This window comes from Brevibacillus halotolerans (genome assembly GCF_026891775.1).
Lineage (GTDB): Bacteria > Bacillota > Bacilli > Brevibacillales > Brevibacillaceae > Brevibacillus_B > Brevibacillus_B halotolerans.
This window is the reverse complement of the sequence record NZ_JAPTNK010000004.1, coordinates 1-230686: the sequence shown is the minus strand read 5'-3', so window position 1 is coordinate 230686 and position 230686 is coordinate 1. Positions and strand designations below refer to the sequence as shown.

Annotated in this window: 201 protein-coding genes, 2 tRNA genes, 1 rRNA gene and 1 riboswitch; of the genes, 177 read left to right on the top strand and 27 right to left on the bottom strand. The window is 42.0% G+C overall.

Features of this window, described 5'->3' with window-relative positions:
• Positions 1–238 precede the first annotated feature (238 nt).
• From O0550_RS08145 to rihC, 3 genes are all read left to right on the top strand, one after another.
• On the top strand, positions 239–1705 hold the full coding sequence (locus O0550_RS08145) for a flavocytochrome c (protein ID WP_035318716.1): 1467 nt from the start codon (positions 239–241) through the stop codon (positions 1703–1705).
• A 33-nt stretch (positions 1706–1738) separates the two neighbouring features.
• Positions 1739–2095, top strand: coding sequence for an FMN-binding protein (locus O0550_RS08140; protein ID WP_003334141.1), 357 nt, complete (start codon positions 1739–1741; stop codon positions 2093–2095).
• 334 nt (positions 2096–2429) lie between these two features.
• On the top strand, positions 2430–3356 hold the full coding sequence (gene rihC / locus O0550_RS08135; RefSeq protein ID WP_258425999.1) for a ribonucleoside hydrolase RihC: 927 nt from the start codon (positions 2430–2432) through the stop codon (positions 3354–3356).
• Positions 3357–3442: 86 nt separating this feature from the next.
• On the opposite strand, the gene O0550_RS08130 is transcribed toward rihC, so the two are convergent.
• Positions 3443–4873: an alanine/glycine:cation symporter family protein gene (locus O0550_RS08130; RefSeq protein WP_101669332.1), complete on the bottom strand. Its 1431-nt coding sequence runs from the start codon at positions 4871–4873 to the stop codon at positions 3443–3445.
• Positions 4874–5111: 238 nt separating this feature from the next.
• Between O0550_RS08130 and O0550_RS08125 the strand changes: the two genes are divergently transcribed.
• Both O0550_RS08125 and O0550_RS08120 read left to right on the top strand, forming a co-directional pair.
• The gene (locus O0550_RS08125; protein ID WP_258425998.1) at positions 5112–5912 is read left to right on the top strand and encodes a TatD family hydrolase; all 801 of its coding nucleotides are present in this window, start codon (positions 5112–5114) and stop codon (positions 5910–5912) included.
• A 176-nt stretch (positions 5913–6088) separates the two neighbouring features.
• Positions 6089–7759 (top strand): glutamine--tRNA ligase/YqeY domain fusion protein, encoded by a 1671-nt coding sequence (locus tag O0550_RS08120; RefSeq protein ID WP_035318714.1) that lies wholly within the window; start codon positions 6089–6091, stop codon positions 7757–7759.
• Between the two features lie 87 nt (positions 7760–7846).
• Here the strand turns inward: O0550_RS08120 and O0550_RS08115 are convergent, their stop codons facing one another.
• From O0550_RS08115 to O0550_RS08100, 4 genes are all read right to left on the bottom strand, one after another.
• Positions 7847–8626 (bottom strand): DUF2705 family protein, encoded by a 780-nt coding sequence (locus O0550_RS08115; protein WP_003342794.1) that lies wholly within the window; start codon positions 8624–8626, stop codon positions 7847–7849.
• Positions 8627–8628: 2 nt separating this feature from the next.
• Positions 8629–9543: an ABC transporter ATP-binding protein gene (locus O0550_RS08110; RefSeq protein WP_258425997.1), complete on the bottom strand. Its 915-nt coding sequence runs from the start codon at positions 9541–9543 to the stop codon at positions 8629–8631.
• 523 nt (positions 9544–10066) lie between these two features.
• The gene (locus tag O0550_RS08105) at positions 10067–10675 is read right to left on the bottom strand and encodes an acetate uptake transporter (RefSeq protein WP_258425996.1); all 609 of its coding nucleotides are present in this window, start codon (positions 10673–10675) and stop codon (positions 10067–10069) included.
• A gap of 239 nt (positions 10676–10914) precedes the next feature.
• On the bottom strand, positions 10915–11940 hold the full coding sequence (locus tag O0550_RS08100; RefSeq protein WP_258425995.1) for an Ig-like domain-containing protein: 1026 nt from the start codon (positions 11938–11940) through the stop codon (positions 10915–10917).
• Between the two features lie 631 nt (positions 11941–12571).
• Here O0550_RS08100 and O0550_RS08095 point away from each other — a divergent pair.
• The 9 genes from O0550_RS08095 to O0550_RS08055 all read left to right on the top strand — a co-directional run bounded on the left by O0550_RS08095 (position 12572) and on the right by O0550_RS08055 (position 22917).
• On the top strand, positions 12572–13861 hold the full coding sequence (locus O0550_RS08095) for an exosporium glycoprotein BclB-related protein (protein ID WP_276564946.1): 1290 nt from the start codon (positions 12572–12574) through the stop codon (positions 13859–13861).
• 456 nt (positions 13862–14317) lie between these two features.
• Positions 14318–15571 (top strand): cation:dicarboxylate symporter family transporter, encoded by a 1254-nt coding sequence (locus O0550_RS08090; protein WP_003334152.1) that lies wholly within the window; start codon positions 14318–14320, stop codon positions 15569–15571.
• Positions 15572–15758: 187 nt separating this feature from the next.
• The gene (locus tag O0550_RS08085) at positions 15759–16436 is read left to right on the top strand and encodes a uracil-DNA glycosylase (RefSeq protein WP_003334153.1); all 678 of its coding nucleotides are present in this window, start codon (positions 15759–15761) and stop codon (positions 16434–16436) included.
• Positions 16437–16565: 129 nt separating this feature from the next.
• A complete protein-coding gene (locus O0550_RS08080) occupies positions 16566–16931 on the top strand; it encodes a Na-translocating system protein MpsC family protein (protein WP_003334154.1) in 366 nt (121 codons plus the stop codon).
• Positions 16932–17094: 163 nt separating this feature from the next.
• Complete coding sequence (fdhD, locus tag O0550_RS08075) at positions 17095–17910, top strand: formate dehydrogenase accessory sulfurtransferase FdhD (protein ID WP_258425994.1); 816 nt, start codon at positions 17095–17097, stop codon at positions 17908–17910.
• 77 nt (positions 17911–17987) lie between these two features.
• Positions 17988–19250: a molybdopterin molybdotransferase MoeA gene (locus O0550_RS08070; protein ID WP_258425993.1), complete on the top strand. Its 1263-nt coding sequence runs from the start codon at positions 17988–17990 to the stop codon at positions 19248–19250.
• Positions 19251–19267: 17 nt separating this feature from the next.
• Positions 19268–20299: a GTP 3',8-cyclase MoaA gene (gene moaA, locus O0550_RS08065; RefSeq protein ID WP_096886424.1), complete on the top strand. Its 1032-nt coding sequence runs from the start codon at positions 19268–19270 to the stop codon at positions 20297–20299.
• Positions 20300–20599: 300 nt separating this feature from the next.
• Entirely contained in the window at positions 20600–22492 is a 1893-nt protein-coding gene (locus O0550_RS08060) for an OPT family oligopeptide transporter (RefSeq protein WP_258425992.1), read from the top strand.
• Positions 22493–22557: 65 nt separating this feature from the next.
• A complete protein-coding gene (locus O0550_RS08055; protein WP_003334160.1) occupies positions 22558–22917 on the top strand; it encodes a PqqD family protein in 360 nt (119 codons plus the stop codon).
• 53 nt (positions 22918–22970) lie between these two features.
• Here O0550_RS08055 and O0550_RS08050 read toward each other — a convergent pair whose 3' ends face one another.
• Entirely contained in the window at positions 22971–24338 is a 1368-nt protein-coding gene (locus tag O0550_RS08050) for an aldehyde dehydrogenase (protein ID WP_258425991.1), read from the bottom strand.
• Positions 24339–24768: 430 nt separating this feature from the next.
• Between O0550_RS08050 and O0550_RS08045 the strand changes: the two genes are divergently transcribed.
• From O0550_RS08045 to O0550_RS08030, 4 genes are read left to right on the top strand one after another with little or no spacing between them, the layout of a single operon-like run.
• Positions 24769–26520, top strand: coding sequence for an ABC transporter ATP-binding protein (locus O0550_RS08045; RefSeq protein ID WP_003334162.1), 1752 nt, complete (start codon positions 24769–24771; stop codon positions 26518–26520).
• 5 nt (positions 26521–26525) lie between these two features.
• Complete coding sequence (locus tag O0550_RS08040; protein ID WP_258425990.1) at positions 26526–28547, top strand: ABC transporter ATP-binding protein; 2022 nt, start codon at positions 26526–26528, stop codon at positions 28545–28547.
• A 22-nt stretch (positions 28548–28569) separates the two neighbouring features.
• Positions 28570–29595: a DUF2804 domain-containing protein gene (locus O0550_RS08035; protein WP_258425989.1), complete on the top strand. Its 1026-nt coding sequence runs from the start codon at positions 28570–28572 to the stop codon at positions 29593–29595.
• 23 nt (positions 29596–29618) lie between these two features.
• Positions 29619–30266: a sterol desaturase family protein gene (locus tag O0550_RS08030; RefSeq protein ID WP_396125752.1), complete on the top strand. Its 648-nt coding sequence runs from the start codon at positions 29619–29621 to the stop codon at positions 30264–30266.
• Between the two features lie 58 nt (positions 30267–30324).
• Here O0550_RS08030 and O0550_RS08025 read toward each other — a convergent pair whose 3' ends face one another.
• Positions 30325–31779 (bottom strand): catalase, encoded by a 1455-nt coding sequence (locus O0550_RS08025; protein WP_258425988.1) that lies wholly within the window; start codon positions 31777–31779, stop codon positions 30325–30327.
• A gap of 388 nt (positions 31780–32167) precedes the next feature.
• On the opposite strand from O0550_RS08025, the gene cls (O0550_RS08020) reads away from it, so the two are divergent.
• From cls (O0550_RS08020) to O0550_RS08005, 4 genes are all read left to right on the top strand, one after another.
• Positions 32168–33679, top strand: coding sequence for a cardiolipin synthase (gene cls, locus O0550_RS08020; RefSeq protein WP_258425987.1), 1512 nt, complete (start codon positions 32168–32170; stop codon positions 33677–33679).
• 277 nt (positions 33680–33956) lie between these two features.
• Positions 33957–35333, top strand: a complete 1377-nt coding sequence (locus tag O0550_RS08015) for an aspartate kinase (RefSeq protein ID WP_003334170.1) — start codon at positions 33957–33959, stop codon at positions 35331–35333.
• A gap of 179 nt (positions 35334–35512) precedes the next feature.
• Positions 35513–35785, top strand: coding sequence for a hypothetical protein (locus O0550_RS08010; protein ID WP_003342206.1), 273 nt, complete (start codon positions 35513–35515; stop codon positions 35783–35785).
• Positions 35786–35893: 108 nt separating this feature from the next.
• Entirely contained in the window at positions 35894–36706 is an 813-nt protein-coding gene (locus tag O0550_RS08005; RefSeq protein ID WP_258425986.1) for a class I SAM-dependent methyltransferase, read from the top strand.
• A 117-nt stretch (positions 36707–36823) separates the two neighbouring features.
• Here the strand turns inward: O0550_RS08005 and O0550_RS08000 are convergent, their stop codons facing one another.
• From O0550_RS08000 to O0550_RS07970, 7 genes are all read right to left on the bottom strand, one after another.
• On the bottom strand, positions 36824–37873 hold the full coding sequence (locus O0550_RS08000) for an ABC transporter substrate-binding protein (RefSeq protein WP_003334173.1): 1050 nt from the start codon (positions 37871–37873) through the stop codon (positions 36824–36826).
• Positions 37874–37902: 29 nt separating this feature from the next.
• On the bottom strand, positions 37903–38691 hold the full coding sequence (locus O0550_RS07995) for an ABC transporter permease (protein ID WP_371807996.1): 789 nt from the start codon (positions 38689–38691) through the stop codon (positions 37903–37905).
• A 10-nt stretch (positions 38692–38701) separates the two neighbouring features.
• A complete protein-coding gene (locus O0550_RS07990; RefSeq protein ID WP_003342211.1) occupies positions 38702–39550 on the bottom strand; it encodes an ABC transporter permease in 849 nt (282 codons plus the stop codon).
• A complete protein-coding gene (locus O0550_RS07985) occupies positions 39547–40521 on the bottom strand; it encodes an ABC transporter ATP-binding protein (protein ID WP_003334177.1) in 975 nt (324 codons plus the stop codon). The genes O0550_RS07990 and O0550_RS07985 overlap by 4 nt, the downstream gene beginning before the upstream one ends.
• A 389-nt stretch (positions 40522–40910) precedes the next feature.
• Complete coding sequence (locus tag O0550_RS07980) at positions 40911–41750, bottom strand: ABC transporter ATP-binding protein (protein WP_096886441.1); 840 nt, start codon at positions 41748–41750, stop codon at positions 40911–40913.
• A 14-nt stretch (positions 41751–41764) separates the two neighbouring features.
• Positions 41765–42802, bottom strand: a complete 1038-nt coding sequence (locus O0550_RS07975; protein WP_101669317.1) for a FecCD family ABC transporter permease — start codon at positions 42800–42802, stop codon at positions 41765–41767.
• A complete protein-coding gene (locus tag O0550_RS07970) occupies positions 42802–43812 on the bottom strand; it encodes a FecCD family ABC transporter permease (protein ID WP_101669316.1) in 1011 nt (336 codons plus the stop codon). The genes O0550_RS07975 and O0550_RS07970 overlap by 1 nt, the downstream gene beginning before the upstream one ends.
• A gap of 183 nt (positions 43813–43995) precedes the next feature.
• Between O0550_RS07970 and O0550_RS07965 the strand changes: the two genes are divergently transcribed.
• Positions 43996–44994 carry an ABC transporter substrate-binding protein gene (locus O0550_RS07965; RefSeq protein ID WP_258425985.1) on the top strand — a complete coding sequence of 333 codons (999 nt, stop codon included), beginning with the start codon at positions 43996–43998 and terminating at the stop codon, positions 44992–44994.
• Positions 44995–45063: 69 nt separating this feature from the next.
• On the opposite strand, the gene mutM is transcribed toward O0550_RS07965, so the two are convergent.
• On the bottom strand, positions 45064–45873 hold the full coding sequence (gene mutM, locus O0550_RS07960) for a bifunctional DNA-formamidopyrimidine glycosylase/DNA-(apurinic or apyrimidinic site) lyase (RefSeq protein WP_258425984.1): 810 nt from the start codon (positions 45871–45873) through the stop codon (positions 45064–45066).
• A gap of 225 nt (positions 45874–46098) precedes the next feature.
• Here mutM and O0550_RS07955 point away from each other — a divergent pair, with 225 nt between their 5' ends.
• The gene (locus O0550_RS07955; RefSeq protein ID WP_096886446.1) at positions 46099–47274 is read left to right on the top strand and encodes a THUMP domain-containing class I SAM-dependent RNA methyltransferase; all 1176 of its coding nucleotides are present in this window, start codon (positions 46099–46101) and stop codon (positions 47272–47274) included.
• A gap of 65 nt (positions 47275–47339) precedes the next feature.
• Positions 47340–50204 (top strand): DUF4855 domain-containing protein, encoded by a 2865-nt coding sequence (locus O0550_RS07950; protein ID WP_258425983.1) that lies wholly within the window; start codon positions 47340–47342, stop codon positions 50202–50204.
• A gap of 161 nt (positions 50205–50365) precedes the next feature.
• On the opposite strand, the gene O0550_RS07945 is transcribed toward O0550_RS07950, so the two are convergent.
• Both O0550_RS07945 and O0550_RS07940 read right to left on the bottom strand, forming a co-directional pair.
• Positions 50366–51616, bottom strand: a complete 1251-nt coding sequence (locus O0550_RS07945) for an MDR family MFS transporter (RefSeq protein ID WP_101669311.1) — start codon at positions 51614–51616, stop codon at positions 50366–50368.
• A 400-nt stretch (positions 51617–52016) separates the two neighbouring features.
• Positions 52017–52499: a TspO/MBR family protein gene (locus O0550_RS07940; RefSeq protein ID WP_258425982.1), complete on the bottom strand. Its 483-nt coding sequence runs from the start codon at positions 52497–52499 to the stop codon at positions 52017–52019.
• A gap of 205 nt (positions 52500–52704) precedes the next feature.
• Here O0550_RS07940 and O0550_RS07935 point away from each other — a divergent pair, with 205 nt between their 5' ends.
• The 6 genes from O0550_RS07935 (at position 52705) to O0550_RS07910 (ending at position 57978) form a co-directional block, all read left to right on the top strand.
• Positions 52705–53817, top strand: coding sequence for an aminopeptidase (locus O0550_RS07935; RefSeq protein WP_003342233.1), 1113 nt, complete (start codon positions 52705–52707; stop codon positions 53815–53817).
• A 207-nt stretch (positions 53818–54024) separates the two neighbouring features.
• Positions 54025–54963 carry an RluA family pseudouridine synthase gene (locus tag O0550_RS07930; RefSeq protein ID WP_003342235.1) on the top strand — a complete coding sequence of 313 codons (939 nt, stop codon included), beginning with the start codon at positions 54025–54027 and terminating at the stop codon, positions 54961–54963.
• Between the two features lie 52 nt (positions 54964–55015).
• Positions 55016–56314: an HD domain-containing protein gene (locus O0550_RS07925; RefSeq protein WP_035318615.1), complete on the top strand. Its 1299-nt coding sequence runs from the start codon at positions 55016–55018 to the stop codon at positions 56312–56314.
• On the top strand, positions 56307–56816 hold the full coding sequence (locus O0550_RS07920) for a YwgA family protein (protein WP_022586129.1): 510 nt from the start codon (positions 56307–56309) through the stop codon (positions 56814–56816). The genes O0550_RS07925 and O0550_RS07920 overlap by 8 nt, the downstream gene beginning before the upstream one ends.
• 165 nt (positions 56817–56981) lie before the next feature.
• Positions 56982–57497, top strand: coding sequence for a YwhD family protein (locus O0550_RS07915; protein ID WP_096886452.1), 516 nt, complete (start codon positions 56982–56984; stop codon positions 57495–57497).
• Positions 57498–57702: 205 nt separating this feature from the next.
• The gene (locus tag O0550_RS07910) at positions 57703–57978 is read left to right on the top strand and encodes a hypothetical protein (RefSeq protein WP_003334194.1); all 276 of its coding nucleotides are present in this window, start codon (positions 57703–57705) and stop codon (positions 57976–57978) included.
• A gap of 149 nt (positions 57979–58127) precedes the next feature.
• On the opposite strand, the gene O0550_RS07905 is transcribed toward O0550_RS07910, so the two are convergent.
• Positions 58128–60170, bottom strand: coding sequence for a transglycosylase domain-containing protein (locus O0550_RS07905; RefSeq protein ID WP_258425981.1), 2043 nt, complete (start codon positions 60168–60170; stop codon positions 58128–58130).
• A gap of 331 nt (positions 60171–60501) precedes the next feature.
• Between O0550_RS07905 and speE the strand changes: the two genes are divergently transcribed.
• The 79 genes from speE (at position 60502) to O0550_RS07510 (ending at position 141611) form a co-directional block, all read left to right on the top strand.
• Entirely contained in the window at positions 60502–61335 is an 834-nt protein-coding gene (gene speE, locus O0550_RS07900; RefSeq protein ID WP_003342247.1) for a polyamine aminopropyltransferase, read from the top strand.
• A gap of 11 nt (positions 61336–61346) precedes the next feature.
• Positions 61347–62216, top strand: a complete 870-nt coding sequence (gene speB / locus O0550_RS07895; RefSeq protein ID WP_003342250.1) for an agmatinase — start codon at positions 61347–61349, stop codon at positions 62214–62216.
• Between the two features lie 197 nt (positions 62217–62413).
• Entirely contained in the window at positions 62414–62830 is a 417-nt protein-coding gene (locus O0550_RS07890; RefSeq protein WP_003342252.1) for a YwiB family protein, read from the top strand.
• A gap of 15 nt (positions 62831–62845) precedes the next feature.
• Positions 62846–63235, top strand: a complete 390-nt coding sequence (locus tag O0550_RS07885; RefSeq protein ID WP_258419842.1) for a hypothetical protein — start codon at positions 62846–62848, stop codon at positions 63233–63235.
• A 112-nt stretch (positions 63236–63347) separates the two neighbouring features.
• Positions 63348–64781 carry a sigma-54 interaction domain-containing protein gene (locus O0550_RS07880; RefSeq protein WP_258426039.1) on the top strand — a complete coding sequence of 478 codons (1434 nt, stop codon included), beginning with the start codon at positions 63348–63350 and terminating at the stop codon, positions 64779–64781.
• A gap of 241 nt (positions 64782–65022) precedes the next feature.
• Positions 65023–66387 carry a lysine 2,3-aminomutase gene (kamA, locus tag O0550_RS07875; RefSeq protein WP_258425980.1) on the top strand — a complete coding sequence of 455 codons (1365 nt, stop codon included), beginning with the start codon at positions 65023–65025 and terminating at the stop codon, positions 66385–66387.
• A 341-nt stretch (positions 66388–66728) separates the two neighbouring features.
• The gene (locus O0550_RS07870; protein ID WP_096886456.1) at positions 66729–68813 is read left to right on the top strand and encodes a (Fe-S)-binding protein; all 2085 of its coding nucleotides are present in this window, start codon (positions 66729–66731) and stop codon (positions 68811–68813) included.
• 160 nt (positions 68814–68973) lie between these two features.
• Positions 68974–70161 (top strand): acetyl-CoA C-acetyltransferase, encoded by a 1188-nt coding sequence (locus tag O0550_RS07865; protein ID WP_258425979.1) that lies wholly within the window; start codon positions 68974–68976, stop codon positions 70159–70161.
• An 80-nt stretch (positions 70162–70241) separates the two neighbouring features.
• Positions 70242–71093: a 3-hydroxybutyryl-CoA dehydrogenase gene (locus tag O0550_RS07860; protein WP_003334206.1), complete on the top strand. Its 852-nt coding sequence runs from the start codon at positions 70242–70244 to the stop codon at positions 71091–71093.
• 68 nt (positions 71094–71161) lie between these two features.
• Positions 71162–72304, top strand: coding sequence for an acyl-CoA dehydrogenase (locus tag O0550_RS07855; RefSeq protein WP_003342267.1), 1143 nt, complete (start codon positions 71162–71164; stop codon positions 72302–72304).
• 29 nt (positions 72305–72333) lie between these two features.
• Positions 72334–73476: an acyl-CoA dehydrogenase gene (locus tag O0550_RS07850; protein WP_258425978.1), complete on the top strand. Its 1143-nt coding sequence runs from the start codon at positions 72334–72336 to the stop codon at positions 73474–73476.
• A gap of 12 nt (positions 73477–73488) precedes the next feature.
• Positions 73489–74430 (top strand): methylmalonyl Co-A mutase-associated GTPase MeaB, encoded by a 942-nt coding sequence (gene meaB, locus O0550_RS07845; protein WP_003342272.1) that lies wholly within the window; start codon positions 73489–73491, stop codon positions 74428–74430.
• Positions 74431–74562: 132 nt separating this feature from the next.
• Complete coding sequence (locus O0550_RS07840) at positions 74563–75195, top strand: TetR/AcrR family transcriptional regulator (protein WP_003334210.1); 633 nt, start codon at positions 74563–74565, stop codon at positions 75193–75195.
• Between the two features lie 32 nt (positions 75196–75227).
• The gene (gene icmF / locus O0550_RS07835; protein ID WP_258425977.1) at positions 75228–78473 is read left to right on the top strand and encodes a fused isobutyryl-CoA mutase/GTPase IcmF; all 3246 of its coding nucleotides are present in this window, start codon (positions 75228–75230) and stop codon (positions 78471–78473) included.
• 305 nt (positions 78474–78778) lie between these two features.
• On the top strand, positions 78779–79333 hold the full coding sequence (gene rpoE, locus O0550_RS07830) for a DNA-directed RNA polymerase subunit delta (protein WP_121473083.1): 555 nt from the start codon (positions 78779–78781) through the stop codon (positions 79331–79333).
• 235 nt (positions 79334–79568) lie between these two features.
• Positions 79569–81173, top strand: coding sequence for a CTP synthase (pyrG, locus tag O0550_RS07825; protein WP_258425976.1), 1605 nt, complete (start codon positions 79569–79571; stop codon positions 81171–81173).
• Positions 81174–81446: 273 nt separating this feature from the next.
• Positions 81447–81812, top strand: coding sequence for a response regulator (locus O0550_RS07820; protein ID WP_003334216.1), 366 nt, complete (start codon positions 81447–81449; stop codon positions 81810–81812).
• A 98-nt stretch (positions 81813–81910) separates the two neighbouring features.
• A complete protein-coding gene (gene fba / locus O0550_RS07815; protein ID WP_003334217.1) occupies positions 81911–82765 on the top strand; it encodes a class II fructose-1,6-bisphosphate aldolase in 855 nt (284 codons plus the stop codon).
• 15 nt (positions 82766–82780) lie between these two features.
• On the top strand, positions 82781–83425 hold the full coding sequence (gene fsa / locus O0550_RS07810) for a fructose-6-phosphate aldolase (RefSeq protein WP_003334218.1): 645 nt from the start codon (positions 82781–82783) through the stop codon (positions 83423–83425).
• A gap of 203 nt (positions 83426–83628) precedes the next feature.
• A complete protein-coding gene (gene murA / locus O0550_RS07805) occupies positions 83629–84900 on the top strand; it encodes a UDP-N-acetylglucosamine 1-carboxyvinyltransferase (RefSeq protein WP_003334219.1) in 1272 nt (423 codons plus the stop codon).
• Positions 84901–84914: 14 nt separating this feature from the next.
• Entirely contained in the window at positions 84915–85877 is a 963-nt protein-coding gene (gene glpX / locus O0550_RS07800) for a class II fructose-bisphosphatase (RefSeq protein WP_003334220.1), read from the top strand.
• A 54-nt stretch (positions 85878–85931) separates the two neighbouring features.
• Complete coding sequence (rho, locus tag O0550_RS07795) at positions 85932–87224, top strand: transcription termination factor Rho (protein WP_003334221.1); 1293 nt, start codon at positions 85932–85934, stop codon at positions 87222–87224.
• A 66-nt stretch (positions 87225–87290) separates the two neighbouring features.
• The gene (locus O0550_RS07790) at positions 87291–88199 is read left to right on the top strand and encodes a M23 family metallopeptidase (protein ID WP_003334222.1); all 909 of its coding nucleotides are present in this window, start codon (positions 87291–87293) and stop codon (positions 88197–88199) included.
• 71 nt (positions 88200–88270) lie between these two features.
• The gene (locus tag O0550_RS07785; protein WP_003342284.1) at positions 88271–89530 is read left to right on the top strand and encodes a radical SAM family protein; all 1260 of its coding nucleotides are present in this window, start codon (positions 88271–88273) and stop codon (positions 89528–89530) included.
• Positions 89531–89658: 128 nt separating this feature from the next.
• Positions 89659–89859, top strand: coding sequence for a 50S ribosomal protein L31 (gene rpmE, locus O0550_RS07780; protein ID WP_003334225.1), 201 nt, complete (start codon positions 89659–89661; stop codon positions 89857–89859).
• A gap of 216 nt (positions 89860–90075) precedes the next feature.
• Complete coding sequence (locus tag O0550_RS07775; protein ID WP_003334226.1) at positions 90076–90684, top strand: thymidine kinase; 609 nt, start codon at positions 90076–90078, stop codon at positions 90682–90684.
• Positions 90685–90771: 87 nt separating this feature from the next.
• Positions 90772–91218 (top strand): ATP-binding cassette domain-containing protein, encoded by a 447-nt coding sequence (locus tag O0550_RS07770; RefSeq protein WP_003342288.1) that lies wholly within the window; start codon positions 90772–90774, stop codon positions 91216–91218.
• Between the two features lie 176 nt (positions 91219–91394).
• Positions 91395–92468: a peptide chain release factor 1 gene (prfA, locus tag O0550_RS07765; RefSeq protein WP_003334228.1), complete on the top strand. Its 1074-nt coding sequence runs from the start codon at positions 91395–91397 to the stop codon at positions 92466–92468.
• Positions 92455–93354, top strand: a complete 900-nt coding sequence (gene prmC / locus O0550_RS07760; RefSeq protein ID WP_258425975.1) for a peptide chain release factor N(5)-glutamine methyltransferase — start codon at positions 92455–92457, stop codon at positions 93352–93354. The genes prfA and prmC overlap by 14 nt, the downstream gene beginning before the upstream one ends.
• An 86-nt stretch (positions 93355–93440) precedes the next feature.
• Positions 93441–94208, top strand: a complete 768-nt coding sequence (gene spoIIR / locus O0550_RS07755; RefSeq protein WP_258425974.1) for a stage II sporulation protein R — start codon at positions 93441–93443, stop codon at positions 94206–94208.
• 197 nt (positions 94209–94405) lie between these two features.
• Entirely contained in the window at positions 94406–95473 is a 1068-nt protein-coding gene (locus O0550_RS07750) for an L-threonylcarbamoyladenylate synthase (protein WP_258426038.1), read from the top strand.
• A gap of 82 nt (positions 95474–95555) precedes the next feature.
• Positions 95556–96116, top strand: a complete 561-nt coding sequence (locus O0550_RS07745; protein ID WP_003334233.1) for a manganese efflux pump MntP — start codon at positions 95556–95558, stop codon at positions 96114–96116.
• Positions 96117–96145: 29 nt separating this feature from the next.
• A complete protein-coding gene (locus O0550_RS07740; RefSeq protein ID WP_258425973.1) occupies positions 96146–96625 on the top strand; it encodes a low molecular weight protein arginine phosphatase in 480 nt (159 codons plus the stop codon).
• Between the two features lie 183 nt (positions 96626–96808).
• Positions 96809–97264, top strand: coding sequence for a ribose 5-phosphate isomerase B (rpiB, locus tag O0550_RS07735; protein ID WP_003334235.1), 456 nt, complete (start codon positions 96809–96811; stop codon positions 97262–97264).
• Between the two features lies 1 nt (position 97265).
• The gene (locus O0550_RS07730) at positions 97266–97832 is read left to right on the top strand and encodes a TIGR01440 family protein (RefSeq protein WP_096886464.1); all 567 of its coding nucleotides are present in this window, start codon (positions 97266–97268) and stop codon (positions 97830–97832) included.
• Between the two features lie 69 nt (positions 97833–97901).
• On the top strand, positions 97902–99155 hold the full coding sequence (locus O0550_RS07725; protein WP_396125749.1) for a serine hydroxymethyltransferase: 1254 nt from the start codon (positions 97902–97904) through the stop codon (positions 99153–99155).
• Between the two features lie 287 nt (positions 99156–99442).
• Positions 99443–100072, top strand: a complete 630-nt coding sequence (upp, locus tag O0550_RS07720) for a uracil phosphoribosyltransferase (RefSeq protein ID WP_003334238.1) — start codon at positions 99443–99445, stop codon at positions 100070–100072.
• Between the two features lie 14 nt (positions 100073–100086).
• Positions 100087–101253 carry a non-hydrolyzing UDP-N-acetylglucosamine 2-epimerase gene (wecB, locus tag O0550_RS07715; RefSeq protein ID WP_258425972.1) on the top strand — a complete coding sequence of 389 codons (1167 nt, stop codon included), beginning with the start codon at positions 100087–100089 and terminating at the stop codon, positions 101251–101253.
• A gap of 162 nt (positions 101254–101415) precedes the next feature.
• On the top strand, positions 101416–104148 hold the full coding sequence (locus O0550_RS07710; protein WP_101669296.1) for a phosphodiester glycosidase family protein: 2733 nt from the start codon (positions 101416–101418) through the stop codon (positions 104146–104148).
• A 286-nt stretch (positions 104149–104434) separates the two neighbouring features.
• Positions 104435–105625 (top strand): acetyl-CoA C-acetyltransferase, encoded by a 1191-nt coding sequence (locus tag O0550_RS07705; protein WP_258425971.1) that lies wholly within the window; start codon positions 104435–104437, stop codon positions 105623–105625.
• A 120-nt stretch (positions 105626–105745) separates the two neighbouring features.
• A complete protein-coding gene (locus O0550_RS07700) occupies positions 105746–105958 on the top strand; it encodes an AtpZ/AtpI family protein (protein WP_003342311.1) in 213 nt (70 codons plus the stop codon).
• An 11-nt stretch (positions 105959–105969) separates the two neighbouring features.
• Positions 105970–106332 carry an ATP synthase subunit I gene (locus tag O0550_RS07695; RefSeq protein ID WP_022586153.1) on the top strand — a complete coding sequence of 121 codons (363 nt, stop codon included), beginning with the start codon at positions 105970–105972 and terminating at the stop codon, positions 106330–106332.
• A gap of 112 nt (positions 106333–106444) precedes the next feature.
• Positions 106445–107263 (top strand): F0F1 ATP synthase subunit A, encoded by an 819-nt coding sequence (gene atpB, locus O0550_RS07690; protein WP_181747569.1) that lies wholly within the window; start codon positions 106445–106447, stop codon positions 107261–107263.
• 36 nt (positions 107264–107299) lie between these two features.
• The gene (gene atpE, locus O0550_RS07685) at positions 107300–107521 is read left to right on the top strand and encodes a F0F1 ATP synthase subunit C (protein ID WP_003334246.1); all 222 of its coding nucleotides are present in this window, start codon (positions 107300–107302) and stop codon (positions 107519–107521) included.
• Between the two features lie 117 nt (positions 107522–107638).
• Positions 107639–108142: a F0F1 ATP synthase subunit B gene (gene atpF, locus O0550_RS07680; protein WP_003334247.1), complete on the top strand. Its 504-nt coding sequence runs from the start codon at positions 107639–107641 to the stop codon at positions 108140–108142.
• Positions 108139–108666: a F0F1 ATP synthase subunit delta gene (locus O0550_RS07675; RefSeq protein WP_003334248.1), complete on the top strand. Its 528-nt coding sequence runs from the start codon at positions 108139–108141 to the stop codon at positions 108664–108666. The genes atpF and O0550_RS07675 overlap by 4 nt, the downstream gene beginning before the upstream one ends.
• Before the next feature lie 29 nt (positions 108667–108695).
• Positions 108696–110207 (top strand): F0F1 ATP synthase subunit alpha, encoded by a 1512-nt coding sequence (atpA, locus tag O0550_RS07670; protein WP_003334249.1) that lies wholly within the window; start codon positions 108696–108698, stop codon positions 110205–110207.
• A 76-nt stretch (positions 110208–110283) separates the two neighbouring features.
• Complete coding sequence (atpG, locus tag O0550_RS07665) at positions 110284–111150, top strand: ATP synthase F1 subunit gamma (RefSeq protein ID WP_003334250.1); 867 nt, start codon at positions 110284–110286, stop codon at positions 111148–111150.
• A gap of 51 nt (positions 111151–111201) precedes the next feature.
• Positions 111202–112611, top strand: coding sequence for a F0F1 ATP synthase subunit beta (atpD, locus tag O0550_RS07660; RefSeq protein ID WP_003334251.1), 1410 nt, complete (start codon positions 111202–111204; stop codon positions 112609–112611).
• A gap of 25 nt (positions 112612–112636) precedes the next feature.
• On the top strand, positions 112637–113041 hold the full coding sequence (locus O0550_RS07655) for a F0F1 ATP synthase subunit epsilon (RefSeq protein WP_003334253.1): 405 nt from the start codon (positions 112637–112639) through the stop codon (positions 113039–113041).
• A gap of 150 nt (positions 113042–113191) precedes the next feature.
• Positions 113192–113938, top strand: a complete 747-nt coding sequence (locus O0550_RS07650; RefSeq protein WP_101669294.1) for a DUF6042 family protein — start codon at positions 113192–113194, stop codon at positions 113936–113938.
• A 225-nt stretch (positions 113939–114163) separates the two neighbouring features.
• Positions 114164–117445, top strand: coding sequence for a S8 family serine peptidase (locus tag O0550_RS07645; RefSeq protein ID WP_258425970.1), 3282 nt, complete (start codon positions 114164–114166; stop codon positions 117443–117445).
• 262 nt (positions 117446–117707) lie between these two features.
• The gene (locus O0550_RS07640; RefSeq protein WP_003334256.1) at positions 117708–118079 is read left to right on the top strand and encodes an NADH-quinone oxidoreductase subunit A; all 372 of its coding nucleotides are present in this window, start codon (positions 117708–117710) and stop codon (positions 118077–118079) included.
• Positions 118070–118588, top strand: a complete 519-nt coding sequence (locus O0550_RS07635; RefSeq protein WP_003334257.1) for a NuoB/complex I 20 kDa subunit family protein — start codon at positions 118070–118072, stop codon at positions 118586–118588. Before O0550_RS07640 ends, O0550_RS07635 begins: the two co-directional genes overlap by 10 nt.
• Positions 118585–119706 (top strand): NADH-quinone oxidoreductase subunit C, encoded by a 1122-nt coding sequence (locus O0550_RS07630; RefSeq protein WP_258425969.1) that lies wholly within the window; start codon positions 118585–118587, stop codon positions 119704–119706. Before O0550_RS07635 ends, O0550_RS07630 begins: the two co-directional genes overlap by 4 nt.
• Positions 119707–119720: 14 nt before the next feature.
• On the top strand, positions 119721–120830 hold the full coding sequence (locus O0550_RS07625) for an NADH-quinone oxidoreductase subunit D (protein ID WP_031309632.1): 1110 nt from the start codon (positions 119721–119723) through the stop codon (positions 120828–120830).
• Positions 120831–121838, top strand: a complete 1008-nt coding sequence (gene nuoH / locus O0550_RS07620) for an NADH-quinone oxidoreductase subunit NuoH (protein WP_022586158.1) — start codon at positions 120831–120833, stop codon at positions 121836–121838.
• Positions 121839–121884: 46 nt separating this feature from the next.
• Complete coding sequence (gene nuoI / locus O0550_RS07615) at positions 121885–122298, top strand: NADH-quinone oxidoreductase subunit NuoI (RefSeq protein WP_003334261.1); 414 nt, start codon at positions 121885–121887, stop codon at positions 122296–122298.
• A 3-nt stretch (positions 122299–122301) separates the two neighbouring features.
• Positions 122302–122808: an NADH-quinone oxidoreductase subunit J gene (locus O0550_RS07610; protein ID WP_031309634.1), complete on the top strand. Its 507-nt coding sequence runs from the start codon at positions 122302–122304 to the stop codon at positions 122806–122808.
• A 5-nt stretch (positions 122809–122813) separates the two neighbouring features.
• Positions 122814–123125, top strand: a complete 312-nt coding sequence (gene nuoK, locus O0550_RS07605) for an NADH-quinone oxidoreductase subunit NuoK (RefSeq protein ID WP_003334264.1) — start codon at positions 122814–122816, stop codon at positions 123123–123125.
• A gap of 24 nt (positions 123126–123149) precedes the next feature.
• Positions 123150–125066, top strand: a complete 1917-nt coding sequence (gene nuoL, locus O0550_RS07600) for an NADH-quinone oxidoreductase subunit L (RefSeq protein ID WP_258425968.1) — start codon at positions 123150–123152, stop codon at positions 125064–125066.
• Entirely contained in the window at positions 125056–126609 is a 1554-nt protein-coding gene (locus O0550_RS07595; RefSeq protein ID WP_121473071.1) for a complex I subunit 4 family protein, read from the top strand. The genes nuoL and O0550_RS07595 overlap by 11 nt, the downstream gene beginning before the upstream one ends.
• A 3-nt stretch (positions 126610–126612) precedes the next feature.
• Positions 126613–128133 carry an NADH-quinone oxidoreductase subunit NuoN gene (gene nuoN / locus O0550_RS07590; RefSeq protein ID WP_258425967.1) on the top strand — a complete coding sequence of 507 codons (1521 nt, stop codon included), beginning with the start codon at positions 126613–126615 and terminating at the stop codon, positions 128131–128133.
• 272 nt (positions 128134–128405) lie between these two features.
• Positions 128406–128645 carry a DUF1146 family protein gene (locus O0550_RS07585; protein ID WP_003342326.1) on the top strand — a complete coding sequence of 80 codons (240 nt, stop codon included), beginning with the start codon at positions 128406–128408 and terminating at the stop codon, positions 128643–128645.
• 75 nt (positions 128646–128720) lie between these two features.
• A complete protein-coding gene (locus tag O0550_RS07580) occupies positions 128721–129470 on the top strand; it encodes a YwmB family TATA-box binding protein (RefSeq protein ID WP_022586162.1) in 750 nt (249 codons plus the stop codon).
• Positions 129471–129490: 20 nt separating this feature from the next.
• Complete coding sequence (gene murA, locus O0550_RS07575; RefSeq protein WP_003334270.1) at positions 129491–130825, top strand: UDP-N-acetylglucosamine 1-carboxyvinyltransferase; 1335 nt, start codon at positions 129491–129493, stop codon at positions 130823–130825.
• A gap of 158 nt (positions 130826–130983) precedes the next feature.
• Positions 130984–131484 (top strand): Lrp/AsnC family transcriptional regulator, encoded by a 501-nt coding sequence (locus tag O0550_RS07570; protein ID WP_003334271.1) that lies wholly within the window; start codon positions 130984–130986, stop codon positions 131482–131484.
• Positions 131481–132656: an aminotransferase gene (locus tag O0550_RS07565; RefSeq protein ID WP_258425966.1), complete on the top strand. Its 1176-nt coding sequence runs from the start codon at positions 131481–131483 to the stop codon at positions 132654–132656. The genes O0550_RS07570 and O0550_RS07565 overlap by 4 nt, the downstream gene beginning before the upstream one ends.
• A 100-nt stretch (positions 132657–132756) precedes the next feature.
• Entirely contained in the window at positions 132757–133755 is a 999-nt protein-coding gene (spoIID, locus tag O0550_RS07560) for a stage II sporulation protein D (RefSeq protein ID WP_258425965.1), read from the top strand.
• Between the two features lie 86 nt (positions 133756–133841).
• Positions 133842–134561 (top strand): M23 family metallopeptidase, encoded by a 720-nt coding sequence (locus tag O0550_RS07555; protein WP_258425964.1) that lies wholly within the window; start codon positions 133842–133844, stop codon positions 134559–134561.
• 262 nt (positions 134562–134823) lie between these two features.
• On the top strand, positions 134824–135108 hold the full coding sequence (gene spoIIID, locus O0550_RS07550; RefSeq protein WP_003334276.1) for a sporulation transcriptional regulator SpoIIID: 285 nt from the start codon (positions 134824–134826) through the stop codon (positions 135106–135108).
• Between the two features lie 96 nt (positions 135109–135204).
• Positions 135205–136212 carry a rod shape-determining protein gene (mreB, locus tag O0550_RS07545; RefSeq protein WP_018669762.1) on the top strand — a complete coding sequence of 336 codons (1008 nt, stop codon included), beginning with the start codon at positions 135205–135207 and terminating at the stop codon, positions 136210–136212.
• A 12-nt stretch (positions 136213–136224) separates the two neighbouring features.
• Positions 136225–137127, top strand: coding sequence for a flagellar hook-basal body protein (locus O0550_RS07540; protein WP_022586164.1), 903 nt, complete (start codon positions 136225–136227; stop codon positions 137125–137127).
• An 18-nt stretch (positions 137128–137145) separates the two neighbouring features.
• Positions 137146–138000, top strand: a complete 855-nt coding sequence (locus tag O0550_RS07535) for a flagellar hook-basal body protein (RefSeq protein WP_003342347.1) — start codon at positions 137146–137148, stop codon at positions 137998–138000.
• 26 nt (positions 138001–138026) lie between these two features.
• Positions 138027–138269, top strand: coding sequence for a DNA-directed RNA polymerase subunit beta (locus tag O0550_RS07530; RefSeq protein WP_022586165.1), 243 nt, complete (start codon positions 138027–138029; stop codon positions 138267–138269).
• Between the two features lie 235 nt (positions 138270–138504).
• Complete coding sequence (locus O0550_RS07525) at positions 138505–139032, top strand: CDP-alcohol phosphatidyltransferase family protein (protein ID WP_003334281.1); 528 nt, start codon at positions 138505–138507, stop codon at positions 139030–139032.
• A gap of 146 nt (positions 139033–139178) precedes the next feature.
• A complete protein-coding gene (fabZ, locus tag O0550_RS07520) occupies positions 139179–139607 on the top strand; it encodes a 3-hydroxyacyl-ACP dehydratase FabZ (protein ID WP_068792317.1) in 429 nt (142 codons plus the stop codon).
• Positions 139608–139740: 133 nt separating this feature from the next.
• Positions 139741–140481, top strand: a complete 741-nt coding sequence (locus tag O0550_RS07515) for a WecB/TagA/CpsF family glycosyltransferase (RefSeq protein ID WP_003334283.1) — start codon at positions 139741–139743, stop codon at positions 140479–140481.
• 14 nt (positions 140482–140495) lie between these two features.
• Positions 140496–141611, top strand: coding sequence for a glycosyltransferase family 4 protein (locus tag O0550_RS07510; protein ID WP_003342355.1), 1116 nt, complete (start codon positions 140496–140498; stop codon positions 141609–141611).
• A gap of 476 nt (positions 141612–142087) precedes the next feature.
• Here the strand turns inward: O0550_RS07510 and O0550_RS07505 are convergent, their stop codons facing one another.
• Positions 142088–142744: a YigZ family protein gene (locus tag O0550_RS07505; protein WP_003342357.1), complete on the bottom strand. Its 657-nt coding sequence runs from the start codon at positions 142742–142744 to the stop codon at positions 142088–142090.
• Between the two features lie 311 nt (positions 142745–143055).
• Between O0550_RS07505 and O0550_RS07500 the strand changes: the two genes are divergently transcribed.
• The 3 genes from O0550_RS07500 (at position 143056) to O0550_RS07490 (ending at position 151847) form a co-directional block, all read left to right on the top strand.
• Positions 143056–144219, top strand: a complete 1164-nt coding sequence (locus O0550_RS07500) for a TolC family protein (protein ID WP_003342359.1) — start codon at positions 143056–143058, stop codon at positions 144217–144219.
• Positions 144220–144731: 512 nt separating this feature from the next.
• Entirely contained in the window at positions 144732–147875 is a 3144-nt protein-coding gene (locus tag O0550_RS07495) for an S-layer homology domain-containing protein (RefSeq protein WP_258425963.1), read from the top strand.
• 138 nt (positions 147876–148013) lie between these two features.
• Positions 148014–151847 carry a sugar-binding domain protein gene (locus O0550_RS07490; RefSeq protein WP_258425962.1) on the top strand — a complete coding sequence of 1278 codons (3834 nt, stop codon included), beginning with the start codon at positions 148014–148016 and terminating at the stop codon, positions 151845–151847.
• 254 nt (positions 151848–152101) lie between these two features.
• On the opposite strand, the gene O0550_RS07485 is transcribed toward O0550_RS07490, so the two are convergent.
• From O0550_RS07485 to O0550_RS07475, 3 genes are all read right to left on the bottom strand, one after another.
• On the bottom strand, positions 152102–152923 hold the full coding sequence (locus tag O0550_RS07485; protein WP_035319375.1) for a hypothetical protein: 822 nt from the start codon (positions 152921–152923) through the stop codon (positions 152102–152104).
• A 64-nt stretch (positions 152924–152987) separates the two neighbouring features.
• The gene (locus O0550_RS07480; protein WP_003346261.1) at positions 152988–153851 is read right to left on the bottom strand and encodes a tyrosine-type recombinase/integrase; all 864 of its coding nucleotides are present in this window, start codon (positions 153849–153851) and stop codon (positions 152988–152990) included.
• 414 nt (positions 153852–154265) lie between these two features.
• Positions 154266–155855 carry an Ig-like domain-containing protein gene (locus O0550_RS07475; RefSeq protein WP_258425961.1) on the bottom strand — a complete coding sequence of 530 codons (1590 nt, stop codon included), beginning with the start codon at positions 155853–155855 and terminating at the stop codon, positions 154266–154268.
• 455 nt (positions 155856–156310) lie between these two features.
• Between O0550_RS07475 and O0550_RS07470 the strand changes: the two genes are divergently transcribed.
• From O0550_RS07470 to O0550_RS07410, 13 genes are all read left to right on the top strand, one after another.
• Positions 156311–157681 carry an MATE family efflux transporter gene (locus O0550_RS07470; protein ID WP_003344554.1) on the top strand — a complete coding sequence of 457 codons (1371 nt, stop codon included), beginning with the start codon at positions 156311–156313 and terminating at the stop codon, positions 157679–157681.
• 129 nt (positions 157682–157810) lie between these two features.
• On the top strand, positions 157811–158248 hold the full coding sequence (locus tag O0550_RS07465) for an NAD-dependent epimerase/dehydratase family protein (protein WP_309304372.1): 438 nt from the start codon (positions 157811–157813) through the stop codon (positions 158246–158248).
• A 98-nt stretch (positions 158249–158346) separates the two neighbouring features.
• A complete protein-coding gene (locus O0550_RS07460) occupies positions 158347–159318 on the top strand; it encodes an accessory Sec system S-layer assembly protein (protein ID WP_258425960.1) in 972 nt (323 codons plus the stop codon).
• 106 nt (positions 159319–159424) lie between these two features.
• On the top strand, positions 159425–160357 hold the full coding sequence (locus O0550_RS07455) for an SLAP domain-containing protein (protein ID WP_003344550.1): 933 nt from the start codon (positions 159425–159427) through the stop codon (positions 160355–160357).
• Between the two features lie 64 nt (positions 160358–160421).
• Positions 160422–161426: an SLAP domain-containing protein gene (locus O0550_RS07450; protein WP_003344549.1), complete on the top strand. Its 1005-nt coding sequence runs from the start codon at positions 160422–160424 to the stop codon at positions 161424–161426.
• Positions 161427–161611: 185 nt separating this feature from the next.
• Entirely contained in the window at positions 161612–164167 is a 2556-nt protein-coding gene (locus tag O0550_RS07445; protein WP_258425959.1) for a S8 family peptidase, read from the top strand.
• A 73-nt stretch (positions 164168–164240) separates the two neighbouring features.
• Positions 164241–164361, top strand: a riboswitch (SAM riboswitch).
• A gap of 129 nt (positions 164362–164490) precedes the next feature.
• Complete coding sequence (gene metK, locus O0550_RS07440; RefSeq protein WP_003334298.1) at positions 164491–165696, top strand: methionine adenosyltransferase; 1206 nt, start codon at positions 164491–164493, stop codon at positions 165694–165696.
• A 162-nt stretch (positions 165697–165858) separates the two neighbouring features.
• Positions 165859–166869, top strand: a complete 1011-nt coding sequence (locus tag O0550_RS07435; protein WP_258425958.1) for a polysaccharide deacetylase family protein — start codon at positions 165859–165861, stop codon at positions 166867–166869.
• Between the two features lie 11 nt (positions 166870–166880).
• The gene (locus O0550_RS07430; RefSeq protein ID WP_003344545.1) at positions 166881–168059 is read left to right on the top strand and encodes a sensor histidine kinase; all 1179 of its coding nucleotides are present in this window, start codon (positions 166881–166883) and stop codon (positions 168057–168059) included.
• A gap of 5 nt (positions 168060–168064) precedes the next feature.
• Complete coding sequence (locus O0550_RS07425; protein WP_003334302.1) at positions 168065–168772, top strand: response regulator; 708 nt, start codon at positions 168065–168067, stop codon at positions 168770–168772.
• 92 nt (positions 168773–168864) lie between these two features.
• A complete protein-coding gene (locus tag O0550_RS07420; RefSeq protein WP_236867697.1) occupies positions 168865–169245 on the top strand; it encodes a hypothetical protein in 381 nt (126 codons plus the stop codon).
• A 76-nt stretch (positions 169246–169321) separates the two neighbouring features.
• The gene (locus O0550_RS07415) at positions 169322–171268 is read left to right on the top strand and encodes an ATP-dependent helicase ComFA (protein ID WP_258425957.1); all 1947 of its coding nucleotides are present in this window, start codon (positions 169322–169324) and stop codon (positions 171266–171268) included.
• 12 nt (positions 171269–171280) lie between these two features.
• A complete protein-coding gene (locus O0550_RS07410) occupies positions 171281–172087 on the top strand; it encodes a ComF family protein (RefSeq protein WP_258425956.1) in 807 nt (268 codons plus the stop codon).
• Between the two features lie 88 nt (positions 172088–172175).
• Here O0550_RS07410 and map read toward each other — a convergent pair whose 3' ends face one another.
• Positions 172176–172925: a type I methionyl aminopeptidase gene (gene map, locus O0550_RS07405; protein WP_003344539.1), complete on the bottom strand. Its 750-nt coding sequence runs from the start codon at positions 172923–172925 to the stop codon at positions 172176–172178.
• 156 nt (positions 172926–173081) lie between these two features.
• Between map and O0550_RS07400 the strand changes: the two genes are divergently transcribed.
• From O0550_RS07400 to O0550_RS07335, 14 genes are all read left to right on the top strand, one after another.
• Positions 173082–173495 (top strand): TIGR03826 family flagellar region protein, encoded by a 414-nt coding sequence (locus O0550_RS07400; RefSeq protein WP_003334307.1) that lies wholly within the window; start codon positions 173082–173084, stop codon positions 173493–173495.
• A 189-nt stretch (positions 173496–173684) separates the two neighbouring features.
• Positions 173685–173963 (top strand): flagellar biosynthesis anti-sigma factor FlgM, encoded by a 279-nt coding sequence (gene flgM / locus O0550_RS07395; protein ID WP_003334308.1) that lies wholly within the window; start codon positions 173685–173687, stop codon positions 173961–173963.
• An 18-nt stretch (positions 173964–173981) separates the two neighbouring features.
• Positions 173982–174485 carry a flagellar protein FlgN gene (locus O0550_RS07390; protein WP_003344535.1) on the top strand — a complete coding sequence of 168 codons (504 nt, stop codon included), beginning with the start codon at positions 173982–173984 and terminating at the stop codon, positions 174483–174485.
• 14 nt (positions 174486–174499) lie between these two features.
• Positions 174500–175981 carry a flagellar hook-associated protein FlgK gene (flgK, locus tag O0550_RS07385; protein ID WP_003344533.1) on the top strand — a complete coding sequence of 494 codons (1482 nt, stop codon included), beginning with the start codon at positions 174500–174502 and terminating at the stop codon, positions 175979–175981.
• A gap of 157 nt (positions 175982–176138) precedes the next feature.
• Positions 176139–177047 carry a flagellar hook-associated protein FlgL gene (gene flgL / locus O0550_RS07380; protein ID WP_003334312.1) on the top strand — a complete coding sequence of 303 codons (909 nt, stop codon included), beginning with the start codon at positions 176139–176141 and terminating at the stop codon, positions 177045–177047.
• 21 nt (positions 177048–177068) lie between these two features.
• Positions 177069–177647, top strand: coding sequence for a DUF6470 family protein (locus O0550_RS07375; RefSeq protein ID WP_003344529.1), 579 nt, complete (start codon positions 177069–177071; stop codon positions 177645–177647).
• Between the two features lie 13 nt (positions 177648–177660).
• Positions 177661–178080, top strand: a complete 420-nt coding sequence (locus O0550_RS07370; RefSeq protein ID WP_003334314.1) for a flagellar assembly protein FliW — start codon at positions 177661–177663, stop codon at positions 178078–178080.
• 9 nt (positions 178081–178089) lie between these two features.
• Positions 178090–178335, top strand: a complete 246-nt coding sequence (csrA, locus tag O0550_RS07365; protein ID WP_096886491.1) for a carbon storage regulator CsrA — start codon at positions 178090–178092, stop codon at positions 178333–178335.
• Between the two features lie 200 nt (positions 178336–178535).
• A complete protein-coding gene (locus O0550_RS07360; RefSeq protein WP_258425955.1) occupies positions 178536–178907 on the top strand; it encodes a DUF8042 domain-containing protein in 372 nt (123 codons plus the stop codon).
• 53 nt (positions 178908–178960) lie between these two features.
• Entirely contained in the window at positions 178961–180205 is a 1245-nt protein-coding gene (gene fliB / locus O0550_RS07355) for a flagellin lysine-N-methylase (protein ID WP_258425954.1), read from the top strand.
• 239 nt (positions 180206–180444) lie between these two features.
• The gene (gene flaG / locus O0550_RS07350; RefSeq protein ID WP_003334318.1) at positions 180445–180801 is read left to right on the top strand and encodes a flagellar protein FlaG; all 357 of its coding nucleotides are present in this window, start codon (positions 180445–180447) and stop codon (positions 180799–180801) included.
• 12 nt (positions 180802–180813) lie between these two features.
• Complete coding sequence (gene fliD / locus O0550_RS07345) at positions 180814–182436, top strand: flagellar filament capping protein FliD (RefSeq protein WP_258425953.1); 1623 nt, start codon at positions 180814–180816, stop codon at positions 182434–182436.
• A gap of 28 nt (positions 182437–182464) precedes the next feature.
• Complete coding sequence (gene fliS / locus O0550_RS07340; protein ID WP_003334320.1) at positions 182465–182857, top strand: flagellar export chaperone FliS; 393 nt, start codon at positions 182465–182467, stop codon at positions 182855–182857.
• Positions 182857–183225: a flagellar protein FliT gene (locus O0550_RS07335; RefSeq protein ID WP_003344519.1), complete on the top strand. Its 369-nt coding sequence runs from the start codon at positions 182857–182859 to the stop codon at positions 183223–183225. Before fliS ends, O0550_RS07335 begins: the two co-directional genes overlap by 1 nt.
• Positions 183226–183311: 86 nt before the next feature.
• On the opposite strand, the gene O0550_RS07330 is transcribed toward O0550_RS07335, so the two are convergent.
• The gene (locus O0550_RS07330; protein ID WP_096886494.1) at positions 183312–183872 is read right to left on the bottom strand and encodes an acyltransferase; all 561 of its coding nucleotides are present in this window, start codon (positions 183870–183872) and stop codon (positions 183312–183314) included.
• A 139-nt stretch (positions 183873–184011) separates the two neighbouring features.
• Here O0550_RS07330 and O0550_RS07325 point away from each other — a divergent pair, with 139 nt between their 5' ends.
• The 7 genes from O0550_RS07325 to cls (O0550_RS07295) all read left to right on the top strand — a co-directional run bounded on the left by O0550_RS07325 (position 184012) and on the right by cls (O0550_RS07295) (position 192909).
• Positions 184012–185130 (top strand): DegT/DnrJ/EryC1/StrS family aminotransferase, encoded by a 1119-nt coding sequence (locus O0550_RS07325; RefSeq protein WP_096886495.1) that lies wholly within the window; start codon positions 184012–184014, stop codon positions 185128–185130.
• Between the two features lie 161 nt (positions 185131–185291).
• The gene (locus O0550_RS07320; protein ID WP_003334326.1) at positions 185292–186122 is read left to right on the top strand and encodes a motility protein A; all 831 of its coding nucleotides are present in this window, start codon (positions 185292–185294) and stop codon (positions 186120–186122) included.
• Positions 186112–186867: an OmpA/MotB family protein gene (locus O0550_RS07315; RefSeq protein ID WP_258420459.1), complete on the top strand. Its 756-nt coding sequence runs from the start codon at positions 186112–186114 to the stop codon at positions 186865–186867. The genes O0550_RS07320 and O0550_RS07315 overlap by 11 nt, the downstream gene beginning before the upstream one ends.
• 853 nt (positions 186868–187720) lie before the next feature.
• Positions 187721–187918 carry a cold shock domain-containing protein gene (locus O0550_RS07310; RefSeq protein ID WP_003334330.1) on the top strand — a complete coding sequence of 66 codons (198 nt, stop codon included), beginning with the start codon at positions 187721–187723 and terminating at the stop codon, positions 187916–187918.
• A gap of 268 nt (positions 187919–188186) precedes the next feature.
• Positions 188187–188738 carry a ribosome hibernation-promoting factor, HPF/YfiA family gene (hpf, locus tag O0550_RS07305; protein ID WP_003334332.1) on the top strand — a complete coding sequence of 184 codons (552 nt, stop codon included), beginning with the start codon at positions 188187–188189 and terminating at the stop codon, positions 188736–188738.
• Positions 188739–188891: 153 nt separating this feature from the next.
• On the top strand, positions 188892–191366 hold the full coding sequence (gene secA / locus O0550_RS07300; protein ID WP_003344509.1) for a preprotein translocase subunit SecA: 2475 nt from the start codon (positions 188892–188894) through the stop codon (positions 191364–191366).
• Positions 191367–191454: 88 nt separating this feature from the next.
• Positions 191455–192909 carry a cardiolipin synthase gene (cls, locus tag O0550_RS07295; protein WP_022586192.1) on the top strand — a complete coding sequence of 485 codons (1455 nt, stop codon included), beginning with the start codon at positions 191455–191457 and terminating at the stop codon, positions 192907–192909.
• A gap of 11 nt (positions 192910–192920) precedes the next feature.
• On the opposite strand, the gene O0550_RS07290 is transcribed toward cls (O0550_RS07295), so the two are convergent.
• Complete coding sequence (locus tag O0550_RS07290) at positions 192921–194339, bottom strand: HAMP domain-containing sensor histidine kinase (RefSeq protein WP_258425952.1); 1419 nt, start codon at positions 194337–194339, stop codon at positions 192921–192923.
• Positions 194329–195069, bottom strand: a complete 741-nt coding sequence (locus O0550_RS07285) for a response regulator transcription factor (protein ID WP_003334336.1) — start codon at positions 195067–195069, stop codon at positions 194329–194331. The genes O0550_RS07290 and O0550_RS07285 overlap by 11 nt, the downstream gene beginning before the upstream one ends.
• 187 nt (positions 195070–195256) lie before the next feature.
• Between O0550_RS07285 and prfB the strand changes: the two genes are divergently transcribed.
• From prfB to O0550_RS07200, 17 genes are all read left to right on the top strand, one after another.
• Positions 195257–196367, top strand: a protein-coding gene (gene prfB, locus O0550_RS07280) for a peptide chain release factor 2 (protein ID WP_096886499.1) whose coding sequence is annotated in 2 segments (ribosomal slippage) — positions 195257–195337 and positions 195339–196367 — 1110 coding nt in all. Because the reading frame shifts where the segments join, the coding sequence is not laid out codon by codon here.
• A 147-nt stretch (positions 196368–196514) separates the two neighbouring features.
• Positions 196515–196597 (top strand) — tRNA-Leu (locus tag O0550_RS07275).
• Between the two features lie 7 nt (positions 196598–196604).
• Positions 196605–196691 (top strand) — tRNA-Leu (locus tag O0550_RS07270).
• 325 nt (positions 196692–197016) lie between these two features.
• A complete protein-coding gene (cccB, locus tag O0550_RS07265; RefSeq protein WP_003344497.1) occupies positions 197017–197370 on the top strand; it encodes a cytochrome c551 in 354 nt (117 codons plus the stop codon).
• Between the two features lie 122 nt (positions 197371–197492).
• A complete protein-coding gene (gene argC / locus O0550_RS07260; protein WP_258425951.1) occupies positions 197493–198545 on the top strand; it encodes an N-acetyl-gamma-glutamyl-phosphate reductase in 1053 nt (350 codons plus the stop codon).
• 68 nt (positions 198546–198613) lie between these two features.
• Positions 198614–199450: an acetylglutamate kinase gene (gene argB, locus O0550_RS07255; protein WP_258425950.1), complete on the top strand. Its 837-nt coding sequence runs from the start codon at positions 198614–198616 to the stop codon at positions 199448–199450.
• Positions 199451–199472: 22 nt separating this feature from the next.
• Positions 199473–200660 (top strand): aspartate aminotransferase family protein, encoded by a 1188-nt coding sequence (locus O0550_RS07250; RefSeq protein WP_276564944.1) that lies wholly within the window; start codon positions 199473–199475, stop codon positions 200658–200660.
• 159 nt (positions 200661–200819) lie between these two features.
• Entirely contained in the window at positions 200820–201926 is a 1107-nt protein-coding gene (locus O0550_RS07245; protein ID WP_096886504.1) for a carbamoyl phosphate synthase small subunit, read from the top strand.
• Positions 201919–205158, top strand: a complete 3240-nt coding sequence (carB, locus tag O0550_RS07240) for a carbamoyl-phosphate synthase (glutamine-hydrolyzing) large subunit (protein ID WP_258425949.1) — start codon at positions 201919–201921, stop codon at positions 205156–205158. The genes O0550_RS07245 and carB overlap by 8 nt, the downstream gene beginning before the upstream one ends.
• The gene (gene argF, locus O0550_RS07235) at positions 205103–206074 is read left to right on the top strand and encodes an ornithine carbamoyltransferase (RefSeq protein ID WP_258425948.1); all 972 of its coding nucleotides are present in this window, start codon (positions 205103–205105) and stop codon (positions 206072–206074) included. Before carB ends, argF begins: the two co-directional genes overlap by 56 nt.
• Before the next feature lie 86 nt (positions 206075–206160).
• Complete coding sequence (locus tag O0550_RS07230) at positions 206161–207450, top strand: argininosuccinate synthase (RefSeq protein WP_258425947.1); 1290 nt, start codon at positions 206161–206163, stop codon at positions 207448–207450.
• The gene (gene argH / locus O0550_RS07225; protein WP_258425946.1) at positions 207447–208895 is read left to right on the top strand and encodes an argininosuccinate lyase; all 1449 of its coding nucleotides are present in this window, start codon (positions 207447–207449) and stop codon (positions 208893–208895) included. The genes O0550_RS07230 and argH overlap by 4 nt, the downstream gene beginning before the upstream one ends.
• A 383-nt stretch (positions 208896–209278) precedes the next feature.
• Positions 209279–209965 (top strand): cell division ATP-binding protein FtsE, encoded by a 687-nt coding sequence (ftsE, locus tag O0550_RS07220; RefSeq protein ID WP_022586201.1) that lies wholly within the window; start codon positions 209279–209281, stop codon positions 209963–209965.
• Positions 209955–210848, top strand: a complete 894-nt coding sequence (gene ftsX, locus O0550_RS07215; RefSeq protein ID WP_003344479.1) for a permease-like cell division protein FtsX — start codon at positions 209955–209957, stop codon at positions 210846–210848. Before ftsE ends, ftsX begins: the two co-directional genes overlap by 11 nt.
• Before the next feature lie 46 nt (positions 210849–210894).
• Positions 210895–212082 (top strand): murein hydrolase activator EnvC family protein, encoded by a 1188-nt coding sequence (locus O0550_RS07210; RefSeq protein WP_035318970.1) that lies wholly within the window; start codon positions 210895–210897, stop codon positions 212080–212082.
• A gap of 83 nt (positions 212083–212165) precedes the next feature.
• On the top strand, positions 212166–213647 hold the full coding sequence (locus tag O0550_RS07205; protein ID WP_003344475.1) for a S41 family peptidase: 1482 nt from the start codon (positions 212166–212168) through the stop codon (positions 213645–213647).
• A 189-nt stretch (positions 213648–213836) separates the two neighbouring features.
• Positions 213837–215120 (top strand): PDZ domain-containing protein, encoded by a 1284-nt coding sequence (locus O0550_RS07200; RefSeq protein ID WP_258425945.1) that lies wholly within the window; start codon positions 213837–213839, stop codon positions 215118–215120.
• A 118-nt stretch (positions 215121–215238) separates the two neighbouring features.
• Here O0550_RS07200 and O0550_RS07195 read toward each other — a convergent pair whose 3' ends face one another.
• Positions 215239–216168: a flagellar hook assembly protein FlgD gene (locus O0550_RS07195; protein WP_258425944.1), complete on the bottom strand. Its 930-nt coding sequence runs from the start codon at positions 216166–216168 to the stop codon at positions 215239–215241.
• A 174-nt stretch (positions 216169–216342) separates the two neighbouring features.
• Between O0550_RS07195 and uvrB the strand changes: the two genes are divergently transcribed.
• The 13 genes from uvrB to O0550_RS07130 all read left to right on the top strand — a co-directional run.
• On the top strand, positions 216343–218319 hold the full coding sequence (gene uvrB / locus O0550_RS07190) for an excinuclease ABC subunit UvrB (RefSeq protein ID WP_258425943.1): 1977 nt from the start codon (positions 216343–216345) through the stop codon (positions 218317–218319).
• Positions 218320–218331: 12 nt separating this feature from the next.
• A complete protein-coding gene (uvrA, locus tag O0550_RS07185) occupies positions 218332–221220 on the top strand; it encodes an excinuclease ABC subunit UvrA (protein WP_003334358.1) in 2889 nt (962 codons plus the stop codon).
• Positions 221221–221409: 189 nt separating this feature from the next.
• A complete protein-coding gene (hprK, locus tag O0550_RS07180; RefSeq protein ID WP_003334359.1) occupies positions 221410–222336 on the top strand; it encodes an HPr(Ser) kinase/phosphatase in 927 nt (308 codons plus the stop codon).
• 47 nt (positions 222337–222383) lie between these two features.
• Positions 222384–222866, top strand: a complete 483-nt coding sequence (locus O0550_RS07175; RefSeq protein ID WP_022586206.1) for an acyltransferase — start codon at positions 222384–222386, stop codon at positions 222864–222866.
• Positions 222867–223112: 246 nt separating this feature from the next.
• Entirely contained in the window at positions 223113–224285 is a 1173-nt protein-coding gene (locus O0550_RS07170; protein ID WP_258425942.1) for an ATP phosphoribosyltransferase regulatory subunit, read from the top strand.
• A gap of 35 nt (positions 224286–224320) precedes the next feature.
• The gene (gene hisG / locus O0550_RS07165) at positions 224321–224938 is read left to right on the top strand and encodes an ATP phosphoribosyltransferase (protein WP_050816534.1); all 618 of its coding nucleotides are present in this window, start codon (positions 224321–224323) and stop codon (positions 224936–224938) included.
• 19 nt (positions 224939–224957) lie between these two features.
• Positions 224958–226241: a histidinol dehydrogenase gene (gene hisD / locus O0550_RS07160; RefSeq protein ID WP_096886513.1), complete on the top strand. Its 1284-nt coding sequence runs from the start codon at positions 224958–224960 to the stop codon at positions 226239–226241.
• Positions 226242–226289: 48 nt separating this feature from the next.
• Positions 226290–226889, top strand: coding sequence for an imidazoleglycerol-phosphate dehydratase HisB (gene hisB, locus O0550_RS07155; protein WP_022586210.1), 600 nt, complete (start codon positions 226290–226292; stop codon positions 226887–226889).
• Positions 226890–226893: 4 nt separating this feature from the next.
• Complete coding sequence (hisH, locus tag O0550_RS07150; RefSeq protein ID WP_258425941.1) at positions 226894–227514, top strand: imidazole glycerol phosphate synthase subunit HisH; 621 nt, start codon at positions 226894–226896, stop codon at positions 227512–227514.
• Positions 227511–228260: a 1-(5-phosphoribosyl)-5-[(5-phosphoribosylamino)methylideneamino]imidazole-4-carboxamide isomerase gene (gene hisA, locus O0550_RS07145; RefSeq protein WP_258425940.1), complete on the top strand. Its 750-nt coding sequence runs from the start codon at positions 227511–227513 to the stop codon at positions 228258–228260. Before hisH ends, hisA begins: the two co-directional genes overlap by 4 nt.
• Positions 228254–229045 (top strand): imidazole glycerol phosphate synthase subunit HisF, encoded by a 792-nt coding sequence (gene hisF / locus O0550_RS07140; protein ID WP_258425939.1) that lies wholly within the window; start codon positions 228254–228256, stop codon positions 229043–229045. Before hisA ends, hisF begins: the two co-directional genes overlap by 7 nt.
• Positions 229008–229661, top strand: coding sequence for a bifunctional phosphoribosyl-AMP cyclohydrolase/phosphoribosyl-ATP diphosphatase HisIE (hisIE, locus tag O0550_RS07135; RefSeq protein ID WP_035318965.1), 654 nt, complete (start codon positions 229008–229010; stop codon positions 229659–229661). The genes hisF and hisIE overlap by 38 nt, the downstream gene beginning before the upstream one ends.
• 428 nt (positions 229662–230089) lie before the next feature.
• Positions 230090–230686: ribosomal RNA gene (locus O0550_RS07130) — 16S ribosomal RNA — on the top strand; the annotation flags it as partial.

Here is a 230686-nt window from a genome sequence, read left to right as displayed (position 1 = left end):
ATCCAGATGAGGCACTTGTCTGATTATGACAGAAAATACCTTACATTTGAAAAAAACGAGATAAGAAGGGTGCATGGATGGACTTAGAAAAATATGGTGTGAAATTATTCACATACATTAGAACATCTACTGTTTATACTACCATCGAAGGATAACGTTATTGCTTTCATATAAAAAAGAGAAGAAAAAGGTACTGAATATCCATTTATCAAGTAGTAGAAAAAAGGGAGGATTCAACATGAAGAAATGGATGTCTCTTATGATGGCTGCATTTTTGGCAGTTCCTGTGCTGTCTGGATGCGGTAGTGCAACGACTCCGGGTGCAACGGAAGGCAAGGCTACAACCGAGACAGCAACTCCTCAGGATGAAAGTACGGATATCGTAGTAATTGGTGCAGGCGGTGCAGGTCTATCGGCCGCGGTAGAAGCCACAAATGCTGGTGCCAAGGTAATCGTACTGGAAAAAATGCCGATGGTCGGAGGTAACACAACTCGCGCTACTGGAGGATTAAATGCAGCGGGAACGGAAGCACAAAAGAAAAAAGGAATTGAAGACAGCCAAGAGCTGTTTTACCAAGATACAATGAAGGGCGGATACAATAAGAATAACCCTGAGCTAGTAAAAATTCTGACTACGCAAGCGAAAGATTCTGTGGTTTGGCTAGAATCAATGGGTGCTGATTTATCTGACGTTGGCCGTGCGGGTGGAGCAAGTGTAAGCCGTATTCATCGTCCGACTGGCGGAGCGGCTGTAGGCTCTAATGTTATATCTACTTTAAAGAATAAAGTAAAAGAACAAAATATTGATGTCCGTGTCAAAAATAAAGCGGTCGCAATTATCAAAGATCAACAGGGCAAAGTTACTGGTGTAACAGCCGAGAATAAAGATGGTAAGGCTTACACGATTAATGCAAAGGTGGTCATTTTAGCTACAGGTGGTTTTTCAGCTAATCAGGAGATGGTTATTTCCTATAAACCAGAGCTAAAAGGCTTTGCGACAACCAACCATCCAGGAGCATTGGGTGAAGGGATTACGTTGGGCGAAAGCGTTGGTGCCAATTTAGTTGATATGGCTGAAATCCAAACCCACCCAACAGTTGTTCCTGAAAAAGGTGTGATGGTAACAGAAGCTGTTCGCGGAAATGGAGCTATCCTAATCAATAAAGACGGGAAACGTTTCATCAACGAGCTATTAACTCGTGACGTAGTGTCTAAAGGTATTTTGGATCAAAAAGATGGTGTTGCTTACCTGTTCTTTGATGACGGATTAAGAAAAGGTCTAAAAGCGGTAGAAGAGTACTTCAACATGCAGCTAGTAACAGAAGCTGATTCTGTCGAAGAGCTGGCTGGTAAAATCGGTGTAGATAAAGACGCTATGATGAAAAGCGTAAAAACATATAATGATGCGGTAGCAGCGAAACAAGATAAGGAATTTAAGCGTGATGACTTACCTCTTCAATTAAACCAAGGAAAGGTTTATGCCATTCAAGTAACTCCTGCGGTTCATCACACTATGGGTGGCCTACAAATCAACACCAATGCAGAAGTCATGAATAAAGAAGGCCAAATCATTAAGGGTCTTTATGCAGCTGGAGAAGTTACAGGTGGCGTACATGGTGGTAACCGCCTAGGTGGTAATGCTATGGCTGATATCGTAACATTTGGTCGCATTGCAGGACAAAATGCAGCAAAGGCCGCGAAGTAATCTTGAAAGCAAGAAATTGAGGAGAGAATGATTATGAAAAAACTATTTTATCTAGTAGCTATGCTAGCGATGGCGGCGATGGTGCTTGTTGGCTGTGGAGCGACAGCTGATACCGGTAAATTTAAGGACGGTTCATATGAAGGTGTGGCCCGCGGTGCTAGTAGCGATATTAAAGTGTCTGTAGAAGTGAAGGCAGGCAAAATCGATGGTATTAAGATCCTAGAGCATGAGGAAACCCAAAATCTGATTGAAGCTGTTATGGAGAACACGATCCCCGAGATCATCGAAAAACAAGGCACAGAGGGTGTAGAGGCTATCTCTGGTGCATCTAAATCTAGTAGTGCTGTAAAAGAGGCAGTTAATCAAGCCTTGGAAAAAGCGAAAAAGTAACATAGAAAGACAAAAGATAAGAGAAGGATTAGACCAGTAGCGGTAGCCGGTATGAACTAGTGAGTTATCAGATCAGCACGATTGACCTTATCTGTTCGGAGCATTATTACATTTCGTTACTTAAATAAGGGTTTTTTTGGAGTAAAACTCTTACAAAGAATATAGAAGGATGTAAGGCCGTTCCTGTAGGGAGCGGCTTTTCTTTATGAAAATATAACTCTCGCAGTGCTGGTCTAGTCGTATCTTTTTTCTCTTGTAATTGACGAACTAGCTAGCCCATCCTTACAATAAGATGCGTAAACGGTTACATAATGGATAAGAAAGGACGATCGAGATGGAACCAATACACCACATTATCATTGATACCGATCCGGGAATAGACGATGCAGTAGCAATTGCAGCAGCTCTGTTTCATGATCAGATAGATGTGAAATTAATCACCACAGTTGCTGGCAATGTGTCATGCGATAAGACTACCAATAATGCCTTAAAGCTCCTCGAATTCTTTCACAGTGATGTACCGGTTGCACAAGGGGCAATCAAGCCTCTATTACGGACACTAGAGGACTCTAGTCATATCCATGGCAACTCTGGGCTAGATGGATATGATTTTCCTCATCCAAAGAAGGAGACCCTTGGTATTCACGCTATTGAGGCAATGCGTGAAACCATTTTGAGCAGTAAGGAACCTATTACGTTAGTTCCTATTGGTCCGTTAACCAACATTGCTCTCCTATTATCTGTTTATCCAGAATGTAAGCAAAATATCAAAAGAATTGTGTTCATGGGTGGTTCAGCTTCACGCGGCAATCATTCTCCTGCGGCAGAGTTTAATATGTTTGTTGACCCGGAAGCAGCGAAGATAGTATTACAGTCGGGGCTTGATATTACAATGTGTGGTTTGGATGTAACAAGCCTAGCTACTTTAACGAAGGAAAACGTAGAAGCTTTAAAAGAGATGAACCGAACAGGTGAAATGCTCTATGGGTTATTTCAGCATTATCGCGGCGGTAGCTTAGCGACTGGCTTACATATGCATGATCTCTGCGCTATTGCGTATTTAGTAAAGCCAGAGCTTTTTGTCACAAAGAAATGCTTTGTAGATGTAGAAGTTAATGGGAGCTATACGGCTGGGGCGACTATCGTTGATCTGAAGAGCTATTATCAACAGCAAGCGAATGCAAAAGTATGCTTGGAGATTCGAGTAGAGGAATTCCGTCAGTGGTTTATGGAAATATTTACTAATCCGAGTGTTTTGTAAAAAGATAAATAAGTAAAAAGAAGAGGACACTACTGCCTGTAGTATCCTCTTCTTGTGTATATTCTCATGTTTTTCCATTCTTATTGCTAGGAGACCTCTTTTACTTTATTAGGATCACGTTCCCAGCATTCTGTATTAACTAGTCCTGGGATAGAATCAGAATAAAAGACTGGGTCTTGGCCTGCTTTTCGCTGTTGAACATAATCGGTCAGAGCAGCAAATGCATATTTTCCAAGTAGGAAAATAGCAATCAGGTTAAGGAGTGCCATCATCCCCATAAATAAATCAGCTAATGTCCAGACGATATCGTTTTGTGCCAAGGATCCAAACATGACCATTCCGATAACGCAAAGTCGATAGAGAAGCACCCACGTGCGAGATTCACTGCGAATAAAATCGATGTTAGTCTCACCATAATAGTAGTTACCAACAATGGAACTATACGCAAAAAAGAAAACAATTATGGCAACAAAGTAAACAGCCCAATAGCCGAGCTGAGTGCTTAGCGCCGCTTGTGTCAATTCAATTCCACCCATACCACTATCCACATAAATGCCAGATGTAAGAATAATAAACGCAGTTGCACTACATACCAACAAAGTATCTACATATACTCCCAGCGTTTGTAACAAGCCTTGTTTAACAGGATGTGTAATATCAGCAGTGGCTGCTGCATTAGGAGCACTACCCATCCCAGCTTCGTTAGAGAATAGTCCACGCTTGATTCCCATGCTAAGAGCCATACCAATACCGCCACCAAATGCTTCTTGTAGACCAAACGCATGACTTACTATGCTCATGAAGACAGCAGGAATTTGCTGATAATTCATAAGCATTACAAATAAGGCAATGCCAATATAAAGAGTTGCCATGATCGGTACAATCCATTTTGAGATAGCCGCTACGCGTTTTACTCCACCAAATACAACAATAGCAGTAAGGATACATAAAATGATACCCGTCGTTACTTTATCTACCCCGAAGGCCGTTTGCATAGCTGCCGTAATGGTATTGGCCTGTACGGCATTAAAGACAAACCCGAAGCAAAGCGTAATTAGAACAGCGAAGGTAATACCCATCCAGCGCTGATTTAAAGCTTTCTCCATGTAATAAGCAGGACCGCCTCTAAATCCATGCTTATCATGTACTTTATAAATCTGCGCCAGTGTGCATTCTACGAAGCTTGAAGCCGCTCCGACTGTAGCCAGCATCCACATCCAGAAGACTGCTCCAGGCCCACCAACTGCGATGGCAATAGCTACCCCAGCTAAATTTCCCGTTCCCACACGGGAGGCAGCACTCATACAAAAGGCTTGGAAAGAGGAAACCCCTTTTTTCTCCTGTGAATTACGATTAGCACCATCACCGAGCAGTCTAAACATTTCACCAATTAGGCGAATCTGCACAAATCTGGTACGAATCGTAAAATAAATTCCGACTGCAATGAGAATGAAAATGAGAATGTAAGTCCATAGGAAATCATTGCTAACAGATAATACTCTTTCTAATGATACCAAATGAAAGAGCCTCCTTTCTCCATAACCTTCCTAACATATTTTATCTATTTTAACATATATACACGTAAATAAAATTAGTAAAAGCTGATTATTTACTTTCGTGAAAAATTATGAATTATATATAAAAACTTAAAACGCTGTTGTTATAGGGTTTTTCCTACATATTTTTGTTTTAGCAGGAATGTGTAAAAAATTGCTACAATGAAAAAGATCAAGAGCCGATAAAGGAGGAATTCTCTTGTCAAATGGTTCCTATCCTATGATTGATGCGCATATACATGTAGATTCATATCATCCTGCCGATGCCCAGCGGATCATGGCTGAGTGTCAGTCATACGGGATTGAAAAGGTGATTTCTGTATCTATGAATCTATCATCATGTCTTGCAAATCGGGACTGGTTACAACGATATCCCGGCCGGGTTAACGTAGCATACGGTTTTCATCCTGAACAAAAATTGCCGGCGGAGGCAGAAATACAGCAATTGTTTGATTGGATTGACCAGCACCAAACGGAGATGGTAGCGATTGGGGAGGTAGGTTTGCCTTACTATACTCAATTAGAGGCCAGAAGGAATGAACAGACATTTAACCAAGAGCCATATATTCACTTACTGGAACGTTTTATTATGACAGCTAGTCGCTATGATAAACCGATTATCCTACACACTGTTTATGAGGATGCCGAAATAGCTTGTGAGCTGCTCGAAAAACATAATGTGACGAAAGCGCACTTTCATTGGTTTAAAGGCAGTAAGGCTACTACTTTAAGAATGAGTAGGAGTGGCTACTATATTTCTGTTACACCAGATGTTGTCTATGAGGACGAGATCCAGCAACTGATTCTACAATACCCCTTGGAACAAATTATGATAGAGACAGATGGCCCATGGCCGTTTGAGGGGCCGTTTACGGGCCAGCTTACCCATCCCGCTATGATGAAGGAGAGCTGTCAAGCTATCGCCCGTTTAAAAGGTCTAGCAGCCGAGGAGACGGCTTCTATCCTGTATCAAAATACAAAGCGTTTTTACAAGATATAAGATTCTTGTTTCTGTCATATCAATTGGTCAGAAGCAGGTGTAGTTTTTTCCTGTTTACGGCTAAACTAAAAAAGATTGGTTTATAAGCGAAGGTAGGTTGAACTAAAAAGTAGTAAACTGTATTATTTTACTTATACAAAATGGTACAAGGTACACGTTAACTTGGTGGAGAAAGGTTGATTTTAGTGGAAAACACTTCGGCATCATCAAATTTCATTCGTAACATAATTATTGATGATCTTGAATCAAAAAAAGTAGATGAGGTCGTGACAAGGTTTCCTCCAGAACCAAACGGCTACTTGCATATAGGCCATGCCAAATCTATTTGCTTAAACTTTGAGTTGGCGAAAGAATTTAACGGAAAAGCATTTTTACGTTTTGATGACACGAATCCTACGAAAGAGGATCAGGAATATGTAGAGTCCATCAAGGAAGATGTAAAGTGGCTTGGTTTTGAGTGGAATGAGCTGTATTTTGCATCTAATTATTTCGAGGAAATGTATGAACGTGCGATATTGCTGATTAAAAAGGGGAAAGCGTATGTTTGTGATCTGTCCGCGGAGCAAATGAGAGAATATCGCGGTACGTTAACACAGCCAGGCAAGGAAAGCCCGTATCGCAATCGCAGCATCGAGGAGAATCTGGATTTGTTCGAGCGCATGCGTAAGGGTGAATTTGCGGATGGAGAAAAGGTGTTGCGCGCTAAGATTGACATGACTTCTCCGAACATGAACATGCGTGACCCGGTTCTTTATCGTATCTCGCACGCTACTCACCATAACACAGGTGATACCTGGTGCATTTACCCGATGTATGACTATGCTCATCCATTAGAGGATGCAATTGAAGGGGTTACGCACTCTATCTGTACTCTTGAGTTTGAAGACCATCGCCCTTTGTATGACTGGGTAGTCGCTGAGACAGAAATGAAGCATGTACCGCACCAATACGAATTTGCACGTTTGAATCTAACGCAAACAGTAATGAGTAAGCGTAAATTAAAACAGCTCGTTGATGAAAACATTGTGGATGGATGGGATGATCCGCGAATGCCAACCATCTCAGGATTACGCCGCAGAGGATTTACTCCGGAATCTATCCGAACCTTTGCTAGAGAGATTGGTGTTGCTCGCAGCTACAGCGTAGTAGATTCTAAGATGCTGGATCATTTTATTCGTGAAGATCTAAAGCTAAAAGCACCACGCACAATGGGAGTAGTAAAACCGCTTAAAGTGGTAATTACTAACTATCCAGAGGGACAAGTGGAGTGGCTTGAAGCTGAAATTAATCCGGAAAACCCAGAGATGGGCTCTCGCTTGATTCCGTTTACGCGTGAAATTTATGTAGAGCAAGATGATTTCATGGAAAACCCACCAAATAAGTATTTCCGACTATTCCCGGGAAATGAAGTTCGACTCAAGCATGCTTATTTCATTAAATGCAACGAGGTCATTAAGGATGAGAACGGCAATGTTATAGAGCTTCACTGCACCTATGATCCTGAAACAAAGAGTGGCTCTGGTTTTACAGGACGCAAGGTAAAAGGGACACTTCATTGGGTAGATGCAACGCAAGCTATTCCTGCTGAGTTCCGTCTCTATGAACCATTGATTTTAGATGAAGAGGAAGAAGAGGGCAAAACCTTCCTTGATTATATCAATCCGTCATCTTTAGAGATTCTACAAGGATTTGTAGAGCCGAACATGGCAGAGGCAAAACCTCAAGATAAATTCCAATTTTTCCGCCATGGGTACTTCAATGTTGATCCGAAGCACACAACCGCTGATAAGCTGGTATTTAACTTGATTGTGTCACTGAAAAGTTCATTTGACCCAACGAAAAAATAAGCAAGCCCGATCAAGATGATCAAAAAAGCTGGTTCTTCCGTTCGAAGAGCCAGCTTTTTGTATCTTGTACGATTTATTTTGAAAGGCTTATTGCACATCCCGTTTTTTGAAGATCAGGATTGATAAATAAACCATCAGGGCAATATAAATAGCGATTATCATCAAGGAAAACCAGATGCCTAAATCGGGATAGGCAGGTACAGACAAGCGAGAGACTAACGGATTGTCAGAATACGCTTGTAAGTCCAGATGATTGAAAATCACAAACTTACCCCATACATATTTCTTGGTAAACATACTAACGATGGAACCGGAAAAGTATGCAATGATGGCTACACTAATCGCAAGTGCATTTGTCTTAAATATAGTTGCAGTGAAAAAAGATAGTGTAGCTAAAAAGAGTAATGCTGGAATGTTGTAAAAATAGGCTTGTAGTAATGTTATGAAGTCCAAACCGGCCATTGATTCTGTTCCGAAAAAGACTACTCCTACCAAACTGCTAAATAGCATCAAAAATAAAGTAGCAGCAACTAACATGATAAGAACTGTCACATATTTAGAAAGTAAAATGGTTGTACGGCTGCTAGGACGAATCAATAGTTGTTTAATAGTGCCTTCTTTATATTCGTCCGTCAGGATTTGAGAACCTATAACAAGGCCAAATAGAGTAATTAAAAAGCCAAGACCAATTTGCATGAAGACCGAGAATCCAGCATAGCCAATGCCAGATGTCATGTCTGTTGCATAAAATTTACCTATAAGTCCTGCTAATAAAACAAGAACGGCCAGTAAGGAGAAGAATAGCACGGTTTGTCTTTTCGCATTGAGCTTCATGATTTCATTTTGTATGAGATGGAAAAATTTCATCGCTATTTACCTCCTTTTGTCAGGGCTAAGAAGCGATCTTCCAGCGACTTGGTTCTAATTTTAATCTGATAGATAGGGCAATTGCTCTCTACTAAGCGTTGTACAATTACCGGAATGTCCGATTTTTCAATCTGAAGCAGAAGAAGCTTGTCGCTCATTACTTCAACTGTCCAATCGTGTAAAACGTCTACTGCTTGCTGACTGCTTTCTACTTCAAATTCAACAGATAGTCCTTTAACCTCTGTTGCCTGATTGTTAACAATCATTTCTTCAATAAATCGACCTTCTTGGATTACAAGAGCCCGGTCACACATCAGCTCTACTTCAGAGAGTAGGTGACTGGAGACTAGAATAGCGATATTTTCACGTTTGGCTAACTCCCGCAGATAGTCGCGGAGCTGGCGAATCCCTGCTGGGTCAAGGCCGTTTGTTGGTTCATCTAGAATCAAAATGGACGGATTGTGTAGCAGAGCTTGAGCAATTCCTAAGCGCTGGCGCATCCCTAGAGAATAGGTTTTTACCTTCTGATTGATAGCACCTGTCAGCTCTACAAGGTCAATAATTTGATGAATGCGTTCCTTGGATACTGGTTGAACAGCCATCCGGGCAAAGTGGATCATGTTCTGCATCCCGGTCATATAGCCATATAGTTCAGGGTTCTCCACGATAGCGCCGACATGAACCATTGCTTTTGACCGATCCTTTTTTATATTGTAACCTTCCACATATATTTCGCCTTCCGTAATGGAAGAGAGGCCAACAATCATGCGAATGGTGGTAGTTTTACCAGAACCATTGGGACCAAGAAAACCATATACCTCTCCACGTTGTACGGAGAACGTCAGGTCTCTAACAAGTGTTTTCCCCGCGACTCTTTTTGTCACGTTTTCTAATTTCACCACTGGTTGGTTAGACATTCAGTTTCCTCCCACATTTTTTAATAATCTTCTATTAGCAAAAGAAATAGACATAGAACATCCTTTTTTTGCTTTTACTAGACTATTATAGTTGAAAAACCTTTCATTGGACTTAACCTACTCTTAAACTTACCTTAAATAAGTGAATGTTACCATTTCAAAGACGTTTTTATTATGTTTGATTTTATCTAAGAATCGTTAAAACCAGATTAAGGTTAGACGCAAAATTAGAAAAGTAAGGTGAAGTGTAGACGGCCACCAGAACATGCCCTCTAGATTAACAGGGGGAGTAGTTATTATCGGCAAGGGAGGATTACGGTGCTTCGTGTTCCCTCCTTTCCCAGGTAAAGGGGAGGTGTAACACGTGTAGGATTTCTCTTTTATCGGGCATGGGCGTATGGTAACGAAACGGTTGAGATGTTTAATCAAGTCGCCTATGAACGCTATCTAAAAGGGGACTTGCATGTAAAAAGCCGCCTACGCAGGTGCGCAAGCGGCTATATAGAACGAAGTAACCAGTTCTTTACTTTTTAAAGATGCCCATTGGTTTGCCGATTGGTAGGAATTCACGACCAAAATGTGCATTAAGTACACAAGCAGCAGAACCATAGAAGGATGAGATAGAAATAAGTAGCTCTGATACTCCAGCAAGAGTATGCATTGGACCTTTAGCGATGCCAAGACTACTGAAAGTAAGTCCAATAAATAAGAAATCAATGAAAACAAAGATGATGAACAGGACTTTATTTGTTTCAGTGGCACCAATTGTCATGAATATGCTAAAGATGAGATATCCAAGGAAAGCAATCCCTAGATGTTTTCCATCTACTTTGGCAGCCATTTCCGTCCCGAAAACCCCCATCTGAATCATCCAAGATAATGCCATAGCAAACCAGAAAAAAGCAAAAGCACCGAAAGCCGTAGTACCAAAAATATTATTGCGTTTCGAATCATTGATGCAAGCAAATAACTGTGCAAATGCTCCTAAGAAAATAGCCCACGGTATAACCATGGATAGGCCTTCAGTGAAGCCAAGTTTTTGCATAGAAGCTACCAATGTTACCATCGCTAAACCAAACAAACCTAATGCCGATGGATCGCAGTTGGTAATCTTCACGGATTGAGTATTCATCCTAGTGTGTTTCCTCCCTATATCTTGCTACGAAAAAATACTTACTTATTCTAAGGCAAGGATAGGGGGATTTGCTATTGTAAATTCTAACAAATGTGTTACATTGCTATATTTGTTATATTCAAAAAACAACAAACGACTTTTTTATTTGGAAAAGCTATGTTCCATATTAGGAATCAAACACAAAGAAAGCAGTCCTGTTGATTGTCAGGCCTGCTTTTTTAGATAAAGAAGATGGATTACTCCTCCGTGCATGTTTTACTAGTGCTGGATTCAAAACAACTGCTGAAATAGCTGGAATCGCTAGAATGACTGGAGTGACTGGAAGAACTGGAAGGACTAGAATGACTGGAACGACTGGAAGAACTGGAAGGACTAGAATGACTGGAACGACTGGAACGACTAGAATGGCTGGAAGAACTGGAACGACTGGAACGACTGGAAGGACTAGAAGAACTGGAACAGCTAGAAAAGCTAGAATGGCTGGAGGAGGACGATTGGGAATGTGAGCAGCTCGAAGAACTAGATTTGTGATGGTGGTCACAACATTTTGCCCTCACTAGAACAATGACTCGCACAATTGCTGTGGAATGGCAAATCGGATCTATTACCAAGACTGTAAAGATATCTTTTCCAGTAAAATTGTGTTTTGGTTTATAAGCGTATCGACCATCGATTAAAAGTTTAAGACTACCGTGTTTTGGAGAAGACAGAAGTTTAAATAAGAGAGTGTTTCGGCTTGGATTAGCAATTTTAATAAACGATTTAATTCCTTCGCCTTGACGAACGACGATTCCATTATTTGCCGCCTGTAGTGGGAGGCAGGTTCCTTGGAAAGGTATCGTTACTACATTGGACAGGACAGTAATAGGAATTCGGCGCCCTTTTGAAAAGACCAGTGTACCAGTCAATCTTGCTTGACTACTGATTTTGGCTGGTGATGGAACAGTGACTACACGGAATTGATAAGTAACACTTACGGATTTTACTCTTTCAGGAATGGTTCCAAGACTGATGCCAGTTACGGGTGAAGCACCGGGCTGAGGAAATCCATTTACAGTGACGCTATTTGGTACAAACACAGTCCCTGTAGGAGTTTCATTAAACAAAAAGGCGTTAGTCAAAATCCCCTTACTTTTTCTATTCCGTATTCGAGCTGTGAATGTAATGATGCTCCCAACCGCGACAAATGAGGTATTAGCTGAGAGTTTAACAATAATTTTTTTGTCGGGATGATGGTCACAATCGCGTGATGAAATATTCACGGTAATTTGTTCACCTCCAGGATTATTAAAAAATGGGGTAGCCCGAGTTTTAAATGACGAATGTAGAGTAAAAAAGCCGGGCTACTCACATGAGGTAACCTGGTATTCTTATTAACTGGTTACCCATAATGCCTATCATCTTTTAAGAGGAAAAGGATGATATATACAGAGTGAAGCTAAGAATTACTCATGCGTAATTCTGGTAATTGGTGCGGGTGTATTAGGAATTACATGATAGGAACATGAAACCAAACTTGCTCTCCCTACATTTTTCAAAGAAAGAAAATATACTGTGTCAGATCACCTCTTTAGCCAGATGAAGTTTTCCGTAGCCATAGCTAAAGGGAGAACATAGGAGACAGGAGGAAGGTGTAGGGATGTAAACGCAAGTATGGTACCTCCTTTAACTAAGATAGTTATGTATATGTGTCGTTATGGTAGAAGGGTCACGATCAAACTTGGTTTGGGTTAAAAATGGTCATATGTAATAGGGATACTAGTCTAGTGATATCGTAAAAAGATGTTGTAAGGCCTATTTTTTACAAGCAAATCAACGTTTTTAAAATTAATGATAACCGAGTCTTTGGGTTTTCCATAAGATATCACATATTATTAAGGGAGGTGTGATTTTTTGCGATACGATAATCATGATGATTTACAAAAGATTAAAGACGGATTGATTGAATCGGAATTATTTGACTTTATGCGGCGAAATCCAACAGATAAATATAAAATGCATGGACATTGTACGTCCAGCTTTTCTAGATCTTCATGCACACATTTCACCACTTTTTGTCCGATAACAGGCCCAACAGGGGCCACGGGAGCGACAGGGGCCACGGGAGCCACGGGAGCCACAGGGGCCACGGGGGCCACAGGGGCCACGGGGGCCACAGGGGCAACAGGAGCCACGGGAGCCACGGGAGCGACAGGAGCCACGGGAGCCACGGGAGCGACAGGAGCCACGGGAGCCACGGGAGCGACAGGAGCCACGGGAGCCACAGGGGCAACAGGAGCCACAGGGGCAACAGGAGCGACAGGGGCAACAGGAGCCACGGGAGCGACAGGAGCCACGGGAGCCACGGGAGCAACAGGAGCGACAGGAGCCACGGGAGCGACAGGGGCAACAGGAGCGACAGGGGCAACAGGAGCCACGGGAGCGACAGGAGCCACAGGAGCAACAGGGGCAACAGGAGCCACGGGAGCGACAGGAGCGACAGGAGCCACGGGAGCAACAGGGGCCACGGGAGCCACGGGAGCAACAGGGGCCACGGGAGCCACGGGAGCAACAGGAGCCACGGGAGCGACAGGGGCCACGGGAGCCACGGGAGCGACAGGGGCAACAGGAGCGACAGGAGCCACGGGAGCGACAGGAGCCACCGGCCCAACCGGCCCAACAGGTGCAGGTTCAATCATTCCATTCGCATCTGGTCTTCCTCTTGTATTAACTACGCTTGTCAGTGGCCTTGCTGGAACTGTTGGATTAGTTGGTTTTGGTAGCTCAGGCCCAACAGTATTTGCCCTAGGAAGCACTATCGATTTGACAGGAGCAGCAGGTACACTTCTCAACTTTGCTTATTCTGTACCACGTGACGGTATTATTACGTCTATCTCAGCATTCTTTAGTACGGCAGTAGGTGTGACTATACTTGGAGGTTCAGCAACTATCACAGCTCAGCTCTACAGTTCGCCTACTCCTAATAACATCTTTACCCCAATTCCAGGAGCAATTGTGACCTTAACGCCTTCTCTTACAGGACTTGTCCCTATTGGTACGATAAGTAATGGCCTTACCACAGGATTAGCGATACCAGTAACAGCCCAAACCCGTCTATTAATGGTGTTTTCTATCACTACTACTGGTTTAACAGTAGTCACTGCTGTCACAGGTTATGCAAGTGCAGGTGTGACGATCGTATAATTCAATATGAATGAAATATCCCTCGAAGCTTGAGGGATATTTTTTTGTTTCATAATAGGCAATTTTTTGTTAAATGGATGTACCCGGAATGAATGGGGAATAAATAATCCAAAGGTAATATAGCCCTATAAATCGCCAATCATCGCTTTTACTATACGGCATAGTGAACGATTTATTGTCAATTAAACTTGTTACATATTGGAACTGAATATGCGCTCAGTTGTGAAAATATATTGTCTACTCGCTAGAGGCTTGATAAGATAAGTAAGCGATCACTTTCAACAAAATTAAATAACAAGTACATTTATATTTATACGAATAATGATATACCCCCTGTTTTTATAGCTTTTTCACTTAGTGTAATCGAATATTTTCCCCAATGATCGTAGGTTACTTTTTCTCAATCACCGTACATTTTTTTGTAAATATTTTAAGTTTTTTTAGCGAGGTGCTGGAATGAAAAAATATGGTTTAGCAGTGCAAATCCTTATTGGTCTTGTATTAGGTATTACAGTTGGTGCAATTTTTTATAATAATCCTGTTATAGAAGGTTATCTAAAGCCCATTGGGGATATTTTTCTTCACTTGATTAAAATGATCGTAGTCCCAATTGTAATTGCTAGCTTAATTGTCGGCGTAGCAGGTGTAGGCGACATAAAGAAACTGGGGAAAATTGGCGGTAAGACAATCTTGTATTTCGAGATTATTACTACGATTGCTATTGTCGTAGGTTTACTTGCAGCTAACGTCTTTAAGCCTGGTGTTGGGGTTAACATGGCTGAGTTGACTAAGACTGATATCAACAAATATGTTCAAACGGCAGATCAAGCCACTCATCATAGCTTTGTAGATACTTTTGTCAATATTGTACCGACAAATGTGTTTGAGGCTATTGGTAAAGGGGACATGCTGGCGATTATTTTCTTCTCTGTATTGTTTGGACTAGGTGTGGCAGCAATTGGAGAAAAAGGCAAACCAGTATTACAATTCTTCCAAGGTGTGGCAGACGCCATGTTCTGGGTAACGAATCAGATTATGAAATTTGCTCCGTTTGGTGTGTTCGCTTTAATTGGAATTACAGTATCTAAGTTTGGCTTACAATCTCTTGTCCCATTGGCCAAGCTCATGATTTTGGTATATGGAGCGATGTTCTTCTTTATTATCGTGGTGCTAGGTATTGTAGCTAGAATTAGTGGAATTCGCATCTTTACGATAATGAAAATCCTAAAAGATGAAATGCTACTAGCTTATACAACAGCTAGCTCAGAGACTGTATTACCGAAGATTATGGAGAAGATGGAGAAATTCGGATGTCCAAAGGCAATTACTTCCTTTGTGGTTCCGACTGGATATTCCTTCAATTTAGATGGCTCCACACTCTATCAGGCAATTGCAGCTATTTTCATCGCCCAAATGTACGGTATCGATCTATCTCTTTATCAACAGATTACACTAATGCTGGTTCTGATGGTAACATCTAAAGGGATTGCGGGTGTGCCAGGGGTATCCTTTGTTGTATTGCTTGCTACGCTGGGAACGGTAGGAATTCCGTTGGAGGGCTTAGCGTTTATTGCAGGGATTGACCGTTTGCTAGATATGGCACGAACTGTTGTTAACGTTATTGGGAATGCCTTAGCTGTTGTAGTTATTTCGAAATGGGAAAAAGAATATGATCCCGAAAAAGGAAAGCAGTATGTTGCTACTCTCTAACGGGATGAATTGAATAAGTGCAAAAAGGTTGTCGGCAGAGGTCGGCAACCTTTTGTTGTATGAATTGGTCCGCATGGCAGGGGGAATCAATTGCGCTACACAACGATTGTAGGGTAAGGGCAGAGACTTGGCGATTTTTTACTTTTACTTTATGCTTAAGAAGTAAAAAAGCGGGGAGGTAAGATATATGGCTATTTTAAAAAACGACTGGGCTCCGTTGTTAGAGGATGAATTTCAGAAACCTTATTATTTACAATTACGAGAGTTTTTGCGAAACGAATATGCTACGAAAACGATATATCCAGATAAATATGATATTTTTAATGCTTTGCACCATACACCTTATCAACAGACGAAGGTAGTTATTTTAGGACAAGACCCTTATCATGGTCCGAATCAAGCACATGGATTAAGCTTTTCAGTTAATCCAGGCACGAAAATACCCCCTTCTCTCGTAAATATTTATAAGGAATTGCGAGACGACCTAGGGTGTTTCATTCCGAATCATGGATATTTAGTCTCCTGGGCGAAGCAAGGTGTTCTTTTGTTAAACACAGTACTTACAGTTAGAGATGGAGAAGCCAATTCTCATAAGGGGAGAGGCTGGGAGCTTTTCACTAATCGCGTGATTGAAGAGATAAACAAGCGGGATAAGCCAGTGGTCTTTATTTTATGGGGAAGACATGCTCAAGATAAAAAAAGTATGATTGATACCAATAGACATTATATTTTAGAATCAGTTCATCCAAGTCCGTTATCTGCGAGTAGAGGATTTTTCGGTACAAAACCGTTCTCAAAAGCGAATCAATTTCTTGTAAAAATAGGAGAAGAACCAATTGACTGGCAAATTCCCACGTTAAGCTAGATACGAATGGAAGGAATTGTTTTCTATTTAGCTAGGTGTTTTTATACAGATGTTTGCAATTGCCTAATCAGATCGATACTGTTAGAATTTATAAAATAGGTATATATTTGAATAAGTGAGTTGGATAACATGACGAACTATGAAGCTGAATTTAGCAATTTGGTCAGGACATTTCGCAAGCGTCATATGGGAAAGGGACCTAGTCAAATAAAAACTACATTTTGCAAAAACTGGGCGATCTGTGAAATGCAAGGGAATCTTTCTCCTGTAGAAAAATTCATTGCAACGGCAGATACAGGTAAGCAAATGCTTCGTTCAGCTAGGACTGAAATGGTCAAGGAGATGTACCAGAAAACGCGTCCTGTGGAGATGGAAGAGCTTCTTGGAGCTAAGTTTATAGACCTATTCGTAGATATTGATATTGAAAGTGACTTTGGGATGTCCATTTTTGTTTTTGACCAAGATATTGAGCGCAAATTTGGATCGGATCGCTAATCATAAGCTTACTTATATTTCAATAAGAGCAGTTGGAACTTGGTAGCGTACCTGCTAAAGACTAACCGCCGCAAGTTGCCTCCTTGTATTTCAAGGTAGGTTTAGCTTGTGGCATTTTTTATTTGGTGTAAAGGACTATTACATGGATGGAAGGAAGAGGGCTATGAGCAAGAAAGTATCAACCTTACGTGCCGTCATGAGATACGATGGAGAGGTTTTTCAAGACATAGACGACGAAATTGCCTGTGAATATCCATTAACCATCATGGTAAATGGCATGGAATTTGCGACCATGGTATGTACGCCGGAGCATATGGAGGAGCTTCTTCTTGGGTTCCTTGCATCAGAGGGGATTATTAGACTTCCAGATGATGTAGAGTCATTTTCCATCAATCAGAAAACGGGTTTTGCTTATGTAGAGGTAAAAAATAAAGGCAAGCTTTCACCGCAGCATTCCAAGCGTTTTATCGGCTCCTGCTGTGGTAAAAGTCGGCAGTTTTATTTGCAAAATGATGTCCGAACCGCTAAAACCATCATGTCAAAGCAGCAAATTAGCGTTCAAGATTGCCAGGCAATGATTAAGCATATGCAAGAACATTCCTCTTTTTTTAAGCAAACAGGCGGTGTCCATAATGCTGCCTTATGCAATACAGAAGGAGTCGTGGTGACAAGAACCGATATTGGGAGACACAATGCATTAGATAAGATATATGGATTTTGCTTGCAGAATCGGATTGGTTTATCGGATAAGGTTATTGCCTTTAGTGGAAGGATATCCTCAGAGGTATTGTTAAAGGTAGCGAAAATTGGTGTAGGAATCGTTCTCTCCAAATCAGCACCTACAGATCTTGCACTTGATCTTGCGGAAGAGCTGGGTATTACGACAGTCGGGTTTATCCGGGGGAATACGCTTAATGTATATACGCATCCAAAACGAATAATAGAGACACAGTCTGTAAAATGTGGAAAGCTCTTATGATGTATAATATGTTGTAGGGACAAACATAATGGGCGTTTCATAAAGTACCTGTACACTAAAGGAAAGTGTGACATATTATGAATAGAACTCACCGATTTAAACGAAAAGCTCTTCCGGTTGAAGAAGCACAAAAGCGAATTCTTTCCCGCATAACAATCATGAATACGGAAGTGATTTCATTAGTTGACAGTATAGGAAGAAGATTAGCCGAGCCTATACATGCCACTAATAATATCCCTGCTTTCCCAAGAGCAGGTATGGATGGGTATGCTATCAGGTGTGCAGGAATTGAGAAGGCAACACCAGCAGAGCCGCTTACTTATCGAATTGTAGGAGATATTGCAGCAGGGAGTGCTCCCACAATGAAGCTGAACAAGGGAGAAGCTGTTCGAATCATGACCGGCGCTAGCGTTCCTGAAGGTGCTAATGCAGTGGTTATGTTTGAACAAACACAGGAATACGAACAAAATGAACAAGCTTTTGTACAGGTCAAACATAATGTGGGACAGGGTCAGAATATTGCACAGGTAGGAGAAGAAATCCAAGAGGGGCAGATCATCATAGAGTCTGGGAGAATCATTCAGCCGGGTCAAATGGCATTGCTCTCTACGTTTGGCTATCACCGTGTAAAGGTATTTATCCAGCCTAAAGTAGGTATTTTTGCTACAGGGACGGAATTGCTGCCAATTGATGAGCCTCTCCAGCCTGGCAAAATTCGCAATAGCAACAGCTATATGATCCAGGCATTGGTGGAAGCCTCTGGTGCAATCCCTTGTCTATACGGAATTATTCCAGACAACAAGGAACAAGCAAAGGCTTTATTGGAAGAAGCTTTTCAAGAGATGGATATTGTGATTACCACAGGTGGCGTATCAGTTGGTGATTATGATATTATGGCAGAAATCATTCGCGAGCAAGGGGAAGAGATGCTGTTTAACCGGGTATCCATGAGACCTGGCAGTCCTACCTCAGCAGCAGTCATTCATAACAAATTACTATTTGGCTTGTCCGGGAATCCGGGGGCATGTTTTGTTGGTTTTGAATTGTTTGTTAAGCCGGCTATTCGGGCCATGTTGGGTGCTAAAGAGGCCCTTCCTGCTGTAATGGAAGCCTTTTTAGCTACTGATTATGATAAAGGCTCTCCCCATGTTCGTTACGAACGGGGCTCATTATGGATTGAAAAGGGAATAGTCAAGGTAAAGTCGATTGGTGTGACTAAATCAAGCCATATGCTTTCCATACAGGATGCTGATTGTCTCCTTAAAATCCCTTCAGGTAAATCAGGAGCAGTTAAAGGAGATTTAATTCAGGTAATCCCACTTCAGTACGATGTTACCTAAGGAAGGGGCTGTGGCCAATGGACCAGAAGATTTCACATACAAAAGTAACGGACCAATTGCAACGTCCATTGCGGGATCTGCGCATTTCTGTTACCGATAAGTGCAATTTTAGGTGCCGTTATTGCATGCCAGAAGAAATTTTCCACAAGGATTTTCAGTTCCTACCCAAAGAGAAGCTGCTCTCGTTTGAGGAAATAGAACGGCTTACTCGCATTTTTGTAGGTATGGGTGTTGAAAAAATCCGATTAACCGGTGGAGAGCCCTTATTGCGTAAGGATATAACGATCTTGATCCAAAAAATCAGGCAGATTGAAGGCGTAAAGGATATCGCACTGACAACTAACGGTTCGCTGCTAGAAAAGTTTGCCCTCCCGTTAAAGGAAGCAGGACTTGATCGAGTATCGGTAAGCTTGGACAGTCTTGATGATGATCGGTTTGGCTATATGAATGGGCGAGGAATTAAAGTAAGTACGGTGTTAAAAGGTATCGAGGCCGCACAAAAAGCAGGGCTCGGGATCAAGATAAACATGGTAGTACAAAAAGGAGCAACAGATCCGGATATACTTCCTATGGCCCGCTATTTTAAGGAAGCTGGGATTACGCTGCGATTTATTGAATTTATGGATGTCGGAAATGCAAATGGCTGGGAATTGAAACAGGTGGTACCGAGCCGAGATATTCTAGAGATGATTAACCGGGAAATGCCGGTAGAACCAGTAGAGGCTGAGTATTTTGGAGAGGTTGCGAAACGTTACCGTTATTTAGGGACCGATACAGAGATTGGATTTATCTCTTCGGTCACACAAGCCTTCTGCTCTTCCTGTACAAGAGCCCGCTTGTCTGCCGAAGGTTATATATATATGTGTTTATTTGCTACAGAAGGAATAGATGTAAGAAGTCGCCTTCGCGATGGAACCACGGATGAAGAATTGACCCGCTATGTTCAACAGCTATGGTCAAATCGCCAGGATCGTTATTCAGAAGAACGTCTGTCAGCTACACAGGGGTTACCACGAAAAAAGGTGGAAATGTCTCATATAGGTGGATAAATAAACGTAGGCTATCTAAAAAAATACGACAATCAGAGAGAGGATACAAGGATTTCCTAATAGAGGAAATCAGTATTCTCTTTCTGTTTTTTTGCCTCAATAAAGAAGCGTAGAAGTCATCATGTAAGCATAAGAAACTAGTAGATTTGAAATAATAGTAGTAAGGAACACTTTACAGTTTGACCAATAAATGGTTTTGGTGTAAATAATAAGATGTATTCTATTTTATTTCGCTACTATTGTTCTTAAAAATCAAAAAATTAAGAACTGCGAATCCATTTAAAGTTAGGGGGACCCTTTATGAATGGTGGAAAATCTAATTCTTCCTCATTCGTCCCGTATGTTCCTGCATCACGTTCCTTGCCAGAGCTTACTGTGGTTGCAGTCGTATTGGGATTAATCTTAGCTGTTGTTTTTGGAGCAGCCAATGCCTATTTAGGACTTAAAATTGGTTTAACAGTCAGTGCATCTATCCCGGCTGCTGTTATTTCGATGGCGATTTTACGTGGTATTTTACGTCGAGAGTCTATCTTAGAGAACAATATTGTGCAAACAATGACTACTGCTGGTGAAGCGGTTGCGGCGGGTGCTATTTTTACGTTGCCGGCTTTGTTTCTATGGAATGTTGTACCTAGTCAATTAACGATCAGCTTTATTGTGCTAACAGGTGGTTTTTTAGGCGTATTAATGATGATACCGTTACGTCGTCTGTTGATTGTAAACGAGCATCAAACGCTGCCTTACCCGGAAGGTACTGCTTGCGCGGAAGTTCTGATTTCTGGTGAAAAAGGGGGCAATAGCGCTAAGCTGGTCTTTACGGGGTTCGGACTAGGGGCTTTAGTAAAAGCATTAGGCGATGGATTTAAGCTATTTAAGACCGAAGTAGAGACAGGCATTGCCAATTTTAAAAATGCATTGATTGGATTGGATACATATCCGGCTCTGCTTGGCGTGGGATATATTATTGGCCCCAAAGTGTCTGGAGAGATGATGGCAGGCGGAATACTTGCGTGGGTTGTAATGATACCAATGATTAGCTTTTTTGGTATGCATAATTCCGAGGCAATTCAGCCAGCTTCCGGTATGATAGCTTCCATGGACGCATGGGCTATCTGGGGAGACTATATTCGTTATATTGGTGCGGGTGCTGTAGCTACAGGTGGTTTAATTAGCTTAATCAAAACGTTACCAATCTTATATTATTCATTGCGTGATACACTTGCAGGTTTAGACAAAGGCAATAATCAATCGCTAGTGGAGCGTACCGATCGTGATATTTCGAAGACATGGCTCTTACTCGGCATAATAGCAATCATCTTATTAATCGCCTTCTCACCGTTTACAGAAGTGGGGATGATAGGGGCTATAGCTATTGCCATTTTTGGATTTTTGTTTGTTACAGTGGCTTCTCGTATCGTTGGGCTGATAGGTAGCTCCTCCTCACCTGTCTCAGGAATGACGATTGCTACCTTACTCATTGTTACAGTGGTATTTAAATCAATGGGTGTAACGGGTCAAACAGGAATGGTCACTGCTTTAATTGTAGGAGCGATCGTGTGTACTGCACTTGCTGTCGCGGGTGATATTTCACAGGATTTAAAAACAGGCTATTTGGTCGGAGCTACTCCGTGGAAACAACAGATAGCAATGATGCTCGGGGTGTTGATCTCAGGTCTGGTCATCGGTTATGTCCTTGTTATTTTACATGAAACATATGGAATGGGGACCAGGGATTTAGCGGCACCAAAGGCAGTTCTAATGAAAATGGTAATTGAAGGGCTCATGGATAATAACCTGCCGTGGGATTTAATTTTTATTGGTGCGGCTACCGCCATTTGTGTTGAATTCTTAGGCCTTCATTCCTTGACTGTAGCAGTAGGGATTTATTTACCGATCCACACCAGTGCACCGATTATGGTAGGTGGTTTGGTTCGTTGGCTAGTGGAATATTACTCGAAGGATAAAAGCCGCAGAAAGCTACGTTTGGAAAGAGGAACGCTGTTTGCATCTGGTCTAATTGCGGGTGAGTCGTTGTTAGGGGTAGTTATTGCTATGCTCATTTCAGCAAAAATAACGATGCCAGAGCATGTTATGTTTGAAAATGGCTTGGTAAGCACGGTTATCTTCGCAATAGTAGCGGCCGTCCTTTTCTGGGTGTCCATGCGTGCCAAAGAGCGGAGTAGTAGCCTTTAATGCCCTCATATCAGGTGTCAATTCCTATGGAACTTGCTTATTACTAAAGTGTAGGTGAGAGGAGCATGCGGATTTTTACAAAGAAACAGCATCGAAATCTATTGACGATGAGACCTATGTTGACAAAACGGATTACACTGGAGAACACAGAAGAAGGCATTTCTACCGTGATTATCCCTCGCGATAGCTGGTTGGAACGATTGTCTGTACGCTATTTGAGACAGCCTGCCGTTTTCCGTATCAAGCTAGATACACTGGGGAGTTATGTGATTACTAGATGTACAGGTGCGCATACCGTAGCAGAAATTGCCGATGAAATTCGACATGAATTTGGTGAACAAGCAGAGCCTGTACTACCACGACTAAGCCAATTCTTGCAAATGATTGACTCGAATCAATGGGTAACGTGGAGAGAGCACGAGTAGAGGAAGAGCCAATGACTGATCAGATGAGATCAATCATTGGCTCATTGTATGATTTATTTAAAAAACCATTTCATCTTTTTTAAAGCTTGCTTGGTTGTATGATAGCGAACAGGAATATCAAAGAGTGTAGTCTGCTTCAACACACTTTTTTGATGGGAGAAAATTTCAAAGCTTCCTTTTCCATGATAGCTACCGATACCGCTATTACCAACCCCTCCAAATGGTAAATAGGGAGTAGCAATATGAAAGACCGTATCATTAATACAACCCCCGCCAAAGGAGAGGTGGGACAGGACTTGCTTCTGCGTCTCTTTATTTTCGGTGAAAAGATAAAGAGCTAGTGGCTTCGGCTGCGCATTTACCTTAGAAATAGCTTCAGCCAGATCATCGTAGGTTAGGATTGGGAGAATAGGTCCAAAAATCTCGTCCTGCATGACCGGGTCCTGCCAGGTTACGTTATCTAAGAGAGTAGGCTCAATCGCTAACGTACTAGGGCTTGTATTTCCCCCATGGATGACCTTTTTCTCATCCAGATACCCAAGCAATCGCTCAAAATGTCGTTTATTTACAATATGAGTATAATCGGAATTATGTAAGGAGTCAGGATAAAGCTCTTGAATAAAGGTCTTGAGCTGTCTAATGAGTTCCTGTTTTACTGAGGAGTCCACAAGTAAATAATCGGGTGCTACACAGGTTTGGCCAGCATTTAGAAATTTGCCCCAAACAATTCGCTTAGCAGCCAAACGCAGGTTAGCATCTCGATGTACAATGCACGGACTTTTTCCGCCCAATTCAAGTGTTATCGGAGTTAGATGCTTGGAGGCGGCTTCCATTATCACACGGCCAACAGGGACACTACCTGTAAAAAAGATATAGTCAAACTTCTCTGCTAGCAACTGATTACTGACTTCAATCCCTCCCTCTACTACACAAATAAATTCTGCAGGAAAGGTCTGTTCAATTAACCGCCGAATAAGATTGGAGGTTCTAGGTGTAAGCTCTGACGGCTTGACAACAGCACAATTCCCGGCAGCAATAGCACCAATTAACGGTAACAGGGCGAGTTGAAATGGATAGTTCCATGGGGCAATAATCAGTGTGACACCATAGGGTTCAGGGTAAAGGTAACCCTTGGAACCAAAGTGGGTAAGTGCTGTTTTGACTCGTTTTGGCTTTACCCAGTTTTGTAAATGTTTACTGATATAACGAATTTCCTCCAGCACGATTCCAATTTCAGTTGAGTAGGATTCAAATTGTGATTTATGCAAATCGGCCTGTAGAGCTTCGTAGATTTGTTGTTCGTGCAAGATGATGGCATTACGTAAGTTTTGAAGTGCTTCTATTCGGAATGCAACGTGTTTTGTTTGTTGCGTGTGAAAGAATTGATGCTGCTTGGCTACTAATTCTTGAATAGGGTTCATAGGCAACCTCCGTTCATTTTCCCAAGTATCCTGAGTTTATCATTGACAAAATATCGAATCAAATATTGCATGAATACTTAGATAATTAAACATAAAATATTCTGAAAAATAGATTGACGAACCTAAGGTTGTGAGGTAGAATCTGTAAATACGAAAGTAGCCTAAAAGGAAAAGGAGATGAGTAACGTGAGAATGATGTTGTTTCCCAATGCAAAGCAAATACAATTTCATATCTCCTGTAATCTATCTCTTATGTCCAAGGCATCACTGTCTTGATTAAACGTAGGTAAAAAACTAAGAGTGTAGGTTACAGCAGTTTGTAACGTGCGCTTTTTATGACAGAACAGGTGTAAAGACATGTCGCACATAGTGACGTGTCTTTTTTGGTTCTGTCAGATATTGGGTTCATGCGAGAAGGGAGAGAGAATGCATGATAGCTGTGTTTCAAAAGTTAGGCTGGTTTTTTCGTGAAGAGTGGAAAAGATACTCCATTGCAGTCGTTTTTTTGGTGATAAATGGGGTATTGGAAGTTTTACCTCCGAAGCTAATGGGGACATCGATTGACCAAATTTTTGCTGGCTCTATGACAACCACAAGATTGTTCCTCATGATTGGCTTATTGCTGGCAATCGCTTTAAGTAATTATGGAGTCACTTATATTTGGATGAGAAATTTGTTCGGTGGCTCGTTTTTGGTCAGTAGGAAATTGCGCTCCAATTTAATGGGACAATTTTTAACAATGACCCCAACCTTTTATGAAAAAAATCGGACGGGAGATCTGATGGCTCGGGCGACGAACGATATTCAAGCAGTATCGCTAACCGCCGGGTTTGGGATTCTTACCTTAGTGGATGCGACTGTCTATCTGGGGGTTATTCTCCTTACAATGACGGTCGTAATTAGTTGGAAGCTTACCCTCATTTGTGTTTTACCAATGCCGCTGGCAGCTTACATATTAAGTAAGTATGGGGAGATGCTTCATAAAAGATTTACAGATGCACAGGATGTTTTTGGAAAAATGAATGATCAGGTGCTGGAGAATATTTCAGGTGTCCGGGTGGTTCGTGCTTATGTACAGGAAGCGGCAAGTAGGAAGAGCTTTCGGGAAATCTCTGAGGAAACGTATAAGAAAAACCTGTCCGTTGCCCGTATCGATTCACTATTTGAGCCAACGATGAAGTTGCTAAATGGTATAAGTTTTTTATTAGGCATTGGGTTTGGAGCGTATTATGTTTACCATCAAGAAATTACAATAGGCGATATGATTTCATTTAACATTTATTTAGCTATGCTGTCTTGGCCGATGTACGCGATTGGGGAGCTAGTTAATATTATGCAGCGGGGTAATGCTTCTTTGGATCGTGTGAACGAAACACTTGCTTATGAACCGGATGTTCAGAATGGGCCCGATCTAGTGGATGTGCCAACACCGGCTACCATCTCATTTCAGAATGTCACCTTCCGTTACCCTTCATCTGAAGTAGATAATTTAAAAGATATAACGTTTGAACTGAACCGAGGGCAAACCTTGGGAATCGTTGGACGTACAGGCAGCGGCAAGACAACTTTGATACGTCAGCTTCTGCGTGAGTATCCGTTAGGCAAAGGAGAAATCTTGATTTCAGGAACTTCCATGCAAAAAATTGCGATCGAGCAAGCAGTGGGCTGGCTAGGATATGTTCCGCAAGGGCAAATCTTATTTTCTAAAACCATTTTACAAAACATTCGATTTGGTAAACCGACCAGCTCGATGGCTGAAATCGAGCATGCGTTGGTGATGTCGGCTTTTCAAAAGGACATTGCCTACTTACCAGAGCGATTGGATACGATGGTTGGAGAGAAGGGTGTCTCCTTGTCTGGGGGCCAGAAGCAACGCGTCTCGATAGCCCGTGCGCTAATAGCAGACCCAGAGATTCTTTTGTTAGACGATGCTCTTTCTGCGGTAGATGCTAAAACAGAGACGGAAATTATCACTCATATTCGTCAGGAGCGAGCAGGAAAGACCACGTGGATTACCACGCACCGCCTGTCAGCAGTTCAGCATGCCGATTTAATTATCGTAATGGATGATGGAACCATTGTGGAACGTGGAACTCATGATCAGCTTATGAAACAGGATGGCTGGTATAAACAACAATATGAACGTCAGCAAATCGAGGCAACTTTAACAGATGGAGAGTGAGAGACATGGGTAGGCCTTCTAAAAGGTTATGGCAATATGCCTTGCAGTTTAAGAAAACCCTCATCTTGGCTTTAACCATGCTATCATTAGCGGTTGTAGCTGACCTGATGGGGCCGATTTTAGTCAAACAGATGATTGATGTGCATATACGAGGAATCGAGTATAGCTGGTATCAGAGCGAACAGGGGAGTGAAGCTGTTGCTTACCGAGGCCAGTATATAAAACGAAGTGATCATTGGGGGCCTGATGAGCAAAAAGGAAAAGAAGTTCGCATCTTACAGATCGGGCGAGAATATTACTTCATTGATCAACCGATTGCATTTGATGGGGAACGAACTTTTGAAAATGGAGTTATTCTGATTCAAAAGGGTTCGGACAAAGCGGTGTACCCTGCTGAAAAATTAACGTCAGCGGAGGTATTTGCATTATACAAACCGGAAGTGCAGCCGCTTATTGCCCTTTGTTTGATTTACTTTGGCTTATTGGCTGTTATCTCCCTCCTGTTATATGTTAAAAAGTATTGGTTACAAATCTCCGCGAACCAGATTATTCAAAAGATGCGTGTAGACGTCTTTGACCATATACAGCGACTTCCGATTCGGTATTTTGACAATTTACCAGCAGGAAAAGTGGTTGCACGAGTGACCAATGATACAGAGGCAATTCGAGATCTCTATCTAACCGTGCTCTCGAACTTTTTTACGGGGATTATCTATATCACAGGTATTCTGGTCGCTATGTTCTTGCTAGATCCCATGCTAGGTGCCCTTTGTCTTGTGATCATTCCCATTTTGGTCGTGTGGATTTACGTCTATCGATATTTTGCTTCCCGTTTTAACCATGTCATTCGGGCAAGAATCAGTGATATTAACGGGATGATTAATGAATCGATTCAAGGGATGGCTATCATTCAGGCCTTCCGTCGTCAAAGGGAGACAAAGGAAGAGTTCGAGGAATTGAATTATGATCATTTTAAATACCAAAACAAATTACTGCTGCTCAACTCACTTACTTCCCATAATCTAACCAATTTCCTGCGAATCGTGGGATTTGCCCTGTTATTGTGGTATTTTGGAGCACAGTCTTTAACATTGGGCAACGTATTGTCCCTTGGAATGATGTATGCCTTTTTGGAATATATCGTTCGGCTCTTCAATCCAATTAGTGGGATTGTTAACCAGTTACCACAATTAGAACAAGCATTGGTGGCAGCCGAACGTGTATTTGAATTAATCGATGAACCGGGTATTCCAGTAACTGACGGTAAAATGGATCGATATAGGGGAAATGTGAAATTCGAAAATGTATGGTTTGCTTACAAGGATGAGGAATACGTGCTGAAAAATATTTCCTTTGAGGCGAAGGAAGGTCAAACCATTGCATTGGTTGGTCATACAGGATCAGGTAAGAGCTCCATCATGAATATCCTATTTCGATTTTATGATTTTGACAAAGGGAAAGTAACCATTGATGGCAGGGAGATTCAGGAATGGCCCAAACAATATGTACGTCAGCATATGGGAATCGTACTACAGGAGCCGTTCTTATTTACGGGAACGATTGCTAGCAATGTCAGTCTGGGCGACCCCAATATTTCTCGGGAAAGGATTGAGAAAGCTCTAGATGATGTAGGGGCCAGACAGTTGTTTGCCCATCTAAGCAAAGGTTATGATGAGCCTGTTGTGGAGAAAGGAAGTACGTTATCAGCGGGACAACGTCAAATCGTGTCATTTGCTCGTGCCCTTGCCTTTGACCCGGCTATTTTAATTTTGGATGAAGCAACCGCTTCTATTGATACAGAGACGGAGTCCATCATTCAAAAGGCGCTGGATGTAGTGAAGAGGGGACGTACTACCTTTATTATTGCACATCGCCTCTCTACGATTCGTCAGGCAGATTGTATTTTGGTCCTTGATAGAGGGGAAATTGTAGAACGCGGTAACCATGATGAATTAATGCAAATCAAAGGCAAGTATTATCAAATGTACCAGCTACAGCAAGGTGAAACGCGGGAGATAGGAGTATAGGACTTAGTAGAGGGAGGACACTATGGCGGCGTTTCCTGCTCATATTGAAAAAGAGATTACAGAGCATACCATTCTTTGTGACAGACGGGGAAATTTGCGACCAAAGGCCATTGGCTGGTCGCGTTATCCCTTGCACGATTGTCAGATACCGGGGCATTTAGGGCGGAAAAAGAAGTGGAATTTTTGGTTTATTGTAAATAATCAAGTTATTATAACGGTAGCTGTTTGTCATTTGGATTATATCGGAGTAGCATTTTTTCATTTGATCGATCTTCAATCGGGTCAGAAAGTGGAGCAAACGGTAAAGGTGCCCTTTGCGAGAGGAATATATTTGCCTGATTCTGTCCATGGTGATGTTCATTTTCAGCATAAGCATCTTCAGATTTCTTTTACGTCTCAGCAGACGACTACAATGATCGTGGCTGATGGGATGAATAGAGAAGGGATGCCTTTTTCAATAGAAATTAGTATCTCAGAGACTGCGGAAGCCTTGCATATGGTCATTCCTTGGAGTAATAGAAGATTTCAATATACAAAAAAACAACCGGGAAGAGCAGTCGAAGGTAAGGTACGCATAGGCAGTAAACGTTACAATCTTACACAGGAGACGACATCAGCGAGCCTCGATTTTGGTCGTGGTGTTTGGCCTTATGTAACCAAATGGAATTGGATGACTTGTAGCTTTCAATGGAGGGGGAGCTGGTGTGGGTGTAACTTAGGGGCTGGTTGGACGGATGGAACGGGAATGACTGAAAATGGCCTGTTGATTCAACAGCGAGCTGAAAAAATAGCAGAACCGATTCAATTTGAATATGATAAAACCTCGCCTATGAAACCGTGGCGCATCTCGAGCATTGGCAGCGACCGCGTTCAACTCAAATTTACCCCTATTTATTATCAGGAGAAACGCGAAAATTATTTGGCATTATCCACTCATTTACAACAATATATTGGAAAGTATAGTGGGACGCTTCAAACAAAGAACAGCGAAATAATCAGGATAGATGATGTCTGGGGAATCTGTGAAGATCAACAGGCAAGGTGGTAACAGGCAGGTAACAATCAGTTGGAATGATAAGAAAAAACAGGGGGTTTAATCTGTTGAAGGGGTATATTAAACAATATTTTAGCCAATTTGATGTGCTAGTGATTAGCATTTTGTTTGCTTTCGGCTTTTTATGGTTAATTCCTGATATGCATCGAATTCATGTTTGGATGGCATTGGCGATCGGGATGCTTTCCTACGCGGTCAGCGAATACCTCATCCATCGATTTATCTTTCATATGACCCCCCCTAAAATACGTTGGCTTTTAGCAATGCTAAAGCGATTACACTACGATCATCATGTATCACCCAATCAATTGAATCTGTTGTTCCTACCAGTCTGGTATAGCCTGCCTCTGATCATGCTTGCAGGGGGTGCCGCTTTTTTCATCACAAAGGATTTTTCTCTTATGGTTGCATTTGTAACAGGGATTATGGGTTATCTACTTTATTATGAATGGACCCATTATATTGCACACCAACCTGTGCAGCCGATCACTCCATGGGGGAGATGGATGAAGAGAATGCATCTTTGGCATCACTATAAAAACGAAAACTATTGGTATGGCGTAACCAATCCTGCCCTCGATCTATTATTTTGTACCTATAAGAATGAGAAACAAATCAACCGTAGCTCTACAGCTCGTAATTTGGAACAAAACGATATGAAATAAAAGCAGGAAGCCCATCTCTAAAGTGTCTGAGATGGGCTTATTATGTGTTTTCCTTTGGTTATTTGACATAGGAGCTAATGTCAACATTCAGAGCACTAGCGAGGCGCATGCCGAAATCTCGATCCGCACGGAAGAAGTTGCAAATAGCAAGCATTTTTGTTCGCTCATGTACAGTAGCCAAATCGTTAGCCAGATTAGCAATTAAATTGGCTTGTTCCTCTGGACTATAGCTGCGATAACGCTCGCCAGCTTGGGCAAAATCATTCGGTTTATCAATTTTTTCACGACTAACATACCCAACCAGAGGTGTTTTAGACTCCTTGTATGCAGGATCTTCTACAGGATTTTCCGCATGCCGGCTCGGTTCATAATTAACAGGAGAGCTTTGCTGCTTGAATGGCATTGCACCATCGCGTTGCTGATTATGGACTGGAGCATACGGACAATTGATCGGGAGTTGCAAGTAGTTAGTGCCTAACCGATAGCGCTGTGTATCGGGATAGGAGAACAAGCGTCCTTGCAAAAGCTTATCCTCTGAAGGCTCAATACCTGGAACGGTTGCACTTGGAGAGAAGGCAACCTGCTCTACTTCCGCGAAAAAGTTTTGTGGGTTGCGATTCAGGGTCATCACACCCACTTCTTGTAATGGATAGCTTTGTTCATCCCAAATCTTTGTAGGGTCGAGTGGATCGTAATCCAGCGAATCCAGCTCATCGATAGGCATAATTTGAACATAGAGCGTCCACTGAGGGAAATCACCGGCTTCAATATGATCATACAAGTCTCGGGTAGCGTGGTTAAAATCCTTTGCCTGAATCTCTGAAACCTCCTGAGCAGTTAAATTCTTAACGCCTTGGGCTGGTTTCCAATGATATTTTACATATACGACTTGGCCTTCTGCATTGACCCATTTAAATGCATGGACACCAAAACCCTCCATTTGCCGATAGGTAGCAGGTGTACCATAGTCAGAAAATAGCCAGGTAAGCATATGCGTTGATTCAGGAGTTAGTGTCATGAAATCCCAATAACGGTCTGGGGTTTGGAGATTTGTATCAGGAGATGGCTTTAGGGAGTGAACCATGTCAGGGAATTTCAGGGCATCACGAATAAAAAACACCGGTAGATGGTTACCGACAAGGTCATAATTGCCTTCTTCTGTATAAAATTTGGTAGCAAAGCCACGTGGGTCACGTAAAGTCTCTGGGGAACCCTGCCCATGAATAACAGTTGAGAATCGAACGAAGACAGGCGTTTTTTGTCCTACTTTCTGTAGGAAGGCAGCTTTCGTATATGAACGCATACTGTTCGTCACTACGAAAACCCCATGCGCACCTGAACCTCTAGCATGCACAACACGCTCAGGAATTCTTTCTCGATCAAAATGAGCTAACTTTTCAATTAAATGATAATCATCTAATGTCGCAGGTCCTCTTTTCCCAGCAGTGCGAGAATTTTGATTATCGCCTACAGGAACACCTTGATTGGTAGTTAAACGTGGTTTTTTATCCATATATGAACCTCTCCCTTGATTAGAGTTATTATCATAAAATAAATATATTAATTACTAATTTATAATTATTATAAAATGAAAGTCATTTTTGTCAATGGAAAATGTTAAGCAGTGGCCTCTGTTTGACCGGAATATTTAGATAAAACTGTTCGAACATACTCATCCACATCCTCGCGGGCACTATCTAATCTAGCCGATGAAATGCAGGGACGTTTGCAACGTTTTACATTATGAATATAGAAGTTTTAATAAGGCCAGCAGAAGCAATGATCCTGCTGGTTTTTTAATTCCCTGTGATTACTAATCATGATTTGGCAGGAAAGTAGGAAACCTACATACCAATGAATTATTTTCCCTACATGACCGGTTGAAAAGCGAGGGTGATTTTATGCTGTATTACTTTTTTGTTTCAACAATCATCCATCTTATCATTGCGCTCCTTTTTACAAGTTTTATTATTAAGGAAAAACGTATGCCAGAGCGTACATTAGCATGGATTTTTGCAGTATATAGTTTTCCGATGATTGGAATTTTTTGTTATTTTCTTATAGGGAGATTTTGGAGTTACGAGGAGAAGGATAGACAGGATAACAAGTATCAGAAGAGGGTAAATCAAATCACCGACACTCCACAAGGATTAGCCTTGCGATGTACAGATGAAGACTCTCAATTAGAGGCGAGTTGCTTGGGGTCGTCTATTAGAAAGCTGATCAGATTCAATCAATCTAATGCGGGTGCGCAACTAACACAGGAAAATCAAGTGGAATTATTTCATAAAGCGGCTCCTTTTTTCACTGCTTTATGGGAAAAAATAGACAAAGCCATGTATCAGATTCATGTATTGTTTTATACAATTGAAGGAGATTATGTGGGACGATCTCTGCTTGATTTATTGAAGAAAAAGGCTGAGCAAGGCTGTGAGGTACGCGTTATTGTGGACGATATAGGAAGTAAAACCTTTCCTGATGCTTGGGCTGATGAACTACGCCAAGCTGGCGGGCAGTTCTACAGATTCAGTCCGCGTAAGCATTTACGAACTTTAATACGACTTAATTATCGCAATCACCGCAAGATCGTTGTGATTGATAATGCTATTGGATTCTTTGGAGGCTGCAATATTGGAAAAGAATATGTAGGGGAAGATCCTAAGCTGGGATTTTGGCGAGATACTCATATACAGGTTACTGGAGAAGCTGCCTGCGAGCTTCAAAAAATCTTTATAAAAGACTGGAAGATGGTGTCTGGTCTTACCATAAATATGTCGAATTCTGAGGTAGCAACTAGTTCTGCCCAGACGAAGCAGCATGACGAAGAGATTGGCAAATCAACTGTTGAAACGATTGATGAGCATGAGAATAAGCATCTGATTCAGGTGATTGAGACTGACCCACGAGAACGCTGGGAGCCCATTCGCCAAACCTTCCTGCAAATGATCATGCGGGCAGAAAAATCGGTGAAAATTACCTCCCCTTATTTTATCCCTGATGAGGTGCTGCTGGTAGCCTTGTGCACCATTGCACAGGCAGGAGTAGAGGTAACGCTTATCCTGCCAGGCATTCCTGACAGCAAGCTGGTCTACTATGCTTCTCAAAGCTTCCTCGACGAGTTAAGAAAAGCGGGGGTTAGCATTTATTTGTACGACAAGGGATTCCTACATGCCAAGGTGTTACTAGTCGATGATAATCAAGCACTAGTGGGAACGAGCAATTGGGATTTCCGAAGCTTTTATCTCAATTTTGAAGTTAACGCCCTTTTTTATGGAAGGTCACGTTTCATTCAGGAGCTAACAGCGCAATTTGAACAGGATATTAGCAATAGTAAAGTAAGCAACGAAGAGCCTAAAACCATTAGCCGTAAATATGTAGAATCTGTAGCGCGGCTATTCTCGCCTCTTCTCTAAAGATAGCTAAATAAAAATTTTTTGGATGAAATGTACATGTGGAAAGGACAATAGTTTTCATGGAATGGATTATGTGGTAGAGTGTAAACAGTAGAAGGTCGGATAAGGTGATACTATCTGTTTTTGCAAATTGGTAGTATCACCATTCCTCCTTATTTTAGGTTAAAACTGTAAAAAATGAGGAAATTTGAGTTTGTGTGATAGACATATGAAAAAGCAAGAGGTAGGATAGTGTACAACCTAAAGAGAAGCAATACGGAATGGTGGAGGGAACGACATGAAAGTATGTAAATTTGGTGGTACTTCCTTGGCTAACGCCGAACAGATTCGCAAGGTATGTCAGATCATTCTGAATGATGGGACTCGTAGGCTTATTGTGGTCTCAGCTCCTGGAAAGCGTTATAAGGAAGATATCAAGGTCACTGATTTACTGATTACATTTGGGGAGAAATTAATTGAATCAGGGCAAGCTCAAGCGGAATGGCAGGCGGTTGTCGATCGTTATCAGGAAATTTGTTCAGAGCTACAATTACCGCCAACATGCATAGGGGAAATCATAGCTAATCTTCAAAAATTGTTGCAATGGAATAAAGAAGACTCAGAAGGTTTTATGGATGTAGTAAAGGCCTCAGGAGAAGATAATTGTGCCAGAGTGGTTGCAGAATATCTAAGAACACTAGGAGCCCCAGCGACGTACATTAATCCAAGAGATGCAGGTCTTCTAGTCAGTGGTGAATATGGCAATGCTCAGGTACTTCCAGAGGCTTATGAAAAATTAGCTCTATTAAAAGAGAAAGAAGGGTTGCTTATCTTTCCGGGCTTTTTTGGTTATACACAGGAGGGGAAGCTAACAACCTTTTCACGTGGAGGCTCTGATGTGACCGGCTCCATTTTGGCCGCTGCTGTTAGAGCAGAGCTATATGAAAATTTTACTGATGTTGATTCGGTGTACGCAGTAAATCCACAGTTAGTTCCTAATCCGTGTAAGATAAAGGAAATAACATATCGAGAAATGCGGGAATTATCATACGCAGGTTTTTCTGTTTTTCATGAGGAAGCGTTAATACCCGCCTTTCGTGCTGAAATTCCTGTTTGCATAAAAAATACGAATAATCCATCAGCACCAGGGACAAAAATTGTGACCAGACGAGATAATTCTTCTCGCATTGTAGCTGGTATTGCCAGTGATGTAGGGTTTTGTCGCATATATGTAAGTAAATACTTGATGAATAAAGAGATCGGCTTTGGCAGAAGGCTTTTGCAAATTCTTGAAGAGGAGCACCTGTCCTACGAGCATAGTCCGTCTGGAATTGACGATATTACAGTCATTCTTCGTCAACATCAGCTCACAAAGGAAAAAGAGGCTCGAATTGTATCTCGCATAAAAAATGAGTTGCATGTAGACGATGTACATGTACAATATAATATGGCTCTTGTTATGCTGGTAGGAGAGGGAATGAGGTCTTCTGTAGGTATTTCTGCTCGGGCAGCCACAGCGTTGGCTATCGCCGATATTAATATCGAAATGATTAACCAAGGTTCATCAGAAGTTAATTTAATGTTTGGTGTAAGAGCAGGGGATGCAGATAATGCTGTCATAGCTTTGTACCAGGAGTTTTACAAAGAAGAAGAGCTTTCTCTAGGAATATGCTAAAATAGATAAGTGCAAGGTTGTCCGTTGTCTGGACATGATTTCCTACGTGTAACAGAGATACCCCTATTTCAAGGTTGATAGATCGTACATGATTTGGATATCTTATAAAGGTAGAACAGACAACAAAACAGGCACGGATATTCAACATGTAAAAGAAAGGGTGAGGAAACATGTCGACAATGAGATGTATCACTGTATTTACAAACAATTACAGCGTGTTTTCTGAAATTTATCAGGTTGTGCTTAACACACCTTTGGCTGAGGATGAGGAAAAAGAAGTAGAAGGCGTTACCATCAGTGACGCAGGAGAAGTACCTGATGAATATATCGAAATGATGAAGCAAAAGCCAGAAGTTGCTGTTATGAGAATTAAAAAACAGAACATCACAATTCTACAGCATGGAGAAGTTTTTGAAATTCTGATGCCGTTGAATGAAGCAATTACTGCTTAATTTATTTACATTGGATTAAGTCGAATATAAGCAACAGAAGAGCCACCCATTCATACATTAGGAAAAGAAGAAGAACTTCTATCCAGTATGAAATGAGGTGGCTTTGTTTTGAATATTTTTCTTGAATATCCTGTATGTCCTCTGCCACGGCATGGATATGGAAAACCCCCGCATGAAAAACTCCAACAAAAAATGGATCTGCAACGCAGTACGTATAAGGAATATCTTGAGGAGACCATGAAGCATGTTGATGCGTTAGCTACGATATCGTTAGATTATCCACAGAATGATCAAGAGCCGTTTTATCGCAATAATTGGCTTCCTTTAATAGATGGTGCAGCCATATACACTTTCTTAGCAAAACATAAGCCGGCTCGATATGTAGAAGTAGGGTCAGGTAATTCCACGAAGTTTGCACGTAGGGCTATTCGGGATCTTCATTTACCAACTAAGATCATTTCGATTGATCCACAACCGAGAGCAGAGATTGATTCTTTATGTGATGAGGTCATTCGACAAACGCTGGAAACGCTCCCGATGCAATTCTTCCAACAGCTAGAACCGGGAGATATCCTGTTTATCGATAGCTCACATCGTTCATTTACTAATTCTGACGTAACAGTTGCCTTTGTAGAGATTCTACCAATCTTAAAGCCAGGGGTAATTGTTCAAGTTCACGACATTTTCTTACCATATGATTATCCGCATGAATATATGAACCTCTTCTATTCGGAGCAATATTTATTAGCGTCTTATCTATTAGGTGGTTCCAAATTGAAGCTGTTATTGCCTAATTTTTATGTAGCGGAGGATTGCGAATTATTTAGTATGCTAGAGTCACTGTATACCAGGCTGGGTGTTCTTAGTACGAATCCGGTTTGTGAGGGATGCTCTTGTTGGCTAGAGGTTCAATCCGATTAAAATAGCATTACGTAATGAATCAGAACAAATATAGCCTAGATTAGCATGGTACATAGGCAAAATAAAAACCTGTTGTCAACGTTTTTTGTAGACAACAGGTTTTTTCGTTTCAATATCTTAACGACCGCTTTTTAGCTCCGTCCATAGACGATCGTATACTTGCAAGGTTTCGCCGACATCTTTTAACCACTCTGTACGGCTCATCTCTTCAGGAGACAGGAAAATCATCTTATTGTTGCGATACTTTTCGCTATGCAGCGGATGCGCTTTTTCATTCGGATTGCTATAGCCGATTGTTTCATAGTTTTTCACAGATACTGCTGGGTCCATCATGTAATTGATGAATTCTTCGGCTAGTTTTTTGTGCTTGGCACCCTTTGGAATGGCAAAGGTATCAGCAAAAATGGTTCCGCCTTCTTTTGGAACAACGTAGCCAATGTCGTTATTTTCGGGATAAATAAAGGCTGCATCACCAGACCAAACAGTACCAATCCAAGCCTCTTCGGCAATGAATTTTTGTTTGATGGTGTCCGTATCAAATGCTAATAGGTTCGGTAACAGTTTCTTCAAGTCAGCATTGGCAATATCCAATTCTTTTTCACTGATTGTACTGTTGGAGAAGCCATTTTTTTTCAAGGACATGCCTAAAGCTTCACGAGAATCATTTAATACTACAACACGACCTTTATATTTCGGATTCCATAGATCGCTCCAGCTTGTTGGTGGCTCTGTTACATATTTTTTATTATAGGCAATCCCAGTTACACCCCATGTGTATACGACAGAGTATTTGTTGTCTGGATCATACGGAGGTGTTTTAAAGGTAGACACTAGATTTTGCAGATTAGGGATCGCTGATTTATCCAGTTCCTCTAGTAGGTTTAATTTGATCATCGTATCAACCATGTAATCGGAAGGCTGAATAAGGTCAAATTGAGCACCGCCAGCCTGAACCTTTGCTAGCATATCTTCATTGCTGGAGAAAATCGCATAATTGACCTTAGCATCGAATTTTTGCTCGAAATCCTTAATAACATCCATATTAAAGTTATCTGCCCAGCTATAGATGTTTAATACTCTTTCTTCTTTTCCGCTATTAGATGAGCATCCAGTCAGGGCAAGTACAGTAGTCATAACGATTGGCACAATGGCCTTAAGTAAACGCATAGCATATCCTCCTCCTGTGAGAAAAAAGTTTAGTCTTGAGTGGTTTTATTTCCGGTACCTTTAAAAGCAAGTGATTCTGCAAGGACAATTAATACCACAATCACGAGAATCATTATTGTCGATAGGGCATTTAGTTCAGGAGAGACACCACGTTTGACCATACCATAAATATATAGTGGCAACGTAGTAGAATCTGGTCCTGCTACAAAGAAGCTGATGACGAAATCATCCAGAGACATCGTGAACGTCATTAAAGCAGCCGCGATCAGTCCTGGGGAAATAATTGGCAATGTAATATAACGGAACGTATTAAACGAGGAGGCGCCTAAATCTTGGGCTGCTTCCTCCAATTCCTGCCCCATACCAGCTAAACGAGCAGTAATGATGACCACCGCAAAAGACAAGCTAAAGGTGATATGAGCGATAATGATCGTTAGTTTACCCAGCGGCATATACAATTGGCTAAACATGACCAGCAAGGATAATCCCATCAGAATATCGGGAATTAGGATTGGTAAATAAATTAATCCATTGAATGCTTGCTTAAAGCGAAATTTGTAACGATGGAGGGCCAGTGACAGAAAGGCTGCCAGAATGGTAGTGACCACCGTTGTAACTACAGCGATAATCAAACTATTCGTCAATGCATCTAGCACACGATCATTTTCAAACAGAGAAGTGTACCACTTTAAGGTGAAACCTGACCAAGTGGCATTGATCCTCGAATCATTAAAAGAATAGAGGATGAGTACGGCGATCGGTAAATATAAAAACCCGATAATCGCCAAGGAGTATGCAAACAGGAGATTTTTACGCATTTTCATCGCCTCATCCTCTCCCTTCTTGTTTCTCTTGCATTTTTGTTGCGCGATAGTATAAATAAATCATGATGATCGAGAAGAGTACAATCACCATGGATAATGCTGAACCAAATGGCCAATCACGTGCAGACAGGAATTGGTTTTGAATGACATTACCAAATAGTGAAGATTTAGCTCCACCCATTACATCTGGAACAACGAACATACCCAGTGAAGAAACGAAAACTAAAATACAGCCGCTTACAACTCCCGGCATAGTTAGAGGCAGGGTAATGTGCCAAAATGTTTTGGCTGGTGTAGCTCCTAAATCATAGGCAGCCTCCAGCTTTTTACGATCTAATTGTTCTAAGGAGACATAGATCGGCAAGATAATAAACGGCAACAACGCATAGACCATCCCGAGCAAAACAGCTCCTGGTGTATACAAGAGCGTGAGCGGTTGGTCGATAAGGCCAAGCGATTGCAAAACAGTATTTACAAGACCTTGTGTACGTAAAATGATGACCCAAGCATAAGAGCGAACCAGAAAATTAATCCAAAATGGAATCATCACTAATAAGAGCCATAAGTTTTGCCACTTACGATCTAGTCGGGTAATCATATAAGCTAAAGGATAACCCAACAACAGACAAATGATGGTCGTTCCCACGGATACAAGCAAGGTTTCGATAAAGATTTGTACATATAGCGATTCAAAGAATCTAGCATAGTTAGCTAGTGTAAATTCATAGACGATTTGCCCGTATACTCCCCTCTTCAGAAAAGAAAGCATAACCACAAAAAGCATGGGCACTAAGAAAAAGATCGTTAACCAGAGGAATCCTGGGAGAGCAAGTAGCTTTCCTTTATTTTTCAACGCAGAATCACCTCATCTTCTTCTGCCCAGAATACACCAACTCTCTCGCCTTTGTGCCAAGAGCCTTTTTCGTAAAGATGTGCAGTAATAACAATGTCGTCCTCGGCGCGGACAAACACCTTAAAGATATTACCTAAGAAAATAATATCTTCAATGATTCCCTTGCTCTTGTGTCGAGCTACTTCCTCATTTTCTTTATATAAACGAATCTTTTCAGGACGTACTCCTAAAAGACCTGCTTTTGTATTTAAGATATTGTTTTCACCAATAAAGGTTGCAACAAACAGACTGTTTGGCTTGTAATAAATTTCTTCTGGTGTGCCCAATTGCTCAATTCGACCTTGGTTTACAACCGCGATGCGGTCTGACATCGACATAGCTTCATCCTGATCATGCGTCACATAGATAAAGGTAATGCCGAGATTCCGCTGAATATTTTTTAGTTCAACCTGAAGGTTTTTGCGCAGTTGGTAGTCGAGCGCACCAAGCGGCTCGTCCAATAATAATACCCTTGGATTGTTAATGATCGCACGGGCAATTGCAACACGTTGCTGCTGTCCACCAGATAGCTGTTTTGGTTTACGTTTCTGATATTCGGTCAGTTGTGTAAAATGCAGCACTTCTTCCAAACGAGTCTTTTGTTCGGCCTGAGGCACATTTTTCATTTTTAAACCAAAAAGAATGTTTTCAGCAACGGTCATGTGTGGGAACAGAGCATAATGTTGAAATACCATGTTCATATCTCGTTGGTAAGGAGGGATTTTGGTTACATCCTTTCCATCCAGGTAGATATGTCCAGAAGTAGGCTCTTCAAACCCAGAAATCATGCGCATCAGCGTCGTTTTTCCGCATCCGCTGGGACCGAGCAAAGTGATGAATTCACCTTCCTGGATTGACAGTGAAAATGCGGGAATGACCACGTGATCATTAAAGCTTTTTTCCACTGAATCCAAGTGTATGATCGTTTTCATTTATCATTTCCCATCTCTATATAAATTTAGTAGTTCTCACCCAATTTACTCTAAAAAAACGCTAAATATTAAGATATATCATTGGGGCAATAAATTCAATGAAATCACAAATAAAAAAGCAAGAAAAAATCTCCATCAACTAGCGACGGAGACATGTTCATAGTAGCGTGCAAGTAGCCTCGTAACAGTTATAAGAGCAATATGTATTCTAGATAGATTGTCTGTCAGACACAAAGTAATTATGAATGGCAAAAACTATCACACGAGGATTGTAACGTGAAAGACGATCGTTTGTCGAGTTCTAGAGCCAAATATCCACAAAATAATCTACATTTGCATGATGACTTTTATGGAGATCATTTATGCTTCAAATACATCCCGTTATCGTTTTACGTAGCAAGTCGTTGTGCTGGCAAAATCTCATCTTTTGCAGATGATAGTATCCGGCGACTGTTTCCTACAGGGATGCACATTGGTGTTCCATACAGAGGATCGGCAATAATTTTCGATTGCATACGGAAAACATGTTCGACCATTTTTTCGGTCAGTACGGTTTCTGGACTACCTTGAGCATAAATTTGTTTATCTTGAACAGCGACTAAATGATGTGCATATCGACATGCTAAATTAAGATCATGCAGCACCATGACAATTGTAGATGCACGTGTCTGATTTAATTCAAATAAAATATCAAGCACTTCAATTTGGTGAGTCATATCTAAATAGGTAGTAGGCTCATCCAGCAAAATAATATCCGTATCTTGAGCCAGTGTAAGAGCAATCCAAGCACGCTGGCGCTGACCACCGGAAAGCGAATCAATGGGACGGTGAGCTAGCTCTGTTAATTGCGTCACTTCCAGAGCAAAGGCGACCTTTTCCTCATCTTCATCAGTCCATTGCTTGAGCCAGTTTTGGTGTGGATAACGTCCTTGTTTCACTAGCTGCAAGACAGTTAATCCTTCTGGTGCAATCGGTCCCTGTGGCAGAATAGCCATTTGCTTGGCGATCTCTTTTGTTGTTTGTTCTGCAATACCTTTCCCATTTAATAATATATGTCCTGATGCCGGTTTTAATAATCGAGCCAAGGAGCGAAGAAGAGTGGATTTCCCACAACCATTGCTTCCAATTAAAACGGTAATTTCACCCTTAGGAATTCGCAGGCCAAGATTTTCAATTATAATGGAATCCCCGTATTGCAGGGTTAGTCCTTTGGTTTCTAGAGCAGACATTGCATCTCATCTCCTTACTTATTACGATTTTTAACCAATAGAAATATAAAGAATGGCGCTCCGATGAGGGAGGTGAAAATTCCTACAGGCAGATCAAGTGGCGCAAAAACAGTGCGAGCTACGAGATCAGAGACTAAGACGATAAGAGCACCCAGCAGTGCAGATGCGGGCAATAAAGCTCCAAAAACAGGACCTACTACCTTTTTTGCAATATGAGGAGCTAGCAGTCCAACAAAGCTGATTGCCCCACCGATGGCCACAGCAGCGCCTGCCAATGCCACGGAGAAGGACAATAGGATGAGTCGATGCAATTCAACAGCAGAGCCAGCTCCTTGGGCCACATCATCTCCTAATTGCAGCAGGTTGACACTACGACCGTATATAAAGGCGAGTAACATAAAGCAAGCGATCCAAGGAGCTAACATAGATACGGTATCCCATGATGTTCCATAGACACTGCCTGTTAGCCAAATTTTAGCTTTAGGCGTCAAATACAGCGGGCTTGCAACGGTGATTAAGGTGGTAAGAGCGGCTAAAATCTCTTTCACACCAACGCCTATCAATACTAGTCGTACAGGAGTTACTCCTTTTTTCCAAGCTAAGACATAAATGAGTAAGCCTGCAATACCAGCTCCTACAATAGCAAACAACGGAAGCCAGAAAATACTCGCTGTTTCAAACAAAACAATGAAGACGACTGCTGCAACACTAGCTCCACTGGTGATGCCAATAATGTCAGGAGAAGCGAGTGGATTGCGAATGATGCTTTGAAGGATTGCCCCTGATACACCAAGCCCCATTCCAACGAGCATACCTGTCAAAAGACGAGGCATGCGAAATTTCATGACAATCAGATTTTCCTGGTCGCTTCCTAATCCAAGAAACACTTTCATAACATTCCAGGGAGAAATCGGATATTCACCTATTCCGACGCTCCATACCATTGCCATAAATGTTAGGAACAGAATAGCAAGCACGATCCATAGCACACGTTTTTCCATTAAATAGGAAATGTTTGGTTTTTTAAGTCGAAAAACAAGGAGTTTTTTCATCAACGAAGCATCCCCTTTCGAATGACATAAATGAAGAAGGGAGCTCCAAATAAGGCTGTCATTACACCAATTGGTAATTCCTGAGGCATCGCTATCGCCCTAGCTAAGATATCAGAGATAACCAGTAAAATTCCTCCGAATAATCCGCTGTACAATATTGTCCACTTCATATCGTTTCCAGTAAGGTAACGAGCTACATGAGGAGTGAACAAACCTACAAAGCCTATTGGTCCTGCTACAGCCACCGAACAGCCAGATAAAATAATCACAACTGCACCCATTCCGATTTTTAACAAAAGAGTTCGCTGTCCTAAGCCTTTTGCTACGTCTTCTCCTAGCATGAACGTATTAATTGCTGGGGCTAACAGCAGTGCTATTATCCATGCTGCGATCATGAACGGTAACCCTTCCATTAAATAGGAGAGCTTACGATCAGCTACAGAGCCAGCTAACCAAAATAATACTTCCTCTAAGGCTTGTTCATTTGTAACTAAAATTCCATTCGTGAAGGAAGAGAATAGAGCGGTTAATGCCGCACCTGCCAATGTCATTTTTAAGGGAGTCATCCCATCGCGACCAATAGAGCCTAAGATATAAACAGCGATCCCACCTAGCAGGGCTCCCGTAAAACCAGCCCAGGTTAAGGCTTGCATAGAGTTTGCTCCTAAGAAACCAACAGAACAAACAATAGCAAATGAAGCGGCCCCATTTATTCCAAAGATGCCTACGTCCCCAATCGGATTACGTGTCAAAGCTTGCAGAATACAACCTGCTATACCTAAATTAATCCCTATGGCTGCTGCAATAATACTGCGCGGAACTCTCGTTTCAAGAATGACAATATGTTCGTTGCTTCCGTTAAAATGTGTATAAGCTTCTATCAGAGTGTGTATATCAGTATTAATGACACCGTAAACGACACTGACGAGCATACAAGCTAGCAATACTAACAATCCGAGTAGTAGACCTATTGCTTTTACAAAAGGCCGTTCTAAGATGCTCTTTCCCATTTCAGTGTTCTCCTATTTTTTTGCATTCTTTCAGTATCAGATGACAGTTGTTCAACATAATCATTTTTTGAAAGTTCAAAACGTGTAAGGAAATGTTTTCCCTTGTTGACACATTGTATTCTGGCATATACGATTATATCCGACATTGATAATCGTTATCAAGAGTTCTAGGGGGAACAACAGATGAAAATTTCACAAATCGTGCATCATTCACGTCTCATGAAGATTGCTGCGCCTGTTTTGCTACTTATGATGCTTGTTGTAGGATGCGGTCAACAGCAGAGTGCTACAACAGAAGCTAAGCCTAGTGAGACAAAGCAAGAGGGTACAGCTTATAAGGTGAAGCATGCAATGGGAGAAACGAATGTAAATGGAACTCCCCAACGTGTGGTAGTTTTGACACGTGAAGGTACAGAAGCTGTTCTCGAACTAGGGATTAAGCCAGTTGGTGCTGTACAATCTTGGGATAAAAAGGACCAACCCTTCTATGATCATATCAAAGCAGATATGGAGGGTGTAAAAGATGTCGGTGATGAGCTACAGCCTAATATTGAAGCAATTGCGGCTCTAAAACCCGATCTCATTCTTGGTGTAAAAATGCGTCATGAAAAGATTTATGATCAACTAAGTGCCGTTGCCCCAACTGTTTTAGCAGAAACATTGCGCGGTGAATGGAAAAACAACTTTAAATTGTATGCAGAAGCGTTACATAAGAAAGCAGAAGGCGATAAGGTAATGGCCGATTTTGATAAAAAGGTAGCAGACCTGCGTGCAAAAGCTGGGGATAAATTAAAAACAGAAGTATCCCTAGTTCGTTTTATGCCTGGCAAAACTCGCATTTACTACAGTCAAACCTTTGCAGGAATGCTATTGAATGAAGTAGGCTTTGCGAGACCAAAAGCACAGCAAAAAGATGATTTTGCAGCCGAAATTACCAAAGAACGCATGCCTGAATTAGATGGCGATATCTTGTTCTACTATACGTACAATAAAGGTGTAAAAGATGACAGTGGTAGCAAGCTAGAACAAGAATGGACAAATGATCCGTTATGGAAAAACCTTAAAGTATCAAAGAACAACAAAGTATTTAAAGTAGATGATGTCATCTGGAATATAGCAGGCGGTGTACGTGCAGCTAATCTGCTGTTAGATGAATTTGATAAGTATCTGGTAGAAGGGTAAACAATAACATATTGTAAAAGAAAGAGGACTGATCTAGTAGCCTGAGAGGCTTATGATCAGTCCTTTTTTCTAATGCTGGCAGTTTGGGCAGTAAAATACCTTGCGGGAAGCTAACCGAGTCATGACGATAGGTGTCTGACAACGTAAACAAGGCTCTTGGGGGCGGTCATAGACCAAGCAATGATGATTATATCCTCCGGTGAGACGATCACTCTTATAAAATCGGTACTCCATATAACCCCCTAGCTGTAAGGCACGTGTCAATACCTCATGAAGTGCTTGGGATAATGCTTGAATATCTGCTTGCGATAATTCCTGACAATTTTTAAGAGGCAACTGCCTTGCTTGAAAGCAAATTTCATCAGAATAACAATTACCAATGCCTGCAATAACATGCTGATCGGTAAGGGCTTTTTTTAACACGGTTCGTTTCTTTTTCAACAATTTGGCCAGAGTGGCTGCGGTAAATAACGGCATAAGCGGTTCGGGTCCAAGTGTAGCAAGCTGCTGAGAAATACCCTCGTCTTTGTATATATGTAAGTAGCCGAGCCGCAGGCCATGGAAAAAAAGCTTATGTTGATCAAAGCTCAGGGTAACCTGGGCCGTCCGATCCAATTTATCAGCATCGCTACCCCAGTACATAAATCCGGATAACATGAGGTGGAGCAACAGAACCTGGTTGTTGCTTAGATGAAATAATAGATACTTACCACGGCGCTGAACAGTTGTGATCGTTTGATTCAGCAGTGCCTGCTGGAAGTAAGTGACAGGACAATTGATGGTTTTCTCCCGTGTTACCTCGACATGTCGAATCGGTTTCTCTAAGATGTAGCGATTTAACATGCCCCTATAATGCTCCATCTCTGGAAGTTCTGGCATAGAAGTTCCTCCTTTTACAAGAGTGGTAATACTAGATCTATAATCTCTGTTTACCTTCTCCATATCGTGAAGCCTTCAGCAGTAATAGTCTGTTTCAATTTCATAAGAAAAATGAGGAAGATAGGGAGAACCTTTCGTTTTTCGGGGAAAAATATACTATAATGAGACGAGTTGACTTCAAAATATCGAGTTCGTGAATAGATACATAAAGACAGGAGACTAAACATGAAACATCAAGTAGATTTGATCGCAACCGCTGCATTTGGCTTAGAAGCAGTAGTAGCGGAAGAAGTACGCGGGATGGGGTATGAGAATGTAACGGTAGAAAACGGAAAGGTTATGTTTCGTGCTGATATTTCGGATATTCCGCGTACAAATTTATGGCTGCGTACGGCAGATCGCATCCGATTGAAAATTGGTGAATTCAAAGCGACCAGCTTTGATGAATTATTTGAAAAAACAAAGGCATTGCCTTGGTCTGATTTTATTCCAGAGAATGGACACTTTCCTGTGGAGGGGAAATCAGTAAAGTCGGAGCTGTTTAGTGTATCTGATTGTCAGGCAATCGTAAAGAAAGCAGTTGTAGAAAGCTTAAAGGGAACCTACCATACAAGCTGGTTTAACGAAGATGGTCCTACTTTTAAAATTGAAGTGGCGTTATTAAAAGATATTGCGACGCTAACCATTGATACCAGTGGAGCAGGCTTACATAAACGTGGCTATCGTGATTGGATCGGAGCAGCTCCTATTAAGGAGACGATGGCAGCTTCGTTGATCATGCTTTCGCGTTGGAAGCCAGATCGTGTATTGATTGATCCGTTCTGTGGCTCTGGTACGATTCCGATTGAAGCCGCTATGATTGGCAGAAATATTGCTCCTGGTATGAACAGAGAATTCGTTTCGGAGAACTGGCCGATTATTCCGCGGACAACATGGCGTCAGGCGCGTGCTGAGACGCATGATTTGGCTCAATACGATCGGCAACTAGAAATTATAGGAACCGATATTGATGAAGAGGTTATTAAAATAGCGAGACGGAATGCAGAGGAAGCTGGAATAGATGACACAATCCACTTTCAACGCATGGATATGAGAGATTTAAGTTCCAAAAAGAAATATGGCTACCTGATTTGCAATCCGCCATACGGAGAGCGTCTAAGCGACTATCGCACGGTAGAAAGATTGTATCGTGACATGGGGCAGGTATTTAGTAAGTTAGATACATGGTCTTCTTACGTGATTACCTCTGATGAAAATTTTGAATCATATTTTGGCAAGAAAGCCAGCAAAAAACGCAAGCTATTTAATGGAAACATGCGTGTGGATTACTATCAGTTCTTTGGGCCGCGTCCACCGCGTCCACGGGCTAATTCTGGGGATGTAACAGATCAAGAGAGATAAACGTCATATATAAGGTTGAATAGATAGAAAAGATTGATTCAGGTAAGGAGAGAGGTTGTTTTTTTATGTGGAAAAACGGTTTTACTCATAAGCTGATGAGTGTGGCAACAGCTACTGCCTTGTTATTGACCTCAGGCTTCATGACACCCCAAGCTTTTGCGGCAAAAGAGGGGAATGCTTCTATTCCGGCATCCTCTTCTGCTTATCTAGGGAATGGTGAGTTCCTTGATACGAAAGGGCACTATGCAGAAAAAGCAATTAAGCATCTTGCCAGCATGCAGGTTATTAATGGGGTGACGGCTACCGAATTTCGGCCAAATGCTCAAATATCCCGCCAGGATTTTATTGTACTATTGTCCCGTGCATTAGGAGTGCTGCCAAGCGAGCATGCAGAAAGCACATTCTCTGATCTTGCAAAAGATAGTGTGTATCAAGCATATGCTTCTACATTGGCTGATAATGGAATTATGAAAGGCAAAGCCGACGGTAGTATGGGAGGCAAAGAACCGCTTTCCCGTCAGGAGCTAGCTGTGCTGCTAGAGAGAGTTAATCAGCACCTTTCAATTGGAGCAACCGAGAAAAAAGCGAATCCTGCTACTTTTTTGGATGAAAAAAAGATAGCTGGCTTTGCACAAGAGGCAAGTTATGCAGCAGTTCGTCAAGGATGGCTGACGCCTTATAAAGGAGCATTTCAGCCTGATAAATTGGTAACGCGTGGCGATGCGGTTGTGTTAGTGGATCGCCTAGTAGAGCTTCGAAAAAAACAAGCTGATGGAAAAGACTTTACTGTTAATCACTCTAGCATCAAGATCATGACTGGAATGACTGAACAAATCAAGGTCAAGCCTGAGGTAGATCAGCCACTGCCATTTACGCCGATTTTTGCTTTTGACGATAAAGCGCTAGGCCATATTTCTGCGGACGGTACATTCGTAGCGGGTACAGCAGCAGGTAAAGGAGTTATAACGGTAACGGTTGGTTATCAAAGCATCCAAATACCAGTAGAGGTAACAACTCATGGTATAGCTGAGGATGAGAAAAAAGCGGAGAATCCAGCAAAAACAGACGAAGCCAAGACAAATCCTGCTGAATCTAAAGCTGATGATACGAAGCAAGCAGATGAAAAGAAACAAAACGTTGAGCAAAAATCATCAACGGACCAAGCTTCTTCCGAACAAAAAACGCCAAACCAGTCTGTAGCAACTGAGACAGAAACTGTTAATAGCAATACAGCTAAGGAAAAGAAACAGGAACAAAAAGAGGAAGAGCCAGTAGAAGGCTGGATTAATTATGCCCGTAACAGTCAGGTAACCGTAAAATCACTCGATCCTGCTGACCCTTTATTTAATGAGTCAGAGAAGAAATACCCTGGTCCATCTGGCGGATTGACCGATCCGGCAGATGTTTGGACAGGCTATCTTCGTCAAATGGGACGTGAAGTAACGCTTGATCTACATAAGGTACAGACGCTGGATATGGTAGAGCTTACTTTCAGACAAGAGAAAACAAGCGGGATTACATTGCCTTCCGAGCTAGAGGTGGAAGTATCGCGGGACGGTAAAATTTGGGGTTATGCGGGTAAAGCTACACATGCTATTTCCCCTGGGGAATTACAAAAACTGGATCGTACCCTGCGCATTAGCTTACCGGAATTGGATGCACAGTATGTTCGAGTACGTTTTCCTGTAAAAGTGTTCACATTTGCTAAACAACTGAAAGTATATGGACATGAAGCAGAGCCTGCACAGGCTAAGCTCATCTCCTTTCCTTTAAGCAAAACAAGCACACCTATTGAAGATAATAAGGCAGATGACCGGGTAAAAGATATGCTATTGGTATACCATGGGGCATATGACGACCGTGGTAGCTGGTCGAAAGACGACTTTTTACCGATGGCGGGCTATATTGAGCCAGATGGTTCCATTCCTGATCAAATGTTTGATACCATGTTGTTCCTTCCGTTTCCGAACATGACGGAAACAAAGGCTGACTGGGAGAAGTATATGGACAATCTATTCGAACCGGGTCGCCAATTGGATGCCTTAAACACAGCTATGTTTGAAATGAATAAACGACGTAATTCTCTTGTACTAAATACGAAGAAGGAAAAAGTGGTACTAACCTTGCCTTATCCTTCTCCAAAGGTGAGCGATTGGGGTAAGCTGGAGGAAAATGGGCCGTCTCTATCCTTTGACCCTGCTAAGGTAGGGCAAGAGCAAGCCTATAAAAACCGCTTAGCAGCCATTACCTGGTACAAGGATAAGCTGATTAATCGCTGGTACCAATCAGAGTATAAGTATCTGAAGCTAGAAGGAATCTACTGGTTCCAAGAGCTTGTAGATGACGCGGCACCGAAAGAACGCGAGTTGATTCGCAACGTTGCCGACATGGTTCATTACCATGGATTCCGTTTCTACTGGATTCCGTATTATGGCGCTCCAGGTTTAGAGGAATGGAAAAATCTTGGGTTTGATTATGCTTTCCTTCAGCCGAACTATTATCAGGCAAATGAAGTACCTATAGAACGGGTTCAGCTTACCTTAGATGTAGCTAATAAATATGGAATGGGTGTAGAGATCGAGGGAGACGAGAAATTCTTACGCGATATGCGTCTCTATCGTACCTACTACAATCAACTCATTGCCGGTCATAAAATCGGAATTGATAAGGACAAAATCCATGCGTATTATTTCGGTTCTAAAAATCTGTTGATGGCTTACCGCAGTAAGGAGCAGCAAGCCAGAAAGATTTATGATGATACGTACAAGTGGATGAAGGGCAAGTTTGATATGAAAGAATTCCTTGTTCCTGAGGTAGTGCCAACTCCTACTACGAAGCCAGAGGATCAAAAGCAAACAACGGGGGATGCAAATCCTGCTACTAAGGATGAATCTGGAGAAAAAGCTGATCAAAAGGGATCAGAAAGCTGAATCTGAGAAACCAGTCAATGACCAAAAAACGGAAAATCATGATAAGGCTGAAACAAAAGAATAACGACATGTGTTGAAATGTAGACGCTGACAGGCCCCTGCCGCTCACGTAAGTTGAGAAGCAGGGGCCTGATTTTTTGAGCAAGGTTATAACAAAGCATTTAGGCCTGGACCGATTTTGCACGCTCCATTATGGTGAACATTTTTTGATAGCAAAGGATACTAAGAATTGTTACACCAAAAATAATTCCGAAAATGACTAGCGGACCAAACCAATTAGATAAAGTAACGAGCAGTGGTGCTAGGATGCGCCCAATCGTAAATTGTAGCGTGGAGGCACCCATATACTGCCCGCGTTGGTGTTCAGGGGCTAGTTTACTAACGAAGCCTAGAGCGATTGGAGTACGGATCAGCTCTCCAATTGTGAGAACAGCCATACAGAAGAGCAAGAACCAGATATTTTTACTAAAAGCCATCATGAAAAAGCCGATCCCACCCAGAAAAGATGCAATCACAAATGCTTTTTGATCGCTCCACGCACTAATCCAGCGTGTCATCGCTGCTGTTAGCGTCACTACCATGAATCCATTCAAGGCCATCATCCAGCCAAAAAAGGATGTTCCCCCTAGAGAATAGGTCCAATCTCCCCACCATATCAACGGTTGATGTAACACATGTTCCTTTATATAAATCGCCATGTAAAGATCCATCTGGGAAAAAGCGATAAACACAAAGACCCCCGCTAGCAAGTAAAGAGAAAAAACCTTGTCACGAAAAATAACCTGAAAGGATTGCCATTCTTTTTTCCAACTGGGTGCTGAATCGACTACATCTGAGCTAGTTTGAGGTGCTGACGGCTTAGTCTCTTTTAAGACGAAAAAGTAGACAACAAATAGAATAGCAGTCACAATCATACAGGCTAGCATAAGCTCATTACGGTAATTTACAAAGAAAAAGGCTCCCAGCAAAGGGCCGATAACAACCCCTAAATTCATAGCTGTGTAAAACATGGCAAACACAAAATTGCGATCTTCCTCGTTGGTCAAATCTGCGATCATAGCTTCGCTAGCTGGTTGGTATAAAGAGGCACTCAGATTCAGTCCGACAAAAGCAAGGTACATCATCCAAGGTGAAGAGGATAGAAAAAATAACAGGAACATGAGAACCTCAAACGCCACAGAAAATAGCATAACGGGACGACGCCCCAGTTTATCAGAAATACGACCACCAATTAAGCTTATGACAACACTAAGTAACGGGGGAATGATTAATAATACCCCAGCAGTACTTTTACCAAACGTTTCACTGAAAAACAGAGCCATGAAGGGTAAGAACATCCATAAAAAGATAGAAAATAAGGTTTCTCCGATCAGACGAACCTTTAAATTTACATCCCAAGATAGCCAGCTCATGCGCTGCACCTCCAACGTGTTTTCTGACTTACATACATGCTGGCTTCCTTCTTTCCCGTCTGAAAAAGAAGTGGTTTATGGTCCTGTTAGAATGTTACTGTTTATCAAAAAAGCGACTATATGCTGAAAAGCTTGCCGAACATACAAGCTTATCGCATAAATGCCGCTTCTTTCGTAAAGAAACGGGGCCGATAACCATAAATTCCATCAGTAAAGAAGAAAGCCGACCTTAATCAAGCATGACAAAAAGAATAGATTACCTTTTGTCTTTGCTGGATTAGATTAGATGGCTATAATTTTCTTTACTGATGAATTTCATTGGTTACATGCCCCTTTATTTTCGGTATTTTTTGATAAATGAAATTCTAACAGGTTTTATAAGGATGTGCAAGACAGGTTTCTAGAGATTGATTTGATAAATAACCCATGACATATACGTAGTTAGGCAGGACCAAACAAGATACGGAATAAGTAACAGTGCTGCCCAACGAGAGTATTTGCCTGTGTACAATAGCAAGAGTAGGGTCGATATTGCGGTAGCCAGACAATCATAAAAGGCTAACGACAAATCCTTCTGAATAGACAGGACAAAGGTATAAGCTTGATTGATCACGTAGTTAATCACAAATAACAGATACCAAGAGTGGTTTAGGTTATCTAACCCAATGGTTTTTTGTAATACAACGACTGCAAGAGCAATCAGTGCGTATAATACAAACCATATGATAGCAATCAAGTTGCTTGAGGGAAGCCAATCAGGCTCTGCAAGGGTGTTATACCAGATTAGGTCACTTGGAAAAAGAATACCTGACAGCGAAAAAAGAGCTATTATGACGAGGAATAATATGATGGAGGATAATAGACTTGGCTTTTGCTGCGTCATGTAAAACTACCCCCTTTTCTTATAAGCTAGTACTTAGTTTATTATTGATTTTGTCGTCCATGCTTATTATTTCTGATTGCAAGATGAACATCATAGATGGACTAAGGCGTTTTGATAAAATATTTTTAATCAAAAACACAAAGAGAAGTGTCTATGCTACAATTTGTAATAAATCCCAATGGGAACGGACTGGAGGAGTCTCATCGTGCAAGATCCACGATTAAAAAAATTGGCTTATAATTTATTGCACTATTCTGTGGGTTTGAAGGAAAAGGAAGTTTTAAATATTGAAGTCCGTGGAAACGGGCATGATCTAGCTCGGGAGCTGATAAAAGAGGCATATGCTATCGGCGCCTATCCTTATGTGGAGATAATGGATACACGTATTCAAAGGGAGTTAATGATGAATGCTAGTGCCGAGCGGGCAGAATATCTAAGGAAATGGTCTGAAGAACGCGTCAGGGATCAGCATGCAACCATCATTATTAACGGGGTTGATAATGACAGCGAAATGTCTGATGTGCCAAATGATAAGCGTCAGGAGCATTACAGGGTGCTAAAGCCACTTAGTGATTACATGATCGCTAATACTCGTTGGGTTCTGCTTAATTATCCTACACCCTCTATGGCGCAAAATGCGAATATGTCGACTGAGGCATTTGAAGATTTCTTCTTTGATGTCTGTATAACAGATTACCGAAAGATGCATGATGCATTCCTGCCCCTGCAACAACTGATGAATAAGACGGATAAAGTACGATTAGTCGGGCCAGGAACCGATTTGACCTTTTCCATCAAAGGAATTCCAAACGTGATTTGTGCGGGAGAAAATAATATTCCAGATGGAGAGATTTTCACTGCTCCTGTGCGTGATTCGGTCAACGGTGTACTTACTCACAATGCGACGACACAATATATGGGGACTAAATTTGAGAATATTACCTTGCGTTTTGAGAATGGAAAGATTGTAGAAGCGAGTTCCAATAATACCAAGAAGCTCAATGAAATTCTTGATACTGACGAAGGAGCTCGCTATATTGGAGAATTTGCCATCGGTGTAAATCCGTATGTGCTGCATCCGATGAATGATATTTTATTTGACGAGAAAATCGCAGGTAGCTTCCACTTTACTCCGGGTCAGGCCTATGAAGATGCTGATAATGGCAATCGAAGCATCGTGCATTGGGATATGGTAACCATTCAACGTCCGGAATACGGTGGCGGTGAAATTTGGTTTGATGATGTGTTAATCCGTAAAGATGGACTATTTGTGCTGGATACATTACAAGGTCTTAATCCAGATGCTTTAAAATCCTAAGCCAATCAAAAGAGCGAATGAAACCCATATTCAAGATAAGAACGAAAAAAAGTCTGGTGATGCCAGGCTTTTTTGCTTGAGATGAATGGAGATAACCTATATCAATATTCCCTTGATAGAACCAGCTTCTCCTCTCTAAAGTGGCATCCGATCTCGCTTTTCGTTACAATGAAGCGTAGAAACTGTAGAACGGAGAAAAAACTAGCTATGACAATGAAAAGATGGTTGGATCACACTGTAGACGATCAGGAAAAAGGAATGACTGTGGAGGAGATCGTACGACAAAAAATGTCGGTCTCTGGACGTATGCTGCAACGCCTGACACGGAGTAAAGGAATACTGGTAAATCGCAAGGTCCCTTTTCTTAAAAGGCAGGTCAAGGCTGGTGATGTGATTTCTGTACGCATTTTTGATGATAAACGTGAGCAGGAAGCGTTAGTCATGTTACCGCCAGCGCCATTTGAAATTCAATTGGAAGTTTTGTATGAGGACGAGTATTTTATTGTTGTCAATAAACCAACAGGTATGACTACACATCCTATTCGTGAGGATCAGCATGATACTTTACTAAACCAACTTGTCCTTTATTGGCATAAACAAGGCAAGTCGATTATGCCCCATACCGTTCATCGCCTAGATCGCGAGACTTCAGGCACTATTTTAATCGCGAAGAGTTCCTATGCTCATCAGCTAGCAGATAAGCTGATAAGGGAGGGAAGTATAGAGCGGAATTACGTTGCTTTCGTAACTGGTCGCATGCAACCAGAATCGGGCACAATAGCAGAACCGATCAAGCGCGATCCTATGCATAAAGTAAAGCGTCAGGTACATCCAAAGGGTGAAGAAGCGGTTACTCATTACAAGGTGTTGGCTTCAAATGACGAGGTTAGCTTAGTCGATATTACATTAGACACAGGAAGAACTCACCAAATTCGTGTGCATTTTGAATACATGGGACATCCATTGGTTGGGGATACCCTGTACCGAGGTTCTCGAATGGGCTTTTCCAATCAAGCGTTGCATGCCTATCAGCTTTGTTTTAAGCATCCAGTGACAGAAGAGCTCCTTGAGATTAAGGCACCTATGCCACCAAAGATGAAGCGCTTTGTGGAGGATAGGTTTTTTCTCCCAAATTTTATGCTATAAAGATGATGCATGTGCAAAATAAATACGATGGGGAAGGGTGGAGGTGTAGAGCATGGTAGTGCAGAGGCTATTAGATGAGGAAAAGGTGTTTAAAGACCCTGTTCATCGCTATGTGCATGTCAGGGAGAAGGTCATTTGGGAGCTAATTGATTCACCAGAATTCCAACGACTAAGACGTATCAGACAGCTTGGGACGAGTTATTTTACCTTCCATGGCGGTGAGCATAGCCGATTCAATCACTCGCTGGGCGTCTATGAAATTATGAGACGCATCCTAGAGACCTTCGAGGGCAGAGTTAATCTTCCTTACGAAGAAAAGCTCCTGTGCCTTTGTGCGGCTTTACTGCACGATGTTGGACATGGTCCTTTTTCACACTCCTTTGAAAAGGTATTTCGGTTTGACCATGAGGAATGGACGAGAAAAATCATTATGGGCAGGACAGGCATTAATCAAATTTTACGTACGGTTAGCGATACCTTTCCTAGAAAGGTTGCGGAGGTGATCGCAAAAACGTATGAGAATAAACTGATTGTCTCCCTTATTTCCAGTCAGATAGATGCAGACCGAATGGATTATTTGTTGCGAGATGCTTATTATACCGGAGTCAATTACGGTAATTTTGACATAGAGCGCATTCTGCGTGTAATGCGACCCTCTGAGGATGGAGTAGTGATTAAATCGAGTGGGATGCATGCAGTGGAAGACTATATCATGTCACGCTATCAAATGTACTGGCAGGTGTATTTTCACCCGGTGACGCGAAGTGCAGAGGTTGTTCTACATAAAATTTTCAAACGTGCGAAGGAATTATTCCATCGTGATTACCGTTTTCAATTAGAGCCGACACATTTCCTGCCGTTTTTCTGTGATCGTATCCAATTGAAGGACTATCTGATGCTGGATGAATCTATTGTTTATTTCTACATGCATCAGTGGCGAAATGAGCGAGATTCTATATTATCTGATTTATGTTCACGATTTTTAGACAGGAATCTTCTGCAATACGTCGAATATAATCCTAGAAATTTCCGAACGGAATATGAGATCAGGGAATTGTTTCAAGAAGCGGGAATTGATCCCGACTATTATGTAGAAGTTGATTCTACATCCGATTTGCCCTATGATTATTATCGCCCTGGGAAAGAACAAGAACGGATTTCTATTATGTTAGTCAAACCAAACGGTGAGCAAGCGGAATTATCAACGATGTCAGAGATTGTAGAAGCGGTTTGTGGGAAGCGGAGATTTGATTATAAGCTTTATTATCCTGCTGATCTGATAGAATCGCTGCCTGCTGAACTTGCCCAAAAGATTAAAGAACGACTAGGAGTAGTGATGTCGGATGCATAGAGGGCACGCCAAAATAATGCGGCTAGTGGAGGTCCTTGGTGAAGTAACAGGAAGAAAGAAACTGCAAAAAATGGTGTATATCTCTAAAAAAATGCAGGTGGATTTTGAGGAAAGATTTGAGTTTCATATGTTCGGGCCTTATTCCGAAGAACTGACATTGCGCGTAGATGAGTTGTGTAGCTTTGGGCTGTTGAACGAACAACATGAAAGCAAGGGAGCGATCGAAGTATATCGTTACTCCTTAAACGAATTGGGAAAGGATTTTTTGCGTTATCATGATGTAGACCTAGGGGTAGGAGAGCGTCTGATTAAACGTTTAAATGAAGAAAATTCCCGTTTTCTTGAATTGGTGTCCACCATTCTTTATTTTGAGCACTTATCCTATGAGGAAATGCTGGTTAAAGTCTTTACATTAAAAAGCAAACAGCGCTATACAGAAGAGGAAGTACAAAAGGGACTTGCTTTTCTCGACGAATGCAGACAAATTAGCTTGCAGCATTAAAGGGTATAGCATTCTGGAGTCTGCTAGTATGACCATCTCGTTTACGCTTATGTGTGAACGAGATTTTTTTGTCCCACATCATTTATCCATGCGCCCCAAAAATTGCACGAGTATAAGTTTTCAGGGTAGAATAGACAGAAGATCTTTTTAGGGGTTGGTGATAACATGAATTTATTTGATAATAAAAAAAATAACGGCTTTACCATTGTGAGTAAAAAGACAGATGTTCATGGCGGATTTGGTCAAGGAGTGCTTGATTTAAGTCATGTTTCCTCTGTCATTATTGATGTTGAAGAAAATGATGCCTACATTGACATGGGAGCGTTGCATGCCAAGAGTGCTGTTGAACGAGGCATTAAATTTTCTACGAATAAGGAAGATGTTCCAAACGGAAAGCCGTACTGGCTTGTTTGGGTTACCATCGACCGCAAAGAAGAGGGACCTTACTATGCAGGTGTAACTGCTTGTTATATGGAGATTGACCGTGAAGCCCGCCGTGGATACAAGCTATTGGTAGATCACGTTAACCGTATGGATGCTGCTATGAAGCGCAAAATCATGGTAAGTGAGCTAGGAGAAGTCGAAAAAGCAGCATTGCGCAAATTACTGATGGAACACAATGCAGACATGTGGGCAAACTCTGCTGAAGAACTTAAGCAGGGCTTAGAAACACAAGCATAGTTTGTACATGGGCGCTAGTTGAAAATCTGGTTTTTATTAGGAAAAAATGAACGCTGTGTGAACAACTAGCAAAAGAATTGTACGAAGAAACCAAAAAAGAGTAAACTTAGATTTGTATATAAAAAGCACTAGGTCAGCAAACAGGGAGCGACATTATGTCACTCCCTGTTTGTCTTAATTTGCAGGTTATGAATTAGCATTAGGGATGCACACTAAGAAGGCATATCAATACTTTATCTTCTCAGAGGGGGAGAATGCCTTGGATCATCAGAATGATCATTTTGTCAAACATGGTGGAGTGCATTTCCGCAATAATGTACCACCGCAAGAGATTAATAAATTTATTAATAGGCTACCGGCAGGAAAGCGAGAAAGTCTTTTTGAAGTGCTGGATAAATTGGAAAAAAACGGGCTTATTACGGTTTATAACGACCACGTTTTTACTGATGGAAATGGTGTTATTGGCGGCGGGGAGCAATAAGATAACGAAATAGAAATATGTCAAAGCCAGGCGCAGATATGATTTCCAGCGTAATAACAAGCTGCATGAATGAACAAAAAGCGCAAGAAAAAAGGGGTACCTAATCACAATAGTGATCTACGGTAGCCCTTTTTCATAAAGCTGACATGTTATCTGCCCCATAATTTGTTCCACAACGATTTCTTTTCTTTTTCAGGTGGTTTGGGATCGGGTATTGCTTGCTCAGGAATATGCTCGGAACAGTAATCATGAGGCTCCGTTCCTGCCTTAAAATACATAACTTGCGCATGCGGGCAGTTCTGGGTAGCCAATTTTTTGGTGACTGGGTCGATGTAAACTGATACGACACCGGTAGGAGCATTAAATTGGCTAGGGGGTTGATTATCGAGAGCACTTTCCATGAATTCCGCCCAAAGCGGAGCCGCTAGACGGGCATCCTTAATCGGGTCAATCTTCTTCCCTTCATCATAGCCTGTCCAAACGCTGGTTACGAGCTGGGGTGTAAATCCGCCTATCCAGGAGTCATAGTCAGTGGAGCCTGTTTTCCCAGCAACGGGACGGTTTAATTGGCCTGCAACACGGTGAGCTGTGCCGCGCGTATCGCTAAAAACAGTCTGCATCATCTGATTTAACACATATGAGCTACTCGGATCTGCTACAGGGACATGGGCAGAGGAATCCTCAGCTAAAATGGCACCTGTATTATCCATGATTTTTAAAATCGCTACTGGTGTAATGTACGACCCATTATTTGCGATGGTACTGTAAGCTGCTGTTAATTCCAAAGGGGAGATAGGCGATGTTCCCAAAGCTAGAGAAGGTACAGCCTGTAGAGGGCTAGTTATCCCTAATTTTTTGGCTTCATCTACTATTTTTTGTGGTGTTAATTGGTTAATTGTTTTAACAGCATAAATATTATCTGATGTAGCGATGGCTTCTTGCATCGTAATAAAGGTATTCGTAAATTTATTACCATAATTACTAGGAACGTATTCCTTTCCATTTTCGTAAGTGAAGACAGTTGGCTCGCTTTTCATCAACGTTAAAGGAGTAAACCCATTATCTAAAGCTGATAAATACATAATTGGTTTAAAGGTAGAACCAGGCTGTCGTTTGCTCAATACACGATTGAATTGGCTTTTTTTATAATCGCGGCCACCTACCATTCCTTTAATGAAGCCCGTTTTGGGATCAATGGCTACTAGAGCTATCTGTAATTCTTGATTATTTTTAGGCATGTGTTTACGAATAGCTTCTTCCGCTTTCTTTTGGATTGCAACGTCTAAGGTGGTGTAAATTTTTAATCCGCCGTTCTGAACAGCCTCTTCACTGATTCCATACTTATCCTTGGCTAAAGTGAGAATATAGTCCCGAAAATATGGGGCTATCGAAGCTTTTTGTACTTCCTTAGGTGAACGAAATGTTAATTTCTGCTCGTAAGCCTCCCGCATTTGTTTTTCGGAAATGTAACCGTCACGGTGCATAGCCGCTAGGATTAATTTTTGACGCTTTTTCGCATTATCAAAATTCGTAATCGGGGAATAATAGGTAGGCCCCTTTGGAATTCCTGCTAGCATAGAGCTTTCTGCAAGCGTTAAATCCTTCGCTTTTTTGCCAAAATAGGTTCCCGCGGCGGCCTCTGCACCATAGGCAGAATGTCCATAATAGATTTGATTCATGTACATTGCTAAAATTTCATCTTTTGTGTAATTAAGCTCTAGCTGTAGGGTGAGTAAGGCTTCTTTTGCCTTGCGAGTCCAGGTTTTCTCATGACTCAAATACAGATTGCGAGCTAGCTGCTGTGTAATCGTGCTGGCCCCTTGAGCTTTGTTCATTTCGACAATGTTGACGTAAGCTGCTTTTGCAGTCCGTTTTAGATCAATGCCCATATGCTGATAAAAGTAACGATCCTCGATGGAAAGAGTAGCTTGCACTAAATAAGGGGAAACATTGTCGAGTGTGACGACATAACGATTTTCTCCTCTGTGAATACTATCTATAACTTCTCCGTTGCCTGCGTAGATGGTTGAAGTTTGATGAATAACTGTGGCGGGCATTGGCTGAGAACGTAAATATAAGACCAGAAATAGGATGGATAATGCAGCCGCCAGCATAGTCAGACCTAGAATTTTTATAAAAAGCCTGACCCGCCTAAGCCAACGAAGTAATGGATGCTCGCGGATGACTTCCATGAAAGACACGTCCTTTCTGCATAGTTTGGTAATACTAGGAAAAATCCTAATAGATAGTATAGGTAAATCAGCATATTTTCATACTATATAAAGCCGGTATTACCTGTTCCGTTAAGGTTTTGCACATCACTGGTAGTCCTTTTACAAATAGGCGATCTGTTCTGAAAAAGCAGTGAAGTAAGAAAAATATCGGATAAAAAGACAAAAAATACTTGCTTTTTGGGGGGTACCCTCTATAATTCATTTTGTTGATGCATTATGTGATCTTCATTACATCGCCCATCAACATGAAATGATTCGGTTAAAAAGGAGGCTTCATTACATTATGAACATGGAACTATGGTACACTGAGAAGCAAACGGAAAATCACGGAATTACTACAAAGATCTCCGAGACTCTATATAGTGAGAAAACGGATTTTCAACAGTTGGATATTATCCATACCAATCAATTTGGACGTATGCTTGTACTTGACGGTATGGTTATGACTACCGATGTTGATGAATTTGTTTACCATGAAATGATTACTCACATTGCTCTTAACACCCACCCTAATCCTAAAAAAGTATTAGTTGTGGGCGGAGGAGACGGAGGAGCTATTCGTGAAATCGTTAAGCATGCTTCCGTAGAAAAAGCTGTACTAGCTGAGATTGACGGCGGAGTTATTGAAGCCTCCAAAAAATATTTCCCAGAGATTGCGAAAGATTTAATGGGAAATCCGCGTGTCGATGTGCAAGTTATCGATGGAATTAAACATATTCATGATCACAAAGGTGAATATGATGTAATCATGGTTGACTCTACCGAACCGGTTGGTCCAGCAGTGGGACTGTTTGAAAAAGGCTTTTATCAGGGAATCGCCGATGCGCTAAAACCAGACGGAATCATGGTTGCTCAGACAGAATCACCTTGGTTCAATCGTGAATTGATTAAACGAGTATTTAAAGACCTATCGTCTATTTTCCCAGTGACTCGTTTGTATACAGCAAGCATTCCAACATACCCATCAGGTCTGTGGAGCTTTACCATTGCTTCCAAAAAATATGATCCATTAGAAGTAGATCCATCTACAATTAAAGACATGGATACCAAATACTATAACAAAGATATTCATAAAGCAGTGTTCCAGCTTCCTAACTTTGTAGCTGAACTGACTCGCGACTAGGGGGTAGTGAGATGCGTTTTGATGAAGCTTATTCTGGCAACGTGTTTATTCGTAGTCATCAAAACTATGAGGAGAGCCAAGCAGTCATTTATGGCATGCCGATGGATTGGACAGTTAGCTTTCGTCCAGGCTCCCGTTTCGGCCCTTCACGTATTCGCGAGGTCTCTATTGGCTTAGAAGAATACAGTCCTTATTTGGACAGGCTATTAGAGGATGTGAAGTATTTTGATGCAGGGGACATTCCATTACCTTTTGGAAATGTAGAAGGCAGTCTCCAAGCTATTCGCGAGTTCGTTGCGAAAGTATTAGCGGATAATAAAATCCCTGTAGGTATGGGCGGTGAACACTTGGTTACATGGCCAGTGATTCAAGCCATGCACGAGAAGTATAAGGACTTGGTTATCTTCCACTTTGATGCCCATACCGATCTTCGAGATAACTATGAGGGCTACGAGTACTCCCATTCAACGCCAATTAAAAAGGCGTGCAATTTGCTTGGAGGAAAAAACGTTTATTCGTTCGGAATCCGTAGCGGGATGAAGGAAGAGTTTGATTGGGCAAAGGAAAATATGCATTTATACAAATACGATGTATTGGAGCCTGTTAAACAGGTGCTTCCTACCATTGGAAATCGCCCTATCTACTTAACGATTGATATTGACGTGCTAGACCCTTCTGCTGCTCCTGGTACAGGTACAACAGAGGCTGGCGGTATCACATCTCGTGAATTACTAGATACGATTCATTTTATGGCTAACAACGGAGCCAATGTGGTCGGATTTGATTTAGTGGAAGTAGCACCCGTGTACGATCATAGTGAGATGACACAGATTGTTGCTTCTAAAATACTCCGTGAAATGATATTAAGCTTTGTAAAATAGTCGCTATTATCATTTGGATACTGGATATTACGTAGAAAAAGGCAAGGAGGCAGAGTGCTTTCTTGCCTTTTTCATTTTCTATACGAAATCGCTCTCGCTTGGTCAGAAAAATTGGAAGCGAGAAGGTAAACTATCCTATAATAAAGGGAAAGTAAACTAACAAATACTACAGTGACAAATAAAAGTGAGGTCTCGGAATGCAAGAGGTTCAATTATCGTTATCAATCATACAAAAGGCAGAAGGTCAAATCGACAAGACAGATTTACAAATGTCGGGTAAAGCATCCCTGCGTAATTCTTCTTGGTTTCTGCATTATAAAGAAGAGATAGAGGGAGCAGGAGAGGTCTCCAATATTGTTCGGATTAACCCCGATAGCACACAATTACTACGTCAAGGTAGCTTGCAAATGAAGCAAATATTTGAAAAGGGAAAAGGGACAGACAGCCTATATAGCAGTCCCTATGGAAATATGCAAATGCATACCCACACTCGAACATATAAAGTCACGTATCAAAGTGAGAAGCCTGTTCATGTGTTGATTGCTTATCAATTGTGGCTAAGTGGACAATATGTTGGAGAATTCGAATGGGACATGAAAATTGCATGGGAGTAGAAAGGGGCAGTGTGTATGGTTTTTTCCCTCATTAATGGGCTATTTTCTGGCTTGTTATTATCAGCTTTTCTGGCAATTGGAGATGGATTGTTTCAAACAAGCACATTTCAGGTATTATTAGATATTACTTATATTCCAGGGATGGAAAATACCCCTCCCTTACTAGCCTATCTCATTCATTTGGTGATTTCGGTTATCGTTGCCTTTGCGTTTATTTACTTTTATCCAAAGGGAAACGGGAAAAAGATTGTCATCTATGTAACCCTGTGGAATGTGGCATTTCTTCTTTTATTCTTTCCCTTTACGTATCTAAGCCAAGGTGTTTATTCAGCAAGTAATATCTTGTTGTGGTTTTTTGGTCATTTGTTGTATACGGTATTTTTAACGTATCAAATTGAGCGATAGAGAGCAGCTTTTGTAGATGCGTAGTGCCGGTTTTTTAGCACAGTGACTAGTTTTTGGCAGTCTGATTAGGAGGGATGTTGTGAGTACATTACCAAAATCGGAGACAGTGGAGATGTTAAGCGCAATTTTAGGAGCAATTGATGAAGGCATCCATGTGGTTGACGCTCAGGGTATTACGATCATGTACAATCACATCGCTGCCAGACTGGATGGGTTAACGCAAGAGGAGGTGCTGGGTAAACCGTTGTTGCAAGTCTTTCCTTCCTTAGATAGCGAATCCAGCACCTTGTTAAATGTCATCCAAACCGGAAAGCCCATGTATAATCGCACGCAACGCTATACCAATTGGCGAGGCGTACAGGTGGAAACAATCAACACTACGTTACCAGTTCGTGTAGACGATCGGCTCGTTGGCGCAGTTGAGGTAGCTAAAGATATGAAGAAACTAAGGGAGCTGTCGGAGCAGCTAGTGGACCTACAGGTTCAAGTCCAAAGTGGACGAAAAAAGCAAGTGAAGCCACTTGTGTCCGATCAGGTGTTTTATGAATTCTCGGATATCTTAACGCATAACCCCGAGCTGAAGCGGGTGAAACAGATAGCGTTAAAAGCTGCGCGGACCACCTCACCAATACTGATTTATGGAGAAACAGGGACAGGTAAAGAGTTGCTGGTACAATCGATCCATCGAGCATCCCCGCGAAGGAAGCGTCCGTTTATTGCCCAAAACTGTGCTGCCCTACCCGCCTCCCTATTAGAAGGAATTCTCTTCGGTACAACTAAGGGGAGTTTTACCGGAGCAGATGATCGTCCAGGTTTGTTTGAAGTAGCCAATGGGGGTACGTTATTCCTAGATGAAATAAACAGTATGCCACTTGAGCTACAAGCTAAATTATTGCGTGTATTACAGGATGGTCAGATACGAAGAGTAGGCGGAACGGGATCAATGCAGGTAGATGTGAGAGTGATTGCGGCTACCAATGAAGTGCCAGAAAAAGTGGTGGAAAGCAAAGGATTGCGAGCTGACCTATATTATCGCTTAAATGTTGTTTCCTTTTGGCTTCCACCATTGCACAAACGCCCAGAGGATTTGCCCCTTTTAGTAGAGCATTTTGTGCAGAAGTATAACAATATGTTTGAGCTACAGGTGAAAGGCTTGGATCAAGAGGTATGGACTTTATTCAAGCGATGTACGTGGCCGGGTAACATTCGGGAGCTAGAGCATATGATTGAAGCTGCCATGAATGTTACTGAAGGCGAATGGATTACAGTTGAAGACCTTCCTTTATCCTTTTTGAAAAGAATGAATGAGCTAGGAGTGGTATCTCAGGAAAGTGAAAGCCGATTCACTATGAAAACCTCAATTCCTATGGATGGGACCTTACGAGATGTTCTAAGACAAACAGAAAAGCATTTCATTCAAATGGCATTGGAGCAAACGAAAGGAAATATTCTGCAAGCCGCAAAACAATTAGGAATCCCTCGACAAACCCTACAGTATAAATTGGCCCAACAAAAAGAGAAACCAGATGATAAGAAGTCAGATTGACTTGGAATACAAATCATTCAACCCGACCTTGCCGAAAAGCTGGCACAATAAATAATCCGGTAAAGTGGCTGTAGGCAAACCAGGCGTGCCCAAAACGCTTAAAAGCCTGCAAATACACTGCAAATATCATCTGATTCTGAAAATATTAAATATTCTATCGAAATTGGCATCCTCCTTGCATGATGTAAATCATGAAGCTTCAAGAGGTTTTGTTCATGTAAATATGCAGGGGGGATTATAAATGACATTAGCTGTTCGTAAATTGCGTGATTGGCGGGACGTGGAATTATGGAAAGACGTAACCGAGGAACAATGGAACGATTGGATGTGGCAGTTAACCCACACGATTAAAAACGTAGATGACTTAAAAAAGGTAATCAATTTAACTCCTGAGGAAGAAGAGGGAGTACGAATTTCCAACCAGACCATTCCGTTAAATATCACACCTTACTATGCTTTGCTAATGGATGAGAACGATCCAAAGGACCCAGTTCGTTTACAATCTGTCCCTTTATCTCACGAAATGGTTCGCACGCAGTACGATATGGAAGACCCGTTGCATGAGGATGAGGATTCGCCTGTTCCTGGTCTGACTCATCGCTACCCCGATCGCGTTTTATTTTTAGTAACAAACCAATGTTCTATGTATTGTCGTTACTGTACGCGCCGTCGTTTTTCTGGACAAATCGGCATGGGGGTACCTAAAAAACAATTAGATGCCTGTTTAGATTATATCCGTAACACCCCAGAGGTACGCGATGTGCTTTTGTCCGGTGGAGATGCTCTACTAATTAATGACCGAGTATTGGAATACGTAATAAAAAGTCTGCGAGAGATTCCTCATGTGGAGATCATTCGGATTGGAACGCGAGCGCCTGTCGTTTTCCCACAACGCATCACGGAGAATTTGTGCGATATCCTGAAGAAATATCATCCTGTTTGGCTCAATACACATTTTAATCATCCCAAGGAAATTACCGAGGAAGCAAAAAGAGCTTGTGAAATGCTTTCATATGCCGGTGTCCCGCTTGGTAATCAGTCGGTTATTCTTGCTGGAGTTAATGACGATCCGTATACGATGAAGCAATTAATGCAAGATCTGGTTAAAATCCGCGTACGTCCATATTATATCTATCAATGTGACCTGTCAGAAGGCATCGGTCATTTCCGAGCGCCAATATCTAAGGGTTTAGAAATCATGGAATACTTACGCGGGCATACCTCAGGCTATGCAGTACCTACTTTTGTGGTAGATGCCCCGCATGGTGGCGGCAAGATTCCGGTAATGCCAAACTATATCATTTCTCAATCGGCTGACAAAGTCATTCTACGTAATTTTGAAGGCGTCATTACTGCCTACCCTGAACCGCAAAATTACAAGGCACCCGATCTATCGAACAACGAATATTATCAGGCCGAGAGAGGAAAAGCAGTAGGGATTGCAGCCTTAATGGAAGATTTAGCAGACAATTTGGAGCCAGCAGAGCTACAGCGCAATAAACGGATTGAGGCCACCAAGGTCAAGTCACTTGCAGATGTGCGTAAGGAGCAAAGTGAGGTGAAAAAGCAAAAAGAGCGTGCTAGAATAAGTGAAAAAGAGGCATAGGAATGTCTGAGCAGGGTCTTTCGCCTTTCGGTGATTAAGTAGGACTTCGGGAATGGAAGTGTTACTTATGACGGTGAGCGAGAAGGCCCCTTTTTTGTGCTTGTAGCTAACTGATTACTCAATCTTTACGGTAGACAAATGAGTATGATATGATCAAAAAGAAAAATGAGCGACCGCTCAGACGAACAGTTCGATTGTTTTTATAAAATTTTTTGGGTAGAAATGTAAATTTTGAATGAATAGTCATTCATTTTTTCTGATACTTCTGATAAGATAAAACAAAAGAAAAAATTTACCATCAAATATAACTACAATAAGTAAAAGAAAGGGAGCTGGAAGATATGGAAATCCTACCACTATTAAATTTAATTGCCTTCTTCCTTGTGCTGGCTTATGGGCTATATCTTGTAGCGCATTTGTTGTACAGCAGGTATCTGTTTATCAAGTTGGGAAAAAAGCCGGATACCAAGGATGACTTTAAGACCCGCCTGAACTTGATCCTTCAGAACGTTTTTTTGCAAAAGAAGCTCTTAAAGGACAAAAAGAGCGGTATTATGCACATTGTTCTCTTTTATGGCTTTATTATTTTGCAATTTGGTGCCATTGAACTTATTTTAAAGGGACTTATTATTGGGTATGAATTACCGTTTGGTAGCGCCCACAAGTACTTTAGCCTGATGCAGGAAATCACTGCTATGCTGATCCTTTTAGCTATCGGTTATGCTTATTATCGGCGGTATATTGAGAAACTAAAGCGTTTAAAGCGAGGCTTGAAATCAGGTTTAGTTATTATCTTTATCAGTTCGCTAATGGTGACCGTCCTTGGTTCACTAGCTTTCGAACAGCTATGGCTAGGCCATGAGGGCTCCATCTTTGCTCCCTTCTCGTCAGCTATTGCCTTTGTATTTTCAGGGATCGGTGAAACCGCGGCAGCCGCTTTATTCTTCTTTTTCTGGTGGGCGCATTTGCTCGTTTTGCTGAGCTTTGCTGTCTATGTACCACAATCCAAGCATGCTCACTTGATCTTTGCTCCCTTTAACGTTTGGTATAAAAAGCTAGAACCGCCTGGTAAGCTGTCTACCATTAACTTTGAAGATGAGACTCAGGAAGTTTTCGGAAATGGGAAGATTGAGGACTTTACCCAAACACAACTCATTGACTTATATGCCTGTGTCGAGTGTGGACGCTGTACTAATATGTGTCCGGCCTCTGGAACTGGCAAAATGCTCTCTCCTATGGATATTATCGTGAAAATGCGCGACCATTTGACCGAGAAAGGGGCAAGTGTTACTTCACGCACACCTTGGATGCCTACTTTTGCATTTCCTAACACAAAGGCTAACCAAATCGCTCTGCAGGCTGGTGAAGTAGCGGCGACTGCTGAAGGGGCCGCTGCTGTAGAAAATGTATATGATAAGGCATTGATAGGCGATGTGATTACCGAGCAGGAGCTGTGGGCATGTACAACCTGTCGTAACTGTGAAGACCAGTGTCCCGTGATGAACGAGCATGTTGACAAAATCATTGACATGCGCCGCTATCTCGTGATGACAGAAGGGAGTATGCCGCAAGAAGCTCAGCGTGCATTAAATAATATCGAACGTCAGGGTAACCCGTGGGGCATTAACCGTAAAGACCGCATGAAATGGATGGAGGGTCTGGATGAAGCCTATACAGTACCTACAGTAAAAACAGCAGAGGAGTTTGAATATCTGTTTTGGGTAGGGGCTATGGGTTCCTTTGATAACCGCAGTATGAAGATTACGCATGCCTTTATTAAGCTGATGCACGAAGCAGGCATTAAGTTCGCCATTCTTGGCAATGAAGAAAAAAATTCAGGCGACACAGCTCGCCGTATCGGTAACGAATTTCTGTTTCAACAATTAGCGCAAGAAAACATTGCTTTATTTGAAGGCTACGATGTTAAGAAGATTGTGACCTGTGATCCGCATGCGTTTAATACCTTTAAGAATGAATATCCTGAGTTTGGTTTGCAAGCAGAGGTATATCATCATTCTGAGCTATTAGTTCAATGGATCGAGGAGGGGCGTCTTACACCGAAGAAAGAAGTGAAGGAACGTATTACGTATCATGATTCATGCTATTTGGGTCGATATAACAATATCTATGATATGCCTCGCCAGATTTTGCAACAAATTCCGGGTGTGGAGATTGTAGAGATGAAACGAAGCCAATGTGACAGCATGTGCTGTGGCGCTGGTGGCGGATTGATGTGGATGGAAGAACATGAAGGTACCCGTGTTAATGTCGCACGTACAGAGCAGGCCTTAGAGGTTAATCCAACAGAAATTGCAAGTGCTTGTCCATACTGTCTAACGATGATGGATGATGGATTAAAAATGAAAGAGGCGGAAGAACAAGTGAAAGCGAGAGATATCGCTGAAATCTTAGCCGATGCTTTGTAAGAAGTAACAGGATGAGCGGTGGTCAAAGGACCGCCGCTTATTGTCATAATAAATTGACTAATGCGAATAGAATGTGCAAAATAAAGATAACAAAGTGAGCGACCGCTCGATCAATACTTATGTTAACTGATTAGATACATAAGAAAAGGGAGGAATTGCTTTGAACACAGTTATAGTTGGAACGGCTCGAACACCTTTTGGAAAGTTCAATGGCGCATTAAAGGAAGTGCCTGCTGTAGAACTGGGAGCATTGGCAATTAGAGAAGCGCTGAGTAGAGCTAAGGTTGATCCCTTATCAGTTGATAAGGTCATCATGGGGATGGTCGTGCAAGCGGGTGCTGGACAAATCCCCTCAAGGCAAGCTGCCAGAAAAGCTGGTCTCCCATGGGAAGTAACAAGCGAGACGATCAATAAGGTATGTGCGTCCGGGATGCGTTCCGTTGCCATGGCGGATCAAATCATTCGTTGTCAGGATGCAGAGATTATAGTAGCTGGCGGAATGGAGAGCATGAGTAATGCTCCTTATGCAATGCCGCAAGCTAGAAATGGCTTTCGAATGGGCGATAATCTTGTGAGGGATTTAGTGTTATACGATGGGCTAACATGTGCATTTGATCAAGTTCCTATGGCTGTGCATGGGAGTAATGTGGCCGAAGAACACGGCATTACACGAGCGGAACAGGATGCATGGGCCTATCGCAGCCAGCAACGTGCGGCTAAAGCGAGGGAAGCAGGATATTTTGCTGAGGAAATTGTTCCGGTTCCAGTTCCCCAACGAAAAGGAGACCCACTGCTCGTCATGGAGGATGAAGCGATCCGAGCGGAAACAACCTTAGAGGGCTTGGCTAAATTAGCACCGGTATACAAAAAGGATGGGACGATTACAGCCGGTAATGCACCCGGACTTAATGATGGTGCGGGAGCGCTTGTGCTTATGTCAGAGCATAAAGCTAAGGAACTAGGGGTTAAGCCTTTAGCTACGATTCTAGGGCATGCGGAGGTTGCGGCAGAGGCTCCTTATATTGCTACTACACCTGGGCTTGCTATTCAAAAATTACTGCAAAAGACAGGAAAAAGCCTTGAAGAAATAGATTTATTTGAAGTAAACGAGGCATTCGCTGCGGTCACACTTACAAGTGGAAAAATCGTTGGCTGGGATGAAGAGAAGGTGAACGTAAATGGCGGAGCGATTGCACTTGGTCATCCTATCGGCGCGAGCGGTGCAAGGATTATCATGACGCTTATTCATGAATTACAACGACGCGGCGGTGGATTAGGCATAGCGGCGATTTGCAGTGGAGCGGCTCAGGGAGATGCTATCTTAATACGTGTTGAGCCAGCCAGATAAGTAACTACTTCAATTTGATAGGGGATTTTAGGTTTTTAAACGAAGCTGCATCATTTTTCAAAAGAAAAGGAGCAGGGTACATGAGCATTCAAACGATTATGGTTATAGGCGCAGGGCAGATGGGGAGCGGAATTGCTCAGGTGGCGGCACATGCCGGATTTCAAGTGATTTTACATGACCAATCTATGTCTTTTCTAGAACGTGGTTTAGGCAATATCGGTAAAAATTTAAATAGGCAAGTGGAAAAGGGCAAGCTGACTGAAGAAACAAAGGGAAAAATTCTCTCCCAGATATCCACTTCCACAGAGCTTACAAACGCTAGGGATGCGGATGTGGTTATAGAAGCTGTAGTAGAAAATATGCAGGTAAAAACCGAAATTTTTAAAAAATTAGATGAGATTTGTCAACCGCATGCCATCCTAGCCAGCAATACCTCCTCTTTGCCTATTACAGAGATTGCAGCGGCTACAAATCGTCCTGAGCAGGTTATCGGCATGCATTTTATGAATCCTGTACCTGTGATGAAGCTAGTGGAAATGATTCGTGGCTTACAAACATCTGACGAGGTCTATCAAACAATTGAAGAACTGGCAAAACGACTGGATAAAATACCAGTTAGCTGCAAAGACTTCCCTGGTTTTATCTCAAATCGTGTATTAATGCCAATGATTAATGAAGCGATTTACTGTGTGTATGAAGGGGTAGCTACTCCAGAAGCAGTGGATGACATTATGAAGCTGGGCATGAATCATCCGATGGGACCTATTACCTTAGCTGATTTTATTGGATTGGATACATGTCTCTACATTATGGAAGTACTCTATGAAGGATTCGGGGATTCCAAATATCGCCCTTGTCCGTTATTACGCCAATATGTAAAGGCTGGCTGGTTAGGCCGCAAGTCAGGAAGAGGATTCTATGTGTACACCTAACCTGATCGTGCATGGAGCGCCATATATGTAGGGGCAACGAGAAATTTACAAAAGGAAGGATTTTGTGTATGGAGCTTCATTTTACAGAAGAACAGCTCATGATGCGAAAGATGGTAAGTGATTTTGCCAAAAAAGAAATTGCTCCATTTGTTGCTCATATGGAAGAAACGGAAGAATTTCCGCGTCCATTACTAACAAAAATGGCACAGCTAGGCTTAATGGGGATTCCCATACCCGAAGAGTGGGGTGGCTCTGATTCTGATTTTATTTCGTATGTAATTACGATTCATGAGATTTCGAAAATAAGTGCGACTATAGGGGTAATTCTCTCGGTTCACACTTCTGTAGGCACGACTCCTATTTTGTACTACGGAAATGAGGAGCAAAAGAAAAAATATGTTCCGAAGCTGGCAAGTGGAGAATATTTGGGCGCATTTGCTCTGACAGAGCCTCAAGCAGGTTCTGATGCCGGACGTATTCGAACCTCTGCTATACGACAAGGGGATCATTACGTATTAAATGGCAGCAAAATTTTTATAACCAATGGTGGAGAAGCAGATACGTACATAACATTTGCCGTGACAGATGCTACTCAAGGAACACACGGAATTTCTGCTTTTATTGTAGAAAAAAATACCCCAGGCTTTACGGTGGGAAAAAAGGAAAAGAAGATGGGACTCCATGGCTCCAATACAACGGAGCTCATTTTTGAGAATGCAATTGTTCCGATAGAAAATCTACTAGGCGAGGAAGGAAGAGGCTTCGCCATAGCTCTGTCTAATCTGGACGTGGGGCGAATCGGTATAGCGGCCCAAGCTTTGGGTATTGCTGAAGCGGCTTTAGAGTATTCCATTCAATATGCGAAGGAACGTGAGCAATTTGGCTCTCCGATTGGGAATCAGCAAGCGGTGGCTTTTAAGCTGGCAGATATGGCTACGCAGGTGGAGGCGGCTCGATTGCTTGTATATCGTGCAGCCTTTTTGCGCCAGGAAGGTCAACCATGCGGGCTGGAAGCATCCATTGCCAAAAAGTTTGCCTCGGATGTTGCTATGAAAGCAGCGATAGAGGCAGTGCAGATTTTTGGAGGATATGGCTACACAAGGGAATATCCAGTAGAGCGTTTGTTCAGAGATGCAAAAATCACGCAAATTTATGAAGGAACATCAGAAATTCAACAACTAGTCATTTCTAAGCATTTGCTTACTAAATAGAACAACAACAAACAGGGAGTGTGGAACAGATGGACTTTCGTCTAAATGAAGAACAGGAAATGCTACGTAAAATGATTCGAGAATTCGCTGAGGAGCACATAGCGCCAACTGCGGCAGAACGCGATGAAGAAGAGCGATTTGACCGCTCTATCTTCGAACAAATGGCAGAGTTAGGGCTTACGGGAATTCCGTGGGATGAGAAATATGGCGGGGCTGGAGCTGACTACCTAAGCTATGTCCTTGCTGTTGAAGAGCTATCAAGAGTAGATGCATCTATTGGTGTCACCCTCTCTGCACACGTCTCCTTAGCGAGCTGGCCGATCTATAAGTTTGGCACAGAAGAGCAAAAACAAACCTTCCTACGTCCGCTTGCAGAAGGTAAGAAACTGGGTGCATACTGTCTAACTGAAGCGGGGTCTGGCTCTGATTCAGCAGGAATGCGTACAACCGCTGTACGGGATGGGGATCATTATATCCTTAATGGAAATAAAATTTTTATCACAAATGCTGGCGAAGCTGAAATTTATATTGTTTTTGCGGTAACGAATCCTGATTTAAAACATAAGGGTGTAACAGCCTTCCTTTTAGAAAAAGATATGCCTGGCTTCTCAATGGGGAAAAAGGAGAAGAAGCTAGGAATTCGTTCCTCCCTCACATTAGAAGTGATTATGGAGGATGTACGTGTACCGATAGCTAATCGTTTAGGCGAAGAGGGGCAAGGCTTTAAAATTGCGATGATGACACTAGACGGTGGACGAAACGGTATTGCCGCTCAGGCGCTAGGAATTGCTCAGGGTGCGTTTGAACATGCCCTAAGCTACGCGAAGGAACGCATTCAATTTGGCAAACCGATTGCTGCATTGCAGGCCATTCAGTTCAAATTGGCAGATATGGCTACCCAGATTGAGGCGGCACGATTGCTAACCTATCAAGCGGCTTGGTTAGAAGATAAAGGCCTGCCGTATGGAAAAGCGTCAGCTATGTCCAAGGTGTTTGCCGGCGACATTGCCATGCAAGTAACGACAGAAGCGGTGCAGGTGTTTGGAGGATATGGCTATACGCGCGAATATCCAGTAGAAAGATTTATGCGTGATGCAAAAATTACGCAGATTTATGAAGGAACAAATGAAATACAGCGTGTGGTTATCAGCAACCTGCTGTTAAAAGAGTAGGAGCTGACCTAATTGCATCCGATAACCAAGCGAATACTGGCAGGAGATGTTCGCGCGGCTGCCAGAGCAATTACCTGGATTGAAGATGGCTTTCCTGAAAAGGGGCAGGTGCTACAGGAAATTTTCCCCCATACTGGTAAGGCACGACTGATTGGGTTAACTGGTTCCCCAGGAGCAGGTAAGAGTTCATTAGTAGATGCATTGATTACTTATTTACGTTCACAGCAGATATCAGTCGGGGTCATTGCAGTAGACCCCACTAGTCCGTTTACCGGTGGAGCCCTGCTAGGAGATCGCATTCGGATGCAGCATCATGCTCCTGACCGAGGCGTCTTTATCAGAAGTATGGGAACCCGGGGAAATTTAGGTGGTTTATCACGCAATACCAAAGAAGCAGTACGTGTGCTGGATGCATATGGCTGTGAAGTCATTATTGTTGAGACAGTCGGGGTTGGACAGTCTGAGCTGGACATTATGAAAATCGTTGATACAGTCGCTGTTGTACTAAATCCCGGAAGTGGGGATACTGTTCAGGCATTTAAAGCTGGCATTATGGAAATTGCCGATCTCTTTGTCATTAACAAAGCAGATTTGCCTGGTCTGGATAAATTACTCACAGAGATTGAACAGATGATAGAGATTGTAAAGCATGATGCAAGCTGGCAACCTCCTCTAATTCGTACAATTGCAACTGACCGAGTGGGGATACCTGATTTGTGGCAAGCTATCCTTGCACATAAGAGGTTTCTGATGGAATCGGGTGAAGGGGAGAAGCGCAGATCATATCACTTACATGAAGAGGTAATAGAGTTAGTGAACCAAAATCTTTCTCGTGTCATGCTACAAAGAATGGAACAGGGCGCATTTGCTGACGAGCTAGTTGAGGTAGCGAACAGAAGGGTAGACCCTTATCACGCAGCAGAAAAAATGGTACGTATTTTTTTACAACGATGACTTATGGTGGCGTTTTTGTTACAAGTCTGGCACGATTAGCCGCAAAAAGAGGATTGTAGCATAAATTGTGGATTAGTATAATGGGGAGAAACCAGAGACGTTTAGTCAAATTGGTGAAAGGTGGCTTATTTCGTGCAAGAACGTAAGAAAGTAATCCCGTCCTTGGTGAAGGACCCAAAACTAATCGAAAAACGGCGTGAACAAATCATTGAAGCGGCCGTTGACCTATTTATACACAAAGGTTTCCACAAAACGACTACGCGGGAAATTGCTCGTGCCTCTGGCTTTAGCATTGGAACGCTATATGAGTACATTGAGTCCAAAGAGGATATTTTATATTTGGTTTGCGACTCTATTCATAATGAAATGGAAGAAAGACTGCGTGAAGCGATTACCTACAATGGTTCTGGTCTCAAAAGCCTTAAGCTCGCGTTGAAAAGCCTAATTCGCGTTATGGATCAGGTGAACGATCGTGTGCTATTAATCTATCAAGAAACCAAGTCGTTGCCACATGAAGCGATGACGTATGTGTTACGTCGAGAAGAGTCTATCACAGGGATTTTTGAAGAGATTCTGCATAAGGGAATGGAAGATGGTTCCATTCGGACTGATGAGCGCTATGTGAAGCTTATGGCTAACAACATCATGGTACTAGCGGAAATGTGGGTGTTCCGACGCTGGACACTTGGCAAAAGCTATACCTTGGACGAATACATCGAGAAACAGACTGAATTGCTTCTGCGGGATATCAGCGGACACGAATAGAGCCATCCCATAGATAAGGGGAGGCTGTCAAGGTGATAACAGAGGTCTATCGTCCGACAAATAAAGTACGTTTTGTAACAGCAGCGAGTCTCTATGACGGACATGATGCTTCCATAAATATTATGCGTCGAATTTTGCAATCCACTGGAGCGGAAGTGATTCATCTAGGTCACAACCGCTCTGTCATGGAGATTGTCGATGCTGCCATTCAGGAGGATGTGCAGGGAATCGCCATTAGCTCATATCAAGGTGGGCATGTCGAGTTTTTTAAATATATCATTGATTTGCTACAAGAGCGTGGTGCCGATCATATTCGCGTGTATGGCGGAGGTGGTGGCGTTATCGTCCCCCGTGAAATTCGCGAATTGGAGGAATATGGTGTAGCTAAGCTGTTTTCACCAGATGACGGCAGGGAACTTGGGCTTCAAGGCATGATTAACCTGATGATTCGAGAATGTGACTTTCCGACAGTAGCTTCCCTGCAAGCGGAAGTGGAGTTGTTACAGGAAAAGAATATTCAAGCGGTTGCTCGTCTGATTACACTGGCAGAGTATGATGTGACTGATAAGAAATGGTTCATGCAGGTTAGAGATACGCTAGCTGGTTTCACTAGCAATGTGCCGGTTGTGGGTATTACAGGCACAGGTGGAGCAGGGAAAAGCTCGTTAACAGATGAGTTAGTTCGTCGTTTTTTATATACGTACCCTGACAAAACCATTGCTATTCTGTCGATAGATCCGTCTAAACAGAAAACGGGCGGAGCTCTTCTGGGTGACCGCATTCGAATGAACGCAAATAACACATCCCGTGTTTATATGCGTAGTTTAGCGACTAGACAATCTGGATCAGAGCTGTCTCTTGCCTTGCAAGATGCGATTCAGGTAGCTAAGGCAGCCTGCTTTGATCTAGTCATCGTGGAAACAAGCGGGATTGGACAAGGAGATGCTCGCATTAGTGAGCTTTGTGATTTGTCACTGTATGTGATGACGAGTGAGTTCGGTGCGCCTTCTCAGCTAGAAAAAATTGATATGCTTGATTTTGCTGAATTGGTGTCCATTAATAAATTTGAGCGTAAAGGCTCAGAGGATGCTTTACGAGAAGTGAGAAAGCAGTACCGTCGCAATCATCAATTATTTGACGTAGAAGATGAACAGCTACCGATTTATGGCACGATTGCAAGTCAATTTAACGATCCAGGAACCAATGCTCTTTTTGCGGCTCTGATGCGAGCGGTCGTTCAGAAAAAACAACTTGACTGGGCCGTTGAGCATCTAGACCCAACGCCCATTTTAGCCCATAAACCGCCGCTTATCCCGTCTGAAAAAATTACGTATCTTCAGGACATAGCTAATACGGTGCGGAATTATCACAAGTTTAGTGAAGAGCAGGCAGGTTATGCGCGTAAACTGTATCAGCTAGAAGGAGCATACAAAGTTTTAGCAGAGCAGGGGGCAGACGAAGCCGTGCTTGCTCAATTAACCTCTCAAATTGCAAAATTTGAAGAGAAATTGCATCCCGAATTAAAAAAATGGTTGGAAAACTGGCCCAAACAAAAGGAATTGTATAAACAGGATCAGTTCATCACGAAGATTCGCGATAAGGAAATAGTGACAAAGCTATTTTCTACATCACTTTCGGGATCACGGATTCCCAAGATTAGCACCCCAACCTTCCATGAGTGGGGGGATTTACTATCTTGGGCGATGAAAGAGAATGTCCCAGGGGAATTTCCCTATACGGCGGGTGTTTTTCCCTTTAAAAGGGAGGGAGAAGATCCGCGCAGACAATTTGCAGGAGAAGGATCGCCAGAGCGCACGAACAAACGATTCCATTTTCTATCTAAAAATGATGATGCAAAACGGTTAAGCACAGCATTTGATAGTGTGACCTTATATGGTCAAGACCCTCACGAGCGACCTGACATTTATGGGAAGATCGGAACCAGTGGGGTGAGTGTATGCACGTTGGATGATATGAAAAAGCTGTATGCGGGCTTTGATCTTTGTGCCCCTTCCACTTCTGTTTCCATGACAATCAACGGACCTGCACCAATGATTTTGGCTATGTTTTTAAATACGGCTATCGAACAACAGGTAGAGAATTTCGTAGAAAGAGAAGGGCGCCAACCTTCTAAAGAAGAATATTTGCAAATTAAAGCCTATACCTTATCAAACGTACGAGGTACAGTGCAAGCTGATATTTTAAAAGAAGATCAGGGGCAAAACACCTGCATTTTCTCTACGGAGTTCGCACTTCGCATGATGGGAGATATCCAGGCCTATTTTATTGAAAATAAAGTGCGTAATTACTATTCGGTTTCTATCTCAGGCTACCATATAGCTGAAGCAGGAGCGAACCCGATTACACAATTAGCTTTTACCCTTGCCAATGGATTTACGTATGTGGAGTATTATTTAAGCCGTGGCATGAAAATTGACGAATTTGCCCATAATTTGTCCTTCTTCTTCTCTAATGGACTTGATCCTGAATATACGGTAATAGGACGGGTAGCACGCAGGATTTGGGCAATCACTATGAAGAATCGTTATGGTGCTAATGAGCGTAGCCAAAAGCTAAAGTATCACATCCAAACATCTGGGCGTTCTCTTCATGCCCAAGAAATGGACTTTAATGATATACGTACTACGCTACAAGCCCTGATTGCCATTTACGATAACTGCAATTCTTTGCACACCAATGCTTATGATGAAGCCATTACCACACCTACCGAAAATTCAGTACGCAGGGCAATGGCCATCCAAATGATTATTAATAAAGAATTAGGGTTGGCCAAAAATGAAAACCCGTTGCAGGGTGCTTTTATCATTGAAGAACTGACTGACTTAGTAGAAGAAGCTGTATTGCAGGAATTTGAACGGTTAAGTATACGGGGTGGGGTCCTCGGAGCCATGGAAACACAATATCAACGCGGGAAAATTCAGGATGAGTCGATGTATTATGAGATGCGGAAACATTCTGGAGATTTGCCGATCATTGGAGTTAATACCTTCCTAAATCCAAACGCTTCTGAGGATGATTATGAAATTGAGCTTGCAAGGGCTACAGATGCAGAAAAGCAACAACAAATCGATAATGTGCGTGCCTTCCAGCAAAGACATGCTCAACAGATTCCTGAGGCATTGAAAAAGCTACAGGAGGTTGCATTAACAGGCGGAAATATATTCGCTGAATTGATGGAGTCGGTTAAAGTGGCTTCTCTTGGTCAAATTACAGCAGCATTGTATGAAGTGGGAGGACAATATCGACGCAATATGTAAGATAGATTATACCCCAGCTGGTAACATTTCCTCTGGGGTATTTCTTTTGCTTCATTCGTTTGCCATTTTAAAGACGTCTATTTGTGACAAAAGCCCAAGCAATTCCCACCTTTTTGTAAGCTCTCAGCAAGGCAGCTTGGGAGGAATCGTAGTGTGAAATATAATGACAGCAAGACATGGGTTACAGATAAGATATGGAGCCGAAAAAAGCTTTTCTTTCCATAGGGTTTGAATCACTTGCATTTTCGGATAAAATAGGGAATACTGTATGATAGCCAAGTTTTGTTTGAAAGGACGTGCCTTGCTTGAGTAAATTACTTCAGCAATATAATGAAGAGAAGTTGCAAGAGATGGCGATGGTTGATATCGCTTATGAAATCCTAAGAGAAACAAATCGCCCTTATAATTTCCGTGAACTTATGAATGAAATTGCTATCTTGCGTAAGCTGACAGAAGAGCAATTGATGGCTGTCATTGCTCAAGTGTATACAGAAGTAAATATTGATGGTCGTTTTGTATGTATTGGTGAGAATACATGGGGATTAAAACGTTGGTATGCAACGGAAGCAGTTGAAGAGAGCCAAGAAGGCGGAGTTAAAAAGAAAAAATCTGCTGTTGTTGACGACTTTGAAGACTTCGATATGGAAGACGATGATGTTGCTGAAGTATTTGAAGAGGAAGATGATATCGCTCTGTTTGAAGAGGAAGAGGAAGAATTTGTTGATGAGGACGATGTTGATTCAGAGGAAGACATTGAAGACATCGATGAAGACGAAGAAGATCTAGAAGATGAGGATCTTTTTGAAGATGACGAAGAAACCGAGGAAGAAGACGAAGAAGATCCTGATCTTGATAAGTAAGGATCTATCGACTTTAACGACTTTGTCCTTGACTTTCATTTCAGCCCATTATAAAATACTTTTTGGGCTTCACATGAAGATTTGTCATATATGAAAGAATAACAAACAAAAGCGCCCCTATTCAGCAGAGATGTTGGGATAGGACCCCGCTTTTGTTTTTTCTTTTTGTAGCACCCTACTTAATAACTGTTCATCAAAAATGTTGAAATAAGGGAAAAGAGGGGACGTAGGCGATATGGCGAAGTATATATTTGTTACAGGTGGGGTCGTTTCCTCGCTAGGTAAAGGGATTACAGCTGCTTCACTAGGACGGTTGCTAAAAAACAGAGGATGCAAGGTTACTATTCAAAAATTTGATCCATATATCAATGTTGACCCAGGAACAATGAGTCCATTTCAACATGGTGAGGTTTTTGTAACGGATGATGGTGCAGAAACCGATTTGGATCTTGGTCACTATGAGCGCTTTATTGATATTAACCTAAGCGCTAATTCCAATGTAACAACCGGTAAGATTTATTCTAGTGTTATTAGTAAAGAACGTCGTGGAGATTACTTGGGAGGAACTGTACAAGTTATTCCGCATATCACAAATGAAATTAAAGAGCGAGTATTCCGTGCTGGTCGTGAAACGAATGCAGATGTTGTTATCACGGAAATTGGTGGAACAGTAGGGGACATCGAGAGCTTGCCTTTCCTTGAAGCAATTCGCCAAATCAAGAGTGATGTAGGTGTCTCTAACGTCATGTATATCCACGTAACCTTGATTCCGTACATTCGTGCAGCCGGTGAAATGAAAACAAAGCCAACGCAGCATAGCGTAAAAGAATTACGTAGCTTGGGAATTCAGCCAAATGTGATCGTCACAAGAACAGAACAGCCGCTGTCTCAAGATATGAAGGACAAGCTTGCTCTATTCTGCGATATTGATAAAAATGCTGTAATTGAGTGCCGCGATGCAGATACGTTGTATGAAGTGCCACTAATGCTGCAAGAGCAAGGCTTAGATGATTATGTATGCAAACACTTTGGACTGTCTTGCCCTCAGGCAGATATGACAGAGTGGGGTGTACTTGTTGATAAGGTGAAGAGCTTACAGCATAGAACCCGTATTGCGATTGTAGGTAAATATGTTGAGTTACATGACGCTTACCTGTCAGTAGCTGAAGCACTTTACCATGCCGGGTTTGCTAATGATACCGATATTGAAATCAAATGGGTTAATTCTGAAGAGGTTACAGATGAAAATGTAGCTGAAGTTTTAGGTGATGTTCATGGTATCTTAGTTCCAGGTGGTTTTGGGGATCGTGGAATTGAAGGGAAGATTGCTGCAACTCGCTTCGCACGTGAGAACAAGGTTCCATTCTTTGGAATTTGCTTAGGGATGCAAGTGGCAGTTATTGAATATGCTCGTCATATGCTAAACCTAGCTGGTGCGAACAGCTCAGAAATTGATCCTTCCACTAGCTATCCTGTTATTGATCTATTGCCTGAACAGAAGGATATTGAGGATAAAGGCGGCACTATGCGTCTTGGCCTTGGACCAACTAAAGCAAAAGAAGGTACAATGGCAGCACAAGCGTATGGTAGCACATTGATTTATGAGCGCCACCGCCATCGTTATGAAGTAAATAATGAATACCGTGATCAACTCGAAAAATCAGGCTTGGTGATTTCCGGTACGACACCAGACGGTAAATTAGTAGAGATGGTTGAGTTAAAGGATCATCCATGGTTCTTAGCTGCGCAGTTCCATCCAGAATTTACTTCACGTCCGAATCGTCCTCAGCCGTTATTCCGTGAATTCGTGAAAGCTGCTTTGCACTCTCATCAATCATAAATAAAGAATACCAATAGCTTAAAAATAGCCAAAGGCTGTCGAGTTTCTCGACAGTCTTTTTTTGTTACAAGCTAGAAAGCCTGCTGTAGCAGGAGAAGAGCTTCCATCATGACAAAACCGTGAGCAATGTTAAAAGTAACGAAATTGTGGGAAATTATGTAATTTAAAACCTTGCTACAAGCTACTGGAAAAATAAAGATGGAATGTGGCAGGATTTCCGATCGGCAAGGCGTATTTTAGTAATTACAAGCAAAGGAACGAGGGGGAAGTAATATGCAGGACAAGAAGGTACTAGTCGTGGATGACCAGTACGGCATCCGCATCCTACTGTATGAGGTATTGGGTAAGGAAGGATACTGCACTTTCCAGGCGGCTAACGGCAAGCAAGCACTCGAAATCGTCGAAAATGAGTCTCCAGATCTCGTTATTTTAGATATGAAGATTCCCGGAATGGACGGTATAGAAATTTTAAAACACATTAAAAAGATAAACAAAGATATTAAAGTCATCATGATGACCGCGTATGGAGAATTAGATATGATCAAGGAAGCTACACAACTGGGAGCGCTTACTCATTTTACCAAACCTTTTGATATTGATGAGTTACGCTGTGTAGTCAATCAACAATTAGTCAGTTAGTCACAAGTTCTCTGTTAATAAAGGCGTCGTTGTGGTATAATAACCCCGTATTGCAAGTAGTGAAATACAGAGAGTTAGGATTAGGAGGACATACCGAAATGCAATTAGTACCTATGACCGCCTTTATTGAGGACGCAAAGAAAAATAAGTATGCTGTTGGACAATTCAATTTGAACAACCTAGAATTTACGCAAGCAATTACCGAAGCAGCAAAAGAGGAGAAATCCCCTGTAATTTTCGGAGTTTCAGAAGGTGCTATGCGTTATATGGGTATTGAGTATACAGTAGCAATGGCTAAAGCCGCTGCTAAAACTGCTGGCGTACCAATTGCGCTACACTTGGATCATGGTAGCAACTTTGATGTTGTTATGAAATGTATCCAAGCTGGATTCTCTTCTGTTATGTTCGATGGTTCCCACCATTCCTTCGAAGATAACATCCGTTTGACTAAACAAGTTGTAGAAGCTGCCCACGCTGTAGGCGTATCTGTTGAGGGTGAGCTAGGTACAATTGGCGGAGTAGAAGACGATCTACAAGTAGCTGAAGAAGATGCTAGCTTGGCAAAACCAGAAGAAGCAATTCGTTTCTGGGAAGAGACTAAAGTTGACTACCTAGCTATTGCTGTAGGTACTGCTCATGGTATGTACAAAGGTGAACCAAAAATCCATTTCGATATTATCGAAGAAGTAGTGAAAAACATTGGTGCTCCAATCGTATTGCACGGTGGATCTGGTGTACCAGACGAAGCGATCCGTCAAGCTATCTTGAGCGGTGCTGGTAAAATCAACGTAAACACTGAAAACCAAGTGGCTTGCACAGCTGCAATTCGTAAAGTGCTAGCTGAGAAACCTAACGAAATCGATCCTCGTAAATACATGGGTCCTGCTCGTGAGGCTATCAAGCAAACTGTTATCGAGAAAATTCGTTTGTTCGGAAGTAATAACCGCGTCTAATTCAGGAGGGTACCCATGCGTTTCTTCATAGACACAGCGAATGTTGATGAAATTCGAGAGATTCATGAGTGGGGAGTCGTATCCGGCGTAACCACCAATCCGTCTCTAGTAGCTAAAGAAGGCCGCGATTTCATCGAAACATTAAAAGAGATTCTTGATATTGTAGATGGTCCTATCAGTGCAGAGGTTATTAGCATTGATGCAAAAGGTATGATCGAAGAAGGGGAAAAGCTGGCTAGTCTATCAAAAAACATCGTCATTAAGGTGCCGATGACAGAAGAAGGACTTAAAGCTGTAAAGATTTTCTCAAAACGCAAAATTAAAACCAATGTAACATTAGTTTTTAACGCGAACCAAGCATTGATGGCTGCAAGAGCAGGAGCTACTTATGTGTCTCCGTTCCTTGGCAGACTGGATGATATTGGTTACGACGGCATGCAACTCATCGCAGACATCACAGAAATCTTTGCTGTCCATGACATAGAAACGGAAATTATTGCAGCAAGTATTCGTCACCCTCTACATGTGACGGAGGCTGCAAAGCTTGGGGCGGATATTGCCACCATTCCTCATAAAGTATTTAAACAACTCTTGCAGCATCCCTTAACAAGCAGCGGAATTGAGAAATTCCTTGCCGATTGGGAAAGTATGCAAAAGTAACTAAACCGAAGAGCACCTTTTCCAGTGGAGAAGGTGCTTCTTTACCGTAATGACCTCTTTCATCCTCGTTTTCTCTTTTTGCCCATTAAATTTTAATAATCATAAGGTTGTTTACAGACTGTAAAGCATGAAAGACTAGACTAACTGCAATAGAGGGTATATTCTGAATAGGTGCAAGAACATCATTTAGGGAGATTAAATGTATGGATAAATTGCTAATACAGGGTGGAGTCCCACTGTGTGGAAAAGTAGGGATTAGCGGTGCGAAGAATAGTGCTGTGGCATTAATTCCGGCTGCGATTCTCGCTGATGGACCAGTTGTCATTGAGAATTTACCGCATATTGAGGATGTGGAAGTATATGTAGAGCTCCTCCGGGAGATGGGCGCAGATGTTTTGTTTGAGGACGATTGGATAGAAATTGATGGACGTCCTATTAGAGAAACATTCATGCCTAATGGTAAGGTAAAAAAATTACGTGCTTCCTATTACTTATGGGGCGCACTACTAGGCAAGTTTAAGGAAGCCCAAATTGGATTGCCTGGTGGCTGTGATTTAGGACCAAGACCGGTTGATTTGCATATAAAAGGCTTTGAAGCCCTTGGTGCAGTTGTTGAAAATCGAAAAGGTGTTATGATTATTCGTGCGGAGAGGTTGAAGGGCGCACGTATTTATATGGATGTAGTAAGTGTAGGCGCTACCATTAACATCATGCTGGCAGCGGTTTATGCGGAAGGAATCACAACAATTGAAAACGCTGCACATGAGCCAGAGATCGTGGATGTCGCCACATTGTTAAACAATATGGGTGCTAAGATTTCAGGCGCGGGAACAGATGTAATTCGTATTCAAGGTGTAGACAAATTGCGCGGTTGCCGACATACTATAATACCAGACCGTATCGAAGCAGGAACATATATGATTGCTGCTGCTGCAACCGGTGGAGATGTGACGTTAGAAAATGTTATATCGAAGCATATGGAGCCCGTTACAGCCAAGCTTCGTGAAATAGGAGTGGAAATAATCGAAGGTGACGATACAATCCGGGTTATCGGACATAAAAACTATCGTGCAGTCGACATTAAAACTAGTCCATATCCTGGATTTCCTACTGACTTACAACAACCTATGACCACACTGTTAACACAATCAAAAGGAACAAGTATTGTCACTGATAATATATATAGTGCTAGGTTCCGTCATGCCGATGAATTAAGACGTATGGGAGCAACGCTAAAGATTGAAGGGCGATCCGCTGTTCTGGAGGGACCTTCTACATTACTGGGGGCAAAAGTAGTAGCTTCTGATTTGCGCGCAGGAGCCGCTTTAGTGATAGCAGGCTTACTTGCACAAGGAACGACAGAAGTTGAGGGACTTGAACATATTGATAGAGGTTATGAAAATCTGGTACAGAAACTTCAAAATCTTGGCGCCAGAGTTACGCGAGAAAAGCTGTATAAAGCCGAACAAAAATGAGGAGGACAATCGAGATGGAGCGCAGTCTCACACTTGAATTGGTTCGTGTAACGGAAGCCGCGGCTTTGGCTTCCGCAAGATGGATGGGGACAGGTAAAAAGGATGAAGCAGATGGGGCAGCAACACAAGCGATGCGATCTGAATTTGAGAATATACCTATGGATGGTGTTGTAGTAATTGGGGAAGGCGAAATGGATGAAGCGCCTATGCTCTACATTGGGGAGAGATTAGGGCAGGGTGTGGCGCCTTTCGTAGATGTTGCAGTCGATCCGCTTGAGGGGACGAACATTGTAGCTAAAGGTACATGGAATGCTATCTCTGTTATTGCGATTGCCGATAGAGGGAATTTGTTGCATGCGCCTGACATGTACATGGAAAAAATTGCAGTAGGCCCCAATGCGGTAGGGAAAGTAGACATTGATGCGCCAATACGTGATAATTTAAAAGCTGTTGCTCTAGCAAATGGAAAAGATATGAGCGATTTAGTCGCCTGTGTGCTGGATAGGGATCGGCATAGTCGCATTATTGAAGAGATTCGTGCAGCCGGAGCCCGTATAAAATTAATTCCAGATGGAGACGTAGCGGCAGCAATTAATACTGCCTTTCCAGATACAGGTGTGGATATTCTATTTGGATCAGGTGGAGCTCCTGAAGGGGTTTTAGCAGCCGTAGCTCTAAAGTGTTTAGGTGGAGAAATTCAGGGCAAATTATTGCCTCAAAATGATGAAGAACTGCAACGATGTTTGAAGATGGGTCTGACCAACCCACACCAGGTTTTGCATATGGATCAGTTGGTTAAAGGAGACGATGCCATTTTTGCAGCTACGGGTGTTACGGATGGAGAATTGCTGAAAGGCGTTCGTTTTCAGGGAACGAGAGCGACAACACATTCTGTGGTAATGAGGGCCAAAACAGGAACGATTCGTTTCATTGAAGGTAACCACCGCTTAGAAAAGAAACCTGGGTTAGTATTATAGGTAATTTTTAGGAAATAATAATAGTAGAAAGTGCAAAGAGTGGTGGAATAATACGTGCTTTTATCAGAATTAGAAGAAAAGAAATTAACCGATTTGTATAAGTTGGCAAAAGACTTTCAAATTCCTTATTACTCACAACTTAAGAAGAAAGAATTAATTTTTGCCATATTACGAGCTCAGGCTGAGCGAGATGGACTTATGTTTATGGAAGGCGTGTTGGAAATTTTACCGGAAGGGTTTGGTTTCCTTCGCCCTATCAATTATTTACCTAGCCCCGAAGATATTTATATTTCCCAGTCCCAAATTCGACGTTTTGATCTAAGGAATGGAGATTTAGTATCAGGAAAAGCGAGAGCGCCGAAGGAAACAGAGCGTTACTTCGGATTATTGCAAGTAGAAGCTGTTAACGGTCAGGACCCTGAGATGGCATCCGAAAGACTACATTTCCCCGCCTTAACACCGCTGTATCCTCAAGAAAAACTTGCGTTGGAAACGTCACCTACTAAGCTTTCTGTTCGGTTGATGGATATGATAGCACCTGTTGGCCTTGGACAGCGCGGATTGATTGTAGCGCCTCCTAAGGCTGGTAAAACTATGCTACTAAAAGAAATCGCCAATAGCATTTCTGCTAATAATCCAGATATTCATCTATTTGTTTTGCTTATTGATGAGCGTCCAGAGGAAGTAACAGATATGCAACGCTCTGTTAAAGGGGAGGTTATTGCTTCTACCTTTGACGAGGTGCCGGAGAACCACATTAAAGTTGCAGAGTTGGTTTTGGAACGAGCAAAACGCTTAGTAGAACATAAGAAGGATGTTGTCATTCTCTTAGATTCCATTACCCGTTTGGCCCGTGCTTATAATCTGGTTATTCCGCCAAGTGGTCGTACGCTGTCAGGGGGTATTGATCCTGCTGCCTTCCATCGTCCGAAAAGATTCTTTGGTTCCGCTCGAAATGTTGAAGAGGGTGGTAGCTTAACTATTTTGGCTACGGCTTTGGTAGAGACGGGATCTCGTATGGACGATGTTATTTATGAAGAATTTAAAGGGACAGGCAATATGGAGCTACATTTGGATCGTAAATTGGCAGAGCGCCGGATATTCCCAGCTATCGATATTAGACGATCTGGTACACGCCGAGAGGAAATGCTTTTGTCCAAAGAAGAATTGGATAAGTTGTGGGTAATTCGTAAGAACATGAACGAAAGTCATGATTTTGTGGAAACGTTCTTGAAAAAATTAGGTGATTCTAAAACCAACGAGGAATTCTTGCAAGGTCTTGATAGCATCAACCCTGCAAAGACATCAAAGGGAAAAACATATACAACATCGACGACGGCGGGTTAATCCCCCGTCATTTTTTTTAGATTGGCGCATAGGATAGTCATATGCACATGAGGGGAGGTTACCCGGATGGATGCCAATCACCCAACACTTATGACGGAGTGGAAAAGTAGTGGAGAAGCAAAACAGGCTGTCGTGGAGCAGGCCTTGTTTGAGGTGTTTAATCCGTACTCGTCAATTGATATCAATCATAAAGTATCCAAAAGCAAGCGTGCCATCGCTTCGTACACCGTTCAAAAAGGGGACACGCTCTCACGTATATCAGAACAATTTGGGATTACGTTACAACAATTGATCCAGGACAATAAACTGAGGAATCCTAATATGGTGGGAATTGGGATGAAGCTAGTGATTAATACCAAAGAGATGACCCACACGGTAGAGGCTGGTGAGTCGTTAGAGCTCATTGCCCGCAGATATCAGGTATCCAAAGATGAAATTATAAATCACAATCGCCTGCTCAAGGCAATTCCAGATTGTCTGTATCAGGGACAACGCTTAACGATCCCAGTAGAAGCTAGTGGATCTGCATTAGCAGGAACTGTTGATATGCGAAGACAAATGGCACAGGTAGCTAGTAGAAGCGTAAATCTAAACCGTGTAATGGAGTGGCCAATTCCAGCACCGACTGTAACAAGCGATTTTGGATCACGATGGGGCAAAATGCATAAAGGTGTTGATTTATGGAATGAACGGCGAGGCAATACACCTATTATGGCAGCAAAAGAGGGATTCGTAGCAGAGGCTGGGGCAATTCGTAGCGGATACGGACGAATGGTAGTGTTGGATCATGGGAATGGACTGCAAACCTTTTATGCGCACATGCGCAAGATTAATGTTGTAGCCGGGCAGTATGTGCATCAAGGTGATGTGCTTGGCTTTATGGGCAAAACAGGAGATTCTACTGACTACCATCTTCATTTTGAAGTAAGACAGGACGACATTCCGCTTAATCCAATGCGCTATTTACGGAAGTAGTCTCCACGTTTACAATGCTCTCTCAATACGCTACAATTGTCTCCAGCAGAAAAGAGAGGCGGATGTAATTCATGTATTTGGTGTATGCGGATAAAAAAGGCCAGGTGTATGACCATCAAGCTGTTCTGGCGATTGCCAGAAACGGTGACATCCTGACGGAGATCCTTGAGGAAGAATTGATTCCTCTGCCAGAGGGCTCAACATTGGTTAGTTTGCCTGATACGGTTCCAGTGGGTATGGATGAGGACACGGGTGAAATGATTAAGCTGGATGGTTATACTGCGGTAGGAGCGTTGATCCCGCAAGGTTTTACACGCTTATTACTTCCTGGTTACATCAAAACGAACAAAGAGAGTAAGTTTCCTCTATTTGGTTACACGGCGGTCGTATGGAAAGATGATGCTTTTTGGGTGGCTGCCCGAAAAAGTGATGAACCACATAATTGGAACCCAGATCATTTTCCGATGGAAGAGCTACGCGGTAAAGTGGATGCTACTCTGAAGCAATTTCCGGAAAATAGAATTTTACAGCACTTATCTCACTGTGCTCTAGAATATGAGTGTTTGACTGCGTCCAACAACTTTTTCCATCGTTGGGAAGGCAGCTTACCCGTATCTAAAACCTGTAATGCTGGTTGCTACGGCTGTATTTCGGAGCAACCTGATGACAGTGGCTTCCCTTCTCCTCAGACCCGTATGAATTTCAGGCCGACGGAGGACGAGCTAGTAGAGGTAATGCTGCATCACCTGCAAACCCCAGACAGCATCATTAGTTTTGGACAAGGGTGCGAAGGGGAGCCCTCTACTATGGCGTCGATTATTATTCCGGCAATGCGACGCGTTCGTGAGCGTACGAACATGGGCTACATCAATATTAATACAAATGCTGGATTAACCGATCATATTAGAGGAATTGTTGATGCAGGTCTTGATCTTATGCGAATTAGTACCATCAGTGCAATTGAGGAGCATTACAACGCTTATTACCGACCTCGTGGCTACTCGCTTGAAAATGTAGCACGCTCTGCTGAGTACGCAGCAAGCCAAGGTGTATACACATCCATTAACTATCTGTGCTTCCCGGGTGTATTTGATAGGGAAGAAGAGATGGAAGCAATGATCGAATTTATCAAGCGAACAGGTATTAAGTTAATTCAATTGCGTAATCTAAATATTGATCCAGAAAGCTATTTAGCTATGATTCCAAAAGCCCAAGGGGAAATATTTGGTATGAAGCAGGCGATTGAAATCTATCAACAGGAATTACCTGATGTGGTGATTGGATCATTTACGCATGTCCCGCCTGAGAACCAGCGCAGGCAGAAAAAATAGGAATTAGACTTTTCCTTCCAATCAAGTTAGGATGGTTGCAATAGAAACATAGACGTGATACTATTCACTTATGTGTTTATATAACTCTGATTCGGCAAACGATTCAGGGCGGAAAGAGGTGCATAGAGATGAAACCAGGTATTCATCCAAACTACAAAATGGTTAAAGTAACTTGCGCATGTGGCAATGAGTTCGAATCCGGCTCTGTAAAAGATGTCCTTCGCGTAGAAGTTTGCTCCGCTTGCCATCCGTTTTACACTGGTAAACAAAAGTTTATCGATGCTGGCGGCCGTGTAGATCGTTTCAAACGCAAATACAATCTTTCCTAATTATGGGAAAAAGGCAAAGACCAGGTGGAAAGCATTCTACCTGGTCTTGTTGTTGTTATCGAGCTTTTATTCACGAGAGGAGCTTGTGTGACTTTCGAGGTTGATTTTAATATATTGGGTGACTCTCCATTGGCGTTCCTCCCATAAAGTGATATGATGTTACAGTTGCTTGGAACGGAAGTAAAGAAAAGAATGGCGACAGAGGGAGAATGCGGAGTGGCTCAATTGTATTTTCGATATGGTGCAATGAACGCATCCAAATCTATTCAATTGCTTACAGTAGCACATAACTATGAACAATCCGGCAAGAAGGTAATGGTATTCACACCGGAAATTGATGACCGTTATGGTATAGGGATGGTAGCGTCCAGAGTCGGGATTTCACGAGAGGCATTTCCGATTCAGAATACCACTGATCTGTATCGGGTTGTGAAGGACGAGCAAGAGAAGCCTCACTGTGTGCTAGTAGATGAGGGGCAGTTTTTAGCGGAAGAACACGTTAGACAGCTTGCGAGAATTGTGGATGAATTAAATATCCCTGTAATCGTGTATGGACTGCTAAAAGACTTTAAAAATCAATTATTTGCTGGTAGTCAGGCTTTACTCTGTGAAGCTGATAAGATTGAGGAAATTAAAACGGTCTGTGTTTTCTGTAATAAAAAGGCGACACATATTTTGAAATTCCAGCAAGGTAAACCAGTATACACAGGGGAAACCATTCAAATAGGTGGAGAGGAAACCTATAGTAGCGTCTGCCGTAGACACTACTATCAGCCGCCTGGAATTCCTAAAACCTTGTCTGTTGACTCCGATAATGGTAAGTAACAATAAATGATAGGAGAGCTATCTCTTTTTTTGCATGGGTGTGAGAGTGCTTGCACACACTAGGCAAAGCGGGAGGTGGCTTTTTTGATGCAAAACAACAATAATGGGACGAGCCTATTCTTAAGTAAAATCTTACTTACTGTCACTTTAGGGATGATAATAGGCGGGTGTGCTTCAAGTACTCAGCCTAAGGTACAGCAGCAGGAACAAAAGCAAGCGATTCATCAAGCGATGCGACAGCAGCAGAAACTGCAGCGCGTTCCCAAGGAGCAAAAGCCTTATAAGGCTATGGGCGAACAAAAGGCAACTCCTCAGTTGCTTAAGGAAATGGAACAAGAAGCGAAGAAGGTTCAAGGTGTAGAAAATGCGCGTGTCTCGATCCGCGAAAAAGACGTGTATGTCACGCTTGATCTTAAGCCGAACGTAACAGCAGCAGAAGCTCGAAAGATTGAGCATCATGTCATAGATGCCCTTCATAAAAAGAGCAAACGCTACGATTTTCATGTCACTTCCTACGATGGGCATCATTCATAGGAAAGGGGAAAAACTCGGTATGTAAGCCGAGTTTTTCTTTCTGTGATGCATATAAATGGATAGGTAAATCCTTTGACTTTCAAAGCGAAATCTACTATACTTTTGATGTTATGCATTGATTTATAGCTTATATACAAAAAGCTTACAGGAAATTGGGAAAAATGGGGTGAGAAGCTATGTTTAAACGCCTATCTGCTGTTGAAGAGCGTTACGAAGAAGTTACAAACCTTTTGTGTGACCCCGACGTAATTAGTGATACAAAAAAGCTACGTGAACTCTCCAAAGAACAATCCTCTTTGGAAGATATGGTCACCGCGTACCGTGAATATAAATCTGTTCTTACTCAACTTGATGATTCCAAGGCTATGTTTGAAGAGAAATTGGACGATGAGATGCGTGAAATGGTTAAAATGGAAATCGCTGAGCTGTCCAAAAGCAAGGAAGAGCTGGAGAATCGTCTGAAAATCTTACTACTGCCAAAAGACCCGAATGATGATAAAAACGTTATCGTTGAAATTCGTGGTGCGGCAGGTGGAGATGAAGCGGCTTTATTTGCTTCAAGCTTATACCGAATGTACACTCGTTTTGCAGAGCGTCATGGCTTTAAAATTGACGTGATGGAAGCGAATGAAACTGATATTGGTGGCTTTAAAGAAATCGTGTTTGCTGTAAACGGTAGAGGTGCTTACAGCAAGCTTAAATTTGAGAGTGGCGCACATCGTGTACAACGCATACCGTCTACAGAGTCTGGCGGTCGTATTCATACGTCCACAGCTACCGTTCTGGTATTACCTGAGGTTGAAGAAGTAGACGTAGAAATTAGTGATAAAGATATCCGTATTGATACGTTCTGTTCTAGCGGTGCGGGTGGACAGTCTGTTAATACTACCAAGTCAGCGGTGCGTGTTACTCACTTACCGACTGGTATCATGGTATCTTGTCAGGATGAGAAGTCTCAGCATTCCAATAAGGATAAAGCATTAAAAATTCTCCGTGCTCGTTTGTCTGATTTCTACCGTCAACAAGCGAACGCTGAAATTGATGCGAACCGTAAATCCTTAGTAGGTACTGGTGACCGCAGTGAGCGTATTCGTACCTATAACTTCCCGCAAAGTCGCGTAACGGATCACCGCATTGGTTTGACGCTTCATCGTCTGGAAGGTATCCTCGATGGAGATATGGATGAAATTATTGATAATCTCATTATGCACGAGCAAACGGAGCTAATGAAAAACGATGCCAGCGCATAAGATGGATTCGATAAATAATGTAAGAGAAGCCCTGCTTTGGGCTTCTTCCTTTTTAGAAGAAGCCGGAACAAAGGACCCGCGGTTTGAAGCTGAATTAATGATTCGTCATGTACTCAAGATGAATCGGGCGAGCTTCTTAGCATCTATGCCTGATCCGATTAAAGAGGAAGAGATAGCTTCTATTCGAATGTTACTTAAGCGAAGAGCTGCTCATGAACCGATTCAGTACATCTTGGGGGAACAAAATTTTTATGGACGTGATTTTATTGTAGCTCCAGGTGTATTGATTCCGCGTCCAGAAACAGAATTGTTAATAGAACAGGTTCTCTTGCATTCCCAACGAATTTGGAGTGCAGAACAGCCCTTATCTGTTGTAGATTTTGGGACGGGAAGTGGAGCAATTACGTTAACGCTGGCAGCGGAGAAGCCGAATTGGCAACTAACGACTGTGGATATTTCTTTGGATGCGATTGCGATTGCCAAGCAAAATGCTGAGCGATTAGATGTAGAAAAAAGAGTTCGTTTTATACAAGGGGATTTAGTTGAGCCAATCCTGGAAACAGGTGAGCGTGTGGATATCATCGTATCTAACCCGCCCTATATTCCAAGTACGGATGTAGACGAATTGGACAGGGAAGTTCTTGGCTATGAACCGCGTTTAGCTCTTGATGGTGGAGCGGACGGCTTTATTTTCTATCGCAGAATATGTGAAGCATTACCGCAATTGCTGGCACCGACAGGACTGGTTGCTTTTGAAGTAGGGATATATCAGGCGAATACGGTAGCTCAACTGATGAAGGAATCAGGCGCCGTTGACGAAGTATTCATTTATCCTGATTTGGCAGGTATTGATCGGATAATTGTCGGCTATCGACTACACAATTAAAAATAGTTTATAGAACCGGGTTTATCATAGGCTCTTTGTGTCCATACTGTTTACTAGAGAAACAGTACATGAGGGGAGAGTTGGTTATGATGAAACGGTTCTTTTTTATCTTATTTGGCTTAATGGTCGCGTTGATAAGCTGGGAAGGACAACTGGCATCGGCAAATATACATAACAATGGTCCGATTCCACAAGAATCTATTCGGCTGCGTATATTGGCAAATAGCGATTCCGTCGAGGATCAATGGCTAAAACGTGAAGTGCGTGATGCGATTATTGCTGAAATGAACAAATGGATAAAAGAGATTCATAGCTATGACCAAGCTCGTCTACTTGTAGCTGATCATATGAACGAGATTAAAAAAGTTGTGGATAAAACAATTGCTGATCGAGGCTATTCCTATCCGGCAGAGGTATATTTTGGCCGAGTTGAATTTCCTACTAAGCAATACGGTTCCTATATTTATCCTGCGGGTGATTATGAAGCTCTGCGTGTACGCATTGGGAAAGCAGAAGGACAAAATTGGTGGTGTGTCTTATTTCCTCCGCTATGCTTTATTGATTTATCGAATGGGGACGGAATTGCGAAAAGGGAAGAAACTGTGGATAACTTTTCAGGTGCTGTGGAAGAAGCGGTACAAGTAGAAGAATCTGAACACGATACAGTGGGAAATAAAGACTTGCAACTGCAATTTGATAAAGAAAATTCTGATTATTACAACAAAAAAGATGCAGGTATTGGACAGAAGGAAATGACGGAGAATATTGATATACCAGCTATTTCACCTAATAAACAAGCTTCTAACGTCGAAGTGCGCTCCTTTCTATGGGATAAACTTCGCTCCTGGTTTTAAACCGGGAAATAACATTACTCCCCCTCAAGCCTGTCTTATGCGGATAGGCTTTTTTTAATAGAAAAGTCACAAAAATCTATAGTTTTATCCACAGGTTACCCACAGCCTGTTGAAAACTTTTTTCGAAAAACATATACTATGGAAGCGAAGCGAGCACGAATAACGAATAAGAAAGGGTTTATCGGATGGAACAGAATATACTGACAAAGGTTTGGGTTGTGGATAAGAATGTGGAAGAACAAAAAAGTTGTGCACATCTTGTGGATGCAGCAAAACTTGTCGAATCAGGAGGGCTTGTTGCGTTTCCTACCGAAACGGTTTATGGGCTAGGGGCGAACGCTTTATCTGATGAGGCTGTGGAAAAAATCTTCGTTGCTAAGGGTAGACCGAGTGATAATCCACTGATCGTCCATATTGGTGAAAAATCACAACTAGACACTGTGGCCACTGACATCCCTGTAAAAGCAAGACAGTTGATGGAGGCATTTTGGCCAGGTCCACTTACAATGTTTCTACCCAAGAAAGCAGGAATCGCCTCCAAAGTAACGGCTGGATTATCTACAGTGGGAGTACGCATGCCTGATCATCCTGTTGCGTTGGAATTGATTAAACAGGCACACGTTCCAATAGCAGCACCAAGTGCAAACCGCTCTGGACGTCCAAGCCCTACTACAGCTCAGCATGTCCTAGAGGATTTAGCTGGAAGAATCTCAGGGATTGTGGACGGAGGAAGCACAGGTGTAGGTGTGGAATCTACGACAATAGACATGACAGTGGAACCGCCGATGATTCATCGACCAGGTGGTATTACTGTGGAGCAAATTGAGCGTGTAATCGGAGAGGTGGCAATTGATCCAGCTTTCTTAACGGAGGAAAAGGAACAACCAATCTCGCCTGGAATGAAATATAAGCATTATGCCCCTAAAGGAGATTTATGGTTAGTATCTGGTCAAGAGGATAAAGTCAGAGCAAAAATGCTGGAGCTTTTAACAGAAGCAAAAGAACAAGGATTAACAACAGGAGTAATGGTACCTAAGGAACATCTGAAGCACTGGGATAATCATGCTCTAGTAGATGTAACGCTTCAATGTGGTTCATTGGCATCATTGGAGGAAGTAGCTCAGGATTTGTATACGGACTTACGCCGATTTGATGAGGAGCAGATTCAGTTTATTTTAGCGGAAACGTATCCACGTGAGGGTCTTGGGCTCGCTGTAATGAATCGTTTAGAAAAAGCAGCATCTCATCGAATTATAAAGGCCTAAACATCTAAAGGAACAACCTGTTATAGAAAAAGAATGTTTACCCCCCTGTCCGCATAAGGTGAAAAAGACAGGGGGGAAGAGTGTGGACGCTACAGTATTTCTTTGGGGACAATTTCTAACATTACTACTAATTGCGATTGCGTTGGGGATGGATGCGTTCTCACTGGGTATTGGGCTTGGTATGGTAGGTCTACGGTTGCGCAAAATTGTGAACATCAGCATTATGATTGGGTGTTTTCATGTTGCAATGCCTCTATTAGGCATTGCAATCGGCTCCTATCTCTCTGATATAGTAGGAGATATCGCTATTTTCATTGGAGGCAGTATCTTGATTCTCCTTGGCGTACATATGTTATGGAGCGTCTTTTTTGGAGAAAATGAGGGGAGTATAGTGAAAACATCAGGTCTTGGACTGATTTTATTTGCTATTAGTGTTAGTTTGGATGCCCTATCAGTTGGCTTCTCACTTGGTTTGATGACAGTGAACAAATGGCTGGCAGTTAGCATGTTTGGTATCGTTGGAGGGATGATGTCTTGTGCTGGGTTACTGCTGGGGAGAAGCGTCGGAGGCTGGATGGGTGAATATAGTGAAATTATTGGCGGTGTTATCCTGCTGATTTTTGGTTTAAAATTTATTTTGTAAGTAGTGTGGACAGAAAGGGGCACCAGAACATGCGAATTTTATTTGTTTGTACGGGCAATACTTGCAGAAGTCCCATGGCAGAAGTTCTTTTCCGTGAACAAGTAAAGGATTTACAAATGGAAATTGCCTCAGCGGGAGTTGCTGTGTTTGAGGGGCAGCCTGCTTCCTTGCATGCCCAACAGGTGCTAGGGGAAAAGGGACTAGCGCATGAGCATGTTTCGAAACAGATAACAAATGACCAAATAAATCAGGCTGACCTTATCATTACGATGACTCAAGGGCATAAAATAGCAATTTTGAGTCATTTTCCTGAAGCGACGGCAAAGGTATACTCATTAAAAGAGTATGCGTATGGAGAGCAAGGCGATATTACAGATCCTTACGGTGGAAGCTTAGAGATATATCGGGCTACAGCGCAGGAATTAGAAAAGGATCTACAAGCCGTACGCGAAAAACTACTGAAGATCGTAAACGCAAAGAATAACGAGTATCGTCAGGATATGGAATGAGTGAAAAAGGTGCTGGAACATTCCCAGGACCTTATTTATTTAAAACACGAACGATTAATTTATTTTATTGATTAATGTTTGTGTTTTGTTGGTAAAACAAGCTTTTCGTAGTTTCCATACTGTATTTCGTTAGGATAATCATGTATAATACATCATATGACGACAAAAGTGAGGGATTGCACAATGAAAGTAGCATTAGCAGCCGATCACGGCGGAGTACATCTAAAAGAAGAGATCAAAAAGCTTTTAACATCCATGCAGATTGCGTTCGAAGATTTTGGTTGTAATTGCGAGACCTCTGTTGATTACCCAGACTATGCTTTGCCTGTTGCGGAAAAAGTAGCTTCTGGAGAGTTTGACAGAGGTATTTTAGTATGTGGGACAGGTATTGGGATGTCCATTGCGGCTAATAAGGTACGTGGAATTCGTTGTGCATTAGTTCATGATACATTCTCTGCCAAAGCAACTCGTGAGCATAATGATACGAATATGCTAGCGATGGGAGAGCGAGTGATTGGACCTGGCCTAGCTCTTGATATTGTGAAAATTTGGCTAGGAACTGATTTTGAAGGTGGCCGTCATGAGAATCGCGTTAAGAAAGTGATGGATATTGAGGCCAAATATTCGGGAGTGAAGTAAAGTGGAAATTGCTCGTCTCAAGCAAGAGATCAGGGACTGTGTGCTGGAATTAGGTAAGGTAGCAAAGCTGCGTGCTGACCAGCTTCTGGTGATCGGTTGCAGTACGAGCGAGGTGATTGGTCAGCATATTGGTAAAGCAGGTAGCGAAGAAGTAGCTAGCGCTATCTGGAAGGGGATTGAAGAAGCTCGGCAACAAACAGGCTTTCAGCTTGCTTTTCAATGCTGTGAGCATTTAAATCGTGCCCTTGTTGTAGAACGTTCTATTTTAAGACAATATGGACTTGAAGAAGTAAGTGTTATTCCGGTACCGCGGGCAGGAGGATCTATGGCAGCCTATGCCTATCAGCATATGCAAATGCCGGCTGTGGTAGAGCATATAAAAGCAGATGCTGGTCTTGATATTGGAGATACCTTTATCGGCATGCATCTGAAGCACGTGGTAGTTCCAGTTAGACTTAGTCGTAAACAAATAGGAGAAGCTCATCTTACAGCAGCCTATACACGACCAAAAATGATTGGCGGAGCACGAGCGGTTTATGAACGTATTGATCAATTAACTTGTACTTAAAGAAAAGCAACTTGGGTTGATATACAATGGTGAACGAAATAGAAGTGCAGATTACCAGGGAGGGATAAGATGATGTTCGATATCTTAAAAGAAAAAGATCCACAAATTACAGAAGCTATTCGTTTGGAATTAGGTCGCCAGCGTGACAAGATTGAGCTAATTGCATCAGAAAACTTTGTTAGTCGTACTGTAATGGAAGCGATGGGGACTGTACTTACTAACAAGTATGCGGAAGGTTATCCGGGTCGCCGCTATTACGGTGGTTGTGAATATGTAGATATTGCAGAAAACATCGCACGTGATCGCGTCAAGGAAATTTTCGGTGCAGAACATGCCAACGTACAGCCGCATTCTGGCGCTCAAGCTAACATGGCGGTTTACTTTACCATTCTACAGCCAGGAGATACTGTATTGGGCATGAACTTATCCCATGGCGGTCATTTAACCCATGGTAGTAGCGTTAACTTCTCAGGTACTCTCTATAATTTTGTTGAATATGGTGTGGATGAAGAGACGCATCTGATTAACTATGAGATCGTTCGAGAAAAAGCATTAGAACACAAACCAAAATTGATTGTAGCTGGTGCAAGTGCGTATCCACGTGAGATTGATTTTGCTAAATTCCGTCAAATTGCGGATGAGGTTGGAGCTTATCTCATGGTTGATATGGCGCATATCGCTGGCCTTGTCGCAGCAGGCTTACATCAAAATCCAGTACCGCATGCTCATTTTGTTACATCCACTACACATAAAACATTACGCGGTCCGCGCGGTGGCTTAATTCTTTGCAAGGAAGAGTTTGCCAAAGCAATCGACAAATCTGTATTCCCAGGAATACAGGGTGGACCATTGATGCATGTCATTGCGGCAAAGGCGGTAGCCTTCGGTGAAGCGCTACAACCAGAATTCAAAGAATACTCCCAGCGTGTAGTCAACAATGCTCGTGCTTTTGCTGCGGCACTACAGGCGGAAGGATTACAGTTAGTGTCTGGTGGTACGGATAATCATCTGGTATTAGTAGACGTACGAAATCTAGAGCTTACAGGTAAGGTGGCAGAGCATCTTCTTGATGAAGTAGGTATTACGACAAACAAAAATACAATCCCATTTGATCCAGCTAGCCCGTTTGTAACAAGCGGTGTACGCATGGGTACGCCAGCGGTTACTAGTCGTGGATTTGATGAGGAGGCAATGAAGGAAGTAGCGGGCATCATTGCTTTGACCCTGAAGAATCCAGAGGATCAAGCTAAGCATGCAGAAGCTCGTGAACGTGTTGCCGCATTAAACAAGAAGTTCCCGCTGTATGAAGGATTGTCTATCTAATCTTTCAGAAACTATTTTTAAACAACCATAAATAATAAACAGGTCCACCTGCCTTACGAGGAGAGGGCCTGTTTTTCTGTGTGTTTCTTCCTATTTATATTTCAATATAGGCGGGGGAAAACTAGCGGGAGAAGCAAACGCACGACATTGATATCAGATATAAGTCAATATTTTCAGGCAAATTGACGTGATAGCTTTGCTCCTTTATGATAAGAAAAGCTTATTTCAAGGAGCCATGGGCTTCGTGTACATAATTGATTTGCTAATAATGAAACGGAGGTACTAACATGAGCCGTGTATATGTATTTGACCATCCTTTGATTCAGCATAAGTTGACGTTTATTCGTGATAAAAATACAGGAACAAAAGAATTTCGCGAGTTGGTAGATGAAGTAGCAACTCTTATGGCGTATGAAATTACCAGAGATATGCCTTTAGAAGAGGTAGAAATCCAAACACCAGTAGCAACTTGTAAATCCAATGTAATTGCAGGTAAAAAAGTAGGGCTCGTACCGATTTTGCGTGCTGGATTAGGCATGGTTGACGGTGTACTGAAATTAATTCCTGCCGCAAAAGTAGGGCATGTAGGGCTGTATCGTGATCCGGAAACGTTGCAACCGGTAGAATACTATGTAAAATTACCATCCGATGTTGCTGAGCGTGAGTTGATTGTTATTGACCCTATGCTAGCAACAGGGGGTTCGGCAGTTGCTGCTATTGAAGCTCTGAAAAAACGTGGTGCTAAGAACCTCAAATTAATGTGTTTAATCGCTGCTCCCGAAGGAATTAAGGTCATCCAAGACGAACACCCAGATGTAGATATCTTTGTAGCGAAAGTAGATGAATATCTGGACGATCATGGCTATATTATTCCTGGACTAGGAGATGCCGGAGATCGTTTATACGGAACGAAATAGGGGGTGTCTTGCTGATGAAAAAGATAAAAGTAATGACGGTATTCGGGACAAGACCGGAGGCTATCAAGATGGCTCCGCTTGTTCACGAGTTAAAAAAACATAAAGATCAGATTGAATCTATCGTATGCGTGACAGCACAACATCGACAAATGTTGGATCAGGTTCTGGAAATTTTCCAGATCACGCCTGACATGGATTTAAATATTATGAAGGATCGTCAGACTTTGATCGACATCACCACCCGTGCATTAGAAAGCTTGGATAAAGCGATCAAAGAGGCACAACCAGATATCGTGCTCGTACATGGCGACACCACGACAACCTTCGTTGCAAGCTTGGCTTCCTTCTACAATCAGGTAGCGATCGGACATGTTGAAGCTGGTCTTCGTACGTGGGACAAGTATTCTCCATTCCCGGAAGAGATGAATCGCCAGCTGACAGGAGTTATGGCTGATCTTCATTTTTCACCAACAGAAGGATCGGCAGATAATTTACGTCGCGAGAACAAGCAAGAGCAAGCCATTTATATTACGGGGAATACTGCGATTGATGCATTACAGACAACTGTGAAGTCTGACTATCAGCATCCTGTCTTGGAAAAGGTAGCAGGCAAAAAGATGGTGTTGATGACAGCCCATCGTCGTGAAAATCTAGGTGATCCAATGCGCCGTATCTTCCGAGCTGTGCGTAAATTGGTAGATGAGCATGAAGAGATCGCCGTGGTTTACCCTGTGCATCTAAACCCAGCGGTGCAGGAAGTGGCACAAGAGTTCTTGGGGAACCATGATCGTATCCATTTAATTGATCCGTTAGATGCGTTTGACTTCCACAACTTTGCTCGTCATGCTCACTTGATTCTGACTGATTCAGGTGGAGTGCAGGAAGAAGCTCCTTCTCTTGGGGTACCGGTACTTGTCTTGCGTGACACCACAGAGCGTCCAGAAGGAATCGCGGCTGGTACGTTGAAATTGGCAGGCACAGATGAGCAACAGGTATATGAGATGGCAAATGAATTGTTAACCAATCCAGTGGCATATGAACAAATGGCGCAAGCAGCAAATCCATATGGAGACGGAAAGGCATCGGAAAGAATTGTAAAAGCAATCCTGTACCATTTTGGTTACATTTCTGATCGCCCAGTCTCTTTTCAACCAAGTCAAGAGAAGTTATTATCTAAATAAAGCATATAAAAGAGGCGTTTTTTCAGAACGTCTCTTTTCCTTTTGTGGCAAATAAAAATCGCGAAAAAAAACTGAAACTTGTGGGCGATTCGCTACGTCTAAACATTGTAATGGATAGGAAAAAAGAGAAAGTTTAGCCAATGGAGAGGGGTTTCAACAATAATGAAAAAGAAGCCAGCTCGGTTTCTGTCGTTAATGCTGGCTACAACTGTAGCATGCGGGGCAATTATTCCTGTTGTGCTGCCTGCCTATGTAGTAGAAGCTGCGACTGTAGGACCGTTAACAATGGTTTGGCAAACGCCAATTGGGGAAGGTACAATCTTAACGCATTATGAAAAGGTCTATGGAAACCAGAAAAGCAAAATCTACATAACAAAAGTCGATCTGAATAATGAATACGTAGAAGTGAAGCCCATTTACGGGACAAATGGACATGTAACAGAAAAACAAAGCATTACGAAAATGACAAATGAAGCAGGAGCAGTTGTTGGTGTAAATGCCGACTTTTTCAATATGTCTCTACGTGGTGCACCATTCGGAATTGTTGTAAAAGATGGACAAACGATTTCTTCAATGGGACATTTACCGTATTACTACAGCTTAGGGATAACTGCGGATAAGACAGCCGCTATTGAGCGATTTGGGTTCACGGGGCTGGTAACCTCGCAAAACGGTAAAAACATGAGCCTGCGCGGAATTAATAAGGAAGAATACTCTTCTTCAGCAGGTAAAAGCCATGAGAACCAGCTTAATATGTATACACCTGCCTTTGGGAAGACCAGTCTAGGAACAATTAAAGGCTATAAAGGTGTGGTTGAGGTAGTCTTTCGCAATGGTATAGCTACTGAGGTTCGAGTGGATCAGCCTGGAGCGGCAATTCCTGCCGATGGCTTTGTTTTATGGGGACACGGGACAGCTGCTCAATTTTTGCAACAAGAGTTTCCTGTAGGCTCTTCTGTGACTGTAGATTCACAAACTACTCCTAATTCAAAAGAGTGGGTCCAAGCAGTGGGGGGGCATGCTTTGCTAGTTAATCAGGGAAAAGTAGCTAACATTTCCGCTGATAAAGCAGTTATGGGGAAAACAGCCCGGACTGGTGTCGGCGTTTCTAAAGACGGAAAGACACTCTACATTGTAAGTGTAGAGCAAGGCAGTGCCAGCCGTGGGGTAACATTGGTCGAATTTGCTCAGATCATGGTTGAAGCTGGCTCTTATATGGCGGCCAATTTTGATGGTGGTGGTTCACAAACATTAGCCGTTCGCATGCTAGGGGAAACAGAAGCCAAATTGGCCAATCGCCCTATGCAGGGAGTAGAACGTCGTGTTCCAACGGGATTAGGTGTATTTAATACGGCACCTGCCGGGGACTTGGCTGGATTCCAATTAACAGGACCTACTGAAACGCTAATTGGACAGGCTATTCAATTTGGAACCAAAGCATATGACAACCACTATTTACCTTATAAAATTGACGCAAACCAGATTTCTTGGGGAGTAGATGGGGATTCTGGATCATTTGAAGGAAGCTCATTTATCGCTCGTCAATCAGGTACATCTGTTGTTACGGCTAGCGTCAATGGAATTCAGACGAAGAAAAATATTCATGTCGTTAGTGGTGCTGAGGTAGAGCAGGTGATGGTATCGCCATCTCCACTTACCGTAATGCCAGGTCAAACATTGCCACTCGATATTAAAATCAAAACGAAAAAAGGGCAGTTGGTCACAGCAACGCCATTATCTGTTACAACCACTGTAAGCAATGAGCTTGTACATATTAATGAACAAATGCAGTTGGTTGCTGGAGAACAAACAGGACAAGCTACCTTGACTGTATCTTATGACGGTAAATCAACCACGGTACCAATTACAGTAGGGGCTACAGAGCAGCAATGGATCAATTTTGATAATATTGCCGGCATTTCGTTTGCAGGAAATCCAGAAGGGTTAACTTCGAAGGGCTCCTTCTTGCTCCAAAGTGAACAAGTGCATCGTTCTGGTAAATCTGCTAAATTAACGTATGATTTCAGCGGAGCATCATCTGCCAATACCCGTTTCGCCTATGGAAAAATGGGGGCAGCTCCTATAGCGATTCCGGGACAGCCTATTGGTATGGGCTTGTGGGTTTATGGGGATAACAGTAACCACTGGCTTCGCGCTGAAGTAATAGATAGCAAGGGCAAAACACATTATGTTGATCTTGCCAAGGAGATAGACTGGACTGGTTGGAAACAGCTTAGAGGCTACTTCCCATCAAATGCGGCTTATCCTCTACAACTGAAGAGTATATATATTGCTAATTTGCCTGAAGGCTCTGAATCGCGCCCGGAAAAGGGAAGCATCTATATGGACGATGCGACACTGTTGGTACCATACGGTCAACAGTTTAGCGATATTGCCAACCACCCTTATAAAAAAGAGATTCTTTATATGGCGGAACAGGAGTTTGTAAAAGGGCTGTCTGCTAACAAATTTGGCCCAGACGTCCCATTAACACGCGCTCAATATGTTGCGCTATTAGCTAGGGTGTTTAATTGGGAGCTACCCAACCAACCTAAATTGAACTTCAAAGATCAAGTGCCTTCATATGCACAAGGTGCAGTACAGGTAGCGGTGTCCATGGAATTGGTGAAAGGGTATAAGGATAATACCTTCCGTCCAGATCAGCCTGTTACACGAGCAGAAGCAGCTATCATACTGGATCGAATCCTGCAACAGCAAGCTACTCCGAAAGTAAAGCTGAAGGATCAGAATCAAATTGCTTCATGGGCATCAGCCTCTGTTTCAAATATAGTAGGACTAGGATTAATTGATCCAATCCAAGGAAGCTTTAAACCTGACAGCCCAACCACACGCGCTGTTTGTGTTGCCGCCTTGTATCGTTTGATTCAACGATAAAGGAAGGACTTAGCCGTCTTTTGCTATCTGCCAAAGACGGCTTTTTTCTATTAAACTGTAATATGTGATTTCATTCTAAAAATTACCTGTTTACTTTTTGGTTATTTCTACTATAGTAATAATGGGAAACTTATAAATAGGATAATCTAAGGGATATCTGTCTCCTTAAAAATATGGTAATATATAGCTTAGTTACTAATTATTGTTATTAAAAGACTGAAGATTCACAAGTGACAAAATTAACTAACTAAAGCTTACGATCTGATGTTTTTAAGGAGTGGATATGATGAAAGGTAGCGATGTAGTTATTGTCAGTGCTGTGCGCACTGCCATCGGTAGTTTTCAAGGAAAGTTATCTTCTGTAAGCGCAACCAGATTAGGAGCAGTAGTGATTGAAGCGGCACTTGCCAAAGCAGGTCTTGATAAACAGCATGTAGACGAGGTCGTGATGGGGAACGTATTGCAGGCGGGACTTGGGCAAAACCCAACGCGTCAGGCGGCCATGCTAGCAGGCATTGGTGAGGAGAAACCCTCATTGACTATTAATAAAGTCTGCGGGTCAGGATTAAAAGCTGTACATATAGCTTATCAGGCTATCCTGTCTGGAGAAGCAGATGTGGTAGTTGCAGGTGGTATGGAAAATATGAGTCAGGCTTCTTATTTATTAGAAGGGGCCAGAGACGGGTATCGCATGGGTGATCAGAAGGTCGTAGACTCCATGGTCCGCGATGGGCTTTGGTGTGCCTTTAATGACTATCATATGGGAATAACAGCTGAAAATCTTTGCGAACGTTATCAGATAAGCCGAGAAGAACAGGATGAATTTGCGGCTTGGAGCCAACAAAAGGCAAACAAAGCGATTCAAGAAGGACGTTTTTTAGATGAGATCGTCCCTGTCACTATCCCGCAAAAAAAGGGAGAGGCTATATTGTTTGAGCAAGATGAGTTCCCGCGAGCAGGTGCAACGGTGGATGCATTAGCTAAACTGCGACCTGCTTTTAAAAAGGACGGGAGCGTCACGGCAGGAAATGCCTCAGGAATTAATGATGGGGCGGCAGCACTAGTCTTAATGTCTTATGCAAAGGCAGAAGAGCTGGGGATTAAGCCTTTAGCTACAATAGTTGCCAATGCAAGCGCTGGAGTCAATCCGCAAGTAATGGGACTAGGCCCAGTACCGGCTACAGAAAAGGCTCTAAAGAAGGCGGGGCTTTCTATAGATCAAATAGATCTGATTGAAGCCAATGAGGCTTTTGCGGCACAAGCAATAGCGGTTGGGAAGGAATTAGGCCTTGATCGAGAGAAGCTAAATGTGAACGGTGGAGCGATTGCCCTTGGTCATCCAATTGGAGCAAGCGGGGCTCGCGTTCTGGTTAGTCTTGTCCATGAAATGTTGAAACGAAGCGATTCTCGCTATGGTCTAGCTACCTTATGCATAGGTGGCGGTCAAGGAATTTCAACAATAATCAAAATAATATAGACAAATTGTGAAAAGTTTGTGTCCTACAGTTCGACAAGTTGACAATGTAGATAAATCTTCGTTAATATGTTAAGGTGTCAACCAAGCTCTTCCATTTCTGGTCTGAAGGGAGAAGCGAACTTGTCAAAAAAGGTAAATAACCCATGGAAAGCTATCGGATTAGTTAGCATGATTGGAGCAGATCTAGCAATATGTATCATAGCCGGAGTCTTATTTGGACAGTATTTAGATGGATGGTTACATACGGCTCCTTGGCTCATGATTGTCGGGCTGTTTCTAGGGTTGGGCGTAGGTATTGTAAGCGTATACCAAATGATACGTCCTTATCTGTAGGGAGATGTAGCATGCAAACATTCTATACTGCCGTACGTAATATCATCCGCTGTGTTTTATGGTCTATTGCCCTTATCGGGGTCCTATGGTTTCTCCTACCTGATTATAGATTGTTTTTTCAGTCATTACTGTTGGGTAGCTTTGCAAGTCTTATCAATGGACTTCTCCTTTATCTGAAGGTATGGAAAATTACTGGTAATATAGGGAAAACCAAGGGAATAGGAATGGTGCAGAGGTTTGCAGTTACAATTATAGCAGTTTTTATAGCCCTAAGATTTCCAGAATTGTTTCAAATTATGGGAGTTATTATTGGACTGCTAGTATTTCAAGTGTTTTCGATTATTTTTGTGTATTACAATCTTAAAAATAGATGATTAGTTCAATATTTGTTAACTGTTTTTCAACAAGTTAAGAGGTAGAATAAAGAGTAAGCTCTTAAAAGGTTGACTAAGGAAGTATTTTTCGAGGGAAAGGGGTGAACAAATTTTGGATCATTGGTCATTAAAATTTAAGCTCGGTGGACTCGTATTCGATATTCCGACCATGCTTATGATTACGTTGACAGCTATTTTGGTTTTTGTCCTACTGGTTGTTTTATCTCGTCAATTAACGACAGGTGTTCCAGGTGGAAGGCAAAACCTTCTAGAGTGGATTGTCGATTTCATCAATAACTTGGCAAGATCGGTTATGGATGCAAAAACGGCTGCAAGGTTTATTACACTTGCTGTAACAGTTTTTCTCTATATTATTCTAGGGAACTGGTTAGGGCTAGGTCTTAACGTAGTTACGCTGCATCACAACGACCCTGCTCAAAATAAGGTAGTTAACGAACAAGTTGTTGAGATGTTGACGATTTCTGGGACTCCTGAGGCTCAGGCTAAGAAAATCGAAAAAGTGGAACATGCACTTGAACCAGGTGGCCATGGTATACACATCGCATGGTGGAAGTCTCCAACGGCTGCTGCAAGTGTGACCTTCTCGCTGGCGCTTACTATCCTTCTTTACTCTCAATACGTGGATATTCGACGTCATGGGCTAGGTACGTACCTGAAGCATTTTCTTAACCCACTCCATATCCTTGAAGAACTGGTCATTAAGCCATTAACACTTCCACTCCGTCTATTTGGTAATATTTTTGCCGGGGAAGTTTTGATTGCCTTCTTAATGAGCACCGGTGTCTTTATTGGTAGTATCCCATTATTAGCGTGGCTTGGTTATTCCGTCTTCGTAGGGGCAGTTCAAGCTTATATCTTCACGACCCTTACAATCATATATATTTCGCAGAAAACGAATGATGGTCACTAATTTTTAATCAACAGAAACTTGAGGAGGATTATTTTAATGAATACTTTGGCTTTAGCAATCGGTATTATCTTTGGTTTAGCTGCATTAGGTGGAGCAATCGGTAACTCACTAGTTATCTCTCGCACAATTGAAGGTGTTGCACGTCAACCAGAAGCTCGTGGTAGCTTGATGGGTCTTATGCTTCTAGGGGTAGGTCTTGTTGAAGCGGTGCCTATCATCGCGGTTGCGGTTGGTTTCATTCTTTACTCCCAAATGTAATTTTACGGGGCGAAGGCTAGCAGGCTAGGCCTTCGCCTTGTTTATGCAACAGTAAAAGATCATTGATTTTTTATCTTTACTTAAAATACTCTTCTGAACCAGGAAGGAGTGAATAGCATGCTAGAGTTTGGAGCGGTAACCCTTGAAGGGGGCACGATGCTCTTTCAAGTACTCGCATTCCTGATACTTCTTTTAGTTGTTAGGAAATTTGCAGTTGGCCCTATAACACAAATCATGGAAAAACGCCGTCAATACGTTGCATCAGAAATTGAAGCAGCAGAACGTAACCGTAAAGAAGCGGAAGGACTACTAGCTGAACAACGCCGCTTGTTAGAAGAAGCTCGTCAAGAAACAAAAGCTCTAATTGAGCGTGCAACTCGTCAAGCACAAGAAGAAGAAGCGCGTATTAAGAAAGAGGCAGAAGAAACGGCGGCTCGTCTGAAAGCGGAAGCAAGTGCAGAAATTGCTCGCGAGACAGAGAAAGCTAAAGAAGAACTACGTACGCAAATGGCAAGTCTATCTGTTATGTTGGCTTCTAAAATTATTGAAAAAGAATTGGACGAAGCTACACAAAAATCCACGATTGATCAGTTCCTGAAACAAGTAGGGGATCGCTTATGAGTGGAGCATTAGCAAAACGTTACGCGCGTGCTCTGTTTGAGATTGCAGAAGAGCGTGGACTCATTGATCAAATTGAAGGTGAGTTAAAAGACCTTGCTGAAGCATTAAAACAGGTACCTGACTTCCATAAATTATTTACGCATCCTCGTATTGCCGTTGCTTCTAAGAAAGAGTTGCTGGAGGAGCTTTTCAAAGGAAAAGCTTCGCAGGAAGTAATCAACTTTCTTTTTGCGTTAGTAGATAACAAACGTGAAAGTGAATTCGCAGAAATAACCAGAGCATACGTAGAAATGGCCAACGATAAACGTGGCTTTGCGGATGCCGTTGTTACTACAGCTAAACCACTGAGCCAGGAAGAATTAGAAGAGCTTGCTATTCAGTTTGGTCAAATGCTGAATAAAAAGCTACGCTTCGAAAGCGTAATAGACCCTACTATTATTGGTGGAGTCGTTGTGAAGATTGGCGATCGTTTATATGACGGTAGCTTGAAAACGAAATTAGAGCATTTTGCGCATCAAATATAAGACGCTGGGTTGAATGGGGTGAATCGTAAGTGAGTGCAATCAGACCTGAAGAAATTAGCTCGCTCATCAAAGAGCGCATCGCTAATTATAAAGCTGAGATCGAAATCGCTGACGTAGGTACGGTTATCACTGTTGGTGACGGTATTGCGCGCGTACATGGTTTGGAAAAAGCAATGGCCGGTGAGCTTCTTGAGTTCCAAAACGGCGTTATGGGTATGGTACTCAACTTGGAAAGCGATAACGTAGGGGTAATTATCCTTGGAGCTTTCCGTGACATTAAAGAAGGTGACACGGTTAAACGTACTGGCCGTGTAATGGAAGTACCAGTAGGGGAAGCGCTATTAGGTCGCGTAGTTAACCCACTTGGTCAACCGATTGACGGATTGGGTCCAATTGCGACTACGGAATTCCGTCCTATCGAAAACAATGCTCCTGGTGTAATGGCACGTAAATCCGTTCATGAGCCATTGCAAACAGGTATTAAAGCGATTGACTCCATGGTACCGATCGGTCGTGGTCAGCGTGAGTTGATCATCGGTGACCGTCAAACAGGTAAAACATCTGTTGCTTTGGATACCATCATCAATCAAAAGGGTAACGGCATGATTTGTATCTACGTTGCCATTGGTCAAAAGCAATCAACAGTTGCTGGCGTAGTTGAAACACTTCGTAAGCATGGTGCTCTTGATTATACAATCGTTGTTTCCGCTACAGCTTCTGATCCAGCTCCATTGCTGTATCTAGCTCCTTATGCGGGTGTAACAATGGGTGAGTACTTCATGTACAAGGGCGGACATGTCCTATGTATTTATGATGACTTATCTAAACAAGCGGCAGCTTATCGTGAGTTGTCCCTATTGCTTCGCCGTCCTCCAGGTCGTGAGGCATACCCTGGTGACGTATTCTACTTGCATTCCCGCTTGTTAGAGCGTGCAGCCAAATTATCTGATGAACTAGGAGCTGGTTCTCTAACAGCACTTCCTTTCATCGAGACTCAAGGTTCTGACGTATCTGCGTACATTCCAACGAACGTTATCTCCATCACAGATGGACAGATCTTCTTGGAAACCGATTTGTTTAACGCAGGTCAACGTCCAGCGGTTAACGCAGGTATCTCCGTATCCCGCGTAGGTGGTTCCGCACAGATTAAAGCAATGAAAAAAGTAGCTGGTCCACTTCGTTTGGACTTGGCACAATATCGTGAGTTGGCTGCGTTTGCGCAGTTCGGTTCCGATTTGGATAAAGCAACACAAGCTCGTTTGACTCGTGGTGAGCGTGTTGTTGAAATCCTAAAACAACCTTCATACCAACCAATGCCTGTTGAAAAGCAAGTTATCTCTATCTTCGCTGCGACAAAAGGCTTCCTAGACGAAATTGCTGTGGAAGACGTTCGTCGTTTCGAAAAAGAATTGCTTGCCTTCATCGACTCCAATAAACCACAGTTGTTCGAACATATCCGTACAACAAACGAATTACCGGATGAAAAAGAATTAGGAGCAGCGATCGAAGAGTTTAAAAAAGGCTTTGCTCCAAGCCGTTAATCTTCGGCATCGATAGATTTTGTGCATGCTGGGTTCAGAAGAATTCAGCATGCATTTCCCAAGGTGGTGAAAATGAGTGGCTCAAGGTATTCGTGAAGTAAAACGACGTATAAAAAGCGTTAAAAACACGCGTCAGATCACGAAAGCGATGAAGATGGTGTCTACTGCAAAACTTCGCCGTGCCCAAGACCAAGCGCAAGCGGCTCGCCCGTATGCTCAAAAGGTTCAAGAGGTAGTAGCAAGTATTGCCGCAGGAAGCACTGGCTTTAAACATCCGATGCTTCAAACCCGTCCGGTGAAGAAGACAGGATATATCGTAATTACTTCTGACCGTGGACTCGCAGGAGGATATAACGGGAATATCATCCGTAAGGTTCTTCAGGCGGCTAACGAAAAGCATAAATCTAAAGATGAGTATGCGATCTTTGTTATCGGACGCAAAGGCCGCGATTTCTTTGTGAAACGTAACTATCCTGTTATTGAAGAGGTAGTTGGAATGCCGGAAAACCCTAGTTTTTCTGACATTAAGCAAATTGCGTACACAGCAGTTAAATTATATGCGGAAGAACAGATCGACGAACTCTATCTCTGCTATAACGAATTTGAATCTGCTATCTCGCAAGTTCCACAGGTGAAACGCCTGTTGCCACTTCAATCAATTGAATCGGATTCACAGGCCTCTACAGTTAACTATGATTATGAGCCTTCTGCAGAAGAGGTTCTCGCAGTGCTTTTGCCAAAATATGCAGAAACGCTAATCTATAGTGCTGTATTGGATGCGAAAGCTTCAGAGCACGGAGCGCGTATGACCTCGATGGGTAATGCGACTGATAATGCATCTGATATTATCGATCGTTTGACACTCTTCTATAACCGTGCTCGTCAGGCAGCCATCACGCAAGAAATCTCCGAGATTGTTGCGGGTGCGAACTCACAAGTATAACAAAGACAGTTATAAAGGCTTCCAATTAGCTTTTAGGAGGGAAGATTTAAGATGGCGAAAGGGCGCGTAGTTCAGGTAATGGGACCGGTTGTTGACATTGAATTCGACAATGGTCACCTGCCTGCTATCTATAATGCGATCAAAATTTCTTATAAAGCACAAAGCTCCGGGGAACGCGACATTGATCTAGTATGTGAAGTTGCGCTTCATTTGGGAGATAACCAAGTTCGTACAGTTGCGATGTCTTCTACAGACGGTTTAATCCGTGGTATCGAAGCAATCGACACAGGTGCACCAATTTCTGTACCTGTAGGTGAAGTTACATTGGGCCGCGTATTTAACGTATTAGGCGATCCAATCGACGAAGTAGAAATGAACGATGTTCCTCGTCGTGATCCGATTCACCGTCAAGCACCTGCTTATGAAGACCAAGCAACTTCTACTGAGATCCTAGAAACAGGTATCAAGGTTGTTGACTTGCTAGCACCATACGTAAAAGGTGGTAAAATTGGTCTATTTGGTGGTGCGGGTGTAGGTAAAACCGTACTAATTCAGGAATTGATCAATAACATCGCGCAAGAGCACGGCGGTATCTCAGTATTCGCTGGTGTAGGTGAGCGTACTCGTGAGGGTAATGACCTTTACCACGAAATGAAGGATTCCGGTGTTATCGCTAAAACAGCGATGGTATTTGGACAAATGAACGAACCACCAGGTGCACGTCTACGTATCGCACTGACTGGTCTTACAATGGCTGAGTATTTCCGTGATGAAGAAGGCCGTGACGTACTTCTGTTCATCGATAACATTTTCCGTTTCACGCAAGCTGGTTCTGAGGTATCCGCCCTTCTTGGACGTATGCCATCTGCGGTAGGTTACCAACCAACACTTGCTTCTGAAATGGGTAGCTTGCAAGAGCGTATCACTTCCACGAAAAAAGGTTCTGTTACTTCTATTCAAGCGATCTACGTACCAGCGGATGACTATACTGACCCAGCACCTGCTACTACGTTTGCTCACTTGGATGCAACAACTAACCTGGATCGTGGTATTTCCGAGTTGGGTATCTATCCAGCGGTTGACCCGCTAGCTTCTACTTCTCGTGCACTAGCACCTGACATTGTAGGTCAAGAACACTATGAAGTAGCTCGTGGCGTACAGACAATCCTACAACGTTATAAGGAATTGCAAGATATCATCGCGATCCTAGGTATGGATGAGTTGAGCGATGAGGACAAACAAACCGTAGCGCGCGCACGCCGTGTACAACGTTTCTTGTCCCAGCCTTTCCACGTTGCTGAACAATTTACTGGATTCCCTGGTAAATATGTACCAGTTAAGGAGACTGTACGTAGCTTTAAAGAAATTCTTGATGGTAAACATGATGATTTGCCAGAGTCAGCTTTCCTATTTGTAGGTACGATTGAAGAAGCAGTTGAAAAAGCAAAGAACATGAAGTAAGACAACCCTGAAAGGGGAGACGGTAATGAGCAAAATGGTAATAGAGATCGTTACTCCTGAACGGGTTGTCTATAGCGGAGAAGCCACAATGGTCATTGCACGAGGCGTTGAAGGTGAGTTAGGTATTCTTCCTAACCATACGCCGCTAGTGACTCCGTTAAAAATTGCTCCTGTTCGGATTAAGCAAGAAGGCGACAAAGAGACCGTAATCGCAGTTAGCGGCGGCTTCATGGAAGTTCGCGGCCAAGAGGTAACGATTTTAGCAGAAGCAGCAGAGCAATCAACAGACATTGATGCAGCTCGTGCAGAATTAGCAAAACAACGTGCCGAAAAACGTCTCAATGAGAAGTTTCCAGATCTTGACGTTCATCGCGCTGAGTATGCCCTACAACGCGCAGTTGTACGTTTAGATGTGGCACGCCACAAGTAAGCGAAAATCCCCAGGCATTTTAATATGCTTGGGGATTTTCTTTTGGAAGTTGGAAATATGCCTCTAGTTATGTGTATAATAAACCTAATGTACTTGAGGATTACTATGAGGTACTCTGTGAAACGCAGTTGTGGATAAGGAGAGTGTAATATGCAAACGATACAAGATCTTCGCACAAAAGGTAGCGACGATATTATTATTCCGAAAGGCTATGATATGCATGGCTGGAGCACCGTGTTCTCTCATGAGATGAACGTATTGTTTAAAGCCGTTTGCTATGCGGTGAGCAAGCTAGAGACAAAAGAAGAAATGTTAAAGTCCATCTATTCTACTAGAGCATTGGAAGGAACTTTCGATACATTGGATAAAAATAAATTCCATGACGAAGAGAACTATGAAAACTATGTGGCTCTATTGGAGAAGTACGCTAACTTTTTGAAGCGTTCTAACTATGAGTATCCGGCAACAGCTCAGGAAGCGTTAGAGATGTTCATTAAATGGGGACTAGTAATTGATAAAGGAACAAGCCTAGATGTACCAGTAGATCCCTTCCCAGAAGTAGTAGATACATTCGAGCTTCGTGATGATGAAATGTTCGCTTTGTATCACATTCGTTTGGAGTCGTTGATTCATCCAGTATTTAGCCAGTTAGTAATGTATCTACATGAAAAAGAAGAGAATGAATTCTCGTTATCCAAAAATGAGATCAAGGAAATTCTAGGAGGCATTAACGATAATATGCTAACAGAAGTCTTGATCAAATTAACACCATACCTAGAAGAGCCGATTGAACGTTTCCAAGAAATTCCGGATAATGAAAAAATGGAATTCAAAGTGGTATGGGAGCGTATTTACGAGGATTTCTTGGGTACAGATAATCCGCAAGCTCTTCAATAAATGTTATTCGAAATACAAATTTTACCATAAAAAATTAAAAATGACTGCCCTTTAGCGTATAGACAATTATACGGAAGGGCAGTTTTTTTAAATTTTGTAAAAACATGACTTTAGGCCTAAAGGAATAAAGAAAAATATAGAGAAATTAATATGTACTGATTTTTTAGAAAACTCAGTATGCCATTATATTTTTTTAAAATTTATTATTTTTAGGAGGGATCATCGTTGTTACGAAAACCGAAAAAGATTACATCAATAGCACTAGCTACTAGCTTATTGCTAGGAGTTATCCCGTATAATGTTATGGCGGCGACTCCAAAAGAAGGTCTAGAATTGGACGCCCTATTAGACGTTAACGAGTTAACAAAGGCAAAGGTAACGGGAGAAACTGATGAAGAAGTTTCTACTGGCCCTGCGTACATATCTCCTGCTTTGGATACCAAGTCTTCTAAAATGGTCACGGTTATTGTCCAATTAAAAGCTGACCCAGTTGTTGTAACGAAAGGAAAGTCGAAAAGTTCTGAAAGAGAAGCCCGTTCACTAGTATCTGATGATCAGGATGATTTTGAAGGACTTATTGAAGACAAGGGCCTTGATGTAGATATCGAGAAGAAGTTTGAAGAAGTATTTAATGGAATGGTAGTGACTCTGCCTGCAAATGAAATCCCTAAGCTGGCTGAACTGCCTAATGTAAAAGCTGTTTATAACAACATTAACTACTATTCCCAACCAGAGGTAGAGGTTGTATCTGAGACAGCCGATCTACCACCAGGACATTATGACGCGAACCCTCTGAAAGCAATGAAAATACCTGAGATGTGGAAGCTAGGCTACACGGGAAAAGGCTTAAAAGTAGGTGTTATTGACACCGGTGTGGACTATTTGCACCCTGACTTAAAGGATGCCTATAAGGGTGGTTATGACTCCTACGACGATGATGATGACCCATATGAGCAAAAGCCAATCCCAGTTGAAGAAGATCCAGAGGGGAAAGGTTATAAAGGCTCACATCACGGTACTCACGTAGCTGGCACAATTGTGGGGCGAGCTTCCAATAAAACATCTGATGTTCATGTTCGTGGAATTGCCTATGAGGCTGATCTTTATTCATACCGTGTATTAGGACGACATGGCGGAAGCTCGGCTCAAGTAATTGATGGAATTGAACGTGCTGTTAAAGATGGCATGGATGTTATCAATTTGTCGTTAGGCTCTGATTTGGAAAAGAGCCCTGACTCACCTGATGCTATCGCATTAAATAATGCTGTATTGGCTGGGGTTATTCCAGTGGTAGCTAACGGAAATGCTGCTAATAATAATCCAAATCAATATTATTATACAGCCGGATCTCCAGCAGGAGCTAAGTTAGTTATTTCTGTAGGAGCAACTACGCCACCAGTAGAGTTGTATACCAGTACAGCTACTACCTCCTTCGGTAAAAACTATGAATTTAAAGTAGCCAGTTATGAAACAGGTCTAAATGATTTTGCGAAGATAGTGGGCACAGATGCCCTCCCGCTTGTATTTGCTAACCTAGGAATGAATTCTGATTTTGCTAAAGTAGATGTGAAGGGCAAAGTGGTCTTAGTTTCACGCGGTGGAGTAGCTTTTGTGGACAAGATCTCCAGTGCGAAAAAAGCGGGAGCAAAAGCGATTATTATTTATAATGGCAATGATGCAAATGGAGACGGCATTGCAGATCCAGATCCAGTAGGTCGTGACGATTACTTTAATTCCTATCTTGGCGATCAAATGGATGCAATTCCTACCTTTGATATGAAAGGAAAAGAAGGCCGTGAATTGGTGAAGCTAATTCAAGCTGATCCAAGCAAAGCTACCATTACGTTTAGCAGCGAGTATCCTAAGACGGAAGAAAAAGGCGATCTAATGGCTGACTTTAGTTCGCGTGGACCAGCTATGGATGATGAGTACTCAATTAAGCCAGATGTTTCGGCTCCAGGGGTAAGTATCCTGTCAGCTAAGCCAACATGGAAAAAGGATTTCCCAGATGCGAATTACGATCATGCATACCAACGCCTAAACGGTACAAGTATGGCGACACCGCATGTAGCAGGTCTGGTATTGCTTTTAAAACAGGCTCACCCGGATTGGACGCCATTTGATGTAAAGGCGGCTATGGCTAATACTGCTGTTGAAATCAAGGATGGCAATGGTGTTCTATATGATGTGTATTCCCAAGGCTCTGGTCGTGTAGATGGTTTGGCAGCGCTAAAAACACCAGCTCTGCTACAAACAGTTGAAAAGACCAAAATCCTAGATAAAAACATGAATGAAAAGTATGTTACCAACTACGGAACAAATGTTAGCTTTGGTTTAGTTTCCAGAGACATGAAAAAACCGTTAGTTAGAACTCTTCAATTAAAAAATACTTCCGATGAAGAGGTTGAATACGAAGCAGAAGTTATTATGCACGAAAAGGTAACATCTGTACCAGGAAAACCAGCGACAACTACTAATGTGGACAACCTGAAAGTGAAGCTGTCAGAGGATGACTTCACCGTAAAACCTGGAAAGTCCCTACAATTTAATTTGCAGATAGAGGCTAAGAAAAAAGTAAAGGACGGCGTATATGAAGGTGAAGTTCGTCTGAAGAGCCAGGATGGACACCCTGACTTGCATCTGCCGTTTGTTATTCATGTAGGTGATGAAAGAGAAGAAAACAAATTCGGTTTTGATAGCTTTAAGCTCTCCAGCACTCAGGTTAATCCGGATTCACTCACTTTCTCTGCATCTGCCGACTTGCAGGCAAAGGATATTAATCTCATTGAGCTACAGATTTGGGGTCTAAATGACGAGAAGCTAGGTACAATGGCTGTAGAGAAGAAGACAGACAAAAAAGGAAATCTTCAGTTATTGAAACCAGGAAAGCTTTCCTTTAAAAACCTAACTGGGGAATATGTAAGTACAAAAACTGGTAAACTGACTAAGCCGGAAAACGGAAAATATAAAGTAAGAATCTTTGGATATCAGTATGATCCAGAGAATCCAGTTGAAAAAGAGGAAGATATAAAAATTAAATATGAGGCTTGGAGTGCTATTTCCATTCAAGGTCCAGTTGATGAAGAAGACCGTGAAGACATCAGGGAATTAGTTAACGAAGCAGCCGATGATTTCTCTGCAAAGATTGTCAATGTAAGCGAATTGAATAAGCAAGTGTTGAAGCTACCGAATGAAACAGATGAAATTACTTATAAAGTTGTAGAAAGCTCTAACCCTGATTTGATCGACAACGATGGCTTCCTAGTAAAATTGCCAAAGAAAAAACAGAAAAAGCCAGTGTATCTTACCGTTTATGTATCTTCTGTAAAGGTGCCTTCGATTAAAAAGGCAGTCGTTGTAGATGTAGTGCTGCAACCGAATAAAGGTAAGGGAAAAGGAAAAGGTAGACTTCCTGCTCCAAGCGAAGTAGAAGAACAAGTTGAGCAGCAACTTAAGCAGCAAGCTGAACAAACTGAGCAACAAGTGGCCGAACCTACTGTTCAGTAAGACAGTTGCATGTTTAGGAGGAACTAACGCCAAGTAACAAAGGGTCTTACCTGCACATCTCTGCTGCAGGTAAGACCCTTATATTTTATTCGCGTAATATTTTTTCATAAAATAAACAAAAATCTGATAAAATAAGTATATAAATGTACGTAGGCTAATAAAAGTCTGAGTTTTTGTAAGGGCTTTCGTTGTACAGAAATGTACTGATTTGCTATAATTATGAAGAAATTCGAAGACCTACAGCACAATGGAGGGAAATAAGATGGATGCTATTTATGCAAACAATTATGTGATTGTAGCCATCTTTCTGCTTCTTGGTGTTTTGCTTCCAGTTGCCACGGTAAGCATCATTGGGCCTTTATTACGTCCTAATAAACCGAGCGCTGAAAAGCAAACAACATACGAGAGCGGAAATATCCCGATTGGAGACAGTTGGGTTCGTTTTAACGTCAAGTATTATATCTTTGCTCTACTGTTCGTTATTTTTGATGTAGAAACGTTGTTTTTGTATCCGTGGGCAGTAGCTTTTAATGAATTAGGGCTTTTTGCTCTCGTGGAAATGTGTATTTTCATTGTTCTTCTGATTATTGGACTGTTGTACGCATGGAGAAAGAAGGTGCTTGAATGGAATTAGATTTGAAAAGCATCGAACCAGATTTACAGGAAGAATTAAATCGGAATGTTCTGTTTACGAGTTTAGAGACATTAAAAGGATGGGTAAGAAGCAACTCGCTATGGCCGCTTACGTTTGGATTAGCCTGTTGTGGGATTGAAATGATGGGGACAGGCGGTTCTCACTATGACCTAGATCGATTCGGCGTCATTTTTCGCCCTTCTCCTAGACAGTCAGATGTGATGATTGTGGCTGGAACAGTAACCAAAAAAATGGCGCCATTATTAAGACGCTTGTATGATCAGATGCCAGAGCCAAAATGGGTTATTGCCATGGGGTCCTGTGCTACGGCGGGTGGTCCCTATATTAAATCGTATAGTGTAGTAAAGGGTGTTGATCAAATATGCCCTGTCGATGTTTATATTCCAGGTTGCCCGCCAAGTCCAGTTGCGTTGATCTATGGTATTAATAAATTGCAAGAAAAAATCCGCTATGAAGCAAAGACCGGAAAGCGGGTGGATCAGCAATGAGTGAAGAAAAAAGAAAGCCTACACCGGAAGAAAAGGCAGCAGCAGTGGCGGAAGCGAAGGCAAAAGCGGCGGCGGCTGTAAAAGCTAAATTGGCACAGCAAGCAGAAGCGAATGTAGCTGATGAGGAAACAAACGAACCTCCAACACAAACAATGACACAAGATGAGCCTTCCTCTAGTTCTTCCGTACCCGATGAACAATCGATAGCGAAAGCAAAACTCGAAAGAAATATTACGACGGAAGCGAGTGAGGAGCTGGCTGTCCAAGAGAAGGGCTTACAAGCAAGTGAAGAGATGAACGCAGGACTACCTACAGAGGCTGATGCAGATGCCAAGGCTAAAGCAGCAGCGAAAGCAAAGGCAGCGGCGGCAGCAAAGGCGAAGGCGGCCGCGGCAGCAAAAGCAAAGCTCAAAAGTGGCGCTACGACTACAGAAAACCCTGCGCAGTCTATTCAAGAAAAAAATACACAAGCAAGTGAAGAAGTGACCACAGGACTACCAACAGAGGCTGATACAGATGCCAAGGCTAAAGCAGCAGAAAAAGCGAAAGCAGTAGCAGCGGCGAAAGCAAAAGCGGCAGCAGCCGCGGCGGCAAAGGCGAAAACAAGCGAAGAAACTGTAACAGCAGAAGTTCCCCCCTCAAAGAATCAACCCTACCTAGATCGTTTTGTACAAATCATTACAGAGAGATTTGGCAAAGAAAGCATCGAAGAATCCTACGTTAACACTTTATCAAAAGAAGTTCCCACCATGACGATAAAAAATCAGCTTTGGCAAGACATTGCACTCTTTTTAAAGCAGGAGTCAAGCTTACAATTTGATTACCTTTCCAACCTACACGGCGTCGATTATGAAGACCGGATGGAAGTCTACTATCATCTGTATTCGTATGCGCATCAGCAAAGCTTGGCCATTAAGGTGAAAACTACGCGTGAAGCACCATCTGTGGCTTCTGTTGTAGATGTGTGGCGAGGGGCAGATTGGAATGAGCGCGAAACATATGATTTGTTAGGAATCCACTTTATAGGACATCCCAATCTGGTTAGAATCATGATGCCAGATGAGTGGATTGGACATCCGTTGCGTAAAGATTATGAGCCTTTTGATGAGGGGGTATAACCTTGAGTACTCCAATGACGACTAGTATTCGCACAGAAGAAATGATCCTGAATGTTGGACCTCAGCATCCAAGTACCCATGGCGTATTTCGTTTAATTGTAAAGATAGACGGGGAAACCATTAAAGAGGCTATCCCTGTAATGGGCTATTTGCATCGTGGCACAGAAAAGCTAGCTGAGAATCTGACTTACACGCAAATCATTCCCTATACAGATCGACTGGACTATCTCTCGTCTATGACCAATAATTATGTGTTGTGTCATGCCGTTGAAACGATGATGGGACTAGAAATTCCGGAAAAGGCTGAGTATTTACGTGTAATTGTAATGGAGCTAAATCGTGTCGCTAGCCATTTAGTTTGGTGGGGCACCTTTCTTTTGGACATCGGGGCGATGGGACCATTTTTGTATGCGTTCCGTGATCGAGAAACCATTATTAATTTGTTCAATGAGATTTCTGGGGCACGTTTGACGTACAATTATATGAGAATTGGTGGAGTAAAATGGGATGCTCCTCCTGGATGGATTGATAAAGCAAAGACATTTGTTCAATATCTGAAAAAGGAATTAGCTAATTACCACCGTTTGGTGAGCGGGAATGAAATTTTTATTAGTCGATTAACCGGTATTGGTACGTATGATCGTCAAACGGCTCTTGATTATTCTCTGTCTGGTGTCATGCTTCGCTGTACGGGAGAGAACTGGGATATTCGTAAAAATGAGCCATATTCCATTTACGATCGTTTTGAATTTGATGTTCCTGTATCTACAGATGGGGACTGCATGGCTCGCTATCATTTGCGTCTCCAAGAAATTGAGCAATCACTGCGCATTTTAGAGCAAGCTCTAGATCAATTTCCTTCAGAAGGAGAGGTTATTGGTAAAGTTCCTCGGGTGATTCGGCCGCCAGCAGGAGAAGCATACGTACGAATTGAAGCACCACGTGGAGAATTAGGTGTGTATATAGCTAGTCAGGGTAAGGATAAGCCATGGAGAATGAAACTGCGAAGACCATCCTTTGTGAATTTGCAGATTTTACCTTCCTTATTGAAAGGTGTTAATATGTCCAATATGGTGGTCATTTTGGGTAGCATTGATATTGTGGTAGGGGAGGTAGATGCATAAATGACTAGCTGGCTCCAGCAAACCCCATCATTTACCAATGTTTTACTGTTCTCCATGGCCGCAATAGTGTTACTGTTAGTGGTGCTTGCCTTTGTTACATATGCGATCTATTTTGAACGAAAAGTAATTGGCTGGATGCAATTGCGCTATGGTCCTAATCGTGTAGGTCCACTAGGTCTTTTACAAACGGTATCTGATGTTGCCAAATTGCTTATTAAAGAAGATACTCGACCCAAAAATGCAGACCACGCCCTGTTTACACTTGCCCCTATATTGGCGTATGCTCCTGCGTTTGCGGTACTGGCGGTTATGCCATTTACGGATAAGCTACAATTTGCCGACTTAGGGATTGGGGTCTTGTATTACATTGCCTTGTCTGGTATTTCAGTCATGGGTGTCATTACTGCTGGATGGGCTTCTAATAATAAATATTCCTTAATCGGCGGCATGCGTTCCGCAGCGCAAATGATTAGCTATGAGGTGCCGCTGGTTATGTCAGTTGTGGGTGTTGTGTTAATGACTGGCAGCCTTAATCTAAAAGATATCGTCTATGCACAGCAGGACATGTGGAATATTATTCCGCAAATCTTAGGATTTGGTGTATTCTTAATTGCAGCACAGGCGGAATTGAATCGTTCCCCATTTGATTTGCCAGAAGCTGAGTCGGAGCTTGTCGCAGGGTATCATGTAGAGTACTCTGGCTTCCGTTTTGCCATGTTTATGTTATCTGAATACGTGTACATGTTTGGCATGGGGGCATTGATTACCATTCTGTTTTTGGGAGGATGGCTGCCTATTCATCCGAGCTTGAGCTTTATTCCGCCGATTATTTGGTTTATCCTTAAATTTATGTGCTACGTATTTTTGCAGTTCTGGATTAGGGCTACGATGCCGCGATTCCGTGCAGACCAATTAATGGGCTTTGCTTGGAAAGGGCTTCTACCAATCGCTCTATTGAATATCTTGCTTACAGCTGTAGTCATCTCATTTCAAAAAGGTTTTATATAGAGTTTTAGCTAAAAGCTATCTATTTTGATAATGAGGAGGAATTTACGTGCTAGGATTTGCCAAAGGACTAGGATACACGCTCAAAAAGCTGTCTGAGAAGAAGTTAACGACGATGTACCCAGATGTACCCTTCCAGATGCCGCCTCGATTCCGAGGAATCCAGCATTTCTCTCCGGAAAAATGTATCGTGTGCAATCAGTGTGCCAGGGTCTGTCCGACTGAGTGCATTCAGTTAACGGGGAAGCCGCACCCTGATCCCGAGAAAAAAGGCAAAATCATTGATACCTATGATATTAACTTTGAAATCTGTATTTTATGCGATCTATGTACGGAGGTCTGTCCAACAAATGCAATCGTCATGACTAATAATTTTGAGCTGGCAGTGTATAGTCGAGATGAATTGTACAAGGATTTAAAATGGTTGGACGACAACAATACCAATGTGAGGGAGGAAAACTAATTGATAAGCGGGTCGTATGCCGTGTTCTTTATACTGGGCCTTCTGACCATTGGTGGGGCGATTTTTATGATTAACTTTAATCGAGTGGTTCACATGGTGATCTCTATTGGGGTAACGTTTATTAGTATCGCAGGTTTGTTTGTGCTGCTTGGTGCTGAATTCGTTGCTGTTTCCCAAATACTGGTTTACTCAGGGGCTATCTCGATTCTGATGTTATTCGGAATCATGCTGACAAAGCACAATGCGACAGAAGAAGGGAAAAAAAGAAGAGCACGGTTTTGGTTTAGCTTGGCAGGAGTTGTGACGTTGTTTACAACGATTTTTATGGCTATTCAAAACACAAATTGGTCTTCTGTGCCGGCAAGAACCCCCAATCCATCTGTTAGTAACGTCAAGGAAATCGGAATCGAAGTATTTACAAAGTTCGTTATTCCATTTGAATTGCTGTCCGTGCTGTTACTAGTAGCTTTGGTAGGCGCAATCGTGTTGGCTAAGAAAGAGGAGGAGTAACACAGATGGATATTCATATCTCTTCTTATTTGCTTGTTGCCCTCATTTTATTTTGTGTTGGGCTGTTCGGAGCATTGACCAAACGAAATGCCATTATCGTCTTGCTCTCCATTGAGCTTATGCTGAATGCTGTAAATATTAATTTAGTAGCATTCTCGAAATATGGTTTGCATGCGGCTGTTACTGGTCAAATATTCACTTTGTTTACCATGACGGTAGCTGCGGCAGAGGTGGCTGTTGGGATTGCAGTATTGATCGCTCTCTATCGTAATCGTGATACGGTGAACGTTGACGAGATGGATAAATTAAAAGATTAACCAGGAAAAAGGATAGGTGAAAATATGGAAACAAGTATGCAGTACGCTTGGCTCGTACCGCTTTTTCCTCTGATCGCTTTTGCCATCATCCTCTCGTTCGGACGGCAATTAAAAGAGGGAGCGGGGTACATAAGCATTCTATTGACGGCGGCATCTCTGGTGCTGGCTTGTATTACGTTCGTGGCTCGTTTTCAGGAAGGGGCACAGGATTACGTACTCAGCATTAAATGGCTCCAAGTAGGGGATTATGTCATTCCTGTAGGCTTTGAAGTCAATCAATTAAACGCCATGATGCTGGTGATCGTTTCCGTTGTGAGCTTGTTAGTACAGATTTATTCGCGTGGATATATGCAGGGAGATCAGCGTTTTCCTGTTTTTTATCAATATTTAGCGCTATTTACCTTCTCCATGCTTGGTTTGGTGATCTCACCAAATCTTCTACAACTCTACATCTTTTGGGAGTTGGTGGGTGTTTGTTCTTTCCTTTTGGTAGGGTATTACTACTTTAAACCAGAGGCTAAGGCGGCGGCCAAAAAAGCTTTTATCGTCACTCGAATAGGTGATGTTGGATTATTCATTGCCATTTGCCTGCTGTTTTGGCAAACAGGACGCTTTGAATTTGATAATATTTTTACGGCTATTCAGGGCGGGAAAGTAGAACCGTTTATCATTACCTTAGCTGCTATTCTCATTTTTGTCGGGGCGGCAGGAAAATCAGGTCAATTCCCGCTTCATACATGGTTGCCTGATGCGATGGAAGGCCCAACCCCTGTGTCTGCTTTAATTCATGCGGCTACAATGGTAGCGGCTGGGGTATATCTGGTTGCGACAACATTTCCACTATTTATTGAGTCGCCAATCGCCTTAGACGTAGTGGCATATGTTGGTGGATTTACGGCCATTTTTGCCGCCTCTATTGGACTCACGCAACGTGATATGAAACGTGTTCTTGCCTACTCTACAGTTAGTCAGCTTGGTTTTATGATGATGGCCTTGGGAGTAGCGGGGGCGGCGGGTTATGTGGCAGGAACCTTTCATCTGATGACGCATGCTTTTTTTAAAGCATTATTATTCCTTGCCGCGGGTAGCGTGATACATGCGGTACACACTCAGGATGTATTTAAAATGGGTGGGTTATCGAAACGTATGCCGGTTACATCCGTTGTTTTTTTGATTGGTTGTCTTGCTATAGCTGGTATCCCTCCCTTCTCTGGCTTCTGGTCGAAGGAAGAGATTTTTGGAGCGGTGTATGCAGCCGGGCGATATGACTTATTAATCATTGCGATTGTCGCTGCATTCTTTACCGCTTTTTATATGTTCCGTTTGTATTTTCTTACGTTTAGAGGAGCGCCTGCTTCTGAAGGGGCTAAAAAAGCATATGAATCACCAAGTGTCATGACGATTCCGATGCTCCTGCTAGCTTTGCTCGCAATTGGTGCCGGGTTTATTAATCTACCGAATGCCCCTATGCTAGGGGAATGGATGATGAGTGGCTCTGTCGGTCAGTTCATTATCGATAAATTTGGAGAGGAAGCTGGGCATAGTGCATTATGGTTGCAGATTGTAGCTGTAATCATTTCGTTGTTTGGAATAGGACTCGCTTATCTGATGTATGGCAAAAAAAATCTGCCAACCGATATGATATCCGAACAACTGCCATGGCTTTATCAGCTTTCGTACCGTAAATTTTACATGGATGAGCTCTATACATTTGTATTTATTCGTCCGCTAAAAGGCATTGGTCTTGCTTTTAACTGGCTGGATCACTACATCATTGGTGGTCTGGTTAGAAGCATTGGCGGATTGACCAACATGGTTGGAAGGTTACTAAGTCGCTTACAGTCTGGTCAGATGCAGACCTATGGCTTTGTAGTCTTGCTGGGGCTCGTTGTTCTAATGGTCAGTCTTACGGCGCTAGGAGGTGTTCCTTTTGTTAAATAGCTATCTGTTATCACTCCTGACGTTTTCGCCTATTCTGGCTCTCCTGATCTTATTGTTCGTTCCGAAGCAGCAGGTTAGCATTGTTAAACAAATTGGAGTCCTAGGAACGTTGGTGCCGTTGATTCTGGCATTTATGATGTTTGGTGCCTTTGACTATCAACAGAGAGGCAATCAATTTGAGGAACATGCGACATGGATTCAAATACCTGCGTCCATCACGGCCGATCAAGAGTTATACAATTTGCATATTGATTATGAAATGGGTGTAGATGGAATTTCCATGCCTTTGATCCTGATGACAGCTATTATTGGAACACTAGCGGCTGTAGCCTCGTGGGGGGTAAAAAAGAGGGCGAAAGAGTATTTTGTGTTCTTTCATCTATTATTGATCGGGATGTTTGGGGTTTTTGCTGCTCAGAATTTGCTCTTGTTCTTCTTGTTCTTTGAGATAACTCTGGTAGCTATGTATTTCCTCATTGGAATTTGGGGTTATACAGATCGAGAAAAAGCGGCAAACCGTTTTCTTCTATATAACGGGGTTGGCTCAGCTCTCATGTTGGTCGGATTTATCACGTTGTTTTTTGTGAGTGCAATTGTGACACAAGAACCAACTATGAGCATTCCCGTCCTGACAGAAGCACTAACCTCTCCGAACAATGCGTTTATTGAACATGTTCCAGAGACGTTCCGTTGGGGATTGTTCCTGGTGCTATTTATCGCTTTTGGAATTAAGCTTCCGATTTTTCCTTTTCATACGTGGATGCTAAGAGTGCATGTTCAGGCTCCACCGGCTATCGTCATGATTCACTCCGGTATCCTCTTAAAAATGGGCGCATATGGGCTGTTACGCATGGGGATTGGATTTTTCCCCGAAACAGTTCAATATTTTGCGACAGGAATGGCAATTCTGGGGTTAGTTAATATTTTGTACGGGGCAGCGCTTGCCTTTGTCCAAAAGGATCTGAAAATGGTGCTAGCCTACTCCAGTATTAGTCACATGGGTATTATCTTATTAGGATTTGCTTCTATGAATCAGTTTGGTTTTCAAGGAGCTTTATTCCAAGTGATATCACATGGCTTTATTTCAGCGCTCATGTTCTTTTTAGTGGGAATCATTTGGGACCGCACGGGTACTTCTCAGCTGGATCAGCTAGGGGGATTAGCTAAATCAATGCCTTTCGTAAGTGGAGTTTTCCTAGCGGCTGGGATGGCTTCCTTAGGATTGCCTGGGATGTCGGGCTTTATCAGTGAGTTTTTTGCTTTCCTAGGTCTATTTGCGAGTCAGCCTGTTTTAGCGGCGATTGGTTCCTTAGGTATTATCTTTACCGCAGTCTATGTGCTGCGTGCCGTGCTGGCGATAACCTATGGACCGACAAAAGAAAAGCATCTGGATTTGGCCGATGCACAGCCGATGGAGGTAATCCCGATTGTTGTATTGCTTGGTTTTATCATCCTGATCGGTGTTTATCCAGCGATGTTAAGCAATCCCTTGCAAGAAACGCTTAAAACCATTGTCATCCATGTGACGGGAATAGGAGGGTAAACGATGGACGTAAAAGATATTTTTTCCTATAACTGGAGCTATCTCCTGCCCGAGTTTACGATTCTTGGTTTTGCCACTGTCCTGTCCATAGTTGACTTGATTGCAGGTAAGCGTCTGAATCGAACGATCATGGGTTGGCTATCACTATTAGGCGTGCTTATAGCTGGGTATTTTATTGTATCTAATGTGACCTCGCTCAAAGAACCTGTCATATATATGGCAGATATGATGCGTGTTGATCATTTTGGTAGTGCATTTAAACTGATATTGTTAGCTGGGGTCGCGTTTGCTTTACTAATGTCGATCAGCTATATAAAGAAAACAGATGAGGTTGTCCATTCTGGAGAGTTCTACTATTTGATGCTAATGGGGCTAGTTGGGTGTATGGTGATGGCCTCTTCGGCTGATTTAATCACGTTATTCGTAGGGCTAGAGCTACTCTCTTTGGCATCGTATATCATGGTCGGTATGCGGAAAAAACGGACCGACAGCAACGAAGCTGCCTTTAAATACGTGGTAGCAGGGGGGATTGCTACAGCTGTTACGCTGTTTGGAATGTCCTATCTATACGGATTTAGCGGTACAACCAATCTGTACGAAATGACCCAACGTTTGTCAGAAGCCTACCAAAGTGGATTCGGTTCAATGATTTTGATCGGTTTTGTCTTTCTCGTGGCAGGTTTGACGTATAAAATCTCAGCGGTACCTAATCATATGTGGGCACCTGATGTGTATCAGGGAGCCGCTACGCCAGTTACTGCTTTTTTAGCGGTCGTTTCCAAGGGGGCTGGTTTTGCGCTCCTCATTCGCGTGATGATTTTAAGCTTTGCGGGGCTATTTAATCAAGAAACCAATCAAAGCGTCTTTGGTGGGATGCTATGGCTTCTATCTATCGTAGCCGGCTTGTCTATGATTGTCGGAAATACGCTGGCGCTACGACAAAAAAATGTGAAGCGTCTCATGGCTTACTCTGGGATAGCCCAAGCAGGTTACCTGTTAGTGCCACTGGTTATTTTGCATCAGACCTTCTTTTTTGAACAAATCATTTTCTATCTAGTTGCCTACCTGATGATGGCTTTTGGTGCTTTTGCACTGATTATGGTGGTGACAGAGGATAGAAAAACACAGGATATTAAAGCTTTTGCCGGTTTATACCATCGTTCTCCGTTGGCGGCAGTGGCTATGACACTATTCTTGCTTTCATTAGCAGGCATTCCTATTTCCGCTGGCTTCTTTGGGAAGTTTTATATTTTCCTAAGCGCAATTGGCAGCGGTAGCTTCTGGCTGGCAGGAATCATGCTTGCGACGAGTGTCGTTTCTTATTATTACTACTTTGGAATCATTCGACAGATGTATATGAGAGCTGGAGAGACAGAGGAGACATTACGATTGCCAATAGGAGTAACAATCATTGTAGTGCTGGCGGCGCTTGGAACCTTTGTCTTCGGACTTGTGCCAGAGGTTCTCATCCAGTACATCCATACTCACTTTAATCCAATGTTTAATTGGGGAGATATGCTGTAAGCAAGAATGTCAGGGAATAGAGAAAACACAGAGGATGGCTATCGGCTGTCCTCTTTTTATTAGAAAAAAGCGTATGTTTGTTCTGTCCTACTAATGGATCAGAGGCTGAGAAATCGTTAATTTTTTTACTACCTATAAAGTTTCTAACATCTCTATGATATCTAGCGCCTTTTCCTTTCAATGCCAACAGGTCTATGGTAAAGTAGTAAAAGAATTCACGCAGGGAAACATTACAAAAATGGAAAATGAGTTTATAGAAAGAAGTGAGAGTTTTGTTGCTCGGTTCAAATGGACTTTACTCCTTGATGATGATTCTTATTTCTGTCATCTGTATAGGTATTAGCTGGTGGGCTATACAAGCTTTTCGCTTTGATCTATTTGTAAAACGTGCAGATAGTGCCCAAACCAAGCTGTTACAAATCTTGCTTTCCATTGTTATCGGACATGGAGTAGCACGTTTTTTCATGGACTATTTAGGTTATTCTCTGTTACTGAATCAATTGTTTCAGTAGATTGGTATAACCCTCCAATTTTACGTACACAATGACTATTAAGATATAGAAAAAGTGTACGGGGAGAGGGAAAGAATGAAAAAGCATATAACTATGGTCTATGTTGTCTTGTTGTGTATTGGGCTGTTTGTTGCAAGTGGCTTTTCCTATTGGACACAAGTAACCAAAGCATCTGTGGCAGCGCAGTTAATAGAAGCTGCCGAAGCCACTGAGGCTACCATAACCGACATTGAGCATCGGACCAGTATACAGCTTGCAACTCTTAGCACGGCTACAGAGTTTCTTTCTCTCGGTCATGAATGGAGCGGTATTCTGGGGATACCTTCTGCACAAGCAGTAACCGCAGAGGGAAAACAGCTCATCTATCAAACCGAAGGAAAAGTGGGTCAAACCAAGCTTCATATTCGCTTGATAGGATTACCTGAGCCCCATAACATCAGCGTATATTTGGTGATCTCGTTGGAAGGGAAGCGGATTCATGCGCAAGATATGGAGAGAGCGTATGAAAAAGTTGTGGCTGAGACCAAAAGAAGGGGTCTGATTCCGCAATTTAGCACTTGTATTCGCGGAATATACAATGATACACTGAGTGATGGTTGGCAGGAGGCTAGGATTAATAAGGTTTTTGCCCTCCTCCAAGCACAAGAAGTTGAGCGATTACAGGATGAATCTGTGACTAGTATTTCGGGCTTTACCGCGCAATGGAAGCCGTATATAATAACCAACGATCAGAAAATGAATGTGCAAGTAGCGACACATGTAGATTCGTTGAACCAATTGACTAGGATCACCTTAGGGACACCTATCATCACAGCGGAATACTAAGCACGCGGAGGGGTATAACATTGGAAAAAATTATTGTCCGCGGTGGTAAGGCATTAGCAGGAAACGTAAAGGTTTCTGGTGCGAAGAATGCGGTTCTACCGATTATTGCTGCATCTATTTTGGCAGAAGAAGGAATATCTATCATTCATGACGTTCCTGGATTGGATGATGTCCATACAATTTGTGAATTGCTTAAAACCCTGCAAATTGACATTACATATCAAAATGAAATGTTAACCATTAATGCGACTGATTTAAAGGGTGTAGAAGCGCCTTATGAATTGGTACGCAAAATGAGAGCATCATTCCTTGTGATGGGACCTTTGCTTGCGCGTAAAGGAAAAGCTCGTATTGCGTTGCCTGGTGGATGTGCGATTGGTACGCGTCCAATTGATCAGCACCTTAAAGGTTTTGAAGCGATGGGTGCTAAAATTGAGATTGGCCAAGGATTTATTGAAGCGAATGTTAATGGTCGCCTGCAAGGAGCAAAAATCTATCTGGATGTTGCAAGTGTAGGGGCTACTGAAAATATTATGATGGCTGCATGTCTAGCTGAAGGAACAACAATTATTGAAAATGCAGCAGAAGAGCCAGAGATTGTTGATTTGGCTAACTTCTTAAATGGCATGGGCGCTAAAATTCGTGGAGCTGGTACAGGTTCCATTCGAATTGAAGGCGTAGAGAGCATGAAGGGCTGCACACATTGTGTGATCCCTGACCGCATTGAAGCCGGAACCTTCATGGTGGCAGCAGCTATTACAGGTGGAGATGTGTTTATTGAAGGAATTATTTCCGATCATGTCAAATCTGTAACTGCTAAGCTTCGTGAAATGGGTGTTACTGTTGATGAACAAGAAAATGGCATTCGTGTTACTCGCAAGGGTTCATTGAAAGCAGTAGACTTGAAAACATTACCGCATCCAGGGTTTCCAACTGATATGCAGTCGCAAATGATGGCGTTACAGCTTGCTTCGGAAGGGACAAGCATTATTACGGAAACTGTATTTGAAAATCGTTTCATGCATGTCGAGGAATTTAGACGCATGAGCGCTAATATCAAGATTGAAGGTCGCAGTGCTATTGTCGAAGGGAATGTGCCACTCACTGGTGCTAAAGTGAGTGCTACTGACCTGCGTGCCGGTGCTGCACTGATTTTGGCTGGACTGATCGCTGAAGGTGAGACAGAAGTAGGCGGCTTGCATCACCTTGACCGAGGTTATGTGAACTTCACTGAAAAATTGCAAATGCTAGGTGCAAATGTAAAGCGTGTGAAGGTAGAAGAGCAAGTAGCTCCAAGCTCTGAAAAAGTAACAGCGAAAGCCTTGAAAGTAAATCTATCTCCTAATTTTGCGTAACGTATAAATTAGGCTGGATAGGTCTGGGAATCCCTTGCCTTTTGGTGAGGGATTTTCTACATTTGTACTGGGATGAGTTCGAAACCCGTGGTAAGATGATGGATAAGCAAAAAAAACTGATAACAAAATCAGCATGTAATGGATGGGAGAAGAAGATCATGGAGACTGTGAAAAGCAAAAAACTGCTAATGCTCCTGGAAGAAAATTGCCGACTGAGCAATAAACAACTTGCGCTCTTGTTGGATAGTACAGAAGAAGAGATTGAAGCAGAGATTAAGCGTCTGCAATCTGAGAAGATTATTGTGAAATATCCAGCACTGATCAACTGGGATCGTGTTGAGGATAATCATAATGTAACAGCCATGATTGATGTGAAAGTAACACCGATTCGTGAGGTTGGTTTTGAAAAGGTAGCAGAGCGCATCTCGCGTTTTCCTGAAGTAAAGGCCGTATACCTGATGTCAGGAGCTGGCTATGATATTTCAGTAGTATTAGAAGGCAAAACAATGCATGAGGTTGCTAACTTTGTTACGAAGAAATTAGCTGTTTTAGATAACGTTGTTTCTACAGCGACTCACTTTATTTTGAAGCGCTACAAGCACGATGGTACTATTTTAGAAGATAATGATGACGATCGCAGGATGGTGGTAACGCCATGAGTCAGGTGACTAATAAAAGCCGTTTGTCAGCCATCGTAGGAGAACTTAAACCTTCTGGCATTCGCCGCTTTTTTGATTTGGCAGCTTCTATGGAAGGTGTCATTTCTCTAGGGGTAGGAGAGCCTGACTTCGTGACGCCTTGGCGTATTCGTGAGGCATCTATCTCTTCTTTGGAATGCGGCTATACGGCTTATACCTCCAATGCAGGACTCATGGATTTGCGAAAAGAGATTCAGCGCTACACAGAGGAGCTAATCGGTGTTTCCTACGACCCTACCAAAGAAATTATGGTGACAGTAGGAGCGAGTGAAGCGATTGATATTGCGCTGCGAGCGATTATTAATCCAGGTGACGAGGTGCTAATTGTTGAGCCATGCTATGTTTCCTACGAGCCTGTCATTCGTTTGGCTGGTGGAGTGCCTGTCTTTTTACACACGTATGCAGAAAACCAATTTAAACTGACACCACAGGAACTAGAAGCCAAAATTACGGAGAAAACTCGCGCGATTATTTTTTGTTATCCGAACAATCCGACTGGCAGCATTATGAGCTTGGAGGAATGGAAGGAATTAGAGCCGATCTTAACCAAGCATGATTTACTCGTCCTCTCTGATGAAATTTATGCTGAGCTAACCTTTGACCAAAAGCATGAGAGTATTGTGAGCTTACCAGGGATGAAGGAGCGTACGATTCTGATTTCTGGATTCTCTAAATCTTTTGCTATGACAGGCTGGCGTCTAGGTTATGTATGTGCTCCGGAAGATTTATTGCAGGGTATGTTAAAAATCCATCAATATACGATGCTTTGTGCCCCGATTACTGGACAGATGGGAGCCCTAGAAGCCTTGCGTGGAGGGCGTGACGATGTAGATCGTATGGTAGAGAGCTATGGCCAACGCCGTAACTTTGTTGTCAAAAGCTTCTCTGAAATGGGACTTTCATGCCATAGACCAGCGGGAGCCTTCTATGCTTTCCCATCTATCGCTTCTACTGGATTAGCATCCGCTGAATTCGCAGAGCGTTTGCTAATGGAAGAAAAGGTAGCGGTTGTTCCAGGCGATGTATTTGGTACTAGTGGAGAGGGATATATTCGTTGCTCATACGCCACATCCTTTGAACAATTGGAGAGGGCGCTAGAGCGTATGGGTCGCTTCGTAGAACGTCTCTCTTAACTTGCTTTTTCTAATCTTGTAAATCGTTCTATCCTCTTGCCTTCATTCATAGACTAGTACAGCAGCAGGTTGTCTAGTTGAAAAGGCAGGGGGATTTTTTATGAGGCGTTACCTTCTTTTTCTCATCTTCGCTCTACCGATTCTCCTTGTTTTTGTACCGGCGGCTCTAGTCATGTATCACACGCCCGATCCAGCAGTATCCCCTGTTGTGATGGTGGAACAGCAGGGTGAATCCTATTCGGAGAACCAGCCTCAGATAAATGTCTTTCGTAGCAAATCAAATAAGATTGAAAAAATGCCGCTAGAGACGTATATCGAGGGTGTGGTTGCGGCGGAAATGCCAGCCGAATTTGAGCTAGAGGCACTGAAAGCCCAAGCAATGGCAGCTCGAACCTATATTGTCCGGCGATTGGCGGATGGTGATTTTAAAGACGTACCTAAGGGGGCGCATGTTCTTGATACAGTGAGGCACCAAGCCTTCTTAGGAGAAGCAGAGCGAAAGAAAATGTGGGGAAAGCAGTATGAGTGGAAGCAAAATCGGATTCATCAAGCTGTTAAAGGTACTATTGGCAAAGTACTAACCTATGAAGGTAAGCCAATTGAAGCTACCTTTTTTTCAACCAGTAATGGATTTACCGAGAATGCAGAGGATTACTGGTCATCCCGCATTCCCTATTTGCAGAGTGTAGCTAGTCCTTGGGATATTGATTCTCCTAGGTATGAACAAAGCGTTCAGATTCCAATTGAACAATTTCAACAAAGGCTAGGTGTAATGATTGTAGCGACTGCTTCTGATGGCCATTGGTATTCCATTGAGGAGCGAACAGCCGGTAACCGGATTGGACGTATTAAAGTAGGGGAAAAGGAGTTTAGCGGAAAGGAAATAAGAGAAAAACTGCGTTTATCCTCTAGTTCATTTTCTATGAAAATCAAACAAGGAAATGTAGTGATCACCACAAAAGGCTACGGTCATGGAGTAGGCATGAGTCAATGGGGAGCCAATGGAATGGCGAAAGCAGGTAAATCAGCAGAGCAGATCGTGAAATACTACTATAAAGGAATTACCCTGCAAGATTATCAGAAGGTTATGAAAGTATAAGGTGTGAGAAAATTTTTTTAGTTTTCCCTTGTTTCTCAGGTTTATACGTCAAAAAACTGGCGATACTGAGGGATGAGGTGATCAAAATGGAAGATAAAAGAAATCAAAAACAACCTGTTTCTATGAAAAAGTCAACATGGAGAAGTATCCTAGGCAAAAAATGGGCATTCCCAGCTATCTACATCGGTACAGCAGCAATTATCCTAGCATTCGTGATGTGGTATCAAGGAAGCTTACTAAATCAAGCAACCAAGACTCCACAACAAATTGACAAGGTGACGGTAGTCAATGGTGAAAACAAACCAGCTACTGTTCATGAGAACGAGGAAGCTGTTGCGGTCAACAACACGACACCGACACTTGCGTGGCCGGTAGCAAAAGAAGTCATGTATGAGATTGGCATGGGTTTCTTCAATGAAGAAGCGAATGCTGATGAACAATCTAAGTCATTAGTCAAATTTAACGATTCTTTCGTACCGCATACAGGGATTGATTTAATCTCTACGAACGGTAAAGGATTTGATGTAGCAGCTGCTGGTGACGGGAAAGTTATGAAAGTTTACAATGATCAATTGGTAGGAAATTTAGTGGAAATCGAGCATGCCAATAAGCTGGTAAGTGTATATCAGAGCTTGGAGAAAGTTACCGTGAAGGAAAATGATGAAGTTAAGCAAGGGCAGGTCATCGGTACAGCAGGGCGTAATGTATTTGAGAAGGATGCAAAAGCACATCTCCACTTTGAAGTTCGCATGGATGGAATTTCCATTGATCCGCACAAGTTTTTAAAAGAAGCACAACCGCAATAAACGGAAAATGTTTCAGTACACCTGTCGCATAGCCTTAGGAAAAAAAGGGTTGGGAGAAATCTCAGCTCTTTTTTTATGGCAGGTCTGTTGTTGTGTAAAAGCAGCCAAACCCTAGATGTGGTGCGGATAATTGCCTAGCTAGTGTACAACCCCTCAAAAAAAGATGGGTACTTGTTGGCTTGTCACATGAGGATATGTAGAATATGTGTCCCCCTCAACCCATATATTGTATCAGACAATTTGATGCTGGGAGGCGAGGGGCGTGCACGATTACATCAAAGAGCGAACCATTAAAATAGGTAGATATATTGTGGAAACGCGCAATACGGTTCGCATGATCGCCAAGGAGTTTGGAGTGTCCAAAAGTACGGTCCACAAGGATTTGACGGAAAGGCTGCCAGAGATCAATCCCGAACTGGCTAACCAAGTAAAAGAGATTTTAGAATATCATAAAGCAATTCGTCATTTACGTGGTGGAGAGGCTACCAAAATCAAGTATAAGCGCAAGAATAAAAAGGCTCGCAGAGAGCAGGAAGAGAGTGTGTAAGAAATATTTTATCTAATGAAGGTTTTCCTTGTACATTTCCAAAATAATTCCTATAGTATTAGGTAGCAAGGTTAGTAAGTACAGGGAGGCCCTTTCATGTTGAGTAAAGATATTGGAATCGACTTAGGAACTGCCAATGTGTTAATTTATGTTAAAGGCAGAGGCATTGTTTTAGATGAACCGTCCGTAGTAGCAATAGATGATCATACCAAAAAGGTTTTGGCTGTCGGGAACGAAGCACATCGTATGGTCGGCCGTACACCAGGAAACATTATTGCGATTCGTCCTTTGCGTGATGGGGTTATAGCTGATTTCGAGATTACAGAAGCAATGTTAAAACACTTTATGGCTAAAATCGGAGCAAAAAGCTTTTTCGCGCGTCCTCGTATTCTTATCTGCTGCCCAACCAATATTACATCTGTTGAGCAAAAAGCAATCCGTGAGGCTGCTGAGCGAAGTGGAGGGGCACGTGAAGTGTTCATTGAAGAAGAACCAAAGGTGGCAGCTATCGGAGCTGGAATGGATATTTACCAACCATCTGGTAATATGGTAGTTGATATAGGCGGTGGAACCACGGATGTAGCGGTTCTATCCATGGGAGATATCGTCACCGCCTCATCGATCAAAGTAGCTGGTGATAAATTTGACCTAGCCATTATGAGGTACATAAAGAGTAAATATAAAATGTTAATCGGAGAACGGACGGCTGAAGACATCAAAGTACAGATCGGAACTGTCTATGGTTCACGCCAGGATGAAATGGACATCCGCGGACGTGATATGGTAAGTGGCTTGCCGCAAACCATCACGATTCGTTCGCAGGAGGTACAGACTTCCCTGGCTGAATCAGTGAGTCAGATCGTACAAGCTTCAAAAAATGTTTTAGAACGAACACCTCCAGAGCTTTCTGCCGATATTATTGATAAGGGAGTTTTCTTGACCGGCGGAGGAGCACTCCTGCACGGTTTAGATCAAATGCTGATGGACGAGCTGAAGGTACCTGTATTGGTTGCAGAAGAACCTATGAACTGCGTAGCCAAAGGAACAGGCTTGATGCTTGATTATCTGGATAAACTTCCTAGTCGTAAAAAGTTTTTTGGATAAGGAGGAGTTCTCTTGATTAGAGGGCTATACACGGCCGGCTCCGGCATGGTGGCATTGCAGAACCGTCAAGAGGCGTTGGCTAACAATTTGGCCAACATAAATACACCAGGATACAAACAGAATGAGGGCGTGCTACGCTCGTTTCCTGAAGAGCTATTGATGCGTATGAATGATGAAGAAGGTCCCGAGGTAAAGGGCTACCCGAAGATTGACAGGCATTCGGTACAAATCGGCAGACTGCATCAAGGTGTCTATATGTCTGAATCGATTTCTAACTTTATTCAAGGGGATATTGCTGAGAGTAATAATCCGTATGATGTTGCTTTGACGGATAACCTGCCAATCCCGGAAAATGCCCCCCTCTTTAATCGGAAACCAGTTCAGCCTAAGCTATTTGTTAGTGTAGCTAAATTGGAAAACGCAAACGGGACGGCAACAGCGGAACAAATTCGCTATGGACGCAATGGGAATTGGAATGTAAATACCCAAGGATATCTGGTGAATTCTGATGGCTACTATCTGTTAGGCAATGATAATCGTCCTATTCAGATTAGCGATGACACGGGTCTATTAGATGGAAAAATAACGATTGATGCTGATGGACTCATTCACCTGTCAGACGGTACGACACGTCAATTAGGACTTGTAAAAGCAAATAATCCTTTTCAAATGGTGCGCGAGGGAAACAATGTATTTCGTCCGCAAAATCCTGAGGATGTACAAGCTCTTGAAGGCACTGACACTGGGCGCTATGCTATCCGACAAGGATGGATTGAGCGTGCCAATGTTGATCCAACCCGTACAATGACTGACATGATGACGGTAATGAGATCGTATGAAGCAAATCAGCGCGTAATTACCACATTGGACGGTACGATGGATAAAGCCGTAAATGAAGTTGGACGTGTAACCTAATAGAAAAGGGGAGCCTGCATGCAATCATTAAATATTTCTACATCTGCCCTGCGTGCTGTCCAACAGGTGCTTGACGTTACATCAAATAACATTGCTAATGTGAACACTGTAGGTTTTAAGGGGAGCAGCGCAGATTTTTCCGAGTTGTTGTCAGACACTATGGACAAACAACCAGTTACGGATCAAGTCAATCGTAATACACCAGCGGGCATCTCTATTGGAAGCGGTGTGAAGCTGGGCATGACCCGCACCAGTCTAAAGCAAGGTGGAGTGCTTACGACAGAAGCTCCCACTGACCTTATGATTGAAGGCGACGGCATGTTTATAGTCCGCAAGCAAATGATGGATGAAAACGGACAAGTCATTTTCCGCAATGGACGCCCTGCAGAAGAGTATTATGCAACACGTAATGGTAATTTCCATTTGCAAAAGAATGCAAATGAGCGGTATAATCTGCTAACGGCTACTGGTGAAGTGCTTGTCGACGCTTCAGGTATTGAAATTGACATCGATGACCCGCAAGGCGGGCAAATTACTGTCAACGATCACGGTGAAATTCTTGTTAATGGAAAGTCAGCATCTGTCAGTACAATTCCTTTATTTAAGATTAAAAACCAAGATCGATATGAGCGAGTAGGTCAAAATAATCTACGTATTACGAATAACGCCGCTGATTTGGCAGGTATGACCAGAATTGATTATGCTAGTGGTGAAGGTCAACTGCGCCAAGGCATGCTGGAAACTTCAAACGTAGAGCTGAATCACGAAATGACTCAGCTTATGCTAGCTCAACGTGCCTACCAATTTAATGCACGTGCGCTATCAATTAGCGATCAGATGATGAGTACAGCAAATATGCTACGTAGCCGATAGGAAATTAGTAAGGAGGACCCCAAGCAGTGAACCAGGTGAGAGGACGTAACACACAACGTGAAGAGTTGGATGCAAAAGAGGTAAAGTCGAAAAAAGGTAGGAGCTTCCCAAGAGTGCTTGTAAAAGTAACCATGGTGCCTATCCTGTTATTTATCTCTCTTGCGATAGGCCTTGCTATCGGGTTTTCTGTCGTGGGAAAGATGCCTCTATCCCAAGCATTCCAGTTTGAGACGTACAAGCATATTTACGATTTGATGTTTTCAAATTAATAAAGTACAAGCATGATCAGATAGAAGTCCTTTTCTGTAGGGGAAGAGGGCTTCTTTTTTCATGATGAGGGTGCAAAATGGAATAGATTTGATTCCTTCCTTACTCCTAGTTGCTGTTTGTTCGCTGAAAAGGGTATAATGAGAAGTGCTTGTGTGAACATAAGATGAACGATTTTCTCTGGAAAATACTCTTCTCGCTCTTGTTACAGAGCCGGAATAAACGGAGGTATGCTCGGTGAATGTTCCTAATGCGTTAACTCTTTTACGCATCGCATTGGTCCCGATCTACCTAATTGTGTTCTTTTCCGACCATATTATCTGGGCCTATTTCATTCTTATCTTCGCAGGCCTTACGGATGTGGTGGATGGATATATAGCACGTACTTATAAAATGACTACTGCAACAGGTGAAATGCTCGATCCACTAGCCGATAAATTGATGATGTTAGCCGTTATCTTTTCGTTCTTGCTATCTGGTCGTATCAGCATTTGGGCTGCATCCGTATTCTTTTTACGAGATTTAGCAATGATTATTCTTTCTGCCTTTTTTCATTTTCGTGGAAAGAAGCTCGTATCGGCTAATATTTATGGGAAGGTAACCACCGTGTTATTTTATATCGTGTTTACTTCCATCATGTTTCAATACACATATGGTGAATTATTTTTATGGATCGTTATTTTGTTCTCCATTTTGACCAGTGCCATTTATTTAATGAAGGTATTATTGTTAAACAAGGATATAGGAGAAAAGAGCACTCCGTAACCGAAGTGCCCCTTTATAGGAAACCCTCGTCCTGATTGGGACAAGACAAGGGAGTACTTATATTGTAAGTAGATCAAACAACTCACATACATAGCATAGCTAGTGAAAATATGGAAGTGGAGGAAAGACGCGTGGAATATCCAACAATCTTAGATGCTGTACAAATTCAGGAGATCATCCCTCATCGCTATCCATTTCTTTTAGTGGATCGAATTGTAGAGGTAGAATACGGGAAACGCTCTGTCGGATTGAAAAATGTAACGATGAATGAACCATTTTTTCAAGGGCATTTTCCCGGTTATCCTGTTATGCCAGGCGTATTAATTGTGGAAGCACTTGCTCAAGTCGGTGCAGTAGCAATTTTGGGTAAAGAAGAGAATAAAGGGAAATTAGCTTTTTTTGCAGGTATTGACAATTTCCGTTTTAAAGAACAAGTAAAGCCAGGTGACACATTGCTGTTAGAAGTAGTAATGACAAGGGTTCGCGGTGCTGTTGGAAAAGGAAATGCAGTGGCGCGAGTTGGCGAAAAAGTAGTGGCAGAAGGCGAAATTATGTTTGCCATCGCCAATAAATAAGCAAATTAGACAAAGAAGAACATGGGCACATTCTGGAATTGATCTTGAATGTGCCTTTCTTTTAGAGTAAAATTGGCTACGTGCAACCTGTCTCTTTAAGGCCTACATAATAGAATTAGTGGGGGCATATATTATGAAAGTCGCGCGAATCCTGGGGGTTCCGTTTTCTACTAAAGGTTTGCAGGATACGGTGCAGCATTTGACCGATCTTGTCAGACTTGGGGAGCGTACACACGTCGTTACCGCCAATCCAGAAATCGTGATGCTATCTCAAGGAAACAAAAACATGGCACGCTTGATGGAACAAGCCTATGTAGTGCCAGATGGCATTGGAATTATTTATGCAGCTCGGTGGTTAAACGCCCCGATACGCGAACGTGTTACAGGTGTTGAATTATTAGAGCATCTCATGATACAAGCCAATGAAAATCATTGGGGAATTTATTTATTAGGGGCTTCGCCGGATGTAAACGAGAAAGCGGCTGAAGTTCTACAGGAACGTTTTCCACAAGCAAACATTGTTGGTCGACAACATGGATATTTTAAGCCTGAGGAAGAGGCCAGAATTGTCGCGGATATACAAGAAAAAAAACCAAATTTACTATTTGTAGCCATGGGTGCACCAAAACAAGATGAATGGATAGCAAAATACTGGGATGCACTTCCTGTTTCACTTGCTATGGGAGTTGGAGGATGCTTAGACGTCATTTCTGGTAAAGTAAAACGTGCCCCACAAATGTGGCAGCAATTACATTTGGAATGGCTATATCGCTTACTAAAAGATCCATCGAGATGGAGAAGACAACTGGCAATACCACACTTTGTCGCCACAGTGCTGTGGAGCCGTTTGAAGAAACGTTCCGAGTCTCAGTAGAGAGGGGAAACATCATGTCTGGTTATGTCTTCGGACTGTTGACTGCAATGGTTGTGGCTTTTATCGCTACACCATATGTAAAAAAACTAGCAATAAAAATTGGAGCAGTTGATGCTCCCAACGATAGAAAAGTACACACCAAAATTATGCCGCGCATGGGTGGACTTGCGATTTTTATAGGATTTGTAGTGGCGCTCTTTATTTTCTTAAAGCCTTTAACAAATGAAATGCTGGGAATCTTTATAGGTGGAACGATTGTGCTAATCACCGGGATTCTCGATGATAAGTATCAGTTGTCACCTAAGTGGAAGCTGCTTGGGCAAATCATCGGAACAGCGGTTGTCGTAATCGGGTTTGGCTTGAAGATTGGAGTAGTGAATCTTCCATTCGGGGATGTTGGCTTAGACTTCTCCGCAGGCTGGTTAGCTGTACTAGCCGTTCCAATTACGATGGTATGGATTATTGGGGTCACTAATGCCATTAATCTGATTGATGGATTAGACGGACTGTCTGCTGGTGTGTCTGGTATTGCCACAGCTACTATGGGTGTTATGGCGATTATCATGAAGGATACTGGTGTTGCGATGTATTGCTTCATTTTGCTTGGAGCAATCATTGGCTTCCTTTATTTTAACTTCCATCCAGCCAAAATTTTTATGGGTGATACAGGAGCGTTATTCTTAGGATTTAATTTAGCTGCTCTTTCCATTATGGGCTTTAAAGAAGCGGTATTTGTTTCCTTTATCATTCCAATTGTGGTTCTGGGGGTTCCGTTGTGGGATACGTTCTTCGCGATTGTACGCCGTATTCTGAATAACAAACCAATTTCCAGTGCAGATAAAGGGCACTTGCACCACTGCTTGTTGAATATGGGACTCTCCCATCGAACAACAGTTATCACAATCTATGGAATGAGTGCGTTTTTTGGTGGAGCAGCTATCCTGCTTACAAAGGTAACCAACGCACAGCATACCATTTGGATGACGCTTATTATTCTGGCTGTTTTAGGGTTTGTCATTCACATGGTGACCGAAATTGTAGGCTTGGTTGGTCGTAAGCACCGTCCAATCCTCAATGCTTATGAACGTTTAAAATTAAAAGTAAGCAACTCGATGCGTCGAGGTCAATAAAAGTAAGAGCCGCTCTTCAATCAGCGGCTCTTTTTTATTTTAGACACGGATGAAAAAATTACGAACGATAAACATGGAGCCCAAGCTTTAAAAGGTAGTGACAAAAAATTGATGGATCACTTTTCATCTCCTAGACATTAGGAGAGAAAAGTAGGCAAACAAAAACGGATTATGTATGTGTTAGGGTTGAAAATAAGCGGGAAATGAACTGTTGCGTGTTTGATTTTTTTAAGAAATAAATCTTTGTCTGTAAATTTTCCTTCATTAATATAGGTGCAAAGTTAGAAATAAAAAACACCTGCCGTAATTTGGCAAGTGCTTGTTCATACGAGTAAGGTCTAGTATTTCACAAATAATCCTTATATAGTTGTATAGGAAACCATTTGTCTAATAGGAAGGTGCAACCTTCAAATGGTTTTATGCGTATAGTAAGTAGATGCTGGTTTTGTATAATCTTTCAAGATGTCATCCCTTTTTTATTCGGTATCTTCCTGAATGGCTTCGACGGGTAGCTCTACATACTCTTTATTTCCGAGAGTCAGTGTAGCCTTACCATTTGTAAGATCTGTGATTCGTTCGATAAAGGTTGTTTCCTCTCCTTGTGGCAACTGTACCCGAACGGTTACGGAATCGGCGTAATCAATACCTGCTACTCGGTGGTTTCCCAGTCGTAGCTCGTTTTCCACCTTCCCCCACCAATGATAATCTAATGAAATGATTACTTCTTGGTGAAGAATGTGGGCAACGATGCCGGCTGCTTTCAATGCAGTGACCGTACCTGCTGTATAAGCGCGTACCAGCCCGCCTGCCCCTAATTTGATACCACCAAAGTAGCGAGTTACCACAACAACCGTATCTTTTACCCCATTTTTTTTGATGCATTCTAATATGGGCTTTCCAGCTGTGCCGCTTGGTTCACCATCGTCGCTGGAACGCTGGATTTGGTCATTCTCCCCTATGACGAATGCAGAACAGTTATGGGTTGCGTCCCAATGCTTTTTCTTTATCATAGCGATGAAAGCAGTCGCTTCTTCTTCTGTAGTTACACGCTGTGCGTAACCAATGAAGCGGGATCGTTCAATAACGATCTCATCTTCTCCGTAGCCAGCCAGGGTTTTATAATGTTGTAACATTTGCATCACCTCATGCTACCAGCATAACGAGAAACAGAGAACCTTGCAAACGTTGTGTAATTTTTTGCAGATAGTAGACGTATTGTAAATGAGTACAAGGAAAAATGCATTTGCAATACAAGCAATTTGCATAAGAGACCTGAGTGTTGTATACAAGACTTAGGATGAAGTAAATCAAAGTCTAAGCAAATCTGTAACAAAATACGAATGATTTGCCAGAGACCAATTTACGCCAAATATGGTATGGTACTAATGTAGATAGACGTGAAAGTTTCATAAATCGAATGGTAAGAGAGAAGGAGTGTACAGATATGAATTTTCCTTATTCAAAAAAATGGGTTGCTCTAACAGTAGCAGCGATGGTTATGACTTCAGGCAGTGGACTTGCTGCGGCAGCCACTACAGCAGCACCAGCAACAACTCAACAAGTGACTGTTAAGAAGGAACAAGAAGTAGGAGCTAACGATCTTACTATTGAAAAAGCGGTACAGCTTACATTAGAAAATAATCTGGACTATAAAAAAGCAAAGATTGCTGTGGATAATGCGATGATTGGCGCAAACGCGGCTGCTTTCACTAGTACTAAAATCAAGGAAGGCATGATTGAAGATGTTGGCACTGCGACTAGTAAATATGTAGGAACGGTTAAAGCAGAGGGGCAGGAGAAGCTTGGGAAGCTTGCCTTGAAACGTTCTGAGGGTAGCTTTAAGCTAGGTGCAGAGAAACTATACTTTGATTTGTTAAATGCTGAGGATGATTTAACATTAAAAAAACAAAGTCTGGAACGTTCCGAATCTCAGTTGAAAATTGCTAATGCAGCATTTGGTGTAGGTACACGTGCAAAAACGGATGTATTGCAAGCAGAAGCAGGGGTAGCTCAGGCTAAGGCTACAGTTGCTCAAGCTGAGTCTGCAAAAGACATCGCCAGACTAGAGCTTAACAAATTTATGGGTGTAGACCTGAATAAAAAATGGAACCTACTGACAAAACAAACAAGTGAAAATGTAGAAGTGATGGATGTTGAAAAAGCAATCAACAAAGCATTAAAAGAACATGTAGACATCCTAACTGCTCAACAAGAAATTACAAACTCAGAAAAAGAACTGGAAGTCATTGAGAAGTACTCGATCCTCTCTGGATTCGGGGGCCAAAAAGCTAAGAATGACTACGAAACAAATAAATTAGCTTTAACACAAGCACAAAATCAAGTCAAAGTGGATCTCATGCAGTCCTACTACAACCTAAATTCAATTAAAACTGCACTAGAAGCCCTTAAAAAGGGTACAGAAGCTGCAACAGAGAACTATCGTTTAACTAAGTTACGCTTCGAGAACGGCTTGGCAACAGCAGTTGAGGTAGTTACTGCTGAGGAAGAGCTATCTAAGGCGGAAAACAGCTATCAAAAGAATTTGCATCAGCTAAACCTGGCTGTTATGTCATACGAAAATGCCGTTTTGCAATCAACTAAAGGTTAATAAATACACAAAAATAGGGGAATTACCAACTGTTTGTAGGCAAACAGTCAAAGAGGGGATAGATTATTCTATCCCCTCTTTTTTGGTATGCGGTAGCAAAAATGGAAAAAGATTGTAGGTGACAATTGGAAATTCGATATTTATAATTACCTTTGTGACTCAATTCATCCAGAATTATCAACTTACGAAAAGTTTTTTAAAAAAATGTACGCAACAACCGCAACTTTTTAAAATCCTATGCGTTTAATAGTATGTCGAAGTAATTACGGTTAGATTCCTAAAAAAGGATTCACGAAGTCTAGCAACTATGATACACTAATGACTGTTGCACTTTTATGACATGATTCGCTAGTTTTGCGTAATTTATGAAGGATTTTGTTCTTTCTATATGCGATCCTGCGAAAGGGGGTGAAACGCGCTTGCAGGATTCGGGCTGGAAAAAGAAAGAGACAACTAGTAATAAGATATCCCAAAATCAATTGTTATATACTAGAGGAGGAGAACCTAAGGTTATGAAAAAGGTTGTTAATAGCTTATTGGCAAGTGCACTAGCACTATCCGTAGTTCCTGTTGTTGCAGGAGCAGAAGAAGCAGCAAAAACTACAGAAGAAACAAAAACTACTGCACCACAATTAGATCCAAGCATGGAGAAAGTTATCAAACGTTTGCAAGCACTTGGTTTGGCTGCAGGGGATGAAAAAGGTAACCTTAACCTTGACCAAACAATCAAACGTTCTGAGTTCGCTACTTTGATGGTACGTGCTCGTGGACTTGAGCAAGCTGCAAACACTGCAACTTTCAATCCATTCTTTAAAGACGTTACTGCTACTGACTGGTTCAAAGGTTGGGTTAGCATCGCAGTTAGCGAAGACCTTGCAAAAGGTTACCCAGACAAAACTTTCCGTCCAAACAACACAGTAACATATGCTGAAGCAGCTACTATGTTGGTGCGTGCACTAGGTTATGAGCCAATGGCACTTCAAAAAGGTACTTGGCCAAACAACTTCATCGCACAAGCGTCCACTTTGGGAATTTCCAATGGCGTAACTATCGATGCTAACAAACCAGCTGTTCGTGGTGACGTATTGAAGATGTTAGACAACTCTCTTCGCGTTGATCTAATGAAACAAACAACTGTTGGATCTAACAACAATCACGAAGTTCTTGCTGGTAAGAACCTTCTAACTGAGTACCTACATGTACATGTTTACGATACAAAATGGACTATGACTGATCGTAACAAACCTGAAGATCTTCCTTCAGTTTCTAACGTACCAGTAATCGGTCTTGGATCTTTGAAATACAACGAAGTAGAATTGACTTCTGACAGCAAATCTTTCTTCAACAAAGTGAAGTACAAAGTTGCTGACAGCATCAATGCTAACGACTACGCTGGTCAACGCGTACAAGTATGGATCAAAGACAAAGACAACACTGTAGTATGGATGGAAGGTTCCGAAGACGAAACAGTTGTTTTCGATAAATACAAAGCTATCCATGTTAATGGTAAAAAATTGTCTCCTTCTAAAGACAAAGACCAAATCAAAAAAGACAAGTTCGAGAAACTTACTCTAGAACTTGATAGCGAGAAAAAATACGATTTGGCTGAAGATGTAACTGTAACGTTCAACTTTGAGCGCGCTACAAAAGCATCTGATGTACAAGATGCTCTACAAAGATTGCTAGAAGCTGACGATGCTTATTCTGTTAAGCTAGTTCTTAACACTAAGAATGAAGTTCGTTACCTAAGCATCGTTGACGATCGCAGTGGCGACCAAAACTGGGTAAACAACCACTTCGGTTCTGAGCTTATCAAAAAAGTATCTGACAAGAAAGTCACTACTTTGGTAGGTAAAGATCTATCTCTTGATGGTAAAAAAGAAGGCGTTGACTACCTAGTATTCTTGGATGGTAAACCAGCTAAATTGGCTGACCTTAAAGAAATGGACGTTTACCATGCATACCGTGCAGACGGTAACAAAGACAAACTTTTAATCTTCGCTAACCGTACTGTAGTTGAAGGTAAAGTTGAAAAAGTTCGTACGAAGTCTGAAAGCGACTACCGCATCAGCATCGACGGTAAAGAATACCGTTTCAGAAATGCTTCTTTCGCGAAAGACAAAGACAAGGAAATCGAAGACAATATCTCTTCTGATGATGTTAAGAACCTTGAAGGTACAAAAGTTAAAATCTATCTTGACGCTGTAGGCCGTATTCGCCACATCGAAGGATACGAAGCTAACGATCGTAAACAATTGGCTGTTATCTCCACTTCCGGTGCTTGGGATAACATCAACGATAGATATGTCTTCAAAGTTTTCACTGAAAAAGGTAAAACTACTTCAGTTAAACTAGAAGGCAAATATATCAAAAACGAAAAAGGCGACAAGTTCAGCGACTTGAAGAAAAAAGAAGACGAACTTGCTAAAGAATACCTAACTTTGTCTAACGACAAAAAATTCATCCTTGCAGAAATCGAAATGAATGCAAGCGGTGATATTGAAAAAGTTGAAATGAAAGATCCTTCTAAAGTAAAATCTCTATCCAAATCTGAATGGAGCAAAAACTCCAAGAAGAGCGATGAGACAGTTAGAATCAACGGTAAAACGTATGAGTATAACAGCAGCACTGTGTTGATTGATGGAACTAAGGAGCTTAAGACTACAGGTGGCAAAGCTGAACTGAAAAGTCCTAAGATCTTGAAATGGAAAGACGTTGCTGAGAAAGACGCTGAAGTTTACTACACTGTAGACGGTAGCGATCTAGAAACAGTATTCGTTGTAGATTCCAAAGGTCTTGCAACTGGTTCTGAGTTTGGTGTGGTTACTGAAGCTTTCACTCAAGGAAGCGTAGACTACCTACAAATCAAACACCGTAATGCCGACGGTAAATGGGTTGAAGATAAATTCAAATATGATGGTGACAATGGCGACAAGCTTGAGAAAACTTTCATCCGTTACAACGTAGATAGCGACAACCTAATCGAAGAGGATGACGTTAAAATCATCGTTAACGCTCGCGGTGACGAGTACAAATTCGAAACTATCAAATCTTCTGAACATGAAGATGCTGGTGTAGAAGCTGTAATTCCTGCATTTGTAACAAAAACAGAATCTAAGAAGATCTACTTCAGCACTGCAGATTCTAAGAAAGAAGAAGCAAGACTTAACAAAGATGTTGTTTACTTCGACAAAGACGGTAAAGACCTTGGCGGAATTGACACTGATGACTATGTAGTACTAGTTGATACTGATGATGATTCTGACGATATCGATTATGTATTGTATGTTATCAGCGAAGATGATGCAAAAACTGAGGGTTACCTGAAGAAAGATGAAAACAAAGAAACCCTAATGGATCAATTCCTAAAACAAAAATGGAATGGTGAAAAACCAGATCCAAGTGAAGATGGGGATCTAGACATCACTACACAAAAAGCTACTGAAGTAATTCCAGGAGTTTATGGTTATGAGATCGCTGGTAAATTAACTGGTGATTTGAAAGATGAAAAAGAAGTAACAATCGTTCTTGGCGACAAAGAATTTACTGCAGAAGTTAAAAATGGTAAATTCGAATTCACTAAGAGCTACAAAAAAGTTGACGAAGCTTATGTAAAAGTAGGCAAAGAAAAATTTGATCTAAAAATCAAGTTTTAATAAGTTACAGTCGTCAGTCTTATAAGCAAAAATGTATGGATAGATTAGAGACCTAAGTCTCTAATCTATCCAATACATAAATGTTATGTAAACAAGCAAATTAGATACTTCAATATACGATATTTGGAGGGGTAGTAAGTGAATAAAAAAGTAATCCTATCAGTGCTATCTACAGCACTAGTAACTAGCATGGCTACTTCTGCTTTCGCAGCATCTGGCGGAATTTATATTGGTGGAAAAGTGGACAGATTCTATTCTGACGATGCATTCATTAAACAAAATGCAATGCTAGTCAAAGATTTATATGATTCCGGTCTAGAGAATGTTGAAAACAGCGTTCTTTATGTAAACTGGGATGGTAAAGCAGCTACATTGCAAGAATTGATGGATGCTAAACTAGCTGGTAAAGAAGTTGAATACAAAACAGTAACTAGCGAAGACTTCGAAAAAATCGGTGGCGAAGAAGGTTTCTACGCTGTAGATGCTCAAGGTAACGTTTCTACTAAAAAAGAAATGCAACCTGAGCAAAAACCAGTTACTCCTGGTGAATTGAATGTTGAAAGCGTAAGTGCTATTACAAAAACAAAAGTCGAAGTGAAATTTAATAAAGCAGTTGATTCTATCGATGCTAAAAACTTCACTATCGCAGGAGCTTCTGTTAACGCTGCAACTCTAAGCGAAGATAAGAAAACAGTAACTCTTACTGTATCCGGTCTTAGCTACGATGCTGAATATACAGTAGTTGCAAAAGATGTGCTAGTTGATGGCAAACCAGTTACTTTAAATGAAAGTAAATTTAAAACTCCTGCTGTAACTGATGTATATAACCTTGAGTTAACTACTAATGCTGCAGGTGATCAAATTCTTGCTAATGGTTCTGATAACCTAGTAATTACAGCTAAATTGTTAGACAAAGTAACTGGTCAAGTTGATGTTAATGCTGATAACGTAGTAGTTGCTTTTAGTACTACATATGGCAACTTGGCTAACACTCGTGTAACAGTTCAAAATGGTATTGCTTCTGTAACATTAACTTCTGAATTTAGCCAAAAAGACTTAGTGGCTAAGATTGATGCTCAGGTTATCGAAGCTTCTGGTGACTACAAAGACTTGATCGGTAAAGTAGTGGGAAGTAAGAATGTTCATTTCAAGGTAAATCTTGATCCAACACCTGGAGTGGAAGATAAGCCTGTAGTGGTTTCTGCTGGATCTAACCAAGCAGACCGTGTAACTGTTAATTTCAATAAAGAAGTTACTGTTGCTGACTTTGTACAATATGATGAAACTACTAAATTGTTTAAGGTAAACGGAGGTATTGCAGTTCTTAAAGATGGAACTACAATTAACGTGAGCCAAGATGGTGTTTCTAAAAAGGTAGTTGGTTTGAAACCAGTATCCGGAAACTCCAAAGCTTTGGAAGTAATTTTAGCTAAAGATGAATATCTTTACGATAACAAAGCTGTGAAAGTGGAGTTTGTTCAACAAACTAATGTTGGACCACAAACTACAAAAGCAGATTTCATCTTAACTGATGCTCGTAAACCAGAGGCGACTTCTGCTGTGTCTCAAGATTTGAAAACTGTAGTAGTTAAATTCTCAGAAGCAATTGCAAAAGCAGATGTTTCACTAGACGGTGGTATTACTGAAGTTGAGTCTGCGACATTCGGAGTATTTAATCCAGCAACTTTAGAAGATAAACGTGATATCTTAACCATTAAAACTAAAAACTACTTAACATCGGGAACACATTCTGTTCAGTTATCTTCTATTTATGATTTTGCTGGATTGACAGATAACAAAAACATCTCTACAAGCCAAACTTTAGACTTTGATGTACAAGCTGATACTGCTGTTCCTGTAGCAACTGTAGGGGTAGAATCTCCAGAACAGTTCCGTGTAACATTTAACAAAATCGTTGAAGGTCTAACAGCTGATAAAGTAAAACTACAAGTAGCTGTTAAAAATACTGATGGAACTGAAAGTTGGGTAAATGTAGCTGATGCAACTGGTAAGTATAATATCACTCCTGTATTAGCTATGGATGATACTCCTGAAAATAAAAATGAATATGTATTCGAATTGACAGAAGACTGGACAAAAATTTACGATACTGAAGGAACTAAATTAAATTACTACAACGATAAATATCGTCTATTTATCCCAGCAAATTCTGTAACTAACCCAGCTAATGGCAAACAAAATGCTGATATCCAAATGTTGCTTAATGATACAATTATGACAACTCCGGATACAACAAGCCCAACAATTAAAGAGATTTCTAAAATCGCAAAAGATAGCTTTAATGTTGAAATGAGTAAACCAGTAAAATTGCCTGGCAAAGATGGAGGACATGATACTGCATCTCAAAGTCAGCCAACTGGTATTCCAGCACCGATTGTTGAGTTCTTAGGTAAAGATAAAGATGGAAACCATGTAACTATTAAGGGTAAATTTGGGAATTACACTGACAAAAATAAAGCTGATAAACAATTTGAGGTAACTCTAGCAGATGGTCAAAAAAGTCCACAAGAAATTGTGAACGATGGCGGAGATAAAAACTGGACACTTGTTGTTCGTTCAATCTCTGATGATGTAGGTAACACTGCTGCAACATTAACCAAGGCTTTTGTTATTGAACCAGAATCTGTAGTTGTTGATGATATTTTCATGGTTAAAGGTGAACGTGCGGGAGCAGCATATAATGGTGTAGAGGGTGCACTTAATGGTAGCGGTGCAGACACTATTAAATTGACATTTACTTCTGGAGTTCAATACACAGGAACTGTAAAGAATGCTGTAAACCCAGCTAACTACTTACTTGATGGAGAGAATCTGCCAAAAGGTTCTATTCTAAAAGTAGCTGATGCAGATAATAACATTCAAAATGGTTATGAAATTGTAATCATCTCCTTACCTGATGGTACACTTTCAACTTCTGAAAAATCGAATGTAATTACATTGTCTAAGAGTCTGGAATCCTATAAAGGTACAAAATTAACTGGTGAATATACCGTTACTTTCAAACCTGGACTAGGCGTAGATCCTGATACTGTTAAAAAAGAAGCAGAAGTAGTAGACAATTCTATTGTAGCATTACCAGCACTTGCTGATTTGAAACTAACTGATGAAGATGCTGTTAAGGCTGCTCGTAGTGCTTATGATGCATTATCTAAAGATGCTAAAGCTTTGGTTAAGAATCTCAAAACATTAAACGATGCTGAAGCTAAAATCGCAGACTTGAAAAAAGCTGAAGAGGGTAAAACCATCTTAGAAACAGCAAAAATTGCGGTAAATACATTGGAAACTGAGATTACTAAAGATCTAACTGTAAAAGGCAATCTTGAAGCTGCTGAGGCGGCACTTAAAGATGCAGAAGATAAAGTAGCTAAAGTTACTGCTGGGACAGATAAAGACTATCTTGCTGCTAAAGTAATTGTTGCTAAGAAAACAGTTACAGATGCTCGCGCAAAATTTGATGGCGACGCTGCAACTGCACTAAAAGATGCTAAAGCAGCTGTAGAAGCTCTAGAAACTGCAGCTAAAGCAGATTTAACAGTAGGAACTAACCTAACTGCAGCTGAAAAAGCTGTTACAGATGCAGAGACTGCTGTAGATAAAGTGGTTGCTGGTGCAGAAAAAACAGAACTTGAAGGAAAAGTAACTACTGCTAAGAAAACAGTTACAGATGCTCGTGCTGAGTTTGATAAAGTAGCAAAAGAAGCAGCTGAATTACAAGCAGCTAAAGATGCTCTTAAAGATGCGATTAAAGATGCAAAAGAACAAAATAAAGTAGCAGTAGCTGGAAGTAATACAGGAGAATATCCTCAAGCAGCTAAAGATGCATATGATGGTGAAATCCAAAAAGCAGAAGTAGTATTTAACAAAGCTGATGCTACGAAAGCTGAGTTAGAAGCAGCTAAAGATGCTCTTGATGCAGCTAAGGCTACTTTTGAAGGTACAGTAAATCCTTAATTAAAGAATGTATATCTTCATTAATTCGTTGAAGTAAAAAAAGAAAAGGAGCCCCCTATGACAAAGCATTACTGCTGAGTCTAGGGGGCTCTCTATCTATCAGATACTATTAACATAAACTTATTGAAGCTGAAATTTTTATCTACTAGAAAGCAATTTTAATCTCTGTTGAATATTTTTAACCAGCCAATAACTATAAGACATCTTATGAAATTTGGATACTTTTTAAAGTGAAACCCATAACCACCAATCCCCTACATCCTCCCCAACAACGTCTCAATCTCCCTCTCATACCCGTACCTCTGAAAAAACTCAATTAATGCCACCGCAAAAATATCCCGTTGACTAATATTCTTCTCTTTACTATATTCCCTGACCATTTGATCTAATGTATTAGTCATATGCACGGATTTCGTGACAAAAATCCCAGGCACAGCATAGCGTGGTACCTTACCTGATTCCGATCCTGGCACAATGAGATCAATTAACCGATCCTTATTTCGGTCGAGAAGCTCCAAAATGGGCAGATAGGTCTCTAATTGTCCTGGTTCCCCTTTATCTATACGGCTAGCTTTTGCAACGCTCTGAAGGGCTCCTGAAGCCTCTACGGATCGTTCCTCTTCTTGTACTGTAGGAGGGAATGGAGTGGAAAATGCTTCTTCTGCAAATTTCCCGGTTAGCTTGTCATAATTCTTTTTATCCGAAGACCACTTATAGCCTTTTGATTTCATATATGTAGCTAGCTCGCGGTGATCACTAAATCCTAAGCGTTTTGCAATGGTTTTCGCATCAGCGCCTTCTTTTTGAAACAGCGAGATGATCGTAGATATTTTAGATGAACTGACAAGGTCTTTGCTTGAATCCCATTTCTCGATTCGATTATAGGCTGGCACATAGGTTTGTTTATCGCGATCCCAGACGAAGTTCTTCCGGCGCATATAGATGTCTAGTGTTTTGTAGTTTTTATGTCCCAATTCCTTAGCTAAAAGGTCTCTGGACTTCCCCTCTATCAGTCCACGCAGTATTTCATTTACGCGTTCATCATAGATAGGTTTTTTCTCTGTTGATAATTCCATTTTCAACACTCCCAGGTATGTTTGATGAAATGTATTGTGATGAGTTCGTTTCTGTATCTAGGGCTTACAGGGTGTTAATGGCATCACTGAGTTGATCTAGATTGGTGTGCGTATAGATGCTGGTAACGTTTAGCGAAGAGTGTCCCAGTAGCTTTTGAATTTGTACGAGATTAACGTCATTTTTTACAAGCTGGCTAGCAAAACTATGACGCAATATATGAGCTGTTACTTTCTTTTTCCAGCCTAACCTTTTTACGGCTTCGGCGATTTCCTTATTAACGTAGACAGGAGATAGCATCCCTGTCTTTTTGGTGCAAAAGAAGAGAGGAGAGGCTGTAGTTGGTCGCTTCTCCTGAACGTATTCCTGTAGTAACGGGAGTAATCGGAGTGAGATGGGAATTAGACGATCCTTGTTACCCTTACCGGCTACTACATGAATTACCTTATCTTCTAAATTCACATCGTCTACTGTAAGATTAAGGCACTCTGAGATACGTAAACCTGTCATATACAAGACAATGACTACTAGACGAATGAGAAGATGATCAATGGCATGGACGAGCCGTTCCACTTCGTCTTCCGTTAAGTATGTTCGCTCTTTCTGCTGTACTTTGATTTTCTCAACAGACAGGGCGATGTTACGGACGACTAGCTCTTTTTTGTAGGCATAAGCAAAAAATGACCGGAGCGTATGAAGATTACGTAGCCTGCTAGCAGGAGCATAACCGCGCTCTTCCTTTAAGTAATGCAAATATTCTTCTAAATCGGTTACAGTTATTTCTTCAATGTAAGATTCACAGTTATATTTGCAATCAAGAAAACGTGTAAAGTGCACTAAGTCTTTTCCGTAACCTGAGATGGTTTCTTCACTTCGACCGATAGATGACATGTATTCTAGAAAGATTTCTATGGTATTCATCAATAACATTACAGCGATCCACCTTTTATTTAGAGAGTAGGCTTCATGTACGGAAGTGATCTTCGTTAGAAACATTCTTGACGTGTAGTAATCATTGTTGCCATTATTCCTGCTTTATAACGTTATGTATAAGAATTCTATATTTTAATATTCTGAACAAAAAAGTAACCTTTTACCAAAATATAGGGAAAGGACGACATACATAGAGTGGTCTCAATGCGTGTCGTCCTAGCTGTATCCATGCAGTTCTTACCCACTCGTTTTGATAGGGTAGCCCTCCTGTGATAAGGAGGTGTGTTATGTATGTAAAGAAAAACCCTCAAGGGCTTAAGGAGAAGTCTCCTTGGAACCATGAGGGTCTCTCTCTTTATGATTTATCCATATAATAATGGATGTACAAACTAAATAGCTATAGGTGATTAATTATCCTTCTTGCTGATCTTTTTGTTCTTGCTGTTGTTGTTCTTGCTGTTGCTGTTGTTGTTCTTGCTGTTGTTGTTGTTCTTGTTGTTGCTGCTCTTGTCCTTCACCAGGTTGAGCAGGTTGTTCGGACTTAGTTACTTTAAGATCGAAGTCTTTAGTAAGCTTGCCATAAGAATCAGAGAAAGTGATTACGATTTTACCATCTTTAGCTGCATCAGCTTTGATTGTTACTTTGCCTCCAGTGATCGCAATTGCGTTCTCAGAGTCAGCGATGCTTGCTAGCATATCGATAGTTACTGGAAGTTTTTTCTCACCAGCAAATACGTCTAGCTCGTCAAACAGGTCAGCTAGAAGCGCTGCATCTGTTTTAGAAGCATCAACTACAACAGCAGTTTTGCCTTCTTGTAGCTTCACGTCTGTAATTTGTGGAGTAGAGTTTTCAACAGTAACTTCTACTGTACCAACCACTACACTACCTTCAAGATAAGAGATTACAGCTTTACCTGCAGCTACTGCAGTAACTTCACCTGTTCTTGCATCAACAGTTGCTACTTTATCATCGGAGGACTTGAAGCTGAAGCCAGCATCTGCATCTGTGCTTTCACCTTTCAATACATCTCCAACGAATTTTTGAACTTTAAGATTTACTTTGTTGTCATCTGCTTTGAAGATGTCCAAAGTAAGATCAGCATCTTTGTTCTCAGGAACTAGTTTGTAGGAATCTACTTCTTTATCAGTTAGGTTTACAACAGTAACTGCAACTGTACCGATTTGTTTGTCTCCGTTTTTGATAACAAGAGTGTCAGTACCTTCAGCAAGTTTTGCGAAGTTAACAACAAGCTTACCGTTCTCAGCTTTAAGTGCGTCAGTTGCTGGTAGAGCTACTACAGTATCTTTACCAGATTGAGTTGCTACAGAAAGCCCAGCAACATCTGCTAGTTTGAATTCAGCACCGTGTTGATCCATCACAGTTACTTCCAATTTTTTCTCATCGGATTTCAATTTCGCAGTTGTTTCTTGGATAGTGTTTACTGCAGGAGTAGCTTTAACTACCAAGTCAAAAGAGATTGTTTTTTCGCCAACTTTTACAGTAATTGTAGAAGTTCCTTCTTTTAGAAGGTTTAGTTTACCATCTTTGCTCACAAGAGCTACAGAAGGTTGGCTAGAAGTGAATTCAGCTGTATCAGCTAGTTTATCAGCTTGGAAACCAGCTTCTGCTTCTAGAACTTCACCAGCGAAGTTTTTACCTTTTGTGATAGCGATGCTTAGGCTTTGACCAAGAGTTGCGTATGCTTTGTCAATAGCAGCACCTTTTTCCATCATTTTAACTTCAGTTGGTTCGATAACTACTTGAGCATCCAAAACAGTAACGGATACTAGAGCAGACTCAAACTTTTCATTGTCTTTTGAAACAACTACTTTATACTTAAAGTTATCTGCACCAGTTAGGTTGTTTTTAAGCTCACCAGTAGCAGAAGTTGTGTCGTTATTAGCAAATACAGCTTTTGTTGCTTGGAATTCTACAGTGTAACCAGCTTTTTGAAGATCAGCAACAGTTACTTTTTGACCTTCATTTACTGTTACTTGCAAGAATTGAGGTTCTGTTACTGTACCTTGAGCGATTGTAGAGGTAATAGCACATACCTTCACAACAATTTGTAATATACTGTAAATTAGGAAACTCTATTTATTACCAAGCTTTAGCAGTAGTATGTTACTCTTTCATTTGTAGAAAAAAGGAATATGGCTGTAACGGATTTCTAAGCAACGGATATACCCACAATATAGAAATAAAGAAATCCATTACTTGGATATCCATTGGTAAATCATTAGTTTACCATAAACTGTATAAATAAATGTTATGTTTACAAATAGGAAAAATATAGCGAATTTAATAGGTAAAAATGCTATAAATTACGTAAAATATAAAATATAGGCTATTCCTTAATTTAAAAGGTTTTATCTTCACATAAACTACCAATAAAAAACCCAAACTATGTTATAATTAGACTTTGTAATTATCCAAAAAAATACAGGGGTCAATTATGAATCAAACTTACAACTTATCTCAAAAATCGAAACATTTTTTACTCATTCTGTTGCCAATCATGGTTACACAGGTGGCTCTTTTTGCAATGTCCTTTTTTGATACGATTATGTCTGGACATGCTGGGGCGAATGATTTAGCGGGCGTAGCCATTGCGACTAGTATATGGGCGCCTGTTTTTACCGGATTAAACGGAATTCTGTTAGCGGTCACTCCAATCATTGCCCAAATGATTGGGGCGCAGAAGAAGGAAAAGGTTCCTTATATTGTTTTTCAAGGAATCTATCTAGGTGTGGCAATCGCACTCTCTGTCATTGTGATTGGTATATTTGCCATTCCTGCCATCCTGGGCGGCATGAAGCTGGAACCAGAGGTGCACCGGGTTGCTCAGAACTTTTTATTGGCACTTGCTTTTGGTATCATTCCGCTTTTTGTCTACACCGTTTTGCGCTGCTTCATCGATGCTTTGGGTGAGACTAGAGTCACTATGTTTATCTCCCTCATCTCTTTACCGATTAATGTTGTATTAAATTACTTGTTAATCTTCGGTAAATTCGGCTTGCCACGATTAGGTGGGGTTGGTGCAGGGGTAGCGACGGCTATTACCTATTGGATTATTTTGGTGATTACTTATTTTGTTATTTTACGTGTTGGGAATTTTCGGGAGTACGGATTGTTTAGTAAGCTTCATAAGCTCTCCTTTAAGACATGGGGAGAAATTTTAAAATTAGGCTTGCCGATTGGATTCTCCATTTTCTTTGAGACCAGTATTTTTGCGGCTGTTACTCTGCTGATGAGTCGATTCGATACCATTACGATTGCTGCCCATCAGGTGGCAATGAATTTTGCTTCCTTCCTATATATGATACCGATGAGTATCGCCATGGCGTTAACGATTGTGGTTGGTCATGAGGTAGGGGCAAAACGAATGAAGGATGCACGTCAGTACAGTTTTTTAGGAATCGGCATTGCCGTAGCACTGGGGTTATTATTTTCAGCAGCTTTGGTTATATTCAACAAAGAAGTGGCTTCCCTTTATACGAATGACATTGAAGTATTTGAGCTGGCTCAGCATTTCTTATTATATGCCATCTTTTTCCAGTTGTCTGATGCGATTGCCGCCCCTATTCAAGGAGCGCTGCGCGGTTATAAGGACGTAAACATTACTTTTATTGTTGCTTTGATTTCATATTGGGTCATTGGTTTACCACTTGGATTTTTATTGGTACAAATTACCGATTTAGGTGCATTCGGCTATTGGATTGGTTTAATTGTAGGTCTTGCTGTTGGGGCTATTTTCCTAATGTGGCGATTGTTGCATTTGCAGAGGAAAACCGCGAGAATGGCCAGCGAGGGTAATACGGAATAAAAATACAGCATCATACATGACAAAAGAGACGAGCGAGCTTTACGCTCGTTTTTTTGTGCAAAGACGTAATGGATTATAAACCATGAAATCCGTCTGCGCAAAGCACCATATAATAAGGAAGCGATTTGAATCAATTATCTGTTCTTTGAGAATACGATAAAGAAAATTGCTAAAGGGAAGCCTAGTATCTTTATTGGCGATCCTACTGTTAAACGTGAATACATCTATACACCAGATGCAGCCAAAGCGATAATTCGATTGGCTAAACGTCCGAATACGTATGGAACGACTTGGAATATTCCAGGTTCGGGGACGATCTCAGCAAAACAAATCAGGGAGATGGCACGTCTATATAATGGAAGAAAAAATTTCATGGTCCCAATTGGCCGGAAAGTAATGACAGTGCTAGGCTGGTTCCAGCCCTTTATGAAGGAAATGGTGGAGATGATGTATGTCACAGAATCTACCATTCAGTTAGACGGCAGTAAGTATGAACACGAGCTAGGGAGTATTGTACATACCCCTTATGAACAGGGTATAATGGAATGCCTGAAACGATTGAGTTAAGGAAAATATGGGCTTTTGTGTTTTGAAGGTTACTTATGATAATATGAAAAGATAAGAATATAGGTAGACAATACTATACATGTGGGAGCGGACAAATCATGTTTTCCTTTTTGAAAAATATATTGTCAGGTGATGAAAAAGACACCTCTACTTTGCCGAAAAGTAAGGAACAGTCTGTGTTGCCTGTTACAAACACGGATAAACAAGCTTCGGATAAGAAGAATGACAAAGCTAAGAAGAATACGAAACAAAAATCAACTGGCATCGCTACACGCGTAACAGCGCTATCCCTGCACCCGTTATGGGAAAGTGAGCTAGATAATATGCAGAAATATTCGATGTCCTTTATGGCTAACCAATTGGAGCCTTTGGAAGAGGGCAATATTGCTATCTCCGGATTTAATATGGTGCCTCATGAGGACGGCGTTGAAATAGCGGCTTTTGTACGAAATGCAAGCGATCAGCCTGTTGCGTTGGGGAAAATGACCTTGCTTATCCTGTTTGAGGGCGATAAGCTATTTACCCGACAAGAATTTGATCTAAGCGAGCTTGGAGAAATTCCGGCGTTCCATGCTCGACCGTGGAATTTTGTATTTACGAGAGAACACTTTATCACGACAAATGTTCTGCTGCAAAACTGGAAACTTGCCTTTGAATTGGCTCAAAATAAAATGGTCCTGCCGAAAAATTTGGAGCTGGAAGAATCTTGGGTAAAATCGTTAACTGACGATCAAAAGAAATACTTTATCGAGCTGGCAAAAAGTCTTCCTGAGCTAAAAGAAGGGGAAGTAAATGTTCAGAGCGTTCAAGCAAAGCAAAACGATGAAGGCCTAATTCGAGCGATTCTCTTAATTCGGAATGGATCGACTCAAAATCTTTCTTTTGAACAATTGCCACTGGCTCTTTATGATGCCACAGGTGATAAGGTAGCAGAGGGTGTATTCCAGCTAAAGGATTTTGTTGTAAATGCCCAAACAAGCAAGCCTTGGATGTTTATTTTTCCAAAAGAGAGCATCCTAAAGGAAAATGTTGATTTATCCCAGTGGAAAGTGCAGCTTGCTCAAAATTAATCTTTTTCCCGGCGAATAACTCCTAGTCACTGACTAGAGATCGTACTACGTTAAAAACGGAATTGATTATATAGGAATTTTGTATCACAGCAAAGAGGGGGATCTTATGTTTAACTTTTTAAAGAATTGGTTTACTAACGATAATGAAATGCGAAGTCACGAGGATCTCAAGAAAGACCTTTCTCAGACTACACATAATCGGATTGAAGAAGCGACAGAAAAAATGTTAAAATCAAGCGATCTGGAAGTTTCTTTCAACCCAGCATGGAATGAAATGCTGGATCAAGAGAAAAAGTATACCTTGCGCTTCTTAAATGATAGCTTGCCAGATATTCCTGAGGGAACATTAGGACTTACGGGTTTTAGCTTGATTCCTCGTGAAGGGGCTGTTACCGTAGCTTTATTTATTCGTAACGCCTCATCAATACCGGTAGAAATGGGTAAATTAGACCTAGCAATTGCTGTTGAAGGTCATTTATTTGCTAAAGGTGAATTTGATCTGAGTCCAGTTGGAATAATTCCACCAATGAGCAGTCGTCCGTGGGAAATTACTTTCCCAGAAGAATTGGTGACAAACGAAAGATCTATGGACGTTAGACAATGGAAACTGATTATTGGACTGCCACAACGTGAGTTTGTCTGGCCAAAAAATCTAGAGATTGATCCAGCTATGGAAAAACGTTTGACCGTAACGCAAAAGGATCGTCTGGAAAATATGATATACAATCTTCCTTTCTTGGCTCCAGGTACAGTTAGTTTCACCGGTTTTGATATTGGCTTAAAAGAGGATGGGCGTTTAATCGTGGCGATGCTAATCCGCAGCGCTTTGGAAGACACCTTCCAACCAAAGGCATTGCGTGTAGTAGTGCGTGAACGAAACAAGGAGAAGGTAATAGCGGAAGGAATCGTGGATGGAAGTAAAATCAGTCTGAAAAGCGGTTCTAGCAAGCCATGGATATTAGCGTTCCCGCCAAAAGTTGTTAACATGAATCAAACATTGAATAAATCCAATTGGGAATTGGATGTAGAAGTTTTATAGAGAAAGCGTGCAAGGTGACTGCTGAAAAGCATGTCGCCTTGCCTTATGCACAGGAGGTTATAGAATGAGTTGGCAATTAGTTAATTGGTTTGGTTCTAAACAGGGGTTAGAACAGGCCCGTGAGGATATTCATGAGTTTCTACAAAAAGAGTTTTACCTAGGTGTATCTGGCATTGAACAGCCTGAGCAATCGTCAAACCGCATCCCTTCCAAGGAATTGTTTCTAAACTTGAATAGTTTAGCTTCCAAGAATTTGGAAGAGATGGACATTGAGTTGTTGCAATTCATTCACGATGAGTTGCCACCGGTTGTCCGTGATGAGGTAGGGATTTTTCCGTTCTTTACGAATGTATTAAATACGGGCTTCCTGGTAATGACATTTGTTCGTAATGCTACACATCAGGATATTATGTTAAATAAATTACCACTTGCTTTGGTTACCTCTGATGGTAAGGTAGTGGCACGCAAATCCTTTGAGATGCTAACAATGGGTGGTTTGCAAGATATGTCTGCAAGTCCATGTGAATTCCTTTTCACATGGGAGGATTTTTTGTTCATGCCTGAGGATGATACGCAATTATTTATGGTTTATGATAAAGAAAGACTAGATCAATATAAAATGGAAGAAAAGCTAGTTGAGAAACACAACGGCTTAACAGATGAAGAGGAAGAGTCTTATATCCAAAAGGTAAAAGACCTGTTCCCGATCCGTGACGGTCAAGTTGAACTGACAGCTATTGATTTAGTTCAGGTTCCAGATGGCGGTCTAAAAGTAATTGTAGCCTTCATGAATGGTTTAGATAAACGTGTAGAATTCACAGAAGTACCTGTGTATATCCGTGACGAGATTGGTAGAGACGTTGCACGCATGCATTTTGGCCTGCATAGCCTCTACATTAAACCCAAAACTCAACGCGTATGGGGATTCTATATCCCAGCAAGTTCGCTAGAAGGCAAAGATCTGGACTTGTCTAAATGCAAGGCTTATGTACCAGATGCAAGACAGGATAAAGATGTAAAAGCTCAGAAGCTAGAATTACATGAAAATAACAAGGGATTCATTCAGTAATCCTTTTATGACCCCTTTCGTGATGAGAGGGGTCTTTATCTATTGCATTTGGGAAAAATTAGGTGCAGGAAATGGTTGTCTCTTGAGCAAGCCTATACTATGCTATATAAAGAACAATTGAAAGATTAAGAACGCTAATCCTTCCTGATTTACTTCTTTACAGGAGAAGGAGGAAAGGGCACCATATGCGATATACACAGTTGACAAAAAGAATGATTATTCCGGTTGTTATTACTTTACTTGCTTTTACGGTTGGTGAAAAGCCTGCCCAAGCAGCCGCGATGCCGAACGATCCCTACTTTTCAAAACAGCTTCATTTAACGCAGATTAGGGCAGTGGAGGCTTGGGGGATCGTCAACAGCAATACAGCGATTAAAATTGCGGTACTTGATTCCGGGGTAGACTCTTCCCATCCAGATTTGAAGGACAATCTGTTGCCTACTATTAATTTAGTGCAAGAGGAAAGTGCTTCAGATTTAAACGGGCATGGCACCAATGTGATCGGGATATTGGGAGCTAAAGGAAACAACGGTTTAGGGGTAACAGGGGTTTTATGGAACGCTAAAATATTGCCTATTAAAATTTTGGATAAAAAAGGACTTTCATCATCTGATCGTTTAGCAGCGGGAATTAGACGAGCAGTTAATGAAGGAGCCAAAGTTGTTTTGATGTCCGCCAGCGCACTATATTATTCGAAGGCACTGGAGGATGCAATAGATTTTGCAGAGGATAGGGGAGTTGTTGTTGTAGCGGCTACTGGAAATGAAGGGAGTCGTGTTAACTATCCTGCTGCTTTTCCTACAGTGATTGCGGTTGGCGCCGTTACGAACTCTAATACCATCCATAGCCGTTCTAATTTTGGACCAGAAATTAACCTAGTGGCCCCAGGCGTGAATGTATATACGACCACAAGAGGTGGCGGGTACGATTCGATGAAGGGCACCTCTGCAGCGGCTCCTCAGGTAGCTGGTGCGGCGGCGTTAATTCTGGCTAGGAACCCAAATATGAAACCGTTGGAGGTACGCCAGCTTCTGTACCATTCAGCAACGAAATTAAATGGAGTGAGATGGGACAGGCGGACAGGATATGGTCTTTTAAATGTTCAGAAGGCAGTAATGAGTAGACTGCCTGATGATATAAATGAGCCAAACAATACACAGCGTACGGCAGCCGCATTCCCCATGGAAAGTCAGATTCACGGCACTCTAAGCGACAAAGATAAGAGCGATTGGTTTTACACGGATATTCCTTATGAGGGAACCTTAGAATTAAAAGCAGAGGTTTCCGTGGATATGCAGGCTCCATTGGCGGCTAGTGTTTATCAGGATGGAAAGCCTCAGGATACGTATTATCTTGGTAATAAAGCCACTGCAACAATTGCAGTGAAGCCGGGCAAGGTTCACATTCACTTCCAACGGTCTGCGGTGTCTAGCACTTTACGCTATACCATTACCAATCGTTTTGCCATTGCACCTGATCGATATGAGCCAAATAATAGTATTGATCAAGTCCGACCCCTGCCTCCAGGTAATAACATTGAGATCAAGGGGAATTTTCACACAGCACAGGACGTTGATTGGTTTTCCTATTTTGTACGTGATCCAGGCAAGCTTTATCTGCGAGTGGATACAGATACTCTACGATTAGACCCGGAAATTAAGGTGCGTAAAGAACGCGATAAGACATCTGGCGGAATTTCCCTTAATAGCAGCTCGCCCACTGATCCATTAAAAAGCCTGGAGATGAATGTCACGCCAGGTCGTTATTTGTTCCAAATTCAGAACAGCTATCCTGCTGCTGTGAGCGGCGAGTACTTTTTTCAGCTAAATTATATGCCTGAACGAAAAGACCCAAATGAACCAAACGATACTTATCGTTTAGCTACAAAACTAGGGGATAACAGTCTAATTACAGGTACAATTCCTTCAGAGGCAGATAACGATTGGTTTACATTTTCGGTTCCAAAAGAAACGTATGTTACCATTCGGGCACCTTATGTACCGCCACAGGTAAAGATCATGATGAGTATTTACGATAGTCGCGATATGAAATATGCAATTCGAGCGGAAAAGGTTTTTGGACAAGATAATAGCATTGTCTTTGAAAAAAAATTAGCTGCAGGGACATACTATATAAAGCTGACCAGTACTACGCCATTCCGCTATGATGCGTATCGATTTACATTAACTCGTCAGGAAATGTACGGCGGCTTTCGAGACATACATGGGCATTGGGCTAGAAATGATATAGGTCGTTTAACTCAACATGGAGTCATTACCGTACCTAATACGTATAGCTTCCGTCCAGATGCTAATATGACGCGAGCTGAATTCGCAGACATGCTCCTTCGCTCGATGAAGGCCAAAAAGCTTCCAACTGGTCGAATAGGTCTTAATACCTATAAGGATTTAGATAAGAAGCATTGGGCATATGAGAGCTTGTTACAGGCTTCTCAGTTGGGTATTATGAGCGGCTTCAATGGGAAAATTGAACCGGATCGACCTGTTAATCGAGCAGAAATGGCTTTGATGATTGCGCGTGCTAAAAAAATAAACGTGTCAAGATCGTCGTCCAGTCCTTCTTATCGTGATGTGCCTCAATCACATTGGGCGGTGGCTGCAATCGAAACACTTTCACACTATGGCTGGTTACATGGTTATCAGGATGGAACCTTTAAGCCAGATCGTCCTGTGAAACGTGGGGAAATGGTCACTGTATTAGCTAAATCCTTCCAATTGTAAAATGCCGGGTTTTTTTACAAAAGTACATTGACACCCTTCTAAAAAAAGATTATTCTATAAATCATGGATATTACTCTTATCCAGAGTAGGTGGAGGGACTGGCCCAATGAAGCCCGGCAACCGTTTTGAGCGGTGCTAACCAGCAGAGAAAGGATAACTATCTAAATAGTTAGACTCACTCTGGCCGATAAGAGGGTTAAGGAACGCATTAGAAAAGCAACCTTTTCCTCAGCGGAGGGAAAGGTTTTTCTTTTTGTCGTGATGGAAACCTGGCTCGGCAAACATACTATATATCATGTTTCCAGTTGAAGGAGGTTTTAAGTATGGAATTGCAAAAAGGGCGTCGCTTGTTTACATCTGAGTCCGTTACTGAAGGACATCCAGATAAGATTTGTGACCAAGTTTCTGATTCTATTCTTGATGCGATCTTATCTAAAGATCCGAATGCTCGTGTAGCATGCGAGACATCTGTTACCACCGGATTAGTACTTGTGGCAGGTGAAATCACAACTTCTACATATGTAGATATCCAAAAGCTAGTAAGAGATACGATTCGTGAAATTGGTTACGATCGTGCAAAATATGGTTTTGATGCAGATACATGCGGTGTTATTACTGCAATCGGCGAGCAATCAGCAGATATCGCACTAGGTGTTGACCAAGCGTTGGAAGCACGTGAAGGTAGCATGACTGATGCTGAAATCGAAGCAATCGGTGCAGGTGACCAGGGTCTAATGTTTGGTTATGCTTGCAATGAAACACCAGAATTAATGCCTCTTCCAATCAGCATGGCTCACCAGTTGGCGCGTCGTCTGACAGAAGTGCGTAAAAATGGTACGCTTGAATACCTTCGTCCAGATGGTAAAACGCAAGTAACTGTTGAATACGATGGCGATAAACCAGTTCGCATCGATACAATTGTTATTTCTACTCAACATGCTCCAGAAGTAGAACTAGATCAGATTAAAAAGGATCTAATGGAGCAAGTAATTAAACCGATCGTTCCTACAAATCTGTTAGACGATCAAACGAAATACTTCATTAACCCAACGGGACGTTTCGTTATCGGTGGTCCTCAAGGGGATGCCGGTTTAACTGGTCGTAAAATCATCGTAGATACGTATGGCGGTTATGCTCGTCATGGCGGTGGTGCATTCTCCGGTAAGGATCCTACAAAAGTAGACCGTTCTGGTGCTTATGCAGCTCGCTATGTAGCGAAAAACATTGTAGCTGCAGGTCTTGCTGAACATTGCGAAGTACAGGTAGCTTATGCAATCGGGGTAGCTCAACCGGTATCTATCGCTGTAAATACATTTGGAACAGGAAAAATTGCGGAATCTGATTTGGTAGCGTTGGTTCGCAAGCACTTTGATCTACGCCCAGCAGGCATTATTAAGCAATTAGACCTACGCCGTCCGATCTATAAACAAACCGCAGCATATGGTCATTTCGGACGCAATGATCTGAATGTACCATGGGAGCGTACAGATAAAGCAGAAGATCTAAAAAAAGACGCTGCTAGCCTGTAAAAAATACAGAGAAGCCTAGGATTTTCCTGGGCTTCTTTTTTCTTATGAAAATTGCGAAAAAGGCTAGGCAAGTACAACTTCAATGGGGTAGACTACGTAGAGGATTCTGTAAATCTTTGTCGAAAAGCACTATAATAAGATCGAAAGGAACATGGGCGCATCATGAAGAAAAAACCTTTCTTTCTCGTCTTTTTCCTTCTTCTTCTGCTGTTTTCTATCCTTGTGTATTGGTTTAGACCAGAGAATGTAGGGGTAGAAAATACGGATTATGTGCAACAAAAGACGGGGGATCATACGTCTCATTCATTAGAACCAAAAGGGCCAGACGTAGAGCAAATTCCTTCTAGAATTAGTAAACCAGAGGAAAAGCTATCAAACGAGAGATGGTATAAAGACAAGGTTGTCATCTTGAATTATCATCACATTGACCGTGACAGTAATAAGCCATTTGTAATAACACCAGAGCAGTTTGGTGAGCATTTACAATTTATAAAGGAACATAACTTTCATCCTATTAGCCTAAGAGAGTTTTTTACTTTTATGCAAACAGGCGTAACTGCCAAGGAGAATGCAGTTTTATTTACGTTTGATGACGGCTATGAAAGTTATTACACACATGCATATCCGTTGCTTTCCAAATATGGGTATCCATCTGCATCTTTTGTAATTGCAGGTAGATTGCGAGATACCATGGATCGAAAGCGAGAAAATATGACCGTTCCTTTAGCTTATCAACAAATTGACGAAATGCTGGCTTCCGGCTTAGTTGATATTGGCTCGCACACATTCAGTTTACATGAGCATAAAGAGCTGGATGAGTGGGGAGTACAGAAAGCGGGAACAGAGCCTGTATATCTAGAAGAATTCCAACGTGCAGAGAATGAGGAAGAGTACCAAAGTCGTTTATTTGTTGATTTTAAGATGTCGAAAATAGGCTTAGAGCAACTTGTGAAAAAGCCTATAGCCTCTCTCTCCTTACCCCAAGGCTATAAAAGAAAGATTGTGATTGACTCGGCAAAGGAAGCAGGATATCAGTATGTCTTTACATCTAGAAGAGACGTTGTGAAACCAAATGAAGATCCATATTCCATCCCGAGATTTGATGTAGGAATACGCAAGGTAGGTGCACCCCAGCTCCTTGAACTATTTACTAAAGTAAAAATGGAAGAATAAGGGGGAAACCCATGGATAAAGGCATTGATATCAGCCTTCTAGATGGGGTCATAAAAAAAACGATTCGAACGGTTGAAATGAGCAAAGAGCAAATATTTCAGATAGCAGAAGGTGCTCGTTCGGAAAGTAATGCAATCAAAAAAGAGATTGTTGAAATACGGCAAATATTGGCGGAAGTGATCCAGAATGTTGATAATTTAGAGTTACAGTCCCGCCGATCAAGGTCGAGATTGGTACAAGTAAGCCGCAATTTTCAAAGCTTTACTGAAAACGATATTCGTGCAGCTTATGAGGAAGCTCATAATGTTCAGATAGAGCTTTCCTTAATGCGTGAGCGGGAAAATAACCTAAAGAAACGCCGCGACGAGCTAGAGTTTCGTTTGCGGAATATTTTAGAGACAATTACTAGAGCAGAAGGGTTACTAAGCCAGATCAGCGTGGTTCATAGCTTTTTAGCAGGAGATTTGTCCAAAGTAGAGGAAGCCTTGGAATCTGCCAAGCAGCATCAGCTTATGGGACTTAAAATTATTCAGGCCCAGGAAGAAGAGCGTAAGCGGGTAGCCCGAGAGATCCATGATGGACCTGCACAATCCATGGCCAATGTAGTATTGCGTACAGAAATTGTAGAAAAAATGTTGAAAAATGACGCAATCCAGGATGCTCAACAGGAATTAGGCAGCTTAAAGGAAATTGTAAGAATGAGTTTAGCAGATGTCAGAAAAATTATTTTTGACTTGAGACCAATGGCTTTAGATGACTTAGGACTCATTCCAACTTTGCAAAAGTATATACAAACCTTTGAGGATCGTAGTAAATTACATATTGATCTAATTGTTTTTGGTAAAGAACATAAGTTGGAAAGTTCATTTAAGGCAGCAGCTTTTCGCTTAGTTCAGGAATGCCTAAACAATGTGTACAAGCATGCGAAAGCTAATTTTGTCCAAATAAAGGTTGAGTTTCAGCTGGAAAACATGTTTATTGTCGTAAAAGATGATGGAATTGGATTTAATGTGAGTGAGGTTAGCAAAAAAGGACAATCGTTCGGAATAATGGGAATGAAGGAACGTTGCCAATTACTGAATGGCAGAATCGGCATTACGTCCAATAGCCAAGAAGGGACTAGAGTGGTGTTTCAAATACCGCTACAGCCCGCGTCAGTATTCAAAAGTACCGGCAAACAGGGAGGGTAATAACGGTGGAAAAATTGTTGGATGAAATTAAAATCGTGTTAGTAGACGATCATCAATTGTTTCGTGAAGGCGTAAAGAGAATACTCGATATGGAATCTGGTTTCAAAGTGGTGGGCGAAGGTTCAGATGGAATGGAGGCTCCCAAGCTAGTAGCTGAATACAGACCAGATGTATTATTGATGGATATTAATATGCCAAATGTCAACGGTGTTTCGGCTGCAGAAGAGGTAGTAAAAATTAGCCCAGAAACAAAAGTAATCATTTTATCCATTCATGATGATGAAGGATATGTCTACCGCACACTTCGTTCAGGAGCATCCGGTTATTTACTAAAGGATATGGGGACTTCTGAATTGGTAGAAGCAGTACGCGTAGTTGCCCAAGGTGGAGCGTATATCCATCCAAAAGTGACCGGTAAGTTAATCGACGAATTCCGTCGCTTAAGCGAGCAGGAGGAGTCAATGGATCGTAGTATTACGTTCGAAGAGTCACCAGTGATGGATCCGCGTATCATTGAATCCTTGACGCGTCGTGAGCGTGAAGTTTTGCAATTAATGGCAGAAGGGAAAAGCAACCGAATGATCGGTGAATATTTATTCATCAGTGAAAAGACGGTTAAAAACCATGTAAGCAGTATTTTACAAAAGCTAAATGTACAGGATCGTACTCAAGCTGTGGTTATATCCATCAAGAATGGCTGGGTAAAGCTGTAAGATTTTTAAGCGGATCATACATCATTTACGAAAAATGAGTGTGGAGAAAGCAACCAAGTCAAGCAGTACGGCATACCTTATTACAGGAGGGGATGACCGTGTTGGCTGATTTTATGATCTGGTTGTTTGCAGCATACGGCTGCTCCGCTCTTTTGCTGAAAATGTTCTATATCTGGATGGAGTCAGGCAGGGCCACTTCTATTATGGAGCCTTTGACCTTGACACATTATCAACTACTTTTGCATAATTCAGAGCATCGAGTTGAAGAGGCTGTACGTACCCTGATGTTTCAATCTGGTTTATATGGACAGCCAATTAGTATTAGTTTTGTGGATGAAGGCTCTTCTGACGATACGCCGCGGATGACGGAGATATTATACCGAGTCCATCCAGATACCATAAGAGAACAACAAGCAGGAAGAGAATCGGTCGTTGTCATCGATTTACGAACAGTTGGAAAAGAGGCTAGCTAAGTTATAGGCTGGTCTCTTTTTTCTTGCATGCTCCCTTTGTCTTTTTTAAGAATAAGGACAAGGGGGGATCGACAGTATGCATGAATATGTTCTTTATTTAAAAGAAGATGGACATTCTGTCTTAGCATATATTACTCCGTGTTTCCAGGTAGACAAGCAATTTTGGAATGAGCAGAACGGGCAAAGGTTGCACATTATTGGAAAAAGTACATCACTCTCCTTACTTTTCGGGATAAGAGACATGGTGAACAGAAAAATTACGCAGCAAGCTACCGCTGGTCAAGTTGCTTCTCATACACTCAAGCAGGCACGTCTGGTGGCTCAAGGCTACACGAAAGAGGTAAATCGTCTATCCGTAAGGGAGATGGGTGAAAATTATTCCTACGGGCGATCCTGCTCCTTTAGCTTCGAAGAATTGGAGGGGGAGGAGAGGGCTTGTGAATCTCATATGCTTGAAAAACAAAATGTAATAGAATTCCTTGCTAGTAACAAGCAGCAGACGCATCAGCTTTATCTTAAGCTACAAGGCAGGGCGTTATTATTAGAAGAAGTTAAAAGGTTGAGCTTTCAGAAATCCCCCTATATAACCCTAAATCATTCAGATCACCTTATCATGTCATTGCAATGGCTTGTTTTACAGGGAAAAGCAGAGTGGCGCCCAAGTGTTAGTCTTGAACTACATCGTTGTTGGTGGCAGCATCAACTGTCCTATCATTGTGAGCGGTGCAATAGTTTCAGGGAAATTGAACAAACAAGCTGCTATAGCTGTCAACAACCCTGCGCCTACTGTTATAATTGCCTTTCGATGGGGAGATGCAAGAGCTGTGTACCTCTAATATTTGTGCCTGCCAGTCTGTCCGGTCATCTGGATGCTGATGCGCAACATTGCATTTCCTCAAAAACCATCCTCCAATGGAATGGACAATTTTCTAAGAGGCAAGCAATCGTAGCCAAAAAGGTAAGAGAATTCGTTTTTTCCAAAGAACGGAGATTTCTAATCTGGGCGGTTTGTGGGGCAGGGAAAACAGAGCTCGTGTTTCCAGCGGTCGATGCAGAATTGGCACGTGGAGGAGCTGTGTGTATAGCTACCCCTCGTAAAGATGTCGTTTTAGAACTAGCCCCACGTATACAAAACGTATTTCCTTCCATTTCAGTCGTGGCTATTCATGGGAGCAGTCAGCAAAAATGGGAGCAAAGCCAACTGATGATTTCGACTACACACCAGATGTTACGTTGCTACCAGCGTTATTCTTTGATAGTAGTTGACGAGGTAGATTCTTTTCCTTACCACCAAAATAAGACTTTGTATCATGCTGTGAAGCGCTCGTTATTACCACATGGCAAGATTTTATATCTTAGCGCTACACCCCCACGCTACCTTCAGCAAGAACTAGTAAAAAAACGAATGGATAATCAAGTATTCCCTTTTCACAAAAAGCTTTCTCTTACTTCCTCTACACATGCTATTCTGCCAGCTAGGTTTCATGGACATCCACTTCCTATTCCAACAAAGCTTGTTACAACCCACTTGCGTCAAAGTATTCATGTATTACAGCCCATTACTCCCTTATTATTTTTTTTACGAAATAGTATACAGGCACACAGGCAGGTCTTTATATTTGTGCCGCGAATTGAGGAAATTCCCTTTGTGGTAGCTTATGTTCAGCACTTTTTTACGGATATGAGAGATAAAGTAGAAGGGGTACACGCTTCAGATCCTGCACGTGAACATAAGGTGCGTGCTTTTCGAGAAAAGGAGTACATGATCTTAGTAACGACTACGATTCTGGAACGCGGAGTAACCATTCCTCGTAGCGATTGCATTGTACTAGAGGCAGATGCCCCTATCTTCGACGAAGCTTCGCTAGTCCAGATAGCAGGAAGAGTGGGACGGTCCAGTGATTCTCCAAAGGGACAGATTCTCTATCTCATGAATAAGAAAGCTTCTGGCCCTGCTCAAGCTATCAGGCATATTAAACGAATGAATCGCTTGGCAGAAGAGACTGCAACAATGATAGAATGAGGGGAATAAATTATGAAATATTGTTTGGTCTGTAAAAATCCGATTCAAAATGCTACAAAAACAAGACAAGTAATTCATCATCTATCAAAGAATGTGCCTGCTTTCTTTTATCCAAGGTGCTTCTATCAGCTAATGCAGCTACTTTTATGTGAGAAATGTGTTTCAAATGCTATACTTTTGCTGAAGCATATCTGTAAAATGTGTGGTAGAGCATGTGCAGGACAACCAGAGCTATGCCGAGATTGTAGTCGACATAGGGAAGGGCTGAAAGGAAATCGAAGCGTAATCCAGTATAATGAATGGGCGAAAGACGTAATAAAACAGTGGAAGTATCAGGGCGATGAGCGATTGTATTCTATCTGTGCAACTTTGATATTATTAGGTTATCGGTTTCATTATGGTCTGAGGAGAAGGATTGATCTTATAAGTTACGTTCCAATGCACACGATTCGGTTACAAGAACGGGGATTTAATCAAGCGCAGAAGCTAGCCGAATATGTGGGGTATCATCAGAAAATTCCTTGTGTCCCGCTATGGGAGCGTCAAAAGGAAACCGAAAAGCAAAGTAAGCAAAAAGGACGGGCAGCACGTTTTGAAAGTATGCAGGATGCATTCGTGATTCATCCGAGCCTGCATACTACATCTCATTGTTTTCAGCCATTTTCTATTTGGCCAAAAAAAACCAGTTGGCGAGTACTGATAGTAGATGATATTTTTACAACAGGGGCAACAATTGAAGCATGTGCTAAGGTACTTTCGTACTATGCGAAAAAACAAAATCTTCAGTTATCCGTCTGTAGTCTCACATTGGCTCGTTAAATTATGGAAAAAAGAAAAACGGCAAATCTATTAATGCAAATTTGCCGATGAAAATAATAGGTAATTATGTTTTTCTGGTACAGAAGACTTATAATTGAGTTAGGATTTGTGGCCCATCTGCCGTAATAGCAAGAGTGTGTTCGTACTGAGCTGATAATTTTCCGTCACGCGTACGTGCTGTCCACCCATCTTCTTCATCTACGACTGCATGATAAGTTCCTACATTCAGCATGGGCTCAATGGTGAGAACCATGCCTTCCTTCAAGCGAACTCCTTTACCAGCAGGCCCAAAGTGTGGAACATATGGATCTTCATGCATTTTTTGGCCAATTCCATGGCCGGTAAAATCGCGGACGACTGAGTATCCGCGCTCTTCGGCGAATGTTTGAATAGCATGGGAGATATCGCCGATACGATTGCCAACAACTGCTTGCTCAATCCCTAGATACAGAGCCTCTTTGGTGGTAGTCAATAGACGATCAGCTTCCTCTGAGATTTGTCCTACTCCATATGACCAAGCAGAGTCGGCCAACCATCCGTTAAGATTAACAACCATGTCAATCGTTACGATGTCACCATTTTTTAATTCCTTTTTAGAAGGGAATCCATGGCAAATGACATCGTTAATTGATGCGCATGTGGCATAAGGATAGCCATGATAGCCTTTTTGCTCAGGTTTGGCACCATGTTCTTTTAGGTAACGTTCTACGAATTGATCAATTTCCCAAGTCGTAATACCTGGTTGAATCATGGTAGCAATTTTTTGGTGGATACTAGCCAAAATGATGCCAGCCTGACGCATGAGTTCAATTTCTTCCTTGGTTTTAATAACGATCATGGTAAGACCTCCATGTACTTGATATTTGCCTAAAGTTTATTCAGTCGACTAGAAAAACTGTACACGGCGCTGAATTCAAGCAATAAACATAAGTATAAGTAATGATAACATATATTTTTCATGCCAAAAACAAAGTGAATTAGGGAGGAATAAATTATGGGATTAGGACAACTAGCAAACTGTCCAATATGTGATGTGCTGTTTGTGAAAGGAATAAGAGATGTATGTCCATCATGCTATAAAGAGCAAGAGAAGCAATACGAATTATGTGCTAGCTTCCTGAGAAAAAGGGAAAATCGCGGTGCTACCATTTATCAATTGAGCGAAGGTACGGGTGTCGAGGTGAAAGAGATTACTCGATTTATTCGTGAAGGACGGATTTCAGTTCAAAGCAACCCGAACCTTGGATACCCATGTGAAAGCTGTGGGGAAATTATTCAATCAGGGGCTATGTGTACAAATTGCTCAGGTAAGCTACAACGTGAAATTACACAACAAATTGACGTTGAACGTCGTCTTACGGATGATGAGCGAAAAACAAATCAGGTCTATAAGTTTAGAAAAGAATAGGACTATCCAACCAAACGATTTTGGATGATTAGAAACATTAATCGTTTTCATAAGAAAAGCCGATGTTACTACTAGAGCAAGCAAACGGTGATTTTCTATCCTGTAGCTAAGAACATGCGGTCCGCTTCTTAAATATGGGGGGAGCCGTAAGTTCTTTCTAGCGCAAGTCTCAATGATCGAGGTGATAATATGCGTATTAATGAAACCAACCGCACAGGAATGATACAAGCCTATAATAAGGCTAATAAGGTGCAGCAGAATAGCCAATTAAAGCATAAATGGGGAAAAGATGAAGTTTCAATTTCTACTGAGGGAATGGAACTTCTCAAGCTAGGGGAAGAACAAGAAATGGACTCAGCTCGTCTAGCTAAAATTTCTGAACTAAAAAGCAAGGTTGAAAACGGTACATATCAAGTGCCTAGCGATCAAATCGCTGAGAAATTCATTGCTTTTTGGAAAAAATCGTAGAGGAGCGACAGGGAGCTCATGGCGCATGTAAACGAACTCTTTGCCGTGTTGGATAATTTGACGGAGCTTCACCAAGCGCTATATACACTAGCGATGGAGAAGCGAGAAGTTTTGGTAAAAAACGATATGCAACAATTAACTGACCTTGTCAAAAAAGAGCAACAGTTGTTAAAGGCTGTTCAGAGAACTGAGCTATTGCGTAAAGATATGACCAACACGATCTTTAATGAAAAGGGTGTAGCTGTTACGGATGGAACCCTACAAGATGTTATTAGATTGTGTACGGATGTAGAGATGAAAAATCAGTTAGCTCAGCGTCGGGAAGAATTACTCAGAGTCATTGGAAAATTGAAGGAAGAGAACGAGCAAAATCAGCAGTTATTGGAGTACTCCCTTGACTTTGTCAATATGAGCCTTGACTTGTTCACTGATCGACCGGAAGAGGACTTTATTTATAAAAACCCAGTGAATCAACAGTTACACTCGTCAATGAATCGTTCTATTTTTAACCACAAGGCATAGAAAGGAGTGTCCATATGAGATCAACCTTCCATCTACTTGAAGTAAGTAAGAGAGCATTGTTTGCACAACAGGCTGCTTTAAACGTAACAGGACACAACGTTGCAAATGCCAATACCATTGGATATACTCGTCAGCGCGTTAATATGGCTGCTGCGACTCCAATCCCGGGACCTGGAATGAATGCAGACCGTGCACCGGGTTTACTTGGTACCGGGGTGTATGCAACAGATATTCAACGCATTCGGGAAGATTACATAGATGGTCAATATCGGGCTGCGGCTAAAAATACAGGCTATTGGAATGACATGGTTAAAACGATTAGTAACATAGAGGATATTATGAATGAACCGTCCGAAAATGGCTTACAGAAGGTTATGGATCAAATGTGGAAAGGGTGGGAGGATTTATCCGGAGACCCAAGGAACCAATCTGTACGTTCTGTTTTACGGGAACGAGCGGTGGCAGTAGCCGACACATTTAATCATATGCACAACCGCCTTACACAACTACAAGATGATTTAAATAATGAGGTAGCCGTACAAGCCAACTCTATTGATTCTATTGCTAAGCAAATCGCGTCCATTAATAAACAAATTGGTGATGTTGTACCACATGGTTACCAGCCGAATGATTTATATGACCAACGCGATGTTCTCATTGATAAGCTTTCTGCGATGGCTGAGGTTAAGGTTACGCCAACAGAACGTGGCATGGTCAATATTACCATAGGTGGACAACCACTTGTGAACAATGCTACTTCTGTTGAAGTGAAAGCCACAAAAAACACCGCAACAGGAAAATTTGATGTTACCTTGGGTGGAGGAGAGTTTAAACCGCTTAAGGGAACGGGAACATTGTCAGCAGCAATTGAAGGAAGAGATGAAACTACGGCTAATATGCTACAAAAGGTGAATTCTCTCGCTGTTAATTTAGCTCGTGAGATAAATGAAGTTCATAAAACGGGCTACAACCTTGATGATATTAAAAATGGTACTCAGGAAGGTCTTAATTTCTTTGTTATTGACGGGGGAAAAGACAATCCGACAAGTGCAGCAAATATTAAAGTAAATCCTGAGATTTTAAAAAGCTTAGATAAAATTGCAGCAGCTAGAGCTGATGAAACAGGGAAAGTTAATGATGGAAATAACCAAAATGCTCTGGAGATCTCCAAAATTAAAAATAAACTAATTCCCGCGGGAACAGGCAACAATCCGAATGATTTTCCGCAATCCTCAACCATTGACGACTTTTATCGCCACACGATCGCTCAATTGGGTGTAGATGGTCAGGAAGCAATCCGTAATTTTAAAAATGCAGAAACGTCTTCAGACATGATTCTTATGAACCGTGAGTCTGTATCAGGAGTTGATACCGATGAAGAAATGACGAACCTTATCAAGTTTCAGAAGGCATATGGCGCAGCGGCTCGTGTAATGACCAGCATGGATGAGATCTTAGACAAAATCATTAATGGTATGGGGCGTGTAGGTTTGTAGGTTACTTGAGAAGAGCGTCGTATGTTGCGACGCTTTTTTTAAAACGGTATTTTGTACAACAGGAAGAGATGAAAGGGAATAACTTGTGTTTCTAACTCACGGGAGCATTACTCAATAAATAAAAATTGAGATAGACATGTACAAGGAGGCAAACCAAATGGCGATACGTATCACACAGAATATGATGAATAACACCATGGTACGCAATATTAATAACTCTATGAGCCAGATGAGTAAATCTTATCAGCAACTTTCTACAGGGAAACTAGTGTCCCGTCCGTCTGATGACCCAATCGTTGCTGCTAGAGGGATGTATTATCGAACTTCTCTAGTGGAAAATGAGCAATTTCTGCGCAATGCTGGACAAGCCAAAACATGGATGGAATCCTATGATACATCTATGGACGAGGTTGGAAAAGTATTTGGTCGGGTTCGTGATCTATTAACTGGTTCAGGTAATGGTACGTATTCAAAAGAAGAAACACAGAGTATTGCTGCTGAGATTGAAGAATTAAAAAAACATTTGGGTGATTTGGCTAACCAGACCGTGAATGGGAAGTATATTTACGGAGGCGACAATAATAATAAGCCACCGTTTGAAATTAAAAAACAACCTGGTACTGGTAAAGACGAGTTCGTTTTTACATCCAACGAAGGCAAAGTAGAAATGGAAATGAGTCAAGGGGTATTTTTCCAAGTAAACATTAGTGGGAAAAACATTTTTGATTCGCCAGCAGGTGAAAATATTTTTAAAACCTTAGAAGACATCGTAGGAGATCTAAACGCAGGGAATTCCGCAGCGGATTATTTAGAAAGAATGGACAATCACATTAATAACTTGCTGTTAGAGCGTGCTGCTTTAGGAGCGCGTTCTAATCGTTTAGAATTAATGACTGATCGACTTGATGCTGATAGTGTCAGCATTATTTCCATGATGTCTAGTAATGAAGATGCAGATGAGGCAGAAGTTATTACGAACTTAAAAATGCAAGAAAATGTACACCGAGCTGCTTTAGGGGCAGGCGCACGAATTATTCAACCATCGTTACTTGATTTTCTAAGATAAAGGCGGAAGGGGAGTAGTAGAATGCAACTAGCTTCTTTATCTATGAGATCTACTCCTCTCTTGCTAAACTTGCAAAGTCCGCATGGGAAGCAAGAGATTGAGCAGCCAAGAGCAAGCATGGAAATAAAACAGGAAGCGGCTATTCTGGAAATTCGCCAGCCTCAAGGGGAATTGCAGATTGATTCCAATGAAGCACGTGAAAATATCGATATGAGAGGCCCGTTACGGCGGTCTAGTGATAATGCCGAGTATGGCTATAACAAAGTAATGGAAGCGATTGAGCAAGCCGGAGTTGAAGGAGATCAACTGCGTGCTTTTGAACGTGGAGGTAACGCCATCGCTGAGATCGCTTTTGAAAAAAGCATCATGTTTTCGGGTGAAGGAGTCGTAGCTGCGGGTTCTCTTATTGGTGATGGTATTGAAATGCGTTATGAAGCCAAGCCCGTAGAGATTAAATTTACACCAAGAGGGGCAAAAATTGAGACAACCGTCAACCCACCTGTTCACAAATATACGCCTGCCAAGGTAGAGGCGTATGTAAAACAGTGGAATCGGCTGGATATCGAAGTCGTAGGTTTAAATGTGGACGTAGCTAGATAAGAGGTGTTGTCTGATGATGTATCAACAGGAAAAAATGGGAAAACTTTATATTGTAGAGGGTATGATTGGTTTTTCTAATTTGCATGAGTATCAATTAGTGCAAGAAAATCCAGAAATGCCTTTTTTGTCTCTTCAGTCATTGGAAGAACAGGGGATTAGTTTTTGGGTGGTAGATCCGTTTCTTTTCTTTAAGGATTATGAATTTGATCTACCTCGTTCAGTGAGAGAAGCCTTGGAGATTACGGAAGAATCTCAGGTGGTGATTTTGTCAGTCATGACAATACGAGGAAAAGACCAAATCACAGTTAATTTAAAATCACCTCTTGTCATTAATGTGGAAAACAGAAAAGCTACACAATTTATTCTGCAAGGAGATCATTACAATTTGCGGCAGCCCCTCCTTTTACAAAAAGAGAAGCCAGTGACAAAGTAGGTGATAACTATGTTGGTATTAGCGCGTAAAAAAAATGAGTCCATCATGATTGGCGATCAGATAGAGATAAAAGTGATTGCAGTTGAGAAAGACTTTGTCCGTATCGGCATATCGGCTCCACGCGATATTAACGTTCATCGAAAAGAAATATATGTAGCCATTCAGGAAGAGAATCAATTAGCTGTACAAACAAAAGTAGATTGGGTCCAACTAGCCCAATGGTTAGGAACTGAAAAAAAACTTGAAGATGAATAAGCTTCAAGTTTTTTTTTTGGTCTTTTTTAGTTTCCTTCATTTGTAAATAAATAGTTTTGTTAAAAAAGCTATGAAAGGTATAACGAATTACCGATATATGTAGTATGAGAAGTTAGTAATCTAATGTTACATGCGATTAGAAATTTACTGAGCTGAGCTATCAATGATCTATTGTCTTGGAAAGGAAATATTTGAATACCATGGAAAAATATTGGGGTGTTATGCGAGGAATGATTGGACTGTCAACGACTTGTGGAGAGGCAATCGAATTACTACATGAGCGTTTGCATCAGAATCAGATCCATGAAATGGCCTATTTAATGGCAGATATCGCTGATGCATGCAATCAATTAGAAAAGTCAACAGGGATGATTTCGCCTTTTTTGCTAAAAGACAACCGTCTGGAAGAATTAACAAAATTCAGAACTGAAATACTAGAGAAGTTGGTAGGTGCTTTTGAACAATCGGATCAGGTGCTAGCAATTCAAATATTATCGTCCCAAATGATCCCATTACAAAAAGAGTGGCAGGAGGAAATGACACATCATGTAGTCCCTCACGTACTCTCATAAGTATGTCTTCAACAAAATTTGATAAACAGTAAGGAATATGGGGGAATCTGCAAATGTCGACAACAACTAAGAAAACGCTTGTGCCGGAGTATATGCTATCTTTCCAATGCATCGGTACAGAGTGCGAGGATACTTGTTGTGCTGGATGGAAGGTCACGGTTGATCAGGATACGTATAAGAAATATAAACGTTTGAAAGATGAAGAATTGTCACCAATTATAGATCGGAATATAAAACGAGTTCGCTCTAAGGCCTCAACTGGTAATTATGCCAAAATTATGATGGATTCTTCAAATAGCTGTGTGTTTCTGAACGAACAGAAATTATGTAGTATCCAACTAAAAAAAGGGGAAGATTATCTCTGTAATACCTGTAAAACCTACCCTCGCACCTGGAACAATGTGAATGATGTTGTTGAGCGAGCAGCAACCATCTCCTGCCCAGAAATAGCGAGATTAGCACTTCTTAACCCAGAAGGAATTGGATTTCAAGAGCAATTAGAGAGTGTTGAGGTAGGTTTGCACTTCGCTGGCCATATCGATACCTCTAAGCATATAAAAGGGAAAAAACTCCAAAAATATTTCTGGGAACTGCGAATTTTTACGATTCAAGTCTTGCAGTACCGACAATATAAGTTTGAGGATCGCTTACTATTTTTGGGGTTATTCTTTCAAAAGGTTCAAGAATATGTGAACAATTCTGAGGTAGATCAAGTTTTACAGCTTATAGGTTCCTATACCAATATGCTGCAAAGCGGTACCATTGATCAAATGTTTGCCGATGTGCCTGTTAACCATACCATTCAGATGAAGTTGTTAAAAAAGTTGACGGATCAACGTTTCATCGAAGGTGGAGTTCATGGCCGTTATATAGAGTGTTATACAGAGTGCTTGTTGGGACTTGAGCATTTCGAGGGTATGGAAGAGGAAGGCACCCTTTCTAGATATATAGACGCTTATGAAAACTATTACCAACCATTCATGAAGAATCATGAGTATATTCTAGAAAATTACTTGGTAAATCATGTGTTTTCCAAGCTCTTCCCAACTGCTCTTGATAAGGATATTTTTGAAGAATATGTTATGCTCGTTATTCGTTATGCATTGATTAAATTGCAATTAATCGGAATGGCTAGACACCATAAAACAGCGTTTTCTACAGACCATGTTATGAAGCTTATTCAATCATTTGGACGAGCTGTCGAGCATAATCAGTCCTATTTAACGAAAATGAAAGGCTTGTTGGAGGAAAATGGGTTCACGACAATGGGATATATGTCCATTTTAATCAAAAATTAAAACACAGAGTCAAAAGTCATACAGAGCTGTAGCTCTATCCAAATAATAGGAACCAGTCAGGCCTGCTATATGGCTGTTCGTTATTATTTTAACGACCATACCTACCTGAACGAAAGGGGCCCTCTCATTTGATGGGGTCTCTTTTTTTATTTTAATGAGGAAAAGAGCGCTACCACTCAATTTCTACCAGCAATATGCCGATACTTTAGATAGAAGATGAAGATGACGGAGGGATTACTGTGGAAATTCGTCAAAATGGAAATGCAGGTTCGAATCCTCAAGAGCTAACCAAGCCACCATTAGATGCTACTATAAAACCGAAGCCTTCAACAGAAAAAGACGTGGTGCAAGCTATTGAGCATAAGGATGCTTTTCAAAAAGAATTACAGAAGGAAATATCAGCTTTAAATAAATTTATGCAAGCAAAAGAAACGCATTTAAAATTCAATCTACATGAAAAATTAGGTGAGTACTATGTACAGGTGATTGACAATCAGACTGATGAAGTGGTCAGAGAGATCCCGTCTAAAAAGATGATGGATACAGTTGCCCAAATGTACGAACTAATTGGAATTATGGTTGATCGAAAAATTTAGGAGGGGTTCAAAATGGCAGGTCCAATGAGAATATCTGGTTTAGCTTCAGGTCTTGATACTGAAACAATGATTCAAAAATTAATGAAAGCAGAACGATCTCCAATGGAGAAATTGCTTCGTAAGCGTCAAAAAGAAGAATGGACGCGCGACAGCTATCGCGAGCAAAATGCATTATTGCTAGAGCTAAATAATAAAATAAGTAAATTGCGTCTGACTTCAGATTTTACAAAGCAAAAAGTATCTTCTTCCGATGACGCTAAAGTAACAGCAAGTATTACAAAGAAGAATTCTACAACGCAGTACGATGTATCTAATGTTCAGCTTGCGAAACCGGGTACTGGTGTTTCCGTGAAGTTTAAGGTTAGCGATGATATCAAGGATAGTAATACTGAAATAAATAGTTCCTTTGATTTTACACTGAAGGGTACTGATGGCTCAGACGAAGTCACCATTTCAGTAGGTGAAAAAGACACAATTGAGTCGGTTTTAAATAAAATTAATAGTGAGTCCAGTAAGACCGGCGTTAAGGCTTTTTATTCTAATACGGACAAATCTATCGTTTTCACATCTCAGGTACCTCCAACTGAGGAAAATACTGCTCAGGAATCTGCTATTAAAATTACAACTAGCGGTGGAGGTAATAAGCTTAATATTACTGAGGGTGAGATAAAACAAAACTTTACTAAAGTTGATTCTACAGGAACACCTGAATCAAATTATACGAAGACAGGCTTTACAGGTGCACAAGATTTTAAAGGCATCGTAAAACAAGCCGGAAAAGCTACTGTAAATGGTGTTGAATTTGCTTTAGATTCCAAAAACACACTTGATTTTGATGGTATGAGCTTTACTTTTAAAGATAATATCGGTGTCGGTGATAAAAAAGTAGTCATTACTACAGCCAAAGATACGGAGCCAGTTATGACTGCTATCAAAGAGTTCGTCGATACCTACAACAAGGTAGTCGATCAATTTAATAAAAAGATGACAGAAAAAGTGTACCGCGATTTCTACCCGCTTATTGATGAAGAAAAAGAAGCAATGAAAGAAAAACAAATCGATAAATGGGAAGAGAAAGCGAAGAGCGGTCTGTTAAAAAGTGACAGTATTTTATCTGATGTGCTCACACAGATGCGTAGCTCGTTCAATACTCCTGTAGAAGGAGTAGAACCGCCAAAAAATACACTTGCTAGCATTGGAATCGGTCCAAAGAAATCCGATGGTCTGGGCAGTAAGTTTGATTACATGGAAAACGGTAAGATATACCTTGATGAAGAAAAGCTTAAAGATGCCTTGTCAAATGATCAGGAAAGAGTAATTGCTCTCTTCACAAATGGTAGCGGGATTACTTCAGGATCTGATTCATTCAAATCCCAAGGTCTTGCTCAACGTATTTATAGTCAGACGAATGCTGCTATGAAAAAAATTGGGGAAAAAGCGGGTCGGACAGGTACAACCAGTGATAATAGCCTAATTTCAAAGGATATCCGAGATATCAACACTCGCATTAATGCTTGGGAGAAGAAACTAAAAGATAAAGAAACAAGTCTGTGGAAAAAATACTCGGCCATGGAGCAAGCGATTAATAAGCTAAATGCTCAAGGCTCCAACCTGTTATCTAAATTCGGTGCGTAATGGTTTTGAGGAATAAGGAGGGGAATGCATGAATCAGACGGCTGCACAAATCTATCAACAGAACCAAGTGAAAACAGCCTCGCCAGGCGAGCTTACGTTAATGCTGTACAATGGAGGCATCCGTTTTAGTAAAGAAGCAAAGATAGCTTTGGAGAAACAGGACGTTCAAAAAGCTCATCAGAGCATTATTAAGGTACAGGATATTATCCGAGAATTAATGGTTACGTTAGATCAAAACGTAGCAATTTCTGAGCAGTTTATGCTGATGTATGATTATATGTATAATCGTACAATTGAAGCGAATTTGAAAAAGGACGGCGCCATTATCACGGAAGTAGAAGAGTTTTTTGTGCAATTCCGCGATACATGGAAACAGGCAATACTGATTGCCAGAAGGCAGCCAGAAGGAAATCAGATATAATGACACATGTTTCTGCGATGGATGTAGCGAGCAATATCCTTATCCTTACTGAAAAACTAATGGAAATCCTGAAGCATGATGAAGAGCCGAATCCCGATGAGTGGAACTCCGTCCTTGAACAGCGAGAAGAGCAAATTACGCACCTAGGTAAACTGCAAGCACTAGGCATAGACCTACAAGCACAGGAAAAGGAATTATTGCAGAAAAGCTATCAGCTTGATCAAGAAATCCTTTCTCTGATGAAGCAGCAGCAAGCAAAAATTGAAGAACAGCTACATCAGGTAAACAAGGCGAAAGTAGCAAACAAACAGTACGCTGGTGAAACGACTCATGTTGCCTATGGAGCTTTCTTTGACAAAAAAAATTAAGATATATGCTAGTTTTTACACGAAAAAATGGTCGAGCAATCGACCATTTTGTTTCTTGCTAAAGCCCTTGGTGAGCCAAAAAGAATTTATGGCATCACATCTGCTGGAATACGTTGACCGCAAGCCTGACAAGGCTTGTGGTATTCAATTCTCTCACCACAATAACAAACAAGACCAATCATACGAGCAGGGCTTCCTACCACAAGCTGATGAGCCCCTACGTCCCTGATGACCACAGAGCCTGCTCCTACCATAGAATAGGCACCGATGGTTGTTCCACATACGATAGTGGCGTTCGCTCCTATGGATGCTCCTATCTCGACTTTGGTCGGTACCACTTTCCAAGCGCGATTGCATGCACGTGGGAACAAATCGTTCGTAAATGTCATATGGGGTCCGAGAAATACATTATCGTCAATCTCGACCCCATGATAGACAGAAACACCATTCTGAATCTTGACGTTATTCCCGATTTTTACCCCTTGATCGATGTAAACATCCTTACTAATGATGCATCGGCTCCCGATTGTACTTTGCTCTCGAATTTGTGCATTGTTCCAGATTTTTGTTCCAGCTCCAATCATGGCTTGCTTAGACACTTCTGCTGTTGGATGAATAAAGACATTTTCATGTGTCTGGTGAGACATAATTTGCCCCCTCGTCAGTCAGTTTCCCTTTTTGGAAAAGGATTATTTTTTTCCTTCCACAAATTACGCAGATGTTGCACGATGCTCCTCTTCTTAACGTATTACTAATAGAGGGTTTTAATTACGGAGACGAGGGGGAATGAACGTGAGGATACCCATCATTGATTTGACGGACGAGGTAGAATTGCTCTGGAATGAGATTAACAGTGCTGTCCAGGAAGTGCTACGTTCGGGCCATTTCGTACTTGGTAACGAGGGAAAAACGTTTGAGAAGGAAGTAGCTGACTATTTGGGATGCAAACATGCAATCACGGTAAATTCAGGTACGGATGCGTTATTTATCGCGTTGAGGGCTTTGGGAATTGGAGCAGGAGATGAAGTGATCGTCCCCTCCTTTACCTTTTATGCTACGGCTGAAGCTGTTGAGCTAGTCGGAGCGACTCCGGTGTTTGCTGAGATTAACCCAGATACATTCAATGTAGAACCGGCTGATATAGAGTCCAAAATTACCGAGCGGACAAGAGCAATTATTCCTGTTCATCTATATGGACATGCGGCTAAAATGGAACCGATGATTACGATTGCACAACAATACGGGTTAGGACTTATCGAGGACACCGCACAGGCATTTGGTGGAGAGTACTGTGGCAAGAAGCTAGGAACCTTTGGGCATTTTGGATGTTTTTCCTTTTATCCCACTAAGAATTTGGGAGCATATGGTGATGGAGGCATGTTAACCACAGATAACGATGAACTGGCAGAGATAGCTCGCAAATTACGTACCCACGGCTCGTTGATACCTTATCAAAATGAACTTACAGGTTACAATTCGCGTTTAGATGAATTGCAAGCCTGTATTTTACGTGTGAAGCTACCTTATATTAACCAATGGAACGAAGCAAGAAGAGAAGCTGCCCAGCAATACAATCAGATGCTAAAAGACGTACCAGGCATTGTAACGCCAAAGGTAGCAGGATATGCCAAGCATGTGTATCATCAATACACGATACGGGTGAAACATGGCTTACGCGATGAATTGCACCGTTATCTGCATCAGCAAGGAATTGGTGCAATGTTATATTATCCTACTCCTGTGCATCAACTGCCAGTATACCAAGCAACACAACAGCCTAAGCTAGCTGTTACAGAGCAAATGGCAACTGAGGCGTTAAGTTTGCCGATGTGGCCGCGTATTACCTTAGAAATACAACAGCGGGTAGTACATGCAATACAGAGCTTCATGGCTAAAGTAGGATAGGGCAAAGGGGCGAAACTTGCTGGTGAAAAGCAAGGGTTCGCTTTTTTCTTTGTTTTTTTTGACAGTAGAAATATTTTTTACTTTTTCATCTAACTCTAGATATTCATTTGCTATAATGAATTCGTTCAGAAATACATGCTTGGGCAAGTGAGGTTACTAACATGAATGTAAAAACATTTTTTGCGGGAAGAAATCGTTCGTTATTACTTGTTCTATTTATTGTGTTGGTTTTAATACATACCATTTATTTAAATGGAAGTGTAAGTCAACTGCTACATCCGGCGGCAATTGAATTAGTTGGGCTATCTGTCATTATCTCGTATGCTATTAAGTGTAAACATATTAAAATCAAACATTTATTTCGATTATTGATCCACGGCAGAGAAAATAACATCGAAGAGACGATCAAGCGTTTTTATCAATACTCGGTTGTTTTAAAAGAGAAAGGCTACATTTCCTTGGAAAAAGAATTGATGGACGAGCCTGATTCATTTGTTCAGCGGGGGGCGTTGCTGGCGATCGAAGGTGTATCGGAGCAAGAACTTCGTATGATTTTAGAAAACGAGTGTAAGGGTGAACAGCATCGCTACCAGCAAATGGGCGGAATGTTTCGATTGGTTGCCCTGCTGGCGCCTGGAATGGGGCTGGTTGGGACGTTATTGGGGATGACAGGAGTATTACAAACCCTGTCTGATTTTACGCAGACAGGCCAGAGCCTAAGCACAGCGGTGGTAGCTACCTTGTATGGAGCCTTGCTAGCCAATCTGTTGGCGTTGCCATGTTACTATCGGTTAATGGATATTCATGATCAGGAAATGTTTGAAAAGCGGCTTTATATGGAAGGATGCGTAGGGCTACAGCGTATGGAAACTCCACGAATTTTGTTTGAAAAACTAAATTCCTTTTTACCTGCTGATCAAAAGCTAGTACTCTTAAAAATGCCTGGCAGCATGAAAGGAATTATTGAAAGGCAGAGCGAGTATGCAGGATGATCGTCTGTATGATGAAAAGGAGCTAGAGAAAAGCTGGCTATTAAGCTACAGTGATTTAATTACCTTGCTGTTTATAATTGTCATAATCATTGCGGCGATGTATTCGGCTCAGGTCAAGCAACAACAGCAAGAGCTTCAGCAGAAGGCATCTGAAACGACGGAAAAGGCCGAAATAGCAAAAGCTGAGCAAGCCGTAGCTGAAATGAAAAAGAAAGCATTGGAAGCAGAAATCCGCGAACTGTCTGCAAAGCGTGATGTCAAGGCGATTGGTGCCGGGCAACAAGACGAACCAGTAGAGCGGAATATACAGGTAGTGAAGGAAAAAGTGGGAGAGGCCTTGCAGGAGTTCCATATCCCCTTTGTAGAGCAAAGCGATGGAGTGATGATCCGTTTACCGGAAAATTTGTTGTTTGCTAGCGGATCAGCCGATTTAGCTCCAGATGGTCAAAAAGTCATAGACAGGCTAGCTGATGTATTACAAAAATTTCCTCATCAAGTGCGAATTGAGGGGCACACAGATGACAGTCCCATTACAAAAAGCCAGTATGTCGCTAACTGGGATCTATCTCTTGCGCGTGCAAAGGCCGTTATGCAGGAATTTGTTCAAGAACGAGGGTTATCTCCAGCACGATTCATTGTCGCAGGCTTTGGAGAAACGAAGCCTCTTGTAGAGAATACAACAGAAAAAAATCGCCAACAAAATCGCCGTGTGGAAATTACTGTATTAAGCAAGCAGACAGAATGATGGTATGATCAGCATAACGATTTATAGTAATGAATGATATATGTTTCTTTATAAGACCTCCTTTTTGAGATGAACAATAGGAGGTCTTTTTTATTTATAGATGAGCCAAAAAAACTGTGGTGAACGAGAAAGAAATGCTTTTTCAGAGTTATACACAAAAAACGAGTTCTTGTGCACAACTTCTTGTGGATAATGTGGACAACTTTGTGGAAATGCACAATTATGGGCAAGGTTACCCACAGCTGGGAAAGATAGAGCATAAATTATTTAAATAATGAAGTGGATAGAAAGCGATGTGAGCGAGTGTCGAACCTAGATTATGCTATAGCTGTGGATAAAGAATAAAAAAGCAAAAAAGTCTTATGTGTCCAATATGTGACATGATTTTGTTATATAGATTGAAGAAATTTTTCGAGCTAGAATACAATTAATCGACAATATCTGTAGGTGGGGAAGCCGTTTTCGAGAGCCAAATAAATTTTAAATCTCACACTGGTAATTATAGCTAAAAATGTATCGTAATTCCCTGCGTTTATAGGGTAAAGACCACGTCTCTCAACGCTAGATCGAGTCTCTTGTAGCACTCCATTTTCTGGTAAAATTACATATATGGAAATATGTTTAGCAAAAAATATGTGGGAGCGCTTTCCTGCTTTTACTACGGCAGTAAAGGCTTATTTGCTTGTAACATTAAGCCTTTCTAAGGCTGCTATGAGATGTTTAACAAAAAAATAAAGACCACGTTGAAATTTGTCGATAATCCAGCATTTGACTTTACCATAGGCAAGGTGTATAGTCAGATCATGGATTAACAAATAGTCCACAGTTTTCTTATGAAAGGAATGTTTAATACATGCAAGGAAAAGTAAAATGGTTTAATGCAGAAAAAGGTTTTGGTTTCATCGAGCGCGATGGAGGCGACGATGTATTCGTACATTTCTCCGCTATCCAATCTGAAGGTTTCAAAAGCTTGGATGAAGGTCAAACTGTAGAGTTTGATATCGTTGAAGGCGATCGTGGTCCTCAAGCGGCTAACGTAACTAAAATCTAATTGATTTTATAATCAATACCCCCTAGGATAACTTAGGGGGTTTTTGGTGTTTATTTACACTAAAATTATTTGTTTCAAAAAAATCGAAATAGGTTTAAAATAGAGACAAGCCTTACTTGCTGTGTTGACGAAAGATTAAAATCAAGTGAAAATTTTTAAACATTTTGTCTTTTTTTCACGAATTTTGTTAAAACGAAAAGAAGAAACAGCAGGTTTTAATTACGTCTATGTAGAATACAAATAGCATAGACGGAAGGAGGTTGTGTCCATGAACTACAATATTCGTGGCGAAAACATTCAAGTTACAGAAGCTCTTCGGGAGTATGTAGAGAAAAAGATAAGCCGTCTCGAACGCTATTTTGACAATCTAGGGCATGTAGAGGTACATGTGACAATGCGCGTGCTTCGTGGAGAAGGAACTATTGAGGTAACCATTCCGATGACTGGCGTTATTCTCCGAGCTGAGGAAACTCACGACGATATGTACGCAGCAATTGATTTGGTTGTCGAAAAATTAGAGCGTCAAATGCGTAAGTACAAAACAAAAATCAACCGTAAACAGCGTCATGAATCAGGGGCTAAAGCGATGCCGAATATGGAAGCTTCCTCTGTAGCTGTAGCGGATGAAGAGGATGATGTACAGTTTGATATCGTAAGAACGAAGCGATTCAACTTAAAACCGATGGATTCAGAAGAGGCCATTATGCAAATGGAACTTCTGGGCCACAACTTCTTCGTCTTTGAAAACAGTGAAAGCAATGATGTAAATGTAGTCTATCGTCGAAATGATGGACGATACGGGTTAATAGAACCAAAATAAACGTATACAATCATTAAAAAATTTAAAAATATATACAAAAAGTGGTAAAGGGGTTGTCGATTGGCAACTCCTTTACTTGTGTTTACTGATAGAGATTTGGTAAAATAGATTGTTAGAAAGTACCCTTAGGGGAACGGTGGAAGGGGTGTCCCTATGTTAGGGCTTGTAAAGAAGCTTTTTGGCGATACAAATGAACGTGAATTAAAGAAATTAGTTAAGCGTGTAGACAAAATTAATGCGTTAGAACCCCAAGTAACATTACTTACTGATGACCAATTAAAGGAAAAAACGGCGGAATTCCGTGCTCGTTTGGAAAAGGGAGAAACGCTGAATGATATATTAAACGAAGCATTTGCTGTAGTGCGTGAAGCGTCCAAACGTGTATTGGGGATGCGTCACTTTGATGTACAGCTAATTGGTGGTATGGTCCTGCAAGAAGGACGCATTGCTGAAATGAAGACTGGTGAAGGTAAAACCCTTGTAGCGACCTTAGCTACGTACTTGAATGCCTTGGCTGGTAAGGGTGTTCACATTGTAACAGTTAACGAATACTTAGCTGAGCGTGACTCCAAGATTATGGGTGAGCTGTACCAATTTCTTGGCATGACAGTAGGTTTGAACATAAACGGTATGAGTGCTGAACAAAAACGTGAGGCATACAACTGCGATATTACGTATGGTACAAACAACGAGTTTGGGTTTGACTACCTGCGTGACAACATGGTGCTTTATAAAGAGCAAATGACACAACGTCCTTTGCACTATGCAATCATTGACGAAGTGGATAGTATCCTAGTCGACGAAGCGCGTACTCCACTGATCATTTCCGGATCAGCTAATAAATCTACTGAACTTTATTATATTTGCTCCCATTTTGTAAAAAGACTGGAGCCTGAAACGGATTTTAGTATTGATGAAAAACTAAAAATCGCTACTTTAACCGATGAAGGTGTGAGCAAGGTTGAAAAAGCGTTTAACGTGGACAATTTGTACGATACCAACCATGTTACACTTAACCACCATATTACATCGGCTTTGAAGGCTCAGGTTCTGTTTAAACGTGACGTTGATTATGTTGTGCAGGATGGCGAGGTTGTGATCGTAGACGAGTTCACAGGGCGTCTGATGGTGGGTCGTCGTTACAGTGATGGTTTGCATCAGGCGATTGAAGCGAAGGAAGGGCTAAAAGTACAGAGCGAAAGCATGACCTTGGCAACAATTACGCTGCAAAACTACTTCCGTATGTATCAAAAGTTGAGCGGTATGACCGGTACAGCTAAGACTGAGGAAGAGGAATTCAAAAAAATCTATGGATTGGACGTAGTTGTGATTCCTACAAACCGCCCAATTCAACGTATAGATATGGCGGATGCGATATATAAATCCGAGGATGCCAAATATCGTGCGGTAGTAAAAGAGATCGTGGAGCGCCATAAAAAAGGACAACCTATTTTGGTTGGTACCATTTCCATCGAAAACTCAGAGAAACTATCTCACCTATTGCGCCAAAAAGGTGTACCACATAATGTACTCAATGCGAAGCAGCATGAACGTGAAGCAGAGATTGTTGCTCGCGCGGGTCAATTCGGTGCAGTAACCATCGCTACAAACATGGCTGGTCGCGGTACAGACATTCAGTTGGGTGAAGGGGTACCTGCAATAGGTGGTCTGCATATCATCGGTACAGAGCGCCATGAGAGCCGTCGTATTGATAACCAGCTACGTGGACGTGCAGGCCGTCAAGGGGACCCGGGTTCCTCTCAATTCTTCTTGTCCCTACAGGATGAGCTTATGCGCCGTTTCGGAGCTGACAACATCATGAATATGATGGACAGACTCGGAATGGAAGAAGATATGCCGATTGAAAGCCGTCTTGTATCCCGTGCTGTTGAATCTGCTCAAAAACGAGTAGAGGGTAGCAACTTTGATGCACGTAAAGTTGTCTTGCAATATGACGACGTAATGAATAAGCAACGCGAAGTCATCTATAAGCAGCGTAAAGAGATTCTTGAGCGCGATAATCTGCATGATATCGTTGAGGGCATGATAAATAGCGTGATTGAGCGTATAGTTCAGGCGTATTGCCCGAAAGAACAGATTCCAGAAGAATGGGATCTAGAGGGTCTGCTTGAAACATGCGTAAGCACATTCTTGTTCGAGGATGCGATTACGGTTTCTAATCTGAAAGGAAAAGAAGCGGAAGAGATTGAGGAGATGTTGAAAGAGATTGCTCATAAGCAATTGAAACAACGTCAGGAAGAAATTGGCGATATGATGGCCGAATTCGAAAAAGTGGTTGTTCTACGTGCTGTTGATAGCAAGTGGATGGATCACATTGATGCAATGGAACAATTGCGCCAAGGTATCCACCTGCGTGCCTATGCTCAGACTGATCCATTGCGTGAGTATCAATTTGAGGGATATGAGATGTTCCAAGGCATGATTGCAAGCATTGAAGAGGAAGTATCCTTGTATATCATGAAATCGGAGGTTGGACAAAACCTTGAGCGTCAGGAAGTAATTGATGCTGAGAAGCTAAAAACGTCTGGACCATCTGATGAGGCTGGAGCATCTGAGCCAGAGCAAAAAAACAGAGCACAACGCCGTGCAGATAAAAAGAAAAAATAAAACAGGCCTGAGAAGAAAGCTGCTGTTCAGTTGAATGGCAGCTTTTTTTGCATATAATAAGAGCAATAAGACTGAAATGGGGGAGACAATGGTAACAGCGGAGATAACCTCATGGCTCTTAAAAATTTTATTCTTATTAAACTTTTTGTTTGCCATCGTGGTTGTTTTTTTAGAGAGACGTACCCCTGTTTCTACATGGGCATGGTTAATGATCTTATGGTTTATTCCTGTTCTTGGATTTGTTTTATATCTTATGCTGGGACAAAATTTAAGTCGAAAGAAAATTTTTAAGTGGGATAAGCATGTTTATGCTTATATGAAGCGAGAAGTAGTTAAACAGATGGAGCAGCTCAAAGCCAAGAAGCTCCAGTTCCATGACCCTGTTGGCAAAGAGTATCAGGACTTAGTGTATTTACATCTAAACAATGATGAAGCACTACTGACCCAAGATAATCAGGTAGAGATTATTACGGATGGTTTGCATAAATTTGAACGCTTGTTTGAAGATATTCGCCGGGCGAGCAAACATGTCCATTTGCTGTATTACATCATCAAAAGCGATGAGCTTGGCAATCGACTGGCTGATCTATTATGCGAAAAATCACGGGAGGGAATAGAGGTTCGAGTCCTGTACGATGAGAGTGGGTCACGTTGGCTCTCTAAGGGGCTGATACGTCGAATTAGGCAAGCAGGTGGACAGATTGAGCCTTTCTTTCCTTCCAAGATTCCGCTACTAAACCTGCGTGCAAATAACCGCAATCACCGAAAGATAGTTGTTATTGACGGAGAAATTGGCTATATTGGGGGCTTTAACATTGGAGATGAGTATTTGGGCAAAAACCCTGCCTTCGGTTATTGGAGAGATACGCATCTAAGAATACAAGGCTCAGCGGTGGATGATTTGCAATCACGCTTTATGCTAGATTGGAAGCAAGCATCTGGGCGGGACATGGCCTTTCGAAATTATTATCAAGCTTCGTCTGCTCCCCGTGGGGATATTCCCCTACAAATCGTTTCAAGTGGCCCCGATTCACAATGGGAGCAAATTAAAAATGGGTACATGAAACTAATAGTAACAGCTAAAGACTATGTGTATATCCAGACCCCGTATCTAATCCCTGATGACAGTATTTTGGATGCGTTGCGCATTGCAGCGTTATCTGGTGTCGATGTCAAAATTATGATTCCGAATAAACCGGATCATCCCTTTGTTTATTGGGCTACTTATTCAAATGCAGGTGAGCTATTACGAGCTGGGGCAAAGGTATACACCTATGAGAATGGCTTTATGCACGCTAAAACGATTGTTGTAGACGATAAGCTTTCCACAGTAGGAACTGCTAATATCGATGTGAGGAGCTTTCGTTTAAATTTTGAAGTGAATGCGTTTCTCTACCATTCCCATACGGCTAAACAATTGGCTAAACATTTCTTAGCTGATATAGAGCTTTCATCTGAATTAACACTGGAAAAGTATAGACAACGTCCATTATCTATTCGATTAAAAGAATCGATTTCACGGTTACTGTCGGCCATTTTATAGGAGCCCACATGCTATTCGGGGCTCCTTTTTTGTTTGATAAGAGTAATACGAAAAACGGTTTTTTCTAAAGGATTTTCATCCAATTCCAGTAGACCTCCGTGCAATTTAACAATCTTATGAGCGATTGACAGGCCTAAGCCTGTTCCGCCATCGGTTTGTCGAGAATGATCTCCTCTGACGAAAGGATCAAATATATGACGCTGTACATGGGCAGGAATGCCGGTACCATTGTCTGCAATCTCAATGATGATGGAATCGTTCTGCTCCTGAACAGCAATTCGGACGTTCGTTCCTGGCGGATTATATTTAATCGTATTGGAAATAAGATTGCTTATGACTCTGCTCATATGCCGGTAATCAAAATCGTACAAAATTTCGTTTTCGGGCACCTGAATATGTAATTTAAATTGTTTTTCTTCCATGTCATCTAAAAAATCGACTGTAATTTCTCTGATGAATTCACATAGATCATAGGTACGAATGGAGAGGGGATACTGACCATCATCAAGTGTTAAAAAGTCAAATAACGAATTAATCAAAGCATTTACACTCTGCGATTTATTATATATAAGCTGCAAATAACGTCTTTTCTTTTCTTCATCCACCACCATATCATCCTGTAGGGCAGAGGCGTATCCCTGAATGCTTGTGATCGGTGTTTTAAGATCATGAGATATATCCATGAGCATACGTTGCTTACTTTCTTCCAATTTTTCCTTCTCAGCGCGAGTCGCTTCTAATTTATCTGCCAAAAAGTTAAAAGCATCGCGGATTTTTCCGAATTCACTTTCCGCTTTTAGATGAATACGAGCTTGATAGTCTCCATCGATCATCTTTTTAATAGCAACGGTGATCGTATGAAGAGGAACACTAATTTTGCGAGCTGTCCACCGACTATATAAAAAGATGATAATAATGATCGGGACAAATAGGAGCAAACATGATTTAAGGATAATCTTGCTGACCTGAGATACCGTATGATCAAAATTTTTAAAGTATTGAATGTCAATGTTAATGCTGTCTCGGGGAATTTTGACCAAGCAAATATATTTCTTATTACTTTTGGTAGTAAATGGCGCAATGGAGTAGTAATAGAGCTGCTCCTCCGTATTGTCTAAAAACTGATAGAGCTGTTCCTCCGTATAATGGTAAATGGAATCCATTTTCACACCGATAACATGAATGACTTGGTGGTTAGAATTGAGGATTTCTACCCAGCCCCCGTTTTCCAAAATGGCATTTGCCCTAATATTTTCGTAGTCATCCGATACGATGTCCTTCGCCCGGTAAATGGGAGATAAGCCTTGTTCAACGCTTGAGTTGATTTGATAGACGAGATAACCGAGCGCTATCGTTAAAATGGAGCTAATAATAAATATAAAGATGCTATAATTCCATAATAATGTAGAGTGTATTTTTTTATGTTTCATTGTGAGCTGACCCTCTTTGCTTGGATGAAAAATGAACCAGCTTATAGCCTAGACCTCGAACTGTTTTTACATAAAGCGGTTTTTTAGGATCTGGCTCTATCTTATCCCGCAATTTACTAATATGAACCATGATGGTGTTATCGTCACTGTAAAAGGGATCTCCCCATACCTTTTCAAAGATCTGGCGTTTGGTAAAAACACGATTGGGCTGCTCCATAAACATCTCAAGCATTTTATACTCCGTTGATGTTAAAGGGATTTCTACCTGATTCCTGCATAGGATGCATTGCTGCTTATGTAAAGTTAAATCGCCTACAGTAAGAACGGATAGAGCCTGTGTTGTCTCATCGTTTAATGGATTCAGATGGTAGGAACGTCGTAGTTGTGCTTTGATTCGTGCTACGACCTCTAAGGGATTAAACGGCTTGGTAATATAATCATCTGCCCCCATGCCTAATCCTAAAATAATGTCGTGATCTTGGCTGCGAGCTGACAAGAAAATGACGGGGAGCGTGTAGTCCTGACGTATTTGCGTAAGCAGGTGCAAACCATTTAGCTTAGGCATCATAATATCAATTAAAACTAGATCTATTGATTGATTCTGGATACAGAGAAGGGCTGCTTCTCCATCTGAGGCTTCAATGACTCGCAGGTTTTCTTTTTCTAGATATAGCCGCAGTAGCTCGACTATCTCCTGCTCATCATCGGCAACCAGGATTGTCCGATTCATTCTCTTTTCCCTCCGCTAAGTCTATAAGTAAAACACTACTCACTATTCTACACGTTTTGGAAAAACGTGGTGATATTTTTAGGAAATAGATAAAATTTCATCGTCAACAAAACCTAGAAAGGTTGCACCAGTCTTATTTTCAGCTACAATAAACAATAAGAAAATGAGTTTTAAAGGAGTAGATAGAATGGCACTGATCGACGTGGCTGATGTAAAGCAAGAAATGGCTAGTCTGTCCAAACGACTAACGGATATTAGGGGGTCTCTTTGACCTCCCAGAAAAGCTAGAGCGCATTGGTGAATTGGAGGAGCGGATGTTAGCTCCAGATTTTTGGGATGATAATGATGCTGCACAAAAAACCATTGGAGAGCTTAATGGGATCAAAAGTCTAACAGATACGATGGGACGTCTGGATGCCTCTTATGACGACTTACAGATGATGCTGGAGCTAGTGATTGAAGAAGGCGATAGTTCTCTTATTTCCGATCTGTATCAGAGTACACAGGATTTAAAGAAGAACTTTGAGGACTTTGAGCTAGAATTGTTATTGAGCGATCAATACGATAAAAATAACGCTATTTTGGAGTTGCATCCAGGAGCTGGTGGAACGGAGTCGCAGGATTGGGGTTCTATGCTACTGCGGATGTACACACGCTGGGCTGAACGCAAAGGCTTCAAAGTAGAGACGCTGGATTATCTGCCAGGTGATGAGGCAGGGATCAAAAGTGTTACACTGTTAATTAAAGGACACAATGCGTACGGATACTTAAAGGCGGAAAAAGGGGTGCACCGATTAGTGCGTATCTCGCCGTTTGATGCTTCAGGACGCCGTCATACTTCCTTCGTATCGTGCAACGTCCTACCAGAGATTGAAAACGATAAAGAAGTAGATATTCGAACTGAGGATTTAAAGATTGATACGTACCGTTCCAGTGGTGCAGGGGGACAGCATATCAACACGACAGATTCTGCCGTTCGTATTACTCATTTACCAACTGGTATAGTTGTGACGTGCCAAACCGAGCGTTCTCAGATTAAAAACCGCGATCGGGCTATGAAGATGCTATTAGGCAAGCTGTTCGAGCTACAGAAGCAGGAGCAAGAGAAAACACTAGCTTCGATTCAGGGAGAACAGAAGGATATTGCTTGGGGCAGTCAAATTCGTTCATATGTATTCCACCCGTACAGCATGGTGAAGGATCATCGGACAAATATGGAGGTAGGCAATGTGCAGGCAGTGATGGATGGAGAGCTTGATCCATTTATTGATGCTTATCTACGCTCCCAATTGCAATAAGCTTGCGTGCATGCTGACAGAAGAAGAGGCTGAAGAATGCTAGTTTTTTCAGCCTCTTTTTTTACTAGAAAAGAATTTAGAAATAAAAAATAGAAAAAGTATTGCATTTACCAGATTGCTATGTTAGACTATAGAAGTCAACACGATGCGGGTGTGGCGGAATTGGCAGACGCACCAGATTTAGGTTCTGGCGGGCGACCGTGGGGGTTCAAGTCCCTCCACCCGCACCATTTATCTGCCGGAGTGGCGGAATAGGCAGACGCAACAGACTTAAAATCTGTCGGGAGTAATCCCGTACCGGTTCAAGTCCGGTCTTCGGCACCATATAAGAACAGTGAGCACTTTTGCATAATTGCAAAAGTGCTTTTTCGTTTTTTGCGTAGTTTTTTAAGTGCGATAATTTTTATTTATTGCTCTTTTCTAAAATGTTTTACAATCTTATGAACACTGATACAGAAGCTGAGAAAACGCATACTACTATGATATACTACATTTAGCAAATTACACCAATTTGGATGTAGCTTAGCTAATGGTAAAAACAGAGAAGCAAGTGAAGTAAAGTAGCACAGGTACAAACGGTAATGGCTATATAGTCTACTGCTCGTTTGTACCTATTTTTAGTTGCAAAGGAAAGGGAGGCATTCAAAAAATGAAACGTTTAGCAACTGTATTGATGGTAGGAGCGCTTGCTGTGGGATTAACAGCCTGTGGTGGACAACAATCACAACCTGCACCGGAAGAGAAGCCGGCGGCAGAGAAGGCAAGTGGAGATACAGCGACTGCATCAGCGGGAGAAGAAAAATTCAAACAAAGCAGTTGTGTTGGCTGTCACGGTGTGGACTTGAAGGGAGCAACCGGTCCTTCCCTAGAAACAATAGGTAGCAAATACAATAAAGATGAAATATTAGAGATCATTAAAAATGGAAAAGGCAGCATGCCAGCCAACATGTCTAAAGGCGAAGATGCAGAAACAATTGCAGCTTGGCTAGCAGAAAAGAAATAGAACGAACGAATAGGGTGAGGTCCTTGGATCTCATCCTTTTTAGCCAAAATAATATTTGTAATCAATTAGAATTTTTATTATTATAAATGTATATTTATGCATAAAAACTAGGAGTGAGAGCGATGAAACGTATTGGGATTATTGGAGCCACTGGATACAGCGGTATTGAACTCATTCGTATCTTATTGCAGCATCCTGAGATATACATACAAAGTCTTTATTCTAGCTCGGCAGAAGGCAGATCATTGGCTGAATTCTTTCCTCATTTGCAGAGTGCAGATTTACCCATGCTACAGGGCATTCAGCCAGAGAAAATTGCGCAGGAGAATGATGTCGTGTTCTTAGCAACTCCGGCTGGGGTGAGTGCTGAAATAACGCCTGCTTTAATAAAGGGGGGAGTGAAGATTATCGATTTATCTGGTGACCTTAGGCTCCGATCTCCTGAGGCTTATCAGGAATGGTATAAGAAGTCACCAGCAGCGAAAGAGGTATTGCAGCAGGCTGTCTATGGCTTGCCTGAATGGAACAAATCTAAAGTAAGAGAAGCTTCGGTGGTGGCTAATCCAGGCTGCTATCCAACTGCTACCCTGCTTTCCCTGTTACCGCTGCTTCAAACAGAGTGGATCAAGCCTGACAGTATCATTGTTGATGCTAAATCAGGAGTCTCGGGTGCTGGTCGTGGAGCGTCGCTTGGTGTTCATTACAGCGAATTAAATGATAGCTTTCACGCTTATAAAGTAGGGCAGCATCAGCATACACCAGAGATCGAGCAGGGAATTTTACAAATGACGAAGAAAGAGATAGCTATTCAGTTCACCCCTCATCTTGTGCCGATGACCAGAGGAATTTTGACCACTAGCTATATTCAAATAGATAAAAGTAAGGATGTAGGCTTTACCGTTGAAGGATTACAAAAGCTGTATGAACATGCATATCAGAATGCTCCCTTTGTCCGTGTAAGGCCATTTGGGTCCTATCCACGCACAAAAGAGGTGCTTGGAACAAATTACTGTGATATCGCTCTTCATTTTGATGAAAGAACGGGTCGGATTATCATTTTATCCGTTATTGATAACATGGTTAAAGGTGCGGCGGGTCAGGCAATCCAAAATATGAATTTGTTGTTTGGATTTGAAGAGACGCTGGGGTTACCGAAACATGCTCTTTATCCGTAGTGTATGTGACGCTTTTACGCGAAGCGAGGTATTCTAGGTCAACTACTTATGAATAGGAGACTTGTAAAATGCTACATGAGGTTATGGTAATTAAATGCGGTGGAAGCATGCTGGAGCAATTGCCTGAATCTTTCTACAACAAGCTTGCTTCCCTGCAAGCAGAAGGAAAATCTATTGTAATTGTACATGGAGGCGGACCGGCGATAAATCAAATGCTAGATCAATTGCAGATCGAGCCAATTTTTTCTAACGGATTGCGAGTAACGGATGAGGCTACCATGCAAGCCGTAGAAATGGTATTAAGCGGTCCAATGAATAAATTGGTCGTTCGAAAGCTATTGCATGCAGGGGGAAAAGCATGGGGATTAAGCGGAGTAGATGGTTCCTTATTGCAAGCAGTAGAGAAAATGGATGGATTAGGACTGGTAGGAAAGATTACAGCAGTGAATCCAGCACCTCTTCAATTGTTGCTCGTGAATGGCTATATTCCAGTCGTGTCACCTATTGCCGTATCAGAGGATGGTGACACACGATTTAACTGCAACGCAGATACAGCGGCAGGGGCGATTGCATCTGCCCTAGGCGCGAAACAAATGCTGATGCTAACAGATGTGCCAGGAATTTGGGAGGAGAATGAGCTAGGGGAAAAACAACTGCTGCCAAGCGTCACGATTGAAGACATCCAAATGATGATTCAGAACCAAATGATTACGGGGGGAATGATTCCGAAGGTTCAAGCCGCTTTAGACGCACTGGCCCAGGGAGTTCAGGAGGTTGTTATTTGTAAGGGAGCGGCAGAAACGCTTGATGGTTTGGTAAAAGGAAGAGCTGTAGGTACTTCCATTTCGGCCGGGATGCCGCGTGGAGAGGACTCACAGGCCTTCGTTGCAACAGAAATTGATTAGGGAAAAAGGAGAGAGATCGCTCATGACTGTTTATACAGAAAAAATGCATGTGATGAATACTTATGCGCGTTGGGATATTACGATTGTCAAAGGGAGCGGTACCACGGTCTGGGATCATACAGGAAAAGCGTATTTAGACTGCACATCTGGTATCGGTGTGACATCGCTTGGGCATTGTCCTCCTGCCGTATCAGCAAAACTGCATCAGCAGCTAGATACCTTATGGCATAGCTCCAATGTAACACAACATCCGCTGCAAGAGGAATTAGGAAAAAAACTGACTGAATTGTCTGGTTTAGATCAAGTGTTCTTTTGCAACAGCGGGGCGGAAGCGAATGAAGCGGCGATTAAACTAGCACGGCGTTATGCCCAAAAAACGAAGAATGAGGATCGTTTCGAAATGATTACGTTTGAGCAGTCGTTCCATGGCAGAACCCTAGCTACGTTAACAGCTACAGGTCAGCAAAAGGTAAAAGAGGGCTTTAATCCTTTGCCGGCCGGATTTATCACTGTGCCATACGGAGATATAGAAGCTGTGAAGAACGTGACGACAAACCAAACATGCGCCGTATTGCTAGAGCTTGTACAAGGAGAAGGCGGCGTTCATCCAGCCTCAATGGAGTTCGTGACCGAATTATATGCGTGGTGCAAATCAAATGATATTTTATTGATGATTGATGAAGTGCAGACAGGTATTGGTCGAACGGGTGAATGGTTTAGTTATCAGCACTATGGAATCGTACCCGATGTGATAACGCTGGCTAAAGGATTAGGCAGTGGCTTTCCGATAGGAGCAATGCTTGCGACGGAGGCGGTAGCCGCGGCCTTTTCTCCAGGCTCACATGGGACCACGTTTGGAGGGAATCAATTAGCTACAACAGCGGGAATGGCAACACTTTTGGAAATGGAGAAACAGAACGTATTATCGCATGTAAAAGCTATGAGCAAATACCTGCTTGATGCGTTAAAAGACATAGCCAAGCAATATCCCCATCAAATAAAAGGGGTACGGGGGCTCGGGTTGATGGTTGGTTTAGAAATGACTGGCGAGGTAAGCGGGTATCTAAAAGCGGCTCAGCAAAAAGGCGTATTAATGCTACAGGCAGGTCCAAATGTTATCCGATTATTGCCGGCGCTCATCATACAAAAGTCAGAGATCGACCAATTAGTGCTAGTGCTAAAAGAGATTTTGCAGTCAGGAGAGAAGTAAGATAGCCAGATATCAGAAATAATCATGCAACGATTTTTGATTTTATTCAGAAAAATCGTTGCATTTTTTTTGGAGTAAATGTATGATTATACAAAAATAACGAATATATATTCATAAAGCAGAGTGTTGGGAACTTTTTGCCGATAGGAGCTGGTTGCGTTGGATAAGTATTTACACGGCAACAATACAGGGTTTCTTACGTTAGAGAGCGGAGAAGTATTTGCAGGTAAGCTATATGGAGCACCACTTACCTCATACGGAGAGGTGGTTTTTCATACAGGAATGACTGGGTATCAGGAGGTGATGAGCGATCCTTCCTTTTATGGTCAGATCGTCACCTTCACCTATCCGTTGATTGGGAATTATGGTGTTAATGAAATCGACTATGAATCAACTCAGCCTGCTATTTCTGGTATGGTTGTTAGTCAGCTTTGTCAAAACCCTAGCCATTTTCGTTCCCGGATATCTTTAGATACGGCTGCAAAGCAGTTCGGCTTCCCTATTTTAGCTGGAGTAGACACACGATCGATTACACAAAAGGTCCGGCAGGGTGGCTTGCTTTACGGTGTTCTAGCTGATCAGCCAATGACAGCAGAGGAGATTGCTTTGCATAAGCTTCGTCAGGAGGAGCGCATTTTTGTAGAGCATGTTTCCAGAACTCGCTCCATCACCTATCGAGGAGAAGGGGAGCATATTTTAGTCATTGATTTGGGTATGAAGCACTCTATTTTGCAAGCCCTGTTAAAGCTTGGCTGCAAGGTAACGGTTGTACCTTATCAGACGCGCATGGAGGAAATTAGGGCTCTACAGCCAGATGGTATCGTCTTCTCCAATGGGCCTGGTAACCCTGAACAATTACGAAAATATTGTCGACAATGGCGTAAATTAGCCGAAGCATTTCCGACATTAGGGATTTGTTTGGGGCATCAAGTATTGTCGTTGATGTTTGGGGGACAGACAGAACGACTTCCCTTTGGGCATCGCGGAAGCAACCATCCTGTAAAAGAGCTGAGCACTGGTAAAGTATATATAACTTCGCAGAATCATAGCTATGTGGTGAAGGAGGAGGGATTAGATAAGCAAAACCTAATGGTCACCTATCGAAATGTAAATGATGGCAGTGTGGAAGGGCTACGACATATGTATCTGCCCATTATGAGCGTACAATTCCATCCAGAAGCACATCCGGGACCAGATGATACCTCACATATTATTGCGACCTTCTTGGAATCGGTACAAACGATAGGAGCGAAGCATTATGCCTAAACAACAACACATTCATAAAGTGCTGGTAATCGGTTCGGGTCCGATTGTGATTGGGCAGGCAGCGGAGTTTGATTATTCCGGGGCACAAGCTTGTCTTTCACTAAAGGAGGAAGGCGTAGAAGTTGTGCTAGTGAATAACAATCCAGCTACTATCATGACCGATGAGCAGATTGCAGATAAGGTGTATCTGGAGCCATTAACTGTCACTTCTATCACAAAAATTATTCAAAAGGAACGACCGGATGGATTGCTGCCAACACTAGGCGGACAGACAGGACTTAATTTGGCTGTGGAATTAGCTGAGGCAGGCGTATTAGAGCGCTTTGGAGTAGCTTTATTAGGGACTCCCTTGACTGCTATTCAGAACGGTGAGGATCGTGAGTTATTTAAACGAATGATGAATAACATTCATGAACCTGTTCCTGAGAGCATAACAGTGAGTACTATACAGGAAGCTCTACATTTTGCGAATCAGATTGGTTATCCCGTGATTGTTCGTCCAGCTTATACACTTGGAGGAGCAGGGGGAGGAATTGCTTCTGATCAACAGGCTCTTGAAAAAATCGCTGAACAAGGACTGGCAGCAAGTCCAATACAACAGGTGCTAGTGGAAAGAAGTGTGAAGGGCTGGAAGGAAATTGAGTATGAAGTCATGCGAGATGCAAATGATACCTGCATTATCGTTTGTAACATGGAAAATATAGACCCAGTTGGTATTCATACGGGAGATAGTATCGTTGTAGCGCCGTCTCAAACCTTAACAGATCGTCAATATCAAATGCTACGCAGTGTTTCTACCAAAGTGATTCGAGCGTTAGGTGTAGTGGGTGGTTGTAATATTCAATTTGCCTTAGACCCACATTCAGATCGCTATTACCTCATTGAAGTAAATCCGAGGGTTAGTCGTTCCTCAGCCTTAGCTTCCAAAGCGACAGGCTATCCGATCGCAAGGATCGCTGCAAAATTAGCATTGGGCTATCACTTAGACGAGGTGCTCAACCCTATCACCGGTAATACCTATGCTAGCTTTGAACCAGCATTGGATTATGTAGTTGTCAAAATTCCACGTTGGCCCTTTGATAAATTCCCATTAGCTGACCGCAATCTAGGAACACAAATGAAAGCAACAGGCGAGGTAATGGCCATTGCTCGAACTTTTGAGGCTGCTTTGTTAAAGGCTCTCCGTTCTTTAGAAATTGGCTGTCATTATCTCTACCGAAAGGATATTGCGTCTCTATCTTTGGAGGAGTTGGAGAAACTATTAAAGATTGCCACGGACCTTCGTTTATTTGCTGTAGCAGAAGCGTTACGTCGGGGTATGGATATACAAGAGCTTCACATGAACACAGAAATTGACCCTTTCTATTTAGGTCATATTAAGTCCATTATCCAGTGGGAGAAAAGGTTGAAAGCATCATGCAAAGACACATTACGTATGGAAGAATTGAGAGCTTGTAAGGAAATTGGCATTACGGATCAGACGATTGCCTGGATGATGAAGCTTCCTGTAAGTGAAATTTGGAAAATGCGTCAGAAATGGGGTCTCATGCCGGTCTATAACATGGTCGATACATGTGCGGGAGAGTTTGATGCAAAGACAGCTTATTATTACTCCACATGGCAAGGCAAGAATGAGGTGGTATCTTTATCAGCAAAAAAAATATTGGTGCTAGGCTCGGGGCCCATCCGTATTGGGCAGGGGATTGAATTTGATTATTGTTCTGTGCATGCAGCTAAGGCTTTGCAAAAACAGAAGCTGAAAGCCATCGTGATTAACAATAACCCAGAGACAGTGAGTACCGATTACGAGACGGCCGATCATCTTTATTTTGAGCCTTTGCATATTGAAGATGTGCTGCATGTAGCTAGGCAAGAAGGAGTAGCTGGGGTATTCGTCCAATTCGGTGGTCAGACTGCGATTAACCTGGCAGGTGCTATCCAAGAAGCGGGGCTGACCGTCTTGGGAACAGCCTTAGAGCAAATGAAACGGGTCGAGGATCGAGAACTGTTTTATCAATTGCTCCAAAAGCTAAATATTCCCCACATACCAGGGAGGGGAGTCTATTCCACAGAAGAGGCGATTCATGTTGCTGCTAGCATTGGCTATCCTGTATTGCTGCGCCCCTCCTACGTTATTGGAGGCCAAGGAATGACGGTTGTGCATGATGAGGGCGAGCTACGTGCAGCGATGCAAGGCTGGATTGATGAACAGGTTGACACCAGTTGTTTTCCTTTGCTGATCGATCAATTTATATCGGGTATGGAAGTCGAGCTTGATGCGATAACGGATGGCTATGATGTATTAATTCCCGGAATTTTTGAACATGTTGAGAAAGCGGGAATACATTCAGGAGATAGTCTTGCCTTGTTTCCTGCCCAGCATCTCACAGAACAACAGAAGCGGCTAATAGTCCACTATACCAAGAAAATCGCTAAGGAAATGCAAGCAATCGGGATTGTGAATCTCCAGTTCGTCTTACAGGATTCAAATGTTTATGTGTTAGAGGTAAATCCGCGTGCTTCTCGTACAGTGCCAATTACGAGTAAGGTGACCAATATCCCAATGGTGGAATTGGCTGTGCGAGTCTCTCTTGGAGAGCGTTTAGCAGATATGGGCTATGAGCTAGGACTTTCAGAAGACATTCATTTTTTTGTGGTAAAGGCTCCTGTGTTTTCTTCCACGAAGCTAGCGGGTGTAGACCCTTTATTAGGACCTGAAATGAAATCTACAGGTGAAATTCTGGGACTTGGTCGAACTGTAACAGAGGCATTCAGTAAAGCTTTTGCCTACAAACAGGGTGCGAATAAACGGCTAGCTAGTGGAGATGGTTTATTTCTTTCACTAAACGATGCTGACAAAGCAAGCGTATTACCCTACCTTCGGGAAAGAAAAGTATCGGGGATACGTATCTATGCAACAGAAGGCACGGCGCAGTTTTTGAATAATCACGGCATTGAAATTACGCAAATATGTAAAGGATTACCTGACTATACATCGTTGGTTAAAGCGGGATTCATTCAAACGTCATTAATTACCGCTACAAAAGGAAATCAGGCAGAGCGTACAGGGTTTCAACTGCGTAGCTTATCTGTTCAGCATGGCATTACGTTGTTCACTGTTGTCGAGACATTTGCGGCCTATTTACAAAATTGTCAAGAAAAGGAGAGCGAAAGTAATGAAGCCTGTGAAGAACTTGGATCTCTATGCAGACGTTCAACCCCCTCTTTATAGAGGAAAAAATACACTGCAAATTGACGAGTGGAGTAGAGAGGAGATGCTCGAACTACTGCATTATGCTAGTCAAATAAAATCGATGCAAAAAAGCGGCACGGTCTACCAACCATTAGCTGGAAAAACATTAGCGATGATCTTCACGAAATCCTCCACGCGTACTCGTGTTTCTTTTGAAGTAGGGATGTATCAATTAGGGGGAAGCAGTTTATTTCTGACTGATAAAGACCTACAGCTAGGGCGCGGTGAAACAATTTCAGATACAGCGAAAATTTTATCTAGTTATGTAGATGGAATTATGATACGAACTCATGCTCACGAAAATGTCGTAGAGCTAGCAAAGCATGCTAGTGTACCGGTTATTAATGGGCTAACTGATTTGTATCATCCTTGCCAGGCTTTGGCTGATCTTTTAACAATACAGGAACACAAGGGCAGATTGCAGGGAATTAAGCTAGCCTTCATCGGAGACGGCAATAATGTGGCAAATTCGCTTGCCCTAGGTGCCTTGATTCTCGGATTAGATGTACGTATTGCCACACCTCCAGGATATGAGATGCAAAATGCTATTGCTGCAAAGGCAGTGGAATACGCTACTCAATATGGTGGAAAATTTATGATGACTCACGATGCAAATGAAGCTGTTGATCAAGCAGACGTGATTTGTACCGATGTATGGACCAGCATGGGCTTTGAAGAAGAGAATGAGCAACGTTTGAAAGATTTCACCGCCTATCAGGTAAATGAAAAACTGGTATCCAGAGCCGATTCAGATTATATCTTTATGCATTGTCTCCCTGTGCACCGTGGTGAAGAGGTGACAGCAGAGATTATCGATGGACCTCATTCTGTGGTGTTTGAAGAAGCGGAGAATCGTCTCCATGCACAAAAAGCATTGTTGGCATCTGTAATGTAAATTCCGTCTTATATGGAATTAATGTTATTTTATAGTACAATATGAATAATTACCCAGAAAAAATACTACGAAATGGAGAGACAACGATGAAAAAAGATAAAATTGTATTAGCGTATTCTGGTGGTTTAGATACTTCTGTAGCAATTAAATGGTTGCAAGATACCTATAACTACGATGTAATCGCGGTCGCCCTCGATGTGGGGGAAGGAAAGGATTTAGATTTTATCCAGAAAAAAGCGATGCAAGTGGGTGCATATAAATCCATCGTTATAGACGCGAAGGAAGCTTTCGCGAGTGAATATGTTTTGCCAGCTCTACAAGCCAATGCCATGTATGAGGGAAAATATCCATTGGTATCCGCTCTGTCTCGCTACTTGATTTCTAAAATTTTGATTGAGGTTGCGAATCAGGAGGGGGCAGTAGCTGTTGCTCATGGATGCACGGGTAAAGGAAACGATCAGGTGCGTTTTGACCTTTCTTTTACTGCCCTAAATCCAAATATTCAAATTGTTGCGCCAGTTCGTGAGTGGGGCTGGACACGTGATGAAGAGATTGAGTACGCGAAGAAAAATAATATTCCAATCCCGATTAATCTGGATAACCCATATTCAATCGACCAGAATCTTTGGGGAAGAAGCTGCGAGTGCGGTGTTCTCGAAGATCCGTGGGCTGCACCGCCTGAGGGAGCTTATGAGTTAACAGCCTCGATTGAAAATGCTCCTGATCAAGCGGAAGAGATTGAGATTAGCTTTACCAAAGGTGTTCCGACTGCTTTAAATGGGGAAGCAATGACGCTTGCTGAGCTCATTCTAGCTCTAAATAAGATAGCAGGCAAACACGGAGTTGGCCGGATTGACCATGTGGAAAATCGCTTAGTAGGGATTAAATCTCGTGAGGTATATGAGACACCGGCGGCTACTACACTCATTCTAGCGCATCGGGAGCTAGAGTTTTTGACACAGCCTCGTGAAGTCGCTCAATTTAAACCAATCGTGGAACAAAAAATGGCTCAGGTGATTTATGAGGGTCTCTGGTATTCCCCAATTCGTTCTGCTCTGCAAGCATTTATAGAAGAGACTCAGGCAAATGTAACAGGTACTGTTCGTGTTAAGCTTTATAAGGGTCAGGCCATTGTAGTCGGACGTAAATCAGATGCGTCCTTGTACAGTCATGAGCTGGCTACCTATAATACCGGCGATCAATTTGATCATAAAGCGGCACTTGGCTTTATTAAATTGTGGGGCTTGCCTACAAAGGTGTATTCACAGGTGAATAACAATTCTGTACAAGAAAACCATGACGAGCTTGAAAGCAACTCTGGTTCAGCGGCTTCTCCTTCTACAAGTAAAACAGAAAAGGAAGCGATCAAGCCATGAAACTTTGGGGAGGACGTTTTACTAAACCAACCAATCAACTCGTAGATGAATATACAGCCTCTATTTCGTTTGACCAAAGATTGTGGCGTCAGGATATTGTGGGTAGCTCGGCGCATGTCGCAATGCTCGGAAAATGTGGCATTCTTTCGATGGATGAGGTGCGTCAAATCATTGCTGGTTTGAAAAAGGTCAAAGAAAAGATTGAAAGCAAGCAGGTTCAATTTGAAGTCGCTCATGAAGATATTCATATGAACATTGAGAAGCTATTAATTGAAGAAATAGGACCTTTGGGCGGTAAACTTCACACAGGCAGAAGCAGAAATGATCAGGTGGCGCTAGATATGCATTTATATCTGCGTGAAAAACTGATGGAAATTATCGAATTAACCATGTACCTGCAACAGGCTTTATTGGAGCAAGCCAAGAATCATTTGGAAACGGTTATGCCTGGGTATACGCATTTGCAAAGGGCCCAGCCAGTGCTTTTTGGCTATCATTTAATGGCGTATGTATCTATGCTGCAACGTGATTTGGAACGGATGCAGGATTCGTTTAAAAGGGTAAATATCTTGCCTTTGGGAGCGGGAGCACTTGCTGGAACTACGTTTCCGATAGATCGGCAGTTTGTTGCCTCTATGCTTCAATTTGACGGGATCTATCAAAATAGCATGGATGCGGTAAGCGATCGAGATTTTATCGTTGAGTTTTTATCTCATGCTTCCTTATTAATGACCCATCTCTCTCGCTTGTGCGAAGAGCTAGTGATCTGGAGTAGTCAGGAATTTTCCTTCATTGAATTAGACGATGCATTTTGCACTGGTTCAAGCATCATGCCACAGAAAAAGAATCCCGATGTAGCAGAGCTTGTGCGTGGTAAGACAGGTCGTGTTTATGGAAATTTAATCGGAATGTTAACGGTGCTAAAAGGCTTGCCGCTGGCCTATAACAAAGACATGCAAGAGGATAAAGAGGGCATGTTCGATACTGTGGAGACGTTGCATGGAGCATTGGCTTTGTTAACGCCGATGATTTCTACTATGCAGGTTAAAACAGAGCAGATGCGAAAAGCGGTCACCCAGGATTTCTCCAATGCAACAGACTTGGCAGATTATCTAGTCACAAAACAAATTCCGTTTAGGAAGGCGCATGAAATCGTAGGAAATGCGGTTCTCTATTGCCTTGAACGGCACAAATATTTGCTTGACCTTTCCTTAGAGGAATTCCGTGCGTTTTCCCCACTCATCGACCGAGATGTCTACCAAGCGCTAGATATTGATACGGTAGTGAATGCACGGAATGTGTTAGGGGGAACGGCTAAACAACAGGTTGAACAGCAGATTCAATTTTATCAGGAGAAAGGTAAGGAAAACAGGACTTGGGTAGCAACACATAGTCAGAAGGTTATGGTGGAGGCGCTGGTAGACATTAAGTCGCCTGTGGTATAGATAAAAATAGAGGGCAAACCTGCAAACGTTCGTAGGATCAGCTAATCGAAAGCTGGTCCTTTTTGCTGTGAATGCTCTAGTTACAAAAATCTATGAGTGGGGAATTGCACGCAGACCAGTTCGTGCAATAATGCGCTAGATACTGGATTTCTTTAAATAAGAGCTTATGTAAAAAATAGTAAAAAATAGTTGTCAATATAAAAAAGTGGGTATAAGATCACAAATTTTTGTTGTTTTTTTCCATTTTACCGACAAGAAATGCGATAATTAGGGGATAACAACACAGAAACTCAGTGGTATAATAGAAAAAGTGATCAGATGCTAGTATTTTTTGTCTTTTTCTGATGCCTCAAGAACATAAGCGATAATAGGGTGTGATTTTTTTGATCGAGATGTATGATGTCTGGAAAACATATCCCAATGGCACCAATGCGCTAAAGGGGATTAATGTAAAAATTGATAAGGGTGAATTTGTTTATGTTGTAGGTCCAAGTGGTGCTGGTAAATCAACCTTTATTAAATTAATGTATCGGGAAGAAAGACCAACCAAAGGACAAATCTTTTTAAACGGATTTAATGTCAGTCGCATTAAAGAAAGACAAATACCAAATGTACGCCGCAGTATCGGAGTTGTTTTTCAGGATTTTAAACTATTGCCAACTTTAACGGTATTTGAAAATGTTGCGTTTGCAATGGAAGTTATTGAGGCGAATAAGAAGATCATCAAGCCTCGTGTTTTAGATGTGCTTAATCTTGTCAAATTAAAGCATAAAGCAAAAATGCTGCCAGGAGAATTATCGGGTGGGGAGCAACAACGAGTCGCTTTGGCGCGGGCTATCGTTAACAATCCAAGTATCATTATTGCGGACGAGCCTACGGGTAACCTTGATCCCGAAACTTCTTGGGATATTATGCGCTTGTTTGAAGAGATCAATCAGCGTGGAACGACCGTTGTGATGGCAACACATAACCGTGAGATTGTTAATACGATTCGCCGTCGTGTCATCGCGATTGAAGCTGGTGAAATTGCCCGCGATGAACAGAGAGGGGAATACGGTTATGAAGATTAGTACATACGGACGCCATGTGCGAGAAGGTGTAAAAAATCTGGGACGGAATGGCTGGATGACTTTTGCTTCAGTTAGTGCCGTAACCATTACCTTATTGATCTTAGGTGTATTTTTACTACTCGCACTAAACGTTAATCACATGGCAAAATTGGTGGAAAATCAGGTTGAAATACGTGTTTTTATGGATGTTACCTCAGATAAGGCGGTAGCGGAGAGCTTACAAAAACAAGTGAAGGCATTGCCAGCTGTAGAGACCGTTACCTTTGTTCCGAAAGCCCAAGGGTTAAAGGATTTGCGGGAGCAGCTAGGTGAAAATGGGAAGCTTTTGGATGGCTTGGAGAAGGAAAATCCACTACCAGATGCATTGGTGGTAAAAACCAAAGAACCAAAAGATGTAGATTTTGTCGCTAAGCAGGTCAAAGAGATGGAACATATTGAAGATGTCGACTACGGAGCGGAAACGGTAAACAATTTGTTTACTGCGACCAATATTTTGCGTAATGTAGGCATTTTCTTCATTATTGGATTAGCTTTTACGGCGATGTTCCTTATTGCTAATACCATTAAACTAACCATTGTTGCACGCCGTCGTGAAATTGAAATTATGAAGCTAGTAGGAGCAACCAACTGGTTTATTCGTTGGCCTTTCTTTATTGAAGGTCTGTTTATGGGTGTATTGGGAGCGATTATTCCTATTACCATCCTTGCAGGAGGTTACTACTATTTATTGCAACAAATACACGCTAGTATGTACAGCTCTATGCTTCCATTATTGCCAATGAATCCGTTTGCCTATCAGGTAGGACTGTTATTGGTAGGGATTGGTGCTTTTATTGGTATTTGGGGAAGTATGCTTTCCGTTCGCAAATTCTTGAAGGTGTAGATGATAGAGCAATTGATAGAATAAGGCTATGGGAGGGCACGTGGAAATGAAAAAGAATAACCTCATTCTTTCTGTTTTAGCGACCAGTATGCTGGCATGGGGACTAGCGCCTGCTCCTGCGGGGTATGCCAGCAAGAAATCTCTACAAACGATTAATCGAGAGCTAGAACAAATTCGGTCGCAGAAAAAGAAGCAACAGCAACAGGTAACCAATATTAAGAATCAAATTAATACAGTGAGAAATGAGCAGAAAAATCTAGAAAATGAACTATTTGCCATCGATCTAAAGCGAGAAGAAACACAGCAGAAGCTGGACAAGCTGGATACAGACATTCACCTGACAACTAAAAAGGCTGTGGTTGCACAGGAAGATTTAGATTCCGCTATAGATCGAGTGGCTAAGCGTGATGAGCTATTAAAAACACGTGTCAAAGCAATGTATAAACGAGGTAAGGTATCCTATCTGGATGTGCTGATGGGCTCCTCTGATTTTGGCGATTTGTTGACACGCATGCACGGCATGAAGCTGATCGTGGAACAGGATAATCGAATTTTGGAGGAGAACAAAAAGGATAAACAAACCATTGAAAAACGGAAGAAAGACGTGGATAATTTACTTGCTTCCTATAAAACAATGTTCTCAAAAAGTGAAGATTTAAAAGAAGAGCTCGATCGACAATATAATCGCAGTGTCGTTGTAAAAGCCGAGCTTAAGAAGAAAGAAAACAATCTCATAGAAATCGAAGCAGAAGCACAAGATGCCATGAGAGCAATGATTCAAGCAGAATCTGCTAAGCTTTTAGAAAAGCGCAATTTAAGCAGTGTAAGTAATTACAAAGGTGGAAAATTGGCAGTTCCGCTCGACTCGTTCGTTCTTACTTCCTCATTTGGTTATCGGGCCGATCCATTCACAGGCAAAGCCGCAGGACACGATGGAATAGATATGGCAGCACCAAGGGGAACAACGATTAAAGCAGCCGAGGATGGTATCGTTATTGTTGCTGGAACGATGCGGGGATATGGTAATACAGTCGTTATTCAGCACAATAAAGAAATCAGTACGTTATATGGGCATATTCGTGAAGGCGGAATTAAGGTTCGTGTTGGACAAGCTGTAAAACGTGGTGAAAAAATTGCAGAGGTAGGTTCCACTGGACGCTCAACTGGGAACCATCTGCATTTCACTGTGTATAAAAACGGTCGACAGGTTGATCCAGCACCATACATTCGCTAGGATTGTCGCAAATATTGTAGCTCCACTTTGCATACACTAGTTGCATAGCTTTTCCATGGCAGACAAAAAGGATGGTGTATAGTATGAAATGGAACGGACGCAAGGTGCTTGCCCTTGTGCTAGCCGGTATGTTGACCAGCAGTCTTCTAACCGTGATTGCTGTGAAAACAGTTCCGTTAAGCTCTGCAACAAATGCGGTAGTGGCTGGCGGGAGCAACGGTCTTTTCTCTCTTGGTGGTGGACAAGGTTCGCCCAAAGACTTTGCTAAGCTACAGGAAGTATATAAAATAATCAAATCGCGTTACGTGCATGAGGTAGCTGATGACAAGCTCATGGAGGGAGCCATCAACGGCATGATCTCTGCGTTGGATGATCCGTATTCAGACTATATGGATCCTGAGGCAGCAGCGGAATTTAATGCATCTCTTAATTCTTCATTTGAAGGAATTGGGGCAGAAGTAACAATGAAGAATGGTAAGCTTACCATCGTATCACCGATAAAAACCTCCCCGGCGGAAAAAGCGGGGCTTCGTCCAAACGATCAGGTGCTTAGCGTTAATGGTGAATCTTTGGAAGGCTTAGATTTGCATAAAGCGGTAGGGAAAATTCGTGGTCCTAAAGGAACGAAGGCTACTCTGAAAATTTTGCGTACGGGAAATCCCGAACCGATTACTGTTGTGATTGTTCGAGATGATATTCCAATTGAGACTGTCCATAGCTCTATCCTAGAGAGTAACGGTAAGAAGATCGGGAAATTAGAAATGACCTCCTTCGCTAGTGCTACGGCTGACGATTTTAATAGAGAATTAGCCGAACTAGAGAAAAAAGGCATTCAAGGATTAATCATTGATGTTCGTGGTAACCCAGGCGGCTATCTAAAAGCAACGACTAGTATCAGCGAGGTTTTGATCCCTAACAAGGCTAAAATTGTTGAAATCTCTTATGGAAATAATAATGAACAGATAGAGACGTTTTATTCCAAAGCAGATAAGGGAAAACCGTATCCAATCACTGTTTTAATTGATGGAGGATCTGCTAGTGCCTCCGAAATTTTAGCAGGTGCCCTGTCCGAGAGTGCAGGTGCAAAATTGGTTGGCGAAAAAACGTTTGGTAAGGGTACCGTTCAGAACACAATGGAAATGAAGGATAAAAGCCAATTAAAGCTGACAATTGCTAAATGGTTAACACCTAAAGGGGAATGGATTCATAAAAAAGGAATCCAGCCTGATGAGGTTGTCACCCAGCCAGATTATTTTAAGGCAACACAGCTCCCGCATGATAAAGTATTATCACGCGATATGAATGGGATAGAAGTAAAGAACCTCCAATTAATTCTTGAAGGTCTGCAATTGAAGCCAGATCGTTTGGATGGCTATTATGATGCTTCTACTGAAGCCGCAGTGAAAAAATTCCAACAGGCTCATAAGCTTGAAGTGACGGGAAAAGTAGATCAAAAAACGGGTCTAGCGATGCAAAATGCTTTAATTAAAGTAATGAGAGATCCGAACAACGATCGCCAATTGCAACGTGCATTGGAGATCACTGCGCAGTCAAAGGCAAAATAATCCAAAGAAAAAAAGCAGGGAAACCTTTCTATTCTGTAGAAAGTAAGAACCACGAACAAAACGGTCGTGGTTCTTTTTTGTATTAAGGATAAATGGTTTGGACTGATAGTAAAAGTGCAATAAGTTTTGCCGGCACTAGAGGTTTGGCAACTGCCAAGCTCTTTTATATTTTTAGAGGGGGAGAGAAAATTGAGTGTGCTCTGGAACCTGATAAGCAACTATTTGTACGCATTGGTACATTTTCTGTTAAATCCGCTCCTATATGCGTTTCTCATACTGATTTACCTGCATTATCGCAAACAAATGCTATGGGAGCGTCAACTGTTTTCCGTACGAATCCATTCGCCATTAGCACAAACACTGCGTTCTGTTGGTCTGGGGATAGTGGGCGGTTTGTTCGTTAGCCTTGTAGCTGGGTTATTAGGTATCTTTATTCAGGTATCTGACATGTGGATTGCTTGGGCGATTGCTTTATTACTTGCCTTTGTAAGATTTCGCTTTCTATGTTTGGCCTATGGAACGGCTATTTTTACGGGCTTACATGGGCTTGCCAAACTATTTCCCATAGCCGAAGAGGTATCTGGCATCGCTAAAGTATGGGGGTGGTTTGCTCATGCTAATCCAGCACCGCTACTAGCTTTAGTCGCTCTATTACATATTGTAGAAGCATGGTTTATTAGAAGTCATGGAGACAGACATGCATCTCCGTTATTTGTAGAAGGAAAACGCGGAAGAGTTGTAGGTGCTTACCAGCTTCATTCCTTTTGGTTAACACCTGTCATTGTACTAACCCCTGTTACAGAAGGGGCATTGCAGGTACCAGCACTATTTCAGGGATGGCCGTTGTTTTCTCCGGATTGGTCGATGGCTACGCTTGGGATGTTGCTTTTACCAGCAATTACGGGTTTTTCTGCTATTACTAAAACAAAAACACCACAGGAAAAAGCGAGCTCTTTATCCAAGCATTTATTTCTGTATTCATTCATTTTGCTTGGAATAAGCTATGTAGCAGTCATTGTTCCTTCTCTTGTGTATGTAGCTGCCCTCTTTGCCTTTTTTGGGCACGAATGGTTGGGCTGGCTAAGCGCACGTCAAGAGGAGAAATTGCCTCCCTACTACGTTCCTACTGGTAAGGGCCTGAAGGTGCTGGCTGTACTCCCAGGGACGCCAGCCGATGTCATGGGGATTAGGAGCGGCGAGGTAATTGTTAAGGTAAATGGATACCCGATCTCGGTAAAGGAAGATTTATATCCGGCGTTACAAGCTAACCCAGCTTTCTGTAAAATGGAAGTTTTGACACTGGATCATGAAATAAAATTTACGCAGAGTGCGATCTATGCGGGACAGCATCATCAGCTTGGTATTATTGTGGTACCAGACGAACGGACAACGCATTTTGTGTCTATGCAAGAAATTGGTTTCCTTGGAGTAAGGAAGCATAAACCGAAAGGCGAGCATGAGCTGGGCATGTAGCAGGGAAAACCCCATTACCCGCGGAAAAAGCATGGAAACAAAAAAAGATGACCTCAAGCTTGTATGAGGTCATCTTTTTCGTTTGAGAAGAACGGTTTTGGACTGCTCTTCTTATCATTTATGCAGAGGGTTTATCTGTGCTACCTTCAGACTTTTCCTTGTCATCAGGAGTTTGGGAGTCGGGATTTTCACTTTCACCAGCACCCTCAGAACCATCGGTGCCGCCGCTCTCGCCCGTGCCTTCAGAACCACCGGTACCGCCGCTTTCGTCAGTACCTTCAGAACCGTCCGGCTCAGTAGGAGCTTCTTCCTCTTCTTCAGGCTTTACTACCTCAAGTCCAACGATATCTGTAGATTTAATCTTTTTACCGTCAGCTAGAACAAATTCTACCAAACCATTTTTCATGCTGACTGCCTGAATGATACCAGTTGACTCAGTTGAGGTTGGTTTGCCGTCCTCGCCTGTTCCTTGTTCTGTATACGTTACTTTATAACCAATCATATTGGCGTATTTTAGTGTTTGGTCAACACCAGTTTGAGACGTAAGAGATTCTAGGCCATGGATTTGCTGTTGGGAGATAATATCTTTACCTACAATAAACCAGATTCTGCCATCAACCATTTTTACTCCGTCAACGGTACCAGAAGCTGTTGTTACATAAATTTGACCGGAGTCATCCTTACGAGCCACTTCATAAGTAGCTTTTTTACCGATGATTTCCTCGTACTCTTTTACGTTTAACAGACTGCTATTTGACTCCTTCATAAGAAGCTCGATATTCGTCACTTTTTCTACCATGGTCATCATAGCGGTTTGCATCATAAATTGAGAGTTATCCATTGGTGACATCGGGTCTTGATTCTTTATCTGGGCAATCATTAGCTTCATAAAAGATTCGCTATCCAAGCCCGTTGAAAATTCTTTTGTATTAGCATAGCTATATTCTGCTTGTACGGAAGACTTTGTTTTCGGCGTTGTGTTTTGTGCTGTCGCTTTGGCTGCTGCTCTCGCTGCTCCCAGCGATTTTTGTATGCTGTTGGTCGGCATTCATTTTCCTCCCAAATGGGTAAAAATTATCAGACAGATAGACTTGCTATCTTTCTATATTATCGGTAAAATCACTTATATCGAATAGACAAACAAACGTTCGAGTTTTTGCTTACATTTTAAATGATTGTGCTATAATGAAGGATAGGATATAAAAAGGAGGATGAGGGGACCGTGGATCGTTTTGAGTTAGTTTCGGAGTATACGCCTTCGGGTGATCAGCCTATTGCAATTGCAGAGCTAGTGGAAGGAATAAAGGCGGGTAAACGCCATCAAACTCTGCTGGGTGCTACCGGAACAGGTAAAACCTTTACTGCTGCTCATATGATAGCTCAGGTGAACAAACCTACACTAGTCATGGCGCATAACAAGACCTTAGCTGCTCAGTTGGCAGCAGAATTTCGTGAATTTTTCCCGAATAACGCGGTAGAATACTTCGTTAGTTACTACGATTACTATCAACCGGAAGCCTACATTCCTCATTCGGATACTTATATTGAAAAGGATTCAAGCGTTAATGATGAGATTGATAAATTGCGTCACTCAGCAACTAGCGCGTTATTAGAGAGACGAGATGTCATCATTGTCGCATCCGTTTCTTGCATATACGGTTTGGGTTCCCCGATTGAATATAGAGAGATGGTGCTTTCCCTGCGTACGGGCATGGAAAAAAGCAGAGATGAGGTTTTGCATCGCCTCGTTGATATTCAATATGACCGCAATGATATTAACTTTACTCGTGGGACGTTTCGTGTTCGAGGAGACGTACTGGAAATATTCCCGGCGTCGCGCAGTGAACAGGCAATACGAGTAGAGTTTTTTGGTGATGAGATTGAGCGCATCACAGAGATTGATGTATTAACTGGGGAGATTCTGGGAAGTAGGGACCACGTAGCGATTTTTCCTGCGTCTCACTTCGTTACCCGTGAAGAAAAAATGAAGAAAGCTGTTGAAAATATTGAACAGGAGCTAGAACTAAGGCTGTTAGAATTGCAAGCAGCAGGCAAGTTGTTGGAAGCGCAACGGCTAGAACAGCGTACGAGATACGATATAGAGATGATGCTGGAAATGGGCTTTTGCTCAGGAATTGAGAACTACTCCCGTCATTTGACTGGATTACCAGAGGGACATCCTCCATACACGTTGCTTGATTATTTTCCGGATGATTTTTTAATGGTGATAGACGAGTCTCACATGACCCTCCCACAAATTCGCGGGATGTACAATGGAGATAGAGCCCGCAAGGATGTACTGGTGGAGCATGGCTTCCGCTTACCGTCCGCCCGCGATAACCGTCCGCTTAAGTTTGAGGAGTTTGAAAAGAAAGTAAAGCAAGCTGTCTATATTTCAGCCACACCAGGAGTATATGAACTGGAGCATACGCCTAAAATGGCAGAGCAGGTCATTCGTCCAACAGGTTTAGTGGATCCAACAATCACCGTTCGTCCAATAAAAGGACAAATTGATGATTTAATCGGGGAAATTCAGGCAACCATTGCTAAAGACGAACGTGTTTTAGTAACGACTCTTACCAAGAAGATGTCAGAAGACCTAACCGATTATCTGAAGGAGATAGGCATTAAAGTACGTTATCTGCACTCTGATATTAAGACTATAGAGCGCATGCAGATTTTACGTGCCCTGCGTTTGGGCGAATTTGATGTTTTGGTCGGGATTAACTTGTTGCGGGAAGGGCTGGATTTACCGGAAGTATCTTTAGTTGCCATTTTAGACGCAGATAAAGAAGGCTTCCTGCGCAATGAGCGGTCATTAATCCAAACCATCGGACGTGCTGCGAGGAATGCAGAGGGTCGCGTAATTATGTACGCTGACAAAATGACTGATTCCATGTCGAAAGCCATACAAGAAACGGAACGGCGCCGTAGTATCCAGCTTGCTTACAATGAAAAGCATGGCATCACACCACAAACGATTCAAAAAGCCATTCGCGGAGTTATTGAAGCAACAAAAGTGGCAGAGGAGAAAGCTGATTACCTACCACACTTAGATGTAAAGAAGATGCCGAAAAAAGATCGCATAGTAGTCATCGAGCGAATGGAAGAGGAAATGAAGGAAGCCGCACGCAATCTCATGTTCGAACGTGCAGCAGAGCTTCGTGATTTGATATTGGAGTTGAAAGCTGACTTGTAGGGAGTGAAATACATGCCATTAGATCGAATCGTGGTGAAGGGTGCACGCGCTCATAATTTAAAAAACATAGATGTCGTCATCCCACGAGATAAATTTGTTGTTTTAACGGGACTATCCGGTTCAGGAAAATCGTCTCTTGCTTTTGATACGATCTATGCGGAAGGACAGCGTCGTTATGTAGAGTCGCTATCTGCCTATGCTCGTCAATTTCTTGGACAAATGGATAAGCCTGATGTAGATTCCATTGATGGTCTCTCTCCAGCTATTTCGATTGATCAGAAGACCACGAGTCGCAATCCACGTTCTACCGTAGGAACCGTGACAGAAATCTATGATTATTTGCGTCTGTTATATGCACGTATTGGAAGACCTGTTTGCCCAACTCATGGGATAGAAATTAGTTCCCAAACGATCGAACAAATGGTAGATCGTATTATGGAATTTCCGGAACGTACCCGTATGCAAATTCTGGCTCCACTAGTCCAGGGACGTAAAGGAGAACACGTCAAGCTGTTAGAAGATATTCGTAAACAAGGGTATGTTCGGGTTCGGGTTGATGGTGAAGTCCGGGATTTATCTGAGGAGATTCGTCTGGAAAAAAACAAAAAGCATAGCATTGAAGTTGTCATTGACCGGATTGTTGTCAAACCTGATTCTCAGACGCGCATTGCTGATTCCTTAGAAACAGCGTTGCGTTTAGCAGATGGTAAGGTAATTGTCGATGTGATTGATCAGGAAGAGCTGCTATTTAGCGAGAAGCATGCTTGTCCGCTCTGTGGATTCTCGATTGGCGAGTTAGAGCCAAGAATCTTCTCATTTAACAGTCCGTACGGAGCCTGCTCAGAGTGTGACGGATTGGGAGTGAGGATGGAGGTTGACCCGGACCTGGTTGTTCCAGATTCCGCTAAGACATTATCAGAGGGGGCTATAGCAGCCTGGGAGCCAAAGTCTTCTACCTACTACCCTCAACTATTAGAATCAGCTTGCCGCCATTTTAGCATTCCTACAGATGTGCCGGTGGAAGAGCTAGATGATGAGCAATTGCAAATCGTTTTATATGGCAGCAAAGGGGAAAAAATTCAATTCCGTTATGAGAATGAATTTGGTCAAGTACGTGAGGCTACAGTGGCATTTGAAGGTGTAATCCCGAATCTGCAAAGACGCCACCTAGAAACCAGCTCTGATTATATACGTGAACAAATTGAAGGCTTCATGGGGCAAAAAGCCTGCCCGGTTTGTAAAGGCCAGCGTTTGCGTCAAGAGAGCCTTGCTGTTTTGATCGGCAAACGTAATATTTCAGAGCTAACCAGTCTATCTATTGTGGATGCCCATCAATTTTTTGATCAGGTTGAATTAAGTGAGAAAGAGATAAAGATCGCTCATATGATTTTAAAGGAGATCAAAGCAAGATTGAATTTCCTTATTGATGTGGGGCTTGATTACCTAACATTAAGCCGAGCGGCAGGTACATTATCAGGTGGAGAAGCGCAACGCATTCGATTAGCTACACAGATTGGCTCTAGTCTAATGGGAGTCTTATATATTTTGGACGAGCCAAGCATTGGTCTACATCAGCGTGATAATGCTCGCTTGATTAAGACACTGGAGCATATGACAAGCTTAGGAAATACACTGATCGTGGTAGAGCATGACGAGGATACGATGCTAGCCTGCGATTACATTATCGACATTGGTCCTGGAGCAGGGATTCACGGTGGACAGATAGTGGCGGAAGGAACTCCACAAGAAGTAATGGAAAATCCTAACTCTCTGACAGGAGCTTATTTAAGCGGGCGTAAATTCATCCCTGTACCTCTTGAAAGACGTAAGCCTGCTCAAAATGGTGAAGCCTGCGATAAATGGATAGTGATTGAAGGGGCAAAAGAAAACAACCTAAAAAATGTGAATGTCAAGATTCCATTAGGCGTATTCGTTGCTGTAACGGGTGTCTCTGGTTCCGGAAAAAGTACTCTCATTAACGAAATCCTACACAAGGCATTGGCGCGTGAATTAAATCGGGCAAAGGCTAAGCCTGGAGAATTTAAACGAATGAATGGCTTGGAGCATTTGGACAAGGTAGTTGATATTGATCAATCGCCAATTGGACGTACACCTCGTTCCAACCCAGCTACGTATACGGGCGTGTTTGATGATATTCGTGACCTGTTTGCCTCCACAAATGAAGCAAAAGTGCGTGGATACAAGAAAGGGCGTTTTAGCTTTAACGTAAAAGGCGGGCGTTGTGAAGCTTGCACAGGAGACGGTATTATTAAGATTGAGATGCATTTTTTACCGGACGTGTACGTACCCTGCGAGATTTGTAATGGAAAACGCTACAATCGTGAGACCTTAGAGGTTAAATATAAAGGCAAAAGCATTTCTGATATTTTGGAAACAACAGTGGAAGATGCAGTTGAGTTTTTCAAAAATGTACCGAAAATCCAAAGAAAAATTCAAACGCTGCTTGATGTTGGTTTAGGCTATATGAAGTTAGGACAACCGGCCACTACTTTATCAGGCGGAGAAGCCCAACGCGTGAAATTAGCTTCGGAATTACATCGCCGCAGTACGGGGCGCACTATATACATCCTAGATGAACCGACTACAGGATTGCATACCTATGACATTGACCGCTTGCTAAAAGTCTTGCAACGATTAGTAGAAAATGGCGATACGGTTTTGGTTATTGAACATAATCTGGATGTTATTAAGACAGCAGACCATATAATCGACCTTGGGCCAGAAGGCGGAACACGGGGAGGCAGTATTGTAGCTACGGGCACTCCAGAAGAGGTTGCCAAGGTTAAGGGATCGTATACAGGAGAGTTTTTGGGACCTATCCTTGAGCGTGATCGCAAGCGTACGCAAGAACGGATTCAAGAGCTAGTTAATCAAACCTAAGGTAAAAGCTTTACAGTACAACACTAAAAAGGCATCCTAGTTAACCGGGGTGTCTTTTCTTTTACATAAGTATGATAGTTGCAAGCCAATTCATCTAGACGGTTGTTTGCACAAGATGGGTTCGTTACAATAGGGGTAAGAAATAACGGAAAACAGCGATCTCGGCTGGGAAAGTGGTGTTTGATACAAATGGTAAATGTCAGTCATCTTGTCGAACATTTTCAACTGAAAATAGTAAGTGGCGAACAGGGATTAAGTCGCCCGATCAGCGTTACTGATTTAAGTCGGCCTGGATTACAGCTAGCGGGATATAAATCCCATTATCCTGGAGAACGCATCCAAATTCTCGGAATGACTGAAATGGAATTTTTACATACATTGCCTAATGAAACCATAGTGGATAGACTCAGCTTTTTAATGAGTGAGGAGACACCTTGCTTATGTGTAGCGCGTAATTTGGAATTGCCACAAGAAGTGCTGGACGTATCTAACAGCAGAGGGGTGCCGGTCATTCAATCTCCTTTACCAACGACCAGCTTGGTTAGTAAGCTGACAAATTATCTGGAGGATCGTCTCGCGCCAACAGCTACGATTCATGGGGTTCTTACGGATGTATACGGAGTGGGTGTCTTTATCCTTGGTGCTAGTGGAATCGGGAAGAGTGAGACAGCGCTGGAACTAGTAAAGCGTGGTCATCGTCTTGTAGCCGATGACGCTGTAGAAATTCGTCAAACCCAAGAAGGTCACTTAACAGGGATGGCTCCTGATTTAATTCAACATTTATTAGAAATACGCGGAGTAGGTATTATCAATGTAATGACGATGTTTGGTGCAGGAGCTGTACGTAATACGAAAAACATTGATATGGTCGTGAAGCTAGAGCTGTGGGATCAGCATAAGCACTACGAGCGTTTGGGACTAGATGAAGAAAAAATGAAAGTAATGGATACTGATGTGCCAGTCATTACTGTCCCTGTTCGTCCGGGGCGAAATTTAGCCGTAATTATCGAGGTAGCAGCTATGAACTACCGCCTAAAACGCATGGGCTACAATGCTGCTGTACATTTCTCCAAGCGTTTGACAGATACAATTGAAGATCATGATTCATTTATCTAAGATGATGCGATCCCTATAGGGAGAGGTAAAGGAGCAATCTGACGCATATGCGTAACACCAAACGATATCCCGTAGCGGGAGGAGTCAATCCGCTTTGGCATATGTATAAAACCGTGAGTTTTTGGAAGGTTTGTAGAAACTTTGTTGTTATCCAGCTGGCGCGTTATTGTCCGTTTGTGTTTGTGAAGAATTGGATGTATCGTACCTTTCTGGGAATCAAGGTAGGCGATCAATCTGCTGTAGCATTGATGGTTATGATGGATATTATGTATCCTGAACTTATTACGATTGGACGAAATTGCGTAATTGGCTATAATACTACTATTTTAGCCCATGAATATTTAGTGGACGAGTATCGCCTTGGGGAAGTTATGATTGGCGATCGTGTTTTAATTGGGGCCAATACCACGATTTTGCCTGGAGTAGCCATTGGTGATAATGCCGTGGTTGCAGCAGGCAGTGTTGTTCATCGCGATGTACCAGCAGGAGCATTTGTGGGTGGAAATCCGTTACAAACCATTCGACAGTAAAGTAGAGCTAGAGAACCTTTGTCTCGTCAGGAGACAAAGGTTTTTTTGTGGGAAAATAAAGCTCCTGAAGGGGATAGTGCCAAAAAAATTTTGCTACTAGGTTAAGTAGGTAAACACATGATCCACGGACATGCTGTCGTAAAAAGGTGTTGACCTCTTCGATATTTAGTAGTATATTTTCTACTAATTCATTCGCTTTAGTTTATTAGCAGAGTAAAGCGTCTAGAGGAGTAGGAGGGAACGAGGATGGCTACACCCTTGGTTTTTGAAAAGCCTTTAGGCATGCGAGATATATTGCCTGAGGTATTACAAAAGCAACGTATAATTGAACGAATTTTGCGTCAATGTATATCGAGGTGGGGGTATGACGAAATTGCCACACCTGCGCTAGAGTACTTTGAAACGGTGGGGGTAGCAAGTGCGACTCTGACCGACCATATGTTCAAGCTGTTAGATAAACAGGGGCATACTGTCATTTTACGTCCCGAGGTAACAGCGCCTATAGCCCGTGTTGTCTCTTCCTTGTATAAGCACGTACCTTATCCTATCCGATTATTTTATCAAGCGAATGTATTTCGTGCGCAAGAGAAAGAAGCTGGTCGTCCTGCTGAATTTTATCAGACGGGAGTAGAGCTTATCGGGGATGCTAGTGTAGATGCGGATGCTGAAGTAATTGCTTTAGCGATTTCATGCTTGCAGGATGCTGGAGTATCTGCCTTTAAACTAACAATTGGTCATGTAGACGTGGTAACAGGCTTGTTAGAAGAAATCATAGGTGATCAGCAGGAGAGACAAAGCTTAGAGAAATGCCTTCAGCATAGAGATTATGTAGGGTATCGTCAACTCGTGAGTAGTCTATCTGTCACAGAGAAAGAAAAAGAGAAGCTGCTTTTCTTGCTTCAATTGCGTGGCGGTAAAGAGACCGTTAGGGAAGGCATGCAGCTCTTGCAAAATTCAAAAGCGGTGGAAGCTATGCAAACCATCTCAACATTGTGGGATGCGTTGGAGGCTTATGGTGTAGAGGAGCATATCCAATTAGACTTAACGCTCATTGGACGATTTGATTATTATACAGGCATTGTTTTTGAAGGATATGCAGCAGAACTGGGTTCGTCCTTGTTAAGCGGCGGCCGATATGATCGGTTGTTAGAGCAATTTGGTCGTCCAGCAGCAGCCACAGGGTTTGCACTCGAAGTTGATTGTTTATTACAGGTAGCAAATATAGAAGCCCCATTTTCTAAAAAACGATATGTCGTTTTATATAAGCAGCACCAACGAGCAGAAGCACTTCGCTATGCACAGAAAAAACGTGATCAACAAAATGTCGTTATTACAGCAAGATGGTCAGCAGAGGCAGAGCATGCTTTTAGAAATTGCAAACACAATCATGTTGTTATCTGGGGAGGCGAGGGACCGTGAAGGAAACGGAATCATTGCAAAAGCTAACGATAGCGATGCCAAAGGGGCGCATATTTGAAGAGTCACTAGTCTTTTTACAAGAATCAGGCATCGTGGTTGGTGAAAATTTGAAAGATTCCCGCAAATTAATTATTCCTGTTCCGCATTTTCAGATGGAATTTATTTTGGCAAAGCCAACTGACGTACCGACTTATGTGGAGTATGGCGTAGCAGATGTTGGTGTGGTAGGCAAAGATGTTTTATTGGAAGAAAACAGGGATGTCTATGAATTACTTGATCTTGAAATTGGCAGATGTCGCATGGTGGTTGCTGGTTTAGCCGAGTATCAGCCAACTGTTCAGCCTAGAGTAGCTACCAAATATCCTACGATTGCATCGCGTTATTTTCGAGAACAAGGTCAGCAGGTCGAGATCATTAAGCTAAATGGTTCTGTCGAATTAGCTCCATTGATCGGGCTTGCAGAACGGATTGTTGATATTGTCTCCACAGGGCAGACGTTACGAGAGAATGGTCTGATAGAGATGGAACATATTTGTGATATAACTACAAGGCTTATTGCCAATCGCTCCAGTTATCGAATGAAAAGTAAGGCTGTAGAAAGCGTTGCCCAAAAATTTATACAGGCCATTCCAAAAGCAGGCGTACTCAGATGAATAGGAGGTACTAGACAGCATGCTAAGGATTACAAATGCACACAAGCTTAGTATTGCCCGCAGTATTGACCGTGGCACTACAGAACAGCAATGTGTTGTCCGGGAGATTTTAGCAGCGGTTAAAGAGAGTGGCGATAAAGCAGTTCGTGCCTTTACCCAAAAATATGATGGGGTAACCATCGAAAAGATTCGCGTAACAGAAGAAGAATTCCTAGCTGCCAAGGCTCACGTTCCTATTGAGGTACGGAGCGCTTTGCAAGAAGCGGCCGACAATATTCGTGCATACCATCAGCATCAGGCGCGTACATCCTGGTTTATGACAAGAGAGTCTGGAACTATGTTGGGCCAAATGATTCGGCCTCTACAAAGCGTGGGGCTTTATGTTCCAGGCGGCTCCGCTTCCTATCCCTCCTCTGTTCTCATGAATGCTATTCCAGCACAAGTCGCAGGGGTGGAAAAAATTGTGATGGTCACACCGCCAGATCGAGAAGGGAGGATTGCTCCAGCTGTTATAGTTGCTGCTGAAATTGCTGGTGTGACGGAGATTTATAAGGTAGGTGGAGCCCAAGCAATTGGCGCACTTACGTATGGAACGCAAACGATTCCTGCTGTAGATAAAATTGTTGGTCCGGGCAATATCTATGTCGCGCTAGCCAAACGTGAGGTGTTTGGAATAGTCAGCATTGATATGATAGCAGGTCCTAGTGAAATCGTAGTGTTAGCAGATGAAACAGCTTCGCCCAGCTACATTGCTGCCGACCTCCTATCTCAAGCGGAACACGATCCGCTGGCGTCAGCTATCTTACTTACGACCTCACAAAAAGTAGCTGAGGAAGTAGCTTTTGAATTAGAACGGCAAATCATGAACCTGCCAAGAAAAAAGATTGCAGAAGCTTCTCTGCGCTCTCATGGAGCTATCTGTGTTGTGGCTAACTTGGAAGAAGGCTTTGCAGTGGTTAATCGTTTAGCCCCTGAGCATTTAGAGCTACTTGTAGAAGATGCCCACAGTCATTTAGGAAAAATTAAAAATGCTGGAGCTGTGTTTTTAGGCCCATACAGCTCTGAGCCTGTAGGCGATTATTTTGCCGGACCGAATCATGTTTTACCGACAAACGGAACAGCACGGTTTTCTTCTCCTTTGTCGGTTGACGATTTTATTAAAAAAATGAGTGTTATTTCATATAGTAAGGCTGATCTTGTTGAACATGGAGAAAAAATTATGAGACTGGCGGAAACAGAGGGGCTAACGGCTCATGCCAAAGCCATTCAAGTCAGACTGGCTAGTGTTAGCGATAAATCCTGATAAATATGATGACAGACTGTTGTCAAACTAGCTGAAAGGAAGAAAGCGATGGAACAGGCTATGAGTAGAACAGCGACTATAAAGCGTAAAACCAATGAGACAAACGTGGCTTTGCAGTTTACAGTGGATGGAAATGGAGAGAGCAAGCTGAATACAGGTGTCCCTTTTTTGTCGCATATGCTTGATTTATTTACACGCCATGGCCATTTTCAATTACAAGTGGAAGCAGAAGGGGACATTGAGATCGACTATCATCATACGGTTGAGGATATCGGGATATGTTTAGGTCAGGCCGTACGTGAGGCATTAGGTGATAAAACGGGGATTAAGCGCTATGGGAATGCATTTGTCCCGATGGACGATGCGTTGGCCCAGGTGGTGATTGATATAAGTAATCGGCCTCATTTGGAATACCGAGCTACTTTCCCTTCATGTCAGGTTGGACAATTTCCTACCGAGCTGGTGCATGAATTCTTATGGAAATTTGCTTTAGAATCACGGATGAACGTTCATGTCATTTTGCATTATGGTCAAAATACCCATCATATGATTGAAGGAATATTTAAAGCATTTGGACGCGCGCTTGATGAAGCTACCCAACTCGATCCACGAGTAAAAGGAGTCCCCTCTACGAAAGGAATGCTATAGAAATATGATTGGAATTATCGACTATGGGATGGGAAATTTGTTTAGTTTACGCAAAGCATTGGAACGTTTAGGGGCGGCACATGAGATTGTTAGTCAACCAGAGCAGTTAAATAGCTATAGCGGTTTATTGCTGCCGGGTGTGGGTGCCTTTGGCGATGCCATGAGATATATCCGAACAATTGGCTTAGATCAAGCGATCCGGGAATATGTACAGACAGATCGTCCGCTGTTGGGGATATGCTTAGGAATGCAGCTTTTATTTAGCGAAAGTGAAGAGCATGGGGTGCATAAGGGTTTGGGTTTGCTCCCGGGGCGAGCTGTGCGCTTTCAGGGAGATTTTAAAATTCCTCATATGGGCTGGAATGAACTTACGCTAAGAAATCGAGAGCATCCTTTAGTAAAAGGAGTAGTAGATGGAGAATATGCATACTTTGTGCATTCTTATTATGTACAGGTACAAAACTTGGCTCATTTGCTTGCAACCACGGATTACGATCATGATGTAGCGGCGATCGTCTCGTCTGGAAAAGTTACCGGCATGCAGTTTCATCCAGAGAAAAGCGGGTCAACAGGCATGACCTTATTAGCTAATTTTGTACAGCAATGCAAGGAGGGGCTGGTATGACATTCACTATCTATCCTGCTATTGATATACGTGGAGGGAAGTGCGTCCGCTTATATCAAGGGGATTTCAATCAAGAAACAGTATATGGGGAGTCACCTTATGATGTAGCACAAATGTGGTCGGAATCGGGAGCAGCTTGGTTGCATGTGGTCGATTTGGATGGAGCAAAAGAAGGAACCCCTGTACATTTTGAACTGATTGGTGAAATGGCTAAGTCGATATCTGTCCCCATTCAAGTCGGGGGTGGCATTCGTACTTTACACGATATCGAAGCATATATGGAGTGTGGGATCGCAAGAATTATCTTAGGGACAGCGGCTTTAGAGGATCGTAGCTTTACAATAGAGGCATTACGTCGTTACGGTTCGCGTATCGCCATTGGATTGGATTGCCGAAATGGCTACGTTGCGACCAGAGGATGGCTATCCACAACCCAAGTGCAGGCAACAGAAATAGCTAAACATTTGGCAGAGCTCGGAGCCGAATTATTTATTTATACAGATATCGGGAGGGATGGAACACTTACAGGACCTAATATAGAAGAGATTGTTCACATAGGAATGGCTACTAGCAAAAAAGTCATTGCTTCAGGAGGAGTTGGCCATATGAATGACTTACTTTCTTTAGTCAATCAAATAGAGTGTGGCGTAGAGGGTGCTATTGTTGGCAAGGCACTTTACACGAAAGCTATTTCCCTTTCCGAAGCCTTAGATAAAGTAAGGGAGGCGGCTACACAAATATGTTAACCAAGCGCATTATTCCTTGTTTGGATGTTAAAGAGGGCCGGGTAGTAAAAGGGGTTCAGTTTGTAGGCCTACGAGATGCAGGTGATCCGGTTGAACTCGCGAAAAAATACTGCCGGGAGGGTGCTGATGAGCTGGTGTTTTTGGATATTTCAGCCTCTCATGAAGGACGAAAAATAATGATAGATGTTATAGAAAGGACTGCCGCCCATATAACGATTCCTTTTACAGTGGGAGGCGGTATTCATTCTATTGAAGATATGAAACGAATTTTGCGAGCTGGCGCGGACAAGATATCGCTTAATACAGCCGCAGTATTACATCCCCAGCTGATTCAAGAAGGAGCCGCTTTTTTTGGAAGTCAATGTATAGTCGTTGCGATTGATGCGAAGCAAACGGATTCTGGCAGGTGGGAAGTATTTACACATGGTGGTCGAAAGGCTACGGGTTTAGATGTGCTGGAGTGGGCTAAGGAAGCGGAGAAGCTAGGCGCTGGTGAGCTTTTGCTTACCTCCATGGACGATGATGGTGAGAAGTCGGGTTTTGGACTCGAATTAACCAGTGTAGTCTCCACTTCGGTAGGAATTCCGGTGATTGCGTCTGGTGGTGCTGGACGTGTAGAACATTTTTTGGATGTACTGACAGTGGGAATGGCAGATGCAGCACTGGCAGCTTCTATCTTTCATTATGAGGAAACGTCTATTCCCACAGTGAAGCATTTTTTAACAACTAAGGGGGTGCCTGTACGATATGAGAGAGAACCGAATCATAGAGCAGCTGAGATTTGATGATCAAGGTTTGTTGCCTGTGATTATTCAGCATGCTTTGACAAAAGAAGTTCTTACATTGGCATATATGAATAAGGAAGCGCTGGAAAAGACCTATGAAACAAACGAAACATGGCTCTGGAGTCGTTCTAGACAAGAATTATGGAATAAAGGGGCGACATCAGGGAATCGCCAAAAGCTTATTTCTATTTCCGCAGACTGTGATGGAGACGCTTTGTTGTTAAAGGTTTTACCTGCTGGTCCGGCTTGTCATACCGGGAGCTATTCCTGTTTTTCACGAGAGGACGAAGCAAGTGAGATTGCTGAGGGCAGCAGTGAAAATAACCATTTCTTCATTCTTAAAGAGCTAGAAGCGTTAATTGCTACTCGTCAAAAGGAAATGCCTGTGGGAGCCTACACTACGTATCTTTTTGAAAAAGGAATAGATAAAATTTTGAAAAAAGTAGGGGAAGAAGCAGCAGAAGTTTTACTAGCAGCAAAAAATCGTAATCAAGATGAATTACGTTATGAAATGGCTGACCTGTTTTATCATCTTCTTGTGTTATTACGTGAGCAAAACCTACCGCTCGAACAGGTATTATTAGAATTACAGAATCGACAAAATAAAAATAGATAAGAAATTTATGTTGGAATGGAAAGCGGTAAATATGATAAAAGAGTAGAGAAGCATATAATCTAGTGAAGAAAAATACGCTAGATTATATGTTTTTTACTAGGTTTTTTAAGAGATTTCATGTATAGTTAGATGTCTGCAATAGTAGATTCAACAATGTTTTACGAGAAAAAAGATATTTTTTATAAAAACTATTGACTTTAAATATGTAAATATGATAGATTAATACATGTCGCCAGGGAACATTGCACTGGCAACAACAAACGAGGTCGAAAGGCTTCGAAATAAGTCGAAAAAAATGCTTGACTCGCTCTGATAGAGATGATATACTAGCAAATGTTCGACAAAATATGATCTTTGAAAACTGAACAGTAAAATGTTTGATAGAAACACTAGCCAAGCAAGTTTTGAAGCTTTGATCAAGAACTACTTTAATGGAGAGTTTGATCCTGGCTCAGGACGAACGCTGGCGGCGTGCCTAATACATGCAAGTCGAGCGAGGGTTTTCGGACCCTAGCGGCGGACGGGTGAGTAACACGTAGGCAACCTGCCTGTAAGACTGGGATAACATAGGGAAACTTATGCTAATACCGGATAGAGTTTTGCTTCGCATGAAGCGAAACGGAAAGATGGCGCAAGCTATCACTTGCAGATGGGCCTGCGGCGCATTAGCTAGTTGGTGAGGTAAAGGCTCACCAAGGCGACGATGCGTAGCCGACCTGAGAGGGTGACCGGCCACACTGGGACTGAGACACGGCCCAGACTCCTACGGGAGGCAGCAGTAGGGAATTTTCCACAATGGACGAAAGTCTGATGGAGCAACGCCGCGTGAACGATGAAGGCTTTCGGGTCGTAAAGTTCTGTTGTTAGGGAAGAAACAGTGCCATTTAAATAAGGTGGCACCTTGACGGTACCTAACGAGAAAGCCACGGCTAACTACGTGCCAGCAGCCGCGGTAATACGTAGGTGGCAAGCGTTGTCCGGAATTATTGGGCGTAAAGCGCGCGCAGGTGGCTATGTAAGTCTGA

What these genes read in the sequence shown, in the direction of transcription:
- O0550_RS08145 (WP_035318716.1), top strand. Translation starts at nt 239, where the DNA reads ATGAAGAAATGGATGTCTCTTATGATGGCTGCATTTTTGGCAGTTCCT.
- O0550_RS08140 (WP_003334141.1), top strand. Translation starts at nt 1,739, where the DNA reads ATGAAAAAACTATTTTATCTAGTAGCTATGCTAGCGATGGCGGCGATG.
- rihC (WP_258425999.1), top strand. Translation starts at nt 2,430, where the DNA reads ATGGAACCAATACACCACATTATCATTGATACCGATCCGGGAATAGAC.
- O0550_RS08115 (WP_003342794.1), bottom strand. Translation starts at nt 8,626, where the DNA reads ATGAAATTTTTCCATCTCATACAAAATGAAATCATGAAGCTCAATGCG.
- O0550_RS08110 (WP_258425997.1), bottom strand. Translation starts at nt 9,543, where the DNA reads ATGTCTAACCAACCAGTGGTGAAATTAGAAAACGTGACAAAAAGAGTC.
- O0550_RS08105 (WP_258425996.1), bottom strand. Translation starts at nt 10,675, where the DNA reads ATGAATACTCAATCCGTGAAGATTACCAACTGCGATCCATCGGCATTA.
- O0550_RS08090 (WP_003334152.1), top strand. Translation starts at nt 14,318, where the DNA reads ATGAAAAAATATGGTTTAGCAGTGCAAATCCTTATTGGTCTTGTATTA.
- O0550_RS08085 (WP_003334153.1), top strand. Translation starts at nt 15,759, where the DNA reads ATGGCTATTTTAAAAAACGACTGGGCTCCGTTGTTAGAGGATGAATTT.
- O0550_RS08080 (WP_003334154.1), top strand. Translation starts at nt 16,566, where the DNA reads ATGACGAACTATGAAGCTGAATTTAGCAATTTGGTCAGGACATTTCGC.
- fdhD (WP_258425994.1), top strand. Translation starts at nt 17,095, where the DNA reads ATGAGCAAGAAAGTATCAACCTTACGTGCCGTCATGAGATACGATGGA.
- O0550_RS08070 (WP_258425993.1), top strand. Translation starts at nt 17,988, where the DNA reads ATGAATAGAACTCACCGATTTAAACGAAAAGCTCTTCCGGTTGAAGAA.
- moaA (WP_096886424.1), top strand. Translation starts at nt 19,268, where the DNA reads ATGGACCAGAAGATTTCACATACAAAAGTAACGGACCAATTGCAACGT.
- O0550_RS08060 (WP_258425992.1), top strand. Translation starts at nt 20,600, where the DNA reads ATGAATGGTGGAAAATCTAATTCTTCCTCATTCGTCCCGTATGTTCCT.
- O0550_RS08055 (WP_003334160.1), top strand. Translation starts at nt 22,558, where the DNA reads ATGCGGATTTTTACAAAGAAACAGCATCGAAATCTATTGACGATGAGA.
- O0550_RS08050 (WP_258425991.1), bottom strand. Translation starts at nt 24,338, where the DNA reads ATGAACCCTATTCAAGAATTAGTAGCCAAGCAGCATCAATTCTTTCAC.
- O0550_RS08045 (WP_003334162.1), top strand. Translation starts at nt 24,769, where the DNA reads ATGATAGCTGTGTTTCAAAAGTTAGGCTGGTTTTTTCGTGAAGAGTGG.
- O0550_RS08040 (WP_258425990.1), top strand. Translation starts at nt 26,526, where the DNA reads ATGGGTAGGCCTTCTAAAAGGTTATGGCAATATGCCTTGCAGTTTAAG.
- O0550_RS08035 (WP_258425989.1), top strand. Translation starts at nt 28,570, where the DNA reads ATGGCGGCGTTTCCTGCTCATATTGAAAAAGAGATTACAGAGCATACC.
- O0550_RS08030 (WP_396125752.1), top strand. Translation starts at nt 29,619, where the DNA reads ATGATAAGAAAAAACAGGGGGTTTAATCTGTTGAAGGGGTATATTAAA.
- O0550_RS08025 (WP_258425988.1), bottom strand. Translation starts at nt 31,779, where the DNA reads ATGGATAAAAAACCACGTTTAACTACCAATCAAGGTGTTCCTGTAGGC.
- cls (WP_258425987.1), top strand. Translation starts at nt 32,168, where the DNA reads ATGCTGTATTACTTTTTTGTTTCAACAATCATCCATCTTATCATTGCG.
- O0550_RS08015 (WP_003334170.1), top strand. Translation starts at nt 33,957, where the DNA reads ATGAAAGTATGTAAATTTGGTGGTACTTCCTTGGCTAACGCCGAACAG.
- O0550_RS08010 (WP_003342206.1), top strand. Translation starts at nt 35,513, where the DNA reads ATGAGATGTATCACTGTATTTACAAACAATTACAGCGTGTTTTCTGAA.
- O0550_RS08000 (WP_003334173.1), bottom strand. Translation starts at nt 37,873, where the DNA reads ATGCGTTTACTTAAGGCCATTGTGCCAATCGTTATGACTACTGTACTT.
- O0550_RS07995 (WP_371807996.1), bottom strand. Translation starts at nt 38,691, where the DNA reads ATGCGTAAAAATCTCCTGTTTGCATACTCCTTGGCGATTATCGGGTTT.
- O0550_RS07985 (WP_003334177.1), bottom strand. Translation starts at nt 40,521, where the DNA reads ATGAAAACGATCATACACTTGGATTCAGTGGAAAAAAGCTTTAATGAT.
- O0550_RS07980 (WP_096886441.1), bottom strand. Translation starts at nt 41,750, where the DNA reads ATGTCTGCTCTAGAAACCAAAGGACTAACCCTGCAATACGGGGATTCC.
- O0550_RS07975 (WP_101669317.1), bottom strand. Translation starts at nt 42,802, where the DNA reads ATGAAAAAACTCCTTGTTTTTCGACTTAAAAAACCAAACATTTCCTAT.
- O0550_RS07970 (WP_101669316.1), bottom strand. Translation starts at nt 43,812, where the DNA reads ATGGGAAAGAGCATCTTAGAACGGCCTTTTGTAAAAGCAATAGGTCTA.
- O0550_RS07965 (WP_258425985.1), top strand. Translation starts at nt 43,996, where the DNA reads ATGAAAATTTCACAAATCGTGCATCATTCACGTCTCATGAAGATTGCT.
- mutM (WP_258425984.1), bottom strand. Translation starts at nt 45,873, where the DNA reads ATGCCAGAACTTCCAGAGATGGAGCATTATAGGGGCATGTTAAATCGC.
- O0550_RS07955 (WP_096886446.1), top strand. Translation starts at nt 46,099, where the DNA reads ATGAAACATCAAGTAGATTTGATCGCAACCGCTGCATTTGGCTTAGAA.
- O0550_RS07950 (WP_258425983.1), top strand. Translation starts at nt 47,340, where the DNA reads ATGTGGAAAAACGGTTTTACTCATAAGCTGATGAGTGTGGCAACAGCT.
- O0550_RS07945 (WP_101669311.1), bottom strand. Translation starts at nt 51,616, where the DNA reads ATGAGCTGGCTATCTTGGGATGTAAATTTAAAGGTTCGTCTGATCGGA.
- O0550_RS07940 (WP_258425982.1), bottom strand. Translation starts at nt 52,499, where the DNA reads ATGACGCAGCAAAAGCCAAGTCTATTATCCTCCATCATATTATTCCTC.
- O0550_RS07930 (WP_003342235.1), top strand. Translation starts at nt 54,025, where the DNA reads ATGACAATGAAAAGATGGTTGGATCACACTGTAGACGATCAGGAAAAA.
- O0550_RS07925 (WP_035318615.1), top strand. Translation starts at nt 55,016, where the DNA reads ATGGTAGTGCAGAGGCTATTAGATGAGGAAAAGGTGTTTAAAGACCCT.
- O0550_RS07920 (WP_022586129.1), top strand. Translation starts at nt 56,307, where the DNA reads ATGCATAGAGGGCACGCCAAAATAATGCGGCTAGTGGAGGTCCTTGGT.
- O0550_RS07915 (WP_096886452.1), top strand. Translation starts at nt 56,982, where the DNA reads ATGAATTTATTTGATAATAAAAAAAATAACGGCTTTACCATTGTGAGT.
- O0550_RS07910 (WP_003334194.1), top strand. Translation starts at nt 57,703, where the DNA reads ATGCACACTAAGAAGGCATATCAATACTTTATCTTCTCAGAGGGGGAG.
- O0550_RS07905 (WP_258425981.1), bottom strand. Translation starts at nt 60,170, where the DNA reads ATGGAAGTCATCCGCGAGCATCCATTACTTCGTTGGCTTAGGCGGGTC.
- speE (WP_003342247.1), top strand. Translation starts at nt 60,502, where the DNA reads ATGGAACTATGGTACACTGAGAAGCAAACGGAAAATCACGGAATTACT.
- speB (WP_003342250.1), top strand. Translation starts at nt 61,347, where the DNA reads ATGCGTTTTGATGAAGCTTATTCTGGCAACGTGTTTATTCGTAGTCAT.
- O0550_RS07890 (WP_003342252.1), top strand. Translation starts at nt 62,414, where the DNA reads ATGCAAGAGGTTCAATTATCGTTATCAATCATACAAAAGGCAGAAGGT.
- O0550_RS07885 (WP_258419842.1), top strand. Translation starts at nt 62,846, where the DNA reads ATGGTTTTTTCCCTCATTAATGGGCTATTTTCTGGCTTGTTATTATCA.
- O0550_RS07880 (WP_258426039.1), top strand. Translation starts at nt 63,348, where the DNA reads ATGTTAAGCGCAATTTTAGGAGCAATTGATGAAGGCATCCATGTGGTT.
- kamA (WP_258425980.1), top strand. Translation starts at nt 65,023, where the DNA reads ATGACATTAGCTGTTCGTAAATTGCGTGATTGGCGGGACGTGGAATTA.
- O0550_RS07870 (WP_096886456.1), top strand. Translation starts at nt 66,729, where the DNA reads ATGGAAATCCTACCACTATTAAATTTAATTGCCTTCTTCCTTGTGCTG.
- O0550_RS07860 (WP_003334206.1), top strand. Translation starts at nt 70,242, where the DNA reads ATGAGCATTCAAACGATTATGGTTATAGGCGCAGGGCAGATGGGGAGC.
- O0550_RS07855 (WP_003342267.1), top strand. Translation starts at nt 71,162, where the DNA reads ATGGAGCTTCATTTTACAGAAGAACAGCTCATGATGCGAAAGATGGTA.
- O0550_RS07850 (WP_258425978.1), top strand. Translation starts at nt 72,334, where the DNA reads ATGGACTTTCGTCTAAATGAAGAACAGGAAATGCTACGTAAAATGATT.
- pyrG (WP_258425976.1), top strand. Translation starts at nt 79,569, where the DNA reads ATGGCGAAGTATATATTTGTTACAGGTGGGGTCGTTTCCTCGCTAGGT.
- O0550_RS07820 (WP_003334216.1), top strand. Translation starts at nt 81,447, where the DNA reads ATGCAGGACAAGAAGGTACTAGTCGTGGATGACCAGTACGGCATCCGC.
- fba (WP_003334217.1), top strand. Translation starts at nt 81,911, where the DNA reads ATGCAATTAGTACCTATGACCGCCTTTATTGAGGACGCAAAGAAAAAT.
- fsa (WP_003334218.1), top strand. Translation starts at nt 82,781, where the DNA reads ATGCGTTTCTTCATAGACACAGCGAATGTTGATGAAATTCGAGAGATT.
- murA (WP_003334219.1), top strand. Translation starts at nt 83,629, where the DNA reads ATGGATAAATTGCTAATACAGGGTGGAGTCCCACTGTGTGGAAAAGTA.
- glpX (WP_003334220.1), top strand. Translation starts at nt 84,915, where the DNA reads ATGGAGCGCAGTCTCACACTTGAATTGGTTCGTGTAACGGAAGCCGCG.
- O0550_RS07790 (WP_003334222.1), top strand. Translation starts at nt 87,291, where the DNA reads ATGGATGCCAATCACCCAACACTTATGACGGAGTGGAAAAGTAGTGGA.
- O0550_RS07785 (WP_003342284.1), top strand. Translation starts at nt 88,271, where the DNA reads ATGTATTTGGTGTATGCGGATAAAAAAGGCCAGGTGTATGACCATCAA.
- rpmE (WP_003334225.1), top strand. Translation starts at nt 89,659, where the DNA reads ATGAAACCAGGTATTCATCCAAACTACAAAATGGTTAAAGTAACTTGC.
- O0550_RS07770 (WP_003342288.1), top strand. Translation starts at nt 90,772, where the DNA reads ATGCAAAACAACAATAATGGGACGAGCCTATTCTTAAGTAAAATCTTA.
- prfA (WP_003334228.1), top strand. Translation starts at nt 91,395, where the DNA reads ATGTTTAAACGCCTATCTGCTGTTGAAGAGCGTTACGAAGAAGTTACA.
- prmC (WP_258425975.1), top strand. Translation starts at nt 92,455, where the DNA reads ATGCCAGCGCATAAGATGGATTCGATAAATAATGTAAGAGAAGCCCTG.
- spoIIR (WP_258425974.1), top strand. Translation starts at nt 93,441, where the DNA reads ATGATGAAACGGTTCTTTTTTATCTTATTTGGCTTAATGGTCGCGTTG.
- O0550_RS07740 (WP_258425973.1), top strand. Translation starts at nt 96,146, where the DNA reads ATGCGAATTTTATTTGTTTGTACGGGCAATACTTGCAGAAGTCCCATG.
- rpiB (WP_003334235.1), top strand. Translation starts at nt 96,809, where the DNA reads ATGAAAGTAGCATTAGCAGCCGATCACGGCGGAGTACATCTAAAAGAA.
- O0550_RS07725 (WP_396125749.1), top strand. Translation starts at nt 97,902, where the DNA reads ATGATGTTCGATATCTTAAAAGAAAAAGATCCACAAATTACAGAAGCT.
- upp (WP_003334238.1), top strand. Translation starts at nt 99,443, where the DNA reads ATGAGCCGTGTATATGTATTTGACCATCCTTTGATTCAGCATAAGTTG.
- wecB (WP_258425972.1), top strand. Translation starts at nt 100,087, where the DNA reads ATGAAAAAGATAAAAGTAATGACGGTATTCGGGACAAGACCGGAGGCT.
- O0550_RS07710 (WP_101669296.1), top strand. Translation starts at nt 101,416, where the DNA reads ATGAAAAAGAAGCCAGCTCGGTTTCTGTCGTTAATGCTGGCTACAACT.
- O0550_RS07705 (WP_258425971.1), top strand. Translation starts at nt 104,435, where the DNA reads ATGAAAGGTAGCGATGTAGTTATTGTCAGTGCTGTGCGCACTGCCATC.
- O0550_RS07695 (WP_022586153.1), top strand. Translation starts at nt 105,970, where the DNA reads ATGCAAACATTCTATACTGCCGTACGTAATATCATCCGCTGTGTTTTA.
- atpE (WP_003334246.1), top strand. Translation starts at nt 107,300, where the DNA reads ATGAATACTTTGGCTTTAGCAATCGGTATTATCTTTGGTTTAGCTGCA.
- atpF (WP_003334247.1), top strand. Translation starts at nt 107,639, where the DNA reads ATGCTAGAGTTTGGAGCGGTAACCCTTGAAGGGGGCACGATGCTCTTT.
- O0550_RS07675 (WP_003334248.1), top strand. Translation starts at nt 108,139, where the DNA reads ATGAGTGGAGCATTAGCAAAACGTTACGCGCGTGCTCTGTTTGAGATT.
- atpD (WP_003334251.1), top strand. Translation starts at nt 111,202, where the DNA reads ATGGCGAAAGGGCGCGTAGTTCAGGTAATGGGACCGGTTGTTGACATT.
- O0550_RS07655 (WP_003334253.1), top strand. Translation starts at nt 112,637, where the DNA reads ATGAGCAAAATGGTAATAGAGATCGTTACTCCTGAACGGGTTGTCTAT.
- O0550_RS07650 (WP_101669294.1), top strand. Translation starts at nt 113,192, where the DNA reads ATGCAAACGATACAAGATCTTCGCACAAAAGGTAGCGACGATATTATT.
- O0550_RS07640 (WP_003334256.1), top strand. Translation starts at nt 117,708, where the DNA reads ATGGATGCTATTTATGCAAACAATTATGTGATTGTAGCCATCTTTCTG.
- O0550_RS07635 (WP_003334257.1), top strand. Translation starts at nt 118,070, where the DNA reads ATGGAATTAGATTTGAAAAGCATCGAACCAGATTTACAGGAAGAATTA.
- O0550_RS07630 (WP_258425969.1), top strand. Translation starts at nt 118,585, where the DNA reads ATGAGTGAAGAAAAAAGAAAGCCTACACCGGAAGAAAAGGCAGCAGCA.
- O0550_RS07625 (WP_031309632.1), top strand. Translation starts at nt 119,721, where the DNA reads ATGACGACTAGTATTCGCACAGAAGAAATGATCCTGAATGTTGGACCT.
- nuoH (WP_022586158.1), top strand. Translation starts at nt 120,831, where the DNA reads ATGACTAGCTGGCTCCAGCAAACCCCATCATTTACCAATGTTTTACTG.
- nuoK (WP_003334264.1), top strand. Translation starts at nt 122,814, where the DNA reads ATGGATATTCATATCTCTTCTTATTTGCTTGTTGCCCTCATTTTATTT.
- nuoL (WP_258425968.1), top strand. Translation starts at nt 123,150, where the DNA reads ATGGAAACAAGTATGCAGTACGCTTGGCTCGTACCGCTTTTTCCTCTG.
- nuoN (WP_258425967.1), top strand. Translation starts at nt 126,613, where the DNA reads ATGGACGTAAAAGATATTTTTTCCTATAACTGGAGCTATCTCCTGCCC.
- O0550_RS07580 (WP_022586162.1), top strand. Translation starts at nt 128,721, where the DNA reads ATGAAAAAGCATATAACTATGGTCTATGTTGTCTTGTTGTGTATTGGG.
- O0550_RS07570 (WP_003334271.1), top strand. Translation starts at nt 130,984, where the DNA reads ATGGAGACTGTGAAAAGCAAAAAACTGCTAATGCTCCTGGAAGAAAAT.
- O0550_RS07565 (WP_258425966.1), top strand. Translation starts at nt 131,481, where the DNA reads ATGAGTCAGGTGACTAATAAAAGCCGTTTGTCAGCCATCGTAGGAGAA.
- spoIID (WP_258425965.1), top strand. Translation starts at nt 132,757, where the DNA reads ATGAGGCGTTACCTTCTTTTTCTCATCTTCGCTCTACCGATTCTCCTT.
- O0550_RS07555 (WP_258425964.1), top strand. Translation starts at nt 133,842, where the DNA reads ATGGAAGATAAAAGAAATCAAAAACAACCTGTTTCTATGAAAAAGTCA.
- mreB (WP_018669762.1), top strand. Translation starts at nt 135,205, where the DNA reads ATGTTGAGTAAAGATATTGGAATCGACTTAGGAACTGCCAATGTGTTA.
- O0550_RS07535 (WP_003342347.1), top strand. Translation starts at nt 137,146, where the DNA reads ATGCAATCATTAAATATTTCTACATCTGCCCTGCGTGCTGTCCAACAG.
- O0550_RS07515 (WP_003334283.1), top strand. Translation starts at nt 139,741, where the DNA reads ATGAAAGTCGCGCGAATCCTGGGGGTTCCGTTTTCTACTAAAGGTTTG.
- O0550_RS07510 (WP_003342355.1), top strand. Translation starts at nt 140,496, where the DNA reads ATGTCTGGTTATGTCTTCGGACTGTTGACTGCAATGGTTGTGGCTTTT.
- O0550_RS07505 (WP_003342357.1), bottom strand. Translation starts at nt 142,744, where the DNA reads ATGTTACAACATTATAAAACCCTGGCTGGCTACGGAGAAGATGAGATC.
- O0550_RS07500 (WP_003342359.1), top strand. Translation starts at nt 143,056, where the DNA reads ATGAATTTTCCTTATTCAAAAAAATGGGTTGCTCTAACAGTAGCAGCG.
- O0550_RS07495 (WP_258425963.1), top strand. Translation starts at nt 144,732, where the DNA reads ATGAAAAAGGTTGTTAATAGCTTATTGGCAAGTGCACTAGCACTATCC.
- O0550_RS07485 (WP_035319375.1), bottom strand. Translation starts at nt 152,923, where the DNA reads ATGGAATTATCAACAGAGAAAAAACCTATCTATGATGAACGCGTAAAT.
- O0550_RS07480 (WP_003346261.1), bottom strand. Translation starts at nt 153,851, where the DNA reads ATGTTATTGATGAATACCATAGAAATCTTTCTAGAATACATGTCATCT.
- O0550_RS07470 (WP_003344554.1), top strand. Translation starts at nt 156,311, where the DNA reads ATGAATCAAACTTACAACTTATCTCAAAAATCGAAACATTTTTTACTC.
- O0550_RS07460 (WP_258425960.1), top strand. Translation starts at nt 158,347, where the DNA reads ATGTTTTCCTTTTTGAAAAATATATTGTCAGGTGATGAAAAAGACACC.
- O0550_RS07455 (WP_003344550.1), top strand. Translation starts at nt 159,425, where the DNA reads ATGTTTAACTTTTTAAAGAATTGGTTTACTAACGATAATGAAATGCGA.
- O0550_RS07450 (WP_003344549.1), top strand. Translation starts at nt 160,422, where the DNA reads ATGAGTTGGCAATTAGTTAATTGGTTTGGTTCTAAACAGGGGTTAGAA.
- O0550_RS07445 (WP_258425959.1), top strand. Translation starts at nt 161,612, where the DNA reads ATGCGATATACACAGTTGACAAAAAGAATGATTATTCCGGTTGTTATT.
- metK (WP_003334298.1), top strand. Translation starts at nt 164,491, where the DNA reads ATGGAATTGCAAAAAGGGCGTCGCTTGTTTACATCTGAGTCCGTTACT.
- O0550_RS07435 (WP_258425958.1), top strand. Translation starts at nt 165,859, where the DNA reads ATGAAGAAAAAACCTTTCTTTCTCGTCTTTTTCCTTCTTCTTCTGCTG.
- O0550_RS07430 (WP_003344545.1), top strand. Translation starts at nt 166,881, where the DNA reads ATGGATAAAGGCATTGATATCAGCCTTCTAGATGGGGTCATAAAAAAA.
- O0550_RS07420 (WP_236867697.1), top strand. Translation starts at nt 168,865, where the DNA reads ATGACCGTGTTGGCTGATTTTATGATCTGGTTGTTTGCAGCATACGGC.
- O0550_RS07415 (WP_258425957.1), top strand. Translation starts at nt 169,322, where the DNA reads ATGCATGAATATGTTCTTTATTTAAAAGAAGATGGACATTCTGTCTTA.
- O0550_RS07410 (WP_258425956.1), top strand. Translation starts at nt 171,281, where the DNA reads ATGAAATATTGTTTGGTCTGTAAAAATCCGATTCAAAATGCTACAAAA.
- map (WP_003344539.1), bottom strand. Translation starts at nt 172,925, where the DNA reads ATGATCGTTATTAAAACCAAGGAAGAAATTGAACTCATGCGTCAGGCT.
- O0550_RS07400 (WP_003334307.1), top strand. Translation starts at nt 173,082, where the DNA reads ATGGGATTAGGACAACTAGCAAACTGTCCAATATGTGATGTGCTGTTT.
- flgM (WP_003334308.1), top strand. Translation starts at nt 173,685, where the DNA reads ATGCGTATTAATGAAACCAACCGCACAGGAATGATACAAGCCTATAAT.
- O0550_RS07390 (WP_003344535.1), top strand. Translation starts at nt 173,982, where the DNA reads ATGGCGCATGTAAACGAACTCTTTGCCGTGTTGGATAATTTGACGGAG.
- flgK (WP_003344533.1), top strand. Translation starts at nt 174,500, where the DNA reads ATGAGATCAACCTTCCATCTACTTGAAGTAAGTAAGAGAGCATTGTTT.
- flgL (WP_003334312.1), top strand. Translation starts at nt 176,139, where the DNA reads ATGGCGATACGTATCACACAGAATATGATGAATAACACCATGGTACGC.
- O0550_RS07375 (WP_003344529.1), top strand. Translation starts at nt 177,069, where the DNA reads ATGCAACTAGCTTCTTTATCTATGAGATCTACTCCTCTCTTGCTAAAC.
- O0550_RS07370 (WP_003334314.1), top strand. Translation starts at nt 177,661, where the DNA reads ATGATGTATCAACAGGAAAAAATGGGAAAACTTTATATTGTAGAGGGT.
- csrA (WP_096886491.1), top strand. Translation starts at nt 178,090, where the DNA reads ATGTTGGTATTAGCGCGTAAAAAAAATGAGTCCATCATGATTGGCGAT.
- O0550_RS07360 (WP_258425955.1), top strand. Translation starts at nt 178,536, where the DNA reads ATGGAAAAATATTGGGGTGTTATGCGAGGAATGATTGGACTGTCAACG.
- fliB (WP_258425954.1), top strand. Translation starts at nt 178,961, where the DNA reads ATGTCGACAACAACTAAGAAAACGCTTGTGCCGGAGTATATGCTATCT.
- fliD (WP_258425953.1), top strand. Translation starts at nt 180,814, where the DNA reads ATGGCAGGTCCAATGAGAATATCTGGTTTAGCTTCAGGTCTTGATACT.
- fliS (WP_003334320.1), top strand. Translation starts at nt 182,465, where the DNA reads ATGAATCAGACGGCTGCACAAATCTATCAACAGAACCAAGTGAAAACA.
- O0550_RS07335 (WP_003344519.1), top strand. Translation starts at nt 182,857, where the DNA reads ATGACACATGTTTCTGCGATGGATGTAGCGAGCAATATCCTTATCCTT.
- O0550_RS07330 (WP_096886494.1), bottom strand. Translation starts at nt 183,872, where the DNA reads ATGTCTCACCAGACACATGAAAATGTCTTTATTCATCCAACAGCAGAA.
- O0550_RS07325 (WP_096886495.1), top strand. Translation starts at nt 184,012, where the DNA reads ATGAACGTGAGGATACCCATCATTGATTTGACGGACGAGGTAGAATTG.
- O0550_RS07320 (WP_003334326.1), top strand. Translation starts at nt 185,292, where the DNA reads ATGAATGTAAAAACATTTTTTGCGGGAAGAAATCGTTCGTTATTACTT.
- O0550_RS07315 (WP_258420459.1), top strand. Translation starts at nt 186,112, where the DNA reads ATGCAGGATGATCGTCTGTATGATGAAAAGGAGCTAGAGAAAAGCTGG.
- O0550_RS07310 (WP_003334330.1), top strand. Translation starts at nt 187,721, where the DNA reads ATGCAAGGAAAAGTAAAATGGTTTAATGCAGAAAAAGGTTTTGGTTTC.
- hpf (WP_003334332.1), top strand. Translation starts at nt 188,187, where the DNA reads ATGAACTACAATATTCGTGGCGAAAACATTCAAGTTACAGAAGCTCTT.
- secA (WP_003344509.1), top strand. Translation starts at nt 188,892, where the DNA reads ATGTTAGGGCTTGTAAAGAAGCTTTTTGGCGATACAAATGAACGTGAA.
- cls (WP_022586192.1), top strand. Translation starts at nt 191,455, where the DNA reads ATGGTAACAGCGGAGATAACCTCATGGCTCTTAAAAATTTTATTCTTA.
- O0550_RS07290 (WP_258425952.1), bottom strand. Translation starts at nt 194,339, where the DNA reads ATGAAACATAAAAAAATACACTCTACATTATTATGGAATTATAGCATC.
- O0550_RS07285 (WP_003334336.1), bottom strand. Translation starts at nt 195,069, where the DNA reads ATGAATCGGACAATCCTGGTTGCCGATGATGAGCAGGAGATAGTCGAG.
- cccB (WP_003344497.1), top strand. Translation starts at nt 197,017, where the DNA reads ATGAAACGTTTAGCAACTGTATTGATGGTAGGAGCGCTTGCTGTGGGA.
- argC (WP_258425951.1), top strand. Translation starts at nt 197,493, where the DNA reads ATGAAACGTATTGGGATTATTGGAGCCACTGGATACAGCGGTATTGAA.
- argB (WP_258425950.1), top strand. Translation starts at nt 198,614, where the DNA reads ATGCTACATGAGGTTATGGTAATTAAATGCGGTGGAAGCATGCTGGAG.
- O0550_RS07250 (WP_276564944.1), top strand. Translation starts at nt 199,473, where the DNA reads ATGACTGTTTATACAGAAAAAATGCATGTGATGAATACTTATGCGCGT.
- carB (WP_258425949.1), top strand. Translation starts at nt 201,919, where the DNA reads ATGCCTAAACAACAACACATTCATAAAGTGCTGGTAATCGGTTCGGGT.
- argF (WP_258425948.1), top strand. Translation starts at nt 205,103, where the DNA reads ATGAAGCCTGTGAAGAACTTGGATCTCTATGCAGACGTTCAACCCCCT.
- O0550_RS07230 (WP_258425947.1), top strand. Translation starts at nt 206,161, where the DNA reads ATGAAAAAAGATAAAATTGTATTAGCGTATTCTGGTGGTTTAGATACT.
- argH (WP_258425946.1), top strand. Translation starts at nt 207,447, where the DNA reads ATGAAACTTTGGGGAGGACGTTTTACTAAACCAACCAATCAACTCGTA.
- ftsX (WP_003344479.1), top strand. Translation starts at nt 209,955, where the DNA reads ATGAAGATTAGTACATACGGACGCCATGTGCGAGAAGGTGTAAAAAAT.
- O0550_RS07210 (WP_035318970.1), top strand. Translation starts at nt 210,895, where the DNA reads ATGAAAAAGAATAACCTCATTCTTTCTGTTTTAGCGACCAGTATGCTG.
- O0550_RS07205 (WP_003344475.1), top strand. Translation starts at nt 212,166, where the DNA reads ATGAAATGGAACGGACGCAAGGTGCTTGCCCTTGTGCTAGCCGGTATG.
- O0550_RS07195 (WP_258425944.1), bottom strand. Translation starts at nt 216,168, where the DNA reads ATGCCGACCAACAGCATACAAAAATCGCTGGGAGCAGCGAGAGCAGCA.
- uvrA (WP_003334358.1), top strand. Translation starts at nt 218,332, where the DNA reads ATGCCATTAGATCGAATCGTGGTGAAGGGTGCACGCGCTCATAATTTA.
- hprK (WP_003334359.1), top strand. Translation starts at nt 221,410, where the DNA reads ATGGTAAATGTCAGTCATCTTGTCGAACATTTTCAACTGAAAATAGTA.
- O0550_RS07175 (WP_022586206.1), top strand. Translation starts at nt 222,384, where the DNA reads ATGCGTAACACCAAACGATATCCCGTAGCGGGAGGAGTCAATCCGCTT.
- O0550_RS07170 (WP_258425942.1), top strand. Translation starts at nt 223,113, where the DNA reads ATGGCTACACCCTTGGTTTTTGAAAAGCCTTTAGGCATGCGAGATATA.
- hisG (WP_050816534.1), top strand. Translation starts at nt 224,321, where the DNA reads ATGCCAAAGGGGCGCATATTTGAAGAGTCACTAGTCTTTTTACAAGAA.
- hisD (WP_096886513.1), top strand. Translation starts at nt 224,958, where the DNA reads ATGCTAAGGATTACAAATGCACACAAGCTTAGTATTGCCCGCAGTATT.
- hisB (WP_022586210.1), top strand. Translation starts at nt 226,290, where the DNA reads ATGGAACAGGCTATGAGTAGAACAGCGACTATAAAGCGTAAAACCAAT.
- hisH (WP_258425941.1), top strand. Translation starts at nt 226,894, where the DNA reads ATGATTGGAATTATCGACTATGGGATGGGAAATTTGTTTAGTTTACGC.
- hisA (WP_258425940.1), top strand. Translation starts at nt 227,511, where the DNA reads ATGACATTCACTATCTATCCTGCTATTGATATACGTGGAGGGAAGTGC.
- hisF (WP_258425939.1), top strand. Translation starts at nt 228,254, where the DNA reads ATGTTAACCAAGCGCATTATTCCTTGTTTGGATGTTAAAGAGGGCCGG.
- hisIE (WP_035318965.1), top strand. Translation starts at nt 229,008, where the DNA reads ATGAGAGAGAACCGAATCATAGAGCAGCTGAGATTTGATGATCAAGGT.